Below are 228,278 nucleotides of genomic sequence, written 5' to 3' on the forward strand. Positions count from 1 at the left end.
TCAGGACGCGCGCCCGCTACCGCCGGGTGCAGGCGGCGCTGCACGGCGGCCGGCCCCTCGACCACGGCGCGGACGTGCTGGTCGCCTGGCTCGGCACGCTCTGCGTGGTCCTGGGTGCGGTCGTCTTCGTCTGGTCGCGTGCCCTCTGACCTGCACGGAAGCCGGAAAGACCGGTTTGCGTGATCTGGCCTCCAGGGCGGACACTCGGATGAGGGGGTGATTTCGTTGGAGGAAGAACGCCGGATCGTGCCCTTCGAGTGTCGCAGCTGCTGGCACGTGTGGGAGGAGGACTACCTCGTCCGGCACGTCGAGGACGCCCACGGCAACGAGGCGACGCTCTGGTTGCGCGACGGGATCGCGGTCCCGCCGCCCTCCCCGGGGGCCAGGTGCCCGAGGTGCGGCTGCGAGCAGGCCACCACGTTCCCCGAGGGTTATCTGCTGCACCATCCCGAGCTGATCCCGTCGGACGCGGCGGCGGCGCCCGACGAGACGCCGTTGCTGAGCCCCGTCCCGAGGCCGCTCTATTAGCGGCAAACCTGATGGTTGGTGAGCTTTCCCTGACGTCAGGTGTCAGAAGACCGCCTTGTCGGTCCAATGTGACCAGGCGGACACTGAGGGCGAACGGCGATCCGCGGTCGGGGGTGATCTTCGTGCCCGAAGGGTTCGAGACCCGGGTGTCATGGCCTTTCGAGTGCCTGCGCTGCCTGCACGTGTGGGAGGAGGACTACCTGCTCCGCACCGTCATCGACGCGCGCGGCAACGAGACGCAGATCTGGCTGAGCTCCGGTGTGGCGGTGCAGCCGCCCTGGTCAGGGCCGTCCTGCCCGGGCTGCGGCGCCTACCGGGTCACCTCGTTCCCGTCCGGCTACCTGAGCCGCCACCCCGAGTTGGTGGCGGCCCAGGAACCGGACCCCGGCCCCGTACGGGTGCCGGGGATCAAGCCGCCCGACCGGGTGGCCGCCGTGCAGCGGGCCACCCTGCCAGGACGGCTGCTGGTGGCGCTCGGGATGCCCATCGCGTTGTTCGTCGGCTACGAGCTGTATGCCGCGATCGTGAAGCCCGTGCACCACTGACGGATCAGCTGCTCAGACTGTCCAGCCACGCCTGGTGCAGGCCGGCGAACCGGCCCGCGGAGGCGATGAGCCGGTCCGGCGGCCCGTCCTCGACGATCTCGCCGCGGTCCATGACCAGCACCCGGTCGGCGATCTCGACGGTCGACAGCCGGTGCGCGATGATCAGCGCCGTACGGTCGGCCAGGATGGTCCGCAGCGCGCGCTGCACCAGCCGCTCGCTCGGCACGTCGAGGCTGGAGGTCGCCTCGTCGAGGATGAGCACCGCGGGGTCGGCCAGGAACGCCCGCGCGAACGCGATGAGCTGGCGCTGCCCCGCGGACATCCGGCCGCCGCGCTTGCCGACCTCGGTGTCGTAGCCGTCGGGCAGGTTCGTGACGAACTCGTGCGCGCCGATCGCCTTGGCGGCCTCGCGCACCTCCCGGTCGGAGGCCCCCGGCCGGCCGAACCTGATGTTGTCCGCCACCGTGCCGCTGAACAGGAAGTTCTCCTGGGTCACCATGACCACGGCCCCGCGCAGCGTCGGCTCGTCCAGCGTGCGCAGGTCCACGCCGTCGAGCAGCACCCGGCCCTCGGTCGGGTCGTAGAAGCGCGAGATCAGCTTGGCGAGCGTCGTCTTGCCCGCGCCCGTCGAGCCGACCAGCGCCACCGTCTGCCCGGCCGGGACCGTCAGGTCGAGGTCGGGCAGGATCGGCATCTCCTCCACGTAGGCGAACCTGACGTGCTCGAAGCGGATCCGGCCGCGCGCCCGGCCCTGCGGCAGCGGCTGCGGATCGCGCGGCTCGGGCACCGACGGCTCCTCCTCCAGCACGCCCGACAGCTTCTCCAGGGCGGCGCTCGCCGACTGCAGTGTGTTGTAGAACTGGCTGACCTCCTGCATCGGCTCGTAGAACTGGCGCAGGTAGAGCAGGAACGCGGCGAGCACGCCGACCTTGACCTCGTCGTGCAGCGCCAGGTAGCCGCCGTAGAGCAGCACCCCGCCGACCGTGAGGTTGCCGACCAGCCTGATGCCGGTCATGAACGTCGCGCCGAGCTTCATGCCGCCGGCGTTGGCGTCCCGGTAGTCGTCGTTGAGCTGCTCGAAGATCTCCTGGTTGCGCGGCTCCCTGCGGAAGGCCTGCACCGCGCGGATGCCGGTCATCGACTCCACGAAGTGAACGATCACCAAGGCGACCGTCTCACGGGTGCGCCGGTAGACGATGGCCGACTGCCGGCGGAACCAGCGGGTGAACAGCAGCAGCAACGGCAGCGGGACGAGCGCCATCAGGCCGAGGTGCGCGTCCAGCACCAGCAGCAGCACGGCGGTGCCGACCATGGTCAGCAGGGCCCGTACGAGTGCGTCGAAGCCCGACTGCAGCAGCTCGGCGATGCTCTCGATGTCCGAGGTGAGCCGCGAGATGACCCGCCCCGAGGTGTACTTCTCGTGGAAGCTCAGCGACAGGCGCTGGAAGTGGTCGAAGACCCGGCGGCGCAGCTCCAGCAGGGTGTTCTGGCCGATCCGGCCCGACATGTTGAGGAACGCCTGCCTGGTCACCGCCTGGACGAGGGTGGAGAACAGGATCACCCCGACCACGGTCAGCAGGACCGCCGGGCCGTCGCCGCGGGCGAGCGGCGGGATGCCCTCGTCGATGCCGATCGAGACCAGGAACGGGATCGACAGCCCGGCCGCGCTGGAGACCACGATGGTGGCCACGAGCAGCGCGATCTGCTTGCGGTAGGGCCGCAGCAGCGCGCCGAGCAGCCGCCGCGACCGGTCGCGCAGCAGGACGGAGACCTTCTCCGGCAGCTCGTCCTGGTCCTCGGAGGCGACCCCGCGCCAGGACGCGCGCGAGGACCCGGTGGTGGTGCTCATCGCAGCGCTCCTTCCGAGGCGTCGTCGAGGTCGGCGTCCTGGGCCAGCAGCGCGCGGTATTCGGGCACCTCGGCCAGCAGCTCGTGGTGCTGCCCGACATGGGTGATCGTGCCGTCGCGCAGCAGCGCCACCTTGTCGGCCAGCAGCACGGTGGAGGCGCGGTGGGCGACCACGATGCCGGTCGCGTCGCGCAGCACGTGCCGCAGCGCCTCCTCGACCAGCGCCTCGGTCTCGACGTCGAGTGCGGAAAGGGTGTCGTCGAGGACGAGGATGCGCGGCCTGCTGAGCACGGCGCGGGCCAGGGCCAGGCGCTGGCGCTGGCCGCCGGACAGGGACAGGCCCTGCTCGCCGATGCGTGTGTCGAGCCCCCACGGCAGGTCGTGGACGAACCCGGCCTGCGCGGTGCGGATGGCCTCGGCCAGCTCCTCCTCGGTGGCGTCGGGCCGGCCGAGCATGAGGTTCTCGCGCACGCTCATCGAGAACAGCGTCGGCTCCTCGAACGCCGTGGCCACCACCGTACGCAGGGTGGTGAGCTCCAGGTCGCGCACGTCGTGCCCGTCGATCGTGACGCGGCCCTCGGTCGGGTCGAGCAGGCGGGGCACCAGCGCCGTCAGCGTCGTCTTGCCCGCGCCGGTCGGGCCCACGATCGCCACGGTCTCGCCGGGCCGCACCTCCAGCCGGACGTCGCGCAGCACCGGCCGGTCGGCGCCGGGGAAGCTGAACCCGACGCCCTCGAAACGCAGGTGGCCGCGGGGCCGATCGATGGTCTCGGTGCCGCTCTCGATGGACGGGACGGTGTCCATGACCTCCATGAGACGGTCGGCCGAGGTCATCGCCTCCTGGGCCATCGCCAGGATGTAGCCGAGGCTCGCGATCGGCCACACGAGCTGCAGCATCAGCGTGGTGAAGGCGACCAGCGCGCCCAGCGTCAGCCCGCCGCCGCCGACCGCGAGCGCGCCGAGCAGCAGCACCAGGGCGAGCGTGACGTTGGGGATCACCTCAAGGAAGGCGAAGAAGCGGGCCGACATGCGCACCTTGGCCAGCGAGGTGTCGTACACCTTGAGCGCGGCGTCGTCGAAGCGGTCGTAGACGTGGTGGCGGCGGCCGAACGCCTTGATGGTGCGGATGCCGAGCGCGGACTCCTCCACGAGCGTGGCGAGGTCGCCCTGCTCGTCCTGGACCTGGCGGGAGATGCGGATGTAGCGCTTCTCGAAGCGCAGCGAGGTCCACACGATCGGTACGGCCGAGGCGAGCACCAGCAGCCCGAGCGGCCAGTACATGTTGAGCAGCAGCACGGTGACGGTGATGAGCTGCAGGATGTTCATGACCAGGAACAGCAGGCCGAAGCCGAGGAAACGGCGGATGGTCGACAGGTCCGTGGTCGCCCGCGACAGGAGCTGACCCGACTGCCAGTCGCCGTGGAAGCGCATGGGCAGCCGCTGCAGGTGCTGGTAGAGGTCGTCGCGGATGGCGGTCTCCAGGCCGAGCACCGGTTTGACCTGGGCCCACCGCCGCAGCCAGATCAGCATGGCCTCGACCACGCCGACGCCGAGCGCGAGCAGCCCGAGGGGGAGCAGCGCGCCCGCGTCCTTGTGGTAGACGGGGCCGTCGATGACCTGTTTGCTGATCAGGGGGAGGGCGATGCTCGCGCCTATGCCGATGATCGCCGACAGCCAGATGAAGATCAGTCTGACGACGTAGGGGCGGAGGTAGGACTTCATCCGCCACAGGGAGTTGGAGGAAAGTGAGGAGAGCAGGGGACGGCGAGGTATGTCAGTGTCGGGAGGCATCCCTTCAAGGCTAATACCGACGATCAACCGATTTTTTGTGGCCCGGAGGTGCGTTTCACGTATGTGACGTGGGAAAACGTGAACGATCATGCACGAAGCGCGACGTCGCCGCTCCCGCCACAGGACTACAGGGTGACGTCCTCGCCCTGCTTGAGCGCGGCGACCTCGTAGGTCTCGGCGGCGGCCGCGTCCTGGAAGCGGGCCAGCTCGCCTGGCCTGGTTTCGTAGAAGCCGTCGATGTGGAACCCGTCGTAGTGGATCGGCACCGCGATCCGCGCTCCGAGCAGGCGCGCGGCCACGGCGGCCTGGCCGGCGTCGAGCGAGGCCGGATAGGGGCTCGGCGGCAGGCAGTGCGGGAAGCACACGGTCGGCCCGTTGACGGGGACGAGCACGGCGTCGAACGGCCCGAACCGGTGCGCGGCGCGCCACCAGTAGCCGTGGAACATGCTGTCGCCGAGGTGCAGCACGCGCTTGCCGCCCGCCTCGACGGCCCACGACACCTGCGGATCCCCCAGGGTGTCGACGGCCGGCACGGCGGAGATCGTGAAGGGGCCGATCGTGACGGTCTCCCACAGGCTCATGGGACGCCGGGGCAGCCCGTGGGCGTCGAGCTCGCGGTCGGCCTTGAGCGTCCACAGGTTCTCGTGGTCGTCGCCGCCGAAGGACGCGGGATGCAGCACCAGCCCGCCGGGGCGGAGCGCCGCGGCCAGGGCGCCGGCGTCGGTGTGGTCCCGGTGCAGGTGGGTGCAGAGGCCGGCGAGCACGTCGCCCTCGGTGCGCGGCCGGACGACCTCCGGCAGCGGCGCCGACAGCGGAGTGCCCTCCAGCACCCCCTCAGGGCGGCCGAGCAGGTCGATCACCACGCTGTGGCCCCCGGACTCGATCTCGGCCCCGGCCCAGCCCAGCCATCGGACGCGCATGTGCGGCCTCCCTTTAGCAAACGATCGTTCGATATCGAGGTGAGCGTACGATCGTTTGCTAAACTCGTCAACCATGAGGAACTCCGCCGAGGCGGCCCAGGCGACCCGCGAGCGCATCGTCGCCACCGGCGTGCTCAGGGCCTCCGCCGACGGCCTGCACGGGCTGACCATCGGCTCCCTGGCCGGCGACCTCGGCATGAGCAAGGCCGGCGTCGTCGGTCCCTTCGGCTCCCGCGCCGCGCTGCAGCTCGCCGTGCTGGCCAGGGCGGCCGACCTGTTCGCCGCCGCCGTCGTCGAGCCGGGCCTGCGGGCCGAGCCCGGCCTGCCGCGCCTACGCGCGGTCGTCGACCGCTGGTGCGACTACCTGGAGAGCAGCCCGTTCCCCAACGGGTGCTTCGTCACCGCCGCGTCCTGCGAGCTGGACGCCCGGCCGGGCGAGCTGCGCGACCTCCTCCTCGCCACGGTCGTCCGCTGGCGGGCCTTCCTGCGCGAGCAGATCGTGCTCGCGCAGGAGGCGGGCGACCTCGCCGCGACGCCGGACCCTGACGACCTCGTGGCGGCGCTCACGGGCATCGCGATGGCGGCCAACCAGGAGATCCAGCTCCTTGCCGACCCCGCCGCTCCGGCCCGCGCGCGCCGCCTCATGCTGGCGGCCCTGGAGCGCGCGCCGGGTTAGGCGCCGGCCTCGCCGAGGGCGATGGTGCCGGCGACCTCGGCGTGCCGGTCCGCCTCCTCCTGGGCGAAGCGCTCGGCGTCGACCTGGTCGGCGATCTCCTCGTCCTGGCGCATGAGCGCCTCCAGCGACTGGCCGGCCATGTCCAGCACGCCCATATCCGCGTACGCCTGCCGCAGCCGCGGGCTCCACAGCCCGATGTCCTTGACGCACGGCACGATCCTGCTGAACAGCAGCGAGCGGAACAGCCGCAGGTACTCCGAGTGCTCCGTGGCCTCCATCGCCTCGGCGACCTCGGACGGCGACAGGCCGAGGCGTTCCCAGGTCTCCTCGCCGCGCAGCCGGTCGCGCATGAGGTAGCAGCCCTCGATGACGAAGTCCTCGCGCTCGCGCAACTCGCTCTCCGACAGGTTCCTGTAGTAGTCGCGCAGGGCCATCCGGCCGAAGGCGACGTGCCGGGCCTCGTCCTGCATCACGTACGCGAGGATCTGCTTGGGCAGCGGCTTGGTCGTGATGTCGCGCATCACCCCGAACGCCGCCAGCGCCAGCCCCTCGATGAGCACCTGCATGCCGAGGTAGGGCATGTCCCAGCGCGAGTCGCCGAGGGTACTGTCGAGCAGCGCCTTCAGGTGCTGGTTGATCGGGTAGGCGAGCCCCACCTTCTCCTGGAGGAACCGGGCGTAGGTCTCGGCGTGGCGGGCCTCGTCCATGGTCTGGGTGGCGGCGTAGAACTTGGAGTCGAGGTCGGGCACCGACTCGACGATCTTGGCCGAGCAGATCATCGCGCCCTGCTCGCCGTGCAGGAACTGGGAGAACTGCCAGGCGGCGCCGTGCCGGCGCACCTCCTGGCGGGTCCGCTCGTCCATCCGCTCCCAGAGCGGCGTGCCATGGATGGCGATCGTCTCGTCGGGGATGCCGAGCACGTTGTACGGATCGACCTCAAGGTCCCAGTCGATGCGCTTCACGGAGTCCCACTGCTTGTCCTTGCCCTTCTGGTACAGGGCGAGCATGCGGTCGCGGCCGTCGTCGTACTCCCAGGTGAACCGGCTGGCGCCGGACATCTGGACGTCCCAGGTGGAGAGGCCGGCGGGGATGGTGTAGAGATCGTGGGTCGACATCTGACCTCCGCGGGGAGATGACGTACACCGTACGTTCTCTCGTGAGAGTTGCACGTACGCTGTACGGCGGTCAATAGAATGAGCCATGCCCACGAAGCCGCTCTCCCGGGCCAGGATCGTCGCGGCCGCCATCGACCTCATCGAGCGCGAGGGCGCGGACGCGGTCTCGATGCGCCGCATCGCCGCCGAGCTGGGCGTCGGCGTGATGTCCCTCTACAACCACGTGCCCAGCAAGGACGCCCTGCTCAGCGGCGTGGCCGAGGCGGTGCTGAGCGAGATCGAGTTCACCGACGACCCCGGCGCGCACTGGGCCGACCGGGTGCGCGTGCAGGCGCGGGCCTTCCGGCAGATCGCCTCCCTCTACCCGCGCTCGACGATGGTGGTGGTCAGCAGGCAGCTCCACTCCGCCGCCGGGCTGCTGCCGGTCGAGCGGGCGCTCGCCACGCTGCGCAGCGCCGGGTTCGACGGCGCGGAGGCGGTGAGCATGCTGCGGGTGTTCATCGCGTACATCGTGGGGTCGCTGCTCCGGGAGGTCGGGGTGACGCCGGCGTTCGCGCCCGTGAGCGCCCCGGCGGTCCCGTCGGCGGGCGTGGATCCCGCGCTGTTCCCCGAGGTCGGCGCGATGGCGTCGCTGCTCGGCACATGCGATCACGAGGAGGAGTTCGAGTTCGGGCTGGAGATGCTCATCCAGGCCGCCACGGCCCGCGCGCCGGGCGGCGGGCAGACCGGGGGGCAGACCGGCAAGCAGGTCAGCCGGGAGGGCACCCGTTGAGCGGGCGCCCTCCCGGGCACCGTCAATACCAGTTGTGCGACCTCCAGTGTCCCCATGCGCCGCACGGCCTGCCGTAGCGTCCCTTGATGTAGGCGAGGCCCCAGCGGATCTGCGTCTCCGGGTTGGACCGCCAGTCGCGGCCGGCGCCGCTCATCTTGCCCGCGGGCAGCGCCTGCGGGATGCCGTACGCGCCGGACGAGCGGTTGTAGGCGTGATGGTTCCAGTTGCTCTCCCTGGTCCAGAGCTGGTCCAGGCAGCGGAATTCCCTGAGGTTCCACGATCGCTGGACGACGTGGCCGAGGGCGATCCGCTTGTTTCTGTTGGCCGGCACGACGGCCGGGATGACGGGTTGCGCGGATGTCGTCCACGTCCTGGTTCTGATCGGGAACGGCGTCTCCGCCGTGCCCGCCCAGGCCGTGGGCGTGGTGATCGTGCTGAGCATGATGACGGGCGCGGTGAACGCGGTCAGGCCGATGATCGTGCCGCCGCGCGCGCGTTTGCTGTCCAAGGCGATCCTTGCTTCCGGGCCGCGTGCGGACGGGCGCCCCGCAGAAGGGGCGCCCTGCCGCTTCGCGTACGTGGCGCGCACGCGAAGGGGTCCGCCGGCTCTCCGGGATCCTGATTCCGCCCGATCCCGCTGGGCGGCCCGGAGGGCACCGCGACGTGTCCTTTAGCACGATTCCTATTACGCCGTGTCACCACGGGTCATACATCGGGACACGCGAAGGACAGGGCTTTGTGTGATCGTTGCGGATAAAAGGCGGCCTCGCTGGGCCGGTATTGCCGGGCCTGTCGCGGTGCTGACGGGGTCTTGCCGCAAAGAGCGGACAATCCTGGGGTTTGGGTCAGTACCAGTTGTGGGAGAGGAAGTGTCCCCACGCGCCGCACGGCGTGCCGTACCGCTGCTTGATATATCCGAGGCCCCATTTGATCTGGGTGCGGGGGTTGGTGCGCCAGTCGCGGCCCTTTGAGGACATCTTGACGCCGGGGAGCGCCTGCGGGATGCCGTAGGCGCCGGAGCCGTTCGCGGCCCGGTGGTTCCAGCCGCTCTCGCGGGTCCAGAGCCGCTCCAGGCACCTGAACTGGATGACGTTCCAGCCGCGCGCGGCCACCATGGGCTTGGCGATCGACTTGTTCCTGCTGCTCGTGCTCGTCTGGGAGCTCTGCGCCTGTGCGGCCGAGGCGCCGCCCGCCGCCACCAGGGTGGCGGTCAGGACGAGGACGCCGGTACGGCGGAGCATGGGCATGGATTCCCTTTCGAAGGTGACATGGACCGCGCCACCCTGCCCGATAAGCACCTTTCGTCGCGAATTGACCATGAAAGCGTAGATCGTTAGTAAAGCCTGGCGTGTCTCACTGTCCAGGGGTTTTGTCAGCTGAATGAGGGCTGCGTCACATTTCGCCGGGACTGACCGCCGAGCGGGGTTCTGTATCGTCGGATCATGAGCCTCAGTGACATCCCGCTCCGCACGCTCGCCGACGCACCCACCACGCTCCGCGAGCTCACGGCGGGCCGCCCCGCCCTCATCGTCAACGTGGCCTCCCGCTGCGGCCTGACGCCGCAGTACAGCGGCCTGGTCCAGCTCCAGGAGCAGTACGGCCCGCGCGGCCTCACCGTCATCGGCGTGCCGTGCAACCAGTTCGCCGGGCAGGAGCCGGGGTCGGCGGAGGAGATCCAGACCTTCTGCGCCACGACGTACGGCGTGGACTTCCCGCTCCTCGCCAAGACCGAGGTCAACGGCCCCGACCGGCACCCGCTCTACGCGGAGCTCACCCAACTGGCCGACGCCGAGGGCGAGGCCGGCGACGTGCAGTGGAACTTCGAGAAGTTCCTGGTCGACGGCGAGGGCGCCCCGGTCGCCCGCTTCCGCCCCCGCACTGCGCCGGAGGACCCGGCCGTCACCACGGCCATCGACAAGCTCCTGAGCTGACGGCAATCGTCCGGTTACGGTACGCGATTTCCGCTGCGGGGTATCGGTGATCCATGACGAGCAACCCGTACGCAGGAGCTCCCTTCGGATACGCCGCCGAGCCCGCCGCCGCGCCCTACTCCATCGTCGAGCTGATGCCCGGCGTCCGCAACGCGCTGGACTACCTGCGGCTGCGGGCCGGGGAGCGGGTGCTGCTCATGATGGAGCACGCCGTCGACCCGGTCGTGGTGCAGGCGTTCGCGGCGGCGGCCGCGTTCCGTGACGCGGACGTGCGGATCCTGTCGGTGCCGCCGTTCAGCGCCGGCGGATGGGACAGGGAGGCGCCGCTCGCCGTCGAGACCGCCGCCTTCCGCGCGGCCGACGTCGTCATCGCCGGCACGTGGTGGGGCGAGGTGCACACGGCCCCGCTGTTCTTCGACCAGATCAAAGCACGCTCCTCGCGCTGGCTGTCGCTGCACATGACGGCCACCGCCGGGGCGCTGCTGACCGGCGCCCGGCTGCCCGCCGAGGTCTTCTACGCCCTGCTGCGGCGGACGCTGGCGCGGCTCTCGCCGGCCCGCTCGATCCGGGTGACCTCCGAGAGGGGCACCGACGTCACCTACTCGGGGTTCACCTTCGACCCCGATCCGGGGGCGATGCGGCCGGGGGACTGGCGGCCCTTCCCGTACGGCGGCGCCAACTTCTGGCCCACGGACACCGAAGGCGTGATCGTCATCGAGGACTCCACGGTCACCGGCGTGCCCGAGGAGCCGCTGCGCGTCACGCTGGAGGGCAACCTGGTCCGCAAGATCGAGGGTGGCATGGCCGCCGAGCAGCTGCGCCGCTACGCGCCCGGCGGCTTCTACATGCGCCACGGCCTCCTCGGGCTCAACCCGAAGGTACGCGTGGCGGGCGGCGCCCAGTTCGAGCGGGAGAAGCACGCGGGCGCCTTCTACTGCGGCATCGACGGGCTGACCGACGGCGTGCCGGTCACGACCGGGCCCGGCTTCGCCCACTGCGACATCCAGGTGGACCGGCCGACGATGCTGGTCGACGGCGAGCTGTTCATCGAGCGGGGGCGGCTGCTGCTGCTCGACGATCCGGAGATCAGGGAGGTGGCGGCGCGGTTCGGGCCGCCGGAGGTCGTCCTGGACGACAACCCGACGATGATCCTGCCGCGCCGCTACACCGAAGCCGGACAGGGAACGGACGCGGCGGCGGAGCCGGTCAGCGGCGCGGGCCGCAGCTTCCCCGGATGATCAGCTCGGTCGGCAGCACCACCGTGCGCGGCCGGCGGACGCCCGGCCGCAGCACCAGCTCGGCGGCCCGGTAGCCCATGTCGCGCCCCGGCTGCGCGATCACCGTCAGCGGAGGGGAGCAGAGCTCGGCCCATGGCACGTCGTCGTACATGACGAGCGAGACGTCCCGCGGCACCCGCAGGTCGAGCTCCCTGGCCGCCAGCACCGCCGCCTCGCCGAGCACGTTGCCCCCGGCCACCACCGCCGTCAGGTCGGGACGGCTCTGGAACAGCCCGGAGGCCGCCGCGTAGGCGGAGTCGCGGCTGCCGGTGGCGAAGACCACCAGCTCCTCGTCCACCGGCGTGCCCACCGCCTCGCGGAAGGCCGCCACCCGCCGGTCGTGCCCGGGGCCGCCGAGGAAGGCGATGCGCCGGTGCCCGAGGCCGCGCAGGTAGCGCACGGCGGTGCGGATGCCCGCGCGGTCGTCGGCCAGCACGGACGGCGCCTCCGGCGGGCGCGGGCGGACGGCGGGGGACAGGCCGTCGAGGCGCATGAGGTCGTCCACGGCGTCCTGCTGCTCCTCCTCGGCGGGCCGCGCGGGCAGGCGGTCGGCGAAGACCACCGTCATCCCCGCCCGTACGGCCGGCGCCCAGGTCTCGGCGTCGCCCGTGGGGACCGCGATCAGCCGGTCGACGCTCTGCTCCAGCAGCATCCCGATCAGCTCGGACTCCTGCTCGGGGTCGTCGCCGGTGGAGCCGACCACCACCGGCTCGCCGGTGGAGCGGGCGCAGGCGAGCACGCCCTCGGCGAGCTGGCCGTAGAAGGTGTCGGTGAGGTCGGGGACGAGCAGGCCCATGCCGCCGGTGCGGCGCTGGCGCAGGTTGCGCCCGAGCGCGCTCGGGCGGTAGTCGAGCTGCGCGGCGACGGCGAGCACGCGCTCGCGCGTGTGGGGGCTGGCCGAGCCGCCGGACAGCACCCTGGAGACGGTCGCGACGCCCACGCCGGCCGCCTCGGCCACATCCTTGATCGTCGCCCGCTTCTCCATGGAAACGATTCCATCATGGTTTCCGCCAAGAGGGAAGTTGCGGGCGTCGGCAACGCCTGGTCACACGGGAACTCTTGACACCGATCACCCTTTCGGGTGAGATGTTTGAAATCGTATCCACGTACGTGGGGACACGCTACCAATCCGGGCCTTAGCGCGCCCTGGAGCACGAAGGACTGTCATGGCATCCATCGTTCTGAGCAACGTCGACAAGATCTACGCCGGTGGCGTGAAGGCCGTAAACGGACTCAACCTTGAGATCAAGGACGGCGAGTTCATGGTGCTGGTCGGCCCGTCCGGTTGCGGTAAGTCGACCGCGCTCCGGATGATCGCCGGCCTTGAGGACATCAGCGGGGGCGAGATCTCCATCGGCGAGAAGGTGGTCAACCACCTGCCGCCCAAGGACCGCGACATCGCGATGGTCTTCCAGAACTACGCGCTCTACCCGCACATGACGGTCGAGGAGAACCTCGCCTTCGGCCTCAAGCTGCGCAAGATGCCGAAGGCGGAGATCCAGAAGCGCGTCAACGAGGCCGCCAAGATGCTCGGCCTTGAGCAGTACCTCAAGCGCAAGCCGGCCGCCCTCTCCGGTGGTCAGCGCCAGCGTGTCGCCATGGGCCGCGCGATCGTGCGTGAGCCGCAGGCCTTCCTCATGGACGAGCCGCTGTCCAACCTCGACGCCAAGCTGCGCGTCTCGATGCGCGCCTCGCTCAACCAGATGCACGAGCGCCTCGGCGTCACCACCGTGTACGTCACGCACGACCAGGTCGAGGCCATGACCCTCGGCGACCGCGTCTGCGTGCTGCGCGACGGCATCCTGCAGCAGGTCGACACCCCGCAGAACCTGTTCGACAAGCCGGTCAACCTGTTCGTGGCGGGCTTCATGGGCTCCCCGGCGATGAACTTCGTCACCGCCGAGCTGGTCCGCGACGAGGGCGGCGCCGCCGTGGCCTTCGCCGGCTACAAGCTGCCCATCCCCGACTCCACCTTCACCGACAAGCCGGGCCTCGACCAGTACGTCGGCCAGAAGATCATCCTCGGCATCCGCCCGTCCGACTTCGAGGACGCGAACTCGGCCGGCAACCACGCCAACGGCTGGGCCACCCTGCCGGCCCGCGTGGAGGTCACCGAGGAGCTGGGCTCCGAGATCAACGTGCTGTTCCTCATCGACGCCCCGCCGGTCGAGCACAAGGACACCGTCGCCGCCGCCGACACCGGTGACGACGAGGAGGCGACGCTGCCGCTCGCGGGCGACAAGTCGCTGTGGACCGCCCGCGTCAACGCCCGCAGCCACGCGCGCTCCGGCCAGAGCATCGACCTGGTCGTCGACACGCACAACCTGCACTTCTTCGACACGACCTCCGGCCTCGCCATCGGCCACGAGGCCAACCGCTGAGCGGGTCTCCCGTCTCCTGAATCCCGGCCGTGAGCTCCGCTCACGGCCGTTGGGCCCCCACCGCGACCCCCTCCCGCGGCGGGGGCCCGTTCTCATGCCGGGGGAGGAGCGGTCAGCGGCCGATGCGGGAGGAGACGTAGCGCTGCAGGCCGCGCGGCACCAGCCGGCCGACCGCCACGATCGCCTTGTAGCGCGGGTCGGGCACGGACACCCGCTTGCCCAGCGCCAGGTCGCGCAGCCCCTCGCGGACCACGTCGTCGGCCTTGAGCCACAGGAAGCCCGGGATGCCCGAGGTGTCCATGTCGGCCCGCTGGTGGAACTCGGTGCGCACGAACCCCGGGCAGAGCGCCATGATCTTGATGCGCGGGTTGCCGACCTCGTTCGCGGCCGACTCGCTGAAGTTGACCACCCACGCCTTGGACGCGCTGTAGGTGCCCCGCGTGAAGAACGCCGCCGCCGACGCCACGTTGACGATCGCGCCCCGGTCGCGCTCGCGCATGCCGGGCAGCGCGGCCAGGGTGAGCCGCAGCACCGCCTCGCAGTGCAGCCGCAGCATGCGCACCTCGTCGGCGACCGGCACCTCGGGGAAGTGCCCGCGGTTGCCGAAGCCCGCGTTGTTGACCAGCACGTCCACGCCCTCGCGGACGCGCGACTCGACCGCCGCCAGGCCCTCCTCCGTCGTCAGGTCGGCGGGCAGCACCTCGACGCTCACGCCGTACCTCAGCTTGAGCTGGCCGGCGGTCTCGGCGAGGCGGGCCTCGTCGCGCGCGACCAGGACGAGAGAGCAGGACTCGGCGGCCAGGCGGCGGGCGAAGGCGGCGCCGAGGCCGGCGGTGGCGCCGGTGATCAGAGCGGTGGGCATGCCCGCAACCCTAACGCCTACCCCGCGTGCCCGGCGGCACCGGAGCAGGGCCGGCCGGCGCGTTCGATCAGGCTCTCCACCTGGTCGTTGAGCCGCGCGCCGCGCGCCCAGCCGGCGTAGTGCAACAGGAACACGACGACCTCGCGCAGCTCCGTCTCGGTGAGCTCGCCGGTGCGCAGCGCGGCGTCGAGATGCGTCTCCACCTGATCGTCCAGGCCCTGGCCGACGAGCAGCCCGAGGAGGAGCAGCCGGCGCTCCCTGACCGGCAGGACGGTCCTCGCCCACACGTCGGCGAACCGGCGCTCGGCCATCATGCCGAAGGAGTCGACGATCTGCATTGCGGGTTCCGTCATCACGAGCTCCCGGTCGATAGGGATCCTCATATCTTTCGCTACTTCCTGAGTTGAACCAATGGGGGTTGCATGAACGTTGTAGTGACCGCCGCGCCACCGAGGGCTCCGCCCCCGGGGGATCTGTAACAAATCGAGCCAAGGGCCGGGCAAGATTTGGTCAAGATTTCTCATTCCGCTGCGGGCTCATTACCTCTGAAAAGCGGGCACAACAACTCCGTCGGTCCGTAAACCGGAGGTAAGCCCTGGTGACCAAGACACGGGCTTTGATCGCGCTCATGGTGACGGTGACCTTGCTGTCCGCCTGCGGGCAGCCGGAGTTCACCTACGTCCGTGACCGCGACGGGACGACCTACTTCAAAGTGCCGTCCTCGTTCAAGCAGCTCGACGCCAACCCCATCGAGGTGTATCTGTCGGGCGACCACCCCAGCTCGGCGGCCGCGGCGCTGCGGGCCCAGCGGGTCTGGTCGACGGCCTTCGACCAGTCCGCGGATCCCTCGGTCGACCATCTGCTGGGTTCCAAGGACCCCTTCGTGTACGCCACCGTGCACCAGCTCACCGAGGAGCAGCGGGACGCGGTGTCACTCAACCGGCTGCGCGACTTCGTGCTGCCGGTCACCGAGCAGGTGCGCGAGATCTACGCGCAGCAGGTCGCCGCCACCGGGGAGACGCCGGTCTTCAGGAACTTCGAGCTCCTCGACGACCAGGTCCTGAGCCTCGACGACGGCGCCAAGGGCGTACGGGTGCGGTTCAACTACCAGATCGGCGCCGACGTCCAGACCTTCGACCACACCGCCATCCTCGACGGGAAGGGCGACACGGTCTCCGTCATGCTCCTCGGCTGCCAGGTGACCTGCTACCGGCGGCACGCCGGCGAGTTCGACAAGATCGCGAGTTCCTTCAAGCTGCTCCGGCTGCCTGGATGAGGGAGCACCATTGACCACGACCCCCGAACACCATGAAGGGCTGCGCGCACCCGGCAGCGGGCCCTCCGATCCCGAATCCGTGACCAGGAAGAAAATGCCGTTCTGGGACCGGAGCAAATTCCTCGTCGCCCTGGTGCTCGCCTTTCTCGTCCTGGCGTGGAAGGAGACGGTCGACTACACGGGCATCATGCCCTTCCTCGACGGCGTGCGGAGGATCGCCCAGAACTACCCGTGGATCTTCTGGCTGCTGGGCGTCGAGCTCGTACGTCAGACGCACTTCCTCGTCAGCGAGCACTGGTCCGGCTACCACCGGTTCTGGAGCCAGAAGGTCTTCGGCGGCTTCGAGCGGTGGACGCACCGGCGCTTCGACGACTGGACGCGCTACCGGCTCTCCCGCGCGCTCAAGATCGCCTTCCTGATCACGCTGGTCGCCATGGTGCTGGGGGCGGTGCTGGACGTCAGCCCGTTCACCGCGCTCCTGCAGGCGCCCACGCTGATCTGGCAGGCGCTGCCGTTCTTCCTCCAGATCGTCTTCCTGTTCTTCTTCGTCATCATCCAGTTCGTCGGCCTGTTCTGGTTCCTGTCGCGCGGCGGCGTCGAGACGTACTTCCCCGACGACATCAAGACCCGCTTCAACGACGTGTGGGGGCAGGACCACGTGGTCGAGCGGGTCCGCGAGAACATCGTCTTCCTGGAACGGCCCGACGAGATCGAGCGGCGCGGCGGGTACGTCCCGAGCGGCCTGCTGCTGTGGGGCCCGCCCGGCACCGGCAAGACCCTCATGGCCGAGGCCGTGGCCGGCGAGACCGGCAAGCCGTACGTGTTCGTGGACCCGGGCGCGTTCACGAACATGTTCATGGGCATCGGCATCCTCAAGGTCAAGACGCTGTTCAGGAAGCTGCGCAAGCTGGCGCTCCGCTACGGCGGCGTCATCGTCTTCTTCGACGAGGCCGACTCGCTCGGCAAGCGCGGCCGGCTCGCCCAGCAGGGGCCCAACGTGCCCGGCGGCGGCTTCTCCGCTATGACGGACGCGCACGGCTGCCACGGCTTCGGCTACCTGTCGGAGCCGACCCGGCAGATGCTCACCTTCCGCTCCCGTCGCGAGGACCGCGACGAGCCCGGCGGGCGCAGCCGCTTCATGATGGGCGGCGGCATGATGGGCGGCGGCGGCGACCCCGGCACCCTTCAGGCGCTGCTCACCGAGCTGTCCGGGCTGAAGAAGCCGCGCGGCTTCTTCAACCGCTTCGTCCGCCGGCTGCTCGGCATGCGGCCCAAGCCGCCGCCCAAATACCGCATCCTCGTCATGATGGCCACCAACCGGCCCGACGCTCTGGACGAGGCGCTGCTGCGGCCCGGCCGCATCGACCGCATCTACAAGGTCGGCTACCCGTCCAAGGCCGGGCGGATGCGCACCTACCAGGGCTACTTCGACAAGGTCTGGCACGAGCTCACGCCGGAGCAGATCGACAAGCTCGCCACCATCACCCCGTACGCGACGGGCGCCACGATCAAGGACCTGGTCAACGAGTCCCTGATCACCGCCATCCGCGACGGCCGGGAGATCATCACCTGGTCCGACGTGCTGCGCGCCAAACGGCTCAAGCAGCTCGGCCCGCCCGAGGACGTCGAGTACATCGAGCGCGAGCGGCACGCCGTCGCCGTGCACGAGGCCTGCCACGCCGTGGTGGCGTACGCGACCAGGTTCCACCTGGAGATCGACATCGCGACCATCGAGAAGGGCGCCGACTACCTGGGCATGGTCGCCTCGATCAAGCCCGAGGACCAGTTCACCCGATGGAAGTCCGAGCACGAGGCCGACATCATGGTGTCGCTGGCGTCGCTGGCCGGCGAGCGCATGTTCTTCGGCGAGGACAACTCCTCCGGCGTCTCCGGCGACCTGTTCTCGGCGACGTACCTCACGGCCATGATGGAGTCCTACTGGGGCATGGGGTCGGGTGTCACCTCGCTGCCCGCGCTCCAGGAGCTGGAGATCCTGGGCGGCAAGGCGGTGCGCAAGCGCCCGCCCGGCGGGGGCGGCGGCATCGGCATCACCGACAGGGAGCCGGCCCGGCGCGAGCCCGACCTCACCCCCGACGTGCTGGGGGAGCGCATCGAGTTCAACCTGGTGCGGCTGCTGGAGCAGACCGAGCAGCTGCTGCGGGAGCACCGCAGGGAGGTGCTCTGCGTGGCGCACGCGCTGGAGACGCACAAGACGCTCAACGGGGACGACGTCGTGGCGATCATCCGGCGCGAGCCCGGGCCGCTCCTCGACGGCACCGTCTACGCCTCCGACACGCTCTACGAGGAGCTGGAGGAGTACCACCTGGAGGCGGCGCGGGCGCACCGGGAGCACAGCCGGGTCGAGCGCGAGCTGCCGGGGCCGGCGCGCGGGGTCGTCCCGGCGGCGGCTCACGCCGGGAGCACGACCGCGACGGCGGTCCCGATCGTGTCCCCTCCGCCCGCCCCGGGCGGGCCGTTCGGGGCGGGTGGCGCCGGTGCGCCCCCGGGCCTGATCCTCCCGCCCGCGACCCCACCTCCTCCGGCCCGGCCTGGGGTGGCGGGTCCGCAAGGGTTCGGGGAGGCGGCCGAGCGGCCGGAGTTCGTGCCGTGGGCGGCCGAGCCGTCGCCGCCGCCGTCCGCGCGAGCGGTGCCGGTGGCCCCGGTGGTGGCCGGGCCCTCGCGGCGGCGGCGTGCCGCGGGCCGCGCATGGCTGGTCATCGCCAGCCTGCTCGGCCTGGTCGTGCTGTCCGTCATCGCCGCGCTGGCGGTGACGGGCGCGGGCGGCAACCTGCTGAACGCCGCCGGCTCCCGGGGGATCGCCTCGCCGGGGCTGCTGCTGGTGCTGTTCGTGGTGATCGTCGCGGTCATCGTGGGCGGCGGGCTCGCGCTGGTCGCGGTCAAGGGCGTACGGGCGGCCCAGGCGAAGGCCGAGCGCGAGCGCGACGAGGCGCACGCGCGGGCCCAGCTCCTCGCCGCCGCCATGGACCCGGACACCGCGCTGCGGCTGCTCGGCTACGACGGCAACGGGAACGGCCACGGGAACGGACACGGGCGCGACGGCCGCACCTGACCGAGGTGAGGGGCACGGCCGGACCCGTCAGCGGCTCCGGCCGTGCTCCTCGCGCTCCTGGTGCCGGCCGTCGTGCTCCTCGTGCACCCGGGCCAGCAGCGCCAGCAGCTTGTCCTCGTCGCGGATGCGCCTGCGGTACTTCTCCGGCAGCTCCCGCAGGTCCCGCTCCTTGGCGCACACCTTCGCGAACAGCTCCGCCCGCCGCTTCGGGTCGTGCTCGACCTCCAGGTACTCCTGGGCGTACCGGCGCGCGGCCGAGACGGTGCTCTGCGCCCGGCCCTTCGCGCTGGCCAGCGAGGCGACCACGGTGACCAGCAGGACGGAGATGATCACCGTCAGGGACAGCCCGGTGCTGATCTCGGCGACCGGCACGGGCTCGCCGTCGTTGATGAACGGCACGTTGTTCTCGTGCAGCGCGTGCAGGATCAGCTTGACCCCGATGAAGGCCAGGATGACGGCCAGGCCGTAGGCCAGGTAGATCAGCCGGTCGAGCAGGTCGTCGATGAGGAAGTAGAGCTGGCGCAGCCCCAGCAGCGAGAACGCGGTGGCGGTGAAGACGATGTAGACGTTCTGGGTGAGGCCGAAGATCGCCGGGATCGAGTCGAGCGCGAACAGGATGTCGGTGCCGCCGATGGCGATCATCACCAGCAGCATCGGCGTCATGACCCGCCGCCCGTCCTTGACGGTGAACAGCCGGTCGCCGTCGTAGACGTCCGTCGCAGGGAAGACCCGGCGGGCCAGGCGCACCATGAGGTTGTCCGGGGAGTGGCTCTCCTCGCTCTCGGGCTTGAGCAGGTTGCCCGCGGTGAGCAGCAGGATCAGGCCGAACAGGTAGAACACCCACGCGAAGGTGTTGATCAGGGCCGCGCCCAGCAGGATGAACAGCGACCGCGCGACGAGCGAGAACACGATGCCGAACAGCAGCGCCTTCTGCTGGTCGGCGCGCGGCACCTTGAAGCTCGACATGATGACGAGGAAGACGAAGAGGTTGTCGACCGACAGCGCCTTCTCCGTCACGTAGCCGGCGAAGTACTCGGCGCCGGGGTCGGAGCCGCCGAAGATCCACACGCCGGCGCCGAAGACCAGGGCGATGCCGACGTACAGGGCCGACCAGAGCGACGCCTCGCGCAGCGTGGGGATGTGCGCCTTGCGCACGTGGAAGAAGAAGTCGAACAGCAGCAGCGCGACGATCCCGGCGATCGTGAGACCCCAGACCAACGGCGAGACGCTCATGAGTAACGTCTGTCCCACCTTCCGCTGGTTATGCCTCCCGTGACCTTCCGGTCAGGCGGCATGCCCCTTAACACGGCGTTCACATTCGGGCAAAAACCGGGAAACGGCCGTCCGCAAGACTCGGCGTGGCTGGAAGAGACGTGAAAGGGACCACCGTGAGCTACAAGGCTGAGTACATCTGGATCGACGGCACCGAGCCCACCGCCCTGCTGCGCTCGAAGACCAAGATCGTGGCTGACGGGGTCGAGCCGCCGGTGTGGGGCTTCGACGGCTCCAGCACCAACCAGGCCAAGGGCCACGCGTCCGACCGCGTGCTCCGCCCGGTCTTCATCTGTCCCGATCCGATCCGCGGCGGCGACAGCAAGCTCGTGCTGTGCGAGGTCGAGGAGATCGACGGCGAGCCGCACGCCAGCAACACCCGCGCGCAGCTGCGCCCGGTCGCCGAGCAGTTCGCCGACCAGGAGTCCTGGTTCGGCATCGAGCAGGAGTACACCTTCTTCAAGGGCAGCCGCCCGCTCGGCTTCCCCGAGGGCGGTTTCCCCGCCCCGCAGGGCCACTACTACTGCGGCGTGGGCGCCGAGGCCGTGTTCGGCCGCGAGATCGTCGAGCTCCACCTCGACCGCTGCCTGGCCGCCGGCCTGAAGATCTCCGGCATCAACGCCGAGGTCATGCCCGGCCAGTGGGAGTTCCAGGTCGGCCCGGCCGGCCCGATCGAGGTGGCCGACCACCTGTGGATCGCCCGCTACCTGCTCTACCGGACCGCCGAGGAGTTCGGCGTGGAGGCCACCCTCGACGCCAAGCCCGCCCGCGGCGACTGGAACGGCGCCGGCGCCCACACCAACTTCTCCACCAAGGCCATGCGCGAGGGCTACGACGCCATCATCACCGCCTGCGAGGCGCTCGGCGAGGGCGACAAGCCGATGGAGCACGTGAGCCAGTACGGCGCCGACATCGAGCTCCGCCTCACCGGCCACCACGAGACCGCCCCGTGGAACAAGTACACCTACGGCGTCTCCGACCGCGGCGCGTCGGTGCGCATCCCGTGGCAGGTCGAGTCCGACAAGAAGGGCTACATCGAGGACCGCCGCCCCAACGCCAACGTCGACCCGTACGTGGTCACCCGCCTGCTGGTCAACACCTGCTGCGCGGCGCTGGAGAAGGCCGGCCAGGTCTGACCCGAGGCCGGACGCGAAGAAAGGGGGCTCCCGCCCGGCGGGAGCCCCCTTTCGCGCGCTCAGGGCAGGCGGGTCTCGGCGAGCCGGAAGTCCAGATCGGGAACGATCTCCGCGACGTCCATCTGCGCCTTCTGCAGCCGGCCCGAGTGGTCCCAGTTCATCGCCTGCCAGCGGGTGAACTGGTCGAGCACCCACATGCCCGACTGGCGGCTGCCGTTGCCCGACTTCCCGTTGCCGCCGAACGGCAGGTGAGCCTCGGCCCCCGAGGTGGAGTTGTTGACGCTGACCATGCCGGCCGAGACGCCCTCGCGGAAGCGGAAGGCGTTGCGCGCGTCGCTCGTGTAGATCGAGCTGGACAGGCCGTAGCCGGGCAGGTTGGCCAGCTCGACGGCCTCGTCCAGGGTGCGGAACGTCGTGACGCCCACGATCGGGCCGAACGTCTCCTCCATGAACAGCCGGTCGCCGGGACGCACGCCGTCCACGACCACCGGGTGGTAGTAGAGGCCCTCGCCGCCGTCGAAACCGCCGCGCGGGTTGTCCTTCGTGATGCGCCCCACCGGCCCCGACACCACCGTGTGGTGCGGCTGGATCCAGGTGAGGTATTCCTCGTAGCGGTCGGCGAACTTCCGGTCGAGCAGCGGCCCGGCCAGCACGTCACCGGCCGGGTCGCCGACCGTGGCGGCCGACAGCGCCCGCACCAGCCGCTCGACGAACGCGTCGTGGACGCTCTCGTGCACGATCGCCGTGCCGAGGCTGGTGCAGCGCTGGCCCGCGGTGCCGAAGCCGGAGAACAGCGCGCCCTCGGCGGCGAGGTCGAGGTCGGCGTCCGGCATGATCACCATGGGGTTCTTGCCGCCCAGCTCCAGGCAGGCCGACTGCAGGTGCCGGCCGGTCAGCTCGCCGACACGCCGCCCGACCTCGCTGGAGCCGGTGAAGCCCACCTTGTGCACGGTGCCCTCCCCGAGCGCCCGCTCCAGACCGGCGAACGTCTCCGCGCCGTCGGCGAAGAGCACGTTGAGCACGCCGTCGGGCAGGCCGGCCGCGGTGAAGAGCTCGAACATGGCGTGGGCGGAGGCGGCGGCGTACTCGGCGGGCTTCCACACCACCGCGTTGCCGCACAGCAGGGCCGGGACGAGGTACCACGAGGGGACGGCCACCGGGAAGTTGCCCGCCGTGATGACCGCGGCCACGCCGACCGGGTTGCGGAAGGTGAACAGGTTCTTGTCCGGCATCTCCGACGGCACCGTCTGGCCGTACAGCCGGCGGCCCTCGCCCAGGAAGAAGTCACAGGTGTCGACGATCTCGCGGACCTCGCCCAGCGCCTCCGCGTACGGCTTGCCGATCTCCTCGGTCACCAGCCGGGCCAGCGCCTCGGCGTTGGCCTCCACCAGCCGCCCGATCGAGGCGATCACCCGGCCGCGCACCGGCGCCGGCACCTTCGCCCACTCGCGCTGCGCCTCCGCCGCGGCGCGGCAGGCGGCGGCGAACGTGGCCGCGTCCGCCAGGCCGACCCGCGCCACGACCTCGGCCGGGCGGGCGGGGTTGGTCGAGTCGTACGTGGCCGTGCTCGCGGCCTCCTTGCCGCCCACGACGGACATGATCTGTCGGCTCACCGGGCCTCCTCCGTAAGTGTTGCGGTAGACGCTAGCTCTCCTGAGCCAATTTACGTAGCTCCGGCCCGTAGGCGGGATCGGCGAGCGCGGCGGCGAACTGCGCCTTCAGGTAGTCGAGCGGAGAGCCGGTGTCCCACCAGGTGCCGTCGATGACCTGCCCGTAGACCGGGTGGCCGGCGGCGGCGTGGCGGTGGAGCGCGTCGGTGAGGTAGATCTCGCCCTCGGGGTGCTCGTGCCAGCGGCGGGTGGCGGCCTCCAGCTCGGCCACCACGCCGGGCGTGACGACATAGCCGCCGATGGCGGCGTAACGCGACGGGGCCTCCTCCGGGCGCGGCTTCTCCACCAGCCCCGAGATGCGCAGCCGGCCGCCGCCGAGATCCTCCTCGACCACCGGCACGCCGTAGCGGGAGGCGTCCTCGACCGCCATCGGCATCAGGGCCAGCACCGGGGCGCCCGCCGCCTCGTAGGCGGACTTGAGCTGCCGGGCGCGCGGCACCTCGGCCACGAACACGTCGTCGGCCCACAGCACCATGAACGGCTCGTCGCCGATCACGCGGGCGGCGTTGAGCACCGGCGTGCCGTTGCCGTAGGGGCCGTTCTGGTAGAGGTAGGTGATGTGGGCCAGCGAGGACAGCTCGGCCACCGCCGCCGCCAGATCGTCCTTGCCCGCCGCGGCCAGCTGCGCCTCCAGGTCGGCGTCCGGCGCGAAGTGCCGCTGGACCAGCTCCTTGCGGGAGGAGGTGACGATGGTGATGTCGTCGATGCCCGACTCCACCAGCTCCCGGATGGTGTGCTCGATGACGGGCTTGTCGCCGATCGGCAACATCTCCTTCGGCAGCGCCTTGGTCAGGGGCAGCAACCTCGTGCCAAGACCGGCCACCGGGATCACGGCTTTGCGCACCACGTGGATCTCCTTCGCGAGATGTGGGCACGTCACCGCGATCATTTCACGACGAAATCACCACGAACGGCTCGGGGCGGACGTCTCGACCGAGCTCGCGATGTCCCGTCGCGTGGTCAGCGCCAGCTGTTCGGCGAGGTCGGCCAGGGCCCTCGAGGCCGCCAGCTCGTCGCCGATCAGCGGCACCGACGGGTCCGACGGGTTGCGTCGCGCCCGCCCCTGACCCCTTACCTCGACGCCGTCGTCGGTCACCAGTTCCGCCCGCGCCGAGGTGTCGTCGCCGTCCTCGGTCAGCTCCAGGCGTACGTTCCATTCTTTTGCTCTCATGGCAACCGGCTGCCCACGCGCGGCTCGAAGAAACTCCGCCGGAACTCGCGTTCGGCCAGCGCCTTCACGGTGCCGAGCCGGCCGCGTACGGCGAGGAAATCTGCCGACCGCGACAGCACCAGATAGACGAAGCCCGGCACGCCCGGCCGGCAGCGGATCCGCTGCCGCGACACCAGCCGGGTACGCCCCTCGCCGAGGTCGCGCAGCGCGATCGTCCACGCCAGCGTGACGTGGAAGGCGCGTGTCGACACCACCAGCAGCCGCTCCGGCTCCGCCTGGACGACCCGGTAACCGGCGTCGCCGCGACCGGCCGGCAGCAGGTCGCCGACCCCCAACTTGCGCGGCTCCGGCACGAAGGGCTCGTCCGGCCCGACCACCTGCGCCAGCCACGGCCACACCGCCTCCGGCGGGGCCTCGATCGTGACGGCGCGGGTCGCGACGATGTGCGGGTGCGGCACCAGCTCGTCGCCGGGCAGCGCCGCGCGGGCCTCCTCGCGCGTCGCGCCCCAGCGCAGCAGCCGGGGACGGACGAGCAGCAGGTACGCGACCGGCACGGCCGCCCACCAGAGCCACCGCGGGTTGGGAAAACCTCTCATGCCCTCAGTGTCCGTTCTGACCCGTGACGAGGGCCAGTGCCCAAGGGCGGTGTCGGCGCGGACGTTCGGCCGGGCGCGCGGAGGGTCCTTCGGCCCTCGCCTCATGGACCTCCGGCCCTGCGCCCGGAGCCCGCCCGCACGCTGCGATGGAAGGACGAGAGGAGGCCATCATGATCGTGGTGGGTGTGGACGGGTCGATGACCGCGCGGGCGGCGGTGGACTGGGCGGCCGCGGACGCGTTCCGCGCGCACCTGCCGCTGCGGATCGTGCACGCGGTGGACCGCTCGCCGTACCAGGTGGACAGGTTCGGCGGCTCCGGCGGCGGCGACACGCTGGTCCGAGAGGGGCAGCGGGTGCTGCGCGAGGCCGTCGCCCTGGCGCGGGAGCGGCAGCCCTCGGTCGAGGTGACGACGCGGGACGTCGAGGGCTCGCCCGTGGCCGTGCTGCGCGAGCAGGCGGAGCGGGCCGGCGAGATCGTCCTCGGCAGCCGCGGGCTCGGCGGCTTCGCCGGGACGCTGCTCGGCTCCGTCAGCGCGCAGGTGGCCGGGCAGGCGCCGTGCCCCGTCGTCGTCGTACGCGGCGAGCGGCGGCCCCGGCAGGGCCGGATCGTGGCCGGCGTGGACGACTCGCCCACGTCCGAGCCCGCGCTCGCCTACGCCTTCCAGCAGGCGGACCTGCGCGGCAGCGGCCTCCAGGTGGTGCACGCCTTCGCGCCGGAGATCGCCCGCGACCTCGACGAGGTGTGCGCCGCGCGGCACCGGGTCGTCCAGAAACGGCTGATGGCCTTCCGCGACCGCTACCCGCACCTGGAGGTCGAGGAGATCGTCAGGTTCGCCCACCCGGTGGACGCGCTCACCGCGGCCTCCGCCGAGGCCGACCTGGTGGTGGTCGGCTCCCGAGGGCACGGGCCGTTCGGCGCGGCGCTGCTCGGCTCGGTCAGCCGCGGCGTCCTGCACCACGCCCGCTGCACGGTGGCCGTCGTACGCGCTCCGCGGGCAGATGTCCCCGCGCAGAGGACTTAAGCCACCACCGGCCTGGGACGTTCGCCGGTGACGGGCACGTCCACGGGTAGCGGAGCGTAGGAGGGGAAAGCGAGGTGGGAAGACCATGGCAATCGAAGTCAAGGACCTCATGGGACGTGTGGCCATCGCCGTCAGGCAGGACGCGTCGTTCGCCGACATCGTGGCCGCGATGAGGCGGTTCGCGGTCGGCGCCGTCACCGTCATCGACGCCGAGCGGCGTCCCGTGGGCGTGGTCACCGCGGACGACCTCCTCATGAAGGAGACCGACCCGGTGCGCCACAGCATCTCGATCTACGAGTCGCGCCGGCAGCGGGCGGAGCACGAGAAGGCGGCGGCGGTCACGGCCGCCCGGCTCATGACCTCGCCGGCGATCACCGTCGCGCCCCGTGACCCGGTCCGGGTGGCGGCCCGGCTGATGCACGACAGGCACATCAAGCAGCTTCCCGTGGTCGACCCCGACACCGGCAGGATCGTCGGCACCCTGCACCAGCGGGACGTCCTGCGCGTCTTCACCCGGCCGGGGGAGGAGCTGGCGGCCGACGTGCGGGCCCTGCTGCCCGAGCGGGGGGCGTACACGGTGGAGATCGACCGGGGCGTGGTGCGCGTCGCAGGCGCGGCCGAAAGGCGCTCGCAGGTGATCGCGCTCGTGGAGCGGCTGCGGGCGGTGGAGGGCGTCATCGACGTGGTCGCGGACGTGCGCTGTGACGTGGACGACCTCGTCGCCATGCCGCCCCTGCTGTAGCGGCCGGCCCGGAGTGAGGACCAAAGGCCCCTGCCGGGCGGGCCGTACGGCTCTGCGTCAAAGCCGTGTGAAGCGATGTCCTTGAGGTACGGGAACACGAAGCGATCTCCACGAAAGGACGCCGTCATGACCGCCACCGTCGTCAGCAAGCACGCCACCGGGGCCCACGCCGCCACCGGAAGAGCACGCCGCCCCGTGGACTACGTCTGGGCCGCCGCCCGCATCTCGATCGGCTGGGTCTTCCTGTGGGCCTTCCTGGACAAGACGTTCGGCTGGGGCTTCGCCACCCCGGCGGCCAAGGCCTGGATCAACGGAGGCAGCCCCACCACCGGCTTCCTCAAGGGCACCGGCGAGAACGCGCTCGGCGGCTTCTTCAGCGCCCTGGCCGGACAGGTCTGGGTGGACTGGCTGTTCATGCTCGGCCTGCTCGGCGTCGGCGCCGCCCTGATCCTCGGGGTCGGCACGCGGATCGCGGCCGTCGCAGGGACCGTGATGCTGGTGCTCATGTGGGCCGCCGAGCTGCCCCTCACCACCAACCCGTTCATGGACGAGCACATCATCTACGCGATCGTCCTGATCGGCCTGGCCCTCGCGAACGCCGGCGCCACCCTCGGCCTCGGCAACCTGCGGATCGTCCGCGAGAACGCGTGGCTCAGGTAGCCGGGCCGCCCGCTCCGGTCCCGGAGCCGGCCTCCCGCACGACAGAGACACCCGCCAGCACGTGGCCGACCACATGGTCGGCCACGTTCGCGTCCACCGGCCAGACCCCGTGGTCGATCCACACGCTGCGCAGCCCGGCCGCCCTCGCGCCCGCGACGTCCGTGGCCGGGTCGTCGCCCACCATCCAGCCGCCGGCCGCCAGGTCCGCCCCGCAGCGCCGGGCCGCGATCGCGAACAGCTCCGCCGCCGGCTTGTGCACGCCCTCCGCGCCGGAGATCGCGTAACCGTCGATCAGCCTGTCGAGCCCGGTCCGCCGGATCTTGGCGAGCTGGCGCTCACCCGAGCCGTTCGTGGCGATCCCCACCCGCCAGCCGCCGGCGCGCAGCTCCGCCAGCGCCTCGCGGACCCCCGGATAGCAGTCCACCAGCGAGGGCAGCCGCCGCCGGAACGCCTCCCACAGCTCGGCCGCCGGCTCCGGCAGCCCGAACCGCCGCCGCACCCCGTCGAAGAACCGCGCCCGGTCCGTACGCGCCTCCGCGTCCAGCGCCGTGATCAGCCCGGCCGCCTCCGGCCCGAGCCCCCGCTCCTCCGCCAGCTCGGCGGCCCACCGGGCCACCGCCGCATCCAGGTCGAGAAGGGTCCGGTCCAGGTCGAAGAGCACGAGCGGCGACATGCCCGCCAGCCTACGACCCGGCCATGTACTTGCCGGAGGTCACCCAAGGAGAGGACTTTCGCCGCTGGGCCCGCCACCCGCCCCCGCGGTGTCATGGGAGCCGGAGCGATCAGGAGGCTGAGATGAGCATCGTGGGGTCCGACGGCTCCCGTACGGCACACGACACCGGACCGCAGGCCGACCAGCTCGGTGACTACCTGGCGCGCATCGGCCGAACGCCGCTGCTGACCGCCGAGGAGGAGTTCGCGCTGGCCGGGCGCGTCGCGGCCGGCAGGTCCGCCGCCCGCCTGCTCGCCGCCGGCGGCGCCCGGCCCGGCCTGGAGGAGCTGGCCGCCGACGGCCAGGCCGCCAGGGAGCACCTGATCCGGGCGAACCTGCGCCTCGTGGTCGCCGTCGCCAAACGGTACGCCTACCGCGGCATGTCCTGGGCCGATGTCGTCCAGGACGGCAACCTGGGCCTCATCGAGGCCGTCGAACGCTTCGACCACACCCGCGGCCACCGCTTCGCCACCTGCGCCACCTGGTGGATCCGCAAGTACATCCAGCAGGGACTGGAGTACGCGCACACCATGCGGCTGCCGATCGGCGTCCAGGACGAGCTCGGCAGGCTGGCGCGGGCCGAGAGCGAGGTCGCGCAGCGCCTCGGCCGCACCCCCACCGAGGACGAGCTGGCCGCCCACCTCGGCGAGAAGGCCGCCAAGCTCGTCCTGCTGCGGCGGATCTCCCAGGGCTGCGTCAGCCTCGACCTGGCGCCGGGCGACCTCGTCGAGGACCCCGGCGGCCCCGCCCCTGTGGAGAGCGCCGAGCGGGAGGCGCTGAAGGACGTGCTGACGGAGCTGGTGGCCGGGCTGGCCCCGCGGCAGGCGATGATCGTACGGATGCGCTTCGGCCTGGCCGGCCAGGACGAGCACACCCCGCGCCAGATCGCCGACCGGATGGGCGTGACCCCGCACTGGGTGCGCCAGCTCGAACGCGAGTCGCTGGCCCGCCTGTGCCGGCGCGGCACGAGGGCGGGCCTGACGGCCTGGACCGGCCTCGGCTGAACCGTGCCCCCGGGCCCCGGCGTCAGGCCGTGAAGTCGGCGAAGTCGAAGCCCGGGGAGACGACGCAGCTCACCAGCACCGCCTCACCGGCCGCGGGACGGGCCGACTGCACGACGCCGCCGGGGACGACGGCTTGCGGAACCTCGCCGTCCTCGACCCGCGGGCCCAGGATCACCGTGGCGTCGCCGATCGTCAGCTCCAGCGGGCCGCCGCGGTGCCACAGCCAGACCTCGTCCGACCTGACCACGTGCGGCACGGACTCCTCGCCCGGATTGAGGAGGAAGTAGATGCCGGTCGCGGTGGCGCGGGGACCCGAGTAGCCGGGCGGCTCGAACGTCACCCCCGTGCGCCAGGTCTCCCGGAACCACCCGCCCTCCGGGTGGGGGAGCAGGTCCAGTGCGGCGGCCACGGGCGGGCGCTCGACGAACGCGACAGGGGCGCCGGTGACGTCCCTGCGCAGGAAACGGGTGCCGTCGAGGACGAGCTGTCCGGGCAGGCCGGCGGCCAGGGCGGCGGCCAGGGCGGCGGCCTCGTCGGCGACGCGGACGGACGGCCCGTCGGGGTAGGTCTTGAGCTCCACCCGGCCGAGTCTAGGGGGCCGCGAAATGTCGGTCGGAGTGGCTAGTCTGCGGCAAGTGATCGAACGGTGGAGCCGTGATCAGGTGCTCGCCCTCGCCCCCGACGCCGCCTCAGGCAAGGCCGCGCAGGGCGTGGCGTCGCCGGGCAAATGGCAGGTGCGCGGCGTGGCCGGCGTGCTTCTCTACGGCGCGTGCAGCGGCAGCGGCGCCGAGCCCTACCTGGCGTGCGTCGACCTGAGCGGGCCCGCCTACCGCTGCACCTGCCCCAGCCGGAAGTTCCCCTGCAAGCACGCGCTCGGGCTGTTGCTGCTGTGGGCGGGTGACGCGGTTCCGGAGGGAGACCCGGCCCCGGAATGGGCAGCGGAGTGGCTCACCGCCCGCACCGCCCGAGCAACACCAACCCGTCCCCCGGGGCCCCTCACTGGGCCCGAGCCGGGGGCCGCGCGGCAGCCCGCCAGGCCCGGAGCCGGGCCGGGGCGGCGGGCCGAAGAGGCGGGGACCGGGCCCGAGCGGCGGGCCGAAGAGGCGGGGACCGGGCCGGAGCGGCGGGCCGGGGCGGAGTCCGTGCGGCATGGGCGGGTGGGCGCGGGGCTGGCCGAGTTGGAGCGGTGGCTGGCCGACCAGGTCAGGCAGGGGCTCGCGGCAGCGGCCGAGCACGAGTGGGACGGCCTGGCCAAGCGCCTCATCGACGCCCAGGCCCCCGGCGTCGCGGGCATGGTGTCGCGACTGGCCCAGGTGCGGGCGGGCGACGACTGGCCCGGCCGGCTCCTGGCCGAGTACGCGCTGATCAACCTGCTCGCCGTCGCCTACCGCCGGCGCGCCGAGCTGCCCGCTCCGCTGGCCCGTACCGTCCTCATCCGCGCCGGGTTCCCCGTCACGCGGGAGGAGGTGCTGTCCGGCCCGGCCCTCCGCGACCACTGGGACGTCCTGGGCCGCCGCGACGAGGTGCAGGACCGCCTGACCGCGCGCCGGGTGTGGCTGCGCGGGCGGCGGACCGGTCGTGCCGCGCTGGTGCTGTCGTTCGCGCCGCCGGGCCAGCCGCTGGACGCCTCCCTGGTCACGGGCGTCACCCTCGACGCCGACGTCGCCTTCTACCCCGGCGCGGCCCCCTTGCGGGCCCTGGTCGCCGACCGCCACGGCACCGTCCCGGCCGCCGGGCCGCCGCCCGGCGTGCCGCCCGAGGAGGCGCTGGAGGAGGTCGCCCGCGCCGTGGCCGAGGACCCCTGGGTCGAGTCGTGGCCGGTGGTGCTGGCGGGCGTCGTCCCCGAGCGGGCCGCGATCGGCGGGCTCCCGCTGCACCCCGCCACCCGCGACCCCTGGCGCCTGCTCGCGGTGTCGGGCGGCCGCCCGCTCACGGTGGCGGCCGAATGGACACCGCACGGCCTGCGCCCCCTCACCACCTGGGACGACGAAGGAACGGCGGTGCTCCTGTGACCACGTACGACGGGCGGCGCCATCCCGCGAACGAGCGGCGCGACGAGAGCGGCCGGTTGGGAGGAGCCGCCGGGGCGGTGCCTGAGCGGCTGGGAGGAGTCGTGGAGGGCGGCGCGGTGAGTCGGTGGGAGGAGTTGACGTCGGCGGCGCTTGTGGGCACCGATCGGCGGCCCTACCACGGCGTGCTGCTGGAGGACGCGGCCGTCGAGGTGGCGCGGCTGCGGGCGGGCCGGCGGCTCGGCCCGCTGGCGCCGCCGGAGCCCGCGCCCGGCGAGGACCGCCCGGCCGTCGGACGGCGGGCGGCCGAGCGGCTGGCCCGCATCCTGGGCGGCGAGCACGAGCGGCTGCTGCCCGAGTGGCTGGCCGCGGCGGCGGCGACGGGGTGCCGCGTCCCCCCGCGCATGCTGCCCGACCTGCTCGACCGCGGCCGGCGCGACGGCTCCATCCGGGTGCACCTCGGCGTGCTGGCCGGGCGGCGCGGCAGGTGGCTGGCCGGGCTCAACCCGGCGTGGGCATACCTGCTGGCCGAGCCCACGGGCGAGACGTGGGAGCTCGGCGGCCCCGGCGACCGCCGCGCCCACCTGCGGGAACTGCGCGCGGCCGACCCCGGCGCGGCCAGGCTGCTGCTGGAGAGCACGTGGGAGCGCGAGACCCCGGACGACCGGGCCGAGTTCGTGGCGCTGCTGGCCGACGGGCTGAGCATGGCCGACGAGCCGTTCCTGGAGGCCGCGCTCGACGACCGCCGCCGCGAGGTGCGCCAGAGCGCCGCCAACCTCCTCACCCGCCTTCCCGCCTCCCGCATGGCGCGGCGCATGGCCGAGCGGCTGCGTGCGTGCGTCACCGTCACCGGCGACCTCATCGTCATCGAGGCGCCCCAGGCGTGCGACAAGGCGATGGAACGCGACGGCATCCGTCCGAAACCCCCGCGCGGCCTCGGCGAACGCGCCTGGTGGCTCCAGCAGCTCATCTCCCGCGCCCCCCTCGCGGCATGGGGCCACCCGCCCGAGCGGCTGCTGGCCATGCGCGTTCCCGACTGGGACGCCGAGGTCAGGACCGCCTGGGTACGCGCCGCCGTGCTCCAGCGCGATCCCGAGTGGGCGCGGGCGATGTTCGGCTGGGACCCGATCGCGGACCTGCTGGTGTCGCTGCCGCCTCAGGAGCAGCAGGACCTGGCGGCCGGTTTCGTACGCGGCCACGAACCCGACAGCCAGCTCATCATGGTGCTCGGCGGCGTGTCGTCCCCGTGGAAGGAGGAGCTGGCCACGGCCGTCCTCCACAAGATCGTCAAGGTGGCGGCCACGCAGCCGTGGAACCTCGGCGAGCTGGTCAAGCTGGCCGGCGAGCACATCGACCCCGCGCTGTTCCCGCTGGCCGAGAGCTATTCGCCGGTCGAGCCGATCCAGCAGGTCGCGGCCCTGCTGCGGTTCCGTGCCGACCTGCACAAGGAGTTGTTGCCCGAGATGCCCGACAGCGCCCCGGTCATGAGACCGACGAAGGAGCACCCATGACCGTTCTGCGCCCGCACGCGGAAGACCAGTACTCCGAGGAGCTCGCCCTCCTCGCCAAGGACGACGACCGGCCGCGACCGCCCGGCTGGCGGCTGTCGCCGTGGGCGGTCACCACCTACGTGCTGGGCGACGGCGACCGCGTCACCCCCAAGTACATCGGCCCCCGCCGCATCGTCGAGGTCGCCGTCGCCACGCTCGCCACCGACCGCGCGCTGCTGCTGCTCGGCGTGCCGGGCACGGCCAAGACCTGGCTGTCGGAGCACCTCGCCGCCGCCGTCAGCGGCGACTCCACGCTGCTCGTGCAGGGCACGGCCGGCACCGCCGAGGAGGCCGTACGCTACGGCTGGAACTACGCCCGCCTCCTGGCCGAGGGCCCCTCGCTCGACGCGCTCACCCCGTCGCCCGTCATGCGGGCCATGGCCGAGGGACGCATCGCCAGGGTCGAGGAGCTGACCCGCATGCCGTCCGACGTCCAGGACGCGCTGATCACCGTGCTCTCGGAGAAGACGCTGCCGATCCCCGAGCTCAACCGCGAGGTGCAGGCCGAACGCGGCTTCAACGTCATCGCCACCGCCAACGACCGCGACCGCGGCGTCAACGAGCTGTCCAGCGCGCTGCGCCGCCGCTTCAACACGGTCGTGCTGCCGGTGCCGGCGACCGCCGAGGAGGAGGTCGACATCGTCGCCCGGCGCGTCGCCCAGCTCGGGCGCTCGCTGGAGCTGCCGGAGACGGCCACGGGGCTGGAGGAGATCCGGCGGGTGGTGACGGTCTTCCGCGAGCTGCGCATGGGCGTCACCGAGGACGGGCGCACCAAGCTCAAGTCGCCGAGCGGCACCCTGTCCACGGCCGAGGCCATCTCCGTGCTGACCAGCGGCATCGCGCTCGCCGCCCACTTCGGCGACGGCGTCCTGCGCCCGGCCGACGTCGCCGCGGGCATCGTCGGGGCCGTGGTGCAGGAGCCGGTGTCCGACCGGGTGGTGTGGCGCGAATACCTGGAGACCGTCGTACGCGAGCGCTCCGACTGGCGCGACTTCTACCGAGCCTGCCGCGAGGCCACATGACCGCATCCGGAGTCCTCGCGGTGGGGGAGGCGCGCGTGACGGTGCTCGGCGTCCGCCACCACGGGCCGGGCTCGGCCAGGGCCGTCCGCGCCGAGCTCGAACGCCTGCGTCCCGACGCGATCCTCATCGAGGGGCCGCCCGAGGCCGACGCGCTCGTCCGGCACGCCCCCGGCCTCCACCCGCCCGTCGCGCTGCTGGCGCACGTGCCGGGGGCGCCGTCGCGGGCGGCGTTCTGGCCGTTCGCCGGGTTCTCGCCGGAGTGGCAGGCGATCCTGTACGGGGTGTCGGCCGGCGTGCCCGTACGTTTCTGCGACCTGCCGGCCGCGCACACCCTGGCCGAGGAGCCGCGGGATGGCGGCGAGGACGAGCCGCCCGACGCGCGGCCGGCCGATCCCATCGGCACGCTGGCCGCCGCGGCCGGCTACGACGACCCGGAACGCTGGTGGGAGGACGTCGTCGAGCACCGGTCCGGGCTCGGCGGCGACGCGCAGGCACATGCGCCGGCACACGCGCCCGCACACGGGTCGGCGGCGCCGTGGTTCGAGGTGATCGCCGAGGCCATGGCCGCCGTACGCGATGGCCACGTGCCCGGCGAGCGGGAGGCCAGGCGCGAGGCCCACATGCGCAGGACCATCCGCGCCGCGCTCAAACAGGGCCACACCCGCGTCGCGGTCGTCTGCGGCGCCTGGCACGTGCCCGCGCTCGCCGGCCCGCAGCCGTCCGCCGCGGCCGACAACGCGCTGCTGCGCGGCCTGCCCAAGGTGAAGGCGGAGCTGACCTGGGTGCCGTGGACCTACGGCCGGCTCGCCTCCTGGAGCGGCTACGGCGCGGGCGTCACCTCGCCGGGCTGGTACCACCACCTGTTCACGGTGCCCGACCGGCCGGTGGAGCGGTGGCTGGCCGAGGCGGCCGGGGTGCTGCGCGACGAGGGGCTCGCGGTGTCGTCCGCGCACGTCATCGAGTCCGTACGGCTCGCCGAGAGCCTGGCCGCGCTCCGCGGCCGGCCCCTGGCCGGGCTGAGCGAGGTCACCGAGGCGACGCGGGCCGTCCTGTGCGAGGGCGACGACCTGGCGGTGGAGCTGATCCAGCGGCGGCTGGTCGTCGGCGACCGGATCGGCCGCGTCCCGGACGGCGTGCCGATGGTGCCGCTCCAGCGCGACCTGCGCGACCAGCAGCGGCGGCTGCGGCTGCGGCCCGAGGCGCTCGACCGCGAGCTCGATCTCGACCTGCGCAAGCCACTCGACCTCGAACGCAGCCACCTGCTGCACCGGCTGCGGCTGCTGGAGGTGGGCTGGGGCACGCCGGGGCAGGCGCGCGGCAAGGGCACCTTCCGCGAGACGTGGACCCTGCGGTGGCGGCCGGAGCACGACCTCGCGCTCATCGAGCACGCCGCGCTCGGCACCACCGTCGCCGCGGCGGCCACGCGGCGGGCCGCCGACCGCGCCGGGGGCGGCTCGGCGGCGCTGGCGGAGCTGACGGCGCTGGTCGAGCAGTGCCTGCTGGCCGAGCTGCCTGAGGCGCTGCCCGCCGTGCTGGCGGCGCTGTCGGCGCGGGCCGCCCTGGACACCGACGTCACGCACCTCATGGCGGCGCTGCCCGCGATGGTCCGCGCCCACCGGTACGGCGACGTACGCGGCACGCCGGCCGAGGGGCTGGCGGTGATCGTCCGCTCGATGCTGGACCGGATCCGGATCGGGCTGCCGGTCGCCGTGACCGGCTTGGACGACGACGCCGCGGCCGACCTGCTCAAACACATCGACGCCGTCCACGCCGCCGTCGCCCTCCTCGCCGAACACACGGAGCCCGTTCCAGATGCGGAGCCCGCCGGGCGGGCCGAGGGTGAGCGGGAGCGTTGGCTGGCGACGTTGCGGGGGCTCAGCGACCGGCAGGATCTGCACGGCCTCATCGAGGGTCGGCTCACCCGCATCCTCCTCGACTGCGGTGAGCTCGACGACGCCGGCGACCGCATGTCCCGGGCCATGTCGCGCGGGCAGGCGCCGGCGCGGGCCGCGTCCTGGGTGGAGGGTTTCCTGAGCGGGGGCGGCCTGCTGCTGGTGCACGACCCGAGGCTGCTCTCGCTGGTGGACGGCTGGCTCACCGGGCTGTCCGGCGACCAGTTCACCGACGTGCTGCCGCTGCTGCGCCGTACGTTCGGCGCGTTCGCCGCCCCGGAGCGCCGTTCGATCGGCCAGCGTCTGCGCTCGGCGGGACACGAGCGGGACCGGGGCGACGCTCACGACCTGGACGACCGCCGCGCGGCCGGCGCCGTCGCCACCGTCCTGTCGATCATCGGCCGCACACCCGCCCGCACGACCGAGGGAGAACGATGAACGACGAGCGGATGCGGCGCTGGCGGCTGGTGCTGGGGGGCGGGGACGCCGACGGGGTCGGGTTCGGGCTGCAGGGGGACGACGCCCACATGGACGCCGCCCTCGCCGCCGTTTACGACCACGGCGAGGGCGGCGGGGCAGGGACCGGCGGCGGCCGGGAGGGCGGGCTGGGGGCGTCGGCCCCGCGCGTGGCGCGCTGGCTCGGCGACATCCGGACGTACTTCCCCGCCACGGTCGTCCAGGTGATGCAGAAGGACGCGATCGAACGGCTCAACCTCACCAGGCTCCTCCTGGAGCCGGAGATGCTGGAGGCCGTGGAGCCCGACGTGCACCTGGTCGGCACCCTGCTCGCGCTCAACAAGGTGATGCCCGACCAGGCCCGGGAGTCGGCGCGGGCGGTGGTCCGCACGGTGGTGGCGGAGCTGGAGCGCCGGCTGGCGCAGCGGACGCGGGCGGCGGTGGCGGGCGCGCTCGACCGCTCGGCGCGCACGCACCGCCCGAAGCGGGCGGCCGACATCGACTGGGACCGTACGATCCGGGCGAACCTCAAGCACTACCTGCCCGACCGCAACACCGTGGTCCCGTCCCGGCTGGTCGGCTACGCCCGGCGCAGGCGGGCGGTGCAGCGGGAGGTCGTGCTGTGCGTCGACCAGAGCGGGTCGATGGCGGCGTCGGTGGTGTACGCGAGCGTGTTCGGGGCGGTGCTGGCCTCGATGAGGTCGTTGCGGACGTCGCTCGTGGTGTTCGATACGGCGGTGGTGGACCTCACGGACCAGTTGCACGACCCGGTGGAGCTGCTGTTCGGCACCCAGCTCGGCGGCGGCACCGACATCAACCGGGCCATCGCCTACTGTCAGGGCCTCGTCACCCGTCCGGCCGACTCGATCTTCGTCCTGATCAGCGACCTGTACGAGGGCGGTGTCCGGCAGGAGATGCTGCGCCGGGTGGCCGCGATGACCGAGGCCGGCGTCCAGGTGATCGTGCTGCTGGCGCTGTCCGACGAGGGGGCGCCCTTCTACGACCACGAGAACGCCGCCGCGCTGGCCGCGATGGGGGTGCCGGCGTTCGCCTGCACCCCCGACGCCTTCCCCGGCCTGATGGCGGCGGCGATCGAGCGCCGCGACCTCGGCCGGTGGGCGGAGCACAATCTCGGAGCCTGATCAGGCCGCCCTGCCGTCCGCCCTGCCGTCCTCATGGCCGGCGGGGCTCAGTGGGCGGGTTCCTGGTCGGGACGGGCGCGCCGCGGCATCAGGAACGACAGCGCGAACGTCAGCACCAGCAGCCCGACCTCGACCCACACGGTGACCTCCATCGCGTCGCCGAACCCCCACCGGGCGGCGAGCAGGTTGAAGAACAGCGTCCCCAGCACGGCGCTGCCGAGCGCGCCGCCGAGCTGCTGCACGGCGGTCAGCGTCCCGGACGCCGAGCCGGACTCGTGCGGCTCGACGCCGGCGAGCACGATGTCGAAGAACGGCGCCATGGTGAGTCCCATGCCGATGCCGACGAGGCCGAGGCCGGGGGCGAGCTGCCAGACGGTGACGTCGAGCCCGGCGAAGTGGATGGTGAGCGCGAGCACGGCGGCGCCCGCCGCCATCACGGTCGCGCCGATCTGCAGCAGCCCGCGCCCGAGCTTCTCCTGCAGCCCGGCCATCGCCAGGCCGAAGCCGACGACGCCGCCGATGGCCTGCGGCAGCCCGGCGAGGCCCGCCTTGAGCGGCGTGAAGCCGAGCCCCATCTGGGTGTAGAGGGCGAAGACCAGGCCGAAGCCCATCATGCCGGTGAAGAAGGCGAGGCCGGCGACGAGCCCGCCGGTGAAGGCGCGCTTGCGGAACAGGCCGGGGACGACCAGCGGGTCCCTGCCGGAGGCGGTGCGGCGGGACTCGTACCGGGCGAACACGGCGAAGACCACCAACGAGGCGGCCATGGACGCGAACGTCCACCAGGGCCAGCCCAGCTCGCGCCCCTGGATGAGCGGGTAGATGAGCAGCAGCGCGGCGAGCGAGACCAGCCCGACGCCGCCGAGGTCGAGCCGGGTGGCGTTGGACAGGCGGAACTCGGGCAGGAAGCGGATCCCGGCGAGCGCGGCGGCCAGGCCGAGCGGGAGGTTGATCAGGAAGATCATGCGCCAGCCGGTGCCGAAGAAGTCGGCGTCGACGAGCCAGCCGGCCAGCACCGGGCCGCCGACCGACGAGATGGTCATGACCGGCCCGAACATGCCGAACGCCTTGCCCATCTCGTGCGGCGGGAACATCTCCTTGATCAGGCCCAGCCCTTGGGGCAGCATCACGGCGCCGAACAGGCCCTGCAGCACGCGTGCGGCGATCAGCATCTCCGGGCTGCCGGCGATGCCGCACAGCAGCGAGGCCGCGGTGAAGCCGAAGGCGCCGATGAGGAACATGCGCTTGCGGCCGTAGAGGTCGCCGAGCCGGCCGCCGGTGATGAGGCCGACGGCCATGGCGAGGGTGTAGCCGGCGCCGAGCCACTGCACGAGGCTGTCGCTCCCGCCCAGATCGCGCTGGATGGTGGGGGCGGCGATGGTGGTGACCAGGGCGTCGAGCAGGTCCATGACTTCGGCGGCGAGGATCACGAAGAGCGCGACCCATCGCCACCGGTAGCCCTGGGCCTCGCCTGTCTCCTGGGAGGCGGTGACGGTCATCTTGGTAACTCCTGATGGATGAAACGGTGTTCTATCGAACGAACGGTGTTCGTCACGAACACCGTTTTAGAGGCGAACACCGTTCGTGTCAAGTACAGTGTTCGGTATGGACCGGACGAGGACGACCGACGACGTGCCCGTGCCTCCCTGGCGCAAGTCACGCCGGCAGCCGCAGCCCAAGCGGCAGCTCAGCCAGGACCTCATCGTCGAGGCCGGGCTGGGGATCCTGGACGCCGAGGGGTTCGACGCGCTCAGCATGCGACGCGTCGCGCAGGAGCTCGACACCGGCCCGGCGTCCCTGTACGCGCACGTCGCGAACAAGGAGGAGCTGCTGGAGCTGATCTACGACCGGGTGCTCGGCGAGATCAGGCTGCCCGAGCGCGACCCGGCCCGCTGGAAGGAGCAGCTGCGCGCGTACTGCCTGGAGGTGCACCGCGTGCTCGGCAGCCACTCCGACGTGGCACGTGCGGCGCTGGCGAGCATCCCCACCGGCCCCAACTCCCTGCGCACGGGCGAGTTCGTCTACGGGCTGCTCATCGAGGCCGGCATGGACCCGAGGGAGGCGTCGCTGGTCCTGGACCGCCTCTCCCTCTACCTCATCGGCGACGCCTACGAGGGCTCCCTGCACCGGGCCAGGATGCGCGCCGCCGGGATGAGCGATCCGCAGGAGTACTTCGAGCGGTTCTCCGGCCAGATCGCCACCTACTACCGCGCACTGCCCGCCTCCACCTTCCCGCACCTGCGCCGACACATCGACGAGCTGGTCGCCGACGACGGCGAGAACCGTTTCATGTACGGGCTGGAGCTGCTGCTCGACGGCCTCGAACAGCGCATGCCCGGCGCGTGACCCTGCGCCTGATCTAGGTCCAAGTGCCGAGAGGCGGCTAGGACCAGCGGCCGATGCGGTGAGCTGTGCCTTCGCCCTAGCGTGACCGGCATGACGACGACTGTTGAGAAGACGCCGGCCGCGACCGGCGTGGTGTCGGCGCCGTACCGGGCGCTGAGTTTCGGGCTCGTGGCCATCGTGACCCTGCTCGCGTTCGAGGCGATGGCGGTGGCCACGGCCATGCCGGTGGTGGCCCGCGAGCTGGACGGCATGCCCCTGTACAACCTGGCCTTCAGCGCCACCCTGGCGGCCGGCGTGATCGCGACCGTGCTGGGCGGGCGGTGGAGCGACCGGCGCGGACCGCTCGAACCGATCACGGCCGGAGTGGTGACGTTCGTGGCCGGGCTGCTGCTGGCGGGGTTCGCGCCGACCATGGAGGTGTTCGTGGCCGGGCGGTTCGTGCAGGGGCTCGGCGCCGGGGCCACCCAGGTCGCCCTGTACGTGCTGGTCGCCCGTGTCTACCCCGCCGCGCTGCATCCGAAGGTGTTCGCGCTGTTCTCGGCCGCGTGGGTGGTGCCGTCGATGGTGGGGCCGGCGATCGCCGGGTTCGTGGTGCAGAACGCCGACTGGCGGTGGATCTTCCTCGGCGTCTCGCTCATCGTCGTGCCGTCGGCGCTGCTGCTCTGGCGCGGCACCACCGGCCGCGACCTCGGCTCCGGCTCCGGCTCCGGCTCCGGCTCCTCGGAGGCCGCACCGGCCCCCGCTCTCGGCCGCAAGCTGATCTGGGCCGCAGTGACGGCGGTGGCCGCCGCGCTCATCCAGTACGGCAGCGCCCTGCAGCTGGCCGGCCTGCCCCTGCTCGCGGCGGGCGTCGTCCTGCTGGCCGTGGCCCTGCCCCGGCTGCTGCCGGCCGGCTCGCTGCGGGCAGCCCCCGGCCTGCCGACCGCGCCGGTGCTGCGCGGACTGGCGTTCGGCTCGCTCACCGCCGCCCAGGTGCTGATCCCCCTCATGCTCATCAACGAGCGCGGGCTCAGCGCCACCGCCGCCGGCATCGTCCTCACGATCGGCGCGCTCGGCTGGTCCACCGGCTCCTGGCTCAAGGGCCGCGGCCGGATCAGCAACCTGCTCGCCGTCCGCGGCGGAGCCGCCCTGCTCGCGACCGGCCTCGGGCTGGTGACGCTCGTGCTGGTGGACACGGTGCCGCTGGTGCTCGCGCACGTGGCCATGGCGGTCGCCGGGCTCGGCATCGGCATGCTGCACCCGACGGTGTCGGTGCTGGTGCTGGAGATGTCCGCGCCGGGGGAGGAGGGCCAGAACAGCGCGGCCGTGGGCGTCGGCGAGTCGGTCTTCACCGTGGTGGCCGTCGCCGGCAGCGGCGCGATCTTCACCGCCTCCGGCGGCAGCTACGCGGCCGGTCTGCTCACTGCCGTGGCGCTGGCCGTGCTGGCGTTCGCGCTGGCCCCGCGTTTGGTGCGCTCCCGCGCAGCAGGCACTATGGAAGTGACCGCGCCCTGAGTGGGCCGTAAGAGGGGGGTACATGCCGCGAGTGCGTGAGCTCGAGGTCTTCCGGCTCGTCCTGCCGTACGGCAGGAGGTCGGAGACCCTGCTCGTGAAGCTCACCGACCAAGGCGGCATGACCGGGTGGGGCGAAGCGCTCTCCCCTCAGCCCAAGACCTGGTCGAAGCTGGAAGAGACGCTGGCCGCCCTGCTCATCGGCGTCGACTGGGAGCACCCCGACGCCGTCCCGAGCGGCGACCCGGCGGTCGACATGGCCTGCTGGGACCTGTGGACGAGGATGCGCGGCGTGCCGCTCGCCGAGGCGATCGGCGGCACGCGCACCTCCCTGATGGCCACCGTCCGCCTGTCGCCCGACCCGTCCACGGAGAGCCTGGTCAGCCGGGTCAACCAGCAGGTCTGCGCCGGCTACGGGCACGTCACGCTCGACGTGCGGCCCGGCTGGGACGTCGAGCCGGTGCGGGCCGTCCGGGCCGCCTACCCCGCGCTGACCCTCGCCGTCGACTGCGGCAACGCCTACACCGAGCAAGGCCAGCTCGTCGCCCTCGACTCCTACGGCCTGGAGGTCATCGAGCGGCCGTTCGCCGCCGGCGACGTCTACGCCCACGCCACGCTCCAGGACCAGGTGACGGCCTCCGTGGCCGTCGAGGTCGCCTCCACGGCCGAGCTCGACGACTTCCTCACCGTACGGGCCGCGCGGGTGCTGCTGCTGCGGCCCACGGCGTTCCCGTCACTGACCGAGGCCCGCCGCGCCCACGACCGGGCGGCGGCGGCCGGCTGGGACATCCAATGCGCGGGTGGCCAGGGGATGGGGCTGGCCAGGGCGGCCACCGTGGCCGTCGCCAGCCTGCCCGGCTGCACGCTGCCCTGCGACGTCACCCAGCCGCCCCGCCAGAACCAGCTCGTCACCCCGATCGTGGGGGCGAACGCGGGCGTCATCGCCGTCCCGCTGACGCAGTCGGGGCTCGGCCACGACATCGACGAGAGCCGCCTGCGCCGGATGGCGAAGGAGACCTTCCACGCCTGAGGCCGGCGCCCGCTCACGGCAGCGGCAGCCCGTCCTTGTACGCGCGTACTCTGAGTGCACCGACGGGAGGCGACCATGACCGAGAGCGCGCCGGACGCCCGGCTGCCCGAGGCGCTGCATCTCAGCAACGGCGACGCCACCGACGTGCCGGGCACCGGGCTCGCCCGGCGCGTGGTCTACTGGCGCGACGTCCTGCACGAGGGCCCGGTGCCGGAGGTCGCGCCGGCCGAGCTGCGCCGCCTGCGCGTCGACTACCTCACGGCCGGTCGGAGCGCCGAGCGCGAGGCGACGATGCGCGCCTTCGCCGAACGCGACCAGGCCGTGGAGGACAACCGCGACGGCGAGTACGTCCTGTGGTTCGAGGCCGACCTGTACGACCAGCTCCAGATCGTCGAGATCCTCGCCCGCCTGGCCGCCCTCGGGGTGCCCGCCGGGCGGGTGACGCTGATCTGCATCGGCGAATACCCCGGGATCGCCCGGTTCGGCGGCCTCGGCCAGCTCACCGCCGAGCAGTTGCGCGAGCTGCCCGCCACGAAGGCGTGCGCCCGGCTGACCCCGGCGGCGCTGGAGCTGGCCACCCGCGCGTGGGCGGCGTTCCGCGCGCCGACGCCCGAGGGCCTGGCCGGCATCGCCGCCACCCGGCTGGGGGAGCTGCGGTTCCTGGGTGAGGCGTTCGACCGGCTCGGCCGCGAATACCCCTCCACGCGGGACGGGCTGTCGCTGGCCGAGCGGCGGATGCTGGCCGCCGTCGCCGCCGGCGCGCCCGATGCGGGGACGGCCTTCGCGCGGGCCGGGGCACGCGAGACGCGGGTGTTCATGGGCGACCGCACCTGCTTCGAGCGGATTCAAGGGCTGGCGCGGGGGCCTCACCCGCTGCTCGACCTCGACCCGCCCGGCGGCCCGGTGACGCGGGCGACGAGGCTGCGCCTGACGGAGACCGGCACGCGGGTCCTGGACGGCCGGGCCGACCAGGTCACGCTCAACGGCGTCGACCGGTGGATCGGCGGCGTGCACCTGCGGGGCCACCAGGTGCCATGGCGCTGGAACGAGGCCACGGAGACCGTCACCCCGGCCTGACGTGCCACTTCCCGATTGGCTGCTCCTGCTTCGATCGCTCAATTGCGGACATTCTGCAACTCAGGTTGCCTAGAGTTCTGCAACCTAAGTAGCCTAAACTTTGTGATGAGGAAGCGGGATCTAGAACGCCGGATGCGTAAGCTCGCAAAGGAATACGGCGTGCCTGTGCGCTCCACTGAAGGCGGCAGCCACACGAAGTGGCATGCCGGTTCAGAGGCGATGCCCGTCCCTCGCCATGCGGAGGTCAACGAGCGGACGGCGAAAGGAATCTTGGAGAACTGGGAGAGCATCCTCATCGAGGCCGCGAAGGAGCAGGAGGCTCAGTGAGCGAACGCGACACTTACACCATCACCGCCGGCAGGAGCGGCCCCTGGTGGGCGTTGACCGTCTGCGGGCCGGGCCTCAAGCGCGGTTACCACACTCAGGTGAAGCGCTTGGAGCACGCCGAGGAGATGGCTCGCGATCTCGTGGCCACGATGCTCGACGTCGATGTCTCCGAGGTTGACGCCGATTTCGAGGTGACGGTTGCCGACGAGGACGTGGCCACCGAATTGGAGGCAACGTTGCTGGCCCGCCTGGCCGCCAGGGTGGCCAAGCAGCAGGCCGCGGAGGTGACGCAGACGACTGTGGCCGACTTGGCGCGCAGAGGCTATGTCCATCGCGACATCGGCTACCTCTTGGGCATCTCCCATCAGGCCGTGGGCAAGTTGCTGCACGAGGCGGAGAGGGAGAAGACCACGCCTGCCCTCATCCTTGGCACGCGTTGCCCTGAGCACGCTTCCAGCCGAATTGAGCTGCTGAGGTCAATTCTTCCTGATGTGGCCGAGGACGATCCGGCGCCTGTCAGGTTGCGCAAGCTCAGGGCATTGAGGGAGCGGCTGCGTGATGACGCTGGTTCATCGGCGGATCCGGCCAGAGGGCGATGAGCCGTACGCGGCCGACGCACAAGCGGGCCAGGTCGTCGAGTCCGAGGTGAGGATGGCGACCGGTCCGGGCCGGCGTAGGGCGACCTCCGGCACGGTCACGTCGATCGCGTACTTGTGACCGTGCAGTCCCGCGGTCTGAAGCAGCTTCGCGGACGTCTTGGCCGCCCTCGCGGTCACCGGCTCGATCCGCCCGCGCGAGAGCGCCCGCGGTCGGCGCCCATGCCGTGGAACCCCTGGAACATCGCGAGCACCTTGGCCTCAGCAAGCCACATAGGCGGGGACGTTGTCGGTGATCTTCCTGAGCTCGGCGACCTGCTCGTTCGGCGGGGTCACCGTGATGCGCGTCGTCTCGGCCATAACCCCGGCATGCCGTGGTGTGCGCGGGTCAGGCGGGGCGGTGGCCGGACTTGGCGAGCTGGATCAGCTCGTACACGTGGGAGCGGAGCTCGGCGAAGCGGGGCAGGGAGCGGGTGGTGAGCTGGTCGCGTTCGGCCGGCAGGTCGATGGGGACGTCCTCCAGCACGACCGTCGGCGAGTTGGACAGCACGATGACCCGCTGTCCGAGATAGACCGACTCGTCGATGTCGTGGGTGACGAACAGCACCGTGACCCCGAGCCGCTGCCACAACGAGCGGACGAGGTCCTCCAGGTCGGCGCGGGTCTGGGCGTCCACGGCGGCGAACGGCTCGTCCATCAGCAGCAGGTGCGGCTCGTACGCGACCGCCCGCGCGATGGCGACGCGCTGCTGCATGCCGCCCGAGAGCTGCCACGGGTGCGCGTCCTGGGCGTCGGCGAGGCCGACGGCCTCCAGGGAGTCCTGGACGAGCCGGCGCCGGCGGTCCTTCGGGACCTTCTTCTCCTTGAGCGGCAGCTCGACGTTCTGCCGTACGGTCATCCAGGGGAAGAGGCTGCGGCCGTACTCCTGGAAGACGACGGCCATGCCGGGCGGCGGGCCGGTGACGCGCTCGCCCTCCAGCACGACCTCGCCCGCGGTCGTGTCGAGCAGCCCGGCGATGCACCTCAGCAGCGTGGTCTTGCCGGCGCCCGAGGGGCCGACGATGCAGACCAGCTCGCCGGCGGCGACCGTGAACGTCAGGTCGCGGACGGCCTCGACGCTGCGGCCCCGCCCCTCGTAGATCTTCTGCAGCCCGCGGACGTCGAGCATGGCCGTCGTGGCGGAGCGGGGGCGGGCGGGGGCGCCCGTGGGGTCGGCGGTCATGTTCAGCCCTCTCGCTGTGCCGTACGCAAACCTGTGTACCACCGCAGCAGCCGGGCCTCCACTGCCCGGAACGCCATCGACAGGACGATGCCGACGAGCCCGAGCAGGATGATGCCGCTCCACATCTGCGGGATGGCGAAGCTGCGCTGGAACTGGATGATGGTGAAGCCGAGGCCGTTGCTGGCCGCGAACATCTCGCTGATCACCATGAGGATGATCCCGATGGACAGCGCCTGCCGCGCTCCGGCGGCGATCTGCGGCCCGGCGCCGGGCAGCACCAGGTGGATCAGCCGGGAGTGGCGGCGCATCCGGTAGCTGCGGGCGGTGTCGCCCAGCACCTCGTCCAGGGCGCGTACGCCCTCCACGGTGTTGAGCAGCACCGGCCACACGCAGCCGGAGACGATCACGAGGATCTTCATGCCGTCGCCGATGCCGGCGAACAGCATGAGGATCGGCACCAGCACCGGCGACGGGATGGCGCGGAAGAACTCGAGCACCGGCTCCAGCAGGCCGCGCAGCGTGCGCGAGGAGCCGATCGCGGTGCCGAGTGCGACGCCGAGCACGACCGCGCCGAGGTAGCCGGCCAGGAGCCGGCCCAGGCTGGGCAGCACGTCGGTGACGAAGCGGGCGCTGAACCAGGTGTCGGCGAAGGCGGTCAGGATCTGGCCGAGCGGCGGCCAGAAGAAGGAGGCGGAGCCGGCCGTCGCCAGCCACCAGCCGGCGACCAGCAGCACCGGCACGGCGAGCGCGAGGAGGATCTTGCGGGCCGCGTTCATGAGGCTCATCCCGCGAGGTCCCTCCGGATGGACGGGTGCCAGCGCAGCGCCCGGCGTTCGGTGGCGCGGGCGGCCACGTTGACGGTGACGCCGATCAGGCCGACCACGATGACCAGGGCGTACATGGCGGCCACCGCTCCGGAGGTCTGCGCGACCGCGATCTGCCTGCCGAGGCCGGGCGAGCCGATGATCAGCTCGCCGGTGATCTCCAGGATCAGCGCCACGGCCGCGCCGAGCCGGAAGCCGGTCATCACGTACGGCAGCGCGGTCGGCCAGATCACCGTCCGCACCTGGGTGAACGGGCGGAACCGGTAGGAGCGGGCGGTCTCGCGGGCGACCGGGTCCACGTCGCGGACGCCGTACAGGACCTGGACCAGCACCTGCCAGAACGAGGCGTAGACCACCAGCAGCAACGTCGAGCGCATGTCGGTCCCGAACAGCAGCACCGCCAGCGGGATCAGCGCCACCGACGGGATCGGCCGCAGGAACTCGATCGTCGAGTTCAGGGCCGCCCGCAGCGGCGGCACGCCGCCGATCACCAGCCCGAGCGCGACCCCGGCGACCATGGCGATCGCGAGGCCGGTGGCCCAGCCGCGCAGCGTCTCGAGCAGCGATCGCCAGAACTCCGCCGTCGCGGCCTGCTCGGCGAGTGCCGCGGCCATGGCGCTGAAGGGCGGCAGGTAGCGCTCGTCCACGAGCCCGGCCCTGGGCGCCAGCTCCACGATCCCGACCAGCCCGGCCAGGCCGGCGAGGCCGAGGAGCCAGGAGGGCGGCGGGGAGCGGCGCCCGAGGGTCGCGGCCGTCACGGAAGGAGCTCCGTGAGGTCGGGGGAGGACTCGACGAGCCCGTCCTGCGTGGCCAGCTTCGCCAGCGTCTCCAGCGAGGCGCGGTCGACCTCCGTGGGGAACGTCGGCAGCGTGAGCGAGCCGGTCAGCGCGGCGTCGATCTTCGTGTACTTCAGCAGGACCTGGCGGACGGCGTCCGGATTGTCGGTGGCGTACCGCAGGGACTTCAGCATGGCCGCGGTGAAGCGCTTGATCAGGTCGGCCTTACCGGCCGCGGTCTGCTGGGAGGTGAAGTAGCCGGCGATGGCGAGGCCGGGCGCGGTGTCGACGTAGTTGGATGCGACGACGCGGTCGCCGTTCTTGACGGCGGTGGCGAGGAACGGCTCGACGACCTGGACCGCGTCCACGTTGCCCTTGTCGAGGGCGGCGAGCATGTCGGGGAAGGCCAGCTCGGTGAAGGAGACGTTCTTGGCGTCCCCGCCGGCGGCCCGGATCGAGGCGCGGACCGTGGTGTCGTTGATGTTGTTGAGCGTGTTGACCGCCACCTTCTTGCCGGCGAGGTCGGCGGCGGACTTGATGGGGCTGCCGGCCTTGACGACCACCCCGCCGAAGTCCTTGCCCGCGACCCCGGTGGACGCCACGCCCGGCGCGACGACCTTGATCGGCAGGCCCTTCGAGCGGGCGAGGATCAACGAGGTGAAGTTGCTGAACCCGACGTCCACCTGGCCGCTGACGACGGCGGGGACGATGGCGGCGCCGCCCTGGGCGGTCACGATCTCCAGCTTGAGCCCTTCTGCGGCGAAGAAGCCCTGCTGCTCGCCGAGGTAGATCGGCGCCACGTCCAGGATGGGGATGACGCTGACCTTCACCGGGTTGAGCGCGCCGGAGGCGGAGGAGCCGGGCTCGGGGGCGGCGCTCTGCCCGCCGCCGCAGGCGGTGAGGGCCAGCAGGAGGACGGCGGCGGACAGGGCCGCGCGTGGTTTGATCACGATCTCTCCAGGGAGGCGTACCAGGGGGTGTGGGATTCGCGACGAGATTGTTGACAATATCGGCAACATCTACGCATCACAACCCTGGGGCTGGGGAGCCCGCGATGATTGTTGACAATATGGCCCACAGCTAGTGGGGCCGGTGAGGTGTCCCGAGGGTCCAGGGGCGCTCAGAGAGCGCCGCCGCAGCCCTCCGTCAGGCCCTTGACCGGGTCGTCGTCCGCCCCCGCCGACTGCTGCTTCTTCTTCGGAGCCTTCTTCTCCGGAGTCTTCGTCGGGGAGGAGCCGGGCGACGCGCCGCTGTCGGCGTTCGCCGGCGTGGCGGGCCCGGTGGCCGCGACGGCCGGGCTCGCGGCGGAGGAGTCGCGGACGGCCTTGGCCGCGATGCCGCGGATCTTGTCCCAGTCGGGATAGCCCGTGCTGATCAGCGGCGGCACGAACTGCACACTCGACACCTTCGCGTTCTTGACCTTGAGCGCCAGCGGCACCAGGTTCTTCAGCATCGAACGCGGGATGTCGGTCCTGATCAGCTCCTTGGTGGCCAGGGCGATGCGGTTGAAGCGGGTCAGCACCGTCGCCGGGTCGGCCTGGGTCAGCAGCGCGCCGAGGACGCACCGCTGGCGGCGCATCCGGGTGTAGTCGTCGCTGTTGGTGCGCGAGCGGGCGTACCACATCGCGTCCGCGCCCTTGAGCTTGCGCGTGCCGGACTTGACCAGGCCCTCGTTGTAGCGGCCGAACACGACGTCCGTCTCGACGGTGACCGTGATGCCGCCGATGGCGTCGATGAGGCGGGCGAAGCCCCACATGTTGACCAGGGCGTACCAGTCGACCCTGAGGCCGAGGGTGTAGCCGATCGTGTCCATCAGGACCTTGGGGCCCTGGTGCTGCCTGCCGCCGAAGATCTCCGGGTGCGCGTCGGCGTACTCCCAGACGCTGTTGAGCAGGTCGCTGCGGCCGCCGCCGGGGTCGGCCGGCAGGCGGAAGCCGTTGGGGAAGCGCTCGGCCATCGGCGTGCCGGGGCGGAAGCGTACGTCCTCCAGGTTGCGCGGCAGGCTGAACAGCACGGTGTTGCCGGTCTCGACGTCCACGCTGGCCAGGTTCATGCTGTCGGTGCGGACCCCCACCCGGTTGTCGTCGGCGTCGCCGCCGAGCAGCAGGATGTTGACCCGCTTGCGCCCCGCCCACGGGTCCTCGGGCGAGGGCTGCGCCGTGGCCGGGGTGCCGGCGTCGGTGCCGATCCCGGTGCCCGGGTCGGCGTCGGTGGGCCCCTGGAAGATGTCGTTGATCGTCGCCTGGGCGGTCCACGCCAGGTTGCCGAGCGCCCCGAACGGCACCACGACGAGCACCGCCAGCAGCCCCGCGAGCGTGCCGGTGAGGATCTGCCCGCGCTGCGGCAGCCTGCTGGGCCGCAGCACCACGAACGAGTGCACGATGAGCGCGAACCAGGCCACCCCGAGCGCGATCGTCCCGGCGATGACCGCCGTCATGGCGGTGTCGTCCATCAGCGTGCCGACCAGGTCGCCGGTGTCCACCGCGAGCCACACCCCGAGCGCGGCCAGCAGCACGGCCGCGTAGCAGGACAGCAGGACCAGGCCCGTCCTGCGCCGGCCCGTGCGCAGGTGCGCCGCGCCCGGCGCGAGCGCCGACAGCGCCAGCCAGCCGAGAACCGCGCCGGTGCTCACCGGTTCCTTTGCCTGCACGACATCCCCGTTTCCCCGTAAAGGTCTCCGTAGGCCACCGGATCGAGGCGGCAGCATACGCACCGAAAACGAATGATGTCGTTATCGGCGGGTGAACACCAATGACCGAATAAGATTCGGTTCATGGCCTTCACCGAGATCGCGTACGACGTGGCCGACCGCGTGGCCACCGTCACATTGTGTCGCCCTGAGCGGCTGAATGCGTTCACGCACACCATGCGCGTCGAGCTCATCGAGGCGTTCGACCAGGCCGACGCCGACGACGGGGTCCGCGCGGTGGTGGTGACCGGCGCGGGCCGGGCCTTCTGCGCCGGGGCGGACCTCGGCGGGGGCGGCGGCACGTTCGGCCACCGGGAGCGGGGCGACGGTGCGGAGAGCGTCGAGGGCGCGCCGCGCGACGGCGGCGGCACCGTGGCCCTGCGCATCGCCCGCTCGCTCAAGCCGGTCATCGGCGCGATCAACGGGCCGGCCGTGGGCGTCGGCGTGACGATGACGCTGCCGATGGACGTGCGGCTGGCGGCCGAGTCTGCGCGTTTCGGGTTCGTCTTCGCCCGCCGCGGCATCGTCACCGAGGCCGCGTCGAGCTGGTTCCTGCCGCGGATCGTCGGCATCGCGCAGGCCATGGAGTGGGCGGCGACCGGCCGCGTCTTCCCGGCCGCCGAGGCGCTGACGGGGCGGCTGGTGTCGCGGGTGCTGCCGGACGCCGAGCTGCTGCCGGCGGCGTACGCGCTGGCCGCCGAGATCGCCGGCAACACCTCGGCCGTCTCCGTCGCCGCGATCCGCCGCCTGATGTGGTCGGGGCTGTCGGCGAGCTCGCCGTGGGAGGCGCACGCCGCAGACTCGCGGCTCATGGCCGAGCTGGGCGGCGGGGCCGACTCGGTCGAGGGGGTGACCGCGTTCCTGGAGAAGCGCCGGGCCGACTTCCCGATGAAGGTCAGCGAGGACCTGCCGCCGGGTGTACCGTCCTGGCCCGACAATCCTTATGGTGTCTGACATGTACGACATCACCACTTTGCGGCTGCCCGACGACTTCGAGGGCGAGGTCGTCGCGACCCTGGTGGCGAGGACCGCGGGCACCGCGTCCCGCAGGGCGGTGCTCTACCTGCACGGCTTCACCGACTACTTCTTCCAGGACCACCTGGCCGAGCACTACGTCCAGCGCGGCATCGACTTCTACGCCCTCGACCTGCGCAAGTACGGCCGCTCCCTGCTCCCGCACCAGACCAGGGGCCTGATCAGGAGCGTCACCGACTACTTCCCCGAGATCGACGAGGCCGTACGCCTCATCCGGCGCGACCACGACGAGCTGACGCTCAACGCCCACTCCACCGGCGGCCTGGTCGCCGCCCTGTGGGCCGACCGGGTCCGCGGCCGGGGGCTGGTGCAGGGGCTCGCGCTCAACAGCCCGTTCTTCGACCTCAACGTGCCCGCGCCGCTGCGGATGGCCGCCGACCTGCTGCGGACGCCGCTGTCGTACACCCGCAGGCCGCTCCCGCTGGGCGTCAGCACCGTCTACGGGCAGACGCTGCACCGCGACCACGGCGGCGAATGGGACTACGACCTGGAGCTCAAGCCGCTCGGCGGCTTCTCGGTGCACGCCATGTGGCTGGCCGCCATCCGGCGGGCCCAGCGCCGCCTGCACAAGGGGCTCGCGGTGGACGTGCCCGTGCTGGTGCTGGCCTCCTCGAACGGCCTGCGCGTACGCGACTTCGTCCCCGAGGCGCGCTCGGCCGACATCGTGCTCGACCCCGCCCACATCGCCCGCTGGTCCACCGCGGTCGGGCCGCACGTCACCTGCGTACGGATCCAGGACGGCGTGCACGACCTCGTGCTGTCGGCCGAGCCGGCGCGCAAGCAGGTCTTCGCCGAGCTGGACCGCTGGATGAGCACCTACATCCACCAGGGAGACGTCCAGCAGGGGGACGCTCACCAGGGGGACGCTTACCAGGGGAACGCGAAGAGGCCGTAGTAGGCCGCCGCCACCATCAGCAGGCCGGTGCCGCCCAGCACGCCCGCCACCGCGACGTGCTGCCAGCGGCCCGGCCGCATGCCCTCGCGCAGCGCCGACAGCACCGCCGCCACCGCCGCGACCTCCTGCACGAGCATGAGCACGGCGAGGATGCGCACCACGAGCCAGCCGGCCAGCACCGCCGGCCAGGCGCCCGCCTGGTTGATGGAGAACAGCACCAGCAGCGTGATGAACGCGACCACCGACGCCAGCAGCCCCAGACTGGTCCACGCGATCCTGACCAGGCGGCGCCGGATCGGCGGCCACAGCCGGGCGTTGGCCTCGGCGACGACGAGCGGATGGCCGCGGCCCCGCAGCCGGACGACCACCGCGGCGACCGGCCCCGCCACGTAGCCGACGGCCGCTAAGCAGATCGTCAGGCCGAGCATCGTGCCGCCCGCGTACCAGGGGGCCGCGGGGACGTCGCTCGCCTCGAACCGCTGCACCGGCGTCGCGCCCGCCAGGTGCGCCGCCGGCGTGGCCGTGGCCGGCAGGCCGGTGATCCAGTTGCCGAGGGTCTCCAGGTAGCCCTTCGCGAACGGCCCGCCGCCGACCCGCATGGCGTGGTCGCCCTGGCCGATGAAGCGGATCGTGTAGTCGTCGTTGCCGGCCCTGTCCATCGCGGTGACGAGCGCCTTGGTGGACTCCACGAAGGGGATCGACGGGTCCGTCGTGCCGTAGAACGCGAGGACCGGCACCTTGATCCCGCTCAGGGCGGGCATTGCGTCGTAGCGCAGGAACGTGAAGCCGACCCCGCCCATCGCCCTGGTCAGCAGGTCGCGCGCGCCGATGGGAGCGCGCAGCCGCAGCAGTTGCTCGTTCAGCGCCCAGGCGACCTGGCGCAGCGGGGAGACGTTCGGGGACGACACCAGCACCACGAAACCGACCGCCGCGCTCTTCGCCGCCGCGATCGGCACCACCCAGCCGCCCTCGCTGACGCCCCAGACGCCGACCCGCGCCGGGTCCACCTCGGGCAGCGCGCGCAGGTACTCCACCATGCGCAGGGCGTCGTCGGCGAGCAGGCCGAAGTCGCGCTCGCGGAAGTCGTAGCCGACCGTACGCTTGTCAAAGGCGATCGTCACCACGCCCGCCTTGGCCAGGAACTCCGCCTGCGGCGTGAACTCGGTGCGCGAGCCGTTGCCCGACCCCGACACGAACACCATCGCCGGATGCCGCCCCGGCGTCAGCGGCGTGCGCAGCGTCCCGTAGAGGCGCTGGCCCTCCGCCGCGACCGAGATCTCCTGCCGGCGGATCGCGGCCGTCGCCGCCGGCGGCTCCAGCTCGTGCCGCGGCTGCGGCGGGATCACCTGGAAGGCGGGGTCCGCCTTCAGCGGGGGAGGATCGAAGGCGGGCGGCAGGACGTATCCGACCGTCGCGAGCGCCACCAGCACCAGACCGGCGGCGATGCTCAAGGTGCCCCGGCCCGTGCGCATCGGCCTCCCCATGTGCGTTGGTTTGCCCGCTGATCTTCTAGCGTACTCCCGGCTCGTGGGACCAGAGGGGCTACATTTGTCGGTGGGAGCTGTTAGCTTCCTGCGACATGCGGATCCTGCACACCTCCGACTGGCACCTCGGGCGGGCCTTCCATCGGGAGAGCCTGCTCGCCGCGCAGGCCGCGTTCGTCGACCACCTGGTCGAGACGGTGCGGGAGGAGCGGGTCGACGTCGTGGCCGTCGCCGGCGACGTCTACGACCGGGCGCTGCCGCCGGTCGACGCGGTCGCGCTGCTCGACGAGGCGCTCGCCCGGCTGACCGGCGCCGGCGCGCGGGTGGTGCTCATCAGCGGCAACCACGACTCGGCGCTGCGGCTGCGGTTCGGGTCGGCGCTGTTCGAGTCCGCCGGGGTGCACGTGCGGTGCGCGCCCGAGCGCGCCTGGGAGCCGGTGCTCGTCGACGGCGTCGCCTTCTACGGCATTCCCTACCTGGAGCCGGAGCTGGTGCGGGCGCCGTGGGAGCTGCCCGACCGCAGCCACACGGCGGCGATCACGTACGCGATGGACCGCGTCCGGGCCGACGCGGCCCGCCACCGGGCCGCCGTCGTGCTGTCCCACTGCTTCGTCACCGGTGGGCAGGCCAGCGACAGCGAGCGCGACATCAGCGTGGGCGGGGTGGCGCACGTGCCGCTCACCGTGTTCGACGGCGTCGACTACGTCGCGCTCGGTCACCTGCACGGCCGCCAGCGCATGTCCGAGACCGTCCGTTACTCGGGCTCGCCGCTCGCCTACTCCTTCTCCGAGACGGGCCAGGTGAAGGGCTCGTGGCTGGTCACGCTCGGGCACAGGGACGGGCTTGATGCCGAGTTCGTCCCCGCGCCGGTGCCCCGTCCCGTCGGACGGCTGCGCGGCGAGCTGGAGCGACTGCTGGCCGATCCGCGGCACGCCGCCGTCGAGGACCACTGGCTCCAGGTCACCCTCACCGACGCCGTGCGTCCCAAGGCGGCCATGGACCGGCTCCGCGCCCGGTTCCCGCACACCCTCGCCCTCTCCTTCGACCCGGCCGACGCCGCCCCGGCCGCGCAGCCGGTCCGCCTGAGCGGGCGACCCGAGACCGAGGTCGCCCTCGACTTCGTCCGCGAGGTGCGCGGCGAGCCTGCCGCGCCCGAGGAGGAAGACCTGCTAAGACGGGCCATCGAGGCGTCGAGGACGAAGGAGACGATGGCGTAGATGCGGCCTCACCGGCTGACGCTGACGGCGTTCGGCTCCTTCCCCGGCACCGAGACGGTCGACTTCGACGCCCTGGCCGAGGCGGGCCTGTTCCTCATCCACGGGCCGACGGGCGCGGGCAAGACCACCATCCTCGACGCCCTGTGCTTCGCCCTCTACGGGCAGGTCCCCGGGCAGCGCAACAGCGCCCGCAGCCTGCGCTGCGACCACGCCCCGGCCGGCACCGGGCCGTCGGTCACCCTGGAGGCGACCATCCGGGGCCGCTTACTCCGCGTCCAGCGCTCCCCGGCGTGGCTGCGTCCCAAGCTGCGGGGCAGCGGCGTCACGGAGGAGAAGTCCAAGGTCATCGTCTCCGAACGGCGCGACGGCGCCTGGCACGGGCTCACCACCCGGCTGGACGAGGCCGGCGACCTGGTGGGCGGGCTGCTCGGCATGAACGCCGAGCAGTTCTGGCAGGTGGCGATGCTGCCGCAGGGCGACTTCGCCAAGTTTCTGCGCGCCGACGGCGAGGAACGCGGGAAGCTGCTGGAGCGGCTGTTCACCGTCAAGGTGTTCACGGCGGCGGAGGGCTGGCTGGCCGAGCAGCGCAAGCTGGCCTGGCGGGAGGCGCAGGAGCTGCGGCGGCAGGTGGACTTCGCCGTCCAGCGCGTCGAGGAGGCCACGTTCGACCCCCTGATCCCGCTCCCTGCGGCTTCGCCGGAGGTGGACGGTCAGGGTGCGGAGCCGCCGTCGCGGGACGACGATCCGTTGCGCTGGGCGGGGGCGCTGCTCGCCGCCGCCAGGTCGGTGGCCGTACGCGCCGAGGAGGAGCACGAGGCCGCCGCGCGGGCGCTGCGCGAGGCCCGCCTGCGCTTCGACCAGGCCGCCGCACTGGCGGACCGGCAGCGTCGTCACGCCGACGCGGTGACCGCCCGGCGCGCGCTGGACGAGCGCGCCGACGAGCGTGCCGACCTCCAGGCCGTTCTCGACGACGCCGCCCGCGCCGATCGGGTCGTCCCGCTCGTCACCGCCGTACGGCAACGCGAGGAGGCCGCCGCCAAGGCCCGCGCCCTGGCCACCGACGCCCTCGCCCGCGCCCACCCCCTCCTGCCCTCGGCGTCCCTGTCCTTGGCGTCTCTGCCTTCGGCTGATGAGCTGGCCGGGCTGGAGCGGGACCGGCGGGCCGAGCTCGCGCGCCTGTCGGAGCTGCTGACCGAGGAGACCAGGCTCTCCGGCGTACGGCGCGATCTGCTGCGCGTCGAGGAGGAGCTGACCCGGCTGGTGGCCGAGGACGAGCGGGTCGCCGCCCGGCTGGCCGCGCTCCCCGCCCTGATCGAGCAGGCCGAGGCCGAGCTGGCCCGGTGCCGCGCCGACGCCGCCAGGATCCCGGCCGCCGAGGCCGTACGCGATGCCGCCACCGACCTCATCGGCATCGACAGGGAGCTGGCCGGGCTGGCGGCGGAGCTGGAGACGCTGGAGCGGCGCGAGGCGGAGGCGTCGGCCGCCGAGGCCGAGCTGCCCGCCCGCCTGGCCGAGTCGAGCGCCGCACTGGAGGAGGTGCGGGCCCACGCCGCGGCCGTCCCCGCCGCGTCCGCGGGGCTCGACGCCGCGCGGGCGGTGCTGGAGTCCGTACGCCGCCGTGACGCCCTGGCCGCCGAGCTGGAGACCGCTACCGCCGCCCACCAGGTGCTGGTGGACCACGCCCAGGCGCTCCGCGAACGCTGGCTCGACCTGCGCCAGGCCCGCATGGACGGCATGGCGGCCGAGCTGGCCCGTGACCTCGCCGACGGGCGCCCGTGCGCGGTCTGCGGCTCCGAGCACCATCCCCGTCCGGCGTCCCCGGCCCCGAGCGCGCCGTCCGCCGACGACGAGCGGGCGGCCGAGGACGCCCACGAGAGCGCCCTGGCCGAGCGGGAGGCGTCCGAACGCCACCTCGCCTCCCTGGAGTCCCGGCACGCCGACGCCGTCGAGGCGACCGGCGACCTCGACCCCGACACCGCCGCCGCTCTCGTACGCCAGGCGGAGGAGGAGCTGTCCCGCCTGCGCGCGGTGGCCGGGCGTGAGGCCGCCCTGGCCGCGGCGCTGGAACGGGTCGAGGCCGAGCGCGAGCGCGTACGCGACCAGGCGGCGAGGGTCGCCGAGGAACTGGCCGCCCACCACGCCCACCGCACCCATCTGGAAGCCGCCCACACCCGCCTCCGCATACGACTGGCGGCCGACCACGCCCGCCTCCGCACCCACCTCGCCCGGACAGGCCCGGGCACGCCCGAAGTCGCCGCGCCCGATGCGACCGTGGCCGATGCCTCCGTGCCCGATGCCACCGCGCCCGTTCCCGCTTTGGCCGAGGCCGCCGTGGCAGTGTTGGCGGAGGTCCAGGGGGAGCTTGGGCGGTTGCGGCGGGCGGCGGAGATGGAGGGTGGGGCGGCGCGGGAGGTGGCGCGGCGGCGGGAGGAGGCGCGGGAGCAGGAGGAGCGGGCTCGCGCGGTCGCCGCACGCCTGGCGGCGGGCCGCGCCCGGCACGAGGAGCTGAGCGCCGACGCCGCCCGGCTGGCCGCGCGGCTCGACGCAGCTCGGGGCGGCGACGCGACCCTGGCCGTCCGCCTGTCCCGGCTGACCGACGAGGCCGAGCTGCTGCGCGAGGCGGTCGAGGCCACCCGGGCCGCGCTGGCGGCGGACGACGAGCTGGCCCGCGCGAGAAGCCAGGCGCGGGAGGCGGCGGCCGAGGCCGGGTTCGCGGACGTGCCGGAGGCCGAGGCCGCCTACCGCGGGCCCGCCGAGCGGGAGCGCAAGGCGGAGGCCCTGCGGCGGCTCGACGACGAGCACGCCGCCGTCACCGCCGCCCTCGCCGATCCCGAGCTGGCCGCCGCCGCGGCCGAGCCCGCCCCCGACCTGGCCGGCGCCGCCGCCGCCCGGGAGGCGGCCGAGCAGGCGCACACGAGCCTGGCGAGCGTACGCGACCGGGCCGCCTCCCGCGCCCGCCGGCTGGCGGAGCTGGAGGCCGAGCTGTCGGCGTGCGTCGAGCGCTGGCGCCCGGCGGAGGAGCGGCACCGCCTGGCCGAGCGCATGGCGGCCCTGACCGGCGGCACCTCCGGCGACAACCGGTGGAGCATGAGCCTGTCGTCGTACGTGCTCGGCGAGCGGCTGCGCGCGGTCGTCGAGGCCGCCAACGAGCGGCTCGACCACATGTCGGCCGGCCGCTACCTGCTCCAGCACGACCTGCGCAAGACGGCGGGCTCGCGCGGCCGTTCGGGCGGCGGGCTGGGGCTGCGCGTGTCCGACGGCTGGACGGGCGTGGACCGCGACCCGGCCACCCTGTCGGGCGGCGAGAGCTTCATCACCTCGCTGGCCCTCGCGCTCGGCCTGGCCGACGTGGTCACCGCGGAGGCGGGCGGCGCGGAGATCGGCACGCTCTTCGTGGACGAGGGCTTCGGCACCCTGGACGAGGACACCCTCGACGGCGTGCTCGACATCCTCGACGGGCTCAGGGACGGCGGCCGGGCGGTGGGCATCGTCAGCCACGTCGCCGAGCTGCGGTCCCGGATCACCGCCCAGCTCAAGGTCACCAAGACCCGCAGAGGTTCGGCGCTCGCCACCTCCGGGGTGGGATGATCTGCCGTGATCCACCACTATGCGGCGAAGGAGACAAAGCTATGCGTGTCGTCGTCACGGGGGCCCACGGAAAGGTGGGGCGGGCGGCCGTCCAGGCGTTGCTGGCGGCCGGTCACGAGGTGACCGCCTCCGATGTCACCCGTCCGGTCTGGGAACGGGGCGAGCCCGGCGCCCCTCACTACGTGCAGGCCGACCTGACGGACGCCGGTCAGGCGTTCGCCGTGGCGCGCGGGGCGGAGGCGGTGGTGCACGCGGCGGCCATTCCCGACCCCACGCACAATCCGCCGCACGTGGTGTTCCAGAACAACGTCATGGCGACGTTCAACCTGGTCGAGGCGGCCGTACGGTTCGGCGTGACCCGGTTCGTCAACATCTCCAGCGAGACGGTGCCCGGGTTCTTCTTCGCCGAGCGGCCGTTCCTGCCGGACTACGTGCCGGTCGACGAGGAGCACCCGATCCGGCCGCAGGACCCGTACGCGCTGTCGAAGCACGTCGGCGAGCAGCTCATGGACGCGGCCGTGCGCCGCTCCGACCTCAGGTGCATCTCCCTGAGGCCGAGCTGGGTGCAGCACGAGGGCAACTACGAGCGCAACCTCGGCCCGCAGGTGCGCGACGTCAGCCAGGCCGGAGCAGGGCTGTGGAGCTACACCGACGCCTACGACCTGGCTGACGCGATCGTCCTGGCCGTGGAGTCCGACCTGCCGGGCCACGAGGTGTTCTACATCGCCGCCCCCGACAACGCGGGCGGGCACGACTTCGCGGCGGCGCTGCGCGAGCACGTGAGCGAGACGATCGAGCTTCGGCCGCTCGCCCGCACCGACGCCTCGGGCGTCTCCTGCGCCAAGGCGCACCGCCTGCTGGGCTGGACCCCGAAGCGGTCGTGGCGCGACTACCTGGACGAGAACGGCCGCGCCCGCGTCCAGCGGGGCTGACGGCTCAGGCGGGGGTGGCGAGGACCAGGCGGCACAGGTCGACGCTGACCGGCGTGGCCGCCGTCCGCGCGGCCACCGCCGGGAGGTCGGGCTGGCGCACGTGCTCGACCACCCGCAGCCCGTGGCCGGCCAGCAGCGCGGTGACCGACTCGGGCGTGTGGAACGTCAGCCAGGGCTCGCCGCGCTCGGCGGCGGCGGGCAGGGCGTAGCCCGCCATCTCCTCGCTCAGCGCGTCCCGGGCTTCGGGCGGCAGGGCGTACTCCATGACGAGCTCCGAGCCGGGCGCGAACGCGGCGAACGCGGTGAGCGTGGCCGACACCGCCTCCGCCGTGAGATACATGCTCACCCCGAGCCAGCTCACGAAAGCGGGCCGGTCGAACGCGAATCCCGCCGCGCCGAGCCGGGAATTCAGGTCCTCCCTCTCGAAATCGACGCCGACGAACGTGAGAAATTCCGGCACCGAGATTCCGGCGTCGGCGAGGAGCCTTTTCTTCCATTCCTGGGTGGCCGGATGGTCCACTTCGAAGACCCGGATGCCGCCCCCGGCCTGCCGGTAGGCGAAGGTGTCGAGGCCCGCGCCGAGGCTGACGTACTGGGTGAGGCCGGAGCCGAGCAGGCGGTCCTCGGCGTGCCGGCTGCGGGCGGTGACCTGCGCGCGGGTGCCGGACAGGATGAGATGGCCGCCGTGCAGGCGGTGGTAGCCGAGCAGTTCGCCGGCGCGCTCGCCGAGCAGCGGGGCGGCCAGACGGTCGGCGAAGATGTGCGGGGGTTCGTCGACCACGAGGTGGGCGGCGCGCGCGGCGGCGGCCATCATCGCGGTCTGGCTGGGTTTCTCGCTGAACACGCGGCGATATTAGCCACGGCATTTATGGGAATGCAAACAGCATAACACATGAAAGTCAATTTGCGATAACAAGAGAAAACCCGAATGGGAGCGTTCAGTCGAGGCCGGTGAGCAGTTCGGGGAGGCCGGCCGGGTCGTGGAACAGGTGGGTGGCGCCCGCGCCGGTCAGGCGGGTGGCCGGGTGGAGGCCGCCCGCGTACGCCAGGCACCGCATGCCCGCGCTCACCGCCGCCATCACCCCGAACGGGCTGTCCTCCACCACGACGCACCGCTCGGGATCGGCCCCCATCGTGGCGGCGGCGTGCAGGAACAGGTCGGGCGCCGGCTTGCCCCGCGTGACGTCCTCGGCGCTGAACACCCGGCCCGAGAACCGCTCGGCCAGGCCGGTGATCTCCAGGCTGCGGCGGATGTTCCGGTGGCGGCCGTTGGAGGCCACGCAGCTCGGCAGGTCGAGCCGGTCGAGCGCCGCCTCGATGCCCGCGATGACGCGGAGTTCGGCCTTGATCGCGGCCTCGTACTCGGCGTCGAGCCGCTCACGCCAGCCGGGCGGGGTCTCGCCGACCTGCTCGGCCCAGAACTCGTTGGTGCAGCCCACGAAGAGCTCGGTGTACTCCGCCTCGTCGATCGACCAGCCCAGGCGTCGTAGCGCGGCGGTGCCCACGCGGACCGAGATGGGCTCGCTGTCCACCAATGTCCCGTCGCAGTCGAAGATGACCAGTTCGACACCCAACGCGCCTTACCTCCCCTTGGTTTTCGGTTCCGACCCTATCCGGAGGTACCGTTGACCGGTCGTTTTACCGCACGTCAGACCGCGGAGTGAGCCCCCATGAAGACGACCCCCCGGCCGGACACGGCCGCCCCCAGCCGGTCCAGGATCGCGGTCGCCAGCCTCGCCGGCACCGCGATCGAGTTCTACGACTTCTACATCTACGGCACCGCCGCCGCCCTGGTGCTCAACACGGCGTTCTTCCCCGAGATGGACCGGATGGCGGGCACCCTGGCCTCCTTCTCGACGTTCGCGGTGGCGTTCGTGTCGCGGCCGCTCGGCTCGGCCGTGTTCGGTCACTGGGGCGACCGCATCGGCCGCAAGTCCATGCTCGTCGTGTCGCTGCTGGTGATGGGCCTGTCCACGGTGCTGATCGGGCTGCTGCCCGGCTACGCCGCCATCGGCGTCGCCGCGCCCGCGCTGCTGGTGCTGCTGCGCTTCGCCCAGGGCATCGGCCTCGGCGGCGAGTGGGGCGGCGCCGCGCTGCTCGCCACCGAGCACGCGCCGCCCGGCAAACGCGGCCTGTACGCGATGTTCCCGCAGCTCGGGCCGTCGGTGGGGTTCGTGGTGGCCAACGGGCTCTTCCTCGTGCTCGGCGAGGTGCTGAGCGAGGAACAGTTCGACGGGTGGGGGTGGCGGCTGCCGTTCGTGGCCAGCCTGCTGCTGGTGATCGTCGGCCTGTACGTCCGGCTCAAGATCTCCGAGACGCCGGTCTTCCAGGCCGCGATGGACGAGCGGCGCATCGCCAGGGTGCCGTTCGCCGGTCTCATGCGGCACCAGTGGCGGCGGGTGCTGCTCGGCGCCGGGGCGATGACGGTGGCGTACACGCTGTTCTACACCGCCACCACCTACTGCCTGTCGTACGGCACCGGCACGCTGGAGATCCCGCGCACCACCATGCTCGGCCTCACCATGGTCGGCGTCGTCTTCATGGCGGCGGGGACGGTCGCCTCCTCCATGGTGTCCGACCGCCTGGGCCGCCGGCGCACGCTGCTCGCCGGGTGCGGGCTGGCGATCGCGTGGGGGCTGGTGATGTTCCCGCTGATGGAGACCCGGTCGGTGGTCCTCGTCGGTGTGGCGCTGGCGGGCGCGCTCGGCCTCATGGGGCTGGTCTTCGGCCCGATGGGTGCCTATCTGCCGGAGTTGTTCCGTACCGAATACCGCTACAGCGGCGCCTCCGTCGCCTACAGCCTCGGCGGCGTGCTCGGCGGCGCGGTGCCGCCGCTGGTCGCGACCGGCATGCAGGCCGGCGGGCTCGGGGCGACGGCGGTCGGGGCGTACGTCTCCGCGATGGCCCTGCTGAGCCTGCTCTGCCTGCTCGCCCTGCCGGAGACCGGCGACCGGACCCTGTGAGTTCTCCGCGCCGGAGTTGTCACATCCGGCGGCGCTGTCCCGTCCTCATGGTGAGACCCGAGAGGAGCTGGGGACAGTGAGCAAGCACATCCTGATCGTCGGCGGCGGATATGTCGGCTTTTACACCGCTCTGGGGCTGCGCAAGCTGATCCGTACGGGAGAGGCGAGTGTCACCGTCGTGGACCCGCGCGGCTACATGACCTATCAGCCCTTCCTTGCCGAGGCGGCCGGCGGCGCGGTCGAGCCGCGCCACGTCGTCGCCCCGCTCGCCCCGGCGCTGCCCGGCGCGCGCGTGCTGACCGGTCACGTCACCCGCGTGGACCACGCGGCCCGCACCGCCGAGTTCCAGCCGGTCCAGGGGCCGGCCAGGACCCTCACGTACGACATCCTCGTGATGGCGGCCGGCTCGGTCACCCGCCTGCTGCCCATCCCCGGCCTGGCCGAGCACGCCGTCGGCTTCAAGACCGTCGGCGAGGCCGTGCACCTGCGCAACCGCGTACTCGCCCAGCTCGCCGCGGCCGTCTCGACCGACGACGAGCAGGTACGCCGCCGTGCGCTGACGTTCGTGGTGGTCGGCGGCGGGTTCTCGGGCGTGGAGGCGCTGGCCGAGATGCAGGGCCTGGCCGACGAGGCCGTCCGGCACCACGCGGGCGTCGAGCCCGCCGACCTGAGCTGGACCCTGGTCGAGGCCGGCGAGCGCATCCTGCCCGAGCTGGACGCCGCACTCGGCCGATGGACCGCCGGCGCGCTGCGCGCCCGCGGCGTGGACGTCCGCGTCGGCGTCCGGCTGGTCTCGGCCGAGGGCGGCGTCGCCGAGCTGAGCGACGGCACCCGCCTGGACGCCGGCACGCTCGTCTGGGCCGCCGGCGGCCGGCCGAACCCCCTCGCCGCGGCCGCCGGCCTGCCCGTGGACCGGATCGGGCGGATCGTCGCCACCGAACACCTGACGGTGGCCGGGGTGCCGGACGCGTTCGCGGCCGGCGACGGGGCCGCGGTGCCCGATCTGACCCGCCCCGGCGAGTTCACCGCTCCCAACGCCCAGCACGCGGTCCGCCAGGCCAAGCTGCTCGCCCGCAACGTGGTGGCGCACGTGCGCGGGCGGCGGCTGCGGGCGTACCGGCACGCCTACCTCGGCTCGGTCGCCGGGCTCGGGCACCATCAGGGCGTGGCCCAGGTCTACCGGCTGCGGCTGACCGGGTTCCTCGGCTGGCTGGCGCACCGGGCGTACCACCTGGCGTGGGTGCCGACGTTCGGCAACAAGGCCCGGGTGCTGACGGACTGGACGCTGTCGGCGATCTTCCGCAGGGAGACCGTACCGCTCCAGGCGATCGAGCACGCCGACGCCGACTTCCGCGCCGCCGCCGCTCTCGACCCGCCCCGGGCGGCCTGAGAGCCGCTCTACTCCGCCAGGCCGGGGAAGAGCAGGGACAGCTCGCGCGGATGGGCGGCGATCAGGCGGAGCTCGTCGTCCGTGAGCGGCTTGCCGGTCATCGCGTTGCAGAGCTGGACCAGGCGGAACGCCAGCTCCTCGTCCCCGGCGGCCACCTCGGCGCCGAGTCCGTCCATGACGTGCCGGAAGCCGGCCTTGCCGCCGTACTCGCCGGTCAGGACCACCCGGCCGGAGCGGGCGTGCCAGTCCTGCGGGAACGGGCCGAGCGTCGCCTCGTCGTACAGCTCATAGTTGCCGTGGTCCTTCAGCGCGCCGTCGGCGTGGATGCCCGACTCGTGCGCGAAGGCGTTCCGGCCCGCCCCGACCTGGTTGTACGGCAGCGGCTGCCCGAACGCGTACGACGCCCACAGCGCGAAACGCCGCGCCCACGACAGGTCCAGGGGATCGCCGATCTCGGCGTCCAGGCCGAAACCGTGCCGGAAGGCCAGGATGGTGGAGAGCAGGTCGGCGTTGCCGGAACGCTCGCCGATGCCGTTCACGCAGGTGTTGATCCAGGCGTCCTGGCCGGCGTCGAGATCGCCGAGCGCGCCGGAGACCGAGTTGGCCACCGCCAGGCCGAGATCGTTGTGGCAGTGCGTCTCGACGGGCATCGCCGTGGCGGCGGCGAGCTTGGCGAAGCGCTCGCGGATCCGGTCCGGCGTGTCGCCGCCGATCGTGTCGCAGTAGCGCACCCGGTCGGCACCCGCCTCCTTCGCCGCCAGCGCGAACTCCAGCAGGAAGGCGTCGTCCGTACGCGAACCGTCCTCCGCGTTCACCCCCACGGTCAGCGCGCCCGCGCCCTTGGCCGCCCGCACCGCGGCGGTCATCTCCCTGATGATCGCCTCCCGGTCCAGCCGGCCGCGGAACTTGTTCTGGATCATGTAGTCGGACGTCGAGATGGACAGGTTGTAGTGCTTCAGTCCGAGCGGCGCGGCCCGCTCCACGTCCTGCGGCACGCCCCGGCACCAGCCGGACAGCCGCAGCTCCCCGAACGCGCCGGCCTCGGCGAGCGCGAGCTGCGCCCGTACGTACGGGACCTCGTGGAACAGGAACGGGAAACCGATCTCGGACTGCGCCACCCCGAGCTTGGCCAGATAGAAGTTGACCATGGTCTTGCCGAACTTCGACAGGCCGGTACGCGCGGTCTGCACGCCGTCCCGGTTGGTCACGTCGAGGAAGTGAACTTTGGGCATGCGCTCACGTTGACATGCTCGCTCAACGTGGATCAATATTGATTTTCGTCAATGTGGAGGCGGGAAGGGCCCGATGGAGTGGATCGACGCGGCCACGGCCGCCGAACGGCTCGGGGTGAAACCGGCCACTCTGTACGCGTACGTGAGCAGGGGAGTGCTGCAGCGGCGGCACGCCGACGACGGGCGGCGCAGCCTCTTCTCCGCCGACGAGGTCGAACGCCTCGCCCGCCGCGGCCGGCCGCGCAACCAGCCGCCGGAGCTGGTCATCGAGTCGGCGGTGACGGCGCTCGGCGTGGACCGGCCGTACTATCGCGGGGCCGACGCCCTGGAGCTGGCCAGAACACAATCCTTGGAAACCGTCGCCACCTGGCTCTGGACCCCCACCCCGACCTTCGCCCCCGCGTCCGCGCCCGCCCCCGCGTCCGCGCCCGCCCCCGCGTCCGCGCCCGCCCCCGCGTCCGCGCCCGCCCCCGCCCCCGCGTCCGCGCCCGCCCCCGCGTCCGCGCCCGTCCCCGCGCCGGGCCCCCTCGCCCCCGCCTCCCGCTCCGGTACCCCCGCCCCCGCCGCCCTTTCCGGCCCCTCTGACCCTGCCGCCCTTTCCCACCCTTCTGACCCCGACGCTCAGGTAGGTGGCGCGGACGACGGGCCGTGGCGGTGCGAGGAGGCGGCGTTGCGGGCGGCCGTGGCGGCGCAGCGGGGCCTGCCCGCCGACCTCCTCCCGCTCGACCGCCTCCAGGTGATCACCACGGTCCTCGGCGCGTCCGACTCGCTGCGTTTCCACCTCGACCGCACCTCGGTCGCCGCCACCGGCCGCCGCCTCATCGCCGGCATGGTGGACGCCCTCCCCGAGCTGAGCGAGCCCGCCGGCGAGTCGATCGCCGCCCGGCTCTGGTCCCGCCTGTGCCCGCACCCCGCCACACCCGCCCTGCTCGACGCGCTGCGGGCCGCGCTGGTCCTGCTCGCCGACCACGAACTGGCCGCCTCCACCCTGGCCGCCAGGGTCGCCGCCTCCGCCAAGGCCGACCCGTACGCGGTGGTGCTGACCGGCCTCGGCGTGCTGGGCGGCCCGCTGCACGGAGGCGCGGCCTACGGGGCCGAACGGCTGCTGCGCGAGGTCACGGAGCCGGGCCTGGCCGCCCGCGCCGTAGCCGAGCGGGTCCGGCGCGGCGAGCGTGTCCCCGGCTTCGGCCACAGCGTCTACAAGAACGGCGACGGCCGCGGCGCCCTCCTGCTCGACCTGGTCGAACGGGCCACCCCCGGCCACGACCGGATCGCCGCGGGCACGGCGCTGGCCGCCGAGATGCGCCGGCGCCAGCTCCCCGAACGCAACATCGACTTCGCCCTCGCCGTCCTCACCGCCGTCGCCGGCATGACCTCCGGAGCCGGCGAGGCGATCTTCGCGGTCGCGCGCGTGACCGGCTGGCTGGCGCACGCCATGGAGGAGTACGAGCGCGGCTCACTCCTCCGCCTGCGCGCCTCCTACACCGGCCCGCCGATCAGGTAGCGGCCCGCTCGACGTACGCGGCCAGCGCCCGGACCCGCTCCGCGTGCTGGTCGTGGCCGACGATCACCGGCGGCTCGTTGTACGGCATCGCGTCCGAGGACCGGCGCAGCTTGACGTACTGGCCGCAGGCGTCGATCGCGTACGGCTCCATGTCGTCCTGCAACGCCCCGATCACCGTGATGCCGTAGGTCTCGCCGATCCGCCGGAACAGCGCCACCGCCTCCCGCCGGTGCTCCTTGCCCAGGTTGCGGCCCAGCTCGTCGAGGACCAGGCACAGGTGCCCGCCCCCGGACGAGGCGATGGCGGCGGCGCACACCAGCTTGACCGCCTTCTCGTCCATGAGCGCGGTGTTGGCCCGCCGGTTGTACGGCACGAACCCCTGCCCCTCGCCGCGCCGCCACTTCGGCGTCACCCGCCACTGCCAGCGCTGCTCGGGATCGGCGGGCGCGGGCGGCACCGGGAACTCCAGGGTCGCGCCGTAGCCGCCGTAGGAGGTGTCGAGCTTGTCGAACTCCTCCGCCACCCGCGTCAGCCGCGCCCTGATCGCCGCGGTGAGCGCCGCCCGGTGCACCGCCGTGGACTGCGCCGCCTCCTCGGCGCCCCGGGCCGCCGCCGAGAGGTCGCGCTGCCGGGAGCCGAGCTGCGCCTCGATCTGCCGCCGCTGGTGCCGTTCGTACTCCTCCTGGCCGCGCAGGTAGGACGCGAGCGCCCCGCACACCGCCGCGAACGTCGCCTGCTCGCGCGCCGTGCTCCCGCCCCGCTCGTTGAGCAGGAACGCCAGCTCCTCGGGGATCTCGGCGTCCTCCTCAGGGAACGTGTCGCGCAGCGCCTGGTCGAAGTGGCGCTCGGCGACCCGCCACCACTCGTCCGCGGTGCGCGGCCGCTCCTCCTCCGGCAGCGCCTCCAGCCACTGCCTGGCGGTCTCCGCCGTGCCGCCCCAGTCGGCGGCGAGCGCGTCCAGGCGCAGCGCCTCCCGCTCGGCGGCGACCTTCGCCTCCTGGTCGCGGGCCTGCGCCCGCTCGCTCTCGTGCCGCTGCCTGCGGCCCTCCAGGCGTTCGATCTCCATGTCCCGGGTGCGGGCCCGGAAGTCGAGCGCGCCGGCCAGCCGCTCGGCCTCGGCGACCTTGGGTGCCAGCTCCTCGACGGCGGCGTTGAGCTCGGTCAGGCGGGCGCGCCGCTCGGCCAGTCTCGCCTCCACCTCGGCCAGCCGTACCCCGGCCTGGGCGCCGTCCAGCCGCCGCTGCGCCTCGGCGACGGCCTCCTCGGCGTCGCCGACGGCCTGGGCCGCCGTCTCCTGCGCGTCCTTGGCCCGGTGCAGGCGCTGCTCGGCGGCCTTGATGCGGGCCTCCCGCCCGGTCGCCACCCCCTCGAACGCCCCCACCACGCTCACCCCGGCCGCGCTGACCAGCACCGACCCCGGCAGCCCCGCCAGCGCCTCGGCCGCTTCGCCGAGCCGGGCGGCGTCGACGATGACCGCATGCTCATGCGGCCACCCCCGCAACCCGACCACCTGCCCGACCGCCCGCCCCACCTGTCCGGCCGCGCCCGCCCGTCCGGCCGTGCTCGTCTGCGCGTCGGTGCCCGTCTGCGCGGCCGTGCCTGCCTGTCCCGGCGTTTGCGTTGCGTTGTCGCGGGCCTGCTCGGCCACGTCGAGTGCGTCGAGCAGGCCGGTCGCGCCGACACCCGCCGCCGCGAGCGCGTTGAGCTGGGCCGCCGCCGGCCCGCCCTCGGCGTCGTCCAGCGCCGCCTGCGCCGACGCCACCTCCTGGTCGGCCACGCCGAGCGCCTTCAGCGCCTCGTTGAGCCGGAGCCGCGCCTCGCGCAGCTCCCGCTCGGCGGCGGGCACGTCCCGCCCGTCGGCGAACCTGCGGCTCTGCTCCAGAGCCGGGATCCGGCCGCGCAGCTCGTCGGCGGAGTTGTCGGCCACGGCCCGGTCGGCGTCCAGCTTGGCGGCCCTGGCCTGCAGCGCCGCCAGCTCCTTGCGGGCCTCGGACACCTGCCGGTCGAGCGTGTCCTCGCGCAGCGTGCCGATCTCGGCCCTGACCATGGCGATCGCCTCGCCCGCCGCCTCCCCGGCCGCGTGGTGCCGATCGAGCTCGGCGGCCAGCGCGTCGTCCTTGGCGGCGGCGTCGGCGAGCTTGCGCGCCTGCCGCCCCCGCCAGCACCGCAGCGCCTCGGCCAGCCGGACACGCGCCTCGTCCCGCCGGTCGAACGTACCCAGCAGCGCCTTCGACTCCGCCTCGAACTCCGCCAGCCGCTCGCCCGCCTGCGCCGCGCGCACCCGCTTGGCGTGCTCGTCCCTGCGGGCCTCCCGCTCCTGCTCCAGCTCGGCGTCCAGGCCGGTCAGGGCGGCGATGGCCTCGAAGACGCGCTCGGGGGAGATCTCGTTGAGCGGCTGGGAGAGCAGGTTCGTCGCGACCTTGCTGCGTACGGAGGTGGACAGGAACGACACGCACCGGACCCGGTCGCCGTAGAGCGCCTTGGTCAGGTCGCGCGCCACGACGTCGCGCTTGCCCGCCGACTTCGGCAGTGACGCCCAGATCTCGTCGGCCCGCGCCACCCGCTCGGCCTCCGACGGCGAAGCCGCCAGATGGACACCCTCACGCCAGCGGATTTCCAGGTGGGGAGCCTCCTGGTTGACGCGCAGCCAGACCGTGAGGGCGCCGCCGGAGGTGTCGGGCACCTCGAACAGCTCCCCGCCCGCCTCGTCGGAGTCCACCAGCAGCAGCTCGTCCTCGGACACGACGTCGGCCGGCTCGTCCACCGGGGCCGGCTGGGCGTCGTCGGCGGGGAAGCCGTTCATGCCGGGCGGAGCGAAGACGCCCACGATGTAGCCGTGGTCGGCGCTCGCCCACTGCCGGCCGCCCGCGCCGCTCGCCAGCTCGGCGTTGAACAGCAGCTCGGAGACCGCCTTCGCGCCCGAGGCGAACCGCCACTGCTCGTCACCCAGCAGCGCCGTGATCGAGGCGATGAACGACGACTTGCCCGCCCCGTTGGAGTCCTTCGGCCCGGCGCCCGCCACCACGATGAGCGTGCCGGGGACCGTGGGCACCGGATGGGTCGACAGCCGCGAGATGTTGACCGCCTGCACGGCGATCAGCACCCGGTCTCCGACGACGTTCTCCACCTGCGACAACTGTGACCCCCGTAACCCTTCCGCCCGTTGTGGCTGCTCTGGCTCTGCCCGTGTCTGTTCGTGTCATCTGGCCGACCTGCGGGCCCGTACGGCCGCCGCCAGCGGCGTGTTGGGCCCGGCCGCGAGGATCAGCTCCTCCTGCAACCGCCGCCGCGCCGACGGGGTGAGCCGGTGGAACTGCGGGCCAGGGACGTAGCCGCCCGCCTCCTCCCCGGCCTTCACCTGCGCGAGCAGCCCGGCGTGGCGCAACGTACGGAGCGCCGCCTCCAGCTCCCCGATGGGCAACTGCGTGTGCCGGCGCAGCTCGTCGGCCGGCGTGGGGTGCGGCGACAGCCAGGAGTCCTCCGGCAGCAGCCCTTCGGCCCGCGGGATCGCCACCGAGTGCACCAGCACCAGCGTCAACACCGCCCGCTCCGCCACCCCAAGCCGCCCCCCGCCCACGGAACCCTCACCGCCGGCACCGGCGGCGGGGCCGGCGGAACCGGTGAGACCGGCAGCACCGGCGGGGCCGGCGGGAGGCAGGCTCGCGGCGGCGGCCTCGTCCCGGCCCGAGGCTCCAGGAGTCGCCGCGCAGACGTCGTCGTAGCCCGAGATCCAACGGTCGCGGTACTGGACGAGCACCCGGCCGCGCCGGGCCAGCATCTCACTCAGCGTGTGCCGCAACGCCGGATCCCGCAGGGCGGCGAAGCGCACCTCCTGCACCGGCTCGGCCGCGTGCTCCACCACCATGTAAGCCGCCACCAACTCCGCCCGCCGCCGCTCGTCGTAGGCGCCGAGCAGGTCGTCAAACCCGGCGCCCCCACCCTCGACCCGCCCCCCGCCTACGACGGCCGAAGCGGACACGGCGGACTCTGCAGGGGCGGCGGATTCTGCGGACGGGGCGGACGCGACGGCCTCTGCGAACGCGGTGGGTACCGCGGACTCTACGGACGCGGTGGGGACGGTGGATCCGGCGGACTCTGCGGGTCTGGCGGACACGGCGGGTGCGGATCGGGTGGACCCTGTGGACGGGGCGGGCATGACGGACACGGCCGACTCTGTGGACGCGGCGGATCCGGCGGACGCGATGGATTCTGCGGACGCGGTGGGCACGGTGGACTCTGCGGACGCGGCGGGGACTGCGGACCTCGTTGGCATGGCGGCGGCCACGATGTCGGCGTCGCCCACCACGGTCAGTTCGGCCCGGTCCGGCGACGGTAGCCGTCGCACCAGCTCCTGGAGCTGCGCGTGCGCCTCCACCGGCCACAGGGCGCACCTCGGCCCGAGCACGACCACGCCGTCGTCCACGACGACCCACGCCGAGTCGTGCAGCCGCCGCAGCGCGCCGACGGCCCAGTTGCGCATCAGGTCGTCGGTGCGTCCGATCAGCGCCCGGTAGGTGTCCAGGACCAGCTCCACCGGCGCGGGCGATCCCGGCCACGGATCGACCGACAGGTCGGTCCAGCAGCACTTGAGCACGGCAGCCAGCACCCGCCGCGTCTCCCCGGCCCGTTCCACGGGCGCGGGCGCCACCTGGTATTCCTCCAGCAGCGCCGGCGTCACGCCGTCGGGCCACACCGGCAGCGCCTGCCCGGTGGAGTCGGGCCAGGTCAGCCTGATCATCCCGGCCGGAGCGGGCGCCCCCGGCCCGAGCGGCAGCGGCCCGCCCGACCTCGCTCGCACGTGCGCGACCGGCCCCGCCGCGCCGGGCTGCTGAGCTGTGCTCATCGCGTACGCTCCAGGTGGCCGCGGGACAGCCAGGCCGGCTCGCGTCCGGGATCGACGGACAGCTCGTCGCTCCAGGTCAGCCGGTAGGGCAGCTCCGGCCGCAGGTCGATGCTGGTGAGGTCGGCGAGCACCCGCCGGGCGGTCACCCAGTCGGGCCCGAGCACGTCGGCGAGCGCGACCCGGGCGGACCCGCCGAGCAGCGACTCGGCCATCTCCCGCAGCCGCTCGACGGCGGCTCCTGGGGAGGTGTCGAGGGAGTCGGACGGCCCGGGATCGGGCAGGGTGGAGCGCGGCGGCGTGGGCTGTGCCGGAGCCGGGCGCGGCGCCTCGTCCACGGCCCGCGCGACGGCGGCCGGATCGTGCCACGGCGCGGGTGCGTCGAAGACGAACCCGTCGAGCACGGCGGCCAGCCGCTCCTTGGACGCGGTCTGCGAGAAGGTGCGCCACGTCTCGGTCGGCAGCAGCGTGAGGTTGCGGGTGGTGCCCGCCGAGTCGGCCAGCCGCCCGGCCGCCCGCCGGGAGGCGTCGCTGTAGGCGTAGATGGCGGCCCGCAGGTCGGTGCAGACCCGGTCGAGCTCGGGCCAGCGGGTCAGGATGGTGCCGTGCAGGCCCTGCGCCCGCCGCGCGATCTCCTCGGTGCCCCACAGCTTGGGCGCCTGCTCGCGCAGCTCCTCGATGGTGCCGGTGGTGAGCGTGATCAGCTCCAGCGCCCACAGCCGGAACGCCCGCGCGAGGTTGACCGCGCTCTGCCGCGCCTCCTCCATGGTGGTGCGCGGGTCGGCGACGTTGAGGTCTTCGAGCGCGAGCAGCCGGTGCATCTCCGACTGCCCGCCGTCGTCCATCATGCGCCGGATGAACATCAGCCCGACGACGCTGGTGAACGAGGCGCGGTAGCGGAGCTGGTTGGGCTTGGGGAACACCTCGCGGATCGCGCCCAGCCCCTTGAGCACCCGCAGCCGGTTGTCGAACTGCTCGCCCGGATAGGCGCGGCAGGCGAAGCGCATCTGCTCGTGCGTCAGCCACTCCTCGCCCGCCTCCGCGAACGCCGCGAACAGCGTCTCGGCGATGTCGACCAGCACCGGGTCGTCGACCACGGCTCCGCTGTCGCGGGCCAGTGCGGCGAACATGCGGCGGTAGGTGGACAGGACCGCCTCGTCGGTGAGGACGGCGTCGAGGGTCAGGGGCTGTTCGGACACGCGCTCTAAGGTACGGCTTCCCACCGACAGTCGGAGAACCCGACGCCGCTATCGGCCGGTACGCCCCTGGACGTGTAACCCCATCAGGGTTATGGTGGGGGTATGCCAAAGATCAACGTGTACTTGCCCGACGACCTCGCCGAGGCCGTCAAGGAGGCCGGGGTGCCGGTGTCGGCCGTCTGCCAGCGGGCGCTGGAGCAGGCGGTCCGCCGGGTGACCGCGATCAGGGAGACCTCGCTCGGCGATCTCGACCTGGAGAAGCCCACGGGCGCGCTGACCCACCTCACGGCCCGGACCCGTACGGTGCTCAAGCTCGCCGCCGACGCCGCCCGCGCGCAGGGGGCCGCCGAGGTCGGCACTGGGCACCTGCTCGGGGCCATGCTCACCGAGGGCACCAACCTGGCCCTGCACGTGCTGCGCGCCATGGAGATCGGCCTCGACCAGGTGCGCCGCGACCTCGACCGGCACGTCCCGCCCGCCACCGACCCGGCCCCGGCCGAACCCGCCGACGCCGACCGCACCGACGCCGCCCCGCCCGAGCCCGCCCCGGCCGACGCCGCCGATGCGGCCGGCGCCGGTTCCCGGCGGCTCAGCTCGCCCGCCGCCAACGCCCTGGAACTCGCCGTCACCGAGGCGATCGCGCTCGGCCACAACTACGTCGGCTGCGAGCACCTCCTGCTCGGCCTGGTCGCCGAGCCCGACGGCACGGCCGGGCAGGTGCTGCGCGCCCTGGGCGCCGAGCCGCGCCTCACCCGCCGCGCCGTGTCGGCGGCCCTGGCCGGGTACGTGCACCTGCGCGCGAACACCCAGCAGGCCGCCGCCTCCGCGCCCGCCCCCGCTCCCGGGCAGGCCCAGCAGCTGGCCGCCCTGCTCAAGACCGAGCTCAAGACCGAGCTGCGGCCGATCGTGGAGCGCCTGGAGCGCCTGGAAGCGCACACCGGCCTGCGCCCCTGACCGTCATGGACGCCGACCGGCGCGCGCTCGCCGCATTACGCCTCGTGCTCGTCGCCCTGATCCTCGTCGGCCTGGTGGTCGGGGCTCTGTGACAGGTAGACGTCAGGCCACCTTGGCCGAGCTCGCCTTCCAGGTGTTGCAGGCCTTCGGCCCGCCCGTCTCGTATCCCGCCCGCACCCAGGACAGGCGGTTGGCGGTCTTGCCGTGGAAACGGTTCTTCCAGATGTCCGGGATGCCGAGCACGGGCTTCCAGTCCTTGACCACCCGGCCGAGGCTCTTGGCCGAGACCCCGAAGAAGCAGTCGAGCTGCAGGTAGTAGCGGCGGTTGTGCTCGTCCATGACGGTCTCGACCGCGCCGTTCTCCAGCCCCCACCAGGCCCGGCCGATGCCGGTCTGGCCGGTCACGACCCCGCCCCACGTCCTGACCACGGACGTGAACACCTTCCGGTCGTCCTTCGCCTTGATCCAGTCGTCGGCGAGGCGCACCCGGATGGCCGTGGCGCAGATCTCCGAGAACGAGCCGGACACCTCCAGGCCCGTGGAGCAGGACGACTTGTCCCCGGACTCCTTGAACTGCACCTCCACGGGCGTGAAGTCCTTGATCGCCGGCTTCCACGCCTTGTTCAGGCAGCCGACGAGCGTGGTGATGTACTTCCTCGTGGAGGCGGCGGTCGTGCCCTTCTTCAGCGCGCAGCCGACCTTGGGCAGCTTGGCCGTCTTGTAGAGGGCGTTGTGCGTGAGCTCGGGGGCGCCCTTCACGGGCGTGGCGTGCGCGGCGGTCGCGGTGGACAGCAGGGTCAGGGCGGCGGCGAGCGCGGCCGCCGGTAAACGAGTGATCATGACGTGGGATACTAGAGCCAGTCGCGCCGCTTGAAGACCATGTAGAGCACCAGGCAGACCGCCGCCATCAGCAGGATCGCGAACGGATAGCCGAGCACCCAGTGCGTCTCCGGCATGAAGTCGAAGTTCATCCCGTAGATCGTCCCGACCAGCGTGGGCGCGAAGAGGATGGCCGCCCACGCGGAGATCTTCTTGACCTCCTCGCCCTGCTGGATGCTGGCCTCGGTCATCCGTGCCATCTCGGCGTTCTGCGCCTGGGTGACCAGCGTGGAGTTGACGATCAGGATGTTCTGGAGCATCTGCCGGAAGGACGACACCCGCTCCGACACCGTGATCGCGTGGTCGGCCACGTCACGCAGGTAGCTCTGCAGCTCGTCGTTGAGCCCGTACTTCGGGGCTCCGGCGATGAAGCCGTGGATCATGCCGACGAGCGGCGCGGTGGCCCGCTGGAACTCGATGACCTCGCCGGACAGCTCGTAGACGCGCCGCGACACCGAGGGGTCGCCGCTGAAGACCTGGACCTCGATCTCCTCGATGTCCTTCTGCAGCCCGGCCACCACGGGCGCGTAGCCGTCCACGACCGCGTCGACGATCGCGTACAGCACCGCCTGCGGGCCCTGCCGCAGCAGCTCGGGGTCGGACTCCATGCGTTTGCGCACGCCCTGGAGGTCGGGGGCCTCCGCGTGGCGTACGGTGATCACGAAGTCGGGGCCGACGAAGACGTGCAGCTCGCCGAACGCGACCTCCTCCGCCTCGTCGAGGTAGCGGGCGGCGCGCAGCACCACGAAGAGCGTGTCGCCGTAGCGGTCGGCCTTGGGGCGCTGGGAGCCGACGATGGCGTCCTCAAGCGCCAGCTCGTGCAGCTTGAACTCCTCGCCGAGCTTGGTCAGCTCCCACTCCTTCGGCCGGTAGAGGCCGATCCAGGCCATGCTGCCCGGCATGTCCTTGAGGCGTTCAAAAGCGTCGGCGAGCGAGCCGGGATTGTCGGCCCGCTCGCCGTCGCGGTAGATGGCGTTGTCGATGACGGTGGGCTGGTAGGGGGGCTCCTCGGTGGCCCGCGGGTCCATCGAGTGCTCGGGTGGCTCCTCGCGCGCTCCACCGCCGCGCCGCAGACTCCTGACCCTTGCCATGCCCCTCCGATCTCCGTGCCTAGGCGAGCGCGTCGAGCTGCTGCGTCGCCCGGTCCCTGATGGTCTTGCGCCACACCGGCGTCCACCCGAACAACAGCCCGTGCGGGCGGCCGAGCGCCATCCTCGACCAGCGCTTGAAGTCGTAGTCGTCGTGGTGCCGCACGATCAGCCCGTCCTCGAACCTGAACAGCGCCTCCACCTCGTTGACCACCTCCCGCCCCGTGCTGGAGAAGGTGTAGCGGGCGGTCCAGTGGGCGGTGCCGGTGTGCTCGTCGGCCCGCACGTCCTTGTAGGCGGACCGCAACCCGTCGCGTACGCCGAGCTGCAGCCGCCACATCCGCATCACCCGGTCGCGGCCCTCGATCTCCTGGAAGATGGGGTCGCCGAAGCTGACCTCGGGGTGGTAGCAGCTCTCCATGGCCGCGAGGTCGTTGCGCCCCAACGCGTCGTAGAAAGCGCTGATCAGCGCCATGTGACGTTCGTTCACCTTCATATCAGATCACGGCTTGCCCATTGCCCCAGCACACGGCCCTGAGCCAGTCCTCGCCGAGGTCCAGGCGGGCGAGCGCGTCGAGCTGGTGGGCGTAGGGGTAGGGGATGGTCGGGAAGTCACTGCCGAGGATCACCTTCCCCGCCAATCCCAGATCAAGCAACGCCGGGCGGAGCCGGCCGGGGAACGGCATGCCGCGCTCGCTGAAGTCGGTGAACGCCATCGTGGTGTCCAGCGCCACCCGTTCGTACCGCAGGGCCAGCTCGAAGAACGGGTCGTACTCCGGCATGCCGAGGTGGGCGATCACCAGGCGCAGCCGGGGATGGCGGCGCAGCACCTCGCCGACGGGCTCCGCGCCGACGTGCCCGCCGGGCACCGGCACCGAGCTGGCGTGCACGACGACGGGCACGCCCGACTCCGCCAGCAGCCCCCAGACCTCCGACAGCTCGGGGACCCGCGGATCGAACCCGCCGACCTGGAGGTGCACCTTGAAGATGCGGGCCCCGTCGTCCAGGGCGCGCCGCACGTACGCCACCACCCCAGGCTCCGGGTAGAAGGTCGCCGACGGGAGACAACCCGGTGTACGCCGGGCGAAATCCATGGTCCAGGCGTTGAGGTCGGCCGCCATGCCCGGCTTGTGCGCGTACGCCAGCGCCGGGAAGCTCCGCACCCCCATCGCCCGCAGGTGCGCCACCCGCTCCGCCACCGGCCACTCGTACGTGATGTGCCAGCCCTCGCCCATCAGCGGCCCGCCGTGGCGGAAGTGGTGCCAGACCCGCCGCTCCATCCGCTCCGGCAGGAAGTGCACGTGCAGGTCGACCAGCCCGGGCAGCCCGAGCCGCCGCCACCACTCCGGCACCCCCTGGTCAGAATGTCGTTCTATGACCACGGCCGTGACTTTACCTGGATAGGGTTCTGTCTCGATGGACAAGCTCTGGGCTCACCTGATCAAGGTTCAGCCTGACCCCCACCCCTGGGTCGTGGCGGTCTCGGCTCTGGTCGCGCTAGTGATCGTCGGTTTCCGTATGCCCTGGCAGGTCTCCCGGGGCCTGATCACGATCGCCCACGAGGGCGGCCACGCGCTCATGGCGCTGGTCACCCGGCGCAAGCTGGAGGGCATCCGCCTCCACTCCGACACCTCCGGCGTGACGCTCACCAGGGGGAGGCCGACCGGGCCAGGCATGGTGCTGACCGCGATGGCGGGCTACCTCGCGCCGCCGCTGCTCGGGCTGGCCGCCGCCTGGCTGACCGAGCAGGGGCGCATCACGCTGCTGATCTGGACGGTGCTGCTGTTCCTGGTCTGCATGCTGCTGCTGATCCGCAACCTCTACGGCGCGCTGATCCTCCTCGCCACCGGCGGCGCGGTGTACGCGCTCGTGATGTACGCCCCCGCCGCCGTCCAGCAGGGCGTCGCCTTCGTCGCCGTGTGGTTCCTGCTGCTCGGCGGGATCCGGCCGATCATCGAGCTGCAGCAGAAGCGGCGCCGCAGGCAGGCCAGGGACTCCGACGCCGACCAGCTCGCCCGGCTGACGATCCTGCCGGGCGGCTTCTACGTGTTCTTCTTCTTCGTGGTGGCGGTGACGGCGGCGGTGTTCGGGGCCTACCTGATGAACCCGCTCTGAAGCCCTATCCGAGGAGCTTGCGGGCCGCCTGCTCGATCTCGGCCTCCGACAGCAGCACGTGATCGGCCGCGCCGCCCAGCGGGATGAAGCTGTCGTCCGACGTCACCCGCGCCACCTGCCCGGTGAACCCGGCGTCCGCCAGCTCCGCCAGCACCCCCTCGGAGACGCCACCGGAGTGCCGGGTCTCGTCGGCGATCAGCACCTTCCCGGTCAGCTCCGCCGCCCGCACCAGGTCCTCGACCGGCAGCGGCGCGAGCCAGCGCAGGTCGAGGACGCGGCAGCCGTAGCCCTCCTGGGTGAGCCGCACGGCGGCCCGCAGGCTCATCCGCACCCCGTTGCCGAACGTCACGATCGTCAGGTCGCGCCCATCGCCGTAGGAGCGGGCCCGCCCGATCGGCACGTGCGTCTCGGCCCAGCGGGACGGCGGCGCGTACGGCGCCAGCCAGCCCCCGTCGCCCTCCTCGAACAGGTCGCGCGTGTGGTAGAGCGCGATCGGCTCCAGGAACACCGCGACCGTCCCGCACGCGCGCGCCGCCGCGAGGCACGTGCGCAGCATCGCCGAGGCGTCGTCCGGCCGCGCCGGCGAGGCGATGACCAGGCCGGGGATGTCGCGCAGCGCCGCCACCGAGTTGTCGTTGTGGAAGTGCCCGCCGAACCCCTTCTGGTAGGCGTAGCCCGCCACCCGCACCACCATCGGGTTGCGGTAGGCGCCGCGCGAGAAGAACGACAGCGTCGCCCCCTCGCCGCGGATCTGGTCGAGCGCGTTGTGCAGGTAGGCGAGATACTGGATCTCCGGCACCGGGAGCAGCCCCGACACCCCCGACCCGAGCGCCAGCCCCAGGATGGCCTGCTCGTCCAGCAGCGTGTCGAACACCTTCCCCGCGCCGAACCGCTTCTGCAGCCCCCGCGTCACCCCGTACACGCCGCCCTTCCGCGCGACGTCCTCGCCGAACACCATCATCTCGGGGTGTACGGCGAGCGCGTCGGCGAGCGTGCGGTTGATCGACTGGGAGAGCGTGAGCGGCTTGTCGAGCTCGGGCAGCGCGCCGGCGAACGCCTTGTCCCTGGCCGCGGGCGGGGCCGCCGCCGGGCTGATGCGGGCGATCAGGTCGGGGTCGCGCGGCGCGAGCGGCTCCTTGATCTCCTTGGCGGTGCCGAGCCGCGGGTGGCGGGTGGTCTCCAGGGCGATGCGCAGCACGTGCTCGCGGGCGCTCTCGTACTTCTTGAGCAGCTCGTCCGGGGTCTCCAGGCCGGCCTCGACGAGCATCGCGGCGGTGCGCAGCAGCGGGTCGCGGGCCAGGTCGGCGCGGATGTCACGCTGGGTGCGGTAGGCCACCTCCACGTCGGACCCGGCGTGCCCCATGAGCCGCACCGTGGACAGGTGCAGGAACGCGGGGGAGCGGCTGGTGCGTACGTGCTCGACCGCGCGCGTGGCGGCGTCGTAGGCGTCGGCCAGGTCGCACCCGTCGGCGGCGAAGTACTCGATGCCGGGCCGCCGCGCGGCCGCCGCCACCCAGCCTTTGGGCGTGCGCACGCTGATGCCGAGCCCGTTGTCCTCGCAGACGAACAGGATCGGCAGCGGCTGCCCCTGGAAGGTGGCGTAGGAGGCGAGGTTGAGGCCGGACAGCGCGCTCGCGTGGTTGATCGAGGCGTCGCCGAAGCTGCACACGACGACCGCGCCGGGCTGCCACGCGCCGGACGCGCCGAGCGCCTTGGCGCGTTCGACGGCGAAGGCGACGCCCACGGCCCTCGGCAGGTGGCTCGCGATGGTCGAGGTCTGCGGGATGACCGCCAGCTCGGGATGGCCGAACACCTTGTGCCGGCCGCCCGCGATCGGCTCGTCGGCCGCCGCGCTCAGGCCCATGAGGACGTCGCGCAGCCCCTGCTCGGGCAGCCGGCCCTTCTGCTCGGACCGGGTGAGGTAGAACGCGCCGGAACGGTAGTGGAGCAGCGCGGGATCGCTGGGCCGCAGCGCGGCGGCGACCGCGGCGTTGCCCTCGTGCCCCGCCGAGCCGATGGTGTAGAAGCCTTCGTTCTGCTCGCGCAGCCAGCGGGCGGCGATGTCGAGCAGCCGGCTGTCGAGCTGGCGCAGGAACAGCGCGCGGCATTGCTCGCCGGTCAGCGTCGTCCCCTCGCGGACCGGCTGGGCCGGATCTCGCGGGGGACCCGCTTCAAGGGCCGCGACGGCTTCGGTGAAATGTGTTTCGACAGTGTCCCGCGCCACACCCCGATTATGTCTGCCATCGGGCCCGGCGTCTGCCCGACGCGGGGGGAGAGGTTGCGGTCCGGTCGTTATAGACCCTCATCTATAACCGTTTGTCAGTATTTCGAACCTCGCCGCGCACCTGGACGTCTCTAAAGGAGACACACGTGGCACCCTCAATGCCGCGTTGAAGCACTGGGGTCTCCAGAAAGGAACCCGCATGTTACAACGCTTTCGTGTCACCGCCTTCGCCGTCATGATCGGCGCAGGGGCCCTGGTCGCCCTCGCGCCGTCAGCCGCGTCGGCGGCCCCGCAGAAACCCGTCGAACTCGGCCGGGTGCTCATCAACCCCGCATCGCCGCTCGACGTGACCGGCGGGCCGGTCACCGCCACCTTCACCGTCTTCACGAAGAACGCGGACCAGGCCACGCTCCAGCTCAAGCCGCCCGTCGGGGTCTACTCCTCCGTGGGCGAGCTGACGAGGACGCCGGTACGCGACTGGGTCAAGTGGACCGGCACCAGGAAGTTCGAGACCACGCCCACCGGCACGTGGAGCTACCTCGCCACGGCCAAGGGCGGCGGCCAGGAGAAGACCGCCTCCGGGACCTTCGAGGTGGTCGTCAAGAAGACGCTCGACACCAAGTTCGCCTCCTTCGGCGTCCGGCCGCGCGTGGCCGACCGCGGTGACGTGGTCAAGGTCTTCGGGCGCCTGCTCGCCGACGGCAAGGGGTACGCGGGACAGAACGTCTCCATCCAGTTCCGCGGCCGTCACTCCGGCGACTTCCGCGAGGTCGCCAGGACGACGACCGGGAACGACGGCTGGTTCGGCGACGGAGTGCGGCTCCGGACGAGCGGCACGTTCCGCGCCGTGTTCGCCGCCACCGCCGCCGCGAAGGGCTCCGTCAGCGACCTCGCCGACGTGGCCGTCAGGCAACGGAACGCCGACAGCAGGATCGACGGCTTCGACGTACGGCCCGAGCCCGTCGACAAGGGCGACCGGCTGACCTTCACCGGCACGCTCAAGGCCGAGCGGCGCGACGGGCTCGCCGGGCAGCGCGTCACCGTGTCCTTCAGGGCCGCGGGCTCCTCCCGCTGGGAGGACGTGACCAGCACGGTGACCGGCAGGGACGGCCGCTTCTGGGCCGCCGCCACCGCCGTCGCCTCCGGCTGGTGGCGCGCCGAGTACGCCGGCACCCGCGGCGTGAACGGCAGCGTCAGCGACGCCGACTGGGTGACGGTCGAACAGCCCGCCCCGCCGCCGCCCGCCGTGAGCAGGGCGGACAGCCGGATCATCGGGTTCAACGCCTATGCGGAGCCGGTGAAGCGCGGCAAGTATCTGAGGTTCAAGGGCAGGCTGCAGATCGCCGACGACGACGGCTGGGAGGGCTACAGCGGCAAGGTCGCGCTGTACTTCAAGAAGGCCGGGTCGAAGAAGTGGGAGTACGTGAAGATGTTCCGCTCCGGTGACAGCGGGCGCCTCTTCGCGAAGGCCAGGGCCTGGGACTCCGGGCGCTGGAAGTTCGTGTTCAAGGGTGACGACGACACGTACGGGTCGTCCAGCCGTACGGATTATGTCCGGGTGACCCGGAGGTAGGCAGGAGGAGGCCCGGAGCTTCGGCTCCGGGCCTTTTCGTGCGTGGAGGCCGGCTAGTTGGACAGTTTGCTCTCGATCCGGCCGAGGATCGACTCCAGCCGGTCGAACCGATCGTCATGCGAGTCGAGCCGCTTCTCGAGCCTGTCGAACCTCTCGTCCATCTTGTCGAGCCTCTCGTCCATCTTGGCGAAGCGCGCGTCGATCGCGACGAACTTCTGATCGATCTGGGCGAACCTCTGGTCGATCTGGGCGAACCTCTGATCGATCTGCGTGAACCTCTGGTCGATCTTCGCGAACTGCTCGTCGATCTTGCTGAATCTCTGGTCGATGTTGACGAACTGCTCGTCGATCTTGCTGAATCTCTGGTCGATGTTGACGAACTGCTCGTCGATCTTGCTGAATCTCTGATCGATGCTGACGAACTGCTCGTCGATCTTGCTGAACTTCTGGTCAATGCTGACGAACTGCTGGTCGATCTTGCTGAATCTCTGGTCGATTCTGGCGAAGCCAGCCCTCATCTCGGACCTGAGTGCGCCGACCTCGCGGTCGATCTTGTCGAGGAGGTTGTCGGCGACGTCGTCCACGCGCCGGTGCAGCGTGTCGATCCGGTCGGCGATGGTGAGCTGTGGCACGCCGCTAACAGTAGCCGCTTCAAGCGCCGTGACCCGGACTTCGAGGTCATCGTACTTCTTCTGGAGATCCAACATTCGGTGCGCTCCTTACTGCGGAGGGAGGACGGAGGGAAGCCGCGCGGCTACATCGGGAAAGTTACCCTCCGTACTTGATCGAGCGCAGGGAGATGCGAAAGTCAGTCCTAGTCGGGCGCGTACGCGATCGCCGATTGTTAGCGTGCGTTAACAGCGGCATCGATCGCCGCGCGGGCCATCACGCGCAGCAGGGGCCGCATGTCGCCGCCGGCCAGCTCGCCCGCGCTGTGCGGGGTCGAGTTGAGCAGCCCGAAGACCGCGTGCATGGCGGCCCGCAGCCGGGCGGCCGGGCACGTGGGGTGCAGCTCGGCCAGGACGGTCACCCACTCCTCGACGTACAGCCGCTGCAGCCGCCTGATCTGCCGCCGGTGCGGCTCGGGCACGTTGCCGAGCTCCCTGTCGTGCACGGTGATCAGCGCGGGCTGCTCGATGGCGAAGGTGATCTGCACGTCGAGCAGTGCGTCGAGGGACTGCTCGGGCCCGGGGGAGGAGGTCGCGACGGCCACGGCGGACTCGCGCAGCCGCGAGCTGACGTCGAGCAGCATCTCCGCCAGCAGCGCCTCCTTGCCGCTGAAGTGCCGGTAGAGCGCGGGGCCGGAGACGCCGACCGCGCCGCAGATCTCCTCGATCGGGACGCCGTGGAAGCCTCGTGCCGCGAACAGCCGGGCAGCCGCCTCCAGGATCTCCGCACGCCTGTTGCGCCGTGGGCGGGCAGGGGTGGAGGGGGTGGCGGAGGCGCTGGTCACGTCTCCCATGCTAGACGATGACGTTAACGATGACTAACATTCGAGCCATGAGGGCATGAGAGGGGACGCATGAGCAGCGACTGGCCGGTGCTGGGCTCGGCCGCCGACCCGGCGGGGGAGGCGTACAAGCGCAACACCGAGATCAACGAACGCCTGGCCGCCGACCTGCTCGACCGCCTAGCCGCCGCCGCGCCCGGCGGCCCCGAGCGGTCGCGGCGGCGGCACGTCGAACGCGGCAAGCTGCTGCCACGCGACCGCGTGGACGGCCTGCTGGACCCCGGCTCCCGCTTCCTGGAGCTGTCGCCGCTGGCCGCGAACGGCCTCTACGACGACGAGGCGCCGGCGGCCGGGATCATCACGGGCGTCGGCCGGGTCTCGGGCCGCGAGTGCGTGATCGTCGCCAACGACGCCACGGTCAAGGGCGGCACCTACTACCCGATGACCGTCAAGAAGCACCTGCGCGCGCAGGAGGTGGCCCTGCACAACCACCTGCCCTGCGTCTACCTCGTGGACTCCGGCGGCGCGTTCCTGCCCAAGCAGGACGAGGTGTTCCCCGACCGCGACCACTTCGGCCGCATCTTCTACAACCAGGCCACCATGTCCGCCCGCGGCATCCCGCAGATCGCCGCCGTGCTCGGCTCGTGCACGGCGGGCGGCGCGTACGTCCCCGCGATGAGCGACGAGGCGGTCATCGTCCGCGGCCAGGGCACGATCTTCCTGGGCGGCCCGCCGCTGGTGAAGGCGGCCACCGGCGAGGAGGTCACGGCCGAGGAGCTGGGCGGCGGCGACCTGCACGCCCGGGTCAGCGGCGTCACCGACCACCTCGCCGAGGACGACGCGCACGCGCTCGCCATCGTCCGCGACATCGTCTCCACGCTCGCCCCGCGCGCCGAGCGGCCCTGGCCGGTGGTCACGCCCGAGCCGCCCCGCCACGACCCGCGCGACCTGTACGGGATCGTCCCCGCGGACACCCGCCAGCCGTACGACGTGCGCGAGGTCATCGCGAGGATCGTGGACGGCTCACGCTTCCTGGAGTTCAAGGCCGAGTACGGCCACACCCTCGTCACCGGCTTCGCCCACCTGCACGGCCACCCGGTCGGCATCGTGGCCAACAACGGCATCCTGTTCAGCGAGTCGGCCATGAAGGGCGCCCACTTCATCGAGCTGTGCGACCAGCGCCGCATCCCTCTGGTGTTCCTGCAGAACATCAGCGGCTTCATGGTCGGCAAGGCGTACGAGGCGGGCGGCATAGCCAAGCACGGCGCGAAGATGGTCACCGCCGTCTCCTGCGCGCGGGTGCCCAAGTTCACCGTGGTCATCGGCGGCTCGTTCGGCGCGGGGAACTACGCGATGTCCGGCCGGGCGTACGCGCCGCGCTTCCTGTGGATGTGGCCCAACGCCCGCATCTCCGTGATGGGTGGCGAGCAGGCCGCGAACGTCCTCACCACCGTCGGCACCGCCGACGCCGACGCCATCAGGGCCCAGTACGAGCACCAGGGCAACCCGTACTACTCCACGGCCAGGCTGTGGGACGACGGCGTGATCGACCCGCTCGACACCCGCACCGTCCTCGGCCTGGCGCTGTCCGCGGCGGCCAACGCCCCGCTCGAACCCGCCGGCTACGGCGTCTTCCGGATGTGATCATGCTCTTCGACCGTGTTCTCATCGCCAACAGGGGCGAGATCGCCGTGCGGATCGCCCGTACGCTGCGCCGGCTCGGCGTCACGGCGGTGGCCGTGCACACGCCGTCCGACGCCGACGCCCGGCACGTACGCGAGGCCGACCTCGCCCTGGAGGTGCCGAGCTACCTGGACGCCGACGCGATCGCGGGGGCGGCGCTCGCGTCCGGCGCTCAGGCCGTGCACCCCGGCTACGGGTTCCTGGCCGAGAACGCCGCCTTCGCGCGCGCCTGCGCGGCCGCGGGGACGGCGTTCGTCGGGCCGCCGGCCGAGGCCATCGACGCCATGGGCGACAAGATCCGGGCCAAGGCCACGGTGTCGGCCGCCGGGGTGCCGGTGGTGCCGGGCGGGGCCGAGCCCGGCGACGTGCTGGAGGAGTGGCGCGACTTCCCCGCCCTGATCAAGCCGTCCGCGGGCGGCGGCGGCAAGGGCATGGTGCTGGTGCGCTCGGCCGCGGAGCTGCCCGACGCGCTGGCGTCGGCGCGGCGGACCGCGCTGGCCGCGTTCGGCGACGCCACGCTGCTCATCGAGCGGTACGTCGAAAGCCCGCGCCACATCGAGATCCAGGTGCTGGCCGACGCCCTCGGCGGCGCGGTGCACCTGGGCGAGCGCGAGTGCAGCCTGCAGCGCAGGCACCAGAAGGTCATCGAGGAGGCGCCGTCGCCGTTCGTCACACCCGAGCTGCGGTCCCGCATGGGCGCGGCGGCCGTGGAGGCGGCGCGGGCGGTCGGCTACGTCGGCGCGGGCACCGTCGAGTTCATCGTGGACGGAGCCACCGGCGCCTACCACTTCATGGAGATGAACACCCGCCTCCAGGTCGAGCACCCCGTCACCGAGCTGGTGACCGGCCTCGACCTGGTGGAGCTGCAGCTCCGGGTGGCGGCAGGCGAGCCGCTGCCGTTCGGCCAGGGCGACGTGCGGCTGAGCGGGCACGCCGTCGAGGCCCGCGTCTACGCCGAGGACCCCGCGCGCGGCTTCCTGCCGACGGGCGGGCGCGTCCTGCTGCTCCGCGAGCCTGGCGTCCCCGGCCCAACCGCCCAGCCCGACTCTCGCCCGGCCGGCTCCGGCCCGCTGGTCCGTACGGACTCCGGGCTGACCGAGGGCGGCGTCGTCGGCAGCGAGTTCGACCCGATGCTCTCCAAGGTGGTGGCCTGGGCCCCGGACAGGAAGGCCGCGCTGCGCGCCCTCGACCGCGCGCTCGCCGGCACCGCCGTGCTGGGCGTGGTCACCAACGTGCCGTTCCTGCGCGCCCTGGCCGTCCACCCGGCCGTCCGCGCGGGCGAGCTGGACACCGGCCTGATCGAGCGGGCGCTGCCCGAGCTGGTCACGGACGCCGGCGTGCCCGCCGACGTGCTCGCCGCGGCCGGGCTGGTCTTCCACGCGCTGCCGCAGGGCGACGACCCGTGGGAGGTCACCGACGGCTGGCGGGTCGGCGAGCGGGCCTGGACGACCTGGCGGCTGGCGTCCAGGGACGGCGTCCACGACGTACGGGTCCGCGGCCTGCCCGCCGAGTCGGCCGAGGTGCTGCTGGAAGAGCGCCCGGTCCCCGCCCGCCTGCGCGCGGAGGACCCGGAGGTGGACGTCACGCTCGGCGGCCGGACCGTCCGCTACCTGTGCGCGCGCGACGGCGACACGCTCTGGCTCGGCCGCGACGGCCACGGGTGGGCGTTCACCCGTCACCTGATCGGCGACCCCGGCGACCGCCCCGGGGCCGCCGCCTCCGGTGACGGCGTGGTACGCAGCCCGATGCCGGGCACCGTCCTCGTCGTCAAGGCCCAGCCGGGCGACCGGGTGACCGTCGGCCAGCCGCTGGTCATCGTCGAGGCCATGAAGATGGAGCACGCCGTCACCGCCCCGTGCGCCGGAGTCGTCACCGACCTCCCGGTCCAGCCCGGCCGGCCGGTCGACATGGACGCCGTCCTGGCGGTCGTGACCCCCGAGGAGGAATAGATGCCGCATCCCATGGACGGCCTTCCCAAGCAGGTCACCGTCTACGAGGTGGGGCCGCGCGACGGGCTGCAGAACGAGGCCGCGGTCGTCCCCGTCGAGGTGAAGGCCGAGTTCATCGACCGGCTCGCGGACGCCGGCCACAAGGTCATCGAGGCCACCAGCTTCGTCCACCCCAAGTGGGTGCCGCAGCTCGCCGACGCCGACGAGCTGCTGACCCGGCTGCACCGCAGGCCCGGCGTCCGCTACCCCGTCCTGGTGCCGAACGAGCGCGGCCTGGACCGGGCGCTCGACCGCGGTGTGACCGAGATCGCCGTCTTCGCCAGCGCGACCGAGACCTTCGCCGCCAAGAACCTCAACCGCAGCCTGGAGAGCCAGTTCGACATGTTCGAGCCGGTCGTGGCCAGGGCGCTCGACAACGGGGTGCGGGTGCGCGCGTACGTGTCGATGTGCTTCGGCGACCCCTGGGAGGGGCCGACCCCGATCGCGCAGGTCGTCCGGGTGGGCGAGAGGCTGCTCGGGCTCGGCTGCCACGAGCTGTCGCTCGGCGACACCACCGGCGTCGGCACGCCGGGCCACGTCACCGCGCTGATCAACGCGTTCCGCTCCCCCGAGCGGCTGGCGGTGCACTTCCACGACACCTACGGCCAGGCCCTCGGCAACACCCTGGCCGCGCTCCGCGCCGGTGTGACCACCGTGGACGCCTCCACCGGCGGCATCGGCGGCTGCCCCTACGCCGAGTCCGCCACGGGCAACCTCGCCACCGAGGACCTCGTCTGGATGCTGCGCGGACTCGGCATCGACACCGGGCTCGACCTCGGCAAGCTCGTCGCCACCAGCACCTGGCTGGCCGGGCTGCTCGGCCGGCCCAGTCCCTCCCGCGTCGTACAGGCGCTCGCGAAAGGCTGACCATGCTCAAGGACGAGTACGAAGAACTGCGCAAGACGGTCGAGACGTTCGCCCGTGACGTGGTCGCCCCCGTGATCGGCGACTACTACGAGCGCGAGGAGTTCCCGTACGACATCGTGCGCAGGATGAGCGCGATGGGCCTGTTCGGCCTCCCCTTCCCCGAGGAGTACGGCGGCATGGGCGGCGACTACTTCGCCCTGTGCCTGGCCCTGGAGGAGCTGGCCCGCGTGGACTCCAGCGTGGCGATCACCCTGGAGGCGGCGGTTTCGCTCGGCGCGATGCCGATCTACCGCTTCGGCACCGAGGAGCAGCGCGCCCACTGGCTGCCGCGGCTCGCCTCCGGGACGGAGCTCGGCGCGTTCGGACTGACCGAGCCCGGCGGCGGCACCGACGTGCCCGGCGGGATGCGCACCACGGCCGTGCTCGACGGCGACGAATGGGTGATCAACGGGTCGAAGGCGTTCATCACCAACTCCGGCACCGACATCACCAGCGTCGTCGGCGTGGCCGCGCTCACCGGGGAGCGGGAGATCTCCACGATCCTCGTACCGGCGGGGACGCCCGGCTTCACCGTGTCGAAGAAGTACTCCAAGGTCGGCTGGAACGCCTCCGACACCCGCGAGCTGTCCTTCTCCGACTGCCGGGTCCCCGCGGCCAACCTGCTCGGCGAGCGCGGCCGCGGCTACGCCCAGTTCCTCCAGACCTTGGACGAGGGCCGCATCGCGATCGCCGCCCTCAGCGTCGGCCTGGCCCAGGGCTGCGTGGACGAGTGCCTGAAGTACGTACGGGAGCGCCGGGCCTTCGGCAACCCCATCGGCCACTACCAGGCCATCCAGTTCAAGGTCGCCGACATGGAGGCCCGCGCCCACACCGCCCGCCTGGCCTACTACCACGCGGCCGAGCGCATGCTGGCGGGGGCGCCGTTCAAGAAGGAGGCCGCGATCGCCAAGCTGGTCTCCTCCAACGCCGCCATGGACAACGCCCGCGACGCCACCCAGGTGTTCGGCGGCTACGGCTTCATGAACGAGTTCCCCGTCGGCCGCTTCTACCGCGACGCCAAGATCCTGGAGATCGGCGAGGGCACCAGCGAGGTGCAGCGGATGCTCATCGCCCGCCAGCTCGGCCTGGCCGACCTGTGAGGTCCCCGGCCCGCGAGGGCTTCCATGTTTGCGCCACCGGCGCGCGAGGATCTACTGTCAGGGGTCATGACGGCTGACGATCTTCTCATCAGGAGGGCGGAGAAGGCGGACGCGGACGAGGTGTTCGCGCTGGCCCGCGACTTCGGGCTGACGTTCCGGCCCGAGCGCGAGGCCTTCGACGCCGCCCTCCCCGAGCTGCTGGCGAACGACTCCGCCCTGCTGCTCGTGGCCGTCGCCGAAGGCAGGGTCCGCGGCTACCTCCTGGGCTTCACGCACCTCACGCTGTTCGCCAACGGGCCGGTCGCCTGGGTCGAGGAGGCCATGGTCCAGTCGGGCTCGCGCCGGCAGGGCATCGGGCGGGCGCTGCTGGAGGAGTTCGAGCAATGGGCCCGCTCGCGCGGCGCCCGCTACGTCGCCATGGCCACCCGGCGGGCGCCGGAGTTCTACCACGCGCTCGGCTACGAGGCGTCGGCCACGTTCTTCCGCAAGGTGCTGCGCTGAGCGCGATCAGCCTGCGCTTCTGTCGGAGTGCGGTGGCATCCTTGCGTACGTGACCGTACACGCCGTCAGCCCGCTGTTCGTCGGGCGTGCTCGTGAGCTCGCCGCCCTCCGCGACGCGCTCGCCGAGGCGCGCGCCGGCGTGCCCGCCACCGTGCTGGTCGGCGGCGAGGCCGGGGTCGGCAAGACGCGGCTGCTGGGCGAGTTCGCCGACCGCGCCGACGACGCCCTGGTGCTCGTCGGCGGCTGCCTGGAGCTGGGCACCGAGGGCCTGCCGTTCGCGCCGTTCACCGCCGTGCTGCGCGGGCTGGTGCGGCGGCTCGGCCGCGACGGCGTCGCGGCGCTCGTGCCCGGCGGCGCGACCAGCGGGCTGGCCCGGCTGCTGCCCGAGTTCGGCGAGCCGGGCAGGGAGGGCGCCGAGGCCCGCGCGCGCCTGTTCGAGCTGGTGCTCGGGCTGCTGGAGCGGCTGGCCGAGGAGCGCCCCGTCGCGCTCGTCATCGAGGACGCCCACTGGGCCGACCGCTCCACCCGCGACCTGCTGTCGTTCCTGGTCCGCTACCAGCGCACCGCCGGGCGACTGCTGCTCGTGGTCACCTACCGCAGCGACGAGCTCCACCGCACCCACCCGCTGCGGCCCATGCTGGCCGAGCTGGGCCGGGTGGAGTGGGTCAGCCGGGTCGAGCTGCGCAGGCTGACCCGCAGGGAGGCCGTCGCGCAGGCGGCCAGCATCCTGGAGCGCCGGCCGGCGCCGGCCGACATGGACCTCATCTACGCCCGCAGCGAGGGAAACCCGCTGTTCGTCGAGGCGCTGCTGAGCGAGGGCGGCGGCCGGGGCGACCTGCCCGAGTCGCTGCGCGACCTGCTGCTCGCCCGCGTCGAGCGGCTGCCGGAGGAGACGCAGGAGCTGCTGCGGGTGGCCAGCGCGGGCGGCCAGCGCATCGAGCACGACCTGCTGTCGGCCGTCGCCGGGCTCGACGACAACGCCCTGTCCCGGGCGCTGCGCCCGGCCGTCGCGGGCAACGTGCTCGTGGTCGACGGCGAGGGCTACAGCTTCCGGCACGCGCTCATCCGGGAGGCGCTCCACGACGACCTGCTGCCCGGCGAGCACACCCGCCTGCACACCCGCTACGCCGAGGCGCTGGAGCGCGACCCGTCGATCCTGCCCGCCCCGCGCGGCGCGATCGAGCTCGCCCACCACTGGCACGCCGCCCACGACTCCACGTGGGCGCTGGTCAGCGCCTGGCGGGCGGCCGCCGCCGCGCGCACCTCCACCGCCTACGACGAGCAGCTGCGCATGCTCTCCCGCGTCCTGGAGCTGTGGGACCAGGTGCCCGAGGCCGCCGGGCGCATCGGCGCCGACCGGCTCGAAGTGCTGCGACAGACCGCCGTGGTCGCCCACCTGGCCGGCGAGTACGAACGCAGCATCGCCCTGGCCGGCGCCCTCCTCGCCGAGCTCGACGCCGAGACCGACCCGGTGCGCACCGCCGTCGTCCTGCGCCAGCGCGGCCTGACCCGCTACGACCTGGGCCGCCCAGGAAATCTCGACGACCTGCGCCGCGCCGCCTCGCTGGTCCCCGCCGAGCCGCCCACGCGGCTGCGCGCCCAGGTGCTGGAGAGCCTGTCCCGCATGCTCTTCGCGCCCGAGGACAAGGACGAGAAGATCGCCACGGCCGAGATCGCCAGGGAGATCGCCCGCGCGGTCGGCGACGCCAACGTCGAGGCCAACTCCCTGATCACCGCCACCTGGGCGCGCTACCGCTTCCACGAGGTCGAGGCGCAGATGGAGGCGTTCGCCGAGGCGCGCCGCATCGCCGCCGCCGCGGACGCCTACAACGCGCTCATGCGCTGCTCGATCTCCGAGTCCGACGCGCTGGAGGGCGCGGGGTGGCACGAGCGGGCCGCCGAGGTCGCCCGGGCGGGCATCGCCGACTCCGCCCACTACGGCCTGGCGCGCACCTCCGGCACCTTCCTCACGATCAACCTCGCCGAGCCGCTGGTCTCGCTCGGGCGGTGGGACGAGGCGCTGGAGGTCATCGAACAGGCCCTCGACCTCACGCCGCCCGCCCCCTACCGGGCGAGCCTGCAGGGGCTCGCCACCGACATCGCGCTCGCGCGCGGGCAGTTCGACCGGGCCGAGCAGCTGTTCGACGCCTCGCGCGGGGTGCTGTCGCGGGGCACCTACCGCGACCAGACGCTGCTGCCGCACCTGCGGCGCAAGGTGCGGCTGCTGGAGGCGCGCGGCGAGGTCGGCGAGGCGGTGCGGGAGGTGGCCGAGGCGCTGGCGGAGCGCGACCTCGTGTCCAGTCCGCGCTACGTGTGGCAGCTCCTGGTGACCTTCGCCCACCTCCTGACCTCGGCCGCGGCCGGCGCAGGCGGGGGCAGGGCGGCTCCGGGGCGGGCGTCCGTGGCGGAGGAGGCGGCGGCGTCACTGCCCCGGCTGCGTGCGGTGGCTAGGCGGATCGGCACGGAGGGCGAGCTGCAGGAGGCACAACGGCTCACCTTCGAGGCCCTGCTGGGACCGGAGCCGCCGGCTGCGGGTGCGGATGCGCTCGCGGGGCCGGGGCCGGCCGATGACGTGGAGGCGCGGGCCGGGTGGCGGGTCAAGGCGTGGGAGGCCGCAGCCGGGGCGTGGGTCGATCTGGGGCAGCCCTATCCGGAGGCCCGTGCCCTGCTGGGGTCGGCGCAGGCGCTGCTCGCGGCGGGCGACCGGCAGGAGGCGGCGGCGCGCCTGGAACGCGCCCGCGAGCTGGCCGCCGGGCTCGGCGCCGCGCCGCTGCTGGAACAGCTCGACGTCGTCCGCCGCCGGGCCCGCCTCGGCGGCGGCACGGCCGACGAGCCCGCCGGCGACGGGCAGCCGCTCGGCCTGACGGCGCGCGAGCTGGAGGTGCTGCGCGAGGTGACGAACGGGCGCAGCAACCGCGAGATCGCCGAGACGCTGGTGATCTCGGTGAAGACGGTGAGCGTGCACGTCTCCAACATCCTGGCAAAGCTCGGCGTCGCCGGACGAGGCGAGGCCGCCGCCACCGCCCACCGCCTCCACCTGTTCGACGACCTCGCCTGACCCACGCGCTCGCCTGACCCACGCGCTCGCCTGACCCACGCGCTCGCCTGACCCACGCGCTCGCCTGACCCACGGCGCTCGCGTGCCCGCCGTGCCCGCGCGCCTGCGCGTTCACGGCCCCGACTCCGGGGGGTCAGGCGGCGGGGAGTGCTCGGGATGTTCTCCGGCCGACCAGCAGCAGCGCGCCGACGGAGATCACGATCCCGACGCCGATGACCGGCACCAGGGCCGGCAGGTCGAGCCCTTCGGCCACCAGGCCGAACAGCGGCGGGCCGAGGAGGGAGCCGATGCTGCCTGCCTGGGCGACGACGCCGTTGCCGACGTCGGCGTGGTCGAGCCGTTCCAGCACCAGCGGCAGGGCGGCGATGACGAGGGCGCCGAGGAAGCCGTTCTCGATCGAGATGATGCCCGCGCCGGTCAGGGCGACCGGCGACGAGCCGTGACCGCCGAACATGAGCCAGGCGGCCGGCAGCGTGAGCAGCCCGGCCGACGCGAGGACGCCGACCGGCGTGCCCCGGCGCAGCAGCATCCCCACGGTCACTCCGCCGAGCGCGCTGAGCAGCGAGATCACGGCGGTGACCGCGCCGGCGGAGGCGGCCGAGTGGCCGTACCGCTCGACCAGGAGTGTGGGCAGCAGGACGAGCACCGGGATGGTCACGAGCACGGCCAGGCAGAAGGCCGCGGCCAGCAGGCCGGGCCAGGCCAGCGCCCGCATGCGGGGGACGGTCCCGGCCTCGGGGCGCCGGGCGGAGCCGCGCGGCAGCCGTACCCGCACCACCAGCGCCATCACGAGCGTGAGCCCGGAGAGGACGCCGATCCAGCCGCGCCAGCCGATCGCGGCGCCGACCGCGCCTCCGGCGAGCGTGCTCGCGCCCAGGCCCACCGCGACGAACGTGGCCCAGATGGACAGCGCGGTCCCGCGGTCGCGTTCCGTGGCCAGCCGGACGATCAGCGCGGGACAGGCGATGGTGACCAGCAGGTATCCGATGCCTTCGACGCCCCGGACGGTCAGCAGCCAGGCGTAGCCGCTCGCGACCGCCCCGGCCGCGCTCGCCACCGCGGTCAGGGCGAGCCCGGCGACCAGCGACCGCTCGGCGCCGAAGCGGCGGATCAGGTAGCCGGCGGGCAGGCCGACGGCGGCTCCGACGCCGACCACCGTGGAGATGACCCAGCCCAGTTGCGCCAGCGACAGCCCGAGCTCGGCCGCCACCGCCGGCCCGACGGGGGCGAACTTGCCGAGGCTCATGGCCGCGACGACCCCTCCGAGGTAGACGACGGTGATCGTGCCCCAGGGGGTGCGTGGCTGGGCCGAGGTGTCGGGGGTCGTCCCGGCGTTCATGGAACTCCTTCGCGTTGCTCCGCACAGGTTCGTCCGGGTTAGAGCATCGTCGCGCAGGAGGTGGTGATCAAGGGTGAGTTGCCGGGGTGAGGGGCCGCTAGCCGGTGAGCTGGGCCTCCAGGCGATAGCCGTCCACCGTCACGTACACCTGGTCGCCGGGGCGGGCGTTCAGGCGCATGAGCACCGGCTGGAGCGAGTCGAAGACCGGCTGGTGGCCCTGCCAGACCAGGACGATCGCGTTGTCGCCGGGGCCGGTCACCGACAGCAGGGTGCCGGGACGCATGCCGAGCTGGGCCGCGTACCCTTCGGGGACCGGCACCGGCCCGCCGCGCAGGTGCTCCGGCGTGACCTCGATCCGCTGCCAGCGGCGCGGGTCGGAGGACGGGCTCGGCAGCGGCGGTGGCGGCGCCGCCGGGGCGCCCGCCAGGTGGGGCGGCAGCATGCCGGACCGGCCGCCGGACAGCGCCGACAACGTGGCGAGCGCGGCCGACGGGTCGATCGAGCCCGCCGTCGCGGACGGGATCGGCTGGCCGCCGCGGTGGTGGTGGCCGTTCGCGCCGGGTGTGCGGCGGGGGAGGGGCTGGGCCGGGGACGGGGCCGAGGCCATCGGGTCGGCGGACTCCGGCGGCAGGGCGTCCAGCCACGCCTTGGCGGAATGGGCGCGGATGCCCAGCTCGGCCATCAGTTCGACCATGTCGGCGTCCGGCGGGGCCGAGGCCAGGAGCTGGCGCGTACGGGCCTGGAGGCCGTGGATGTCGCCCACCACGAGCCAGCCGTCCTGGAGCCGGCGGTCGGGCATGAGCGTGACCAGCACCCGCCAGAGCGGGGTGCGCAGGGAGGGCACCATCACCGGGTGGGCCGGGTCGGCGCCGATGAGCTGATCCTCGGTGGCCGCCGCGCCCAGCCACTCCGTCAGGCGGAACATGTGGCCGGTCACCGGGGCGGACTCCGAGGAACGCAGCCAGGTCAGCACGCGCTCCTCGGCCGTGCGCTGGGCGTGGGAGAGCGACTCCCGCTCGACCAGCAGCTTGTGGGCGAGCGTACGGAGGCTGATCGGGTCCTCGGCGAACAGCCGGTGCACGGCCACGGCCAGCTCCAGCTTGTCCAGGCCGCGGAAGAGGTTGTCGACGACGCGGACCATCGCGTGGTCGGTGTCGAACGGCACCGGGGAGGAGCCGGCGCCGGGCTTGGCCGGGGCCGCGCCGGGGATCGCGGGGAAGGAGCCGGTCTCCTCGCGGCCGGGCTGCCGGGCCGCCGGGCGCTGCGGCAGCCCTCCCGCGCCGGGCTGACCAGGCTGACCAGACTGGCCCTGCTGCTGAGCGGGCTGGCCCTGCTGGCCGTGCTGGCTCTGCTGGCCGGGCTGAGGGGGTTGGCCGGGCTGGGGCGGTTGTCCGGGGGTCTGGCGTTGCGGCAGGGCGCCGTTCTGCGGTTGGGCGGTGAACGCGCCGCTCACCGCCGGGAACGAGCCCGTCTGACGCGGCGGCTCGCCGGGGACGGAAGGAGAGGGGCCCGCCTGCCGGTCACCGGGCACGGAGGGGAAGGGGCCGGCCTGCCGGTCACCAGGTATGGCGGGGAAGGAGCCCGTGTGCCGGTCGCCGCCCTGCACCGGGAACGAGCCCGTCTGGCGCGGCTCGCCGGGGTGCCCGCCGGGTTGCCCGCCCGCCTGCGGCTCCGCAGGCCGCCCGGGGAACGCCGCCGCAGGACGCTGCGGCAGCCCGTTGCCCTGCCCGCCCGGTTGCCCGCCCGGCTGCCCACCCGGTTGTCCCGCGCCGGGCGCGCCCTGCCCGCCCGGCTGCGCGGCGAACGGACCGCTCTGGCCGCCGCCGGAAGCGGCGAAGGGGCCACTCTGGCCGGAGGATGCGGCAAGTGGGGCGTCGCGACCGTCCGCGGGCGCGGCGAACGGGCCACTCTGGCCGGAGGATGCGGCGAGTGGGGTGTCGCGGCCGTCGGCGGGCGCGGGGAAGGGGCCGCTCTGGCCGTTGGGGGAGGGGGCGACGAAGGGGCCGCTCGACGGCACGGCCGGGAAGGACCCGGTGTTCCTGGCCTCCTCAGCACCGCCCGCGCCTCCCGGCGCCGGCCGCGCCGCCTCGGGCTGACCGGTGGCGGGAAGGGCCGGGATGCGGCCGAGGATCTCGCGGAGGACCGCGCCGACCACCACTTCAGGCGTGGCGGACGGGGTGCCGAGATCGCTGGGGGACAGGCGGCGCAGCCGCTGCCAGCCGCCGAGGCCGATGACCGCCGTACGGGTGGCCTCGGACCAGCCGGGCAACGCCGGGTCGACGGGGTGCACGGTCAGCGCGGGCACCAGGTCGGACAGCGGCAGATGGTCCCAGCGGGCGGTGGCCAGCCGGCCCAGACGTTCGCAGATCCAGTCGAGCCCGGCGGTGCCGAGCGCCTTGGACAGGGGGAGGGAGGACCACCATCCCGCGGGCAGGCGCGGGTCGCCCAGCGCCTCGGCCACCTGCTGCGGTCGGCTCCAGCGAAGAGCTGGGACTAGGTCGCTCAGGCAGATCGATGACTCGACTTCCATCGGCGGACCTTATCCTCCCCAGTGTGCCGCGTGGGCTGCCCGTTGCGCATGTGGCTAATGGTGCAGCCTACGCGGCAAGCTATCAATCAGTGTGAATAGGGTAAAGACGGTTCAGATCCAAACCGTACCGTGGACGACCCCCCACCTGGGCCACACATGCGGCACCCGCACGACATCCTTCCTCCAGAGCGGCTCTTTCCCCGCATCCCCGCAAGGTGGCCGCGAGAAACCCGGCGGCGAACGCGTCCCCAGCTCCGGTCGTGTCCACGACCTGGCCGAGCAGGCCCGGCACCCGCGCGGTGATCGTGCCGTCCACCGCCGCCAGCGCGCCGTCGGCGCCCAGTTTCACCACGGCTGTGCCGTATCTCTCACTCAGCAGCTCGGCCGCCCGCTCCGGCGTCGGCGCGCCGGACAGCAGCAGGGCCTCGTCGAGATTGGGGATGAGGAGATCGGCGGCGGCGGTCTCGGCCATGAAACGTTCGACGCCGAAGTCGAGCAGGGGCTTGGTCGAGGCCGGGTCCACGCTGACCGCGACCCCGGCCGCCGCCGCGTCCGCCAGGGCGGCCCTGGCGAGGCCCAGGCCCGGCGCGGCGAACAGCACGTATCCGGACAGGTGCAGCCGGGCCACCCCCTCCAGCAGGGCGGGGTCCCAGTCGCGCTCGGAGATCAGGCCGCCCGCGCCCCGGTTGGTGAGCATGGACCGCTCGCCGCTCGGGTCCACCATCGCGATCACGACGGCGGTGGGGTGGTCGGGGTCCACGGTCACCTGCGGCCGTACGCCGCTCTTGGTCAGCTCGGCGATGTGCCAGTCGCTGCTGTCGTAGCCCAGCCTGGCCAGCAGGCGGGTGTCGGCGCCCAGGTGGGCGGCCCAGGCGGCGGTGTTCGCGCCCGAGCCGCCGGGACGCAGCATGATGTCGGCCGCGGTGTCGGTGCCCGCCAGGACGGGGGAGCCGTGCAGCGCCACCACATCGGTGACCGCGTCCCCGACGACCAGGAGACCGCGGTCGGTCACGAGTCGGCCCAGCTCACGGCGATCCGGGAGGCGAGGGCGACGTTGCCGCGCACGGCGGCCAGGTTGGCCTCCAGCGAGGCGCCGCCCGTGCCGTCGACCAGGTAGCCGAGCAGGAACGGGGTGATCGCCTGGCCCTTGACGCCGTCGCGCTCGGCGGCGGCCAGCGCCTCGGCCAGCACGCGGTCGTGCAGCTCGGGGTCGAGCTGCTGGTCCACGGGGACGGGGTTGGCGACGATCAGGGCCGTCTCCTGGCCGCCGAACGCGTCCTGGCCGCGCATGATCGCCGCCGCCTCCTCGGGCGACTCGATCCGCCAGTCGATGGGCAGGCCGGAGGTGTGCAGGTAGAAGCCGGGGAAGGCGTCGGTGCGGTAGCCCACCACGCTCACGCCGCGGGTCTCCAGGCGCTGGAGCGTCGCGGGCACGTCAAGGATCGACTTCACGCCCGCGCAGACGACGGTGATCCGGGTGCGGGCGAGCGTGTCGAGGTCGGCGGACTCGTCCTGGTCCACGGTCCAGCCCCGGTGCACGCCGCCGAGCCCGCCGGTGGCGAAGATCCGGACCCCGGCCCGCGCGGCGAGGAACGACGTGGCCGACACCGTGGTCGCGCCGCTCGCCTTGAGTGCGGCGGCCATGGGCAGGTCGCGCTGGCCCAGCTTGCGCAGGCCGGACTCGGTCGCGATGCGCTCCAGCCCGGCCGCGTCCAGCCCGATGCGGGGCACGCCGTCGAGCACGGCGATCGTGGCCGGCACCGCTCCCGCCGCGCGGACGATCTCCTCCAGCTCGCGCGCGACCTCCAGGTTGCGCGGCTGCGGCAGGCCGTGGGAGATGATCGTGGACTCCAGCGCCACGACCGGGGCGCCACTGGCCAGGGCCTCGGCCACCTCGTCGGAGGGCTGCAGGACGGAGTCGGCGGTGCTGCGCATGGTGGGTCTCGTGCTCCTTGCGAAATCCTGGGGTTTGGTGGAGAACGGCGAACTCTACGCCATCGCTCGCGACAATGCAGGTTACGGCCATTTCCGGGGGTCGGTCATCCCCCTCCGAATGATCACACGGACGGCGTTGACGCGGGGCGTGGTATGACACGTAAAGTGCGGGGATGGGCGCATATGACGTGATCGTGGCGGGGGCGGGGCACAACGGGCTGGTGGCCGCGGCCTACCTGGCCCGGGCCGGCCGTCGGGTGCTGGTGCTGGAGCGGTACGACCACGTGGGCGGGCTGGCGATCTCCACGCGCGCCTTCCCCGGCGTGGACGTACGGCTGTCCCGCTACAGCTACCTCGTCAGCCTCCTCCCGGGTCAGATCGTCCGCGACCTGGGCCTCGACCTGGAGCTGCGCCGCCGCCGCTACGCCTCGTACACGCCCGTGGGCGGCACGGGCCTGCTGGTCGACAACGAGGACGCCGCCCGCACGGCGGCCTCCTTCGCCGCGGTCACCGGCGGCGAGAGCGACCACAAGGCCTGGCAGGACTTCTACGCGATGACCGGGAGGGTGGCCGAGGCCCTGGCCCCCACCCTCCTCGAACCCCTCCGCACGCCCGCCGAGATCGAGCGCCTGGTCGGCCCGGAGGCGTGGCGGGCGCTGTTCGCCGAGCCGATCGGCCGCGCCGTGGACGCGCGGTTCGCCGACGACACGGTCCGCGGGGTCGTCCTCACCGACGCGCTCATCGGCACCTTCGCCGACCCGTCCGCCGACCTGCTCGCCAACCGCTGCTTCCTCTACCACGTGATCGGTGACGGCACCGGCGAGTGGAACGTCCCGGTGGGCGGCATGGGCGCGGTCTCGGGCGCGCTGGAGGCGGCGGCCCGCCGGGCGGGCGCGGAGATCAGGACCGGCGCGGAGATCATCGGGATCGCGCCGTCCGGGGAGGTCACGTTCGCCGACGAGCGCGGCGAGCACACCGTGACCGGCGGGCACGTGCTGGTCAACCTGCCGCCCGCGGTGCTCGACCGGCTGCTCGGCCGCGAGTCCGCCGTACCCGAGGGGGCGCAGCTCAAGGTCAACATGGTGCTGAGCCGGCTGCCCCGGCTCAAGGACGCCTCCGTGGACCCGTACGCGGCCTTCAGCGGCACCTTCCATATCAACGAGACCCGCGACCAGCTCGCCCGCGCCCACGCGCAGGCGGCGGCCGGGCGGATCCCGGAGCTGCCGCCCGCCGAGGTCTACTGCCACTCGCTCACCGACCCGTCGATCCTGGGGCCGGAGCTGCGCGGCCGGGCCGAGACGATGACGCTGTTCGGCCTGCACATGCCGGCCCGGCTGTTCCGCGAGGACCCCGAGGGGGCGCGCGCGGCGGCCCTGCGCGCCACCTTCGCCTCGCTGGACGCCGTGCTCGCCGAGCCCATCGAGGACTGCCTGCTCCGGGCGCCGGACGGCACACCGTGCGTCGAGGCCAAGAGCCCGGTGGACCTGGAGCGGGACGCCGGGCTGCCCGGCGGCCACATCTTCCACACGGACCTGAGCTGGCCGTACGACGAGGACGGCCGGGGCGGCGCCTGGGGTGTGGAGACCGAGCACGAGCGCATCCTGATGAGCGGCGCGGGCGCCCGCCGGGGCGGCGGCGTCAGCGGCATCGGCGGCCACAACGCCGCGATGGCCCTGCTCGCCCGCGCGTAACCGCCCGCCCGCTAGTAGCCGCCGGCGATCAGCTTGCCGGCCACCTCCAGCGCCACCGCCGTACGCCGCTCGTCCGGCACCTCCAGGTCGAACAGGAACGGCACGCTGCCCAGGACGACCGCGAGCACCGCCAGCCGGGCCTCGAACCCCCGCACCGGGTCGTCGCCGGGCGAGGCCAGCACCGAGATCATCTCGATCAGGCCCTGCTGCATGCGCTCCCCGGCCGGCACCTCGCGCATCACGCCCTGGTTCACCTGGGCGAACCGGAACAGCGGCCGCCACTGGTCCTCCAGCAGCCCCGAGATGCGCGCCAGGACCTCCTTCCTGGCCTCGGTCGTCGCCGGCTGCTCCCCGGCCCACGCCACGAGCTCGTCCATCGACTCGACGAGCCGCTCCACGACGCTGGCGAGGATCGCCTCCTTCGTCCGGAAGTGGTAGTAGAGCGCCGGCCGGGTGATCTCCAGCCGTTCGGCGACCTCCTGCAGCGTGGTCTTGTCGTATCCGCGCTCGGCGAACAGCTCCAGCGCGACCTGCTGAATCCGCTCTCGTGTGTCCGTCCGCCGCCCTGCCATCCCGCTCCCATCCTTGACGCACGCTCCCGCATTGCTTACTTTCGTGTAAGTAAGCAATGCGGTCCCGCCTGTAGGGAGCAGACTATGGCTCAGATCTTCCCCGTCCGGCGCAGGTGCCCCTTCGCGCCGCCCCCCGAGTACGCCGACCTGCGCGAGCAGGCCCCGCTCGTCCGCGCCGAGCTGCCCGGCGGCGTCGTGTGGCTCGTCACGAGGCACGCCGAGGCGCAGCAGGTCCTGTCCGGGAAAGGCATCAGCACCAGCCCCGCCACGCCCGGCCACCCCAACCACGTCCTCCACCCAGGAGGGCCCACCCCCGAGCGCGAGGCGCACATGGCCGACATGGCCGCCGGGCACTTCATCGACCTCGACCCGCCCGAGCACACCCGCTTCCGCAAGCTGCTCATCCCCGAGTTCACCGTCCGGCGCGTACGGGAGCTGCGTCCGGGCATCCAGGACATCGCCGACCGGCTCATCGACGACATGCTGCACAAAGGGCCGGAGGCCGACCTCGTCGCCGACTTCGGGCTGCCGCTGCCGTCGCTGGTCATCTGCCGGCTGCTCGGGGTCCCGTACGGCGACCACGAGTTCTTTCAGTCGCGCACCCGTACGATGCTCAACGCGCTCGACGACGAGCAGGTCCGCTTCACCGCCGCGTCCGAGATCAGGAACTACCTCGGCGCGCTCGTCACTGCCGCCGAGAAGGGCCCCGAGGACGACCTGCTCGGCCGGATCATCACCAGCGGCCGGCTCACCCACGACGAGATCGTCGGCGTGATCTTCCTGCTGCTCCTCGCCGGCCACGAGACCACCGCCAACATGATCCCGCTCGCCGTGCTCACCCTCCTGCGCCACCCCGACCAGCTCGCCGCGCTGCGCGCCGACCCCGACGGCTGGCCCATGGCGGTCGAGGAGCTGCTGCGCCACCTCTCCGTCGTCGACTGGGTGGCCTTCGACCGGGTCGCCATCGAGGACCAGGAGATCGGCGGGCAGCTCGTCCGCCGGGGCGAGGGCATCTACGTCCTCGGCGCCTCCGCCAACCGCGACGAGCGGGCCTTCGAGCGCCCCGACGACTTCGACGCCCGGCGCGGCGCCCGCAACCACGTGGCCTTCGGCTACGGCGTGCACCAGTGCCTCGGCCAGAACCTGGCCCGCGCCGAGCTGGAGATCGCCCTGCGCACGCTGTTCGAGCGCCTGCCCGGCCTGCGCGCCACGGTGAGCGACGAGGAGGTGCCCGCCAAGTACGACGCCGCCATCTTCGGGCTCCAGGCGCTCCCCGTCACGTGGTGACACCGAGGGACACGGACGACCCGTTCATAGGGTTCTCATGATGTTCCCTTAGCGTTTGCTGCATGAGTGAGGCCGCACGGTTGCTGGTAGTCGACGACGAGCCCGCGTTGCGCGAGGCGCTGCAGTCCAGCCTCGAGTTCGAGGGCTACAAGGTCGTCACCGCGAACGACGGGCAGGCCGCGCTCGACGAGCTGGCCCGCGCCTCCTACGACGCGGTGCTGCTCGACGTCATGATGCCGCGGCTCGACGGGCTGACCGCCTGCCGCCGGCTGCGGGCCTCGGGCAACCACATCCCGGTCCTCATGCTCACCGCGCGCGACGCGGTGGGCGACCGGGTTTCGGGGCTCGACGCCGGGGCCGACGACTACCTGGTCAAGCCGTTCGAGCTGGACGAGCTGCTGGCCAGGGTCCGCGCCCTGCTGCGGCGTGGCGCGCTCAGCACCGGCGGCCAAGAGGGCGACACGCTGACGTACGCCGACCTGCGCATGGACCCGGCCACCCGCGAGGTCACCCGCGGCGAACGCCGGCTCGACCTCACCAGGACCGAATACCTGCTCATGGAGCTGTTCCTGTCGCACCCGCGCCAGGTGCTCACCCGCGACCAGATCCTGAGCGAGGTGTGGGGCTTCGACTTCGAGCCCACCTCCAACTCCCTCGACGTCTACGTCATGTACCTGCGGCGCAAGACGGAGGCGGGAGGCGAGCCGCGGATCATCCACACCGTCCGCGGGGTGGGCTATGTCCTGCGGGCCGGCGCGTGAGACCCCGGAGTCTCCGGGCCCGGCTGACGCTCCTCGTGACCGGGGCGGTGTCGTTCGCCGTCGTGCTGTGCGCGGTCCTGTCGTGGTTCATCATCCAGATGCTGGTCCTCTCGCAGGTGGACCAGAGCATCCTGGAGAACCAGGGGGACGTGAAGTACCTGCTCCACGAGTGCCGCCCCGAAGGCACGCAGGGCCCCTACTTCGAGGGCATGGCCACGGTGCTCCGTCCCGACGGCACCACCTGCTCGCTCGGCCGGGCCATCGCGCCCACCCAGGAGGACCGCAAGGCGCTGGAGCCCATACCGGAGCCCATCTACCGCAACGGGACGACGACGGACGGCAAACGGGTGCGCGTCGTGACCGTCAACGTGGAGCCGGGCCTCGCCGTGATGGCGGCCCGGCCGCTCTGGCACGTCGAGCGCACCCTCCGCTACGCCGCCGTCGGGCTCGGCGGCATCGCCGTGCTCGGCACGCTCGGCGCGGCCATGGCGGGCCTCACCGTCTCGCGCGCCGCCCTGCGGCCGGTGGGCGAGCTGACCAGGGCGGTCGAGCACATCGCGCAGACCGAGGACCTCGACACCCGCATCCCCGTACGCGGCACCGACGAGATCGCCCGCCTGTCGTCGTCCTTCAACGCGATGACCTCGGCCCTGGCCGGCTCCCGCGAACGCCAGAAACAGCTCGTCGCCGACGCCGGCCACGAGCTGCGCACCCCGCTGACCACCCTGCGCACCAACATCGACCTGCTGCTGCGCAGCGAGCAGACCGGCCGCAGCATCGACCCCGACGCCAAGCGGCGGCTGCTGGTCAACGTCAAGGCGCAGTTCGCCGAGCTTTCCACGCTGGTGGCCGACCTGCTCCAGCTCGCCCGCGGCGACACCGACCACGAGCCGCACGTCGAGGTGGCCTTCCACGAGGTCGTGACGGCCGCGGTGGAGCGCGCCCGGCTGCGCGGCGCGCAGGTCGTCACCGACCTCGAACCCTGGTACGTCGTCGGCAACGCCACCTCCCTGGAACGCGCGGTGATCAACCTCCTCGACAACGCGGCCAAGTTCAGCTCGGACAACGGGGTCGAGGTGTCGTTGCGGGGCGGGCGGCTGACCGTCCGCGACCACGGCCCGGGGCTGCCCGAGGAGGAGCTGCCGCACGTCTTCGAACGGTTCTGGCGTTCGCCGTCCGCGCGCGGCCTGCCGGGATCCGGGCTCGGCCTGGCCATCGTGGCCCAGGCCGTGGCGGAGGCGGGCGGTCAGGTGAGCCTGGCGAACGCGCCCGGTGGCGGCGCGGTCGCAACAATGGACCTTCCCGGAACTCGCATTCGTGGCTCAGAATCGGATAAGTCCGGTAAAAGATCCGATTCGTGAGCTGGGTGCATGGACACGACAGCAATGCGGACCCGCCTGGTCGAGGTGGTCGTCCCCGTGTACGACGAGCAGCGGGCGCTCCGCGCGAGCGTCACCCGCCTCCACGGGTACCTCACCAGCAACTTCCCCTACGGATTCCGGATCACCATTGCCGACAACGCCAGCACCGACAACACGTGGCAGATCGCCACCGAGCTGGCGGAAGAGTTGCCGCACGTCCGCGCCGTGCACCTGGACGAGAAGGGCCGCGGCCGGGCGCTGCGCCGCGTCTGGTCGCGCAGCGAGGCCGACGTCGTCAGCTACATGGACGTCGATCTCTCCACCGACCTGGACGCGTTCCTGCCGCTGGTCGCGCCGCTGCTGTCGGGGCACAGCGACCTCGCCATCGGCACCCGGCTGGCGCGGGCCGCGCGGGTCGAGCGGGGGCCGAAGCGGGAGTTCATCTCCCGCTCCTACAACCTGCTGCTGCGCTCGCTGATGGGCGCCGGGTTCTCCGACGCCCAGTGCGGGTTCAAGGCCGTGCGCACCGAGGTCGCCCAGGCGCTGCTGCCCGGCGTCGAGGACGAGCAGTGGTTCTTCGACACCGAGCTGCTGCTGCTGGCCGAACGGTACGGCTTGCGCATCCACGAGGTCCCCGTCGACTGGGTGGACGACCCGGACAGCCGGGTCGACATCGTCCGCACCGCCCTGGACGACCTGCGCGGCCTGGTCCGGGTGACGCGCAAGACGCTCTCCGGCGCCGCCGGGATCCCGGTACCGCCCCGGATCCAGCGGGCCGAGCTGCCGCGCGGCATGGCCCGCCAGCTGCCCCGCTTCGCGGTCGTCGGGGTGGCCAGCACCCTCGCGTACCTGGCGTTGTACTCGCTGCTGCGGCCGGTCATCCCGCCGCTCGCCGCCAACGCCCTCGCGCTGCTGGTCACCGCCGTGGCCAACACCGCCGCCAACCGGCGCTTCACCTTCGGCGTCACCGGCTCGGACGGGGCGCTGCGGCACCAGTTCGAGGGGCTGATCGCCTTCCTCGTCGGGCTGGCGCTCACCTCGGGAACCCTCGCGCTGCTGCCCGCGCAGGTCCCGCACGGCGTCGAGCTGGCCGCGGTCATCGCCGCCAACGCCGCCGCCACGCTCGTCCGCTTCCTGCTCCTGCGCGTGTGGGTGTTCAACCCCCGGCGGAGGACCGCACGATGAACCTCACCCTCCCGCGGCCCGGGCCGGCTCAGGCGGGCAGGGCGGCGAGGAGGAAGGCGAGACGGGCGGCGGCGGACTCGACGTCGTCCGTCGTGCCGAGACGGTAGCCCCACGAGGTGACGAACGCGCCCTCTTCGGAGCAGGTGACCGTCTCCGCGAGAGTGGCGGAGAAGCGGTTGCGGACCGACACGTAGGCCGGATCGCTGGCCAGGGCGAGGCTCTGGACGGACAGGTCGCGGTGACGGCCCGCGTGCCAGGCGAACCGCTCGAGGCTGAGCGCCGTATCAAGCATCATGCGTCACCTCCGCAACGTCTCGCGACAGAATTGCACGATCTTGTGGCGGGAGGCAAGCAATTGCTGTGGTTAATGTGGAGTTTGTTTCCGGTACGCGTGAAGAATGCGCATCATCACCTCCCGCCCGTTCTCGTCGAACGCGGCGACCTTCGCGAAATCATCGAAGGCCTGTACGTAGAAGGCGAGGTCGTCGGGCTCGCGCAGGACGAGGTCCTTCGTCATGGTGGCCACGCCCACCATGGCGTCGTTGTAGATCCAGAAGCCGTTGATCGGCGCGGACGGCAGCTCGGTCTCGGCGGGGATCACGCCGAACTCGACGTTGGGCAGCGTGCTGACCGCGAGCAGCCGGTCGATCTGCCCGCGCATCACGTCGGCCGGGGCCAGCATCGTGCGCAGCGCGGACTCCGGCACCACGAACCGGAACGTGCGTCCCCGGTCGTAGAGGATCTCCTGGCGCTGCATGCGCACCCGTACGGCCGCGTCGATCTGGTCGGCGGCGCTGTAGAGGCGCTTGACCTTGCGGAAGACGTGCCGGGCGTACTCGGAGGTCTGGAGCAGGCCCATGATGATGCCCGGCTCGAAGGCGCGGAACAGCCTGGTGCGGGCCTCCAGGTCGCGCATGTCCTCCTGGATGGCGGCCAGACCGCTGCGGTAGCGCTGCTTCCAGCTGTCGTGCCGCTCCTGCAGCGCGAGGGCCTGGCTGATCAGGTCGTCCGTCAGGTCGGGGGCGGCGCCGACCGCCTGCGCCCAGGTGACCACGTCGTCCTCCGTGGGGGTCTGCCTGGCGTTCTCCAGGCGGGACACCTTGGACGGCTGCCAGCGCACCCGCTCGGCCAGCTCCTTGCCCGACAGGCCGGCGGCTTCCCGAAGCTGGCGCAGCTGACCGCCGAGGTCGATGCGCGCCTGCTGAAACGACGTCACGCCGCAAGAGGCTAGCCCTGGTTGCTCGGATCAGGCCAGGGCCCGCCTCAATCGTGATCAAGCGGTGGCCGAGGGTGTTCCTCCGCTGGTCGGGAAAGCGTTTGCTGCGCCGCCGCCGGGGAGGACCCGGCGGGCGATCTCGGTGATGAGCTCGCGGGGGACCTCGACCGCGGTCTCGCCGGGGAGCACGTCGCGGAGATCCGCGAGCGCCTCGGCGTCGGTGACCTCGAGGCCCTGGACCACGATGGTGCCGCGGTCGGTCTCGTACAGGGTGGGACAGGCGCCGGCCTCCGAGGTGGAGCCGAGGAACCTCATGCGCATGACGATCCTTCCCCGATGCAAAGGTGCAATTGCGCGCAATTGTACGACTCGGGGAGTGCTTTGTGATCTTTTTTCCAGGAAATGCGCCTTTTGAGAAGTGACGCTCAGTCCAATGCGCCCTCCATGAACTCCCCGGCCCGCTCGAAAAGGCCCAGCGTCATCGCGTGCAGCAGATCGCCGGTGTCCTTCGGCGCCTTGCCGGCGAACGCCCGCGCGTGCGTGCCCTCCAGCACGATGCCGAGCTTGAAGCAGGCCATCACCGCGTACCAGTCGACCGCCGACAGGTCGCGCTCGGACAGCGCCGCGTAGTAGGACACCAGCTCCTGGGGGGAGGGGAGCCCCGGCACATGACCGTTGCCGCTCGGCCAGGTCGCCAGCAGCCAGCCCAGGTCGAGCAGCGGATCGCCGACCGTGCACATCTCCCAGTCCACGATCGCCGCCACCCGCGGTCCGTCCCAGGCGAACATGAGGTTGGCGAAGTGGTAGTCGCCGTGCATGATCCCCGGCGTGTACGAGCGGGGCAGCCGCCGGCTCAGCCAGTCGGCGGTCTCGCGCAGGCCGGGGATGTCGGGCCCGGGATAGCCGTCGAGTTCGGCGTAGGAGTCGAGCTCCTTGAGCCAGCGCGGCACCTGCCGTTCCAGGAAGCCCTCGGGATGCCCGAACCCCGGCAGCACGCCCGGATCGACCCGGCCCAGCTCGGCCAGCGCGGCGGCGGCCTCCAGCCCCATCCGGTGCCGGATCGCCGGGTCGGAGGCGTGCGGCTCGGGGAGCCCCGTGGAGGGGTTGAACCCGTCCACCGGCTCCATGAGGTAGAAGACCGGCTCCCGCTCGGTCTGGGCGGCCACCAGCGCCGGGGCGGGCACCCGCGTGCCGCGCAGCGCCGCCAGCACCCGCGCCTCGCGGCGCAGCACCTCGTTGCTCCTGCTGCGGGCGTGCAGGGGCGGGCGGCGCAGGACGTACGACCGGCCGCCGCGCTCCAGGCGGACCATGACGTTCTGGGTGCCGCCGATCACCGGGGCCACGCCGGTGATCGGGCCGCCGGGCAGTCCCTGGGCGTCCATCCACGTGCCGAGCGCGCCGAAGTCGATCGCGCCGACGTCGATGTGCGTGGAGGTCATGATCACCTCTCGACAGAATTATATTCTAGCGGGACCCTACGAGAGCCCCGATTCCCGGTCAACCCGGTTGTCCACGAGGGCCGCGGGGACGTCAACCACCTGCGCGCGCAGCTCCTCGCCCAGCGCCTTGGCCTGCGGGTCCATGCGGGGATTCGCGGCCACGCCCCTGCCGAGCAGGCCGTGGACGACGAAGTTGAGCGCCCTGAGACCGGGCAGCTCGTGGCGCTCGATCCGGTGAGCGGCCAGCTCGGGCAGGAGCGCGGCCAGCCGCCCGGCCGTGAGGTACGCCTCCAGCCAGGCGTACCGCTCGTCGGTGTCCACCCAGACGCCGAGGTTGGCGTCGCCCCCCTTGTCGCCGGAGCGCGCCCCCGCGACCCGGCCGAGCGGCAGCCGCACGCACGGCCCCAAGGGGACGGCGGCCCGCCTCTCCGCCGGGCGCACGGGAGCCGGCTCCGCCGAGGTCCCGGAGGCCGCATACGGCAGCTCCTCGCCGTTGAGCCAGACCCGCGGTCGCACCTCGGCGGCCGGGACGAGCACCGGCCAGTAGACCCCGTACGGCGAGGCGTCGCCCGGCGGCGAGAGGGCGTGGAAACCCGGATAACTCGCCAGCCCCGTCTCCACCACCGCCGCGGAGAAGGCGCGGCCGGCCGTGCGGCGGTCGGCGTCCATGACCGTGATCCGCAGCAGGCCCGAGCCGGTGAGCGTCACGTCCACCGCGTCGAAGGACTCCTTCGGGATCCGCGCCCAGATCGCCTCCTCGGCCGCCCGCGCCTTGGCCTCGACGTCCAGCCCGGTCAGCACCAGCGTCATCGTGTTGCGGTAGCCGCCGAGATAGTTGACCGCGACCTTGAGCGTGTCCGGCGGCGGCTCGCCGCGCACGCCCGAGATCAGCACCCGGTCCGGCCCGTCGTCGGTGAGGGTGATCGTGTCGAACCTGGCGACCACGTCCGGCCCGAGGTAGCGGGGGCCGCCGATCTCGTACACGAGCTGCGCCGTCACCGTCCCCACCGACACCAGCCCGCCCGTCCCCGGATGCTTGGTGATGACGGCCGAGCCGTCGGCGCGCAGCTCGGCGAGGGGGAACCCGCAGTGCGCCAGGTCCGGCACGTCCTGGAAGAAGGCGTAGTTGCCGCCCGTCGCCTGGCAGCCGCACTCGATCACGTGTCCGGCCACCACGGACCCGGCGAGCGGGTCCAGGTCGTCGGGACCCCAGCCGTAGCGCCAGATGCCAGGGCCCGTCACCAGCGCGGCGTCCGTCACCCGGCCGGTCACCACCACGTCCGCCCCCGCCGACAGGGCCCGGGCGATGGGCCGGCCGCCGAGGTAGGCGTTCGCGGTCAGGGGCGTCGCGGCCAGGCGTTCGCCGGTGTCGGCGTTGACCAGGTCGAGGTCGCGCCCGGTGAGGTCGTCGCCCGTCACGTGCGCGACGTTCGCCGACAGCCCCAGGCGGACGGCCAGCTCGCGTACGGCCTCGGCGCAGCCGGCCGGGTCGAGGCCGCCCGCGTTCGAGACGATCCTGATGCCCCGGTCGAGGCACGTCCCGAGGACGTGCTCAAGCTGCGTCAGGAACGTCGGCGCGTAGCCGGGCCGCCCCTTCAGCCGGTTGCCGGCCAGGATGAACATCGTCAGCTCGGCCAGCCAGTCGCCGGTCAGCACGTCGATCGGCCCGCCCTCGACCATCTCGCGCGCGGCCGAGAGCCGGTCGCCGTAGAACCCGCTGCAGTTGGCGATCCTCAGCGTCATGGGCTCATCCCGAGATCCACTTAGGCGGGCGCTTCTCCCAGAACGCCGCGATGCCCTCCTGCCCCTCCTCCGAGGTGAACCGCTCCGCCGACAGCTCCGTCATCCGCCGCAGCCCCTCCTCGAACGGCAGCGCCGGCACCTCACGCACCAGCCGCTTGGTGATCGCCAGCGCCTCGGGGCCGCCCTTGACCAGCAGGTCGGTGTAGTGCGCGACCGCCGCGTCCAGCTCCTCCTCCGGCACCGCCCGCGACACCAGCCCGATCTCGGCCGCCCGCGCGGCGTCGAAGACCTCGCCGGTCAGGAAGTACTCGGCCGCGGCCCGAGAGCCGAGCCGCCGCAGCACCGGCACGGAGATCATCGCCGGCACCACGCCCAGCCGTACCTCGGTGAACGCGAACGACGCCGTCAGCGGCGCCACCGCGAAGTCGCACGAGGCCACCAGCCCGAGTCCGCCCGCCCGCGCGGTGCCGTTGAGCCGGCACACGACCGGCTTCGGGCTCTCCCACAGCAGCGTGAAGATCTCCGGCAGGGACGCGGTCACCGGCGCCCCGGGCTTCCCCTCGGCGGCGCGCTGCTCCTTCAGGTCGGCGCCGGAGCAGAACACCGTGCCCGTCGCGGTCAGCACGACCACCCGGCACTCGGGCTCGGCCAGCGCCCAGGTCAGCCGCTCCTTCAGGTCGGCCAGCAGACGGGTCGACAGCGCGTTGCGGTTGGGCGGCGAGTCCAGCGTGACGGTCGCGACCCCCTTCGCCAGGCTTCCGTGCACCAGGCTCGTCATGACTCCCCCTCTTGGATGATGGCGAGCACGGCCCCCGCCTCGACCTGCCGGCCCTGCTCGACGTGCAGGCCGGAGACCACGCCGTCGGCCGGCGCGGTGATCCGATGCTCCATCTTCATCGCCTCCAGCACCAGCACCGCCTGGCCCTTGACGACCCGGTCGCCGGGCGCCACCTCCACGCGGAGCACGCTGCCCGGCATCGGGGCCAGCAGGGAGCCGGGGACGACGTGCTCGACGGGCTCGGGCAGGCGGGGGAGCGGGGTGAGCTCCGCGTGGCAGCCCGCGTGGTCCACGTACACCGGGCCGGTGTCGTCGTAGCGGGCGACGGCGAAGGCGTGGCGGACGCCGTCCCGCTCCAGGACCACCCGGTCCGGCGCGGCGCTGACGACGCGGACGCCGGCGGGCAGCGGATCGTAGACGACGTCGATCGTGCCGCCGTCGCCGGTGGTGAAGGCGGTGCGGCGGGGCTGGGAGCGGACGTTGCGCCACCCGCCCGGCAGCCCGCCGAGCACGGGGGCGCGGCGGCGGTTGTCGGCCGCCAGCGCGAGCGCGGCGGCCAGCCCGGCCGGCTCGCCGGGCCCGGACGGCTCGGGCGAGGTCGTCGCGAGAGGGCCGTCGGGGTCGAGGAAACCGGTGTGGGTGTTCCCGGCCACGAAGTCCGGATGGGTCAGGATCCGCAGCAGCAGGTCACGGTTCGTGGTGAGGCCGTGCAGCCGCGCCCGCCGCAGCGCTGTCACCAGCTTCCTGACCGCCTCCGCCCGCGACGCCCCGTGCGCGATCACCTTCGCCAGCATCGCGTCGTAGTAGGGCGACACCACCGACCCGGACTCCACCCCCGAGTCCACCCGGACGTCCCCGTCCACCTCGAAACGCCGCAGCACCCCCGACTGCGGCAGATAGTGCTCGTCCTCCGCGTAGAGCCGCACCTCCACGGCGTGCCCGGACGGCCCCGGCGGCTCCGCGGGCAGCGCGCCGCCCTCGGCCACCTCCAGCTGCAGCCGTACGAGATCCACCCCGTGCACCAGCTCGGTGACCGGATGCTCGACCTGCAGCCTGGTGTTCATCTCCAGGAACGCCACCCGGTCGCCGCGCACCAGGAACTCGACGGTCCCGGCCCCGACGTAGCCGATCGCGGCCGCCGCCCGCCCGGCCGCCTCGAACAGCCGCTCGCGCACCTCCACCGCGATCCCGGGGGAGGGGCACTCCTCGACGACCTTCTGGTGCCGCCGCTGCACGCTGCACTCGCGCTCGCCCAGCGTCCACACGGTGCCGTGCGCGTCGGCCAGCACCTGCACCTCGACGTGCCTGGCCCGCTCCCACAGCGGCTCGGCGAACACGGCGGGATCGCCGAAGGCCGCCTCGGCCTCCCGCCGCGCCGAGGCGACCTCCCGCGCCAGCTCCTCCGGCCCGCGGACGATCCGCATGCCCCGCCCGCCGCCCCCGGCCGACGCCTTGACCAGCAGCGGGAACTCGGCGGGCGCCGCCAGGTCGAGCGAGGGCAGCACGGGCACCCCGGCCGCCGCCATGAGCCGCTTGGCCTCGATCTTGGACCCCATCGCGGCGATCGCCTCCGGCGGCGGGCCCACCCACACCAGCCCGGCCGCCAGCACCGCCCGCGCGAACTCCGCGTTCTCCGACAGGAACCCGTAACCCGGGTGCACGGCGTCCGCCCCGGAGGCGCGGCAGGCGGCCACGATCCGGCCGGCGTCCAGATAGGTCCCGGCAGGGCGGTCGCCCGGCAGGCGTACCGCGAGATCGGCCTCGGCCACGTGCGGCGCGTCCGCGTCGGGATCGGCGAACACCGCGACCGTCTCGACCCCGAGCGCCCGGCAGGTACGGAACACGCGCCGGGCGATCTCACCCCGGTTCGCGACGAGCAGACGCCTGATCACGGCCGGAACACCCCGAACCCCGCCGGCTCCGGCACCGGCGCACTGTTGATCGCCGACAGGCACATGCCCAGCACGGTACGGGTGTCGCGCGGATCGATCACCCCGTCGTCGTACAGCCGCCCGGACAGGAAGAACGGCAGCGACTCGGCCTCGATCTGCGCCTCCACCATGGCGCGCATCGCCGCGTCCGCCTCCTCGTCGTACGCCTGCCCCCTGGCCTCGGCCGCCGCCCGCCCGACGATGGACAGCACGCCGGCGAGCTGCGCGGGCCCCATCACCGCCGACTTGGCGCTCGGCCAGGCGAACAGGAACCGGGGCTCGTAGGCCCGGCCGCACATGCCGTAGTTGCCGGCGCCGTACGACGCCCCCATGACGATCGTCAGGTGCGGGACCGTCGAGTTGGACACCGCGTTGATCATCATCGCGCCGTGCTTGATGATCCCGCGCTGCTCGTAGTCCTTGCCGACCATGTAGCCGGTCGTGTTCTGCAGGAAGACGAGCGGGGTCCTCGACTGGTTGGCGAGCTGGATGAACTGCGTCGCCTTCTGCGCCTCCTCGCTGAACAGCACGCCCCGCGCGTTCGCCAGCACCCCCACCGGGTAGCCGTGCACGCGCGCCCAGCCGGTCACCAGCGAGGTCCCGTACAGCGGCTTGAACTCCTCGAAGGCGCTCGCGTCCACCACCCTGGCGATCACCTCGCGCGGGTCGAACGGCACCTTCAGGTCCTCGGGGACGATGCCCAGCAGCTCCTCCGCCGGATAGCGCGGCTCCTCGGCGGGCAGCGGCGTGACGCCCAGCTTGCGCCAGTTCAGCGAGCGCACCACGCGGCGGCCGATGCGCAGCGCGTCGTACTCGTCCTCGGCCAGGTAGTCGGCCAGGCCGCTCACCCGCGCGTGCATCTCCGCGCCGCCCAGCGACTCGTCGTCGGACTCCTCGCCGGTCGCCATCCGCACCAGCGGCGGGCCGCCCAGGAACACCTTGGCGCGGTCGCGGACCATCACCACGTGGTCGCTCATGCCGGGGACGTACGCGCCGCCCGCCGTCGAGTTGCCGAACACCAGCGCCACCGTCGGCACGCCGGCCGCCGACAGCCGCGTCAGGTCGCGGAAGACCTGGCCGCCCGGGATGAAGATCTCCTTCTGGGTCGGCAGGTCCGCGCCGCCGCTCTCGACCAGGTTGACGTACGGCAGCCGGTTGCGCAGCGCGATGTCGGCCGCGCGCAGCGTCTTGCGGAGGGTCCACGGGTTGGTCGCGCCGCCGCGCACCGTCGGGTCGTTCGCGGTGATCACGCACTCGACGCCATCGATCACCCCGATGCCGGTCACCACGCTCGCCCCGACCGGGTAGTCGCTGCCCCACGCCGCCAGCGGCGACAGCTCCAGGAACGGCGAGTCGGCGTCAACGAGCAGCTCCACCCGCTCGCGGGCGAGCAGCTTGCCGCGCCGCCGGTGCCGTTCGACGTACTTCTCGCCGCCGCCGGCCACCGCCCTGGCGTGCTCGGCGTCCAGCTCGCGCAGCTTGGCCAGCATGGCCTCGCGGCGCGCCAGGTGATCCTCGCTTCCGGGATCGAGCCTGCTTCTGATCACGGCTGCCCCGCCGGAGACCTGATGATCACGCCAAGTACGGTAGCGTCCGGCCCTTCGATGCGGAAGAGCCGGACGCCCGGGCGTGACCGGCGCGGCCTACGAGCAGTGCGTCCAGCCGGACTTCCAGCTCACGTTGGAGATCGAGCCGCCCCAGATCACGCACTTCTTCGCGGCCGGCAGCCGGACCGGGCCTGCGTAGGTGCTGAACGAGCCCGGGTTGCTGGCGCTGGAGCCGCCCTTGACCTGCAGGATCGCGTTCATCTCGACCTTGTTCGGATAGACGTAGCGCGACAGCGTCACCACGCAGTTCTTGCCCGCGCTCGCGTTCCAGAGCAGGTAGACGGTCGCGTAGCTGCCCAGGGCGTGGGAGTTGATCACCTTGTAGCCGGCGCCGCAGACGCCGGCGGCCGTGTACGGGTTCCGCTTGGCCGGGGCCTTCGACGGCGCGTGCGTCTTGGTGGTCTCGTCCGGGTTGTGCGTGGGCGCGTCCGTCGGCTCCGCCTCCGGGTCGACGCCGAGGCTCTCCTTCTTCTTCGTCCGGGTCGGCTTGGGCGTCGAGGTGGCCTGCGGGCGCTCGGTGGTCGTCTGCGGGCGCGGCTGCGCCGTCGCCGGCGGGGTCGGGATCTGGGCGACCGGCTGCTCGGAGTGCTTCTTCTTGCCGGTCTTCTCCGGCTCCTCGATGTCCAGGGTGCCCACCGGGACGGGGCTGTCCGTGGGCAGCACCGGATCGGCGGTCGGCTGCGTGGACGGAGGCTCGCCGGGCTTGCCCGCGGCCGAACCGCCGTCCTCGGTGCTCTGGGAGGCGTCGCCGACGGCCACCACCGGCACCTGCTTGCTGTTCGCCTGCACCACGACGGCGCCGGCGACCACGAGCAGGGCCGCCGCGGCGGCGCCGGAGAGGGCGAGCGTCATGGTCCGCCGCTGCTTGGCCGGCGCGCCGTCCCCTGCGGGCGGCTGCGATCGGGGCGCGCCGTACGGCCCACGACCCCCTTGACCGGGCCCACCCGCCTGCGGCGGAACACCGGGCCCCGCCTGGCCGGGCATCCCCGCCTGCGAAGGAGCACCGGGCGCTCCAGCCTGGCCCGGTGCGCCGGCCTGCGGCGGAACGCCGGGCCCTGCCTGGCCGGGCATACCCGCCTGCGGCGGAACGCCGGGCGCTCCAGCCTGCGGGCCACCCGGAGCGCCGGGCCCTCCAGCCTGCGGGCCGCCGGGACCCGTGGCCGGGCCGGGGATGGGGGGCTGGCCGGGGCCGTTCTGGATGGCGGCGGCGAGGTGCGGGAAGGGGCCCTGGTGCGGCGGGAACATGGGGTGCGGCCCGCTGCCGCCCTGGCCCGGGTGGCCGGGCTGCGCCGGGCCGGGGGCGCCGGTGAGGTGCTGGCCGGTGACCGGCTCGATGGCGGCCTTGGGGGCGGGCTGCCCGGTGAGGCGGAGGATGAGGCCGTCGGCCGTGGGCCGCTGCGCCGGGTCCTTGGACAGGCAGGCGGCGACCAGCTCCCCCAGCTCGCCCTCCATCCCGCCCAGCTCCGGCTCCTCGTTGAGGATCCGGTTCATGACGACGGGGATCGAGTCGGCCCCGAAGGCGGGCTTGCCGGTGGCGGCGAAGACCATGGTGACGCCCCAGGCGAACACGTCCGCCGCCTCGGACACCGCGGCCCCGCTGAGCTGCTCCGGCGCCAGGTAGGACGGCGTCCCCATCGCCATGCCCGTGGCCGTGGCGCCGGGCGAGTCGAGGGCGCGCGCGATGCCGAAGTCGATCACGACAGGCCCCTCGGGCCCCATGAGGACGTTGGCCGGCTTGAAGTCGCGGTGCAGGATCCCGGCCCGGTGGATGGCGGCGAGCGCGGTGGCCGTGCTGATCGCCAGCCGTTCCAGCGCCGCGCCCCGCCGCGGCCCCTCGGTGAGCACGAGCTCGCGCAGCGACGGCCCCGGTACGTACTCGCTGACGATGTACGGCCGGCTGCCGTCCAGGTCGGCGTGGAGCACGGGCGCGGTGCAGAACCGCGCGACCCGCTGCGCCACCGCCACCTCGCGCAGGAACCGGGTCCGCGCGTCGGCGTCGGCCACCAGGGCGTGGTGCAGCAGCTTGACCGCGACCTGCTCCCCGGTGTCGCTCTTGCCGAGATAGACAACGCCCTGGCCGCCCTCGCCGAGCCGGGCGACGATGTCATACGCCCCCAGCCGCCGCGGATCGTCCGCCGCCAACGGCTGGAACTGATTCACGTCGGACCCCCATTACAACCCAACAGATGGGGCAAAACGCTACCAGCGTGACACTCGGGGCGTCTGCCGGTCCGGACAGAAGTTTCGCATCCTGACCCGGCCAGTCAGCTCCCACCGCAGGTCGTGTGCGCCCCGAAAGTCAAAGGTCACGGCTTGGCAAACTCTGGACGTCCGACAACTGCTGGATCGCTTTGCCCGGATTGAGGAGGCCCAGGGGGTCGAAGACGGCTTTGATGCCCCGCTGCACCTCGGCGGCCACCGGCCCCGACTCCAGCGCCAGCCACCGCTGCTTGAGCAGCCCCACCCCGTGCTCGCCGGTCAGCGTGCCGCCCAGCTCCAGCGCCCGCGTGAACACCTCGTCGGCCGCGGCCCACACCTCGGGGGGCGGCTCGGCGGCGCCGTGCTCGAAGACGAAGACGGGGTGCAGGTTGCCGTCCCCGGCGTGGGCGACGGTGCAGATGCGCACCCCGTGCCTGGCGGCGGCCGCCTCGATGGCGGTGATCATGGCGGGCAGCGCCGAGCGCGGCACGCACACGTCCTCCACCAGGCAGGCGCCGAGGCGCTCGGTCGCCGGGTACGCCAGCCGCCGCAGCCCCACCAGCTCCTCGGTCTCGCCCGGGCCGGTGGACACCGCCACGAACGAGGCCCCGTTGTCGGCGCAGATCCGCTCCATCCGGCGGGCCGCCTCCTGCCCGTCGCCCGCGTCCGACTGGCCGATGAGCATGGCCTGCGTGCCGGGCTCCAGCCCGATGCCGCGCCAGCCGTCGATCGCCTCCAGCGTGGCCCGGTCGAGCAGCTCCATGAGCGAGGGCGCGCAGCCCGCCGCGATGATGGCCGACACCGCCGCGCCCGCGTCCCGCAGCGAGCCGAACTCGGCCGCGAACGTCGCCGGCGGCCCGGCCGGCGCGGGCCGCAGCCGCAGCGTGGCCGCGGTGATCACGCCGAGCGTGCCCTCGGAGCCGACGAACAGCCCGGTCAGGTCGTAGCCGGTGACGCCCTTGACCGTGCGCCGGCCGGTGTCCAGCACCCGGCCGTCGGCCAGCACGACCTCGAGGCCGAGCACGGAGTCCCTGGTCACGCCGTACTTGACGCACCGCAGCCCGCCCGCGTTGGTCGCCAGGTTGCCGCCGATCGTGGAGATCTCGTACGACGACGGGTCCGGCGCGTACATGAGGCCGTGCTCCCTGGCCGCCCGGTCCAGGTCGGCGGTGATGACGCCCGGCTCGGCGACGGCGATCTCGTCGGCCGGCGACAGCTCCCTGATGGCGGTCATCCGGGCCATCGACAGCACGACCGCCCCGTCCCCGGCGACGGCCCCGCCCGCGAGGCCGGTGCCCGCGCCGCGCGGCACCACCGGCACCCGGTGCTCGCTCGCCCACCGCAGCGTGGCCACCACGTCGTCGCGGGAGGCGGCGAGGACGACGGCGAGTGGCCTGCCGGGCTCCAGGAACGTCCGGTCACGGGCGTAGGAGTCGATCACGTCGGGGTCGGTCACGACCCGGGCTTCGGACAGGGAGCGCACCAGGGCATCGATCGGTCTCACGCCCAGCAGCCTACGGTTTGCGCAAGGCGGCCCTTAAGGACAAACTGCACCGGGTGGAAGTCAGGTGCCCGGTGTGTTCGGAGACCGACCAGGTCGTCGCGGTCCCCGGGGCGGTCGCCGCCGGGACCACGTACAAGATCGGGCGGGCCCGTCTCCCCGGCGCCAGGGAGGTCGCCGACCTGCCCACCGCCGCCGTGCTCGGCGCGTCCAAACACGTGATGAGCCGCACCCAGCTCGCGGTGTGGCTGTCGTTCCCCAGCCGCCACTACACGGCCTGGACCAGGAACCAGGGCTATCTGCTGCTCCTCGGCGCCGCCCTGGTGCATCTGGTCGTCTCGCTGGTGATCGCGATGGGGCAGGACCCGCAGTGGGGCGAGGTGCTGCTGGCGCCGTTCTGCCTGACGGGTCTGTTCTGGGGGTTCGGGCTGCTCAACGTGCTCGGCGCGCGCGGCGCGCGCAGGCGCGACGCGCAGGAGGCGCCGGCCAGGGAGCAGGCCCTGGCCGTGTGGGAGCGCCTCTACTACTGCGCGCGCGACAACGTCGTCTACGAGCCCGGGGTGGGCGTCTCGTTCCATCCGAGCGAGACGCGCGAGTACATCTTCGGCTTCCGCCCCGGCCGCTGAGTTGGGGGCTCAGGCGACCCCGTGCTTCTCGGCCACCAGCCGGACGCAGACGGCCAGGCCCTCGATGGCCTGCTCCAGCTCCTCCAGCTCCGGGTAGGTCGGCGCGATGCGGATCGTCCGGTCCTCGGGGTCCTTGCCGTAGGGGTGGGTGGCCCCGGCCGGCGTGAGCGCGATGCCCGCCGCCTTGGCCTTGGCGACGACCTCGGCCGCGTGCGGCACCTCCAGGCTGATGAAGTAGCCGCCCTTGGGGCTGGTCCAGCTCGCCAGGCCGCCGAGCCGCTCGGAGAGCACCTTGTCCACCAGCTCGAACTTCGGCCCGATGAGCGCGGCGTGCTTGCGCATGTGGGCCTCGACGCCCGCCGGGTCGCGCAGGAACTCCACGTGCCGGAGCTGGTTGATCTTGTCGGGGCCGATGGACTGCTTGGCGGTGTTGCGCAGGAACCACTCGACGTTCGCCGGCGAGGAGCCGAAGAACGACACGCCCGAGCCGGCCAGCGTCACCTTGGAGGTGGAGGCGTAGACGAACACCCGGTCGGGGTTGCCCGCCTCGACGGCCAGCGCCAGCAGGTCGGCCAGCTCGACCGGGGAGTCGGTGAGGTGGTGCACCGCGTAGGCGTTGTCCCAGAAGATGCGGAAGTCGGGCGCCGCCGTGGGCATCGCGGCCAGCCGCCTCACGGTCTCGTCGCTGTAGACGGCGCCGGTCGGGTTGCTGTACTTCGGCACGCACCACATGCCCTTGACGCTCGCGTCGCCGGCGACCAGCCGCTCGACGACGTCCATGTCGGGGCCGTCGGCGGTCATCGGCACCGGCACCATCTTGATGCCGAGGCGCTCGCAGATCGTGAAGTGCCGGTCGTAGCCGGGCACCGGGCACAGGAACGTGATCTCGGGCTCCTCCACCCACCGGCGCTCCGCGCCGGGCACCGGGCTGAGCAGCGCGTGCACCACGGTGTCGTGCATGAGCGCGAGGCTGGCGTTGCCGCCCACGACGAGCTGCCCGGCCGGCACCTGCAGCAGCGGCGCGAACAGCTCGCGCAGCTCGGCGAGACCCTGGAGGTTGCCGTAGTTGCGGCCGTCGGTGCCGTCGGCCGCGCGGTAGCTCGTGGGCAGTTTGAGCAGATCGTCGGAGAGGTCGAGCTGGCGCGGTGACGGCTTGCCCCGGGTGAGGTCGAGCGAGAGCCCACGCTGGACGAGGGCGTCGTAGTCACGCTGTGCGGTCACGAGAAGTCTCTCCTCCGGATCGGATCGGTGCCCGCCCAAGGATAGAAGAATCGGCGGCGTGCGAAGTCGCCGGGGGCGAATGTCGGCCAACCGCTTCACGAGCGGCCGTCCATGGCGTGCAATGGGGGGATCGGGGGCATCCAGACTCCACACCGGAGGGAGCAGCCGATGACGACCGTCCGCGAGACCTCGATCGAGCAGGTGAGGCGCCGCCGCACCGGCACAGTGATCGCGTCGTGGCTGTCGACGACGGACCACAAGGTCATCGGCTATCTCTACCTGATCACCTCGTTCGCGTTCTTCCTCGTGGCCGGGGTCATGGCCATGGTGATGCGGGCCGAGCTGGCACAGCCCGGCATGCAGCTGGTGAACCAGCAGTTCTACAACCAGCTCTTCACCATGCACGGCACGATCATGCTGCTGCTGTTCGCGACGCCGCTGTTCGCCGGTTTCGCGAACGTGGTGATGCCGCTGCAGATCGGCGCGCCCGACGTGGCCTTCCCCCGGCTGAACGCGGTGGCGTACTGGCTGTTCCTGTTCGGCGGGATCATCGCGGTCGCCGGGTTCTTCGCGCCCGGCGGGGCGGCCGACTTCGGCTGGTTCGCGTACACGCCGCTGGCGTCGTCGACGTTCTCGCCGCAGGTGGGCGGCGACCTGTGGATCATGGGGCTGGCGCTGTCCGGCCTAGGCACGATCCTCGGCGCGGTGAACTTCATCTCCACGATCATCGGCATGCGGGCGCCCGGCATGACGATGTTCCGGATGCCGATCTTCACCTGGAACGTGCTGCTGACCAGCATGCTCGTGCTCATGGCGTTCCCGGTGCTGGCCGCCGCGCTGCTGGTGCTGGAGTCGGACCGCAAGCTCGGCACCCAGGTCTTCCTCGCCGACAATGGCGGCCCGCTGCTCTGGCAGCACCTGTTCTGGTTCTTCGGCCATCCCGAGGTCTACATCATCGCGCTGCCGTTCTTCGGCATCATCACCGAGGTGCTCCCGGTCTTCAGCCGCAAGCCCATCTTCGGCTACATGGGGCTGGTCGGGGCCACCATCGCGATCGCCGGGCTGTCGATGACCGTGTGGGCGCACCACATGTTCCCGACCGGGCAGGTGCTGCTGCCGTTCTTCTCGTTCATGACGTTCCTCATCGCGGTGCCGACCGGGGTGAAGTTCTTCAACTGGATCGGCACGATGTGGCGGGGCCATCTGAGCTTCGAGTCACCGATGCTGTTCGCGGTCGGCTTCCTCGTGACGTTCCTGCTCGGCGGGCTCACCGGCGTCATCCTGGCCTCGCCGCCGCTCGACTTCCACATCAGCGACACCTACTTCGTGGTCGCGCACTTCCACTACGTGGTCTTCGGCACGGTGGTGTTCGCGATGTTCTCCGGCTTCTACTTCTGGTGGCCGAAGATGACCGGGCGGATGCTGGACGACCGGCTCGGGCGGCTGCACTTCTGGCTGCTGTTCATCGGCTTCCACACCACGTTCCTGGTGCAGCACTGGCTGGGGCAGATCGGCATGCCCCGCCGCTACGCCGACTACAGCCCCGGCGACGGGTTCACCGCGCTCAACGAGGTCTCGTCCGTGGGGGCGTTCCTGCTGGGCGTCTCCACGCTGCCGTTCCTGTGGAACGTGTGGAAGACGGCACGGAGGGCGCCCAAGGTCACGCTCGACGACCCCTGGGGGTACGCCAACTCCCTGGAGTGGGCCACCTCCTGCCCGCCGCCCCGGCACAACTTCACCCGCATGCCGCCCATCCGCTCCGAACGGCCCGCCTTCGACCTGCACTACCCCCGCGAGGGGGAGAAGCGGGAGCCGGGCGAGGACACGGAGGACTGACCCTCGACGACCGCTCGTGCTGCTGTTCGGGAACGTGGCCGGATCAGGTTCACCAGTGAGGAATTGCTGGGGATCGGCAGGTTCGACCTGATCATCGCGGTGCCGGATGGGTGATCATGACAGCCCTGATGTTCTGATTGTGGTGTTTTGATCACATTTCAACAACGCACTTTACGATTCGTTGATTAACGCTCTAGCGTCCGGCATTGCATGCCCTATGGCCATTCGCCCGGAGATCCCGGGCAGAAAGGGTTTCTGGTGCCCAGCACTAAGCGCTTATTGGCAGCATTCCCGGCGGTCGCCCTGCTCGGCGCCGCCCTGTCCGTGCCCACCGCTCAGGCGGCCTCCGTCGCCCATTACGAGCCCACGGCCGCGGACCACTACATCAACTACGCTCCGCCTGCGGTCGACAGGGAGCCGCGGGAGCCGGGCCTCGCCGACCAGAAGGCCCGCTCGCTGACCCCGGCGCAGAAGTTCGACCGGAAGTTCAGCAGCGGCAACCCGGCCGCCGGGCGCATCCTCGCCGCGCGGGAGCGGGAGGCGCTCAGAACCGGCCGCAACCCGGCCGAGTGGATCTTCAAGAACAGCAAGCAGACCCGCACGGCCAAGCTCCTGACCGTCCTCGTCGAGTTCAACGAGCAGGCCAACGACGACTTCTCCGGCTTCAACCGGCTGCGCACCGTCAACAGCGCCCCGGACGACTGCGTCGTCGAGCCGGCGGGCACGCTGAAGAACGGCCCGCTGCACAACAACATCCCCGACCCGGCCACCCTGCCGCACGCGGACAACAACTCCTTCTGGGTCAAGGACTTCAGCACCGAGCACTTCAACAAGATGCTCTACAGCGACAAGGGCATCACCGAGCGCGTGCGCAAGGACCTCAAGGACCCGCGCGACGGCAAGCCCGGCATCGACATCTCCGGCTTCACGATGAAGAAGATGTACGAGGAGATGTCCAAGGGCGCCTACTCGGTCACCGGCTCCGCGGTCGGCTGGATCAAGGTCCCGCACTCCGAGGCGTACTACGGCGCCGCGGCCTGCGGCGGCGCGCCCCAGGACATGTCCGGCCACCCGAGCAACGAGCTCGGCGCCCAGCAGCTCGCCATCGACTCGGTCAACGCCCTCGCCCAGGCCCAGCCGAACTTCCCGTGGGCCGACTACGACGTGGAGGACATCTCCGACGCCGACGGCGACGGCAACTTCCAGGAGCCCGACGGCGTCATCGACCACCTGGTGCTGGTCCACGCCGGCAAGGACAAGTCCTCCGACGGCGGCGCCGAGGGCACCTACGCCATCTGGGCCCACTCCAGCGCGGTCGCCGGCGGCTACACCGTCCCCGGCACGAACAAGAAGGTCTCCAACTACATCGTGCAGCCCGAGGACTCCGGCGTCGGCGTCTTCGCCCACGAGTACGGCCACGACCTCGGCCTGCCCGACCTGTACGACACCTCGGGCGCGGCCAGCTCCGCGGTCGACTTCTGGGACCTGATGTCCAGCGGCTCGCACTCCGGCCCGATCTTCCAGTCGATGCCGGCGCACATGGGCCTCTGGGACAAGTGGGTGCTCGGCTGGGCGAACCCGAAGACGTTCGAGCCCGGCGACGCCGCCAAGCTCGTCACCGTCGGCCAGTCCTCGCGTACGCCCAAGCTGACCGCCGACGGCGTCCGGGTCAATCTGGCCTCGGAGCCGCTGGAGATGGTCACCCCGCACAGCGGCTCCAACGCCTGGTGGACCAACCTCGACCAGGAGTGGGCCAACGTCTCGCTCACCCGTGACCTGCCCGTCCCGTCAGGCTCCGACGTGCGCCTCTGGATGTGGAACAACTACGAGATCGAGCAGGACTGGGACTTCGGCTTCGTCGAGGTCTCGACCGACGGCGGCCAGACCTGGGCGCAGCAGAAGATGTTCGACGAGGCCGGCAACGAGGTCACCACGCCCGACGACTACCCGGACCCGAACAAGAACCTCAAGACGTTCGGCGGCAAGAAGTACGGCATCAGCGGTGACACCGGCGAGCAGTGGCGGCACGACTACGTCGACCTGACGGCGTTCGCCGGGCAGACCGTCAAGTTCCGGCTGACGTACAACACCGACGCCGCCTACACCCCGCGTGGCTGGCACGTCGACGACTTCGCGCTCACCAACGGCGGCGAGACCGTCTGGAGCGACGACGTCGAGGGCGGCGACAACGGCTGGAAGGCCACCGGCGGCACCTTCACCAACACCAGCGGCCAGGGCTGGACCCGCAACAACGGCGAGCGCCAGGTGCAGCGCTTCTACCTCGCCGAGTGGCGCAACTTCGACGGCTTCGACAACGGCCTGGCCTACACCTACGACACCGACTACCTCCGCGACGGGTCGTGGAAGGTGCAGCGGGTGAAGTACAACGCGCCCGGCCTGCTGGTGTGGTACCGCGACTCGACCTACACCAACAACTCCGTCGCCAACAACCTGCGCCTGCCGCCGAGCCTCGGCCCCAAGGGCAGCCTGCTCGTCGTGGACTCCCACTTCGAGCCGCTGCGCCGCACCGGGACCGCGGCCGAGAAGGACCCGACGGCCAACAAGAACCTGCCGGGCCGCGCGCAGACGTCGAACGCGGCGTTCGGGTTCGGCAAGACCTACCCCTTCAAGGAGTGCATCGAGGCGGCGAACGAGCCGTTCAGCGCCTACTGCACGGACTTCCCCGCGCAGAAGGGCGTGACCGCCTTCACCGACGCCAAGACGTGGTATCCGGGCATCGAGCTGCTCAACGGCGCCCTGGCCTACCGCGACTTCGACGCCTCGGCGGTCGTGCCGTCCAAGGGCGACCAGACCTACAGCACCCGCGTGGTGCACGCGGACGGCACCCCGGCCCCCGAGCTGTACGGCCAGGTGGCCGCCGGTTCGGTGCTCGGCACCGGCAACCCCGGTGACGAGGGCAAGGCGCTCGGCGTGCAGTTCAAGCTGATCAGCCCGCTCCCGGGCAACCTGGGCGCGATCGTCCAGGTCGTCCCGCCGAAGAAGTAGATCACGGGCCGCCGGGGCTCCCGGCGGCCCTACCATAAGTGACCATGAGCGATTTGCGCACCAAAGCCGAGCACACCGCGGCGATCCAGCGGGATCGCCGGGTGGCCGTGGTGGTCAACACTCGCTCGCGCCGGGGCCGCCGCCACTACTTCGAGGTCATCGAACAGCTCCACGAGTCGGGCTTCGAGCCCTTGGTCGAGCTGTCGGTCTACAACCCCAAGCGCCTGCGCGAGCTGCTCGACACCGCGCTCGCGACCGACCCCGACCTGCTCATCGTGGGCGGCGGCGACGGCACCCTCTCCTCGGCCGTACGGCACGTGGCCCACCGCGACGTGGCGCTCGGCGTGCTCCCGCTCGGCACCACCAACAACTTCGCCCGCAGCCTCGGCCTGCCGCTCGACCTGGCCGGGGCGATCCGGGTCTTCCAGACCGGCAAGGTCGCCGACATCGACCTCGGCATGGCCGACGACCGGCCGTTCGCCAACCTGGCCAGCTTCGGCGTGTCGGTGGAGGTCGCCGGCACGGTCAAGCCGTGGCTCAAGCGCCTGCTGGGCCGGCCCGCCTACCCGCTGACGGCGCTGACGATCCTGCCGGGACACCGGCCCTTCCGCGCCTTCATCACCGTCGAGGGGCAGCGCCACGAGCTGCTCACCCACCAGCTCAACATCGCCAACGGCCGCTTCCACGGCGGCTGGCAGGTGGCCAGGGACATCAGCATCGACAACGGCACGCTGGTGGCCTACCAGCTCGGCTCCGGCAAGAAGCTCCGCCTGCTCGGCGAGACCCTGCTCCGGGCCACCACCGGCCGCTGGCGCAGCCTCGCCGGCGGGCCGTTCGTGGTCGGGCGGGAGATGCTGCTGGAGACCGATCCGCCGATGGCCGCCGACGTGGACGGCGAGGTGCGGCTGCGCACCCCGATCAGGCTGCGCGTGGTGCCCAACGGGGTGCGCGTGATGGTGCCGGACTCCTTCGAGGACCGTTGACCGTACGCTCCCCGCGTCAGGGGGCCGCCGGGCCGTCGCCCAGCCGCTCGTACGCGGGGGCGAGCACGTCGCCCAGGTCGCCGGGCGGCGGGAAGACCCGCAGCAGCAGGGCCGGTGAGGCGGCCGGCCTGCGCTCGGGCGGGTGTGCGGTGGCGCCGGGGGCGTAGAAGTCGGCCAGCCGCTCGGCGAACGGCACGTCCACGACCTCGGGCAGGCCGTGGCCCTCGTCGGCGGCCAGCGACCCGAGCAACTGCTCGCGGGTGCGCCCGCGCCAGGCCAGCACCAGGAACGGATCGTCGTCGAACGCCTCGGCCAGCAGATAGAGCACCGCCGACAGGTGCTTGCACGGGAAACCCCAGTCGGGGCACGAGCAGTTCATGTCCAGGTCGCGCGGGAACAGGTCCGCCCCCGCCGCCGCGAACAGCTCCTCGATCTCCGGCGGCATCTCCCCAGCCAGCAGCCGGGCCCGGTGCACGGCCTGCGCCGCGACGGCCTCCTCCAGCTCGGCCCACCGGCGCTCGCCGAACGCCTCGATCCTGATCACCACGTCGTACGGCTCGGGCCGCGAGCCCTGCACGGCCGCCCTGACCTCCCCGGCCGCCAGGTCGATCGACAGGACCTGGCCCTGGCGGGCGTAGGCCCGGCCGCGGGTCAGCCGGCCCTTGTCGCAGACGCGCTCCAGGATGTCGATGAAGCGCCGCGACCACCAGGTGGAGCCGATCGAGCCGCGCTTCGAGCGGGCCCGCAGACCGCCCTCGACCCGGATCGGGCCGCGGTGGTCGTACTCGTCGAACCAGGCCATCTCAGCCCCCCTCCGCCGCGTTGCCCGTCAGGCGGAACACCTCGCGCAGCTCGCCGGTGGACAGGTCGGTCAGCCACTCCTCGCCGGCGCCCACCACCCGCTCGGCCAGGGCCTTCTTGCGCTCGATCATCTCGTCCACGCGCTCCTCCAGGGTGCCCGCGCAGATCAGCTTGCGCACCTGCACGTTCTTGCGCTGCCCGATGCGGAAGGCCCGGTCGGTGGCCTGGTCCTCGACGGCCGGGTTCCACCAGCGGTCCACGTGCACCACATGACTGGCCGCCGTCAGGTTGAGCCCGACGCCGGCCGCCTTCAGCGACAGCACGAACAACATCGGCTCGGGGTCGTTCTGGAACCGGTCCACCAGGCGGTCGCGGGTCTTCTTCGGCAGGCCGCCGTGCAGCAGCAGCACCGGGCGTTCCAGCCGCCGCTCCAGATAGGGCTGGAGCAGGCCGCCGAACTCGGCGTACTGGGTGAACAGCAGCGCCTTCTCGCCCTCGGCCAGGATCTCCTCGCCGAGCTGCTCCAGCCGGGCCAGCTTGCCCGAGCGGCCCGCCAGGCGGGAGCCGTCCTTCAGCAGGTGGGCGGGATGGTTGCAGACCTGCTTGAGCTTGGCCATGGTGGCGAGCACCAGCCCGCGCCGCTCGATGCCCTCGCTGTCGTCGATCTTCGCCAGCATGTCGTCCACGACCGCCTGGTAGAGGCTCGCCTGCTCGGCCGTGAGCGGGCACCACTCCTTGACCTCCATCTTCTCCGGCAGGTCGGAGATGACGGACCGGTCCGTCTTCAGCCGGCGCAGGATGAACGGGCCGGTCGCCCGCCGCAGCGCGTGCGCGGCCTCCTCGTCCTGGCGGGCCTCGATGGGCTCCTGGAAACGGGTACGGAACCGCGAGCGCGGCCCCAACAGGCCGGGGTTGGCGAACTCCATGATCGACCAGAGCTCGGCCAGGTGGTTCTCGACCGGCGTGCCGGTCAGGGCCAGGCGGGTGGCGGCCGGGATCGCGCGGACGGCCCGCGCCTGGAGGGTGCCGCTGTTCTTGATGGCCTGGGCCTCGTCGCACACCACCCGGCGCCACTCGTGCTCCTTCAGTGACTCCAGGTCGCGGTGGGCGGTGCCGTACGTGGTGATCACCAGGTCGGCGTCCCGGACGAGCGCGGCGTCGCGGGCGGCGCCGTGGTGGACGTAGACGCGCAGGCCGGGCGCGAACCTGGCCGCCTCGCGCTGCCAGTTGCCGATCAGCGACATCGGGCACACCAGCAGCGTCGGCGCGCCCGGCCCCTCCCGTTCGCGACTCTCGTGGACCAGCAGCGCGAGCGTGGTGACGGTCTTGCCCAGCCCCATGTCGTCGGCCAGCACCCCGCCGAGGCCCAGCTCCGACAGGAAGCTCAGCCACGCCAGCCCGCGCTCCTGATAGGGGCGCAGCACGGCGTCCAGGCCCGGCGGCGTCGCGATCGGCCGCAGCCGCCGCTCGGCCTGGCCGGACAGCAGGTCGCCGAGCGCGCCGTCGGCGTCCACCTCCAGCAGCGGCAGCTCGCCGTCGTGCCGCGCCACCAGCTCCAGGATCTCGCCCGCCGCCGCCTCGCCCGCGCGCGCACCCTCCACGGCGCGGAGGGCCGCCTTGAGCTGCCGGTCGTCCAGCTCCACCCACTGGCCGCGCACCCGGACCAGCGGCACCTTCAGCCGGGCCAGCTCGGCCAGCTCCTCCTCGCTGATCGTCTCGTCGCCCACCGCCAGGTCGACGCGGAAGTCGACCAGCTCCCGCATGCCGAACCCCTGGCTCACGGCCGCGGTCTGCGTCTTGGTCCTGGTGGTCAGCCTGAGCCCGAGCCTCGCGCGGCCCGCCCAGCGGGGGAGCTGCACGCCGAACCCGGCCGCCTGGAGCAGCGGCGCGGCCTGGCGCAGGAACCCGAACGCGCCCGCGGTGTCCAGAGCCAGCTCGGCCGGCTCCGGCACCCGCAGGGCGCGCTCCAGCTCGGGGTAGAGCCGGACGGCGCGGCCGAGGCCGGTCAGCAGCTCGCGTTCGGGGGCCGGGGGCAGGCCGGGGGCGCGTTCGCCGGCCCAGAGGGTGGTGGCGGGGACGTACAGGCTGGGGTCGTCGGCGGCCTGCAAGGCCAGCTCGACCCGCCAGGCGTCCTCCCCGTCGCCCGTGGGGTCGCCCGTGGGGTCGCCGGTGGGCTCCATGAGGCGGAAGCACACGCGGGCCGCGCCCTCGGCGGCCGTGGCGGCGTCGTGCCAGGCGCCCAGTTCGGCGCGCAGCTCGGGGACGTCGGGGCAGGACGGGTCGGGGCCGGTCAGTGCCGCCAGCCAGCGGTCCCTCGGGGTGGCGGGCCGGGTGACCAGCGGCTCGGTGAGCGCCTGCCGGACGAGCGCGTCCGCGAACGTCTCCAGGGCCGCGCGCAGCACGCCGGCGGACGGCCGCTCGACGCCGGCGGTCCGGCACGCGGGCGGCATGGCGAGGGCCAGCTCGCGGAAGTGGACGCCGTCGGCCCCGTTGACGACCGGCCGCCACACGGCCCGCGCCCCGTCCGCCTCCAGGGCGAGCTGGGGCAGGACGCGCCCACGCCGTACGAGGTCGCGGGCGAGGTCGGCGACCGCCGCCCAGTGGCGCAGGGTGGCCGTCTCCGGCCGTCCGGCGAGCAGGCGCAGCGCCGTGGCGGCGGGCGGGACGACGACCGGCACCCGCCACGGCCGCAGCCGCGGCCGGGTGGTCCCGGCCAGCCGCCCGGTCTCCGGCGACGGCGACGGCTCACCGGCCGAGCCGGGCAGCAGCAGCTCCAGCGTCCGCTCGCCGGGCTGGTCCAGGCCGAGCGCGGCCGCGACGGCGGCGGCCGGGGCGGCGAAGGGATGGGGACGGGGGCCCGCGCCGCGGCCCGCCCGTGCCGCCGGCCCGCCGCCCTCTGCGTGCTCCGCCCAGAAGGCGAGCCCGTCCTCCGCCCAGACCCCGTGTACGACCAGCACCAGGGCAGATTACCGTCGCCCGTCCGGAAATCGTTCGCGCTTATATAAGCGATCCCTGAAAGAGTAAAATGGAACCATGACCAGTAATCCCGGATCGTGGTGTGAACGGCCCAAGCCGCAGGCTCCGTCGTGCGAGCTCCCGTCTCCGTGGAGCAAGCCGAAGCAGCCCGACAACTGGTGTGACACCCCCAAGGATCCCGTGCTGAAGGTCCTTGACCTCGTGCTGAAGTCCGCCAGGCGGAAATAGCGCGTGATAGAAGGCCAAGTGGCTGGGTAGTCGCCTGACTCGGACGGAGGAGGCGAACGATCGTGAGCGACACCCAGAAACTGGTCAGTGACCTTTCCGTACAGGTCACCCGGCTGGTCAAGGACGAACTCCGCCTGGCCAGGATGGAACTCACCGCGAAGGGCAAGCGCGCCGGCCTCGGCGCGGGCCTGTTCGGGGCGGCCGGCACGGCCGCCTTCTACGGCGGCGCCGCACTGGTGGCCGCCGTCATCCTGCTCCTCGCCCTGGTCATGCCCGCATGGGTCGCGGCCCTCGTCGTGGGCGTCGTCCTGCTCGTCGTCGCCGCCGTCCTGGGCCTGGTCGGCAAGAACCAGGTGCAACGGGCCACGCCGCCGGTCCCCGAGGAGACCATCGCGAGCGTCAAGGCCGACATCGACATGGTCAAGGAGAGGGCACACCGATGAGCGAGACGGATCCCGGATACAGCGAGCAGCACGCCGGCGACGTGGGCGCGCACCGGGCGACCGTGGGCGCCCCGACCGAGCCTGAGTCCATCAACGTGCCCCTCACCCGGCCGGGCGCGACGGAGAACGCCATTCGGGCGGAGGTCGAGCGGGAGGGCCACGAGACCTTCATCCCGGAGGCGCCCATCCGGGACGAGCGTGCCGAGGCCATCGAGAACCTGCGTACGGAGGAACGTTCCATGCGTGAGGTCAGCCGGACCGAGCGCGGCGCCGCCGCCACCGGCACCAGCCGCGAGCGCGGCGCCCGGAGGCGCGCCGCCGACGAGGACGACGACGACGGGAGAGCCGCTGTGCGCAGGGACATCGAGGAGACCCGCGAGCAACTGGGCCGCACGGTGAGCGCGCTCGCGGACAAGGCCGACGTGAAGTCCAGGGCGAGCCACGCCGCCGGCGTCGCCAAGGAGCGGGCGGCCGAGGCCGCGGGGACGGTCAGGGCCCGCGCCGCCGAGGCCGCGGGCATGGCCAGGGGCCGCGCCACGGAGGCCGCCGGGGTGGCCAGGGAGCGGGCGGCCGAGACCGCGGGCGTGGCGAGGGAGCGGGCGTCCGAGGCCGCCGGGGTCGCCAGGCACCGGGCCTCCGAGGCCGCGGGGACGGTCAAGGCCCGCGCCGCCGGGGCCGCCGGCCTGATCAAGGACAAGACCACCGAGATGGCCGGCCAGGTCGGCGACCACACACCCGAGCAGATGAAGGCCGTCGCCGGGGAGGCGAGACGGCGTCCCGCGCTGCTCGTCGCCGTCGCCGCCGGAGCCGTGGCCTTCCTCGTCGTACGGCGGATGACCAGACGCCGCATGACCGCGCGCCGCACGCTCGTGGAGCGCGTGGTGCGGGGCGACATCGGGGGCCGCGTGATGAAGGCCCGCCTGACGACCGGCCGCGTGACGAAGGGCGGCGTCATCAAGGGCGCCGTCGTCAAGGGACGCCTGACGGGCCGTCCCACGGCCGGCCGGGCCGTGCGCAACCGCCTGATGGAACTCCGGAGCAGGTAGGTGACCGTTTCCCGAGACTCCTCCGAACGGGCCGCCGGCACCGCCGGCGTGCCCGACGGTCCGGGCGAGTTCCCCCGCCGGGCCTGGTGGACGGTGCTGAAGCGGACGATCGTCGAGTTCAAGGACGACCGTCTCCAGGACCTCGCCGCCGGGCTCACCTACTACGCGGTCCTGTCGATCTTCCCCGCGCTGATCGTGCTGGTGTCGGTGTTCGGGCTGCTGGGGCGCGGCGACGCCGCCGCCCAGCTCTCCGGCGTCATGGTGCTGGTGCCCGCCGAGGTGCGCGACCTGATGGTGACGAGCATCCAGGCGGCGCAGAACGGCGCGGGCGCCGCGAGCGCCGTGGCGATCGCCGGCCTGGTGGTCGCCCTGTGGTCGGCCTCCGGCTACATCGCGGCCTTCATCCGGGCCGGCAACGCGATCTACGACATCGGCGAGGGCCGCCCGTTCTGGAAGATCACCCCGCTGCGGATCGGCCTCACCCTGCTGGCCACCGTGCTGCTGGCGCTCGGCGCGATCGCCGTCACGCTCACCGGCGACCTCGCGGCGGCGCTCGGCCGCGCGCTCGGCCTCGACGAGGCGGCGGTGCTCGCCTGGGACATCCTCAAGTGGCCGCTCATGGTGCTGGTCGCCACCGGGCTGATCATGCTGCTGTACTGGGCCGCGCCGAACGTGCGCCAGCCCGGCCTGCGCTGGATCTCGCCGGGCAGCGTGCTCGCGATCGTGCTGTGGGTGATCGTCTCCGGCGGTTTCGCCCTGTACGCCGCCAACTTCGCGTCCTACGGCAAGACGTACGGCGCGCTGGCCGGGATCGTGGTGTTCCTGGTCTGGCTGTGGCTGTCGAACATGGCGCTGCTGCTCGGCGCGGAGTTCGACGCCGAGCTGATCCGGCAGCGCTCGATCGCCGCGGGCCGGCCGGCCGAGCGGGAGCCGTACGCCGTGCCCCGCGACGAGCCGAAGGCCGATAGCCTGCCGGAATGACACTTCGAACGGCCGCCGCCGGGCTCGGCCTGCTGCTGCTCGCCGCCTGCGGCGGTTGCGGGGCCGGCTCGGCGGTGAGCGACCTCGGCACGGTGGTCAAGGGCGCCAAGGGCGCCACCGTGCCGGTGGAGCTGCGCAGCGGGCAACGTTTCTCGCTGGCGGTGACCGGCAACGCGTCGGTGGGCGACAGCTGGTCGCTGAAGGCCGTGCCGGACACGAAGGTGGTCTCGTTCATCAGCCAGGAGCACCAGGACGAGAGCGACCGGCCCGGCTCGGGCGGCACCATCTACTTCGTGTTCAACGCCAAGCAGCCGGGCACGACCGAGGTCAGGTTGTTCGACTGCTGGCGCTGCGGGGCCGGCGGGACGCCGGAGAGCGAGGAGAGCCGCAGCCAGTCGGGCGAGGCCGTCTTCACGCTCACGGTGACGAAGGACGGCCCGGCGACATCCCGCGGACCAGCACCTCCAGCACCGTCCGGGTGACGGCGGCGGGGTCGGCCGGGCCGGCGGCGAGCCGGCGCAGGCCCTCGCCGAGCACGTTCCAGCCCAGGTGGGCCACGAGGCCGGGGTCGTCGTGCCCGGCCTCGGCCAGGATGTCGCGCAGCGGGCCGATCATCGTCTCGTGGAGCTGGTCGAGCCGGTCGCGGCAGTCAGGCGGCAGGTCCAGGGCGCTCAGGGCGCGCAGCAGCGCGTAGTCGGGATGCGCGGCGAACGACAGCGTCACCGTGCCGTAGGCGCGCACCCGCGTCTCCAGGTCGTCGCCGGTCGCCGCCGCGCTCGCCAGCCGGCCGGCCCAGCGCGGGATCGCGTCCTCGACGAGCTGGGCGAGGATGTCGGCGGTCGAGGAGAAGTAGCGGTAGACGCTGGAGCGGGCCAGCCCGACCCGGGCCCCGACGGCGGCCGGGGTGAGCCCCGCCGCGCCCTCGGCGGCCAGGATCTCCATCGCCGCCGCCAGCAGCGCGGCATGCCGGTCCGCACGATGGTCGGCCACCGTGGCCGCGCTGATCCTCGGCACCGCTGCCTCACTCCTCCTCGCGTCGTCCCACCCCAGTATCGGGCAGCAGCAGAGTCACCCCGACCCCGCCGAGCAGCGCGATCCCGGTGAAGACGGTCACCCGGCGGGTGGCGTCGGCGGCGGCGGCGACCGCGGCGGCGTGTTTCGCCGGGTCCTTGATCATGGCGACGGCGGCGCCCGCGCTGTCGCGCACCGCCTTGCCGAGCGCCGGGTCGGCGGGCAGCCGGTCGGCCATGGCCGAGCCGAGGCCGGTCACCAGGATCGAGCCGAGCACGGCGATGCCGATCGCGGCGCCGAGCTGGCGGATCGCGCTCTGCAGGCCGGAGGCGACGCCGGACTGCTGCGGCGGCACCTGGGCCAGCGTGAGGTTCGGGAGCTGGGCCGAGGCGAAGCCGACGCCGAAGCCGTACAGGACGAGCCAGGGCACCAGCGTCCAGTAGCCGACCGACGGGGAGACCGACAGGCCGACCGCGATCGCGCCGACGGCCTCCAGGGCCAGGCCGAGCCGGACGATGAGGCGCGGGGTCAGCCGGAGCTTCGGCACCACGCCGCCGGCCAGGAACGTCCCGAGCGCCAGCGAGGCGATGACCAGCCCGGCCTCGAACGCGGTGAACGCCATCGCCGACTGCAGGAACAGCGGCAGCACCAGGATCATGCCGAACTCGCCCACCGTGACGATCATCGCGGTGAGGCAGCCGTACCGGAAGGAGGGGATGGCGAGCAGTGACAGGTGCAGGATCACCGGCCGGCCCGCCCGCGCCCTCGCCCGCTCGACCAGCGTGAACGCCGTGAGCGCCAGCACCGCCAGCGCGAACGCGAACGGGATCGGCGAGATCGTGTGCCCCTCGGACGGGGCGAACCAGCCGTAGCGCTGGCCCTCGATGAGCCCGAACACCAGCGCCGAGGTGCCGACGACGGACAGCAGCATGCCGGGCACGTCCCAGCCGCGGGCCTCCGGGTCCTTGGACTCCGGCACCTTGAGCGCGCCGAGCAGCACGAGCAGGCCGATGGGCAGGTTCACCCAGAACGCCCAGCGCCAGCCGTGGTCGGTCACCAGCCAGCCGCCGAGCAGCGGGCCGAGCGCGGCCATGCCGCCGATGATCGAGCCCCAGACGGCGAAGGCGATCGTCCGGCGCGGCCCGACGTAGAGGGAGTTGATGATGGCGAGGGTCATCGGCACCACCATCGACGCGCCGACGCCCTGGAGCACGCGGGCGCCGATGAGCAGCGCGCCGCTGCCCGCCATGGCCGCGAGCATGCTGGCCACCAGGAACACGACCAGGCCCAAGGCGAACATGCGCCGCCGGCCGCGCGCGTCGCCGGTGCGGCTGAGCGGGACCAGCAGGGCGGCGAAGGTGAGCGAGTAGATCGAGTTGACCCACTCGACGTCGGTCGCCGACAACGACAGGTCGGCCATGATCGCGGGGACGGCCACATTCACGATCGTCGCGTCGATGATGATCATCGACATGCCGACGCCGAGCACGAAGAGGGGGAGCCAGCTCTGCCGGGTCCGCTCGTTTAGCGACACCATGTCCCTAAGATAGCAACGAGGTGTCGCCAACTGTCCAGCCGATAGGGTCGGATCCGTGAGCACAGACCTGTTCTGCGAGATCATCGCGGGCGAGCGGCCCGCTCACCTCGTGCACGCCGACGACGTGGCGGTCTCGTTCCTCGACGCCCGGCCGGTCTTCAAGGGCCACGTGCTGGTCGTGCCGCGCGCCCACGTCGAGACCCTGGCCGACCTCGGCGACGTCGGGCCGTTCTTCACCCGGGTGCAGGCCCTGGCGCGGGCCGTGGAGGAAGGGCTGGAGGCCGGGGGCACGTTCGTCGCCATGAACAACCGCATCAGCCAGAGCGTCCCCCACCTGCACGTGCACGTGGTGCCCCGGCACCCCAAGGACGGCCTGCGCGGCTTCTTCTGGCCCCGCACCAAGTACGACTCCGCCGAGGAGGCCGCGTCGTACGCCGCCCGGGTCGCGGCGGCCCTCTGAGCGGCCGGCCCGTCCTCGTGCGCGCGAGCCCTGTGTGCGTGGGCCTTGTGTGCGTGGGCCTTGTGTGCGGCGGCCCCGTTTGCGCGGGCCCCGGCCTCGGCTAGGCTTCGGCCGCGTGGAGTACGTCGTCGGCAGCGCCGTGGTCGCCGCGCTCGTGGGCGTGCCCGCGATCGTGCTCTGGCGCGTGCTCCGGGGCCGCCGCGAGCTGGGCACCAGCCCGGCCGAGCGGGCCACGTTCGAGACCCTGCACACCGCCTCGCTGGCCGCGCCGCCGCTGCGCGCCGGGCTCACCGAGGACGGCGCCGAACGCGCCTCCCGGCACCTGCGCGCCCTGCTCAACTCGCCCGCCCTGGCCATCGCCGACGCCGAGCGGCTGCTCGTCTACGACGGCGAGGGCGACGACCACCACGCCGAACGGGCCTTCGAGCACGCCGCGGAAACCCTGGAGGACGGCCGCATCCAGGTGCTCACCCTCGACTGCGACCTGCTCGAATGCCCGATCAGGCAGGCCGTCGTGGTGCCGCTCACCACCGACGACCGGGTGGTCGGCGCGCTCATCGCCTACAGCCAGAGCGCCTCGGCCGGGCTGGTCCGCGCCGCCCAGGAGGTCGCCGGCTGGGTGGACTCCCAGCTCGAACTGGCCGAGCTCGACCGCTCGCGCACCCGGCTCATGGAGGCCGAGGTGCGTGCGCTGCGGGCGCAGATCTCCCCCCACTTCATCTACAACTCGCTCACCACCATCGCCTCCTTCGTCCGTACGGACCCGGAGCGGGCCAGGGAGCTGCTGCTGGAGTTCGCCGACTTCACCCGCTACTCCTTCCGCCGGCACGGCGAGTTCACCACCCTCGCCGAGGAGCTGCGCTCCATCGACCGCTACCTGATCCTGGAGCGGGCCAGGTTCGGCGACCAGCTCCAGGTCACCCTCCGCATCGCGCCCGAGGTGCTGCCCGTCGCCGTGCCGTTCCTGTGCCTGCAGCCGCTGGTCGAGAACGCCGTACGGCACGGCCTGGAGAGCCGCAACGGCGTCGGCCGCATCACGATCGTCGCCGAGGACGCCGGGGCCGAGTGCCGCATCAGCGTCGAGGACGACGGCCTCGGCATGGACCCCGACCGGCTGCGGCTCATCCTCGCCGGCGAGATCGTCCCGGCGGGCGGCGTCGGCCTCGCCAACGTGGACGAGCGGCTGCGCCAGGTCTACGGCGACGAGTACGGCCTCGTCGTCGAGACCGGCGAAGGGGCGGGCACCAAGGTCAACATCAGATTGCCGAAATATCACCCGGGTGTCTCTGCCCGTTGACCTTGATCTTTGTTGTCGGTTTCATCACTGTCTATGGCACAACTCCGGGTTCTCGCGGTCGACGACGAGCTGCCCGCCCTCGAAGACCTGTCGTACCTGCTGCGCGCCGACCCCCGCATCGGCGAGGTCGCCACCGCGCGGGACGGCGCGCAGGCGCTGCGGCTGCTGGACCGCGCCATCGCCGACGGGCGGCCGATCGACGCGGTGTTCCTCGACATCCGCATGCGCGGGCTCGACGGGGTGGTGCTCGGGCGGCTGCTGTCGCAGTTCGCCAACCCGCCCAGGGTGGTGTTCGTGACGGCGTACGAGGAGCACGCCGTGGACGCCTTCGAGATCAAGGCCGAGGACTACCTGCTCAAGCCGGTACGGCCGGAGCGGCTGTCCGAGGCCATCCGGCGCGTCGCGGTCTCGGCGGACGTGCCCGCCGAAAGCGGCGAGAGCGACACGATCCCGGTCGAACTGGGCGGCGTGACCCGCTTCGTCTCCAGCGCCGACGTCATCTACGTCGAGGCGCACGGCGACTACGCCCGGCTGCACACCGCGGCCGGCAGCCATCTCGTCCGCATCCCGCTCGCGACCCTGGAGGAGCGGTGGGCCCCGGCCGGGTTCCTCCGGGTGCACCGCAGCCACCTCGTGGCCGTCAAGCACATCGACGAGCTGCACATCGACTCGGGCAAGTGCACCGTCCGGGTGGCCGGCACCGAGATCCCGGTCAGCCGCAGGCACACGCGCGAGCTGCGCGACCTGCTGGTCCGGCGCGCACGGAAGGGACGCCCGGAATGACACCAGGAGAAACGCCCGGTGGAACGCCGGGAGCGGCGGCGGAGGAGCCGCGCGCCGGTCGGCGGGCGCGGCGGACCGCCGTGACCAGCCCGCGCACCGCCGCCGCGCGCCGCCCCCGCTATCCGGCCACCCGCGAGATCGACGAGCAGACCGGCCTCGGCGAGGTCTACATGCGTTCCCTGCTGCGCACCCAGTTCCGGCTGGCGCTGTTCGTCTGCACCGTACTCGCCTGCGTGGTCGGCGGCCTGCCGCTGCTGTTCCTGCTCATCCCCGAGCTGCGCGAGGTCGAGCTGCTCGGCGTGCCGCTGCCGTGGGCGGTGCTCGCCGGGCTCATCTACCCCGCCTTCGTCCTCGGCGCCTGGCTGTACGTCCGCCAGGCCGAGCGCAACGAACGCCACTTCGCCGAGCTGGTCGAGCGCCGATGAGCCTCACCGCCGTGCTGGTCGTGGTGGTGGCGGCCGTGCTCATCGGAGCCTTCGGCATCCGCGTCTCGCGCACCACGTCCGACTTCTACGTCGCCTCCCGCACCGTCAGCCCGCTGTGGAACGCCTCCGCCATCGGCGGCGAGTACCTGTCGGCCGCCTCCTTCCTCGGCGTCGCCGGGCTCATCCTCGCCTTCGGCGTGGACATGCTGTGGCTGCCGGTCGGCTGGACCGGCGGCTACCTGGTGCTGCTGGTGCTGGTGTCCGCGCCGCTGCGGCGCTCCGGGGCGTACACGCTGCCCGACTTCGCCGAGGCCCGGCTGGAGTCCATGACCGTGCGCAGGACGGCGAGCGTGCTGGTCGTGCTCATCGGCTGGCTCTACCTGATGCCGCAGTTCCAGAGCGCCGGGCTGGTGCTGCGGGAGATCACCGGCGCGCCCCCGTGGGCGGGCGGGCTGCTGGTGGCCCTGGTCGTGGCGGTGAACGTGCTGTCGGGCGGCATGCGGTCGATCACGTTCGTGCAGGCGTTCCAGTACTGGCTCAAGCTGACGGCGCTGGCCGTGCCGCTGGTGTTCCTGCTCATGGCCTGGCGTGCGAACGGCGCGCCCGGGGTGAGCGCCGCGGACGCCGCCACCTGGCAGACGCCGCTCAGCGGGGGCAGGGAGTACGGGCTGTACTCGACGTACTCGCTGATCCTGGCCACGTTCCTGGGGACGATGGGGCTGCCGCACGTGCTCGTGCGCTTCTACACCAACCCCGACGGCCGCGCCGCCCGCCGTACGACGCTCGTCGTGCTCTCCCTGCTCGGCGCCTTCTATCTGATGCCCGCCATGTACGGCTGGCTCGGCCGCCTCTACGCCGCCGACCTGACCCGTACCGACACGGTCGTGCTGACGCTGCCCGCCCGGATGATCGGCGGCACCCTGGGCGACCTGCTGACGGCGCTGCTGACCGCCGGGGCGTTCGCGGCGTTCCTGTCCACCTCGTCCGGGCTGACCGTGTCCGTGGCCGGGGTGATCGCGCAGGACCTGCTCAAGGGCGGGGTGCGCTCCTTCAGGATCGCCACCCTCATGGCCGTGGTGGTGCCGCTGGGCCTGGCGCTGTGGGCGCGCCAGCTCCCGGTGGCGGACGTGGTGGGGCTGGCCTTCGCGGTGGCGGCCTCGTCGTTCTGCCCGCTGCTGGTGCTCGGCATCTGGTGGCGCCGCCTCACCACGACGGGGGCGCTGGCGGGGCTGCTCGTCGGCGGCGGCCTCGCCTGCGGCGCGGTGCTGGCCACGATCACGGGGACGCCGTACGACGGCTTCACGACGGCGCTGCTGGCCCAGCCCGCGGCGTGGACGGTGCCGATCGCGTTCGTGGTGATGGTGGCGGTGTCGTTCCTGACCCCGCACCGGGTGCCGGCGAACGTGGCGCGCGTCATGGTCCGCCTGCACACTCCCGAGAACCTGGATCTCAACCGCGGCGACTGGCGCCCCCGCTCCTCCTAGGGCAGGTAGGCCCTGGTGACGCCGCCGACGGAGGCGGTCAGGGGGGCGGGAGCTCGCCGGAGCCGCGGGGGATTAGCTCCACGGGCAGCTTCACCAGCCGGGCCGCCCCGTCCGCCGGACGCAGCAGCAGGTCCACGGCGGTGCGCGCGAGCATCGGTACGTCGTAGCGGACGACCGTCACCCCGGGGCTGAAGACGTCGGCGAGGGCGAAGTCGTCGAACCCCACGTACGCGGGCCGCTCCGCCCGCTCCCGCAGCGCCCGCAGGATCCCGATCGCCGCCCGGTTGTTGGCGGCGAAGAACGCGGTCGGCGGATCGGCCAGGTCGAGCAGCCGCGCCACCTCCTCCGCGACCAGGCACGGGTCGAACACCCCGCGCACCACCAGCCCCTCGTCGGCGGGCAGCCCGGCCGCGGCGAGGGCGGCGCGGTAGCCGGCGGCGCGGTCGTGGACGGAGCTCAGCCCGTCGTCGTCGGAGATCAGCGCGACCCGCCGGTGCCCGCGCGCCAGCAGGTGCTCGGTGGCGGCCCGGCCGCCCCCTTCGTCGTCGAGCACGACCACGTCGGCCGTCGCGAGGCCGGGCGGCAGCCGGTCCACGAACACCATCCTGAGGCTCGCGTGCTCGGCCAGCCATCCGTGGTCGGCCGCCGACGGGACGACGATGAGCGAGTCGACGCCCCGCGCCGCCATGGACTCGATGAGCATGCGCTCCTTGTCGGGGCTCTCCTCGTACGAGCCGAAGACGACCAGCGCCTCGTGCTCGGCCGCGGCGGCCTCCACGGCGGCGGCGAGCCGCGCGTAGAACTCGTTGGAGATGTTCTCCATGACCAGGCCGAGCGTCAGCATGGTCGCGCCCCGCGCCAGCCTGGCGGCGGCCTCGTTGCGGCGGTAGCCGAGCGCGCTGATGGCCGCCTGCACCCGCTGCTGCACCGAGGCCCGTACGTGCGGCTCCTGGTTGACCACCCGGGAGACGGTCTTGAGGCTCACGCCCGCGTGCCTGGCGACGTCGGCCATGGTCGGCTTGCGCGTTGTCATACTCTGCCCCCATGAATGACGAATGGATCTGCGGCCGGTTGGGCGAGGACGAGCCGTGGACGCTGGGCGCGGTCAATCCGCCGGTGTTCGAGAACTCGCTGTTCACGTTCGCGACGGCCGGGGAGCTGGGCGAGGCCATCAGGAACGAGGACGAGCGCTACGTCTACTGGCGGGGGACCAACCCGACGGTGGATCTCGCCCAGCGTAAGCTGGCGGCGCTGGAGCGGGGAGAGCGGGCCAAGTGTTTCGGCTCGGGGATGGGCGCCATCGCGGCGACGATCTCGTCGCTGGTGTCGGCCGGTGACCACGTGCTGGTGCTGGGCGCGGTGTACGGGCCGACCACGCAGTTCCTGCGCTACCTGGAGAAGTTCGGGGTCACGCATACGCACGTGAGCGACCTCTCGGAGTGTGACAGCGCTATCAAGGAGCGGACGCGCCTACTCTACTTCGAGTCGCCCTCCTACATGGCGTACGCGATCGTGGACATCGCCGAGGTCGCGGCCTGGGCGCGCGGGCGCGGGCTGGTGACGGTAATGGACAACACCTGGTCCACGCCGCTGTTCCAGAAGCCGCTCACGCTGGGCGTGGACCTGGTGGTGCACTCGCTGTCGAAGTACGTGGGCGGCCACAGCGACCTGGTCGGCGGCGTCGTCGTCGGCCCGTCCCGGCTCATCAGGCCGCTCGCGCTGACCGAGTACCAGCTCTACGGAGCCGCCATGTCGCCGCACGACGCGGCCAAGGTGATCAAGGGGCTGCGGACGCTGCCCGTGCGCATGCCGGCCCATCAGGAGCGGGGGCTCGCGGTGGCGCGGTTCCTGGCCGGTCATCCCGGGGTGCGGGAGGTCAACCATCCGGGCCTGCCGTCGCATCCGGGGCACGCGATCGCGCTGCGGCAGATGTCGGGGTTCTCCAGCCTGTTCAGCATCGAGCTGGCGACAGACGAAACCGATCAGGTCGCGATTTTTCTCGACAAGCTGCGGCATTTCAGGATCGGGGTGTCCTGGGGCGGCTTCGAGAGCCTGGTCAACGCCCCTGCCCTGACCACCGAGGAGAGCGTACGCGCCACGATGGGCATCCCGGCCGGCCTGGTCCGACTGTCCGTCGGCCTCGAACCGGCCGACACCCTGATCGAGGACCTCGACGAGGCGCTGAAGGCGATCAAAGGGGTGAACGGGATGACCGACCGCTCATCGCGCGAGAAGGACCTTTCACCGCAGGTCCACCCCAACTAATCGCCGCTCGGCGGCGGCTCGGCGAACAACCCTTCCCGGGACCTCCACGCGGGGTACGTTGCGCTCTTACGTTGAGCGTGATCCGCATCACAGTGGAGGTCTCGTGACGACTCAAGAACATGACGCATCGGTCTATGAAACCGTCCAGGAGAGCAGTGAGTTCCAGGAGCTGAAACGCCGCTTCCGGGCCTGGACGTTCCCCATGACCGTGGCGTTCCTCGTGTGGTACCTGCTCTACGTCGTGATGTCGGGCTGGGCGCGCGGGTTCATGGCCACCAAGGTGCTCGGGGACATCAACGTCGGGTTGATCTTCGGGTTGCTGCAGTTCGTGTCCACGTTCCTGATCGCGTGGGCCTATGCCAGGCACGCCGAGAAGAAGCTCGATCCCATCGCCGACAAGCTGCGCCACGAGGTCGAGGAGAAGACGAAGTGAGCTCCACCACCCTGGGGATGATCCTCTTCCTCACCTTCGTCGCCGCGACGCTGGCGATCACCTTCTGGGCGAGCCGCCAGACCAAGACGGCGGCCGACTACTACGCGGGCGGCCGCTCGTTCAGCGGCGTGCAGAACGGCCTGGCGATCGGCGGCGACTACATGTCGGCCGCCTCCTTCCTCGGCATCGCGGGCATCATCGCGCTGTCCGGCTACGACGGGTTCCTGTACTCGATCGGGTTCCTGGTGGCCTGGCTGGTCGCGCTGCTGCTGGTCGCCGAGCTCATGCGCAACTCCGGCAAGTTCACCATGGCAGACGTGCTGGCCTTCCGGATGAGCCCGCGCCCGGTCCGCACCGCCGCCGGCGTCTCCACCATCGTGGTCAGCATCTTCTACCTGCTGGCCCAGATGGTCGGCGCGGGCGCGCTGGTCGGCCTGCTGCTCGGCATCACCAGCGAGGCCGGCAAGGTGTGGACGATCGTCGGCGTGGGCGCCCTGATGATCGTGTACGTCGTCTTCGGCGGCATGAAGGGCACCACCTGGGTCCAGATCGTCAAGGCCGTGCTGCTCATGAGCGGCGCCGCGCTGGTGACGCTGCTGGTGCTCGGCAAGTTCGGCTTCAACCTGTCGGCGCTGCTCGGCCAGGCCGCCGCGACGAGCGGCCCCAAGGCCAACCCGGAGTCCTTCCTCAGCCCCGGCCTGAAGTACGGCACCGAGGCGCAGGGCCTGGCCGGCAAGATCGACCTCATCAGCCTCGGCCTCGCCCTGGTGCTGGGCACGGCCGGCCTGCCGCACATCCTGATCCGCTTCTACACCGTCCCCACCGCCAAGGACGCCCGCAAGTCCGTCCTGTGGGGCATCGGCATCATCGGCGTCTTCTACCTGCTCACCCTGGTCCTCGGCTTCGGCGCGGCGGCCCTGGTCGGCAAGACGGCGATCACCGAGGGCGACGCGGCGGGCAACACGGCCGCGCCGCTGCTGGCCCAGAAGATCGGCGAGGAGATCTTCGGCTCGGTCGGCGGCACGATCCTGCTCGCGCTCATCGGCGCGGTGGCCTTCGCCACGATCCTGGCCGTGGTCGCCGGACTCACTCTGGCCTCGTCTTCCAGCTTCGCCCACGACCTGTACGCGCACGTCTTCAAGCGCGGCCAGGCCAGCGAGCGGCAGGAGGTCGGGGTGGCCCGCGTCTCGGCCCTCGTCATCGGCGCCGTCGCGATCGGCCTCGGCATCCTCGCCCAGAAGCAGAACGTGGCGTTCCTGGTGGCCCTGGCCTTCGCGGTCGCGGCGTCGGGCAACCTGCCCGCCATCCTCTACAGCCTGTTCTGGCGGCGCTTCAACACGGCCGGCGCGGTGGCGGCCATCTACGGCGGCCTGGTCTCCGCCCTCCTGCTGGTGATCTTCTCGCCGGTGGTCTCCGGCGCTGCGACGTCCCTGTTCAAGACGGTGGACTTCCACTGGTTCCCGCTGAGCAACCCGGGCATCGTGTCGATCCCGATCGGCTTCCTGTGCGGCTGGCTCGGCACGATCCTGAGCAAGGAGCACAACGAGGCCAAGTACGCCGAGATCGAGGTCCGCTCCCTGACCGGCGTCGGCGCGGAGAAGGCCGACCAGCACTGACCGCGAGCGTGAGGCGCCTCCTGCCCTGAGGGCGCCTCCCCGCGGAAGGCGCCCACCCCCGCCCGGGCGCCTTCCGTACCGAAGGGCCCGGTCTCGTTCACGAGGCCGGGCCCTTCTCGCGTCCGGGGGTCGCGGCGGTATCGTCGGACCTTTCGTTGAGGCTTCTGGCGAGGAGCGGCGGTGTCACGAGAGGGGCGTCGGCTGCGGCCGGTCGACCTGGCACGCGGGCACGGGCTGTCCACCCAGGCGGTACGCAACTACGAGGAGGCGGGCATCCTGCCGCCCGCGGACCGGACGGCGGCCGGCTACCGCGCCTACACGCCCCGGCACGCGCAGGCGTTGCGGGCGTTCCTCGCCCTGGTGCCCGCCCACGGGCACGCGACGGCGACCGCGATCATGCGGGCGGTGAACGAGGGCGCGGTCGAGGACGCGCTGCGGCGCCTCGACGAGAGCCACGCCCAGCTCCTGGACGACCGCCGCACCCTGGAAGCGGTGGAACGCGCCCTCGCCGACCTCGCCCGGCCCTCGGGCGGCGAAGGCGGCCACGGCGCCGACCTCGCCCGGCCCTCGGGCGGCGCAGGCGGCCACGCCACGAGCCCCGCCCCGCCCTCGGCCGCCCCCACCTCGCCGCCGGCGGGTGAGCACGGGACGGACGCGACGTTCATCGGCCCCCTGGCGCGCCGGCTCGGGCTGCGCCCCGCCACGCTGCGCAAGTGGGAGCGGGCCGGGCTGGTCCGCCCGCGCCGCGACCCGAAGACCGGTTACCGCGTCTACTCGGCCGCCGACGTACGCGACGCCCGGCTCGCGCACCAGCTCAGGCGCGGCGGCTACCTGCTGGAGCAGATCGCCCCCCTCATCGAGCAGGTACGCGCAGCCGGCGGCGTCGAACCTCTGCGGGCCGCCCTGGACGGCTGGCGTGACCGCCTCTCGGCCCGGGGCCGCGCCATGCTGTCGGCCGCCGCCGAACTGCACGCCTACCTGTCTCTGCCCGACTGACCACTACGCGCCGTTCGTCACTTTTGGCATAAGGTCTGGGAGGGCATCGGACCGGGGGAGGAGCACCAGTTGAACGTCAGCCGTCCCCTGGCCGCCGCCGGCGTCACGGCGGCCATGGAACGCAGCCGCCGCCTGCTCGAACCCGCGCTCCGCGAGGCGGTCGCCGGCCTGCACCCGTGGAGCGCGCGGATGGCCGGGTTCGCGCTCGGCTGGTCGGACGCGGACGGCCGCCCCCAGACCGGGGACGGCGGCAAAGGCGTGCGCCCGGCCATCGTCCTGCTCGCCGCCGAGGCCGTGGGCGCCGACGCGGCGGCCGCGCTGCCCGGAGCGGTGGCGGTGGAGCTGGTGCACGCGTTCTCCCTGGCGCACGACGACATCATCGACCACGACGAACGCCGCCGGCACCGCGAGACCCTCTGGAAGGCGTACGGGCCCGGCCCCGCCCTGCTGACCGGCGACGCGCTGCTGGCCCTGGCCGTCGCCCAGCTCGCCACCATCCCGGAGGCGATGCGGCTGCTGTCGGCGGCCCTCACGGAGCTCGTCCACGGGCAGAGCGCCGACATGGCCTTCGAGAACCGCCCCTGGCGCGGGCCCAACGCGGTCACCGTCGAGGAGTACACCCGGATGGCGGCCGGCAAGACCGGCGGCCTGCTGGGGGCCGCCGCGGCGCTCGGCGTCACGCTGGGCGGGGCGCAGCCGGAGGCGGCCGAGGCGATGGGGCGCATGGGCCGCGACCTGGGAGTGGCCTTCCAGATCGCCGACGACGTGCTCGGCATCTGGGGCGATCCCGCCGTCACCGGCAAACCGGTGCACAGCGACCTGCGGCGCGAGAAGAAGACGCTTCCCGTGCTGTGCGCGCTCGCCGCAGGCGGGGCAGCCGCCCGCGAGCTGTCGGCCGTCCTGGCGGCGGGGCTGGAGGACGAGGACGCGGTCCGTACGGCGGCCCGGCTGGTCGAGGAGGCGGGCGGGCGCGCCGCCGCCGGCGCGCTGGCCGCCCGCCACCTCTCCGCGGCTCTCCGCCTCCTGGACGCGCACCTTCCCGGGGCGGCGGACCTGCGCGCCCTGTGCGAGTCCCTGGTGAACCGCACCCACTGACCTCCAGCGAGTCAGTCGGCGGGGCGGGAGGCGGTGTCCAGGAGGGCGAGCTCCTGGTCGCTCAGCTCCAGCTCGACCGCCGCCATCAGCGCCCCCAGCTGCGTGACGTCGCGCGCGCTGGAGATCGGCGCCACCACCGTCGGCTGCGCCGCGAGCCACGCCAGCGCGACCGACGCCTGCTGCACGCCCCGCGCGTCGGCCACCTCGGCCAGCGCCCGCAGCGTGCGCCGCCCGTGCTCGGTGGCCAGGTATTCGGCCGCCCCTCCGGCGCGCGGGCTGTCCACGGTCACGCCGGGCGCGTACTTGCCGGTCAGGAAGCCGCGCGCGAGCCCGAAGTACGGCGTGCTGACCAGCCCCTCCCGCGCCACGACGTCCCGCAGCTCGCCCTCGTACCCGCGCTCCACCAGGTTGTACTCCTGCTGCAGGGCCACGTACCTGACGAGTCCTTCCTTGTCGGAGAGCTCGACCGCGTCGGCGAGCCGCCGCGCCGTGTGGTTGGACGCGCCGACGTACCGGACCTTGCCCTCGCGCACCAGGTCGTCGAACGTGGACAGCGTCTCCACCAGCGGCGTGTCGTGGTCGTCCACGTGCGCCCAGTAGAGGTCGATGTAGTCGGTACGGAGCCGCCGCAGCGAGTCCTCGATCGCCGTGCGGATGGTCGCCGGAGCCAGGCCGCGCAGCCCCTCCAGCATGCCGACCTTGGTGGCGAGGACGACGGAGTCGCGGATGCGCCGCTCCGCCAGCCACTCGCCGATGATCATCTCGGACGTGGACTCGCCGGTGACCCAGGACGGGTAGACGTCGGCGGTGTCGATGAAGTTGCCGCCGCCCTCGACGTAGGCGTTGAGCACGGCGAACGAGGTCTCCTTGTCGGCCGTCCAGCCGAAGACGTTCGTGCCGAGTGCTATCGGGAAAACGGACAGGTCCGTGGTGCCTATCGATCTCATCCAGCTATTATCCGACGATCCAACAAGGAGGCCCGGATGGCGCCCCGATTACGTGGATGCCTGGTCGGCGCGGTGGTCGCCGGCGGTCTGTTCCTGCTCGGGCTGGCTCTGCTGCTGCCCCGCGGCTCGCAAAGAGCAGGTCCGGAACCCGTCATCTCCGCGTCCGTAACCCCCAGCCCGTCACAGGCGGCGGAGGTCGTCGACGAGCGGCGCCTCGACGCGCGCAGGCTGGAGCTCACGATCCGCTCCCCGGCGCTCGGGAACGAGACCACCAAGGTGCGCCTGCTCCTCCCGCGCGGCTGGGAGTCCCGCCGCGACTGGCCCGTGCTGTGGCTGCTGCACGGCGGGCTCGACGACCACACCTCCTGGACCGCCAGGACCGACGTCGAGGCGCTCACCCGCGGCACCGGCGTCATGGTCGTCATGCCGGACGGCGGCAGATGCGGCAGCTACTCCGACTGGTGGAACGGCGGCGACGGCGGCCCGCCCCGCTGGGAGACCTACCACCTGCGCGAGCTGCTCCCCCTCCTCGAATCGCGCTACCGGGCCGGCCGGGAGCGCGCGATCGCCGGCTACTCGATGGGCGGCCAGGGCGCGATGCTGTACGCGGCCAAGGGCATGTTCAAGGCGGCCGCCTCCTTCAGCGGCGCCGTGAACATCACCGCCCCCGGCGTCCCCCAGGCCGTGATGGCCGGCACGACGGTCGGCTGCTTCGGCACCGACTGGAAACGCGTCTGGGGAGACCCGGAGGACCAGCGGCCGGTGTGGCGGGCGCACAACCCGTACGACCTGGCGGAGAAGCTGAAGGGCGTCGAGCTGTACGTGGCCGCGGGCGAGGGCGACCTGGTGGAGGACCTCGCCAACCGCGCGGCCCGCTCCTTCGCCGCCCGCCTCGACGACCTCGGCATCCCGGTCCGCACCCACTTCTACCGGGGCGGGCACAACCACACGTACTGGCAGCGCGAGCTGCACCGCGCCTACCCGATGCTCGTCTCCGCGATCGGCGCGCGGTGAGCCCTCTCACAGGGGCGGCGAGTGCGTGACGACGGCGCGGCGGTGCCGCTAGGGTTCGTGCTGTGGTGACGGGTGACATGCGCACGCGCATCCTTGACGCGGCGGAGGAGCTGTTCGCGGGATCCGGCTACGCGGCCACACCGACGGCGGTCATCGCCAAGCTCGCCAGGGTGCCCGGAGGGCTCATCTCCGACTACTTCCCGCGCAAGATCGACGTACTGGTCGCGCTGATCGACGAACGCACCCACATCGAGGAGGGCCGCGACGTCGACGCGGTGCCGGGCGACCCGGCGGGCACCCTCGCCCGGCTGGCCCGCGCGCTGCCGCTGCGCGCCTCCCCGGCGATGCGGCGCATCCTGTTCCGTGAGGCCGACACGCACGGCTCGGTCAAGGAGCGGCTCGGCCGCCTCAACGGCGAGCTCGTCCGGCGTGCCCGGTTCGCGCTGGAGCTGGCGCTACCCGGGGCCCGCGGCGACGCGGCGCGGCTGGAGGTCGCGGCGGCCATGTTCGCCGCCGTCCTCATCTACCAGGAGAACCTGTGGCAGCTCACAGGACACCGGATCGACCCCGACGCCGTCGCGGAACTCGTCGCCCACGCGCTCGTCTAGCAGCTCCTCCAGCGCCTCACGCAGGTGCCGCAGCAGGCTCCAGACGTCGTCCACGCGCTCCGGGCAGGCGACGAGGCCGAAGTCCAGCATGCCGTCGTAGGAGAAGCAGGTGATGCTCAGCCCGCCGCTCATGTCCGTCAGGACGGACATCGGGTAGTAGGACAGCACCCTGCCCCCGCACAGGTACAACGGGAACTGCGGCCCGGGCACGTTGCTGATGATCAGGTTGACCGGCGGCAGCGCCATGCCCGCCAGCCGGAACACCGCCGGCGTGGCCAGCGCCGTCACCGGGGCGGGCAGCAGCGAGCACAGCTCCTGCAGCCAGGTCGCCGGGGCCAGGGCGAACCTGCGCTTGGCCCGCCGCATCGTCGCGCCCACCAGCCGCAGCCGCTCCCGCGCGTCCGGCACGTCGGTCGGCATCGGGGCGATCATGGCGGAGATCTGGTTGCCCGCCGCGTCGCGGGCGCCGTGCTTGCGTACCGCGACCGGCACCGCCACCACCAGCGGCTCCTCCGGCAGCGCGCCGCGTTCGGCCAGCCAGGCGCGCAGGGCCGACGTGCACAGGGTCATGATGACGTCGTTGACGCTGAGGGCGTTGGCCTTGGCGACGTTCTTGACGTCCTTGAGCGGCAGCGACCCGAACGAGACGTGCCGCCGGGCGCTGATCGGCCCGTTGAACGGCGTGCGCGGAGCCGCCAGGCTCGGCAGCTCGGGCCGGTCCCGCCGCTGCCCGGACATGACCCGCGCGGCCCTCGCGATCGCCTTGGCGCCGGGCAGCCGCGACGCCAGCGGGATGGCGTCCATGTCCCCGGCCATCCTGACCGCCGACCCCACCGCCCGCACCGGCTGCGTCACCGACCGCGCCGCCGCCCCCGCCAGCATGCCCACCACCCCGGGCTCGCGACCCGCGACGACCTCCCGTGACGTGCCGTCCCCGCCTTCGCGGCCCACGCCGCACTTGGACGGAGCCGGGCCCGCGGGCGCCGTGGCCTCCTGCCGCCGTACGAGGTGGCCGTCCGGGGTGAGGTCGAGGAGGGTGGCCAGGGTCTCGGCGCCGGAGACTCCGTCGATGGCGGCGTGGTGCACCTTCGTGTAGACCGCCACCCGCCCCTCCGGCAGCCCGCGGATGAGGTGCATCTCCCACAGCGGATGGGAGCGGTCCAACCGGCGGGCGTGCAGCTCCGCGACCACCTCGGCGAGCTGCCAGTCGCTGCCCGGCTGCGGCAGGGTCAGCTCGAACAGATGGTTGCCGATGTCGAAGTCGTCGTCCTGCGTCCAGTACGGGCGGTCGAGCCCCAGGGGAACCTCCGCCAGCCGGAGGCTCAGAGCGGGGGACAGGTGCAGGCGGTCGAGCAGAAGGCTCGCCAGCGCGTCCCGGTTGACGGCGCCCTCGCCGGAGTCCAGGATCGCCAGTCCGGCCACGTGCGCGGCGGTGGTCGCGGTCTCGACGTTGAGGAACTGGGCGTCGAGCGCGGTGAGCTGGCGCATCTGCTCTCCTTTCTCCCGTCGTACGAGCAGCATCACACGAGCGGATTTCCGCAGGGTTTCCGGGAGAGTGTTTCAGATGAATCGGTCCGCTTCGCGCAAGCTGTGAGAAAATGGCCAGCTCAGCAGGCATCCGTGACAATTATCTAGCCAAGAACAACCTCAACAGGGTGTTGCACCACAGCGTTGAAGTGGTAGCCGAACGGATGCCGGGGAATGACGAGCGGCTGAGTGGCGCCCGTCTCGTCGGTGGCCCTGGCCATGAGCACATAGCGGCCCGGCCGCCGGGGCGCCCAGGTGACGTGCCACTGCGACCAGGCGCTGACCAGGTGACTTCCGTGCAACTCGGCCGCCCGCCAGGTGTCACCGCCGTCGAAGCTGACCTCGACCCGGATGATCCGGCCCTGCCCCGACCAGGACCGCCCGTGCAGCACCAGAGGCACGCCGCTGATCGCCAGCCGCGCGTTCCACGGCAGCTCGAACGCGCTCTTCACCGGCTGCGTGGTGACATCGGGATAGAACACGGTGTTCCAGGGACTCGTCATGGTGCTCGTCGAGACTTCTATGTCGCCGAGCCATTTGATGGACGCGATCCCCACCCATCCCGGCACCACCAATCGCGCGGGGAATCCGTGGTCGGGGGGCAGGGGCTCGCCGTTCATCTCGTACGCCACGAGCACGTCGTCCATGGCCTTGGCGATGGGCAGCGGGCGGCGTACGTGCCCGTAGTCCTCGAAGGGGGCGTCCAGGCCGGACGGGAGCACGTCCACCGCCTCGGGCCGCACGCCGGCCTCCTTGAGCAGGTGTCTCAGCGGCACGCCGCGCCAGCGCGCCACCCCGATCCCGCCCAGCCCCCACTGGGTGCCCGGCGCGGCGTCGTGCTGCTGGCTGCCGTAGAAGCGGCGTCCGTTGCCGGCGCACTCGATCGCCACGTCGTACGTCCGCGACGGCATGGCGCGCAGCTCGTCGTAGCCGAACGCGCGCGGACATCGCAGGCCGGGGCCGTGCAGGCGCAGCCGCCAGGTCGCGGCGTCGATGAGCGGCGTGCCGGTGTGGTTGCGGACGAAGAACCGGTCGATCGGGGTGTGGTATCCCTGCCCCGACATGGCCTCCCACCGCATCTCGGCGTTCTCGCCGTGCACCCTGAACAGGTGGGCGGGCAGGGGTTTCAGGATGGCCGCCGTCGCGATCCTCATGGCTGTCACCTCGCTATTTGGTATTCCCTACCTGTAAACCATTTAATCTCCTCACGACGGCTCCTGTCACGATCCTTTGCCGGAACAAGCCCGCGCCGTCGCGCTCTTTTGGAAGGAACGCGGCCCCGGGCCTCACCCGGCGAGCGGGCTCGGCCTGTCACTCAGGACGTGGGCCAGCAGCAGGTCCAGCGGCCGTGGCACGCGGTCGAGTTCGAGCGCCGCGACGAGCAGGCCGGAGTAACGGATCTTCCGGCCGCTGCCCGCCCCCATGAACCGGCGCAACTGGTCGTGCGTGGAGCCGCCGCGCCAGGCGGGCTGCCGCTGAAGCGTACGGAACGACCCCAGCTCGCCCTCGGCCTCGATGACCTCTTCGACCGCGTCGGGACCGAGCGCCCGGATCAGCTCGTCCTCCAGGTCGGCGACGCACGTGAAGAACCCGAGCGCCTCCAGGCCGTCCCGGTCGAGGCCCGAGCCGAGGCCGGCGCGTTCGAGGCTGCGCCGGTAGTCGACCTCCTCCCCGGCGTCGCAGAGGCCGGCGAGCCGCAGGCCGAGCCCGGCGGGGCCGTATCTGCCGACGTACGTGCCGATGTTCGTGGCGCCGCCCATCGCCACGAGGGAGATGCCCTCGGCCGCCAGATCCCGCTCATGGCGCCGGGCCAGCACCTCGATCGCCGCCTTGTCGCTGGCGCCCTCGACCAGGACCACGGTTCGCGTCTCGCTCACGAGCCCACCCTTTCACCCGACCCCGAAGTTGTTCATCCGCTTTTGCGGGCGCTCCCACGCCGGGCCGACAGGGCTGATCCCATCCGCTTTCGGTCAAAAATGGGTCATCAGGCCCGCTCGGCCCTCATCACCGCTGTCACCGGGAACGCCCCAGGAAGTCCAGGAGGCGGGCGAGAGGCCAGGTGTTGATGACGTCGTCCGGCGTCAGCCAGGCCCGCTGCGCGATCCCGACGCCGAAGCGCTGGTGCGCCAGGTGCGGGATCGCGTGCGAGTCACTGTCGACGGAGAACTTCACCCCGTGGTGCTTGGCCAGCCGCACCAGGTCGGACGGCAGGTCGGAGCGGTCGGGATAGGAGTCGATCTCCATCGCGGTGCCCGTGCGCGCCGCGGCCCTGAAGACGGCGTCCCAGTCGGCGTCCACCGGCTCGCGCTTGCCGATCTTGCGGGTGGTCGGGTGACCGATGATGTCGACGTACGGGTTTTCGCAGGCCGCGATGAACCGGCGCGTCATGTCGTCCCGGGACATGCCGAAATGCGAGTGGACCGACGCCACGCACACGTCGAAGTCACGCAGCACCTCGGCCGGCCAGTCGACCGACCCGTCAGGGGCGATGTTGAGCTCGGAGCCGTGCAGCAGCCGCATGTCCGGATATCTCTCCTGCAGCCGGGCCAGCCGCTCCCGCTGCTCCAGCGCCTTGTCCAGCGTCATCCGCTGCATGGACAGGTCGGGCGCGTGGTCGGTCACCGCGTAGTAGGCGTAACCGCGGGCGTGCCCGGCGGCCACCATGTCCTCCAGCGAGGCGATGCCGTCGGTGAGGTCGGTGTGCGTGTGCAGGTCGCCCTTGAGGTCGGCCAGCTCCACCAGCTCCGGCAGCTCGCCCCGCAGCGCCGCCTTGACCTCGCCGCCGTCCTCCCGCATGGGCGGCGGGACGTACTGCATGCCGAGGGCGTGGTAGATCTCCTCCTCCGTCTCGGCCGCGATGACCCGCTCGCCCTCGAACAGGCCGTATTCCGACAGCTTCCACCCCTTCTTCACCGCCATCTCCCTGATGGCCACGTTGTGCTCCTTGGAGCCGGTGAAGTATTGCAGGGCCGCGCCCCACGAGCCGGCCGGGATGCGCCGCAGGTCGACCTGGACGCCGGACGTGGTGCGGATCGAGGTCTTCTTGTCGCCGGCCGCGATCACCTCGGCGACGTAGGGCTGCGCGCGGAACTCCTCCATGATCGACTCGGGTGCGACCGCGAGGATGTCGATGTCGCCGATCGTGTCCTTCATCCGCCGCAGCGACCCCGCGTACGCGATCCGCTCGGCGCTCAGCGACCCCATCACCTGCTCGGCCAGCGACATCGCGACCCCGATGTGCACCCGCCGCCCCGACTGCTCCAGCTGCTCGACGCCCTTCAGCAGGTTGGCCAGCGTCTTCGGGCCGAGGCCCTTGACGCCCTTGAGCCGGCCCCCCTCGATGGCCTCGCGCAGCGCGTCGGTCGAGTCGATGCCGTAGTCCTCGAACAGCATGATCGCCGTCTTCGGGCCCAGGCTCGGCACCCGCGTCAGCCTCCGCACGCCCTCGGGCACCCGCCCCCGCAGGTCGTCGAGCTGCCGGAAGCTCCCCCTCTGCAGGAACTCCTCCATCTTCTTGGCGATCGCCTCGCCCACCCCGGGCACCGAGCGCACGTCGGCCACCGAGATGTCCTCGGGGAACCCGGCGATGGCCTTGGCCGCCTTCTGGTAGCTCCGCACCCGGAAGGCGTCGCCGCCGCAGAGCGCGAACAGCTCCGCGTATTCCTGCAGCGCCGACGCCGCCTCCTCATTTGCCCGCATGCCCCTAACCCTAGAGGCCCGCACCGACAATCCGGGGAGCCTAGAACCGCACCTCACGCGGCCGGTACGGCTCCGCCAGGAACGCCAGCTCCTCCTCCGACAGCCGCACGTCCACCGCCGCCACCGCGTCGTCCACGTGCCGGTCCTTGGTGGCCCCGATGATCGGCGCGGTGACCGCGGGCTGGTGCAGCAGCCAGGCCAGGGCGACCTGCGCGGCCGGCAGCCCCCGGTCGGCGGCCACCCGCGCGACGCGGTCCACGATGGTCTTGTCGTTCTCCGGGTCGTACAGGGCCTCGATGCGGGCGTCGGAGCCGGCCCGGGTGGTGGACGCCGCCGCGCCCGCCCTGGCCAGCACCCCGCGCGCGAGCGGGCTCCACGGGATCACGCCCACGCCCTGGTCGAGGCAGAGCGGCAGCATCTCCCGCTCCTCCTCCCTGTAGAGCAGGTTGTAGTGCGGCTGCATCGACACGAACTTCGTCCACCCGTTGAGCTCGGCCACGTGCTGCGCCTTGGCGAACTGCCACGCCCACATGCTGGACGCGCCGAGGTAGCGCGCCTTGCCCGACCGGACCACGTCGTGCAGCGCCTCCATCGTCTCCTCGATGGGCGTCTCGGGGTCCCAGCGGTGGATCTGGTAGAGGTCGACGTGGTCGGTGCCGAGCCGGCGCAGGGAGGCGTCGATGCCGGCCATGATGTGCTTGCGCGACAGGCCGCCGTCGTTGGGCCGGCGGCTCATCGGGAAGTAGACCTTGGTGGCCAGCACGTAGTCCTCGCGGCGCGGGAAGATGGCGCGCAGCGCGTTGCCGGTCACGACCTCGCTCTCGCCCCGGCTGTAGACGTCGGCCGTGTCGAAGAACGTGACGCCGGCGTCGGCCGCCCGGCGGATGATGGGCTCCGCCTCGTCCTGCGGCAGCGCCCAGTCCTGGCGGGCGGGGTCGCCGTAGCTCATCATGCCGAGGCACACCCGCGAGACCCGCAGACCCGTGTCACCCAGTCGCGTGTAATCCATACCGCTCACCCTAGGGGGCGGAACGTACGGTTTTCCGCCCTGTCGACCCGTTCCCGGATCCGGGGGATGCTGCGAAGATGGAACCCCGCGTGCGGCCCCTGCCTCCCGAGGAGTGGGACGCCTTCATCAAGGCCAATCCTTACAACGTCTTCGCCACCATCGCCCGCCATCCGAAGCTCTACCGGGCCTGGCTCGGCTTCGGCGGCGTGCTGCTCGACGGCACGCTGCCGGCCCGCGACCGCGAGCTCGCCATCCTGCGCACGGCCCACCACAGCCGCAGCGCCTACGAGTGGGCCCACCACGCCCGCCTCGGACGCGAGGCGGGCCTGACGGAGCTGGAGATCGACTCGGTGCGCCACCCCGACGCGCTGTGGCCGGTCGAGGACCGGCTCGTCCTCCAGGTGGCCGACGACCTGCACTACGGCGGCGACCTGACCGACGCCACCTGGGCCGCGCTCTGCGACCGCTACGACGAGGCGGGCCGCATCGAGCTGGTCATGCTGGTCGCCCACTACCGGATGCTGGCGCTGGTGCTGCGGACGCTCAGAGTGGCGATCGAGGAGTGATGACCGTGACGCCCGGCACCGAGCCCATGGCGGCGAGGGCCTTGCCCGCGTCGGCCAGCCCGATGGTCCTGGTGACGAGCTGGTCGGGGTGGAGCACCCCGGCCCTGATCAGCTCCAGCATCCGCGGGTAGGCGTGGGCGGCCATGCCGTGGCTGCCGAGCAGCCGCAGCTCCTGGCCGATCACGCGGTCCATCGGCACCGGGGTCGGCCCGCCCGGCAGCAGGCCCACCTGGACGTGCCGGCCGCGCCGGCGCAGGCTCTCGACCGAGGCCGCGCAGGTCTGCGGGCTGCCCAGCGCGTCCAGCGACACGTGCGCGCCGCCCCTGGTCAGCTCACGCACCTGGGCCGCCGCGTCGCCCGCCGAGGCGTTGACGAAGTGCGTGGCGCCGGCCAGCTCGGCCAGGTGCAGCGCGTCGCCGCTGACGTCCACGGCCACGACGCGCGCCCCGGCGGCCGTGGCGATCATGACGGCGGACAGCCCCACGCCGCCGCAGCCGTGCACCGCGACCCACTCGCCCGGGCGTACCTCGCCCACCTGGGCGACGGCGCGGAAGGCGGTGGCGAAGCGGCAGCCGAGCCCGGCCGCCGTGACGAAGGCCATGTCCTCCGGGACGGCGACCAGGTTGACGTCGGCGTGGTCGATCGCGACGTACTCGGCGAAGGAGCCCCAGTGGGTGAAGCCCGGCTGCGTCTGCCGCTCGCACACCTGCTGCTCGCCCGCCGCGCAGGACGGGCACGTGCCGCAGGCGCACACGAACGGCGCGGTCACCCGCGCGCCCGGCCGCCAGCCGCGCACGTCGGAGCCGACGGCCTCGACGACGCCCGCGAACTCGTGGCCGGGAACATGCGGCAGGGCCGTGATGTCCGGATCGTGGCCCTGCCAGCCGTGCCAGTCGGACCGGCACAGCCCCGTGGCCAGGACCCTGATCACCGCGCCGTGCGGGGCGGGGGCCGGATCCGGCAGCTCGCGCACGTCGAGCTCGCCCCCGAAGATGTCAAACGCAACCGCTCGCATCTCATGAGCTTAGAGTGAGCGGCCGTGACCTGCGCAACCACCTGCCCTGTCACAGGTGTGGAATCCGGTCGGCGGGACAGTTAGGGGTGATGGGACAAGACTTGGACAAGGAGCGCTTCTCGGAGGACGAGTTCCTCCGCTTCGGAGAGCGCATCCGCGAGCAGCTCGGCACGCTGCGCGAGCTGCTCGGCACCCCCGGCTTCGGTCAGGGGCCGGTGACGATCGGCGCGGAGCTGGAGCTGTTCCTCGTCGACGAGCGGGGCCGGCCCCTCCCGCACAACAGTGAGGTGCGCGAGACCCTCGGCGACCCCCGCGTGGTGCTGGAGCTCGGCCGCTACAACCTCGAGGTCAACCTGACCCCGACGACGCTGGAGGGCAAGCCCTTCGAGCTGCTGGGCGCCGAGATCCAGGACACCGTGACCAAGGTGGACGCGGCGGTCGAGGGCGGTGGCGCGCTGCCCATCGGCATCCTGCCCACGCTGGAGACCGAGGACTTCACGGTCGGCGCGATGAGCGACCAGAACCGCTACCGGGCCATGAGCAGGGGTCTGCGCCGCCTGCGGCTGGAGCCGTTCCTCGTGAAGATCGACGATCTGGAGCTGTCGGTCGAGGACGTCATTTTGGAGAGCGCCAACACCTCCTGGCAGGTGCACATCCGCACCCCGCCGGAGCGCTTCGCCCGGCTGTTCAACGCCGCCCAGCTCGCCATCGGGCCGGTGCTGGCCGCCTGCGGCAACTCGCCGATCTTCCTCGGCCCGCGCAAGTGGGAGGAGACCCGCATCGCGCTGATGGAGGAGGCCGCCGACGACCGGGACGTGGCGCGGCTCGAACGGCGGGACGGCCGGGTCACGTTCGGCTCCGACTGGGTGCGCGAGGGCGCGATCGAGCTGTTCGAGCGGTACGTCGCGGACTACGAGCCCATCGTGCCCGACCTCGTCGACGGCGCCGCGCCCCACGAGGTGCCCGAGCTGCGGCTGCACCAGGGCACCATCTGGCAGTGGAACCGGCCCGTCTACGACCCGGCCGACGGCGGCCACCTGCGCATCGAGATGCGGGCGCTGCCCGCCGGGCCCTCGTGCGCGGACATGGCCGCGAACACGGCGTTCCTGGTCGGGCTCACGCTCTCGCAGGCCGAACGGGACCTGACCGGCTACCGCTTCGCCGAGGCGTACCAGAACTTCTACCGCGCCGCCATGCACGGGCTGGACGCCAAGCTGTCCTGGCCCGGCTGGGACGGCGAGCACGAGGCCGCCGACCTCATTCTCAGGCTGCTGCCCGAGGCGCGCGAAGGGCTGCTGGGCGCGGGGGTGGCCCCCAGCGACGCCGATCGCGCCCTGGAGGTCATGGAGCAGCGCACGCGTCTTCGCCGTACGGGCGCGGTGTGGCAGCGCGAGACGCTGGAGCGCCTCGGCGGCGACGTCGAGGAGCTGGTCCGCCGTTATCGTGAGCTGGCCCTGTCCGGATTGCCGGTGCATATGTGGCGTTGAGTCACAACCATCCCCCTTCTCATTCCGTCACACTGGGTAAAAGGACGGAAAAGGAAGGAAGTTATGTCGGTGACGGGGATGGTAATAACCGATAAATCACCTTTCGCCCTGAAAAGGGCGACGGGGGACCTCGCAGACGGAGCGGCCAAACTGGCCGAGGAGATCGGCGCCACCGCCGTCGAGGCGGTGCTGGCCCAGGCCAACCGGGCGGCGGCACGCAGGGGAGCGACCGCCGCCCTCGGCCCGATGCAGCCCAGACCGGCCGAATGGTACGCCTTCGACGCCGGCGACCAGGACACCGTCGACTGGTACCCGCAAGGGCTCACCGGCAGCACGGACTCCGGCGCGATCGGCGTGCCCACGCTCGTCGTGAGCTGGTACTTCAAGCCGACGGCCGGCGAGCGCGGCATCCGGGTGTCGTTCCTGAGCCCGCGGACGCTGAAGTACCGGCACGCGCTGCTCGTGCTGGCCAAGCCGGACGGCTCGTACGGGCCGATCAACATCCACGCGGGCGGCATCGCCATCGACGGCGACCTGCTCTACGTGGCCGACACGGTGCGCGGCCTGCGCGTGTTCGACCTCCGCCGCATCCTGGACCTGCGCACCGCCCAGAACGACCTCGGCGACGCCGACCGCATCGGCCGGGCGGGCGGCAAGTTCCACGCCTTCGGCTACCGCTACGTCATCCCGCAGACCGACATGTGGCGGCTCGCGAACCCCGGCCCCGTCTTCTCCTTCGTCTCGCTCGACCGCAGCGGCGGCACCGGCAAGCTGATCACCGGCGAGTACCGCGAGAACGACCCCGGCGGCCGGGTGGCCCGCTGGAACCTGCCCTTCTCGGGCGGCGAGCCCGCCGAGGCGTACGTCATGGGCCAGTCCAAGATCCAGGGCGCGCTCTCGCAGGGCGCCACCTGGTACCTCAGTCAGACCGGCGGCTCGGCCCGCAACGGCAAGCTGCTGGTGCACCGCGGCGGCCAGTTCCAGACCAGGCCGTTCCCCATCGGCCCGGAGGACCTCACCGTGCAGGACGGCAGGCTGTGGAGCCTCACGGAGTTCAAAGGGAGGCGCGTCGTCTTCGGCGTCGGCCTGTGACCGGGCGTGCGGGCCGGGCGGTGAACCGGCATCTGGACCGGGCTCAGCCGGCGAGGTGCCGGAGCAGGACCTCGCGGTAGCGGGCGTCGAAGGCGTCGTAGCGGGCCCGCAGCTGCGCGCCCGGCCAGCCCGCCGGCAGCAGCTCCGGCGGCAGCAGCGGATCGGCCAGCAGGTGGCGCAGCACCGCGGCCGACACCAGGAAGCCCTCCGCCAGCCCGTCCGCCAGCCCTTCCACCCGCTCCAGTGCCCCCTCCAGCCGGCGGGCCTCGGCCGCCCAGCCGTCGAGATCCCACAGCAGGGGAGTGGGATCGCCGTGCGGACGGCCGTCGATGAGCGTGCACTGGGCCGTGACGACCTCAGGCCAGGCGGGGCGCACCAGGTTGGCCGGCCGCATCCAGGTGCCCTCGCGCAGCTCGGCCAGGCGCAGCGCGGTCATCGCGTGCCGCAGCGCGGCCCGGTCGGCGGGCGCGCGCCGCTCGGCGGTGACCACCGCCACCTCCCACGTGCCGTCCCAGGGCCTGACGTGGGGGTCGCGGCTCTCGTCCTGGCGGGCCTGGCGCTCGACCAGGCGCGGCGAGAGCGTGTAGAAGCCGTTCTCCTGTACGAGGTCGCCCGCCGCCACCATGCGGGACAGCGCCACCCGTACGGTGCCCTCGGCGACCCCGAACAGCGCGCCGATGCGGACGAGGTGGCGGGCGGGCAGGCGCGGGGGATGGCTGCCCAGCAGCGCGCTCAGCACGGCCGAACGGGCGCTCAAGGTATTACGCTCTTCCATCGCGTGTCGAGTATATGTAACACTCGCAGTTATGGGGCGCTATCTCATCGAACCCTTCGACCGCAGCGACCGTTACGCCACCGAGCGCTACCAGGGCGCGGCCGGGCGCAACTGGTGGGCCTGCGATCCCACGCTGCACCTGCTCATGCGGCACCACCTGGGCGACGGCTACGCCTGGGCCGAGCCGCACCTCGACCGGCTCGGCGCGCTCATGGGCGGGCCTGTCGCCGCCTGGGCGGAGGAGACCGACCGCAACCCGCCGCGCCTGGAGAAGTACGACAAGTGGGGCAGGGACGTCAGCGAGGTCGTCATGCCGCCGTCGTTCCAGGCCGCCCGGCAGGCGCTCATGGCCGACAACTTCACCTCGCCCGCCTTCGCCCAGCAGGCCAGAGCCAACGGGGCGAACCCGTCCGCGCTCGCCGCCGCCTGGACGTACATGCTCGACCAGGCCGACATCGGGATGGGCTGCGCGCTCGGCACAGGCGGCGACATGGTGGTGCAGCTCGCCGAGAAGCACGCGCCCGAGGACGTCCGCGACCGGGTACGGGAGATCTTCGCCAACGGCTACTACTCCGGCGAGGCCGCTCAGATGTTCACCGAGCGGACCGGCGGCTCCGACCTCGCCGCTCTGGAGGCCGCGGCCGTGCCCGCCGGCGACGCCTGGCTGCTGACCGGCTTCAAGTGGTTCGCCTCCAACGCCAACGGCTCGGCGTTCGTGGTGCTCGCCCGGCTGCCCGAAGGAACGGTGGCGCCGTTCCTCGTGCTCTGGGAGCGGCGGGACGGCAGCCGCAACGGCGTACGCATCCGGCGGCTCAAGGACAAGCTCGGCACCCGGTCGGTGGCGTCGGGCGAGGTCGAGTTCGCGGACGCGGAGGCGTTCCTGCTCATGGACCGCCCGGACGCCGACGGCCGGGCACGCGACGCAGCCACGCCGGGCGGCTCGGCCTCCGGGCTCGGCACCATGATGAAGCTCACCAACGGCTCCCGACTCGGCGTCGCCATGATGGGCCTCGGCGTGGCCCGGCGAGCGCTGGTCGAGTCGATCTGCTACGCCCGCGCCCGCGAGGCGTTCGGCCGGCCGCTCGCCGAGCAGCCGCTGATGCGCCGCAAGCTGGCCGAACTTGTCGTCGAGGCGGAGGCCGCGCAGGCGCTCGTCTTCGACGGCCACCTCGGGCCGCGCCTGCGGCTCGCCCCGGCCCTGGTCAAGCTGCGCGCCTCCCGGCTCGGCCTCACCGCCGCGAGCGACGCCGTCGAGGTGCACGGCGGCAACGGCTACATCGAGCAGTGGCCGGTCGCCCGCCTGCTGCGCGACGCCCAGGTCAACCCGATCTGGGAGGGCGGCGACCACATCCTCTGCCTGGACGTGCGCCGCGCCATGGCCAAGGAACAGGCCCACCTGCCCTTCCTCGACCGGCTGCGGACCGCCGCCACCTCCGACCTGGTGCACGCCCGCATCGACGACCTCACCAAGGCGATCAACGCCTGGGCCGCCCTGGAGCCCGCCGTGGCCGAGGCCCGGCTGTATCCGCTGGCGCAGTTCATGGCCGACGTCTACGCCGCCGCCCTGCTGGAGGAGCAGGCCGGCTGGGGCCTGGACGACGGCCGCAAGTCGCTGGTCGCCCGCCTGTACGCCGAAGCCCATCTGGCCGACCGCGGCCCCCTGCGCGGCCTCGACGCCCCCGCCGAGGACCCCTTCGACGCACTCGTCGCGGGAGCTTTCACCGGCTGACGCAGGAACGCGCCGGTCCCGGCCGAAACACAGGTCCCAGGAGGGACGGCGAGCCGACCCTCCTGGGACAGGACGCTACTGGCCGGACTCGTCGAACAGTTCGTCGGCCGTCTGGACGGTGGCAGCGCGCGCGGCCCAGGCTTCGAGCGTCTCGACGTCGGTGCAGTCGGTGACACGGGCGCGGACGTCGTCGGTGACGTCGAGCCCTCGCGCGGAGAGGAACAGCAGCACCAGCTTCGCCGCCTCCCGAGCCTTGCCCTCTGCCTTGCCTTCCGCCTTGCCTTCTTCGAGGCCGCGGCCGTAGTGCTCGCGGGCGAAGGGGCTGTACACCGGCCAGGACGTGGACGCCATGAGTTCCTCCAACAGGCACCGGATCTCGAACGAGGACATGCTGTACGCGTATTCAGTGTACTTCGAAGCGTAATCAGTGGCCGTGTCGTTCAGCGCTGCCGTGAACGCCTCCACCACCTTCCGCTGCTGGCCGTGCACCATCACCGACATGACCGCCAGCGCCATGTTGGCGGCGGCCTGTGCCGGGTCGGTGATGACCGGGATGTCGTCGGGCCCCAGGACCCGCGCCTGGAAGCGGTAGCCGGTCAGCCCGCTGTCGATCGGCTGCGCGTAATGCTTGGCGGCGGCGCGGTCGGGGCAGACGATCAGGACCGTCACGTCGCACTTCATGAGGAGCCACAGTGCGGCGGCGTACCGGGAGAGTTGTATCGGGTCCTTGGATTTGTCCTGCTGGATTTCGACGATGACGGCGTGCAGAGGGGAGGTGTGCGGCCCCAGACTGAGGACCACGTCGGCGTCGAAGTCGACCGAGGACCGGGTGTTGAAGGTGCGCTCCTCCTGGCGGATCAAGGGGGTGTCAGGAAGGGGCACGCCCATGTGGTCGCGCAGGAGCCGCACCGCCAACTCTGGCTGTTCGGTGAACATCTGGGCTAGTGCGTCATGTGGGGGGGATGGCATGAACCCATTGTGACATGAGAAATACTCTGCGTGATCAAAGATGATCTACAACCATGGTTGCTCTGGGCGTACGCTCGGCGGAGCTCAGTGAGGAGGGCCTGATGGCCGTACGGGTGGAGCGCCAGGGATCTGTCATCACCGTGGTGATCAGCCGGCCGGAGGCGCGCAACGCCGTCGATCGGGCGACCGCCGATGCGCTCGCGGACGCCTTTCGCGGCTTCGAGGAGTCCGATGCCGACGTGGCGGTGTTGTGGGGCGAGGGCGGCACGTTCTGCGCGGGCGCGGACCTCAAGGCGATGGACAACCACGTCGGTGAGGAAGGCGACGGGCCCATGGGGCCGACCAGGATGCGTCTGGGCAAGCCCGTCATCGCCGCCGTCGCCGGTCACGCGGTGGCGGGCGGGCTTGAGCTGGCCCTGTGGTGCGATCTGCGGGTGGCCGAGGAGGACGCGGTGTTCGGGGTGTTCTGCCGCAGGTGGGGCGTGCCGCTCATCGACGGCGGCACGGTACGCCTGCCGAGGCTCGTCGGTACGTCCCGCGCCATGGACATGATCCTCACCGGGCGGCCGGTCGGTGCGCGGGAGGCGTACGAGATGGGGCTGGCCAACAGGGTCGTCCCTAGCGGTGAGGCTCGGTCGCGTGCCGAGGAGCTGGCTCGTGAGATCGCCCGTTTCCCGCAGGCGTGCCTGCGCGGCGACCGCCTGTCGGCGCTGGAGCAGGAGGGGCTCGGTGAGGCGGAGGCCATGCGCAACGAGCTGCGGCGCGGGCTGATGTCGCTGCCCGGCGCCAGGGACGGCGCGGCGCGCTTCGCCGGAGGCGCGGGCCGTCACGGCCGCTTCTGACGCGGCCACTGCTGGCACGGCCCCGCTTCTGGCGCGGCCGTCTCTGACACGGCGCGCGGGGCGGCTGATTGTCGGAGGGGGCACGTATCGTGAGGTCATGCCTGAGATCGAGGTTGCCGGCCGCGAAGTGCGCATCACCAGCCCCGACAAGGTGGTCTTCCCGCGGAGCGGGCACACCAAGCTCGACCTGATCCGCTACTACCAGGCCGTCGGCGAGGCGGCGCTGCGGGGTGTGCACGGGCGGCCGATGGTGCTCAAGCGGTTCGTGCACGGCATCGAGGAGGAGGCGTTCTTCCAGAAGCGGGCTCCGGCCAAGCGGCCCGGCTGGATCGAGGTGGCCGAGCTGAAGTACCGCTCGGGGCTGAGCGCGGAGGAGGTCGTCTGCACCGATCTGGCACAGGTGTTGTGGGTGGTCAACCTCGGCTGCGTCGATCTCAACCCCCATCCCGTACGCGCCGACGACCTGTCCCGCCCCGACGAGCTGCGCATCGACCTCGACCCCGTGCCCGGCGTGCCGTGGTCCGACGTGCTGCGGACCGCCGAGGTGGCGCGGGAGGTGCTGGCCGACCACGGGCTCGTGGCGTGGCCCAAGACGTCCGGATCGCGCGGTTTCCACGTCTACGCCAGGATCGAGCGGCGCTGGCCGTTCGCGAAGGTCCGCAAGGCGGCCGAGACGGTGGCCCGCGAGGTCGAGCGGCGCGCCCCCGACCTGGCCACCAGCCGCTGGTGGAAGGAAGAGCGGCACGGCGTGTTCGTCGACTTCAACCAGAACGCCTACGACCGCACGGTGGCCTCCGCCTACTCCGTGCGGGCCGTGGCCGACGCCCGCGTGTCCACGCCCCTGACGTGGGACGAGGTGCCGGACTGCCGGCCGGAGCTGTTCACGATCGAGACCGTGCCCCGGCGGCTGGTCGAGCGCGGCGACCCCTGGGAGGACCTCGACCTGCATCCCGGCTCGCTCGATGGGCTGCTGGAGCTGGCCGAGGAGCTGGGGCCCGCGCCCAAGCCGCCCAAGGGCGAGGGGCGCAGGCGGCAGACGAAGCCGGTCATCGAGATCGCGCGGGCCGAGCACAAGGACGAGGCCCTGGCCGGTCTCGAACGCTGGAAAGCCAGGCACCCGGAGGCGGCGGCCCGGCTGGAGCCCGCCGACGTGCTGGTCGACGGGATGCGCGGGCGCAGCAGCGTCTGGTATCGCGTCCGGGTCAACCTGCACAACGTGCCCGAGGGCGAGCGTCCGGAGCAGGAGCCCTTGGAGGTCGACTACGACCCCTGGCAGCGCGCGGCCGGGGGCGGCTGAGCGCATCCTGCGCGCGGCCGGGGTGGCTGAGCGCGTCCTGCGCGCGCCCGGGGTGGCTGAGGGCGTCCCGCAACCGCGCGCAGGACGCCCTTGCCGCGAGCGCGGGTGTCAGAAGTCGTCGGCGGTGCGGATCCGGTCGCGGATCCAGACGCCGGCCTCCTTCAGCCGCGCCGTTCCGGCGAACGAGCCGTTCGGGCAGGTCCCGGTCGTGAAGACGGCGCCCGTGCGGAAGTCGTCGGAGAAGTTCCAGTTCACCCAGCTGATCTTCTTCTGGGCCAGCAGGTCGAGATACTGCTGCGACCTGGTGAAGTTGTTGGCGCCGTCGCCGGACGCGCTCTGGGTGCCGAACTCGGTCACGAAGATCGGCAGCCGGTCGGCGGCCCTGGACAGGGTGTTCAGGTAGGCGGTGCCGTGCGAGGCCGCGTAGAAGTGGAACGTGTACATGATGTTGGCGGCGTTGACCGGGTTGTTCACGATCTCGGTCTCGTCGGCGCCGGCGGAGACGCCGAGCGAGGACCACGCGCGGGTGCCGACCAGGATCGGGGCGTCGGGGTCGTGCTGCCGGATCACCGGGATGAGCTGGTGGGCGTAGTCGCGGATGACGGACCAGGTGACGGCGTCGCCGTTCGGCTCGTTGGCGATCTCGTACAGGACGTTCTTCTTGTTGTTGTGCCGCTGGGCGATCTCGGTGAAGAACGTCTTGGCCCGGCCGAGGTTGTACATCGGGTCGCCGGGGTCGAGCATGTGCCAGTCGACGATCGCGTACATCCCGCGCGCGGTGGCCATCTCGATCAGGGAGTGGACGCGGTCGGTGAACAGCCGGGGGTTGGTCTCGTATCCGTCCTCCTGGATGTACATCGAGATGCGCAGGACGTCGGCCTTCCAGTCGCCGGCCAGCGCGTCGAGCGAGGCGGTGTTGAGGCACTGGTTGTACCACTGGATGCCGTGGCTGCTCATGCCGCGGAGCTGGATCTGCTTGCCGTTCTCGTTGCAGAGCTTGAGGCCGCACACGCGGAGCTGGCCGTTGGCCTGTACGGGGGTGCCGCCGCCGACGCCGCCCGTGGGGGTTCCGTAGACCTCCAGCTCCCAGAGGGAGTAGCCGTAGGGGGTGCCGCGCTGGGTGCCGTACACCCGTACGTAGCGGCCGGCGCCGCTGACCGTGAGGTCGTCGATCGCGCCGTCGCCGCTGGTCGTGGAGTAGACGTCGGTCCAGGTGGAGCCGTCGGGCGAGGTCTGCACCCGGTACGCGGTGGCGTGGGCGGCCTCCCAGTTCAGCCGGACCCGGGAGACGTTGTGCGTGGAGCCGAGGTCCACCCGGATCCACTGCGGGTCGGCCCCTTCGGCGCTGGCCCAGCGGGTGGCCGGGTTGCCGTCGACCGCCTTGCCCGGCTCCAGGCCGGCGGCCTCGATCGAGGAGGCCGTCACGGCCCTGCCCTGCGACACCAGGGGGTCGGCCGCCGCCTGCCGCGCCGTGGCCGCGCTCGCGCCCGCGCCGGACGGCGCCACCAGCGGTAACGCCATCGCGGCCACGATGGTCAGGATCCTCGCTGCTGCACTTCGCCTCACGTACGACTCCGATTCTCGGGGGGACGGTCAGGCACCGCATGCGGTTAGGAAAGTTTCCTAACTTGCGGGGCAGCATAAGTTGACGTCGCCCTTGACGCAAGGCCCAAAATGCCAGAAAAGACGGCGTCAGCCGCGGGTGGGGCGCTCGTAGCCGTCGTCGCCGCCGTACACGTGCACGTCCGGGTCCTGCTCCGGCTGGGTGGCCGGGCTGGTGGGGGAGGCGGTGTGCTCGGAGGCGAAGTCGTCGGAGTCGGGGAAGGCGTCCGCGCCGCCCCAGCGGGCGGAGCGGGCCGTGGCGGGCGGCGCCAGGTAGTCGTCCCAGGTGATCGTGCCGCTGGGCGTCGCGTCCGTGGTCAGCGCGCCGGCCCGCTGGGCCGCGTACAGCCGGCCGGGGAAGTGCATCGGCAGGCAGAGCCGGCGCAGGCCGTGCAGGCGGCACCAGGTACGGGCCAGCCGGGCATGGTCGAGCACCTCCGGCCCGCCGAACTCGACCGCCGTCCCGAGCGGCTCGCCGCCGATGAGCTCGGCCGCCCGCGCCGCGACCTCGCCCGTGTGCACCGGCTGCATGAGCACGGTCGGATCCACGGGCACCACCGGGAGCGCGGCGAGGTCGTGCATCCGCCGGTTCAGCCACTGCTCGAACGGGGTGCTGCGGAGCACGGTCCAGCCGAGGCCGCCGCCGGCGACCAGTCGTTCGGCCTCCAGCTTGTACGCGAGATAGCCGACCGGAGCACGGTCCGCGCCGACCATCGAGGTGAGCAGCAGGTGCCCGACCCCGGCCTCGCGGGCGGCGAGGACGAGCCGGCGGGTGCCCGGGATGTCGGCGGCGCCGCGTCCCCTGCGGCCGCTGGTGGCCAGGTGCGCGACCGCGTCCATGCCGGCGACGGCCTCCGGGATGCCGTGCCCGGAGAACAGGTCGCCCCAGACCCATTCGACGTTGCCGCGGCTCTCCCTCCTGGTACGGCTCAGCGCCCGCACCTGGTGACCCGACTTCACCAGTGCGGGCACCAGGGCCCTGCCCAGCATGCCCGTCGCTCCCGTGACCAGAATCCGCATGCGGCCCCCTCTACCCCCGATTGCGCAGGTCTGACATGTCTTCGCACGTCGGGGGTAGAAAACTCCGTCGCCGGTGTGCCGGGTGGCGGCGTCAACGTCATCCCGGACGGTCAGGGGCTCCCCGGCACCGGGCTCGGCCACGGGCCGGCGGCCGGGGGATCGGCGAACGCGCGGCCGATCCGTGCCGCCACGTGCAGCAGCGGCTCGACCAGCCGGGGCAGCTCGCGGGCGCGGCGCGAGGAGAGCACGATGCCGAGCGCGGCCATGGCGCGCCCGTCCACCAGGATGGGCGCGGCGGCCGAGCAGGAGCCGAGCGTCATCTCCTCGTAGGTGAACGCGTACCCCTGCGCGCGCACCGTGGCGAGCTCCCTGGCCAGCCGCCCCGGCTCGCTGATCGTGTGCGGGGTGGGCCGTTCGAGCGTGCGGGCCAGGTAGGACGTGACGAACCAGTCGGGCTCGTGGGCCAGCAGCGCCCGGCCGACGCCGGTCGGGTGCATGGGCAGCCGGCCGCCGGTCCTGGAGACGATGGGGACGGCGCGGCGGCCGTACACCTTGTCCACGTACAGCACCTCCATGCCGTCGCGGACGGCGAGGTGCACGTTCTCGCCGGTGGTGCCGAACAGCTCCTGCAACCACGGATGCGCGAGCGCCACCAGCCGGCCGGGGGCGAGCTGGCCGAGCTCCCACAGCCGCAGCCCCACGCGCAGCCGCCCGTCGGGGTCGCGGGCCAGCGCCTGCCACTCCTCCAGCTCGGCGACCAGCCGGTGCGCGGTGCTCAGCGGGACGCCGGCGCGCCGGGCCAGCTCCGTCAGCGTGAGCTTGGGGTGCGCGGCGTCGAACGCCCCGAGCAGGGCCAGCACCTTGGACGTCACGGTGCGGCCCGGCTCCCTGGATCCTCCTGCCATGGGGTAAATCCTGCATCAGGATTCCACTGAACGGAAACCGAACCTCCCGCTGAAGGGGGACAAGGCAGCATGCTTCGGTCATGCGAACTCAGGTCGGGATCATTGGCGCAGGCCCCGCGGGCCTGCTGCTGTCTCATCTGCTCCACCTGCGGGGCATCTCCTCCGTAGTGCTGGAGCGGCGCAGCCGCGACTACGTCGAGCGGCGGGTACGGGCCGGCGTCCTGGAGCAGGGCACCGTGGACACCCTCATCGAGGCCGGCGTCGGGGAGCGGATGCGGCGCGAGGGTCTGCCGCACCACGGCATCGAGCTGCGCTACGGCGGCGCCGGCCACCGCATCGCCTTCGAGAAGCTGGTGCCCGGCCGCGCGATCACCGTCTACGGCCAGCAGGAGGTCGTCAAGGACCTCATCGCGGCGCGGCTCGCGGCCGGGGGAGACGTGCGCTTCGAGGTCGAGAACGTGGTGCCGCACGCGCTGGAGTCCGAGCCGTACATCACCTTCGGCGACGGGGAGCGGCTGGACTGCGACGTCATCGCGGGCTGCGACGGCTTCCACGGTGTGTCCCGGCAGTCCGTCCCCGAGGGCGTTCTGACCACCTTCGAGCGGGAGTATCCGTTCGCCTGGCTGGGCATCCTGGCCGACGTCGCGCCCTCGTCCGAGGAGCTGATCTACACCAGGACCGACCGCGGCTTCGCGCTGCACAGCATGCGCTCGCCCGCCGTCAGCCGTTTCTACCTCCAGGTCCCCGCCGACACGCGGGTGGAGGACTGGCCGGACGAGCGGATCTGGGACGAGCTGCGGGTCCGGCTGGAGAGCGTGCCGGGCTTCACGCTGACCACCGGCCGGATCACCGAGAAGGGCGTCACGCCGATGCGCTCGTTCGTGACCGAGCCCATGCAGTACGGCCGGCTCTACCTGGCCGGGGACGCCGCCCACATCGTGCCGCCGACCGGGGCCAAGGGGCTCAACCTGGCGGTGGCCGACGTGCGGGTGCTGACGGAGGCGCTGGCCGCGTACTTCGCCGACGGCTCGACCGCCCTGCTGGACGGCTACTCGGAGGCGTGCCTGAAGCGGGTGTGGCGGGCGCAGCACTTCTCGTGGTGGATGACGACGCTGCTGCACACGTTCGAGGACGAGGACGCCTACGGGCGGCGGCTCCAGCTCTCCTACCTGGACTACGTCACCTCGTCCGAGGCCGCCGCGAAGACGCTCGCCGAGAACTACGTCGGGCTGCCGTTCCCCGAGGACGCACGCTTGAACGTGCTTTGAGGTGTCGCCGCCTGAGCCTTGCATGCATGCATGCACCGCCGGCCGGCCGCTGGTGGGCGGCCGGCCGGCGGGATGCGCCCGTCGCTCCGGGCGGGTGGGCGGTGCCGGGCGGCGGGCCGTTCTCGGAGGAGTCAGTCCGGTGGCATGTCGGGGCGGTGCGCCCCGGGTGGCAGGTGGGTGTGGTGCGATTGCGGAGGCGTGGACATCCCGCCAGGAGTCGCGCCAGGAGTCGTGCCCGGCGCGCCCGAGGCCGTCGTGCCCGGCGGGCCGGCGGCCGTCGCGCCCGGCGCCGTGCGGATGGGCGCCGTCTCCTCGCCGGTCATGGCGCCGGCGTCCCGGCGCCCGCGCTGGTACGCCTCGGCGTGCGCCCTGGCCTGCGGAGCCTCGGCCTCCATACGGCTCAGCCAGCGCTCCCAGCGCTGCTGCATCGGCCGGATCAGGCCGCCGCCGATGCCGATGGCGAGGATGGCGCCGATCGTCCCGAGCACGGTGATCAGCACCGGAGTGGTGACCGTGGTGGCCACGCCGATCTGGTTGAGCGCGGCGATGATGCCCAGCGCCCAGATGAACACGGCGGCCGCGGTGGCGATCCAGCGTCCGTACGACAGCCCGCCGAGCGCCCCGTTGAGTATGTCCCGCACGCCCTTGGCGATCGCGCCGGCCACCACGACGATCACGATGGCGACCAGTGCCCTGGGCAGCCAGGCGACCACGCCGGTGAGCAGCACGGAGATCGGGTTCGGCCCGAAGACGCTGAAGGCTATCTGCAGGGTGACCAGCACGATGGCGTAGAAGACGATCCTGCCCAGCAGGCTGCTGGCGTCGTACTTGCTGCGTTCGAGCCAGCGGCGCACGCCGCTGCGTTCCACCGCGCGGTCGAAGCCGATCCGCTGCAGGATCTTGTCGACCACCTTCTCCAGGGCCTTGGCGATGAGGTACCCGATGACGAGGATCACCAGGAACGCGACCAGCCTCGGCACGAACGTGGCGACCGATCGCCAGGCATCCGTGATGCCTTGGCCGATGTTGACGTCCACACTTTCCTCCTCGGAGGAGTCAGTGCAACGGCGCTACCCGGAGAGCGACGGCGCATGTGCAAAGGGACACCAAAACTTGCCCTGTGGCCGGAAACGCCGAAAGGCCCCGCGGTCAGCGGGGCCTTTCGCATGGGGTGGACGATACTGGGATTGAACCAGTGACCTCTTCCGTGTCAGGGAAGCGCTCTCCCGCTGAGCTAATCGTCCGTGTTGAGTTGGAACTCAGAGCGGAAGACGGGATTCGAACCCGCGACCCTCACCTTGGCAAGGTGATGCTCTACCACTGAGCCACTTCCGCGTGCGTGCCTTTACCTTAGCGGATCCTGGTGGGTCCGCCATTCAGCGAGGTGGAGACGGGATTTGAACCCGTGTAGACGGCTTTGCAGGCCGCTGCCTCGCCTCTCGGCCACTCCACCAGGAGTCACACTCCGAGCGGAAGACGGGATTCGAACCCGCGACCCTCACCTTGGCAAGGTGATGCTCTACCACTGAGCCACTTCCGCGTGAACCCCAGGCTACGTGCTCAGGGCCACGGGAAAACCATATCGTCTCCGCGGAGTGCCCGTGCGCACTCAGCGGCCCGTGCGGCGAAAATTCACGAGATCAGCCGCACGTCCTTCGCCATGACGAACGCGATCCGGTGCCCGAGCTGGATCTGGTGGTAGCGGGTGGTGCCGGTCGTCGTGACGTGCCGCGACGGGCTGAAGGCCCCGGCCGAGTAGTGCGAGCCGGTGATCGTGTCGCCCACCGTGTACGTCTGCCCCGGCTCGATCCGGTACTGCAGCGGCGTCAGCGGCTGCGCGGCCGCCTTCGTGTACGCCGACCTCTCCGGATAGGCCCGCCCGTACACCCGGGTGCCCGCCCGCAGCGGCGTGACCAGCGGTCCCTTGGCGGGCACGGCGACCGGCTGCGCGGCCGGGTTGTGGAACCACGCCTTCTGCCCCAGATACCAGATCGCCGTCCAGTCCCCCCGCCGCTCCGCGACCGCGTAGCGCTGGCCGGTCGAGGCGCGGGCCGCGTGGTCGTACACGCTGTACGTGCTGGCCTTGCCGCCGTGCTTGCCGACGTCGGTGACCAGGGAGGCGTTCTCGCGCGGCGCGCTGTGCAGCCAGACCGTGGACGCGCCGTGCGACGGGCAGTCCTTGCCCGCCTTCGTGGTGACGCAGCCGGTGAAGCGCGGGCGGTTGTCGTCGTACGACGGCAGGATCATGACCGAGTCGCCGTTCTTCGCGCCCCGCAGCGGCCGGCCCATCAGCTCGAAGTAGTGGGCCCAGTCCCAGTAGGGTCCCGGGTCGTCGTGCATGCCGGCGACGGTCTGGGGAGTGGTGCCGGGGACGTTGTCGTGGCCGAGGATGTGGGCCCGGTCGAGCGGCACGTCGTACTTGTTCGCGAGATAGCGCACCAGCCTGGCCGAGGACCGGTACATCGCCTCGGTGTACCACGCCCCGCCCTTGGCGAGGTAGCCCTCGTGCTCGATGCCGATCGAGCGGGTGTTGACGTCCCAGTTGCCCGCGTGCCAGGCCAGGTCGTTGGTCCTGACGTGCTGGGCCACGTGGCCGTCACGGGAGCGGATCGTGTAGTGCCAGCTCACGTACTTCGGGTCGCGGACCATGGTCGGGATGCCCTGGTAGCCGCCCTCGGTGTCGTGGATGACGATGTAGTCGACGTGCCGGGTCTTGAACAGGCGGTCGTGGTTGCCGTAGTCCTGGGCGCCCTTCTTGCCGAAGCGCTTGTGCGCGGCCGGCATCCACTCGCAGGCCAGGCTCGCGGGGCACTCCGTCGAGGAGGAGCGGCCCGAGGCCGCGGTCACCTCGGCCGGGTCGTACGGCTCGGCGAGGTCGTCCAGCGCCGCGAGCTCTTCCTCGTCGTCGTACCGCTCGGGGAAGTGCCCGTCGTACGGGAGGTCGGCCTCGCCGGTGGAGCTGGTCCGCGGGCCGTGCGGCACGCGCAGGCCGGGCACCGGGTCGAGGCGCACCAGGTCCCCGTCGTCGGTGCGCCGCCGCGCGCCCGCCCTCATCACCGCGAACACCTCGTCGGCGAACTGCCGCGCCGCGGCCACGTCGTCGGCGCCGGAGAAGCGGGCGACCGCGTCGTACCAGCCGGCGAGGCCGGAGTCGGCGCCGGAGTCCGGGTCGGTGCTCGGGCGGGTGCTGGGGGTGGCGCTCGGGGTGTCGTGGTAGGAGGCGAGCAGGGCGGCTCCGGCGCGGATGTTGTCGGCCGGGTCGTCGCGCAGCCGGGCGGGCTCGACCCCGATGAGCCGCCCGGCCTCGGGCAGCGTCGTGTGCTGCGCCGCCGCGGCGGCGTTCAGCGGGGACAGCATGTGCACCGGCCGGGGCGGCATCGGCCGGGTCTCGTCGCCGCGGCCGTCCCCGCGCCCGTCGCCGACGGTGAGCGCGCCGGCGGGGAGGGCGTCCACGAGGTGCATCGGCCCGTAGCCGCCGGCGGTGCTGGGCTGCCCCGCGTGCGCGTCCCACCGCGAGCCCAGGTATGCCACCCCCAGCAGCACGCTCTGCGGCACCCCGAACTCGCGCGCCGCCGCGGCGAACTCGGCCTGCCGCCCGGCCGGGGCCTCCCGGGGATGCGCCGCCATCGGCACGAGGGCGGCGAGCGCGAGCGGCCAGGCCAGCCAGAAGTGCATGTCCATCTCCCCCGAAGAGCGTCACGACGTGACTACGCTTCGTAGCCTTCCCAGGAAACGGATGGGTCAGACGGGGCGGCTGGTACTCATGGGATCGACCGCCGGTGCCCGTGGACATGAGAAAGAGTTAAACCCTGCCCGATTTCGGGCAGGATGTTGGCGTGCCTCGTTCCAGATGCGTAGTGTCCTCCTCTGTGTCCACGGCACGGCATCCCTACGAGGACCTCATCGCCCACCTCATCCGGACGAGCGCGCTCGGCCCGGGAGAGGCGGCGCGCGTCGTCGCCGACGTGCTGGCCTACTTCTCCGAGACCGCCGAGGAGTACGTCCGGCGCCGCCACGGCGAGCTCAAGGCGCGCGGCCACACCAACGACGAGATCTTCCCCAGGATCGCCGCCGAATTACGCGGTCGCCGGGTGGCCGCGCCCGAGCTGTCACTGCGGCAGCTCCGCAGGATCGTCTACGGATAACCAGAAACGCAGAGGAGACCTCGATGTGCGGAATCGTGGCCTATGTCGGCCCCAAGGACGCGGCGCCCATCCTCCTGGAAGGGTTGCAGCGGCTCGAGTACCGAGGCTATGACTCCGCAGGGCTCGTGGTGTCCAACAAAGGGCTGAAGCTCCGCAAGGTCAAGGGCAGGGTGGCCGACCTGGCCAAGGTCGTGCCGGCCAGGTTCAAGGGCGGGCTCGGCATCGGGCACACCCGCTGGGCCACGCACGGCGTCCCGAGCGACGAGAACGCCCACCCGCACCTGTCGGCCGACCAGCGCATCGCGGTCGTCCACAACGGCATCATCGAGAACGCCGCCGAGCTGCGCGCCAAGCTGGTCGCCGACGGCGTCGAGTTCGCCTCGGAGACCGACACCGAGGTGCTGGCCCACCTGATCGCCCACGCCGTGGACGAGAACGACAGCCTGGAGGAGGCGGTCAGGAAGACGCTGAAGAGCATCGTCGGCACGTACGGCATCGCGGTCATCGACGCCGAGCGCCCCGGCGAGGTGGTCGTGGCCCGCAACGGCAGCCCGATCGTGCTCGGCATCGGCGAGAAGGAGATGTTCGCCGCCTCCGACGTCGCCGCCCTGATCCGCTACACCCGCCAGGTCGTGCACCTGGAGGACGGCGAGCTGGCGGTGATCAAGGCCGACGGCTTCCACACCTTCTCCAGCGACGCCCGCGAGACGGCCAAGGAGCCGCTGACCGTCGACTGGGACGCCGGCCACTACGACACCGGCGGCTACGAGCACTACCTGCTCAAGGAGATCTCCGAGCAGCCGGAGACGATCACCAGGACGATGTCCGGCCGCCTCGACGAGCGCTTCCACGTCGCGCACCTCGGCGGGCTCAACATGGACGCCCGCGAGACCCGCTCGTTCCGCCGGGTGAAGATCATCGGCTGCGGGTCGGCGTACTACTCGGGCCAGATCGGCGCGCAGCTCATCGAGGAGCTGGCGCGCATTCCGGCCGACGCCGAGCCGGCCAGCGAGTTCCGCTACCGCAACCCGGTCGTGGACCCCGACACGCTCTACGTCGCGATCAGCCAGTCCGGCGAGACCTACGACACGCTGGCCGCCGTCCAGGAGCTCAAGCGCAAGGGCGGCCGGGTCATCGGCATCGTCAACGCCGTGGGCAGCGCCATCGCCCGCGAGGTGGACGGCGGCATCTACCTGCACGCCGGGCCCGAGGTCTCGGTCGCCTCGACCAAGGCGTTCACCTCCACGGCGGTCGCGTTCGCGCTGCTCGCGCTGCATCTCGGCCGGGTGCGCGACCTGTCGCCTGCCGACGGGCGGCGCATCGTGGACGGCCTGCGCCGGCTGCCCGGCCAGATCGCCGACATCCTCACCCAGGGCGACAAGATCGCCGAGCTGGCCCGCAAGTACGCCGGTCACCCGAGCATGATGTTCGTGGGGCGGGTGCGCGGCTACCCGGTGGCCAGGGAGGGCGCGCAGAAGCTCAAGGAGATCTCGTACGTGCACGCCGAGGCGTACCCGGCGAGCGAGCTCAAGCACGGCCCGCTCGCGCTGATCGGCCCCGAGATGCCGACGGTCGCGATCGTCCCCGACGACGAGCTGCTGGACAAGAACCTCACCACGCTCGGCGAGATCCGCACCCGGGGTGGCCAGGTGCTCATGGTCGGCCACCGGGAGCCGGACGCCAAGCTGGCCGACGACGTCATCGTGATCCCGAAGAACGAGGTCGAGCTGGACCCGATCCTGCTCACCATCCCGCTCCAGCTCCTCGCCTACCACGCGGCGGTCGCGCTGGACCGGGATGTCGACAAGCCGCGCAATCTAGCCAAGAGCGTTACTGTTGAGTAATTGACTCCAATTAAGCCACATTTCGCTCTGGGTAGTGTTATCTGGCCCGGGACGGCATAAATTCGATACGTGCGGCAGTTCGACCAGCAACGGCCCAATCTCGCACGCATGTACGACTACATGCTCGGCGGGACGGACAACTTCGCGGTCGACCGCCTGGCCATCGAGCAGCTCGCCGAGCTGGTCCCGGAGGCGGTCCCGCTGGCCCGCGCGAACCGGGCCTTCCTGCAGCGTGCCGTGCGCTACGTCGCCGCCGCCGGGATCGACCAGTTCATCGACCTGGGCAGCGGGCTGCCGACCCAGGGCAGCACGCACGAGGTGGCGCCCGGCGCCCGGGTCGTCTACGTCGATCACGACCCTGTCGTGGCCGCCCATTCCAAGGCCCTGCTCACGAACGTGGGCAGGGCCGTCTGCGTCGAGGCCGACCTGCTGGACGCCGACGACGTGCTGGCCAAGGCCGGTGACTTCCTCGACCTTGACCGGCCGGTCGCCGTCGTGCTGGTGTCGATCCTGCACTTCCTGCCCGACTCCGCCCGGCCGTGGCAGGCCGTGGCCCGGCTGCGCGAGCGGGTCGTCCCCGGCAGTTTCCTGGTGATCAGCCACGCCACCACGATGGGGCGGCTGGAGGACGAGGAGGTCCCGCGCGGCTACCGGGGCTCGCCCGGGCGCGGGGGAGCGGACCGGCGGCCGTCGGAGATCCGGCGGTTCTTCGGCGAGTTCCGCCTTGATCCGCCCGGCCTGGTGCAGGCCGTGGACTGGCGGCCGGACCGGCCGAAACTCGTGGGGGATTGGGCGTTGCCGTCGTCGCTCATGGCGGGCGTGGCCCGGAAAATCGATCACTCCACTCCCGCCTAAAAAGCGACATATCACCAAATTTCGTCCGGTGGGGATCTGACGCCTATATGTGTATCTCTACGTAATGTGTCAATAACAGTAGGTAAGGGGGATTCGCGGAGCTTCGGGGGAGAGACACATGCGCCGTCGACAGTTCCTGGCAAACCTGCTGGCTGCGTCCGGCGCGGTGGCGGGATCGGCGCTGACCGGGGCAGCGCTGACCGGCTGCGGCGCCCGGCAGGGCACCGGCGGCCCCGGCCCCGCGGGGCTGCGGGCCCGGTTCGTCATCAACCCGGCCGCCCGCCGCTGGAGCGAGGCCGGGCAGGCGCTCGCCGGCGCGGCCCGCGCCGCCGGGTACGAGACCGGCGCCGGCACCAAGGTCACCGTGAGCGGCCTGTCCGCGATGACCGCCGCCGAGCTCAACAACGGCCAGACCCTGCTCGACGTGGCCACCCCCCTCGCCCGGCTGGCCGGAGACGTCGAGGTCGTGGTCGTGCCGGGCGACTCCCGCTTCAAGGACTTCGAGGGCTTCGCCGCCCACCTGCTGGCCCAGCCCGGTGCGACGCCGCTGGCCGGCGGCCCGCAGGGGGCGCCCGACCACCTGCTGTTCGGCCTCATCGCCAAGGGCATCGGCGCCGACACCCGGCAGGTCGACTACACCGGTTACCCCGGCAGCCAGGAGGTCGTCACCGCCCTGCTGTCCGGCAAGGCCGCGGCGGCCACCGGGGTGCTCGCCGCCTGGCGGGAGGGCCTCGCCCGCGGCCGGCTGCGGGCGCTCGCGGTCTCGTGCGCCCAGCGGGTGCCCGAGCTGGACGCGCCGACGCTGCTGGAGTCCGGCGTACGGGTCGACTTCACCGACTGGACCGCCGCCTTCGGCCCCGAGGGCATGCCGGACGAGAGCCGCGACGCGGCCGTGCGCATGTGCGAGGACGCGACCTCCTCCACCGGCTGGCTGGCCGCCTGCCGCGCCGCCGGATGGGTCTCGATCCCGCTCGGCGGCGACGACTTCGTGCTCTGGCTGGCCTCCGAGGTCGAGCGCACCCGGGCCGTCCTCCACGATCTGGGGCTGATCACCTCGACGCGGGCCACGACCTGCAGGGGCCGCTGCGGCAACGGCCACTAGAGGGAGGATCCAGCTCGCCGAACTTCTTCGGAAAGTCGTGTCTCCGCTTACCCCGTGGTGGTTGAGGGCAATGTGAGCTTTGACGCGACGTTCGAGGAATTTTGGGGGGCAAGAACGTGCAGTCTCCGGCGGACTGGCCGATCCTCGTGTTCTCGGTGATCGGATCCATCCTCCTGGTCGAAGTGGTCCGGCGGGTGCTCGGCAGGATCGGGCGTAAATGGGCGCTCGCCCAGCACCTCAAGGAGCGCTGCACGTGGCCGGCGTTCGCGGTGGCCGCCGTGGTGGCGACGAACGTGGTGTTCGGGGTGGGCATCCTCGGCGAGTCGGGCCGGCAGCGGGCCCTCGCCGAGGGCGTGGACCGGGTGCTGGGACTGTTCACCATCGCCGCGGTCACCTGGATGATCGTGCAGGCCTCGTACGCGCTGACGGACGTCGTCCTCGACCGGCTGGTGCAGATCGAGGGCGAGCGCAACCGGCGGGCGCGGCGCATCAGGACCCAGATCGCGCTGGTCCGCCGCATCGCCGCCGCGGTCATCATCGTGATCGCGCTCGGCGCGATGCTCTTCTCCTTCCCCGGCGTGCGCGCGCTCGGCGCCGGCCTGCTGGCCTCGGCCGGCATCGCCGGGGCCATCGTCGGCATCGCCGCCCAGCCCACGATCGGCAACGTGCTCGCCGGGCTGCAGCTCGCCTTCAGCGACGCGCTCCGGCTGGACGACGTGGTCGTGGTCGAGGAGGAGTGGGGGCGGATCGAGGAGCTGACGCTCACGTACGTGGTGCTGCGGCTGTGGGACGAGCGGCGGCTCGTGCTGCCGGTCAGCTACTTCACGCAGCACCCGTTCGAGAACTGGACCCGGCACGGCAGCCGCGTGCTGGCCGTGGTCCACCTGCGGGTGGACTGGTCGGTGCCGGTCAAGCGGCTGCGCGAGGCGCTGTACGAGTTCCTCCAGGGCAACCCGCTGTGGGACCAGAAGGACTGGACGCTGCAGGTCACCGACGTGCTGCCCAACGGGCTGATCGAGCTGCGCTGCCTGATGAGCGCCGCCGACTCGCCGTCGGCGTGGGACCTCAAGTGCGACGTGCGCGAGTTCCTGGTCGACTACGTGCGCGACAACCATCCGGAGGCGCTGCCCCGCTTCCGCGTCGAGAGCGCGGAGCTCCCCGGATAAATGAATGGCCCAATGCCGATCACCCCTTTAACGTGGTGAATGTCCGGCAACGAACTTCTTGTTCTTCCTTCGCGGCGGTCCTGAAAGAAGAGGGCCGCGGGCCGCGGCCTGGCCGACGGGATTGGCGCCCCCCGGCCGGACCCCGCCCACACCCCGGGCCGGCTCACGCCGGCCGAGCCCGGGGTCCACGCCGCTCTGGCCCAACTGGCAGAGGCGCCGCCTTCAGGAGGCGGAGGTTCGGGGTTCGAATCCCTGGAGCGGCACGGGCCGGGCCGTCGTGACCCGGAGGGCCCGGGCGGCGCGCCCCCGGAACTCCGCGTACGTCAGGCCGGACGTGCTCGCGCTCCACATCTTCTGGGCGAGCACCCCCACGGTGTCCTCGATCAGCTCGTACATCCGCTCCTCGCCGTACGCGGCGTGCACCAGGTCGTTCCACAGGGCCGGCATGGCGCCGAGCAGGCGGGGGTCGTCCGGGGCGAGGCTCTGGCCGCCGGCGAAGACGTGCGGCTCCCAGTGCTCGTGCAGCCACGCGCCGTCGAGGCCCCGGCCGTGGTAGTAGTCCGCCTCCGGGACGATGTAGAGCAGGTCGTCGTTGCTGTTGATCAGCGGGTACGCGTCGCCCTCGGCCCCCTCGGGCCCGTAGAAGCCGTTGTTCCAGCTGTTGATCACGACGTCCGGATCGAACCCGGTCGTGTCACCCGTGGGGGACAGGCGGGTGAAGCCGCCCCAGGCGCGGGGCTGCTTGCCCAGCGACCGCAGGTGCGCGGCCATCTCGTTGAAGAAGCGTTTCCACAGCTCCTTGCTCTGGTAGTACTCGTCCGCCCCGAAGTGCGCCGCGGGCCCGCGGAACCACGGCACGAACTCCTCGAACACCTCCTTGACCAGCTTCGTCGCCGCCGGGTTGGCCAGGTCGAGATGGTCGGAGTCGCCCCCGTCGTGGCCGATGGAGGGCTCGTAGGCGATGAACGCCCGCGCGTGGGCGGGCGCGTCGATCTCCGGCACGATCGTGACCGCGTGCGCCGCCGCGGCCTCCTCGAACCCGTCCCAGTCGGCCCGCGAGTACGACTCCGCCGCGGCCAGCCCGGGAAAGGCGTCCGACCGCAGCCGGAACGCCGACACCGCCCGGCTCCAGTCTCCGTCCGGCGGCTTGATCTCGTTGTCGTTGAGGTGCAGCTGCAGCTCGTTGAGCTTGAACGTGCCCATCAGCCCGATGAGCCGGTGGATCATGGCCGGCGTGACGAAGCGGCGGCCGACGTCCAGCATGTAGCCGCGGACCGGATAGTTCGGCCAGTCCTCGGCGACGCCCACGGGGGCGCGGCCGTCCTCGCCGAGGATCTGCAGCAGGCTGCGGGTGCCGTAGAAGAGCCCGGCCGGGGCGGGCGCCTCGACGAGGACCCGTTCTGGCGTGATCTCCAGCCGGTAGCTCTCGGGGCCGCGCCCGGACTGCGCGAGGGCGAGCACGATGTCCCCGCCCGCGTCGCCGTACGGGACGCCCAGCTCGGCGGCGAACCGCCGGGCCTGCTCCGGGGCGTCCCGCGAGACCACCCGGGAGCCGCCGCCGAGCCGGAACTCGCCGGCCCCGCCCGTCCACTGCTGCAGGGCGGGGATCACCACGGGACGCCCGTTCACGCCGGCCACTCCGTCACCAGGTAGCCGCGGTGCGGCAGCTCCACGTCCGTGGCGTCGGCCGGCCGGGGCTCGGCGAGCGGCGCGAGCAGGGTCGTCACCGCGTACTCCGGCACGCCGGACAGCACCGGCCTGGCGGGGTCGGCCGAGCCGTTGACGACCGCGAGCCGCCACCGGCCGCCGACCCTGGCGAGCTGCGGCATGAGGTGCGGCCCGCCGGTCACCATGGGGAAGTCGCCGCCCAGCCACCGGACCGCCCGCTGCGCCAGCGCCTGCCCGTCGTCGCAGCGCGCGAGCCGCTCGGGGGCGCAGGCCGCCAGGGTGACCACCCGGCCGCCCAGCCCGTTGACGTAGGCGACCCGCCCGTCACCCCACGGCTCGTCCCGGGGCGTGAGCACCCGCGTCCACACCTCGGCCGCGGGGTGGGCGGCGAGCCTCGCCAGCGCGGGCTGCAGGTTCACGCTCAGCAGCCCGCCGCCGTCCTCGATCCGCTCCATGCTGTACGGCAGCCGCGACGGCGTCCACCGGTCGATCACCTCCTCGACCCGCACACCGAGCAGCGAGCCGTACCCGCGCTCGGTGAGGATCAGCGCCGCGTGCCCGTCGAGCAGCACCCCGCCGGAGAACAGCTCCTCCACCCGCTCGTCGGGCAGCCCCCAGGCGACCTTGCCGAACAGGGCGGTGACCGGCGCGATCCCGGCCCGGATCGGGACGCCGTACGGCAGCAGGTAGTCGGCCGGCCGCAGCGGGTCGGCGATCAGCCCCTCGATGGTGCCGTCGCCCTGCACCCGCGCGGCCGTGTCCGGCCACCAGGGGACGCCGACGCCGTGCGTCTCCAGGTCGCGGCCCGCCGTGAGGTCGAGCGCGGGACGCGAGCGGTCGAGCAGCTCGCCGATCCTGGGATGGCGCTGGGGCTCGCCGGTCACGAAGGGATGCAGGTCGAGCAGCATGCCGTCGGCGCCGGACAGCCGCGCCGCGACCATCTCCGACCACGTCTGGGTGTCGGACTTGGTCCACTCGGTGTGGGGCGAGTTCTCGATCTCCGGCGCCACCTCGGCGCCTGCGGGGCGGATCGCCCGCTGGAGCTCGAGCATCGCGAGCGAGTACGACAGCCGCGCCCCCGGCACGTCGTTGTAGGGCGCGAAGTGCGGCCGGTGCACCTTGGCCCGCTCGAAGACCGCCCCCCAGTCGCGTCCCTCGATCGAGGCCACGTCCAGCCGGGAGCTCATCAGCCCGAGCACGGCCCGCCCGGCCACCGCGTCCCTTATAGCGTCCAGGACCTCCAGCTGGGCCTCCCGCCAGGTCCGCTGCAGCAGCGCCCGCCACGGGTGCGGCGGCCCGCCGGCGGTGATGGCGGCGACCAGCTCCTCCCGGGCGGGCTCCGCGCCGGCGAGCGCCGCGAACCGGGTCAGCATCTCGGGCTCGAACCCGCCGCCCCAGGTCAGCGGCTCGTGGTTGTGGTAGCGGAAGTCGTCCTCGACCCACAGGACGCGGAAGCCCAGCCCGGCGAAGCGCCCGTAGTGGCCGGCCACCCACTCGCGCCAGACCGGGCAGGCGAAGGACGCGCAGGTGGTGGCGACCTCGCCGAGCGGCGAGACCATGGGCGCGAAGCCGAGGTCCTGGACGCGGCCCCGGTCGGTGTGCCCCGCCGTGATCCACGGGTTGAGGCTGGCGCCGATCCCGTAGCGGTCCAGCACCTCCTTGGCCTGCGCGATGTGCTCGAACCACAGGTCCTCGCCGACTCCCGCCGGATGGCCGGAGTGCAGCTCCTCCGCGCCGTAGAACAGCACCACCTCGGGGATGGCGTGGTCGACGCAGTAGCGGGCCAGTGCGGTGGCGTCCCGTCCGGGCAGCACCTGGTAGCGAAGGTGGTAGGTCATGGCGTCGGGGTGTCCTCCGGTCGGGTGACGTGCAGCCAGCAGTTGGTCCAGCCGCCGTCGGGGAACTCGGTGCGCGGCGGGAACTCCGTCCGGCACTCGTCCCTGGCGAACGGGCAGCGTGGGTGGAAGCGGCAGCCGGGCGGCGGGTCCACCAGGCTGGGCGGCTCGCCGAGCTTCTCGGCGGCGGTGAACGCCGAGCTGCCCGCGGCGCGCTCGGGATCGGGCGAGGAGTCGACGAGCAGCCGCGTGTACGGGTGCTTCGGCTCCTGGATGACCGACTCCGCCGGGCCGCCCTCGACCATCTGGCCGGCGTACATGACGAAGACGTCGTCCGACAGGTAGCGGGCGCTGGCGATGTCGTGCGTGATGTAGAGCAGCGCCAGCCCCTCCTCGTCGCGGAGCCTGGCCAGCAGGTTGAGCACGTCGAGCCGGATCGACACGTCCAGCATCGAGATCGGCTCGTCACCGAGCAGCACCGACGGCCGCACGGCGAGCGCCCGCGCGATCGCCACCCGCTGCCGCTGGCCGCCCGACAGCTCGTGCGGCAGCTTGCGCGCGAACTCCGCCTCCGGCGTCAGGTTGACCTTGCCGAGCAGCTCGCGCACGTGCTCGTCGCCGGCCGGGTGCGCGTGCAACTTCAGCGCCCTGCGCAGGTTGTGCTCCACCCTCCGCAGCGAGTTGAGCGAGGCGAACGGGTCCTGGAAAACGAGCTGCACCTCGCCGGCGAAACGTCTGTCCGGCCCGGTCACGGGCTCGCCGCGCAGCAGGATCCGCCCCGAGGTCACCGGGTAGAACTGGGCCAGCAGCCGGGCCAGCGTCGTCTTGCCGCTGCCGCTCTCGCCGACCAGCGCGGCGATCCTTCCCCGGTGGAGGCGCAGCGTGACGTTCTCCACCGCGCGGACCGTCACGTGCCTGCCGACGCCGTCGCGCGACTCGAAGTGCTTGGTCACGTCCTCGGCGGCGAGGATCGGGATGTCAGACATGCGCCCTCTCTCGGTCGTGCAGGTGACAGGCCGCCAGGCCGCCGCCCACCGGCAGCAGCTCGGGACGCCGCTCCGCGCAGTCGCCGAACCGCCGCGCGCAGCGCGGCTCGAACGCGCACCCGGGCGGCAGGTCGCGCAGCGCGGGCGGGGTGCCGGGGATGCCGCTGAGCTTGGTGACCGGCGCGCGCAGCGGCGGGAAGGAGTCGCGCAGGCCCTTCGTGTACGGGTGCTTGGGGTCGGCGTAGATGCCGGCCGCCTCACCGATCTCCACGATCCGGCCGGCGTACATGACGGCGATCCGGTCGGCCAGCTCGACCAGCAGCGACAGGTCGTGCGTGACGAACACCACCGAGAAGCCCAGCCGGTCGCGGAGCTGGAGGATCTGGGAGAGGATCTGGCGCTGCATGACGACGTCCACGGCGGTGGTGGGCTCGTCCATGACGACCAGCTCGGGGTCGCAGGCCAGCGCCAGGGCGATCATCGCGCGCTGGCGCATGCCGCCGGACATCTCGTGCGGGTACGACCGGGCCCGGTCGGGCGAGATGCCCACCATCTCCAGCAGCTCGGCGGTGCGCTTTCCGGCGTCGCGGTAGCCGTGCGCCTTCAGCACGTCGGCGAACTGGGCGCTCAGCCGGGCGACGGGGTTGAGCGCGTCCATGGCGCTCTGCAGCACCACGGCGATCCTGCGCCAGCGCAGCGTGCGCAGCTCCCTGTCGGTCCTGGCGGCGAGGTCCACGGGCTCGCCGTCGCGCGGATGCAGCCACACCTCGCCGCCGGTCAGCGCCGCCGGCGGGCGCAGCAGCCGCATGATCGCCATGATGAGGGTGGACTTGCCGCAGCCGGACTCGCCCGCCACGCCGAGGATCTCGCCGCGCCGGAGCTGGAAGCTCACGTCGTTGACGGCCCGTACGGCTCCCTTGGCCGAGACGTAGTCGACGTCCAGCCCTTTGACGTCCAGGATCATGCGAGCGCCTTTCTCATCGCCTTGATGTCGGCCGTGCGCAGGCGAGGGTTCATGACCTCGTCGATGCCGAAGTTGACCAGCCCGGTCGCGGTGCCGAGCAGCGCGATGCACAGGCCGGGCGGGACGAACCACCACCACATGCCGTTGAGCAGGGCCACCTGCCTGGCCTGGTCGATGATGGTGCCCCAGCTCACGGTGTCGGCCGAGGAGATGCCGAGGAAGGCCAGCCCGGCCTCGGCCAGGACCGCGCCCAGCACCAGGTGCAGGAACATCGCCGAGATCCAGCCGGCCAGGTGCGGCAGCACCTCCACGAAGATCAGCCGCGTCCTGGTCTCGCCGAGCATGCGCATCGCCATGACGAAGTCCCGCCCCCGCAGGGAGAGCGTCTGCGCCCGCAGGGTGCGGGCGCCGGGCGCCCACCCGAACAGCCCGATGATCAGCGCGATCGTGACCGGGCCGGTGTCCTGCACGTAGCCCGCCACGATAAGGGTGAGCGGGAGCACGGGCAGGACCAGGAACATGTTGGTCAGGAAGGACAGCAGCGCGTCGATCCGGCCGCCGAAGAAGCCCGCGGTGACGCCGACCACGACCGCGAGCACGATGCCGATGACGCCGGCCAGCGCGCCGACCACCATCGAGTTGCGCGTCCCGGCGATCACCTGGGCGAGCACGTCGGTGCCCTGGCTGGTGGCGCCGAGCAGATGGCCGCCGCCCGGCGGCCGGCTGATCGCGTCGTAGTCGATCTTCCAGGGTCCGATGCCCATCAGGTCGTTGAGCCACGGACCGACGACCGCGACCACCGCGAAGAAGGCGATGATGCCGATGCCGACGCGGACCTTCATCGGCCTGCCTCCCTCGTGCGCGGGTCGATCATCACGTAGACGGAGTCGGCCACGAAGTTGGCCAGCAGCACGGTGAGCGTCGTCAGCAGGAAGACGCCCTGCATGAGCGGATAGTCGCGCTTGCTGACCGCGTCGTACAGCAGGTAGCCGATGCCGGGATAGGAGAAGACGATCTCGGTGAGCAGCGCGCCGCCGAGCACGCCGCCGATCGCCATGGCGAAGCCGGTGACGCTGGGCAGCAGGGCGTTGCGGGCGGCGTACCGGAACATGACCCGCCCGGCCGAGAGCCCTTTGGCCCGGCCGAGCAGCACGTAGTCCTCGCTGACGGCCGTGACCATCATGTTGCGCATGCCGAGCAGCCAGCCGCCGAAGGCGGAGAAGACGATCGTCGCGGCGGGCATCACCAGGTGTTCCAGGACGCTGCCCAGGAAGCCCGGCCCGCCGTACAGGTCGGGGTCGAAGCCGCCGCCCAGCGGGAACCAGCCGAGCACCAGGCCGAACACGTACAGGGCGATGAGCGCCACCCAGAAGTACGGGAGCGCGCTCAGGAACGTCGACAGGGGCGACAGGAACCCGTCGAGCCGCCCGCCCGGCTTCCAGCCGGCCGCGATCCCGAGACCGGTCCCGAGCAGGAAGGCGATCACCGTGGTGGTGCCGACCAGCAGCAGCGTCCACGGCAGACCGGCCCCGAGCAGCTCGCCCACCGGGGTAGGGAAGCGGCTGACGGACAGGCCGAAGTCGAGCCGCGCGATGCTCACGAGATAGTCCCAGTACTGCTGGAGCAGGCCGGCGCGCGGGTCGCCGAACAGCTTCTGGATCGCCGCCACGGTCTCGGGCGAGACGGACTCGCCCGACTGCCGCTGCAACTGCCGGACGATCACGGACGCGGGGTCCCCCGGCATGAGCCGGGGGATGAGGAAGTTCAGCGTGATCGCCGACCAGGCGGTGGCCAGGTAGAAGCCCACCCGCCTGGTCAGGAACCGCCACTTGCCCTGCTTCATCTACGCGCCCGCGGGCTTGAGGCCCTTGAGGGTCAGCACGATGTCCGGGCCGATCCCGCTGTGCGGGACGTGCTGGGTGTCGCCCGCCTCGGGCCAGCCCGTCCAGCGGGCCTGGTTCATCTCGACGAACCAGTCGGCGGTGAACATCGGGGAGTACGGCACCTGGTCCAGCACGATCTTCTGGAGCTGGTGGCCGGTCTCCTTCTGCGCCTCCGGGTCGCCGGCGCTCGTGCGCAGCTTGTCGAGGAGCGGCGCGGTGGACCCGTCCTTCCAGCGGCCCTGGTTCTGGTACTGGGCGTCCTTGCCGCTCGGCACGTACGTCTCGGGGTCGAGCTGGTCGGTGAAGACGGAGTAGAGGCCGTTGGAGCCGCCGGTCCAGTAGAGGGCCATGTCGAAGTCGCCGTCGTTGAGCTGCGGGTCGTAGTTCTCCTCGGGCACGGCCGTGACCTTCACGTCCAGGCCCAGGTTGGTCTTCCACTGGTCCTGCATGCCCTTGCCGTACGCCATCCAGTTGGCGTACTCCTGCACGACCTTGACGCCCAGCGGGTAGGTCTTGCCGTCCTTGGCGAGCTGCCCGTCCTGGACGGTCCAGCCGCCGTCGGCCAGCGCCTTCTTGGCCCCTTCCGCGTCGAGGGCCTGCGGCGCGCACTCCGGGGCCATGAAGTCGGCGTACACGGCGGGCTCCAGGCCGCACGCGTTGGCCGGCTCCTGGCCGGTGGGCGCCAGTTTGAGCAGGCTGGAACGATCCAGACTCCTCGACAGCGCCCGGCGCACGTTGACGTCGTCGAAGGGCGCCTTGTCCATGTTGAACAGCAGCGACTCCTCGCCGCCCGTGTGGAACGTCTTGTAGACGTTGGTCTTCGGATCACGGGCCATGTACTCCTGCTCGGCGTTCGGCCAGGAGATGGTGGCGAAGTCGATGTCGCCCTTGAGCAGGCGGGCCTTGGTCTGGTCGTCGGAACCGGTGGCGACGATCTTGATCGTCTTCATCGGGAACGGACCGCCCCAGTAGTCCGCGCGCGTCTCCAGCGTGAACTGCTGCGGGGTGAACGCGGTCAGCTTGCCCACGCCCGTGCCGACCGGGTCGGGGTTCGTCCAGGTCTTGAGGTCCTTGTCCTTCCAGACGTGCTCGGGCACAACCCGGGGCGCGAAGCCGGTGACGCCGAGGGCGAAGCGGTAGAAGTCGAGCTGGGCGGGCTTCTTCCACTTGACGACCACGGTGTGCTCGTCGGTCGCCTCGGCCGAGACGTAGGTCTGGCCGCCGGTGTTCAGCTCGGGGTACTTCAGCGGGATGTTCAGCGTGAAGGCGACGTCCTTGCTGGTCATCGGGGTGCCGTCGGAGAACTTCACGTCGGCGCGGAGCTTGAGCGTGACGGTCTTGTCGCCGTCGCTCCACTCCCACGACTCGGCCAGCCACGGCTCCAGCTGCCCGCCCTTGAAGACGTTGCGGCGCACCAGCGGCTCGTAGATGAGGCTGATCTGCGGGGCGATGTCGGTGGAGGGGGAGTAGATGTTGAAGTTGCGCGAGTACGTGGTCGCGTTGTTGACCCGCAGGCTGATCGAGTCCGCCACGCCGCCGCCGGTCTCCTGGGTTCCGCCGGCGGTTCCGGGCGAGCACGCGGTCATCAGCAGTGCCAGAGCGAGTGTTCCCACGGCTGCAGAGGATCTGAGCTTGGACATGGGAGTGCTCCTTCGTCAGGGTCGGGGAGGTGGTGAGGAGGCTAGCGCTGATTTATGCAAATAAGTAGCGCTATCTGAGCACGTATCAGCAGACGATGCCCCTCCGCGACGCGATTGTGAGCAACCCGTGACTAAAATATGTAGGACAGTTTCATAAAGGGGCCTGTTGGGCGGGGGTGTGGCGGGGTCCCGAGGGTGCGGACCGACGCCGGATCGTCCTAATAATGAAGAAACTTGAATTAATTGGCCTGGGTGCGGGTCGGCGGGCATACGAAAACCCCCTGCCCCGGAGTGCGCTCCGGGACAGGGGGTGGCGGGTGACCAGGCGTTTCTACGGCTCGTTCCGCGCGGCCGGACGGTAGACGAGGTTCAGCACGCCCGTGGGGAAGGTCTCCGAGCTCACCAGCTCCAGCGGGATCGGGGACCCCTCGTCGAACAGCCGCTCGCCCTTGCGGACCGCGATCGGGTGCACCAGCAGGTGCAGCTCGTCCAGCAGGCCCGCCTCCAGGAGCTGGCGGACCACCGAGACCGAGCCGCTGATCGCGATGCGGCCGCCCTCCTCCCGCTTCAGCGCGGTCACGGCCTCGACCAGGTCGCCCTGGAGCAGCTCGCAGTTGCGCCAAGTGAACTCCAGGGGCTGGCGCGAGACGATGATCTTGCGGGCGTCCCCGAGCGCCTTGGCGAAGCCGGCGTCCTCGCCGCCCTCCGCCTCCCGCTCCGGCCACGCGCCGGCGAAGCTGTCGTACGTCACCCGCCCCAGGATCAGCGTGTCGGCCATCTGCGCCTCCACGGCGGCGCCCATCGCGTCGTCGAAGTACGGGAAGTGCCAGTCGGCCGGGTCCTGCACGACACCGTCGAGGGAGATGAACAGGCCGGCGGCGATGGTCCTCATGATGATCCTCCAGGGGAAAGGGGGCCGGGCGTGCGGCCCGCCGTCGTGGTCTGGTCACAGCCTCGCCGAGCCCGCTTACGCATTCCTTAAGGTCTTCCTGCGCGGCCAGGGTCCTCGGCGCCGTCAGGCGGTGGTGAAGGAGATCCACACGTCCGGGGGGACGTCGGGCCGGCCGGGGACGGGGAGGCGTTCCTCGGTCCACGCCGTGCCGGCGATCCCGGTGGCGACGCGCCGCCAGAACGCGACGGCCGCGGTGTTCGTGTCCTGGAAGGCGATGCGCCACGGGCCGGGGTGCCGGTCGATCACCTCGCGGACGACCGCCGATCCGACGCCGGACCGGCGCGCGCCGCGGACCACGAAGAAGCTGTTCAGCACGCGCTCGGGACCGGACACGGCGCGTACGAACGAGAACCCGACCGGCCGGTCGCCGCTGGTGAACAGGTAGGCCGCCCAGTCGTCGTCCTCGAACGCCTGACGCAGCCGGTCGCTGTGGTAGGTGCCGTCGGGGCTCGGCAGGCCGCCCTGGTAGTCGGCCATGTCGTGGCGGAACATCAGCCAGAGCCGTTCGACGGTGGGGCGGTCGGCGGCGGTCACGGGTCGTACGAGAACCGGAGAAACAGTCATAGAACCACTTTCGGCCGGAAGTAAATCCGGCCGGAAAGGTAAAACTAGCAGAGTCCGGACGCTGACCTGCGCGCATCCTTCGCGCTGCGGCGGGTAACGCGGGGTCCATGGCATACACACCCGATCAGGACCATCGCCGCCCCGACGGCGCCGATGACCAGGCGGTCAAGGCCGCCGGCATGCTGTCGGAGGCGCTGGAGACGGTCGAGCGCGCCCGCGGCCACCTCTACTCCTTCCACCAGCTCACCGGCTCCGCCCACGCCACGGTGGCCGAGGTCGTGAAGCTGCTCGGCGGGACCGGCCACGACGACCTGGCCCGCCGGCTGGCCGCCGAACTGGTCGGCCGCGACGTCCTGCCGGGCCGGTGGACGTTCCAGATCGTCGAGGAGTACGACGACGACTACTACGCGACCTTCCGCGAGCTGGAACGCGAGGTGCGCGACCGGCTCATGGCCGGCCGCCGGCACGTGTACGAGGCGGAGATGAAGCAGCGCTCGCAGGCAGCGGGAGAGGCTGCGGGGGAGGCTGCGGGGAAGGCGGTGACCGGCAGAACGTAAAGCAGTTGCTTGACTTGCGCGGACCTGTTTGGTTGTGTGAAACCGACAGGGGGAGCACACCATGCGTCAAGTCGGCTGTCAGTGAGCTGGCAGTGAGCGCCGTCCGCGCCGAGCGCGTCAACGCCACCCGCGCCCAGATCCTCGCCGCCGCCGAGCGGCTGTTCGCCGAGCGCGGCGTCTACGCCGTCTCCAACCGCCAGGTCAGCCAGGTGGCCGGCCAGGGCAACAACGCCGCCGTCGGCTACCACTTCGGCACCAAGGCCGACCTCGTCCGGGCGATCGTGCGCGCCCACACCGAGCGGGTCGAGCTGCTGCGCCGCCGCCTGCTGGCCGGGGCAGGGGGCTCGGACGACGTACGCGACTGGGTGGGCTGCCTGGTCCGCTCGTTCACCGGGCACCTGGACGACCTCGGCCCGCCCACCTGGTATGCCCGCTTCGCCGCCCAGGTCATGACCGACCCCGCGCTCCGCCTGATCATGGCCGAGGAGGCGCTGAACTCGCCGACCCTGCGCCGCGTGGTGGACGGCCTGCGGCGCTGCCTGCCCGAGCTGCCCCCCGAGGTGCACGCCGAGCGCGCCGAGATGGCGGGCCAGCTCGTCGTCCACATGTGCGCCGAGCGCGAGCACGCGCTCGCAGAAGGCCGCCCCACCCTCCGGCCGAGCTGGCACGACGCCGCGACCGGGCTGATCGACGCGGTGGTCGGGATCTGGACGGCCCCCGTCACCACCGCAAGGAACGACACCGCCACGCCGGCGACCGAGGAGGACGCATGACCGAGACACTTCCCGCATTCCCGGGCGTCAGGGCGGCCTCGTGCCCGTTCGACCCGCCGCCCGCGCTGCGCGAGCTGCAGAAGGACGCGCCGCTCACCCGGGTGCGGCTGTGGGACGGCAGCACCGCCTGGCTGGTCACCGCGTACGCCGAGCAGAAGGAGCTGCTCAGCCACCCGCAGGTCAGCTCGGACATCACCCGGCCCGGCTACCCGTTGCCCGCCCAGACACTGCAACGCCCGGACAGCCCGGTGAGCTTCATCCTCATGGACGACCCCGAGCACCACCGGCTGCGCCGCATGGTGCAGGGCTCGTTCACGGTCCGCAGGGTGGAGGGCATGCGCCCGGCCGTGCAGCGCATCGTGGACGACCTCATCGACGGCCTGCTGGCCGGGCCGAAGCCGGTGGACCTGGTGGAGGCGTTCGCGCTGCCGGTGCCGTCGCTGGTGATCTGCGAGCTGCTCGGCGTCCCGTACGCCGACCACGCCTTCTTCCAGGAGAACAGCCAGGTCATCGTCAAGCGGAACGTGTCGCCCGAGGAGCGGGCCGCCGCCGGCGGCCGGCTCAACGACTACCTGGACGGGCTCGTCGCCGACAAGCTCGCGCACCCCTGCGACGACCTGCTGTCCAAGGTGGCCGCCCAGGTCACGGCGGGCGAGCTGAGCAGGCAGGAGGCGGCCAGGATGGGCGTGCTGCTGCTCGTCGCCGGGCACGAGACCACCGCCAACATGATCGCCCTCGGCACCCTCGCCCTGCTCCAGCACCCCGACCAGCTCGCCCTGCTGCGTGAGAGCGACGATCCCGCGCTGGTCGCGGGCGCGGTGGAGGAGCTGCTGCGCTACCTCAACATCACCCACCGGGGACGTCACCGCGTCGCGCTGGCCGACATCGAGATCGCCGGCGAGGTCATCCGCGCCGGGGACGGCCTCATCATGGCCAACGACCTCGGCAACCGCGATCCCGAGGTCTTCCCCGACCCCGACACGCTCGACCTGCGCCGCGACGCCCACCGTCACGTGGCGTTCGGCTTCGGCGTGCACCAGTGCCTCGGCCAGCCGCTGGCCCGCATGGAGCTGCAGGTCGCCTACGCCACCCTCTACCGGCGCGTCCCCACCCTCGCTCTGGCGACGGACCTGGACCGGATCCCGTTCAAGCACGACGGCCAGGTCTACGGGGTCTACGAACTTCCCGTCACGTGGTGACCCCGCGGGTTCCGCGCGGCGCGCGGGCGCAGGCATTACCGTCGGGTTGAGAACGTTGTCAGGAACTCCGTCCGAGGCCGGTCCCTCCGGGAGATGACATGAGCGATCCTGCGGTGGTGCCGCTCCACATGCGGCGCGACGGGTTCGACCCCGACCCCGAGCTGTCCGCCCTGCGCGACGGGGAAGGCGTGCGCCGGGTGTCCACCCCGTTCGGCGTCGACGCGTGGGTGGTGAGCCGCTACGCCGACGTGCGCGAGGTGCTCGGCGACCCGGCGCGGTTCAGCAACGACGTGGGCCTGGCGTTCCGGCCCACCGGCCGCCCGCAGCTCAGCGAGGAGGAGCTGCGGCAGGCGCGGGCGGGCAACCTGCTGGCCTTCGACCCGCCCGAGCACACCCGGCTGCGCCGCATCCTGACGCCCGAGTTCACCATGCGCAGGATGCGCCGCCTGGAGCCGCGCATCCACGAGATCGTCCGCGAGCACCTGGACGCGATGGAGCGCACCGGGCCGCCGGTCGACCTGGTCACCGCCTTCGCCCTGCCGATCCCGTCCCTGGTCATCTGCGAGCTGCTGGGCGTCCCGTACGACGACCGCGACGACTTCCAGCGACGCACCGGCGCGCTGCTCGACATCTCGCTCCCGATGGCCGAACGCCAGGCCGCGAGCCTGGAACAGCGCGCCTACATGGCCGGCCTCGTCGCCCGCGCCCAGGCCGCGCCGGGCGAGGACATGCTCGGCATGCTGGTGCGCGAGCACGGCGACGACCTGTCCACCGACGAGCTGGTGGGCGTCGCCGGGCTGCTGCTGCTGGCCGGGCACGAGACGACGTCCAACATGCTCGGGCTCGGCACCCTGGCGCTGCTGCGCCACCCCGACCAGCTCGCGCTGCTCAGGAAGGAGCCCGAGCGGATCGGCGCCGCCGTGGAGGAGCTGCTGCGCTGGCTCAGCATCGTGCACTCCGGCACCGGCAAGCTCACCACCACCGAGACCGAGCTGTCCGGCGTCCGCATCCCGGCCGGAGCGCTGGTGATGGTCGCGCTGCCCGCGGCCAACCGCGATCCGGCGTTCATCGCCGACCCCGACCGCTTCGACATCGCCCGCGGCGACCTCGGCCACGTCGCCTTCGGTCACGGCGTGCACCACTGCCTCGGCGCGCCGCTCGCCAGGATGGAGATGCGCATCGCCTTCCCCGCGCTGCTGGAGCGCTTCCCCGGGCTGCGCGAGAGCGGCGTCCCGCCGCGGTTCCGCTCCTTCAACGTCGTCTACGGGCTGACCTCCTTCGAGGTCGCCTGGTAGCTCACCGGACGCCGACGCCGTCGAGGTAGGCCGCGAGCGCTCCGAGCTCGTCCGGGCCGCCCACCGCCGCCACGTATCCGTCCGGGCGGACGAGCGCCCACTCGCCCCGCGACAACCCGTAGGCGTCGCGGACGTGGCCGCCGGTGTCGAGCACGTCCCAGCCGACGACGTGCACCCGCAGGCCGCGGCGCGGCCCGCTGAACGCGTCCGGGTCGCCCCCGTGGCCGAGCAGGGTCCAGTGCGGCCCCTGGAACAGGCTGAACAGCCGGGTCGCGACCCCGGCCGCGCCCGTCACGGGCGCGTCGGGAGCGCGGTCGCCAGGCCGCACGCCCTTGTCGCGGTCCGGAACGGCGACCGTCAGCGGGGAGTCCGGGTAGCCGAGGTCGAGCTGGGTCACCTCCCGGCCGCGCCGGGTGTCGCGGTTCATGGCCGCGCGCAGCAGCCGCTCCGACAGGCCCAGCACCGCCTCGGCGATGGGCCGGCGCTCCAGCTCGTACGACGCCAGCACCGGCTCCGGAGCGCCGCCGAGCACAGCCGCCAGCTTCCAGCCGAGGTTGTAGGCGTCCTGGACGCTGGTGTTCAGTCCCTGTCCGCCGGTCGGGGGATGGCAGTGGGCGGCGTCCCCGGCCAGCAGCACGCGTCCGCGCCGGTAGGCGTCGGCCAGGCGGGCGTTCATCTCGTAGGCCGACGCCCACGTCACCTCGCGGACCGTGAGGTCGTCGCGGGCGGTGCGGGCGCGGACGAGCGCGGTGAGCCCGCCGGCCGACAGGTCGACGTCCACACCGAAGGGGACGGGGGCCTGGAGCTGGAACAGGTCGGTGCCGTACAGGGGGCACAGCGACACGTCCTCCGGCGTCCCCTGGTTCCAGCGGTGCCAGAAGCCGGACGAGAGCCCGTCCAGCCGCACGTCGGCCACGAGCGCCCGCACGCCGAGCGTCTTGCCGGGGAAGCCGATGCTGAGGGCCTTGCGCACGGAGCTGGCGCCGCCGTCCGCGCCGACCAGGTAGCCCGCCCGCACGGTCTCGCGGCCCGCGGGCGTCTCGATCGTGACGGTCACGCCGTCGGGGTCCTGCTCGAAGCCGGTGAGGCGGTGGGCGTACTCGGGGGCGTGGCCGAGCTCGGCCAGCCGCTCGCGCAGCCTACTCTCGGTGCGGAACTGGGGGACGAGCAGCGCCAGGTGGTAAGGCTCGTCCGGCGTCGGGTCCGGCAGCAGCCCGGCGGGCCGGTCCACGGGCCCGTCGTCGGTGTAGAGGCGCTGGTACGGGTACTCGCCGCCGGAGGCGACGATCCGGTCCAGCACGCCGAGGTCCTCGAACACCTCCTGCGTACGGGGCTGGATGCCCTTGCCGCGCGAGCCGGGGAACGGGTGGGCCGCCTGGTCGATCAGGCGGAAGGCGACGTTCCTGCGGGCGAGGTCGATGGCCAGGGTCAGGCCGGCCGCGCCGGCGCCACAGATGATCACGTCGAGATCCGTCATGGGTGTGCCTCCTTCGAAAGTATGTGTATTCTGCACCTAATTTTTCGGATCGGTCAAGCCAGGCCATGGAAAATGCCTCGAAGGTAGGTGCATGAGGAACGTATTCTTCGTAGCGGTATCCTCGCGTCAGCATCGCCCGCCCGTTCACGTAAGGCAGCACGACGACCATGACCTCCAAGCACCGCCGGCAGGCCGCGTTCAGGCGCCTGCACGAAGCCATGGTCGACCTCACCGCGATCATGAACCTGCCGCAGCGCGACGAGGCGCTCATCGCCGAGGCCGGCGTCCAGCTCGACCGGGCCCTGTTCCCCCTGCTCGTCGGCATCCAGCGGTTCGGCCCGATCAGCGTCGGCGAGCTCGCGGAGCGGGCGGGCCGCGACCACACCACCGTGAGCCGGCAGGTGGCGAGGCTGGCCGAGCTCGGCCTGGTCGAGCGGCGGCCGGGCGCGGTGGACAAGCGGGTGAAGGAGGCGCTGATCACCGACGCCGGCCGGCAGGTCACGGACGCGCTCGACGCCGCCAGGCAGCGGATCGCCGGGCCCGTGTTCGAGCACTGGAGCGACCGTGACGTGCTGGAGCTCGAACGCCTGATGCGCCGCTTCGTCGACGACCTGGTCTCGCTGTCCGAGGTGGCGAAGGAGGACACCTGAGCGGCCTGCCATCATGATCGCGTGACCACGATCCTCACCCGCGGCGACCTGCTCACCCTGCTCGATCCCGGCGCCTGCCTCGACGGCCGGGGCCGCCCATGCCACCCTCGGTGAGATCCTGCGCGGCGACCATCCGGGCCGCACCGACCCCGAGCAGATCACGGTGTACGGGCCGGTGGGCCTCCCGTGGCAGGACCTCGCCCTCAGCCTGCTCGCCTGGCGCGAAGCCGGGCGGCGGGGCGTCGGCACCGAGATCGACTTCCTCGCCGGTCCCTGAGCCGGCGCGGCCTCCGCCTGGTCAGCCGCCCTGGGCGGCGCGGCGGTAGCGGCCGGGCGCGGTGCCGTACGCGCGCTTGAACGCCGTGCCGAAGGCGAACTCCGAGCTGTAGCCGACGCCCGCGGCGATCCGCGCCAGCCCGAGGTCGCTCTCCCGCAGTTGCCGGGCCGCGACCGTCATGCGCCACCAGGTCAGGTACGTCAGCGGCGGCCGGCCCACCAGCGCCGTGAACCGGGCCGAGAACGCCGCCCGCGACATCCCTGCCGCGCGCCCCAGCGCCTCGACCGTCCACGGGTGGTCCGGCTCGCGGTGCATGGCGCGCAGCGCGGCGCTGACCGCGGGATCCGTCAGCGCCGCCGCCCAGCCGGTGGCGTCGTCCCCGGCGGGCCGCTCCTCCAGCCAGGCCCGCAGGATGAACAGCAGGAGCGTGTCGAGCAGCGCGGGGATGACGGTGTCCGTGCCGAGCCGAGGCTGGTCCAGCTCCCGCCCGAGCACCTCGACGAGAGCGTGCAGCCCGGGCGCCCCCGGCGCCGCGCCGGCCCGCGGTCCGGGGATGTGGATCAGGCCGGGCAGGTCGTGCAGGAGCGGGTGCGCGTGCCGGGGATCGAGCCGGTAGCCGCCGCAGAGGGTGACCACGCCCGCCGCGCCGCTGCCGACGGTGTCGCTGCCCACGGTGTCGGTGGCGAACAGGGCCGGTTCGTCGGACAGGGGATCGCAGTCGGTGGCGGCCAGCGGGGTGCCGGGGGAGTCGGCCAGCCCGTACGGCTCGCCGTGCGGGAAGAACACGACGTCCCCGGCGGCCAGCGGCACCGGCGCGGCCCCCGGGTCGCCCTCCGGTGGCATGAGCCAGCACGCCCCCTTGAGTATCACCTGGAACCCGGCCGCCCCCGGCACCGAAGGGAACCGCCGCCCCCAGACGCCGTGCCAGGCGATGCGCGCCGCGTTCGGCCGGCCGGTGCGCATGAGCGCGATCACGTCGCTGAGCACGTCCATCCGGCCACCCTACCGACGAACGCGTATGATTTCCGGACTCCAGGACATTGGTCGTCTCGCGCCGCCGCCCTAGCGTGGCAGCCATGTCATCCAAGATCCTCGTCACCGGGGCCACGGGCACCGTCGGCCGCGCCCTCGTGACCGAGCTGGCCGCCGACCCGGCGCAGCCGCACGTCCTCGCCCTGGTCCGCGACCCCGCCGCCGTCCTCCCGCCGCGCGTCGAGCCGGTGCACGGCGACCTCACCGACCCCGCCTCGTTCGCCGCCGCCGTCGAGGGCGTCACCGCGGCCTTCCTGCTGTGGCCGTTCGGCACCGCCGACGGGTTCGGCGCGGTCCTCGACGTGCTCGCCCGGCACACCCGCCGCGTCGTCTACCTCTCCTCGGCCGCCCGCCGCCCGGCCGAGCGCGAGATCGAGCGGCTGATCCGGCGCTCCGGGCTGGAGTGGGTGATCCTGCGCCCGCACCAGTTCGCCTCCGCCGCCCTGCGCTGGGCCGCCGATCCGCGGTTCCAGGCCGAGGGCGTGGTCGCCGAGCCGTACGGCCGGTCGGCCGCGCCCCCCGTCCACGAGCGGGACCTCGCCGAGATCGCCGCCGACGCGCTCACCCTGCGCGGCCCCGCCGGGGTCGTGCACGAGGTGACCGGGCCGGAGACGCTGACGCAGGCCGAGCAGGTGCGCATCGTCGGCGAGTCGGCCGGCCGCCCGGCCCGCTGGGAGGAGCGTCCGCCGGAGGAGGGCCGCCACCGCCTGGTCGCGGCCGGGCTGCCGGCCGAGGTCGCCGACGGCATCCTGCGGGCGCGCGCCGAGCTGGTGGACTCCCCATGGCCGGTGACCCCGCGCCCCGGCGCCCGCCCCTTCCGCGCCTGGGCGGCCGAGCACGCCCACCGCTTCCGCACCACCATGCGGGCCGCGCGCCTCCACGCCTACGGCGACCCCTCCGTCATCCGCCACGACGAGCTCCCGATCCCCGCCCCCGGACCGGGCGAAGTGCTGATCAAGGTGGCGGGCACCTCCTTCAACCCGTCCGAGGTCGGGCTGCGCTCCGGGCTGCTCGCGGCGGCGGTGCCGGAGTGGGCGGGGCTGCGGCTGCCGTACACGCTCGGGTGGGACGTCGCCGGCACCGTCGTCGAGACCGGCCCCGGGGTGGCCTGGCCGCGGGCGGGCGACGAGGTGATCGGCCGGCTGGACGGCGGGGCGGCGGCGTCGTACGCGCTCGCCCCGGCGCGCGTGCTCGCCCGCGCGCCGCACGGTGTGCCCCTCGCCGACGCCGCCGCGATCCCGGTGGCCGGGCTGACGGCGTGGCAGGCCGTCCACGAGCACGCCAGGATCGGGCCGGGCCAGCGGGTGCTGGTCAACGGGGCCGGCGGCGGGGTGGGCGGGTTCGCCGTGCAGCTCGCCAAGCTGGCCGGGGCCTTCGTGATCGCAACGGCCGGGAGCGCGCGCAGCGCGGCGCGGGCGCGGGCGCACGGCGCGGACGAGGTCGTGGACTACCGGACGGACCCGCTGCCCGGCGGCCTCGACGTGCTGCTCAACCTGGTCCCGCTCGACCCCGACGCCGGTGCCGCGCTGACCCGGCTGGTGCGGCCGGGGGGCGTGCTGGTCTCGGCCACCGTGCCGGTCGAGGCGTCACCGGGCGTCACGGCGATCCGCTTCGTGGCCCGCAACGACGCCGCCCACCTGGCCGTCGTCGCCGCGCTGGCCGAGGAGGGCGGGCTCGCCGTGGACGTCGCGGAACGGCTCCCGCTGACGGAGCTGGCCGCCGTCCACCACCGCGCCGAGTCCGGCGGCGCCACCGGCGGCAAGATCATCCTGCTGCCCTGAGCGCGCCGGCCTGGGCCTGCCGGCGGTCAGGGGCGGGCCGGCCACCAGCCGCCGACCACCTCGACGTCCTCGCTCTTCAGCGCCTCGTGCCAGACGGGGTCGCGCAGCAGCCGGGCCTCCCAGGACCGTACGACGCCGTCCGGACCCGCGACCGCCTCCTCGCTGGACGGATGCAGGAACAGCTCGCTCGTGCCCTCGGGCAGCGCGGCGAGCCGGCGCAGGTAGTCCTCGCGCAGCCGCTCGTAGCCGCCCAGCTCGGCCGCCGTGCTGCGGTTGGTGGCGATCGTCTCGGGCAGGGCCACGCCCAGCGCGTCCGCGAGCCCGACGGCCCGTTCGTGCACCGCCGCGAGCGCCGGCGGGAGCGGCCCGCCCATGTACGGCTCCGGGTCACGGGGCAGCCGGAAGGCGAGGCCGTGGCGGGCGCATCAGCGCAGGGTCTCGGCCAGCCACGACCTGCCGTGCAGGCCGTAGAGGGTGCCGGCGTGGGAGTCGGCCGCCTCCGGCGCGAGGCCGTGCTCGCGCATCCAGCCGAGCTGCGCCTCCGCCTCCCGTTCGACGTCCTCGGCCGCGCCGCGGGCGCCGAGCGCGAACGGGTCGTCGAACAGCGTCCCGTCCGGGCCGGTGAGGCTCGCGCCGCCGGTGAGCGGACGCCAGCGCGGGACCCCGCGTTCGCTCGTCAGCGTCACGTGCACGCGCGGCACGACGCCGAGCTCGCGGACCCGTTCGGCGGCGTGGGCCGCGGACGGCGAGAGGCAGATGAGCGTCGTCGCGCTGACGTGGCCCTCGGCGAGCAGGCCGAGGATGACCTCGGTCGAGCCGGCCTCCCTGCCGAGGTCGTCGGCGGTGATCACCAGGCGGCGGCTCATCGGGGACGCTCCACGGCGGGCTCGCCGGCCGGGTCCCCGGGCGGCGGCGGGCCCTCCGGTACGGCCGCCTCGGGCGGCGTCTCGACCGGCACCGAGACGAACCGCGCGGCCACCGCCCCGATCGCCGTCAGCGCGAACGGGTACACGCACAGGTAGACCCGGAACGCCAGCCCGGGATCGCCGCCGGGGTCGTCGCCGGAGTTGTAGCCGAAGAACACGCCGAGCGACGTGAGCGCGAGCCCGGTCACGACCCCGTTGAGCCGCCCGAAGAAGCCGAACGCGGACAGGAACAGCCCTTCGCGGTGCTCGCCGTTGCGCGCCGCGTCGGCGTCCAGCACCCGGGCGACGATGAGGTCGTTCGTCGCGAGCATCCCCGACCAGCCCGCGCCGACGACCACGCCCGCCGCGATGGCGGTGACCAGGTCGCCGGCGAAGAACAGCGCCGCGAACCCGGCCGCGAGGACCATGAAGGCGACCCGCCAGGCCCACAGCGCGCCACGCCGGGCCACGACGCGCGTCCAGGCCACCAGGCCGCCCGCCGTGATGAGGATGACGACGCCCTGGAGGTAGAGCGCGTTGCCGACCGGCAGTCCGAGCGAGTAGCGCACGTACAGCTGGATGCCCGCGAGGACGAGCGCCATGGCGATGCCGTAACAGGCGCCCGTGAGCCCGACCGTCCAGAACAGCCGGTTGCGCACGATGGACCACACGCTGCGCAGCAGCATCGGCTGCTCGCGGGTGGAGTAGCGGGGGTTCTCGCGGGCGCCGAGCGCCATGAACACGATCACGGCGAGCGCCACCACGCCGTAGATGACCGCCGTGGTGCGGAAGCCCTCGGTGGAGTCCTCGGTGCCGAACACCTGGGTCGTGAGCACGGGGGTGACCGCGAGCGAGATCACCAGCGCCACGAGCTGGAAGCCCTGGCGCAGGCCGTTCGCCACGGCCCGGTCGCGCTCGCGCGGGTACAGCTCGGGCAGCAGCGCGCCGTAGTTGGCGTTGAGCATCGAGTCGAACGCCTCGCACAGGATCGCGAACACCGCGAACCAGATCAGCAGGCCCGCGCCCTCCAGCGAGGACGGCGCGGAGAAGAACGCGATCATGCAGGCGGTCAGCATCGGCGCGCCGACGAGCAGCCACGGCCGGCGCCGGCCGAACCGGGTCCTGGTGCGGTCGGAGAGATGGCCGAGCACCGGGTTGTCGAGCGCGTCGATGACCGCGTAGACCACCATGACCACCCCGTACGCGCGGACGTCCAGCCCGAGGATGTCCACGTAGAAGAGGATCATCGATCCCTTGATCATGTTGATCGGGATGGAGGTGCCGAACATCCCGATGGCGTAGCGCCACGCGGGTGTCCGTCCCGGAGCCGGGGGCACGCCGGGCTGGGACACGCGATCACCCTTCCTCGCCGGACGCCGGCGCGGATACCGGCGCTGGACGCGAGGTTACTCTCGCGTCCGCCGAAGAACAGCGGGTGAAGCGGAGTCGTGACCTCGCCGGACACCCGGCGAGGCGCTCATGTCGTACGGCGGGCGCTCACCTCGTACGGCGGTCGTCCGTGTCCTGGGAGGGGTCGCCGGAGGGGTGCAGGCGCTCGCTGTCCTGCCGGAGCTCGTCGATCATCCGGGACGCGTCGGCCTTGCTGAGCCCTCCGGGCACCTCCCTGCCCGCCTCACGGGCGAGAGTGCGCAGGTAGGACTCCTGCGGCGCGGTCATGGGCTCGTCACCGGTCGTCCACTCCTCCGGGTCCTTCTCCACCGGTCCGTGACTCATGTGCTCATCTCCTCGAACGTACGTTCCCTCGGTCGGGCACACCACCATGCCCTCAGCGCCACGGGACAAACACTCACAGGAAGGAGAGGAGCAGCTCGGCCGTGCGGACCGGGTCCTCCATGATGGGCGTGTGGCCGACGCCGGGGATCAACTCGATCCGGGCGCCCGGCACGGCGCGGTAGTCGCCGGCGGACGAGGGCCGCCATCGCCGGTCGTCCGTTCCGAAGATCACCAGCAGCGGTGTGCCGAGCGGCGTGAGCCGGTCCGGCAGCGACCGCTCCTCCAGATAGTCGCGGGGCGCCCGCATCACCGCGGCGAACACGGCGGCGGGCGTGTCGCGAAGGGAGTCGCGCAGGTCGTCCAGCAGTTCCTCGGGGACGCGGAAGCCCGGACGGCTGAACCCGCTGTTCAGGAGCGCGCGGATCAGCTCGTCGCCGGGCGGCCACGTGGCGGGCGCGCCGCCCGTCTCCGGCCCGGTGAAGGCGTCCATGCCGGGCCCGGTGCCGACGAGCGCGAGCGCGGACACCAGGCCGGGCCGCTGCTCGGCGAGCGCGGTGGCGACCGTGCCGCCGCTGGAGTGGCCGGCCACGGCCGCGCGCTCGACGCCGAGCAGGTCCAGCGCCTCGGCGGCCCGGCGCGCGTGGTCGGGGACCGTGTAGCCGGCGCCGGCCGGCTTGGCGGAGCGGCCGTGCCCGAGCAGGTCGATTCTGATGACCCGGTGGGAGCCGGTCAGCAGCGGGGTCAACGCGTCCCATGTGCGTGCGGTGGCCGCGGTGCCGTGGATGAGCAGGAGCGCGGGGGCGTCGCGGGGGCCGTCCTGGCGTACGTGGAGGTCGCCGTCCTTCAGTGGCAGCAGCTCGCCGTCGGTGATCGTCATGGGGCCACTGTCACAGGGGGCGTACGGCCGCGTCTTGGACGAATGTTCTCCGCCGTCGCCGGGATTTAGCATCGGGGCGTGCGGACTTTCGTGCACGGCGCCACCGCCTGGGGCGTGGCGAGCCCGCGCCGCCCCAGCGGGGTCCCCGGCGTCACCATGGCCGGGTTCCACATCCCGGACCTGCGGACGATCCGGATGGTGCCGCATCCGGCCGTGACGCTGCTCGTCGGGTTCGGGGCCGGGACGCCCGTCCTGGACGAGGCCGGCGGGCCGCGGCCGGTCGGGAACGTCGCCGCAGGGCCCGGGTTCGGCTCCGGCGGCGCGGTCCTGGCGCGCGGCGAGAACGTCGAGTGCGTACAGGTGCGCCTGTCCCCGGTGGTCGCCCGCGCGGTCCTCGGCGTCTCCCCGGCCGATCTCGACGGCGCGTTCGTGGACCTCGACGACCTGTGGGGCCGGGAGGCGTCCCGCCTGCGCGACCGGCTGAGCGGCGCCCCGTCGTGGCGGGACCGCTTCGCGCTGACGGACGCGCTGCTCGTCCGGCGGCACCAGGCGGGGCCGCCGGTGGACCCGGAGGTGGCGTGGGCCTGGCGGCGGATCGTCTCCGGCCGTGGGCTGGTCCGGGTCGAGGGGCTGGCCGTCGAGGTCGGGTGGAGCCGCAAGCGCCTGTGGTCCCGGTTCCGTGCGCAGCTCGGCCTGCCGCCCAAGCGCGCCGCGAAGCTGGTCCGCTTCGACCGCGCCGCCCACCGCCTGACGGCGGGGGAGGGCGCGGCCCGGGTAGCCGCGGAGGGCGGTTACGCCGACCAGTCGCACCTGCACCGCGAGGTCGTGGCGTTCACCGGCGCGACGCCGTCGGCCGTGGCCGAGGAGCCGTTCCTGGCCGTGGACCACCTCGCCTGGCCCGGCCTCAGCCGCTCCCGGCGGTGAACCGGGCCAGCAGGAGCGCCAGCCTGCGCTCGTGCAGCTCGCGGGGCAGCCGGCCGCCGAGCGTGAGCGTCGCCAGGCCGTGCAGGGCGGCCCAGTACGTCTCGGTCAGCAGGCCGAGGTCGTCGTCGCCGGCGTGCGGCCGGACGGCCTCGGCGAGCTCCTGGAAGCCCGCCGACAGCGCGGGCGGGACCTGCGGGGTGGCGAACGGCAGGTCCACGCCGCGCCGGAACATCGCGTCGTAGAGCGCGGGACGCCGCTCGGCGAAGGAGACGTACGCCCGCCCGACCCCCGCCAGGGCGTCGTCCGCGTCCCGCGCCGCCGTCCGGGCGGCCCGCAGCTCGCCGGCCAGCTCGGCGAAGCCCTCCACCGCGACCGCCGCCATGATGGCGTCCTTGCCCTTGAAGTGGCTGTAGAGCACGGGCTGGCTGTACTCCACCCGCTCGGCGAGCCGCCGGGTGGTCACCGCCTCCCATCCTTCGGTCTCGGCGAGCTCCCGGGCGGCCGTGATGATCAGCTTCTCGCGTTCCGCGCGTTCACGCTCCCGGCGGGATTGGATTGTCATGCTTCGAAATCTAGCATCGCTAGCCAATCTGCCGATGCTCTGCTAGCGTAATTTTTGTTCCTAGCGCTGCTAGATTTTCCTGGAGGCGAAGATGCTCACCTACATCGCGTACGGCCTGGCCGTCGTCCTCAACCTGATGATCCTGTTCATCGGAGCCCGTTTCCTGCTCGTCCCGCAGGCCGCGGCGGCCGGTTACGGCGTGCCGGCCAAGACCGACGGCGACCGGGCGTACCTGACCATCAAGGGGGTGCGCGACGGGACCTACGGCCTGCTCGGCCTGGCGCTGCTGGCCTTCGCCGGGACCACCGCCGAGGCGTGGTACATGCTGGTCGTGGCGCTGGCGCCGCTCGGCGACACCCTGATCGTGCTGCGCAACGGCGGGACGAAGGCCGCGGCGTTCGGCATCCACTTCGCGACCGCCGTGGTCGTCCTGGTCTGCGCCGCCCTGCTCTTCGCGGTCGCTTGATCACCTCACGGCCCCTCGCGACCGGCCGGCCGCCACCGATGAGTTCTGTCGGTGGCGGCTGTCATTCTGTGCATGACAACGAATTCCGCTTGCGCGATCGAGGGCCGCGACGCCGGCCGTGAGCACATTCCGTCCGACGATCCCGAACGAGGTGCCGTGTCCGGCCGACAGTCCCACTCCCATGCCAGCCCCGCCGCCGCGGGCGGCACGCCGGTCGTGATCCGGCTGCTGGTGCTCGCCACGTTCGTGGTCGTGCTCAACGAGACCATCATGATCAACGCGATCCCCCGGCTGATGAGCGCCCTCGCCATCACCGAGCAGACCGCGCAGTGGCTCTCGACCGCCTTCATGCTCACCATGGCCGCGGTCATCCCCGCCACCGGCTGGTTCCTGCAGCGGGTCACCACCCGCCACGCCTACGCCACCGCGATGGGCCTGTTCCTGGCCGGCACGGCGCTGGCCGCCGTCGCGCCGACGTTCGAGGTGCTGCTGGCCGCCCGCATCGTCCAGGCGGCGGGGACGGCCGTGATGATGCCGCTGCTGATGACCACGCTGATGCGGGTGGTGCCGGAGGAGGACCGCGGCCGGGTGATGGGCAACGTCAGCCTGGCCATGTCGGTCGCGCCCGCCATGGGGCCGGCGGTCTCCGGGGTGATCCTGCAGTTCGGTTCCTGGCGGCTGCTGTTCGCCGTGGTGCTCCCCATCGCCGCCCTCATCACCTGGGGCGGGATGAAGCGGCTCCAGGACGTCGGGGAGACCGAGGTGAGCAACATCGACTGGTTCAGCGTGGTCACCGCGGCGGCCGGGTTCGGCGGCCTGGTCTACGGCCTCAGCCGGTTCGAGGGCGGCGACCCCGCCTTCGCCGCGGCGATCGTCGCGGCCGGGCTGGTCACCATCGTCGTCTTCGTCGTCCGCCAGCTCTGGCTGCAGAAGCACGGCGTGCCGCTGCTGGACCTGCGCACCCTGCGCCAGCGCACCTACACCGTCGCGCTGATCCTCATGTCGATCGCCTTCATGGCGATGCTCGGCTCCATGATCCTGCTGCCCCTCTACCTGCAGAGCCTGCGCGGGCTCAGCGCCCTGGAGACCGGGCTGCTGGTGATGCCGGGCGGGCTCGCGATGGGCCTGCTGGGGCCGGCCGTCGGGCGGCTGTTCGACCGGTTCGGCGGCCGGGTGCTGGTCGTCCCCGGCGCGGTCGGGATCATGCTCACGCTCACCGGGCTCACGCAGGTGTCGATGACCACGCCCTACTGGCAGATCCTCGGCCTGCACATGCTGCTCATGGTCAGCCTGGCCGCCACCTTCACCCCCGTGTTCACCCTCGCGCTCGGGGCGGTGCCGCCGCGGCTCTACTCCCACGGCAGCTCGATCCTGAGCACGCTGCAGCAGGTCGCGGCGGCGTTCGGCACCGCGCTGGTGATCACCGTCATGAGCGCGCGGGCCGGCGCGCTGCGGGCGGAGGGGGTCCCCGAGGCGCTGGCCGACCTCGACGGGATGCGGCTGGCGTTCGTCATCGGCGCGGTGCTGTCGGTGGCCGTCGTCGCCACCGCCCTGCTGCTTCCCGCCCGGACGGGCGACGCGGAGGGCTCCGAGGAAGCCCAGCCGGCGCACGCGGTGTGAGGGGCCGGGGCAGGGGTGACGGGATGAGTTCTGGCCCTGGTCAGCGGCCTGGGGGGTTCGACTCGCACCAGGTGAACAGATCGCGCACGCGCAGCGGCTGGGGGTCAGGCTCGGGCCCGGCATCGGGTTCGGGCTCGGGTTCGGGGGCGAGCCCGGGTCTGGGGTCGGGTCCCGGGGTGGGATTGAGGCCGGATCCGGGTTCGGGCTCAGGTCCGGCCTCGGACTCGGGGCCGAGCTCAGGTGCGGGGGCGAGCTCAGGTCCGGGTCCGGAGTCGAGTCCGGGGTCGGGCCCGGGACCGGGTGTGGGGGGTGGGTCGTTGCCTGGGAGCAGTTGGTTGTCGTGCATGACCTCCACCATGACGGCCCGCGGAGATCGGGCGCAGCCGTACGACCACATCTCGTGGGTCAGGTCGTGCTCACGCCCCGGACGGATTGTCGGAGCGCCGGGATAGCCTGCCGGCGGTGCCCTCGAACCACATGACCGAAGGAGTCGATGCTGGGATGACGGCAGGGCGATCGATGCCTACTCAGGACGACGTGCTCGGATACTTCGACACGCTGTCGAACTGGGGACGGTGGGGCGACGACGACGAGCTAGGCACCCTCAACCACATCACCGACGACGTCCGGCTGGCGGCGGCGCGGGCCGTGCGCCACGGCAGGAGCGTGTCGTGCGCGTGGGAGGTCTCCGTGCCGGAAGACATGGAGCGCTCGACGACGACGTGCCCGTGCGCCGCCGACATGCCGGGTGCCGAGAACATGCCGGTGTCCGCATTCCACAAGGACCGGCGCTGGGGCTTCTCGTCGGAGCGGCTGGGGCTCACGTTCCACGGCAACACCCTCACCCACCTCGACTCGCCGTGTCACATCTTCTGGGACGGCACGATGTACAACGGCCGGTCGCACGAGTTGGTCGACGCGGAGACGGGATCGGCGTGGGCGTCCGTGACGGCGGCGGCGAACGGGATCGTCACGCGTGGTGTCCTGCTGGACATCGCGGGTGTGCGGGGTGTGCCGTGGCTGGAGCCGGGGCAGGGCGTGTTTCCTGATGATCTCGAGGAGGCCGAGCGTCGCCAGGGTGTGCGGGTGCGGTCCGGTGACGCGGTGCTCCTGCGGACCGGCTACGGCCGCCTCCGGCACGAGACCGGTGCGGCGAGTGGTTTCACGCAGGCCGGGTGGCACGCGTCCTGCCTGCCGTGGCTCCGTGAACGGGAGGTCGCGCTGATCGGCGCCGACACTCCCCAGGACGTCCAGCCGTCGGGGTACGACAGCGTGTTGATGCCGGTTCACGCCGTGAGCCTCGTCGCGATGGGCCTGTGGCTGCTCGACAACTGCGACCTGGAGGCGTGCACGACCACGGCCGCCGAGCTAGGCCAGTGGGACTTCCAGCTCGCGGTAGCGCCGGTCCGCTTCGCCGGCACGTCCGGCAGTCCGGTCAATCCGATCGCGACCTTCTGATCGCGGTGCACGGGGACATAGGGGCGGATCACGGCGGCTTGGCCGGATCATGGCCGAGTGTGGACGGGAATCGGCCGTGATGTCGGGCGAGAACCGCAGCCGATATCGATGCCGATACGGGCGCGGTTGTCGCATGCCGTCGTGACCCGCTGTCTTCACCGGCTGTTCTCACCGGTTGCTCTCACCGGGGACGGATCACCACCAATCCCAGTCGTCTCCCCAGGGACCGCCCCAGGGACCGCCCCACCACCGTCTGCGGTAGCGGCAGCGCCGACCGCACCAACGGCGGCGGCGGCAGCAGCCTCCGCCTCCGCGGAACCCATATCCGGCCATGGTTCCTCCCTCCACCGGTCTGATCCCTTCATCACGACGCTAGCTCCCAAATAGGGACGAACCATCGCACATGTGGCTATTTCACGGTCATTTGACGGCGATTTCACGACGGCAAAGCGGGCCGGCGGCTTATCGCCCCCGCGCTCAGGCGTCGGCGGCGGAGCGGCGGTCCGCGTAGCGGCCCGGTGTGCAGCCGTACTCCTTGGTGAAGGCCGAGATGAACGCCGACGGGCTGGAGTAACCCACGCGGTGCGCCACCTCGGCGACCGGCCGGGTCTCCAGCAGCACCCGCGAGGTGCTGAGCCGCAGCTTGGTCCGCACCTTCGAGTACGGCATCCCGAACTCCCGCTCGAAGTCGCGCTGCAACGTCTTGACGCTGACGTGCAGCCGTTCGGCCCAATCGGCGAGCCCGGCCTCGTCCCCGGGGTCGTGGGAGAGCGCCCGCGCCACGGTGAGCGCGAAGCCGGTGCCGGTGGCGTGGTGGCCGACGAAGTCGGCGGCGCCCGCGCCGAGCCCGGCCATGATGCGGGCGCGGGCGGCGAGCGCCGCGCCCTCCTCGTGACCGGGGCGGCAGATGGCCTCGACGAGCCGCGCCGCCTCCGGGTCCATCGAGACCGGGCCGGCCCGCAGGCCGGCGAGCGCCTCGGGCACCTCGCGCAGGCAGATCCGGTAGACGCTCTGCCGGTCCGCGGCGCGTACCTCGTGGGTGACGGCCCGGTGCGCCCAGAACGCCTCGCGCGGCCCGACGAACTGGGTGCGGGCGCCGTACCTGGTCGCCAGCATGCCGTCGGGGGACCAGTAGAGCTGGTGCAGGAAGTCCTGGCGGCCCTCGCTGAACTCCAGCACGGCCGCGGAGCGGTACTTGAGCACGAGGATGCCGTCCGGGCGGCCGAGGCCGTAGCCGTACTCCTCGCACCACAGCGGGTCGGTGCCCACGGGGTCGGCGAGGGTGACGGATTGGCGTCTCGGCGACATCGGTTGGCCTCTCGGAGACATCAGCGGAACCAGTGGTAAGGGTAGCCTAACCTCATCTCTAGGAGTTGAAGGAACCCCATGCACCACGTCCACCTCCGGCGCGCCGCCGGAGCCCTCGTACTCACGCTCGCGATGACGGCCGGCTGCGGCTCGACCGGATCCGGCGAGCAGCCGGCGTCCGCCGGCGACAGCACCGCGGGCGCCGAACCCGCCACGCGCGTCTTCGCCGCCGACAACGGCGAGGTCACCATCCCGGCCGACCCCAAGCGGGTCGTCGCCACGGGCTACGCCGTGCCCGCCCTCATCGAGGCCGACGCCGCGCTGGTCGGCATCTCCTCCTGGCAGCGCGGGCTGCCGCTGATGTCGGACGAGGACCGGGCGACCTACGACCGGCTGGAGAAGATCGCCGGGGAGACCGCGGCGGAGACCAACTACGAGGCCATCGCCAAGGCCAAGCCCGACCTCATCGTCATCGGCGTCCCCGCGCCCGCCATGGCCGACCTGGACCTGGACCGGCTGAAGTCCCTCGCGCCCGTCGTCGCCATCGGGCCCACCCTCCCGTCGGCGTGGCGGGAGCTGTCCCAGCGCCAGAGCGACGCCGCCGGCCGCTCCGTGAACTTCGGCGAGGCCAAGGCCGCCTACGAGAAGAAGGCCGGCGAGCTGACCGCCAAGTACAAGGACGTGCTGACGGGCCTGAAGTTCGGCCACGTCGGCGCGTACGGCGAGATCGCCGGCGGAACGTTCCAGCGCGAGTTCGCCGGCTCGTGGGGCACCAACATCGCCACGGACGTCGGCGTCACCTACTACGGCGAGGTCAAGAAGAAGGGCGGCAACGCGGCGGACGTCAGCGAGTACCCCTCGATCGAGGAGCTGAACGAGAGCCTCGGCGAGGCGGACGCGATCACGTACACCGTGCAGGCCGACGGCAAGCCGAACGAGGCCGTCCAGTACGTGCTCGACTCCAAGCTGTGGAAGAGCCTGCCCGCGGTCAAGGCGGGCCGGACGTTCCCGATCCGCTACAGCGAGGCGGCCACGTACTCGTCGGCCATGAAGACCCTGGACGCGATCGACCAGGCGTTCGCGCCGCTGCTCGCCCAGTGAGCCGGCACGTGGAGATCGAGCGCCACGACCCGCGCGGCCGGGTCGCCGCCCACCACGCCGGCGGCTCAGGCGTGGCCAGGATCGGCTACCCGATCGGCGTCCGCACGGCGCCGGTCGCCCGGCGCGAGCTCGTCACCCCGCGCATGCTCCGGCTCACCCTGGCGGGCCCCGAGCTGGACGGCTTCCACACCTACCAGGCCGACGACCATGTGAAGATCGTCTTCCCGGACGCCGACGGCACCGTCCGCGCGCCGGTGCCGAACGACCGCCTGGAGCTCGACTGGCCCAAACCGTGGTCCCCCACCCGCAAGTACACCGTCCGCCGCTACGACGCGGCGGCGCGCGAGCTGGACCTGGACATCGTCCTGCACGAGGGCGGCCTGGCCGCCGACTGGGCGGCCCGCGTCGCGGTCGGCGACCCGGTGACGATCGCCGGCCCGCCCGGGGCCAAGGTGTTCCCGCACCACTACCCGCACTACGTGTTCGCGGTGGACGCCACCGCGCTGCCCGCGGCCGCCCGCTGGCTGGAGGAGTCGCCGTCCGGCGTCTCCGCGCACCTGGTGATCGAGACCGACGACCCGGCCGAGCACGCGTACCCGCTGGCCGAGCGGGCCGGCGTGGAGGTGACCTGGCTCGTCCGCGAGGGCGGCCGGTCGCTGCTGGCTGAGACCGTGCGGGGGCTGCGGCTGCCGGAGGGGCCCGCGTTCCTGTTCGCGGCGGGAGAGGCGGGCGACATCAAGCCGCTGCGCGCCTGGAGCGCCGGCCGGCTGGACGCGCTGTTCACCGGCTACTGGAAGCGCGGAGTCGCGGGGCTTGAAGACTGACTCTTCCGGGCGGCGGGCTGGCGCGAGGACTGACTCTTCCGGGCGGCGGGCCGGCGCGAGGGCCGGCTCTTCCGAGCGGCGGGCCGCCTCGGCGGCGCGGCGCCGGGTGGTCGTCCTCGCCGCCTTCGTCCTGTTGCTGCTGGCCGCGCTGGTCGCGAGCGTCTGCGTAGGAGCGCGGGCGATCGCGCCGGCCGACGTCTGGCGGGCGCTCGTCGGCGCGGACGGCGGCGAGGCGTACCTGATCGTGCACGACGTACGCGGGCCGCGCACGCTGCTCGGCGTCTGCGTCGGCGCGGCGCTCGGCGTCGCGGGCATGCTGGTCCAGACGCTCACGCGCAACCCGCTCGCCGAGCCGGGCCTCCTGGGGGTCACCTCGGGGGCCGGCTTCGCGATCAACGTCGGCGGCCTGCTCGGGCTGGCCGGCGGGCAGGCGGGGCAGCTCGCCCTGGCCTCGCTCGGCGCCGCGCTGACCGCCGTCCTGGTGTACGCGCTCGGCTCGGCCGAGCCGCTGCGCCTGGTGCTGACCGGCGTCGCGCTCAGCGCGGTGCTCTCCGGGATCTCGCTCGGCCTGCGCCTGACGCTGCCCGACGTGTTCGACAGGTACCGGTTCTGGTCGATCGGCTCGCTGGCCGGGCACGAGCAGGCGCCGCTCGCCCTCCCCGCCACGACGATCGTGCTCGCGCTGGCCGGCGCCGTCCTGGTGACCCGGCCGCTCAACGCGCTCGTCCTGGGCGACGACGCCGCGCGCTCGCTCGGCGGGAACGTCGTGCGCACCCGGGTGGCGGTGCTGGTGCTGGTCACCCTGCTCGCCGGGGCGGCCACCGCGGTCGCCGGGCCGATCGCCTTCCTCGGGCTCATGGTGCCGCACCTTGCCAGGCGGCCGGCCGGTGGGTCGGTCCCGTGGCTGATGGCGTACACGATGGTGCTGGGGCCGGTGCTGCTGCTGGCCTCGGACGTCACCGCGCGGGTGCTGCTGCCGACCGGCGAGGTGCCGGTGGCTGTGGTCACGGCCTTCGCGGGCGCACCCGCGCTCATCTGGGCGGTACGCCGGCGCGGACGGGTGGCGGCATGAGCCGGCCCGTCGCCGCCCCGCCCGTCCTGACCCGGTCCGTCGTGCTGCGCGTGGGCCCGTGGTCGTTCCGTGCCGGCCGCCGGACACTGGTGGTGTCCGGCGTGCTGCTGGCCGCGGCCCTGGGCGTGGGCCTGCTCGGCCTCTGCCTGGGCGGCGGCTCGTGGACCGCCCCCGGCGAGGTGCTGGCCGCGCTGGCCGGCCACGGCGACTCGGTCGTCGTGGTACGCGAGTGGCGCCTGCCCAGGGTCGTCGCCGGACTGGCGTTCGGCGCGGCGCTCGGCCTGGCGGGCGCGGTCTTCCAGAGCATCACCCGCAACCCGCTCGGCAGCCCCGACGTCGTCGGACTGGACGCCGGCGCCTACACCGGCGCGCTGTTCGCGATCACCGTGCTGGGCGGCGGTCCGGGGACGCTCGCGGGCAGCTCCGTCGCGGGCGGCCTGCTGGCGGCGGCGGCCGTCTACGTGCTGTCGCTCGGGACCCGGCTGAGCGGGCTGCGCCTGATCGTCGTCGGGATCGCGGTGAACGCCATGCTGACGGCGCTCAACTCCTGGATCGTGCTCCGCGCCGACCTGGACGTGGCCATCGCCGCCACCGGCTGGAGCTCCGGCTCGCTGAACGGGCTGGACTGGGACGAGATCGCCGTGCCGATCGCCGTCATCGTCGCGCTCGCCCTGCTGCCGGCGGCGCTCTCGCCCGCGATGCGGCAGACGGCGCTCGGCGACGAGCAGGCGATCGCCTCCGGCGTGCGGCTGAACCCGCTGCGGCTGCTGCTCGTGCTGGCCGGCGTCGGCTGTACGGCGACGGTGACCGCGGCGGCGGGGCCGATCATGTTCATCGCGCTGGCCGCGCCGCAGATCGGCAGGCTGCTGGCGGGCACGGCCGGCGTCGCGCTCGCCCCGGCGGCGCTGGCGGGCGCGGTGCTGCTGTCGGCCGCCGACGTGGTCGCGCAGGTCCTGCTCGCTCCGGTCGCCCTGCCCGTGGGCGTGGTGACGACGGTGATCGGCGGCTGCTACCTCATCGCCCTGCTCGCCAGGAAGGCCCGGCGCGCGGCCGGCCCGCCCGCCTCCTGACGCGGACGAGCCGTCCCGAGGGTGTCAGGCGGGGTGGCTTGTGCGCATTTCGTGCTCGATGTCGCGGGCGGTCACCGACAGCGCGCCCACCAGCTCGGGCAGCCGGTTGCGGGAGAAGCGGCTGGTGGGCATCGACACCGACAGGGCCGCCTGGGCGCGGCCGTCCGGGCCGCGTACGGCCCGGCCGACGGCGGTGACGCCCGACTCCGTCTTGCCGGCGTTGATGGCGAAGCCCCGCTCGCGGACGTTGCGCAGCTCGCGGCGGAGCGCCGTCAGGTTGGGCCGCTGGTCGAGCCGGTCGGCCCACTTGTCCTCGCCGTAGAGCCCGTCGAGCCGCTCCTGCGGCAGGTCGGCGAGCAGGACCTTGCCGCCCGAGGCCAGGTGGGCGGGGAAGACCATGCCCTCGCGGTTGCCGACCCGCAGCGCCTGCGTGCACTCGACGGAGCCGATGAAGCGTACGTGGTCGCCGGAGAGTATCTGCAGGTTCGCGCTCTCCTGGACGCGTTCGACCAGGGCGGCGATGTGCGGCATGGCGACCGCGCGGAGCAGCGCGGTGTGCGACTGGGAACGGCCGCCCAGCGAGAGCACCGGCCCGGCGGCGTACTGGTGGTCCTCGCGGCGGACCGCGAAGTCGCGGTAGACGAGCATGGCCAGCAGCCGGTGCGCGGTGGAGGGCGCCACCCCGAGCCGCCGCGCCGCCTCGCCCACCCCGAACGGGCCCTCGACCTGGAGCATGACCGCGAGCTGCAGCGCGTGATCGACGCTGCGGACGAGATAGTTGGGAGGATTCTTCACAGCAGAATCTCCTATTCTTTTCCGCTCCCCACCATACAAGCTGGAGACCTGCGGGAGCGGCGGCGTGCCGTCGCGTCGTCCCGCGTCAAGGACGCTAGGAGTGGACATGACCGAGATCGCGAACTCCCCGGTTCGCCTCACCGCGGTCGACTCGCCGGATCAGCCGACGCCGTCGGCGGCCCTGGAGGAGCTGTACCGCGGCTTCGAGAAGGAGCTGCTGGTCCCGCTGTGGACCGAGATCGGCGACCTGATGCCGGTGCACCCGAGGAGCAAGGCGGTCCCGCACCTGTGGCGGTGGGAGAACCTGGTGGCGCTGGCCGGTGAGGCCGGGCACCTGGTGCCGGTCGGCAGGGGAGGGGAGCGGCGGGCGATCGCGCTCGCCAACCCGTCGCTCGGCGGCCGGCCGTTCGCGACGCCGACGTTGTGGGCGGCGATCCAGTACCTGATGCCGGGCGAGGACGCCCCCGAGCACCGCCACACCCAGCACGCCTTCCGCTTCGTCGTCGAGGGCGAGGGCGTCTGGACGGTGGTCGGCGGCGACCCGGTGCCGATGCGCCGCGGCGACTTCCTGCCCCAGGGCGGCTGGAACTGGCACGCGCACCACAACGCCGCCGACCGGCCCATGGCCTGGATCGACGGCCTGGACATCCCGTTCCAGTACGTCACCGAGTCCCAGTTCTTCGAGTTCGGCCGCGACCGGATCAGCGACGCCGAACGCACCACGCCCGAGCGGTCCCGCTCCGAGCGGCTGTGGGGGCACCCGGGGCTGCGTCCGGTGTCCGCGCCCGGCGCGCAGACCTCGTCCCCGCTGCTGGCCTACCGGTGGGCCGACACCGACCGCGCCCTCGCCGACCAGCTCGCGCTGGAGGCCGAGGGGCACGCCGGCACCGTCGAGCCCGGCCACGCCGCCGTCCGCTACACCAACCCCACCACCGGCGGCGACGTGCTGCCCACCATCCGGGTCGAGATGCACCGCGTGCGCGCCGGAGCCGAGACCGCGCCCCGCCGGGAGACCGGATCCTCGGTCTACCAGGTCTTCGACGGCAGCGGCCGGATCACCGTCGGCGACCGGTCGTGGTCGGTGACCCGCGGTGACCTGTTCGTCGTGCCCTCCTGGACGCCGTTCTCGGCGCGTTCGGAGGCGTCGGCGTCCGACTCCGACTCCGGCTCGCTCGACCTCTTCCGGTTCAGCGACAGCCCGATCTTCGAGGCGCTGCGCCTCGACCGCTCCGATGTTGAAAGGCCGCAGGCATGAGGTTCGCCACCATCCGTACCGACCAGGGGGACACCCGCGCCGTGCGGGTCGAGGGGGAGACCCTGGTCGACCTGGGGCTCGCCGACGTCGGCGAGCTGCTGGCCCGGCCCGACCGGGCCGAGCTCGCCGTCCGCGCGGGCGAGCCCGTGGCCGGGTTCGCCGGTTTCGCGCCCGTCGTGCCGAACCCCGGCAAGATCGTCTGTGTGGGGCTCAACTACCGCAACCACATCCTCGAGATGGGGCGGGAGCTGCCGGAGTACCCGACGTTGTTCGCCAAGTATCCCGAGGCGCTGGTCGGCGCGTACGACGAGATCCAGCTCCCGCCGGAGTCCGACAAGGTGGACTGGGAGGCCGAGCTCGCGGTCGTCATCGGGGCGCGCGTGCGGCGCGCGGACGAGGCCGAGGCCGAGGCCGCCATCGCCGGGTTCGCCGTGCTCAACGACGTCACCATGCGCGACTGGCAGTACCGCTCGCCGATGTGGCTCCAGGGCAAGACGTGGGAGGCCAGCACGCCGTTCGGGCCTTACCTGGTCACGCCGGACGAGCTGGAGGGCGGCGTGCGGCCCTCGCTCACGCTGACCGGCTGGGTGGACGGCGAGCAGGTGCAGCAGGCCGACACCGCCGACCTCGTGTTCGACCCGGTGGACCTGGTCCGCTACGTCTCCACGATCCTCACGCTGAACCCCGGCGACGTCATCGCCTCCGGCACGCCGGGCGGCGTCGGCCACGCCCGCAAGCCCGCCCGCTACCTCGCCGACGGCAGCGTCCTCGCCACCGAGATCACCGGCCTCGGCCGCTCGGAGGTCAAGGCCGTCGCCGAACCGGCCGCGCGATGAGCGAGGACCCGATGAGCGGCGGCCCGATGAGCGGCGACCGGAGCCGCGCCGACAGCCTGCGCTGGACGGCCGAGGGCAGCACGGTCTTCTTCGACGCCCTGGCCGGGCTGCCGGACGGGCGCCTGGACGAGCCGACCGCGCTGCCGGGCTGGAGCGGCAGGCACCTGCTCGCGCACGTGGCCGCGAACGCCGCCGCGCTGGCCAACCTGGTCCACTGGGCGCATACCGGCGAGGAACGGCCCATGTACTCCTCCCCGGAGCAGCGTGACGCCGACATCGCGGCGGGCGCCGCCAGGCCCGCCGCCGAGCTGCGGGAATGGGCGGCGCGGGCCGCGGACGACCTCGGCGCCCGCCTCGCCGAGCTGGACGAGCGGCAGTGGAAGGCGCACGTCCGCACCGCGCAGGGCCGTACGGTCACCGCCGAGGAGATCCCCTGGATGCGCGCCCGCGAGGTCATGGTGCACGCCGTGGACCTCGGCGCGGGGGTGACGTTCGACGACCTGCCCGCGGACTTCCTCGCGGCGCTGATCGCCGACATCGCGGCCAAGCGCGCCGCCGCCCCCGGCCCGGCGCTCACGCTCACGGCCAGCGGCGGCGGCACGTGGCGGATCCCCGGCTCCGGGGAGCCCGTCCCGCTCACCGGGACCCTCGCGGGCCTGGCCGCCTATCTCTCGGGCCGGGGCTCCGGCGGCGTCACCGGCGAGGCGGGCGGCCCGCCCCCCGAACTTCCGCGCTGGCTCTAGCCGCTCGCATCTGCCGCTCGCATCTGAAGGAAAGGAACGGACATGGTCGGACACGGCCGCGACGCCGACGTCGTCGTGGTGGGCGGGGGCATCGGCGGCCTGGCCAACGCCCTGGCGCTCACGCTGAAGGGCCTGCGGGTCCGGGTGCTCGAACAGGCCCACGAGTTCGGGGAAGTGGGCGCGGGCCTGCAGATCGCGCCCAACTGCACGCGCATCCTCGACCGGTGGGGCCTGCTCGACGAGGTCACGTCGCTCGGCGTGCTGCCCGAGAGCATCGTCATGCGCGACGCGATCGACGGCGAGGTCCTCACCCGGCTCGACCTGCGGGACGTGGAGCGGCGCTACGGCTTCCCGTACATGGTGATCCACCGCAGCGACCTGCACGGCACGCTGCTGCGCGCCTGCCGCCGGGCCGGGGTGGACCTGGTCAACGACGTCACGGTCACCGGGTACGAGCAGGCCGCGGACGGCGCGGTCGCCGTGCACGCGGGTGGCCGCGAGCGGGGCGCGGTCGTCCTCGCCGCCGACGGGCTCCGCTCCGTGGCCCGCCGCCTCCTGAGCGACGACGAGCCGGTCAGCTCCGCCTACGTCGCCTACCGGGGCGCGGTGCCGTTCGAGCAGGTCGCCCGGCTCGACGTGCAGCCGAAGGACGTGGTGGTGCACGTCGGCCCGCGCTGCCACTTCGTCCAGTACGCGCTGCGCCACGGCGAGATGTTCAACCAGGTCGCGGTCTTCGAGTCGCCGAAGGCGCTCGCCGGCGAGGAGGACTGGGGCACGCCCGACGAGCTGGACGCGGCGTTCACGGCGACCAGCGAGCAGGTGCGGGCCGGGCTGCCGCTGATGTGGCGCGACCGCTGGTGGCGGATGTTCGACCGCGATCCGATCGACGACTGGGTACGGGGCCGCGTCGCCCTCACCGGCGACGCCGCGCACCCGCCGCTGCAGTACCTGGCGCAGGGCGCGGTCATGGCCATCGAGGACGCGTGGGTGCTCTCCGAGCACGTGGCCCGCCTCACAGGCGCAACCGGTGCGGCGGGCGTGGACTGGGACGCGGCCCTGGCGGCCTACAACGCCGTCCGTCCCCTGCACTGCCGCCGGGTGCTGACCACGGCCCGCGCCTGGGGCAGGCTCTGGCACCACGACGGTGAGCAGAGGGAGTGGCGTAACGCCGTGCTCCGCGAGCGGGACGTCCACGACTACGCGTACGTGGACTGGCTCTTCGGGCCGACGGCGCTCACGCCCGGCGAGCTGCCGCCGATGTTCCCCGGGTACGACGGCGAGCCAGCCCTGGCCTGATTGCGGTCCGCCGTAACGGTGGTTTCGGGTCCGATCGGCCGAAGATTTCGGGAGCGCTCCCACATGCTCAGCCATCAGCTTGACCTGCGCTGACTGAATCTTCGGCCGCCGACCGCCCGGCGGGAAGGCGAAGGCCGGCCATTGCCGGCCTTTCCGCATGAGGTCTTGACATCGCAGGCAGGCGAATTGCTCAAACAGTTGAGTAGACCGTTCCATTCTTTCGGACGGGCCGTTCAATATGCTCTGAGCTGGCCTTTTGAGGTCGCATCACAATCAGTCAGTATCGATGCAAGTTCCGGCGAGTACCTAATTTCATATTGAGACCGGCTCCGCGGAGAGGGATGTCATACTGCGCTGGGAGCGCTCCCGCCGACCCGTCCCCGACCTCCGAGGACCCGGTACGTGAATCATCCCGACCCCCCGCTCGACGCCCGCCGCCCGTGGGCCGCGCACATCTGGTGGATCGCCCTGGCCACCGGCGCCGCCGGCTTCGCCTTCGTCTGGCTGGCCACCCCGCACACCCGCGACATCGAGGCCGCCTGGCAACTGGCCGCCAAGCTGCTCGCCTTCGCCTGCCTGTGCTGCGCGATCGCGTTCTTCCCGTGGGTGTCGCCGCGGCTGCACTGGCTGCTGTACGTCCCGTTCGTGGTCCTGACCGGCTACCTCGTCCCGCGCATCAGCTGGTTCTACTACGGCGACGGCGCCCGCGCCCACGGCGACGCCTTCTACACCCACCTCTACCTGCTGCTCTATCCGGGCATCGTGCTCTCCGTCGCCGCCGCCTACCGCATCGGCGGCGGCTCGCCGGGCCGCTGCCTGAAGATCATGGCCACCGGCGTGCTGATCGTCTTCTCCGGCTTCCTCGACGTCATGTGGCAGGTGGTCAACCCGGTCGCGATCCCCGAGACCATCGACGCCCCGCACATCAACCTGTTCACCGGCGGGCCGATCTCGTTCGGCGCGGCGATCTGGTTCACGCTCGCGCACGTCCCGATCATCGCCGGGATCAACCTGCTGCCCCTCGACCGCTGGATCGAGCGCCTGACCGGCGCCGCCCCGAGGAGGTGACCGATGCCCATCGAGATCTCGGTCGCGGCCCCCGCCTACAACGAGGCGGACAACATCGCGGCGGCCGTCACCGAGTGGCGCGACTACCTGGAGTGCCACCCCGGGGTCGCCGAGTGGGAGATCGTCGTCTGCGACGACGGCAGCTCCGACGGCACCGGCCGGATCCTGCGCGAGCTCCAGGCCGGCTGCCCGCGGCTCACGGTCGTCACCTTCGACCGCAACCGGGGCGCGGGCGCGGCCATCGCCGCCGCCATCGCGGCCACCCGCCTGGAATGGGTGGCGCTGCTCGACTCCGACGGCCAGTTCCCGATCGCCAACCTGGACGCCTTCATCGGGCGCATCCAGGCCGGCGACGTGCTCGCGCTGTCCGGGGCACGGGTCAGGAAGGCCGACAGCCTGCCGTACCGGTGGGGGTCGGCCGCCAGCGGCGCGGTCAGCAACCTGCTGCACCGCACCCGCTACCGCGACTTCAACTCCATCTTCAAGGTCGTGCACGGGCCGCTGTTCCGCGCGCTGCCGCTGGAGTCCGCGGGCATGAACTGCTCCACCGAGATCACCGCCCGCGTCGCCGAGCTCGGCCACACCTGGACGGAGCTGCCCATCGAGCACCGCGAGCGGGGCGGCGGCAGCCGGGGCTGGCGGTTCTGGCGCGGCGCCCGCGACCGGGCGCTGTTCGTGGGCTACCTCGGGCTGCGGCACTGGCTGCTGCGACGCGGCGTGCTGCGCCCGCCGGAGCCACGCGAGCACCTAGGCGCGCAGGGCGCGCCGGTCCGGGAGGCCCGATGAGGGTGGCCATGTTCAGCGGCGGCCGGGGCGCGGCCGGCATCGCGCGGGCCCTGCTGCGCACGCCGGGCCTCGACCTCGCCCTGCTCGTCAACGGCTACGACAACGGCCTGTCCACCGGGGCGCTGCGCCGCTACCTGCCCGGCATGCTCGGCCCGTCCGACTTCCGCAAGAACCTCCTGCTGCACCTGGGCCGCGACGACCCGCGCCGCGCGCTGCTCGAACACCGTCTGCCGCCCGGCAGCACCCTCGCCGACCTGGACAGGATCGCCGGCGCCGCCCCCGAGGCGGTCGCGCGCGACCTGCGGATCTTCGCCGCGCGGCTGGCCGCCGACCCCGGCGGGTTCGACCTGGCGGACTGCGCGCTCGGCAACCTCGTGTTCGCGGGGGCGTACCTGCGGCTCGGCGAGGACTTCAACGCCGCCGTACGGGCCTGCGCCCGCACGTTCGCCACCCCGGCGCGGCTGCTGAACGTCACCGACGGCGCGAACGCCTACCTCGTCGCGCTCAAGCAGGACGGGCGGGTGCTGGCCGACGAGGCCGACATCGTCGGGCCGCAGGACGCCGCCGCCATCACCGGCCTGTTCCTGCTGCCCGCGCCGCTCACCGGGCCCGAACTGGCCGGGCTCGCGGGGCTGCCCGCCGAGCGGGTGCGCGACCTGCTGGCCCGCCGCGCCGTCCCCGCCGCGCCCGACCCCGAGGCACTGCTGGCGCTGGCCGACAGCGACCTCGTCGTGTACGGCCCCGGGACGCCGCACTCCTCCCTGCTGCCCAGCTACCTCACCCAGGGCGTGGCCGAGGCCGTCGCCGAGGGACGGTCGGCGGCGCGGGTGTTCGTGGTCAACGTCGGCAGCGACCACGACGTCCAGGGGCTGAGCGCGACCGACCTGGTGGACCGGGCGCTGGCATACCTGGGCGACCCCGGCAACGAACGCCGCCTGATCACCCACATCCTCAGCCACGACGGCACCGCGAGCGGACCGGCGGTGCCGCGCGCCGTCGCCGAACGGGGCACGTGGGCCGGCGCGCGCTGGATCGCCGCCGACCTGGAGGACCCGTGCCGCCCCGGCACGCACGACGGCCACCGCACGGTGGCGGCGCTGCGCGCGCTGCTCGGCGAGACGCCCCTGGCGCGGGCCGGATGAGCGGAGAGCGGTCGTGGCGGGTGTGGCTGTGCGACCTCGACGGTACGCTCCTGGACTCCTTCCCCGGGCACGAGGCCGCCTTCCGCCAGGCGATCGCCGAGCTGGTCCCGTCCCGGCTGGCCGGGTTCCGGTATGCCGAGCACGCCGGGGCGAGCACGGCCGCCGTCGCCGCCCGCCTGGCCGGGGACCCCGGTGTGGCCGAGCGGCTGGCCCGGCGCAAGCAGGAGCTCTACCGCGAGCACGTACGCGCCGGGCGGGTCCGGCCCTTCCCCGGAGCACGACTCCTGCTCGACCGGCTCGCCGCCGGCGGGCGGACGGCGTACCTGGTGACCGGCGGCAGCCGCGCGTCCGTCGAGCGGGCGCTCGCCGCCGCCGGGCTGGCGGACGCCTTCCGCGACGTGCTGACCGCCGACGACGTCCCGGTCAGCAAGCCCGACCCGGAGGTCTACCGCCTGGCCTGCCGCCGCTGGGACGTGGACCCGGCGGAGGCGGTCGCGCTGGAGGACTCCGCGCACGGGGTGGCGGCGGCGCTCGGCGCGGGCCTCGCGACCCTGCACGTCCACACCGCCGCGCCGCTGCCCGGCGCGATCGGGGTGGGCGACCTGCACGACGTGGTGTCCCTTGTCGGAGAAGAGGTGAACGGCAGTGAGTGAGCGGGGGGTGTGCGCCGTCGTCCCGGCGGCGGGACGGGGGACCCGGCTGGGCTCCGGCGTACCGAAGATCATGATCGAGGTCGCGGACGGGGTGACGCTCTGGCATCTGCTGCGCCGGCGGCTGCGGCCGGCCACCGGGCACGTCCACGTCGTCGTCTCGCCCGACGGGGAGGGCCCGTTCCGTGAGCTGGCCGCGGCGGACCTGGCCGGCGGTGGGGTGTCGGTGAGCGTCCAGGAGCGGCCCACCGGCATGGGGGACGCGATCTTCGGCGCGGCGGCCCGCCACTGGGCGGCGTACGAGACGATCCTGGTGGTCTGGGGCGACCAGGCGAACCTGTCGGCGGCGACCGTGCGCGCGGTGCTCGCCGCGCACCCCGGCAAGGGCATCACACTGCCGCTGGTCGCGATGGCCGACCCGTACGTGGAGTACGAGCTGTCCGGCGACGAGCTGGTCCGCGTCCGGCAGTCCAGGGAGGGCGAGGAGTGCCGGCCCGGCGGGCTCAGCGACGTGGGCGTGTTCTGCCTGGCCACGGACGGGCTGGAGGCCGCCTGGGCCCGGTACGCGGCCGGGGCCGGACGGGGCGCGGCCACCGGGGAGGTGAACTTCCTGCCGTTCCTGGCACACCTGTCGCGGGTGGAGGGCCGGCCGGTGACCGTCGTGCCGGTGGCCGACCCGGCCGAGGCGCGCGGCGTGAACACGCCGGAGGACCTGGAGTTCGCCCGCCGGACGTACCTGCGGTGCCCGGACTGAGCGCCCCGGAGCGCCGGGGCGCGCGGGGCACGGGGGCCGCGGACCGGGTGCGGGGCTGGCTGGCCGCGCACCGGTGGGCGGCCGGGCCGACCCTGGTCAGCACGCTGGCCAGCGGGATCGCCGCGGCCACCACGCTGGTGATCGCGCGCGGGGCGGGCGCGGCGGCGTTCGGCGACTTCACGGTGGTGCTGTCGATCGCGCTGATCGTCACCGTCGGCATGCTGACCAGCCTCCACTACGTCATGCTTCAGGAGCTGCCGCGCGCCGCCCCGGAGGAGCGGCCGGCGCTGCTGACGACGGCACTGCTCGCCACCCTGGCCGTGAGCGCGGCACTGGCCGGGCTCGCCCTGCTGGCCGCGCCGCTGCTCACCGCCGCGCTGAACGTGGACACCGGGACGCTGGCCGCCGGGCTGGCGCTGGCCGCGTCCATGACGGTCAACCAGCTCGCGGAGAGCTTCCTGCGGGGGCTGAAGCGCTTCGCGTTCGTGGCGTGGCTGAAGCTGGCCGTCGCGCTCTGCTACCTGGGCGCCGCCTGCTACTGCCTGCTGGTGCTGGGCGTGCGGGAGGCGGAGCCGTACCTGGCGGCGCTGATCGTCACGAACGCCGGGTTCGCCGTGGTGGCGGTGGCGGCGGCCCGGCCACGGCTCGGGGCCTGGTCGGCGCGGCTGGCCGGGACGCTGTACCGGCACGGCGGCTGGGTGACCGCGATCGCCGCGCTGAGCGGCCTGCTGTTCGGGGTGGACGTGATCTTCCTCAACCACTGGGCGCCGGCGGCCGACGTGGGCGTCTACTCCGTCTACAACGGCTTCCCCAAACGGCTGATGGGCGTGGTGTTCACCGACGGGATCGGGCTGGCGCTGCTGCCGATCATGGCCACCACCGACAAACCCCTGCTGATGCGGCGGATCGCCCGGCTGGCGCCCGCCGTGGCCGCCGCGACGGCCGTGCTCTCCTTCGCCGCCAGCCTGGTGTTCTTCCTGCTGATGCGCGGCGCCTACCCGTACGCGCCGGAGCTGATGGCGCTGTCCGCGCTCGGCATCGGCCTGCACACCGCCTTCAACCTGTACGGGGTGGCGCTGTCCATGGACGGGGTGCGCGGCGCGAAGGTGCTGGCCGGCTGCCTGCTGGTGAGCACGCCGCCAGCGCTCGCCGTGCTCGCCGTCTGCGTGCGCACGGAAGGGCTCACCGGCGGGCTGGTGGGCTTCGCGCTGGTCAACCTGGTCCTGCTGGCCGTCGTGGCGACGACGGCCGCCCGGAGATACCGCTCGTGAAGGACGTCATGAGAATCGCCTGCATCGTCAACCAGTTCCCGCCCAACGTGACCGCGGGACTCGGCAGGTACGTCGAGCTGATCACCCCGTACCTGGCCCGCGACCACGACCTGACCGTCCACACGCCGAACGACGGCGCCCTGCCCGTGGACGAGCGGGTGGACGGGGTCGCCGTGCACCGCCCGCGCGTACGCCTCCCCGGCGGCGGCAGGCGGCTGAACCGCACCAGGCGGGCGGAGTTCCTGCTGCTCACGCTGCGCGTGGTGGCCAGCAACTGGCGCTACGTGCGGCGGCTGCGCCGCGGCCCGCGCCCGGACCTGGTCGCCGTGCACGACTCCACGAACTTCCTGGCCGGCCTGCTCTGCCACTACCTGCTGCGGCTGCCGGTCGTCTTCCACGTCCACACCACCGAGTACGGCGTCGCGCCGCAGCGCAGCATCACCGACCCGTTCAACCTGTTCGCCGCGCTGGAGCGGTGGCTGGCCCGCGTCGCGCGGCGGGTGGTGGTCGCCACGCCCGAGGTGCGCGAGCAGCTGCTGGCCGCCGGGTGGCGGCGGACGCCGATCGACGTGGTGCCGCTCGGCGGCACGTACGAGCCGGCGCTGGCCGACCCCGCCTTCGACCGGGCGGCGCTGCGGGCGGAGGCGGCGGAGCTGCGCCGGTCGCTGGGGCTCGCCGAGCGGGACCGGGTGCTGCTGTTCGTCGGCAGGATCGAACGGCAGAAGGGCGTCTACCAGCTCCTGGAGGCGATGCGGGAGGTGGTGAAGGCGGTGCCCGGGGCGCGGCTGGTGATCGCCGGCGAAGGCGACGAGACCGGCGTGCGGCGCATCACGGAGGCGACCGGGCTGCGTGGGAAGGTGGTGTGCTCCGGGCGGTTCGTCCCGGCCCGGGAGCTGATGGCGTACTACGAGCTGGCCGAAGCGTGCGTGTTCCCGTCGCTGTTCGAGCCGTTCGGGCTGGTGGCGACCGAGGCGATGGCGCTCGGGCGGGCCACGGTGCTCGGCGACGGCTTCTCGCGGATCTTCATCGGGCCGGACCCGGCGCGGCCCGCGGTCCGGTTCGTACGGGCCAGCGAGCCCGCCGACATCGCGCGCGGCGTCGTCGAGGTCATGTCGGACGCGGGGCTGCGGCGGGCGCTGGCCCGGCGCGGGGAGCGGCTGGTCAGGGAGGGGCTGAGCTGGGAACGCGCCGCCGCCGAGACGCTCGCCGTCTACCGCGCGTCGCTCAAGCCCTGACGCGACCCGCCCGCGCGTCTTCAGGTTCTGGCCGGGCGGAGCACGCGCAGGGAGCCCACCGCCAGCCCGGCCACGAGCACGACGTGCACGGCCAGGTGCACGGCCATGAAGTAGGCGGTGAACCCCGCCCCCCGCTCCCGGTGCACGAACCGCAGCAACCCCGGATCCGCCACCACGAACCACCCCACCAGCGCCACCGGTACGGCCAGCAGCGCCGGGGACAGCAGCGCCAGCGGCAGGCAGGCCAGGGCGAGCGCGCAGGCGAGGATCCCGGCCCGGCTGTTGGCGTTCTCCGGCTTGGCCGCGCCGCGCCGGGCGGTGGCCAGCGCCAGCGGGATCAGCGGCAGCGCCCGCCGCCACTGCTCGCCGAGGACCGGCAGCAGCCGGTGCCCCTCGTCGTGCCGGCCCACCACGGCGTCGGACAGCACGATCCTGGTGCGGACCGCGAGACGGCTGCTGTACTCGACGTCCTCGCAGTCGCGCAGGCTCTCGTCCAGCGCGCCCGCCGCCGCCAGGACCTCGCGCCGCACCGCGGCCAGCGCGAACACCACGCTGTTGACCTCGCCCACGTGCCGGCTCCGCCAGTGCACCTGGTGCAGCAGGCGGTACCACTCGACGGGGCCGTCGTCGATGAGCGGCTCGGTGTCGTACACGCCGTGCACGCAACCCACGCCCGGATCCGCCTCCAGGACGGCCAGGGCGCCGGCCACGGCGTCGGGGCGCAGCGCCACGTCGCTGTCCAGGAAGAAGATCACCTCGCCGGTGGTGCTCGCGACGCCGGCGTTCCTGGCGGCGGACACGCCTCGGTTCTCCGGCAGCCGTACGACCCGGCAGCCCAGCTCCTCGGCCAGGGCGGCGGAGCCGTCGGAGCTGGCGTCGTCCACCACCACGATCTCATCGGGCACGCGGGTCTGCGCCAGCACCGACTCCAGGCACAGGCGCAGGGTCCTGGCGGCGTTGTAGCAGGGCACGATCAGGGAAACTCTCGTCACGGGGGACCCCTCGGCAACGGCTCGTCCTGACGGCCGGCTGCGACGCCCCGGCCACCCCTCCATGATCCCGCATCGCGCGTGAAACTGGAGCAAACCTACGCCGACACCAAGCTGTGCAACCTGCTGACCGTGCCGCCGTTCGCCGAACGCCGGCGCGACCGGGGGACCACGATCGACGCCGTGCATCCGGGCGTGTTCCGCACCGGGCTGGGTGACCGATCGGCCGCCCCATGGCGGCGCGCGTCCTGCCCGACCGCATCTGGCGCTCCCTGAGCCCTTGACCGCAGCTCAGCAGCGGGGGTCGATGTGGATCTTCGGGCCGGGGCCGGCGTCCGGTGGGCGGCGGCCGGCCAGGACGTCCACGGTCCCGGCCAGCCCAACGGTGGCGGCCACCAGGGGGCGGGCGTCCACGGCGCCGGTCGCGTACGCGGAGATCGCCCCCGCCAGCCCCGCCGAGCCGCCGAGCACGCCGACCGCGGTGACGTCCTTCAGCACCATGCCCCGGGTGTCGAGCGTGGACGGGGCGGCGGCCAGCCCGATGTAGACCACCCGCCCGGCGGGCTCCACCAGATCGAGCGCGAGCGCGGGCAGCTCGGGGGCGTTGGCCGCGTCCACGACGGCGTGCCAGGCCAGGCCCGGCAGCGACGAGCGGGTCCACACGCCGGCGAAGCCGAGGGCGCGGGCCCGCTCCAGCTCGCCGGAATCGCGGCCGAGCAGGTGCGCCTCGATGCCGTGGGCCCGCGCGAACAGGGCCGTCAGCAGGCCGATCGTGCCCGTACCGAAGATCAGCAGCCGTCCGCCCGGCTCCAGGCCGGTGGCGCGGACGGCGCGCAGCGCGTTGCCCCCCGGCTCAACGAGCGCGCCCAGCGTCTCGTCCACCTCCTCGGGCAGCAGGTGCAGCGCGGACACCGGCACGGCCACCTGCTCGGCCAGCGCGCCGGCCCGGCCCCGGCTGATGCCGAGCTCCGCCAGGTCGGCGCAGACGTGGTGCCGGCCCGCGCGGCAGCGGGCGCACCGGCCGCAGCCGAGCATCGTGTCGCCGGTGACCCGGCGCCCCAGCCAGGCGGGCTCGACTCCCTCCCCGGTCGCGCTCACGCGCCCGCACCACTCGTGGCCGGGCCGTAACGGGTGCCGGGCGCGGCCGGTCCTGAAGTAGTCCATGCCGCCGGTGAACAGCTCCACGTCGGTGCCGCACACCCCGGCCCGCTCCACGTCCACCACCACCTCACCGGGGCCCGGCTCCGGCGGAGCGACGTCCTGGACCTCGGCCTGACCGGGAGCGGTGAAGATCAGCGCGCGCACGCCCCGAACGTTAGTCCCCGTCGGCCGCCTGACGCGAGAGCCTGGACGGTCAGGGGCGGACGGCGCCGACGAGGCGGCCCCGCCAGTAGCCGTCGAGGTCGACCACCTTGATGACGTCGCCGGTCTGCGGGGCGTGCACCATCTTGCCGTTGCCCGCGTACATCCCCATGTGGCCGAGGCCCCTGCTGAACAGCAGGTCACCGGGCTGAAGGGCGGTCAGGGGCACGCGGCGGGAGGCGCCCCAGCTCCACTGCGTGTACGTCGTACGCGGCAGGCTGACCCCGGCCGCCCGCCACGCGGCCTGGACGAGGCCCGAGCAGTCGTAGGAGCCCGGCCCCGTGCCGCCGTACCGGTAGGGCTTGCCGACCTGGGCGAAGGCGAACCGCAGCGCCGCGCGAGCGCTGCCCGAGGCCGGCCCCGTGTACGGGATGCCGCGGCTCGCCGGGTCGCCGGTGCGGAAGGTGCCCAGCCGGCGCAGCAGCTTGGTCTGCTCGGCGACCATCTTGTCCACCTTGTCGCGCCGGCCGCGTACCTTGTCGCGGGCCTCCTCCGCCTCCGCCAGCACGGTCCTCGCCTGGGCGTGCCGTCTGCGCAGGTCCGCGTCGGCGGCCTCGTACGCGCGCAGCTTCGCCGCCCGCGCCCGCGCGATCTCGTCGAGCGAGGCCACGCCGCCGAGCAGCGCCTCCGGGTTGCCCTGGCCCATCAGCCTGGCCCAGCCGTCCGGGGAGCCGATCTGGTAGTCGCTGACCACGGCCGCCATGAGGTCGCGGCGCAGGGCGGCGGCAGCGGCGTCCCTGCGGCCGATCTCGGCGTCGAGGGCCGCGTACTTGGCGCGGGCCTTCCGGTAGGTCTCGTTCGCCTGGTTGTACTGCTCGACGAGCTGGTCCGCCTGCTCGTTGAGCTTCACCAGCTTGGCCCTGGCCTGGGCGGGGGTCGGCTCGGCGAGGGCGGCGCCGGGGTGGACGGCCGCCACGGCGACGGCCAGCGCCGCAGCGAGCGCCGTGGTGAGCGCCGCCGCGCGCGCGGCCCTTGTTGGCACGGCCACTCAGCCTCCTCGTGGTCTCCCTGTCCGGTGGGCGGCCCATAGGGAGGTACGCCCGTGGCGGCGGGCGCGTTCAACGAGGAGTCAGTGGTGGTATCGGTGGACGACGGCGTGCCCCTTGCCGCGCCCGATCAGCCACTTGTTCAGGGGTGTGGTCAGCACGAAGGCGGTCACCAGCGAGCCCGCCAGCGCCGCCCAGAACAGGCCGCTGTCCAGGCCCGCGTTCATCGCGCCCGGCACGAGCAGCATGACCGCGTTGTCGAGGACCTCCATCACCGCGATGGAGACGGTGTCGGCGGCCAGCGCGACCTTCAGCGCGGTACGGAGGCCCACGCCGGCCCGCAGCACGCCGCGCATGGTGAGCGCGTAGCCGAAGACGAAGGCGAGCGCCACGGACAGCACGACGGTGGTCAGGCCGGGCAGGCCGCGCCAGGTGCCGATGACCATGCCGAGCACCTCGCCGATGGCGCAGCCGGTCAGGCAGTGCAGGGTCGCCTGCGCCGCCATGGCCCAGGTGGCCGAGCGAGGCCCGGGGGTTGGGTGATCATGACCGCTGTGTTCCATGACTCTCCTCAGGGGGTCGAAGTCAGGAATTATAGGGGTAGGGGGTATATGGGCGTCGCCGCGCGGTCAGGCGGCCGTCCCGGCCGCCGAGGCCATCGTGCGCCACCCCACGGCGACCGCCCCCGCGAGCAGCGTCACCCCCGACAGCACGCCGCTGACGAACGGCACCCAGCCGACCGCCGCCGTCCCGGCCATGACGAAGCCCGCTGCCCCGAGCCCGGCCAGCAGCACCCCTGGGACCGCGATGTCCCACGTCCGCCAGATCGGCGCCAGCGCCACGAAGTGCACGCCCACCACCACGGCGATCCACGCCACGTTGACCTGCTCGGGACGTCCCCACGCGGCGAGCACCCGCAGCCCCCCGAACAGCAGCAGCACCTCGGCCGCCACCACCGCCAGATAACCGCGGCCGAACATCGCCCCGCCGCCGCCCTCCCGGGCCCGCCGCCCGCGCGCGGTGGTGAACCACATCGCGGCGACCGCGGCGGCGGCCAGGCAGGCCGCCACCCTGAGGAACGTCGCCACCACGCCGTTCAGCGGCGCGTGCGCGTTGACGACGACGAAGACGGCGCCGAAGACGGCACCGACCAGCAATCCAGTCATCCGCCGCTCCAGCGGCACGCCGTCGTTCACGCCTGCGACGGGCGCCGGGCGGCGGCGGTGAGGCGGGTCAGCGCCTGGTGCAGGTCCTGCAGCTCGTCGAGGTCCATGCCGAGCCGGGAGACGATGGCGGGCGGGATCTTCTCCGCCTCCGCCCGCAGCGCCCTGCCCTCGGGAGTGAGGGTGACCGACAGGGCGCGCTCGTCCTTGCTGTTGCGCTCGCGGCGGACGTAGCCCAGCGCCTCCAGCCGCTTCAGCAGTGGCGACATCGTTCCGGGGTCGAGCTGGAGCAGCTCGCCGAGCTCCTTCACCGACAGCGGCTCGTGCTGCCAGAGCGCGAGCATCGCGAGATACTGCGGATGGGTGAGGCCCATGGGGTGCAGCAGCGGCCGGTAGATGCCGATCACGCTGCGCGAGGCGATGCTGAGGGCGAAGCACACCTGCCGCTCCAGCGCCAGCGGGTCCGTGATTTCCGTCACGTCCGCCACCTCTGTCGCGTACTCCATGAGGGGACCTCCGGTGGCCTCTGGTAGTTTCCTTTGTGTACCAACTATTAGCCTCCCAACCATGAGTGCGCAAACCAATCGCCGGGAAGGACCGCCGTGTTTCACCGCAAGCCGCTGGAGGAGCGCATCGCCGAGCGCCAGGCCAAGCTGCGGCCGCTGAAGGAGGGCAAGCACTTCGAGCACGGCCCGGCCAAGTTCGTGTTCGTCGCGCTCATCGTCGCCGTGGTGCTCATGCACTTCGTCGGCCTCGCGGTCGTCATGCACTTCTACTCCTGACCACACCTCCGGTATCACCGGGGCCCGTCGCGGCCTCTGCGAGGACATGGGGCTCCTTCTCCCGGGAGACCCGCGACAGCTCGGGGATTACTGGCTGGTCAGGCGTCTCGGAGCGGGCGGGCAGGGGGTTGTCTACGAGGGGTACGACCGCGCCGGGCGGCGGGTCGCGATCAAGGCGCTCCGGGAGGAGTACCTCGACCAGGGGGACATGCGCTCCCGCTTCGCCAAGGAGGTCGTGGCGGCGCGGCGGGCGGCGTCCTTCTGCACGGCGCGCGTCCTGGAGGCCGATCTGGACGCGCTGCCGCCGTACATCGTCAGCGAGTACGTCGACGGCCCCAACCTGCGGCGGGCGGTCGAGACCGGCGGGCCGCTCGACGACGACTCGCTGCACCGGCTGGCGGTCGGCATGGCCACCGCGCTCACCAGCGTCCACCGGGCGGGCATCGTGCACCGCGACCTCGAACCGGACAACGTGCTGCTCGGGCCCGACGGGCCGCGCCTGATCGACTTCGGCATCGCCCACGCCGACGGCATGACGCTCACGAACGAGGGCCGCGCCGCCGCCGGGACGCCCGCGTACATGGCCCCGGAACGGCTGGCCGGCCAGCGCGGCGGGACCGGCGTGGACGTGTGGGCGTGGGGAGCGGTGCTGCTGTACGCGGCCAGTGGGCGCTCACCGTTCGCCGGCGACAGCGGCGGCGACGTGACCCTGGTGCGCTACCGGGTGCTGAACCACCGGCCGGACTTCTCCGTCGTGCCGCTGCCGGGGCTGCGGGAGCTGGTGGAGGCGGCGATGTCGCTGTACGCCGACACCCGGCCGGACGCCGCGACGCTGCTGCTCCGCCTGGTCGGCGGCTGGGCCCCGAAGCGGCTGCTCCCGGAGACCCTGCTGACCCCGGACGCTCTCGCCAAGCCGGAGGTCCTCGCCCATCCGGAGGTCCTCGCCCATCCGGAGGTCCTCGCCCACCCGGAGCTCATCGCCCACCCGGAACTCCTCTCTGACCCGGAACTCCTCGCCTACCCCGAGCCGTCACCGCGCCAGGGCGGCGCCCGGGGCCTCCCGGACGAGTTCGCTCCCCGATCCCCCGGCCCACCGCCGCCCACCCCACCCGCCACCGGCTCCACCCTCGGGCCCGTTGCTCGTGATCCGGAGGCGGTTCCCGATCGGCCGGACGACACGGACCGGCTGCTCCGGCAGGGGAGCCGGGCCGCCGCCGGTCTGCTCCGCCCGGCGGCGGCCGTCGAGCCCTCGCCCGCCGAGCTGGCCGAGCAGGTCTACAGCGAGCTGGGCCCCGAGGACAGGGAGGTCGTGCCGCGCGTCCTGCTGCGCCTCGTCCTCCCAGGCGACGGCGCCGACGGCGCGCTGCGGACCGCGTACGTGCA

At 72.6% G+C, this 228,278-nt stretch carries 203 protein-coding genes, 5 tRNA genes and 1 pseudogene (2 of these 209 running past the window's edge); 109 read left to right on the forward strand and 100 right to left on the reverse strand.

Annotated features, from left to right (window positions below; all coding sequences use genetic code 11):
• From BMW85_RS16865 to BMW85_RS16875, 3 genes are all read left to right on the forward strand, one after another.
• Positions 1-149, forward strand: partial view of a DUF202 domain-containing protein gene (locus tag BMW85_RS16865; RefSeq protein WP_091082250.1) — the final stretch only. It extends 196 nt beyond the left edge of the window; only the last 149 of its 345 coding nucleotides appear in the window; its start codon lies beyond the left edge, outside the window; its stop codon occupies positions 147-149.
• 76 nt (positions 150-225) lie between these two features.
• Positions 226-528, forward strand: coding sequence for a hypothetical protein (locus tag BMW85_RS16870; RefSeq protein WP_218155815.1), 303 nt, complete (start codon positions 226-228; stop codon positions 526-528).
• A 122-nt stretch (positions 529-650) separates the two neighbouring features.
• Positions 651-1,073, forward strand: coding sequence for a hypothetical protein (locus tag BMW85_RS16875; RefSeq protein ID WP_143082314.1), 423 nt, complete (start codon positions 651-653; stop codon positions 1,071-1,073).
• A gap of 4 nt (positions 1,074-1,077) precedes the next feature.
• On the opposite strand, the gene BMW85_RS16880 is transcribed toward BMW85_RS16875, so the two are convergent.
• The 3 genes from BMW85_RS16880 to BMW85_RS16890 all read right to left on the reverse strand — a co-directional run bounded on the left by BMW85_RS16880 (position 1,078) and on the right by BMW85_RS16890 (position 5,632).
• Positions 1,078-2,922: an ABC transporter ATP-binding protein gene (locus tag BMW85_RS16880; protein WP_091082255.1), complete on the reverse strand. Its 1,845-nt coding sequence runs from the start codon at positions 2,920-2,922 to the stop codon at positions 1,078-1,080.
• Positions 2,919-4,643 (reverse strand): ABC transporter ATP-binding protein, encoded by a 1,725-nt coding sequence (locus BMW85_RS16885; RefSeq protein ID WP_091082256.1) that lies wholly within the window; start codon positions 4,641-4,643, stop codon positions 2,919-2,921. The genes BMW85_RS16880 and BMW85_RS16885 overlap by 4 nt, the downstream gene beginning before the upstream one ends.
• 194 nt (positions 4,644-4,837) lie before the next feature.
• Complete coding sequence (locus BMW85_RS16890; RefSeq protein ID WP_091082258.1) at positions 4,838-5,632, reverse strand: MBL fold metallo-hydrolase; 795 nt, start codon at positions 5,630-5,632, stop codon at positions 4,838-4,840.
• A gap of 73 nt (positions 5,633-5,705) precedes the next feature.
• Between BMW85_RS16890 and BMW85_RS16895 the strand changes: the two genes are divergently transcribed.
• Complete coding sequence (locus BMW85_RS16895; RefSeq protein WP_091082259.1) at positions 5,706-6,308, forward strand: TetR/AcrR family transcriptional regulator; 603 nt, start codon at positions 5,706-5,708, stop codon at positions 6,306-6,308.
• On the opposite strand, the gene BMW85_RS16900 is transcribed toward BMW85_RS16895, so the two are convergent.
• On the reverse strand, positions 6,305-7,423 hold the full coding sequence (locus tag BMW85_RS16900; protein WP_091082261.1) for a ferritin-like domain-containing protein: 1,119 nt from the start codon (positions 7,421-7,423) through the stop codon (positions 6,305-6,307). The genes BMW85_RS16895 and BMW85_RS16900 overlap by 4 nt on opposite strands.
• Positions 7,424-7,508: 85 nt before the next feature.
• Here BMW85_RS16900 and BMW85_RS16905 point away from each other — a divergent pair, with 85 nt between their 5' ends.
• Entirely contained in the window at positions 7,509-8,195 is a 687-nt protein-coding gene (locus BMW85_RS16905) for a TetR/AcrR family transcriptional regulator (protein WP_245774850.1), read from the forward strand.
• 22 nt (positions 8,196-8,217) lie between these two features.
• Here the strand turns inward: BMW85_RS16905 and BMW85_RS48485 are convergent, their stop codons facing one another.
• On the reverse strand, positions 8,218-8,703 hold the full coding sequence (locus BMW85_RS48485) for an aggregation-promoting factor C-terminal-like domain-containing protein (RefSeq protein ID WP_245774851.1): 486 nt from the start codon (positions 8,701-8,703) through the stop codon (positions 8,218-8,220).
• A 337-nt stretch (positions 8,704-9,040) separates the two neighbouring features.
• Positions 9,041-9,436, reverse strand: coding sequence for an aggregation-promoting factor C-terminal-like domain-containing protein (locus BMW85_RS16915; protein WP_091082889.1), 396 nt, complete (start codon positions 9,434-9,436; stop codon positions 9,041-9,043).
• Between the two features lie 201 nt (positions 9,437-9,637).
• On the opposite strand from BMW85_RS16915, the gene BMW85_RS16920 reads away from it, so the two are divergent.
• Together BMW85_RS16920 and BMW85_RS16925 are read left to right on the forward strand one after the other, a co-directional pair.
• On the forward strand, positions 9,638-10,126 hold the full coding sequence (locus BMW85_RS16920; RefSeq protein WP_091082263.1) for a glutathione peroxidase: 489 nt from the start codon (positions 9,638-9,640) through the stop codon (positions 10,124-10,126).
• Between the two features lie 53 nt (positions 10,127-10,179).
• Positions 10,180-11,364: a 2,5-dihydroxypyridine 5,6-dioxygenase NicX family protein gene (locus tag BMW85_RS16925; RefSeq protein ID WP_177240720.1), complete on the forward strand. Its 1,185-nt coding sequence runs from the start codon at positions 10,180-10,182 to the stop codon at positions 11,362-11,364.
• Here BMW85_RS16925 and BMW85_RS16930 read toward each other — a convergent pair.
• Positions 11,333-12,388: a LacI family DNA-binding transcriptional regulator gene (locus BMW85_RS16930; protein ID WP_091082264.1), complete on the reverse strand. Its 1,056-nt coding sequence runs from the start codon at positions 12,386-12,388 to the stop codon at positions 11,333-11,335. The two genes, BMW85_RS16925 and BMW85_RS16930, sit on opposite strands and share 32 nt — an antisense overlap.
• A gap of 181 nt (positions 12,389-12,569) precedes the next feature.
• Here BMW85_RS16930 and BMW85_RS16935 point away from each other — a divergent pair, with 181 nt between their 5' ends.
• Entirely contained in the window at positions 12,570-13,784 is a 1,215-nt protein-coding gene (locus BMW85_RS16935) for an ABC transporter ATP-binding protein (protein ID WP_091082266.1), read from the forward strand.
• Between the two features lie 112 nt (positions 13,785-13,896).
• On the opposite strand, the gene BMW85_RS16940 is transcribed toward BMW85_RS16935, so the two are convergent.
• Together BMW85_RS16940 and BMW85_RS16945 are read right to left on the reverse strand one after the other, a co-directional pair.
• Complete coding sequence (locus BMW85_RS16940) at positions 13,897-14,646, reverse strand: SDR family NAD(P)-dependent oxidoreductase (RefSeq protein WP_091082267.1); 750 nt, start codon at positions 14,644-14,646, stop codon at positions 13,897-13,899.
• Between the two features lie 17 nt (positions 14,647-14,663).
• Positions 14,664-14,999, reverse strand: a complete 336-nt coding sequence (locus tag BMW85_RS16945) for a carboxymuconolactone decarboxylase family protein (protein WP_245774852.1) — start codon at positions 14,997-14,999, stop codon at positions 14,664-14,666.
• 245 nt (positions 15,000-15,244) lie between these two features.
• On the opposite strand from BMW85_RS16945, the gene BMW85_RS16950 reads away from it, so the two are divergent.
• Both BMW85_RS16950 and BMW85_RS16955 read left to right on the forward strand, forming a co-directional pair.
• Positions 15,245-15,922, forward strand: a complete 678-nt coding sequence (locus BMW85_RS16950; protein ID WP_143082315.1) for an LptM family lipoprotein — start codon at positions 15,245-15,247, stop codon at positions 15,920-15,922.
• Between the two features lie 79 nt (positions 15,923-16,001).
• Complete coding sequence (locus tag BMW85_RS16955) at positions 16,002-18,992, forward strand: AAA family ATPase (RefSeq protein ID WP_245774853.1); 2,991 nt, start codon at positions 16,002-16,004, stop codon at positions 18,990-18,992.
• Between the two features lie 27 nt (positions 18,993-19,019).
• On the opposite strand, the gene BMW85_RS16960 is transcribed toward BMW85_RS16955, so the two are convergent.
• On the reverse strand, positions 19,020-20,243 hold the full coding sequence (locus BMW85_RS16960) for a TerC family protein (RefSeq protein WP_245774854.1): 1,224 nt from the start codon (positions 20,241-20,243) through the stop codon (positions 19,020-19,022).
• 137 nt (positions 20,244-20,380) lie between these two features.
• On the opposite strand from BMW85_RS16960, the gene glnII reads away from it, so the two are divergent.
• Positions 20,381-21,400, forward strand: a complete 1,020-nt coding sequence (gene glnII / locus BMW85_RS16965) for a glutamine synthetase (RefSeq protein ID WP_091082891.1) — start codon at positions 20,381-20,383, stop codon at positions 21,398-21,400.
• A 59-nt stretch (positions 21,401-21,459) separates the two neighbouring features.
• Here glnII and BMW85_RS16970 read toward each other — a convergent pair whose 3' ends face one another.
• From BMW85_RS16970 to BMW85_RS16985, 4 genes are read right to left on the reverse strand one after another with little or no spacing between them, the layout of a single operon-like run.
• Positions 21,460-23,013: an aldehyde dehydrogenase family protein gene (locus BMW85_RS16970; protein WP_091082277.1), complete on the reverse strand. Its 1,554-nt coding sequence runs from the start codon at positions 23,011-23,013 to the stop codon at positions 21,460-21,462.
• Positions 23,014-23,044: 31 nt separating this feature from the next.
• Entirely contained in the window at positions 23,045-23,917 is an 873-nt protein-coding gene (locus tag BMW85_RS16975) for a UTP--glucose-1-phosphate uridylyltransferase (protein ID WP_245774855.1), read from the reverse strand.
• 54 nt (positions 23,918-23,971) lie between these two features.
• The gene (locus BMW85_RS16980) at positions 23,972-24,241 is read right to left on the reverse strand and encodes a DUF1876 domain-containing protein (RefSeq protein WP_091082280.1); all 270 of its coding nucleotides are present in this window, start codon (positions 24,239-24,241) and stop codon (positions 23,972-23,974) included.
• Positions 24,238-24,837: a hypothetical protein gene (locus BMW85_RS16985; RefSeq protein ID WP_091082281.1), complete on the reverse strand. Its 600-nt coding sequence runs from the start codon at positions 24,835-24,837 to the stop codon at positions 24,238-24,240. The genes BMW85_RS16980 and BMW85_RS16985 overlap by 4 nt, the downstream gene beginning before the upstream one ends.
• Before the next feature lie 170 nt (positions 24,838-25,007).
• Here BMW85_RS16985 and BMW85_RS16990 point away from each other — a divergent pair, with 170 nt between their 5' ends.
• The 3 genes from BMW85_RS16990 (at position 25,008) to BMW85_RS17000 (ending at position 27,261) form a co-directional block, all read left to right on the forward strand.
• Positions 25,008-25,859, forward strand: coding sequence for a universal stress protein (locus BMW85_RS16990; protein WP_091082283.1), 852 nt, complete (start codon positions 25,008-25,010; stop codon positions 25,857-25,859).
• Positions 25,860-25,944: 85 nt separating this feature from the next.
• Entirely contained in the window at positions 25,945-26,601 is a 657-nt protein-coding gene (locus BMW85_RS16995) for a CBS domain-containing protein (protein WP_091082284.1), read from the forward strand.
• A 126-nt stretch (positions 26,602-26,727) separates the two neighbouring features.
• Positions 26,728-27,261 carry a DoxX family membrane protein gene (locus BMW85_RS17000; protein ID WP_091082286.1) on the forward strand — a complete coding sequence of 178 codons (534 nt, stop codon included), beginning with the start codon at positions 26,728-26,730 and terminating at the stop codon, positions 27,259-27,261.
• On the opposite strand, the gene BMW85_RS17005 is transcribed toward BMW85_RS17000, so the two are convergent.
• Positions 27,254-27,934 (reverse strand): HAD family hydrolase, encoded by a 681-nt coding sequence (locus BMW85_RS17005; protein WP_091082287.1) that lies wholly within the window; start codon positions 27,932-27,934, stop codon positions 27,254-27,256. The genes BMW85_RS17000 and BMW85_RS17005 overlap by 8 nt on opposite strands.
• 122 nt (positions 27,935-28,056) lie before the next feature.
• Between BMW85_RS17005 and BMW85_RS17010 the strand changes: the two genes are divergently transcribed.
• Positions 28,057-28,977: a sigma-70 family RNA polymerase sigma factor gene (locus tag BMW85_RS17010; protein WP_177240721.1), complete on the forward strand. Its 921-nt coding sequence runs from the start codon at positions 28,057-28,059 to the stop codon at positions 28,975-28,977.
• A 22-nt stretch (positions 28,978-28,999) separates the two neighbouring features.
• Here BMW85_RS17010 and BMW85_RS17015 read toward each other — a convergent pair whose 3' ends face one another.
• Complete coding sequence (locus BMW85_RS17015) at positions 29,000-29,557, reverse strand: cupin domain-containing protein (protein ID WP_245774856.1); 558 nt, start codon at positions 29,555-29,557, stop codon at positions 29,000-29,002.
• A 55-nt stretch (positions 29,558-29,612) separates the two neighbouring features.
• On the opposite strand from BMW85_RS17015, the gene BMW85_RS17020 reads away from it, so the two are divergent.
• The 5 genes from BMW85_RS17020 to BMW85_RS17040 are packed head-to-tail and all read left to right on the forward strand — an operon-like array spanning position 29,613 to position 37,048.
• Positions 29,613-30,989 carry an SWIM zinc finger family protein gene (locus BMW85_RS17020; protein WP_245774857.1) on the forward strand — a complete coding sequence of 459 codons (1,377 nt, stop codon included), beginning with the start codon at positions 29,613-29,615 and terminating at the stop codon, positions 30,987-30,989.
• A complete protein-coding gene (locus BMW85_RS17025) occupies positions 30,986-32,497 on the forward strand; it encodes a DUF5691 domain-containing protein (protein WP_245774858.1) in 1,512 nt (503 codons plus the stop codon). Before BMW85_RS17020 ends, BMW85_RS17025 begins: the two co-directional genes overlap by 4 nt.
• On the forward strand, positions 32,494-33,558 hold the full coding sequence (locus BMW85_RS17030) for an ATP-binding protein (RefSeq protein WP_091082290.1): 1,065 nt from the start codon (positions 32,494-32,496) through the stop codon (positions 33,556-33,558). The genes BMW85_RS17025 and BMW85_RS17030 overlap by 4 nt, the downstream gene beginning before the upstream one ends.
• Entirely contained in the window at positions 33,555-35,888 is a 2,334-nt protein-coding gene (locus BMW85_RS17035; RefSeq protein ID WP_091082292.1) for a DUF5682 family protein, read from the forward strand. The genes BMW85_RS17030 and BMW85_RS17035 overlap by 4 nt, the downstream gene beginning before the upstream one ends.
• Positions 35,885-37,048 carry a VWA domain-containing protein gene (locus BMW85_RS17040; RefSeq protein ID WP_091082293.1) on the forward strand — a complete coding sequence of 388 codons (1,164 nt, stop codon included), beginning with the start codon at positions 35,885-35,887 and terminating at the stop codon, positions 37,046-37,048. The genes BMW85_RS17035 and BMW85_RS17040 overlap by 4 nt, the downstream gene beginning before the upstream one ends.
• Positions 37,049-37,095: 47 nt before the next feature.
• Here the strand turns inward: BMW85_RS17040 and BMW85_RS17045 are convergent, their stop codons facing one another.
• The gene (locus BMW85_RS17045; protein WP_091082295.1) at positions 37,096-38,544 is read right to left on the reverse strand and encodes an MFS transporter; all 1,449 of its coding nucleotides are present in this window, start codon (positions 38,542-38,544) and stop codon (positions 37,096-37,098) included.
• Positions 38,545-38,650: 106 nt separating this feature from the next.
• Between BMW85_RS17045 and BMW85_RS17050 the strand changes: the two genes are divergently transcribed.
• The 6 genes from BMW85_RS17050 (at position 38,651) to BMW85_RS17075 (ending at position 43,915) form a co-directional block, all read left to right on the forward strand.
• The gene (locus BMW85_RS17050) at positions 38,651-39,391 is read left to right on the forward strand and encodes a TetR/AcrR family transcriptional regulator (protein ID WP_091082297.1); all 741 of its coding nucleotides are present in this window, start codon (positions 38,651-38,653) and stop codon (positions 39,389-39,391) included.
• Between the two features lie 90 nt (positions 39,392-39,481).
• A complete protein-coding gene (locus BMW85_RS17055) occupies positions 39,482-40,885 on the forward strand; it encodes an MFS transporter (RefSeq protein ID WP_245774859.1) in 1,404 nt (467 codons plus the stop codon).
• A 22-nt stretch (positions 40,886-40,907) separates the two neighbouring features.
• Positions 40,908-41,912 (forward strand): enolase C-terminal domain-like protein, encoded by a 1,005-nt coding sequence (locus BMW85_RS17060; RefSeq protein WP_177240723.1) that lies wholly within the window; start codon positions 40,908-40,910, stop codon positions 41,910-41,912.
• Positions 41,913-41,987: 75 nt separating this feature from the next.
• Entirely contained in the window at positions 41,988-42,989 is a 1,002-nt protein-coding gene (locus BMW85_RS17065; RefSeq protein ID WP_091082300.1) for a DUF1835 domain-containing protein, read from the forward strand.
• A gap of 132 nt (positions 42,990-43,121) precedes the next feature.
• Complete coding sequence (locus tag BMW85_RS17070; RefSeq protein WP_218155816.1) at positions 43,122-43,316, forward strand: hypothetical protein; 195 nt, start codon at positions 43,122-43,124, stop codon at positions 43,314-43,316.
• A complete protein-coding gene (locus tag BMW85_RS17075) occupies positions 43,313-43,915 on the forward strand; it encodes a hypothetical protein (RefSeq protein WP_091082301.1) in 603 nt (200 codons plus the stop codon). The genes BMW85_RS17070 and BMW85_RS17075 overlap by 4 nt, the downstream gene beginning before the upstream one ends.
• Before the next feature lie 385 nt (positions 43,916-44,300).
• Here BMW85_RS17075 and BMW85_RS17085 read toward each other — a convergent pair whose 3' ends face one another.
• The 5 genes from BMW85_RS17085 to BMW85_RS17105 all read right to left on the reverse strand — a co-directional run bounded on the left by BMW85_RS17085 (position 44,301) and on the right by BMW85_RS17105 (position 49,366).
• A complete protein-coding gene (locus BMW85_RS17085) occupies positions 44,301-45,080 on the reverse strand; it encodes an ABC transporter ATP-binding protein (RefSeq protein WP_091082904.1) in 780 nt (259 codons plus the stop codon).
• A gap of 56 nt (positions 45,081-45,136) precedes the next feature.
• Positions 45,137-45,910 (reverse strand): ABC transporter permease, encoded by a 774-nt coding sequence (locus BMW85_RS17090; protein ID WP_218155843.1) that lies wholly within the window; start codon positions 45,908-45,910, stop codon positions 45,137-45,139.
• A 5-nt stretch (positions 45,911-45,915) separates the two neighbouring features.
• The gene (locus BMW85_RS17095; RefSeq protein ID WP_091082304.1) at positions 45,916-46,716 is read right to left on the reverse strand and encodes an ABC transporter permease; all 801 of its coding nucleotides are present in this window, start codon (positions 46,714-46,716) and stop codon (positions 45,916-45,918) included.
• The gene (locus BMW85_RS17100) at positions 46,713-47,684 is read right to left on the reverse strand and encodes an ABC transporter substrate-binding protein (protein ID WP_091082306.1); all 972 of its coding nucleotides are present in this window, start codon (positions 47,682-47,684) and stop codon (positions 46,713-46,715) included. The genes BMW85_RS17095 and BMW85_RS17100 overlap by 4 nt, the downstream gene beginning before the upstream one ends.
• Positions 47,685-47,854: 170 nt before the next feature.
• On the reverse strand, positions 47,855-49,366 hold the full coding sequence (locus BMW85_RS17105) for an LCP family protein (RefSeq protein WP_091082307.1): 1,512 nt from the start codon (positions 49,364-49,366) through the stop codon (positions 47,855-47,857).
• 141 nt (positions 49,367-49,507) lie between these two features.
• Between BMW85_RS17105 and BMW85_RS17110 the strand changes: the two genes are divergently transcribed.
• Positions 49,508-50,377 carry an enoyl-CoA hydratase-related protein gene (locus BMW85_RS17110; protein WP_091082308.1) on the forward strand — a complete coding sequence of 290 codons (870 nt, stop codon included), beginning with the start codon at positions 49,508-49,510 and terminating at the stop codon, positions 50,375-50,377.
• A gap of 1 nt (position 50,378) precedes the next feature.
• Complete coding sequence (locus tag BMW85_RS17115; RefSeq protein ID WP_091082310.1) at positions 50,379-51,353, forward strand: alpha/beta hydrolase; 975 nt, start codon at positions 50,379-50,381, stop codon at positions 51,351-51,353.
• On the opposite strand, the gene BMW85_RS17120 is transcribed toward BMW85_RS17115, so the two are convergent.
• Positions 51,326-52,825 carry an alpha/beta hydrolase family protein gene (locus BMW85_RS17120; protein WP_091082311.1) on the reverse strand — a complete coding sequence of 500 codons (1,500 nt, stop codon included), beginning with the start codon at positions 52,823-52,825 and terminating at the stop codon, positions 51,326-51,328. The two genes, BMW85_RS17115 and BMW85_RS17120, sit on opposite strands and share 28 nt — an antisense overlap.
• 107 nt (positions 52,826-52,932) lie before the next feature.
• Here BMW85_RS17120 and BMW85_RS17125 point away from each other — a divergent pair, with 107 nt between their 5' ends.
• Genes BMW85_RS17125 through BMW85_RS17135 form a run of 3 tightly spaced genes read left to right on the forward strand, consistent with a single transcriptional unit; the run spans position 52,933 to position 58,574 of the window.
• Positions 52,933-54,054: an exonuclease SbcCD subunit D gene (locus BMW85_RS17125; RefSeq protein WP_091082313.1), complete on the forward strand. Its 1,122-nt coding sequence runs from the start codon at positions 52,933-52,935 to the stop codon at positions 54,052-54,054.
• Positions 54,055-57,642 (forward strand): AAA family ATPase, encoded by a 3,588-nt coding sequence (locus BMW85_RS51935; RefSeq protein ID WP_091082314.1) that lies wholly within the window; start codon positions 54,055-54,057, stop codon positions 57,640-57,642.
• A gap of 41 nt (positions 57,643-57,683) precedes the next feature.
• Entirely contained in the window at positions 57,684-58,574 is an 891-nt protein-coding gene (locus tag BMW85_RS17135; RefSeq protein WP_091082316.1) for an NAD-dependent epimerase/dehydratase family protein, read from the forward strand.
• A 4-nt stretch (positions 58,575-58,578) separates the two neighbouring features.
• Here the strand turns inward: BMW85_RS17135 and BMW85_RS17140 are convergent, their stop codons facing one another.
• Together BMW85_RS17140 and BMW85_RS17145 are read right to left on the reverse strand one after the other, a co-directional pair.
• Entirely contained in the window at positions 58,579-59,418 is an 840-nt protein-coding gene (locus BMW85_RS17140) for a class I SAM-dependent methyltransferase (RefSeq protein WP_091082317.1), read from the reverse strand.
• 94 nt (positions 59,419-59,512) lie between these two features.
• Positions 59,513-60,148, reverse strand: coding sequence for an HAD family hydrolase (locus BMW85_RS17145; RefSeq protein WP_091082319.1), 636 nt, complete (start codon positions 60,146-60,148; stop codon positions 59,513-59,515).
• 96 nt (positions 60,149-60,244) lie between these two features.
• Between BMW85_RS17145 and BMW85_RS17150 the strand changes: the two genes are divergently transcribed.
• A complete protein-coding gene (locus tag BMW85_RS17150) occupies positions 60,245-61,537 on the forward strand; it encodes an MFS transporter (RefSeq protein ID WP_091082321.1) in 1,293 nt (430 codons plus the stop codon).
• 76 nt (positions 61,538-61,613) lie between these two features.
• Complete coding sequence (locus BMW85_RS17155) at positions 61,614-62,927, forward strand: NAD(P)/FAD-dependent oxidoreductase (protein ID WP_091082322.1); 1,314 nt, start codon at positions 61,614-61,616, stop codon at positions 62,925-62,927.
• Positions 62,928-62,935: 8 nt separating this feature from the next.
• Here the strand turns inward: BMW85_RS17155 and BMW85_RS17160 are convergent, their stop codons facing one another.
• Positions 62,936-64,159, reverse strand: coding sequence for a LeuA family protein (locus tag BMW85_RS17160; protein WP_091082324.1), 1,224 nt, complete (start codon positions 64,157-64,159; stop codon positions 62,936-62,938).
• 73 nt (positions 64,160-64,232) lie between these two features.
• On the opposite strand from BMW85_RS17160, the gene BMW85_RS51940 reads away from it, so the two are divergent.
• Positions 64,233-65,663: a citrate synthase gene (locus BMW85_RS51940; RefSeq protein ID WP_281249585.1), complete on the forward strand. Its 1,431-nt coding sequence runs from the start codon at positions 64,233-64,235 to the stop codon at positions 65,661-65,663.
• On the opposite strand, the gene BMW85_RS49605 is transcribed toward BMW85_RS51940, so the two are convergent.
• The 3 genes from BMW85_RS49605 to BMW85_RS17190 form a co-directional block, all read right to left on the reverse strand.
• Positions 65,656-68,790, reverse strand: a complete 3,135-nt coding sequence (locus tag BMW85_RS49605; protein ID WP_245774861.1) for a coiled-coil domain-containing protein — start codon at positions 68,788-68,790, stop codon at positions 65,656-65,658. The two genes, BMW85_RS51940 and BMW85_RS49605, sit on opposite strands and share 8 nt — an antisense overlap.
• Before the next feature lie 72 nt (positions 68,791-68,862).
• Positions 68,863-70,506: a hypothetical protein gene (locus BMW85_RS51085; RefSeq protein WP_245774862.1), complete on the reverse strand. Its 1,644-nt coding sequence runs from the start codon at positions 70,504-70,506 to the stop codon at positions 68,863-68,865.
• The gene (locus BMW85_RS17190; protein ID WP_091082328.1) at positions 70,503-71,702 is read right to left on the reverse strand and encodes a hypothetical protein; all 1,200 of its coding nucleotides are present in this window, start codon (positions 71,700-71,702) and stop codon (positions 70,503-70,505) included. Before BMW85_RS17190 ends, BMW85_RS51085 begins: the two co-directional genes overlap by 4 nt.
• Before the next feature lie 102 nt (positions 71,703-71,804).
• On the opposite strand from BMW85_RS17190, the gene BMW85_RS51945 reads away from it, so the two are divergent.
• Positions 71,805-72,656, forward strand: coding sequence for a Clp protease N-terminal domain-containing protein (locus tag BMW85_RS51945; RefSeq protein ID WP_091082329.1), 852 nt, complete (start codon positions 71,805-71,807; stop codon positions 72,654-72,656).
• Between the two features lie 102 nt (positions 72,657-72,758).
• On the opposite strand, the gene BMW85_RS17200 is transcribed toward BMW85_RS51945, so the two are convergent.
• The 4 genes from BMW85_RS17200 to BMW85_RS17215 are packed head-to-tail and all read right to left on the reverse strand — an operon-like array spanning position 72,759 to position 76,005.
• The gene (locus BMW85_RS17200) at positions 72,759-73,496 is read right to left on the reverse strand and encodes a hypothetical protein (protein ID WP_091082331.1); all 738 of its coding nucleotides are present in this window, start codon (positions 73,494-73,496) and stop codon (positions 72,759-72,761) included.
• 11 nt (positions 73,497-73,507) lie between these two features.
• On the reverse strand, positions 73,508-74,626 hold the full coding sequence (locus BMW85_RS17205; RefSeq protein ID WP_091082333.1) for a magnesium and cobalt transport protein CorA: 1,119 nt from the start codon (positions 74,624-74,626) through the stop codon (positions 73,508-73,510).
• A 19-nt stretch (positions 74,627-74,645) separates the two neighbouring features.
• Positions 74,646-75,119, reverse strand: a complete 474-nt coding sequence (locus BMW85_RS17210) for a nuclear transport factor 2 family protein (RefSeq protein WP_091082334.1) — start codon at positions 75,117-75,119, stop codon at positions 74,646-74,648.
• Between the two features lies 1 nt (position 75,120).
• Positions 75,121-76,005 carry an amidohydrolase family protein gene (locus BMW85_RS17215; protein WP_245774863.1) on the reverse strand — a complete coding sequence of 295 codons (885 nt, stop codon included), beginning with the start codon at positions 76,003-76,005 and terminating at the stop codon, positions 75,121-75,123.
• A 34-nt stretch (positions 76,006-76,039) separates the two neighbouring features.
• On the opposite strand from BMW85_RS17215, the gene BMW85_RS17220 reads away from it, so the two are divergent.
• Entirely contained in the window at positions 76,040-76,738 is a 699-nt protein-coding gene (locus tag BMW85_RS17220) for a M50 family metallopeptidase (protein ID WP_091082338.1), read from the forward strand.
• Between the two features lie 4 nt (positions 76,739-76,742).
• Here BMW85_RS17220 and BMW85_RS17225 read toward each other — a convergent pair whose 3' ends face one another.
• Positions 76,743-78,962: a thiamine pyrophosphate-dependent enzyme gene (locus BMW85_RS17225; RefSeq protein WP_091082339.1), complete on the reverse strand. Its 2,220-nt coding sequence runs from the start codon at positions 78,960-78,962 to the stop codon at positions 76,743-76,745.
• A gap of 199 nt (positions 78,963-79,161) precedes the next feature.
• Here BMW85_RS17225 and BMW85_RS17230 point away from each other — a divergent pair, with 199 nt between their 5' ends.
• Positions 79,162-80,535: a hypothetical protein gene (locus tag BMW85_RS17230; protein WP_091082341.1), complete on the forward strand. Its 1,374-nt coding sequence runs from the start codon at positions 79,162-79,164 to the stop codon at positions 80,533-80,535.
• A gap of 53 nt (positions 80,536-80,588) precedes the next feature.
• Here BMW85_RS17230 and BMW85_RS17235 read toward each other — a convergent pair whose 3' ends face one another.
• On the reverse strand, positions 80,589-81,242 hold the full coding sequence (locus BMW85_RS17235) for a hypothetical protein (RefSeq protein ID WP_143082316.1): 654 nt from the start codon (positions 81,240-81,242) through the stop codon (positions 80,589-80,591).
• Between the two features lie 137 nt (positions 81,243-81,379).
• Entirely contained in the window at positions 81,380-81,988 is a 609-nt protein-coding gene (locus BMW85_RS17240; RefSeq protein ID WP_425434341.1) for a TetR/AcrR family transcriptional regulator, read from the reverse strand.
• A gap of 87 nt (positions 81,989-82,075) precedes the next feature.
• On the opposite strand from BMW85_RS17240, the gene BMW85_RS17245 reads away from it, so the two are divergent.
• From BMW85_RS17245 to BMW85_RS17270, 6 genes are all read left to right on the forward strand, one after another.
• A complete protein-coding gene (locus tag BMW85_RS17245) occupies positions 82,076-83,629 on the forward strand; it encodes a carboxyl transferase domain-containing protein (protein WP_218155844.1) in 1,554 nt (517 codons plus the stop codon).
• Between the two features lie 2 nt (positions 83,630-83,631).
• Positions 83,632-85,617, forward strand: coding sequence for an ATP-binding protein (locus BMW85_RS17250; protein WP_177240725.1), 1,986 nt, complete (start codon positions 83,632-83,634; stop codon positions 85,615-85,617).
• Positions 85,618-86,523: a hydroxymethylglutaryl-CoA lyase gene (locus BMW85_RS17255; RefSeq protein ID WP_091082349.1), complete on the forward strand. Its 906-nt coding sequence runs from the start codon at positions 85,618-85,620 to the stop codon at positions 86,521-86,523.
• Positions 86,524-86,525: 2 nt separating this feature from the next.
• Positions 86,526-87,662: an acyl-CoA dehydrogenase family protein gene (locus tag BMW85_RS17260; RefSeq protein WP_091082350.1), complete on the forward strand. Its 1,137-nt coding sequence runs from the start codon at positions 86,526-86,528 to the stop codon at positions 87,660-87,662.
• A gap of 66 nt (positions 87,663-87,728) precedes the next feature.
• Entirely contained in the window at positions 87,729-88,163 is a 435-nt protein-coding gene (locus tag BMW85_RS17265) for a GNAT family N-acetyltransferase (protein WP_091082352.1), read from the forward strand.
• 49 nt (positions 88,164-88,212) lie between these two features.
• Positions 88,213-91,221, forward strand: a complete 3,009-nt coding sequence (locus BMW85_RS17270) for a helix-turn-helix transcriptional regulator (RefSeq protein WP_091082353.1) — start codon at positions 88,213-88,215, stop codon at positions 91,219-91,221.
• 133 nt (positions 91,222-91,354) lie between these two features.
• Here BMW85_RS17270 and BMW85_RS17275 read toward each other — a convergent pair whose 3' ends face one another.
• The 4 genes from BMW85_RS17275 to BMW85_RS17290 all read right to left on the reverse strand — a co-directional run bounded on the left by BMW85_RS17275 (position 91,355) and on the right by BMW85_RS17290 (position 97,025).
• Positions 91,355-92,560, reverse strand: coding sequence for an MFS transporter (locus BMW85_RS17275; protein ID WP_091082355.1), 1,206 nt, complete (start codon positions 92,558-92,560; stop codon positions 91,355-91,357).
• A gap of 97 nt (positions 92,561-92,657) precedes the next feature.
• The gene (locus BMW85_RS17280; protein ID WP_143082317.1) at positions 92,658-95,090 is read right to left on the reverse strand and encodes a hypothetical protein; all 2,433 of its coding nucleotides are present in this window, start codon (positions 95,088-95,090) and stop codon (positions 92,658-92,660) included.
• 82 nt (positions 95,091-95,172) lie between these two features.
• Positions 95,173-96,102 (reverse strand): carbohydrate kinase family protein, encoded by a 930-nt coding sequence (locus BMW85_RS17285; protein WP_091082359.1) that lies wholly within the window; start codon positions 96,100-96,102, stop codon positions 95,173-95,175.
• A complete protein-coding gene (locus BMW85_RS17290) occupies positions 96,099-97,025 on the reverse strand; it encodes a pseudouridine-5'-phosphate glycosidase (protein ID WP_091082360.1) in 927 nt (308 codons plus the stop codon). The genes BMW85_RS17285 and BMW85_RS17290 overlap by 4 nt, the downstream gene beginning before the upstream one ends.
• Before the next feature lie 173 nt (positions 97,026-97,198).
• On the opposite strand from BMW85_RS17290, the gene BMW85_RS17295 reads away from it, so the two are divergent.
• Positions 97,199-98,716: a phytoene desaturase family protein gene (locus tag BMW85_RS17295; RefSeq protein ID WP_091082362.1), complete on the forward strand. Its 1,518-nt coding sequence runs from the start codon at positions 97,199-97,201 to the stop codon at positions 98,714-98,716.
• Positions 98,717-98,727: 11 nt separating this feature from the next.
• Here the strand turns inward: BMW85_RS17295 and BMW85_RS17300 are convergent, their stop codons facing one another.
• The gene (locus BMW85_RS17300) at positions 98,728-99,288 is read right to left on the reverse strand and encodes a TetR/AcrR family transcriptional regulator (protein ID WP_091082363.1); all 561 of its coding nucleotides are present in this window, start codon (positions 99,286-99,288) and stop codon (positions 98,728-98,730) included.
• An 84-nt stretch (positions 99,289-99,372) separates the two neighbouring features.
• Here BMW85_RS17300 and BMW85_RS17305 point away from each other — a divergent pair, with 84 nt between their 5' ends.
• From BMW85_RS17305 to BMW85_RS17320, 4 genes are all read left to right on the forward strand, one after another.
• On the forward strand, positions 99,373-100,575 hold the full coding sequence (locus BMW85_RS17305; protein WP_091082365.1) for a cytochrome P450: 1,203 nt from the start codon (positions 99,373-99,375) through the stop codon (positions 100,573-100,575).
• Positions 100,576-100,637: 62 nt separating this feature from the next.
• Positions 100,638-101,336, forward strand: coding sequence for a response regulator transcription factor (locus BMW85_RS17310; protein ID WP_091082366.1), 699 nt, complete (start codon positions 100,638-100,640; stop codon positions 101,334-101,336).
• Positions 101,333-102,697: a sensor histidine kinase gene (locus BMW85_RS17315; RefSeq protein ID WP_245774864.1), complete on the forward strand. Its 1,365-nt coding sequence runs from the start codon at positions 101,333-101,335 to the stop codon at positions 102,695-102,697. Before BMW85_RS17310 ends, BMW85_RS17315 begins: the two co-directional genes overlap by 4 nt.
• A 9-nt stretch (positions 102,698-102,706) precedes the next feature.
• Entirely contained in the window at positions 102,707-103,882 is a 1,176-nt protein-coding gene (locus BMW85_RS17320; RefSeq protein WP_245774865.1) for a bifunctional glycosyltransferase family 2/GtrA family protein, read from the forward strand.
• 28 nt (positions 103,883-103,910) lie between these two features.
• Here BMW85_RS17320 and BMW85_RS17325 read toward each other — a convergent pair whose 3' ends face one another.
• The 10 genes from BMW85_RS17325 to BMW85_RS17370 form a co-directional block, all read right to left on the reverse strand.
• Complete coding sequence (locus BMW85_RS17325; RefSeq protein WP_091082371.1) at positions 103,911-104,177, reverse strand: hypothetical protein; 267 nt, start codon at positions 104,175-104,177, stop codon at positions 103,911-103,913.
• A 69-nt stretch (positions 104,178-104,246) separates the two neighbouring features.
• The gene (locus BMW85_RS17330) at positions 104,247-105,098 is read right to left on the reverse strand and encodes a helix-turn-helix domain-containing protein (RefSeq protein ID WP_091082373.1); all 852 of its coding nucleotides are present in this window, start codon (positions 105,096-105,098) and stop codon (positions 104,247-104,249) included.
• Between the two features lie 57 nt (positions 105,099-105,155).
• On the reverse strand, positions 105,156-105,419 hold the full coding sequence (locus BMW85_RS17335) for a hypothetical protein (RefSeq protein ID WP_091082375.1): 264 nt from the start codon (positions 105,417-105,419) through the stop codon (positions 105,156-105,158).
• Positions 105,420-105,523: 104 nt separating this feature from the next.
• Positions 105,524-106,537 carry a phosphotransferase family protein gene (locus BMW85_RS17340; protein WP_091082909.1) on the reverse strand — a complete coding sequence of 338 codons (1,014 nt, stop codon included), beginning with the start codon at positions 106,535-106,537 and terminating at the stop codon, positions 105,524-105,526.
• Between the two features lie 36 nt (positions 106,538-106,573).
• Positions 106,574-108,280: an acyclic terpene utilization AtuA family protein gene (locus tag BMW85_RS17345; RefSeq protein WP_091082376.1), complete on the reverse strand. Its 1,707-nt coding sequence runs from the start codon at positions 108,278-108,280 to the stop codon at positions 106,574-106,576.
• A gap of 4 nt (positions 108,281-108,284) precedes the next feature.
• Complete coding sequence (locus BMW85_RS17350; RefSeq protein ID WP_091082378.1) at positions 108,285-109,058, reverse strand: enoyl-CoA hydratase-related protein; 774 nt, start codon at positions 109,056-109,058, stop codon at positions 108,285-108,287.
• Positions 109,055-110,950, reverse strand: coding sequence for an ATP-binding protein (locus tag BMW85_RS17355; protein ID WP_091082380.1), 1,896 nt, complete (start codon positions 110,948-110,950; stop codon positions 109,055-109,057). The genes BMW85_RS17350 and BMW85_RS17355 overlap by 4 nt, the downstream gene beginning before the upstream one ends.
• The gene (locus BMW85_RS17360; RefSeq protein WP_245774914.1) at positions 110,947-112,479 is read right to left on the reverse strand and encodes an acyl-CoA carboxylase subunit beta; all 1,533 of its coding nucleotides are present in this window, start codon (positions 112,477-112,479) and stop codon (positions 110,947-110,949) included. The genes BMW85_RS17355 and BMW85_RS17360 overlap by 4 nt, the downstream gene beginning before the upstream one ends.
• Positions 112,480-112,632: 153 nt before the next feature.
• On the reverse strand, positions 112,633-114,756 hold the full coding sequence (locus tag BMW85_RS50370) for a serine/threonine-protein kinase (protein WP_218155818.1): 2,124 nt from the start codon (positions 114,754-114,756) through the stop codon (positions 112,633-112,635).
• 139 nt (positions 114,757-114,895) lie between these two features.
• Positions 114,896-116,299: an FAD-binding oxidoreductase gene (locus BMW85_RS17370; RefSeq protein ID WP_245774866.1), complete on the reverse strand. Its 1,404-nt coding sequence runs from the start codon at positions 116,297-116,299 to the stop codon at positions 114,896-114,898.
• A gap of 53 nt (positions 116,300-116,352) precedes the next feature.
• On the opposite strand from BMW85_RS17370, the gene BMW85_RS17375 reads away from it, so the two are divergent.
• Positions 116,353-116,922, forward strand: a complete 570-nt coding sequence (locus tag BMW85_RS17375) for a hypothetical protein (RefSeq protein ID WP_143082318.1) — start codon at positions 116,353-116,355, stop codon at positions 116,920-116,922.
• Positions 116,923-116,931: 9 nt separating this feature from the next.
• Here BMW85_RS17375 and BMW85_RS17380 read toward each other — a convergent pair whose 3' ends face one another.
• Positions 116,932-118,143 (reverse strand): aspartate aminotransferase type Ic, encoded by a 1,212-nt coding sequence (locus tag BMW85_RS17380; RefSeq protein WP_177240726.1) that lies wholly within the window; start codon positions 118,141-118,143, stop codon positions 116,932-116,934.
• A 168-nt stretch (positions 118,144-118,311) separates the two neighbouring features.
• On the opposite strand from BMW85_RS17380, the gene ctaD reads away from it, so the two are divergent.
• The 3 genes from ctaD to BMW85_RS17395 all read left to right on the forward strand — a co-directional run bounded on the left by ctaD (position 118,312) and on the right by BMW85_RS17395 (position 123,968).
• On the forward strand, positions 118,312-119,979 hold the full coding sequence (gene ctaD, locus BMW85_RS17385) for an aa3-type cytochrome oxidase subunit I (protein ID WP_091082390.1): 1,668 nt from the start codon (positions 118,312-118,314) through the stop codon (positions 119,977-119,979).
• Between the two features lie 279 nt (positions 119,980-120,258).
• Positions 120,259-122,985, forward strand: coding sequence for an immune inhibitor A domain-containing protein (locus BMW85_RS17390; protein ID WP_091082391.1), 2,727 nt, complete (start codon positions 120,259-120,261; stop codon positions 122,983-122,985).
• Between the two features lie 44 nt (positions 122,986-123,029).
• Positions 123,030-123,968 carry a diacylglycerol/lipid kinase family protein gene (locus BMW85_RS17395; RefSeq protein WP_091082393.1) on the forward strand — a complete coding sequence of 313 codons (939 nt, stop codon included), beginning with the start codon at positions 123,030-123,032 and terminating at the stop codon, positions 123,966-123,968.
• A gap of 16 nt (positions 123,969-123,984) precedes the next feature.
• Here BMW85_RS17395 and BMW85_RS17400 read toward each other — a convergent pair whose 3' ends face one another.
• Both BMW85_RS17400 and BMW85_RS17405 read right to left on the reverse strand, forming a co-directional pair.
• Complete coding sequence (locus BMW85_RS17400) at positions 123,985-124,770, reverse strand: SWIM zinc finger family protein (protein ID WP_091082395.1); 786 nt, start codon at positions 124,768-124,770, stop codon at positions 123,985-123,987.
• A 1-nt stretch (position 124,771) separates the two neighbouring features.
• Positions 124,772-127,726 (reverse strand): DEAD/DEAH box helicase, encoded by a 2,955-nt coding sequence (locus BMW85_RS17405; RefSeq protein ID WP_091082396.1) that lies wholly within the window; start codon positions 127,724-127,726, stop codon positions 124,772-124,774.
• Between the two features lie 309 nt (positions 127,727-128,035).
• On the opposite strand from BMW85_RS17405, the gene BMW85_RS17410 reads away from it, so the two are divergent.
• From BMW85_RS17410 to BMW85_RS17425, 4 genes are read left to right on the forward strand one after another with little or no spacing between them, the layout of a single operon-like run.
• On the forward strand, positions 128,036-128,416 hold the full coding sequence (locus BMW85_RS17410) for a phage holin family protein (protein WP_091082398.1): 381 nt from the start codon (positions 128,036-128,038) through the stop codon (positions 128,414-128,416).
• Positions 128,413-129,462 (forward strand): DUF3618 domain-containing protein, encoded by a 1,050-nt coding sequence (locus BMW85_RS17415; RefSeq protein ID WP_091082399.1) that lies wholly within the window; start codon positions 128,413-128,415, stop codon positions 129,460-129,462. Before BMW85_RS17410 ends, BMW85_RS17415 begins: the two co-directional genes overlap by 4 nt.
• Positions 129,463-130,443, forward strand: a complete 981-nt coding sequence (locus tag BMW85_RS17420; protein WP_091082400.1) for a YihY/virulence factor BrkB family protein — start codon at positions 129,463-129,465, stop codon at positions 130,441-130,443.
• Positions 130,440-130,925, forward strand: coding sequence for a protease inhibitor I42 family protein (locus BMW85_RS17425; RefSeq protein ID WP_091082402.1), 486 nt, complete (start codon positions 130,440-130,442; stop codon positions 130,923-130,925). Before BMW85_RS17420 ends, BMW85_RS17425 begins: the two co-directional genes overlap by 4 nt.
• On the opposite strand, the gene BMW85_RS50375 is transcribed toward BMW85_RS17425, so the two are convergent.
• Positions 130,861-131,457 carry a TetR/AcrR family transcriptional regulator gene (locus BMW85_RS50375; RefSeq protein ID WP_218155819.1) on the reverse strand — a complete coding sequence of 199 codons (597 nt, stop codon included), beginning with the start codon at positions 131,455-131,457 and terminating at the stop codon, positions 130,861-130,863. The genes BMW85_RS17425 and BMW85_RS50375 overlap by 65 nt on opposite strands.
• A 7-nt stretch (positions 131,458-131,464) precedes the next feature.
• The gene (locus tag BMW85_RS17435; RefSeq protein WP_177240727.1) at positions 131,465-132,991 is read right to left on the reverse strand and encodes a DHA2 family efflux MFS transporter permease subunit; all 1,527 of its coding nucleotides are present in this window, start codon (positions 132,989-132,991) and stop codon (positions 131,465-131,467) included.
• 55 nt (positions 132,992-133,046) lie between these two features.
• On the opposite strand from BMW85_RS17435, the gene BMW85_RS17440 reads away from it, so the two are divergent.
• The 5 genes from BMW85_RS17440 to BMW85_RS17460 all read left to right on the forward strand — a co-directional run bounded on the left by BMW85_RS17440 (position 133,047) and on the right by BMW85_RS17460 (position 137,440).
• Positions 133,047-133,451 (forward strand): HIT family protein, encoded by a 405-nt coding sequence (locus BMW85_RS17440; RefSeq protein WP_091082405.1) that lies wholly within the window; start codon positions 133,047-133,049, stop codon positions 133,449-133,451.
• 115 nt (positions 133,452-133,566) lie between these two features.
• Positions 133,567-134,748: a sensor histidine kinase gene (locus tag BMW85_RS17445; RefSeq protein WP_091082407.1), complete on the forward strand. Its 1,182-nt coding sequence runs from the start codon at positions 133,567-133,569 to the stop codon at positions 134,746-134,748.
• A 33-nt stretch (positions 134,749-134,781) separates the two neighbouring features.
• A complete protein-coding gene (locus tag BMW85_RS17450) occupies positions 134,782-135,531 on the forward strand; it encodes a LytR/AlgR family response regulator transcription factor (protein ID WP_091082409.1) in 750 nt (249 codons plus the stop codon).
• Positions 135,528-135,956, forward strand: coding sequence for a hypothetical protein (locus tag BMW85_RS17455; RefSeq protein ID WP_091082410.1), 429 nt, complete (start codon positions 135,528-135,530; stop codon positions 135,954-135,956). Before BMW85_RS17450 ends, BMW85_RS17455 begins: the two co-directional genes overlap by 4 nt.
• Positions 135,953-137,440, forward strand: coding sequence for a sodium/solute symporter (locus BMW85_RS17460; RefSeq protein WP_091082412.1), 1,488 nt, complete (start codon positions 135,953-135,955; stop codon positions 137,438-137,440). The genes BMW85_RS17455 and BMW85_RS17460 overlap by 4 nt, the downstream gene beginning before the upstream one ends.
• 37 nt (positions 137,441-137,477) lie before the next feature.
• Here BMW85_RS17460 and BMW85_RS17465 read toward each other — a convergent pair whose 3' ends face one another.
• Positions 137,478-138,473, reverse strand: coding sequence for a LacI family DNA-binding transcriptional regulator (locus BMW85_RS17465; RefSeq protein ID WP_091082414.1), 996 nt, complete (start codon positions 138,471-138,473; stop codon positions 137,478-137,480).
• Between the two features lie 11 nt (positions 138,474-138,484).
• Here BMW85_RS17465 and BMW85_RS17470 point away from each other — a divergent pair, with 11 nt between their 5' ends.
• From BMW85_RS17470 to BMW85_RS17490, 5 genes are all read left to right on the forward strand, one after another.
• Positions 138,485-139,705 carry a trans-sulfuration enzyme family protein gene (locus BMW85_RS17470; protein WP_091082415.1) on the forward strand — a complete coding sequence of 407 codons (1,221 nt, stop codon included), beginning with the start codon at positions 138,485-138,487 and terminating at the stop codon, positions 139,703-139,705.
• A gap of 103 nt (positions 139,706-139,808) precedes the next feature.
• A complete protein-coding gene (locus tag BMW85_RS17475) occupies positions 139,809-140,138 on the forward strand; it encodes a DUF485 domain-containing protein (protein WP_091082417.1) in 330 nt (109 codons plus the stop codon).
• 17 nt (positions 140,139-140,155) lie between these two features.
• Positions 140,156-141,754 carry a monocarboxylic acid transporter gene (locus BMW85_RS17480; protein WP_091082911.1) on the forward strand — a complete coding sequence of 533 codons (1,599 nt, stop codon included), beginning with the start codon at positions 140,156-140,158 and terminating at the stop codon, positions 141,752-141,754.
• A 180-nt stretch (positions 141,755-141,934) separates the two neighbouring features.
• On the forward strand, positions 141,935-142,750 hold the full coding sequence (locus BMW85_RS17485) for a TioE family transcriptional regulator (protein WP_091082418.1): 816 nt from the start codon (positions 141,935-141,937) through the stop codon (positions 142,748-142,750).
• A gap of 69 nt (positions 142,751-142,819) precedes the next feature.
• Positions 142,820-143,845 carry a polyprenyl synthetase family protein gene (locus BMW85_RS17490; protein ID WP_091082420.1) on the forward strand — a complete coding sequence of 342 codons (1,026 nt, stop codon included), beginning with the start codon at positions 142,820-142,822 and terminating at the stop codon, positions 143,843-143,845.
• 11 nt (positions 143,846-143,856) lie between these two features.
• Here the strand turns inward: BMW85_RS17490 and BMW85_RS17495 are convergent, their stop codons facing one another.
• Positions 143,857-144,792, reverse strand: coding sequence for an aldo/keto reductase (locus BMW85_RS17495; protein WP_091082421.1), 936 nt, complete (start codon positions 144,790-144,792; stop codon positions 143,857-143,859).
• 36 nt (positions 144,793-144,828) lie between these two features.
• On the opposite strand from BMW85_RS17495, the gene BMW85_RS17500 reads away from it, so the two are divergent.
• Together BMW85_RS17500 and BMW85_RS51105 are read left to right on the forward strand one after the other, a co-directional pair.
• Entirely contained in the window at positions 144,829-145,806 is a 978-nt protein-coding gene (locus tag BMW85_RS17500) for an alpha/beta hydrolase (RefSeq protein WP_091082423.1), read from the forward strand.
• Positions 145,807-145,883: 77 nt separating this feature from the next.
• Positions 145,884-146,021, forward strand: a pseudogene (locus BMW85_RS51105) (helix-turn-helix domain-containing protein); the annotation flags it as partial.
• Between the two features lie 240 nt (positions 146,022-146,261).
• Here the strand turns inward: BMW85_RS51105 and BMW85_RS17510 are convergent.
• The 5 genes from BMW85_RS17510 to BMW85_RS17530 all read right to left on the reverse strand — a co-directional run bounded on the left by BMW85_RS17510 (position 146,262) and on the right by BMW85_RS17530 (position 152,649).
• Entirely contained in the window at positions 146,262-147,902 is a 1,641-nt protein-coding gene (locus BMW85_RS17510; protein ID WP_091082426.1) for a WS/DGAT/MGAT family O-acyltransferase, read from the reverse strand.
• Positions 147,903-148,045: 143 nt separating this feature from the next.
• Complete coding sequence (locus tag BMW85_RS17515) at positions 148,046-149,095, reverse strand: sulfite oxidase (RefSeq protein WP_091082428.1); 1,050 nt, start codon at positions 149,093-149,095, stop codon at positions 148,046-148,048.
• 132 nt (positions 149,096-149,227) lie between these two features.
• Positions 149,228-149,818: a TOPRIM nucleotidyl transferase/hydrolase domain-containing protein gene (locus tag BMW85_RS17520; RefSeq protein ID WP_091082429.1), complete on the reverse strand. Its 591-nt coding sequence runs from the start codon at positions 149,816-149,818 to the stop codon at positions 149,228-149,230.
• A 136-nt stretch (positions 149,819-149,954) separates the two neighbouring features.
• Positions 149,955-151,640, reverse strand: coding sequence for a DNA polymerase/3'-5' exonuclease PolX (gene polX, locus BMW85_RS17525; RefSeq protein WP_091082431.1), 1,686 nt, complete (start codon positions 151,638-151,640; stop codon positions 149,955-149,957).
• Positions 151,641-151,680: 40 nt separating this feature from the next.
• Positions 151,681-152,649, reverse strand: a complete 969-nt coding sequence (locus tag BMW85_RS17530) for an aldo/keto reductase (RefSeq protein ID WP_091082432.1) — start codon at positions 152,647-152,649, stop codon at positions 151,681-151,683.
• A 77-nt stretch (positions 152,650-152,726) separates the two neighbouring features.
• Here BMW85_RS17530 and BMW85_RS17535 point away from each other — a divergent pair, with 77 nt between their 5' ends.
• The gene (locus BMW85_RS17535) at positions 152,727-153,215 is read left to right on the forward strand and encodes a carboxymuconolactone decarboxylase family protein (protein WP_091082434.1); all 489 of its coding nucleotides are present in this window, start codon (positions 152,727-152,729) and stop codon (positions 153,213-153,215) included.
• Here BMW85_RS17535 and BMW85_RS17540 read toward each other — a convergent pair.
• Complete coding sequence (locus tag BMW85_RS17540) at positions 153,193-154,230, reverse strand: zinc-dependent alcohol dehydrogenase family protein (protein WP_091082436.1); 1,038 nt, start codon at positions 154,228-154,230, stop codon at positions 153,193-153,195. The genes BMW85_RS17535 and BMW85_RS17540 overlap by 23 nt on opposite strands.
• A gap of 89 nt (positions 154,231-154,319) precedes the next feature.
• On the opposite strand from BMW85_RS17540, the gene BMW85_RS17545 reads away from it, so the two are divergent.
• Together BMW85_RS17545 and BMW85_RS17550 are read left to right on the forward strand one after the other, a co-directional pair.
• Positions 154,320-155,717, forward strand: coding sequence for a glutamate-cysteine ligase family protein (locus BMW85_RS17545; RefSeq protein WP_091082438.1), 1,398 nt, complete (start codon positions 154,320-154,322; stop codon positions 155,715-155,717).
• Positions 155,718-155,780: 63 nt separating this feature from the next.
• Complete coding sequence (locus tag BMW85_RS17550) at positions 155,781-156,809, forward strand: hypothetical protein (protein ID WP_143082319.1); 1,029 nt, start codon at positions 155,781-155,783, stop codon at positions 156,807-156,809.
• Between the two features lie 43 nt (positions 156,810-156,852).
• Here the strand turns inward: BMW85_RS17550 and BMW85_RS17555 are convergent, their stop codons facing one another.
• Entirely contained in the window at positions 156,853-157,584 is a 732-nt protein-coding gene (locus BMW85_RS17555) for a PaaX family transcriptional regulator C-terminal domain-containing protein (RefSeq protein WP_177240728.1), read from the reverse strand.
• 31 nt (positions 157,585-157,615) lie between these two features.
• On the opposite strand from BMW85_RS17555, the gene BMW85_RS17560 reads away from it, so the two are divergent.
• A complete protein-coding gene (locus tag BMW85_RS17560) occupies positions 157,616-159,313 on the forward strand; it encodes an acyl-CoA dehydrogenase family protein (RefSeq protein WP_091082442.1) in 1,698 nt (565 codons plus the stop codon).
• A 75-nt stretch (positions 159,314-159,388) separates the two neighbouring features.
• On the opposite strand, the gene BMW85_RS17565 is transcribed toward BMW85_RS17560, so the two are convergent.
• Complete coding sequence (locus tag BMW85_RS17565) at positions 159,389-160,249, reverse strand: RpnC/YadD family protein (RefSeq protein WP_245774867.1); 861 nt, start codon at positions 160,247-160,249, stop codon at positions 159,389-159,391.
• A gap of 86 nt (positions 160,250-160,335) precedes the next feature.
• Between BMW85_RS17565 and BMW85_RS17570 the strand changes: the two genes are divergently transcribed.
• Both BMW85_RS17570 and ligD read left to right on the forward strand, forming a co-directional pair.
• Positions 160,336-161,124 carry a crotonase/enoyl-CoA hydratase family protein gene (locus tag BMW85_RS17570; RefSeq protein ID WP_245774868.1) on the forward strand — a complete coding sequence of 263 codons (789 nt, stop codon included), beginning with the start codon at positions 160,336-160,338 and terminating at the stop codon, positions 161,122-161,124.
• Positions 161,125-161,221: 97 nt separating this feature from the next.
• Positions 161,222-162,421 carry a non-homologous end-joining DNA ligase gene (gene ligD, locus BMW85_RS17575; protein WP_091082445.1) on the forward strand — a complete coding sequence of 400 codons (1,200 nt, stop codon included), beginning with the start codon at positions 161,222-161,224 and terminating at the stop codon, positions 162,419-162,421.
• Between the two features lie 108 nt (positions 162,422-162,529).
• On the opposite strand, the gene BMW85_RS17580 is transcribed toward ligD, so the two are convergent.
• The 3 genes from BMW85_RS17580 to BMW85_RS17590 form a co-directional block, all read right to left on the reverse strand.
• Complete coding sequence (locus tag BMW85_RS17580; protein ID WP_091082917.1) at positions 162,530-163,942, reverse strand: cellulase family glycosylhydrolase; 1,413 nt, start codon at positions 163,940-163,942, stop codon at positions 162,530-162,532.
• A gap of 171 nt (positions 163,943-164,113) precedes the next feature.
• Positions 164,114-165,043, reverse strand: coding sequence for an SDR family oxidoreductase (locus BMW85_RS17585; RefSeq protein WP_091082446.1), 930 nt, complete (start codon positions 165,041-165,043; stop codon positions 164,114-164,116).
• 110 nt (positions 165,044-165,153) lie between these two features.
• Complete coding sequence (locus BMW85_RS17590; RefSeq protein ID WP_177240729.1) at positions 165,154-165,948, reverse strand: IclR family transcriptional regulator; 795 nt, start codon at positions 165,946-165,948, stop codon at positions 165,154-165,156.
• Between the two features lie 80 nt (positions 165,949-166,028).
• Between BMW85_RS17590 and pobA the strand changes: the two genes are divergently transcribed.
• Positions 166,029-167,216, forward strand: a complete 1,188-nt coding sequence (pobA, locus tag BMW85_RS17595; RefSeq protein WP_091082449.1) for a 4-hydroxybenzoate 3-monooxygenase — start codon at positions 166,029-166,031, stop codon at positions 167,214-167,216.
• A gap of 131 nt (positions 167,217-167,347) precedes the next feature.
• Here pobA and BMW85_RS17600 read toward each other — a convergent pair whose 3' ends face one another.
• The 6 genes from BMW85_RS17600 to BMW85_RS17625 form a co-directional block, all read right to left on the reverse strand.
• Positions 167,348-168,253: a mechanosensitive ion channel family protein gene (locus tag BMW85_RS17600; protein WP_245774869.1), complete on the reverse strand. Its 906-nt coding sequence runs from the start codon at positions 168,251-168,253 to the stop codon at positions 167,348-167,350.
• A gap of 135 nt (positions 168,254-168,388) precedes the next feature.
• Positions 168,389-168,460: transfer RNA gene (locus BMW85_RS17605), tRNA-Val, on the reverse strand.
• Positions 168,461-168,479: 19 nt separating this feature from the next.
• Positions 168,480-168,551: transfer RNA gene (locus BMW85_RS17610), tRNA-Gly, on the reverse strand.
• A gap of 47 nt (positions 168,552-168,598) precedes the next feature.
• Positions 168,599-168,669, reverse strand: a tRNA-Cys gene (locus BMW85_RS17615).
• A gap of 15 nt (positions 168,670-168,684) precedes the next feature.
• A tRNA-Gly gene (locus tag BMW85_RS17620) sits at positions 168,685-168,756 on the reverse strand.
• Between the two features lie 92 nt (positions 168,757-168,848).
• Positions 168,849-170,891, reverse strand: coding sequence for an N-acetylmuramoyl-L-alanine amidase (locus BMW85_RS17625; protein ID WP_091082919.1), 2,043 nt, complete (start codon positions 170,889-170,891; stop codon positions 168,849-168,851).
• Positions 170,892-171,085: 194 nt separating this feature from the next.
• Here BMW85_RS17625 and BMW85_RS17630 point away from each other — a divergent pair, with 194 nt between their 5' ends.
• The 6 genes from BMW85_RS17630 (at position 171,086) to BMW85_RS17655 (ending at position 176,591) form a co-directional block, all read left to right on the forward strand.
• Complete coding sequence (locus BMW85_RS17630; RefSeq protein WP_091082922.1) at positions 171,086-171,361, forward strand: hypothetical protein; 276 nt, start codon at positions 171,086-171,088, stop codon at positions 171,359-171,361.
• Positions 171,362-171,384: 23 nt separating this feature from the next.
• Positions 171,385-173,205: a glutamine--fructose-6-phosphate transaminase (isomerizing) gene (gene glmS, locus BMW85_RS17635; protein ID WP_091082451.1), complete on the forward strand. Its 1,821-nt coding sequence runs from the start codon at positions 171,385-171,387 to the stop codon at positions 173,203-173,205.
• Between the two features lie 69 nt (positions 173,206-173,274).
• The gene (locus tag BMW85_RS17640; protein WP_245774870.1) at positions 173,275-174,060 is read left to right on the forward strand and encodes an SAM-dependent methyltransferase; all 786 of its coding nucleotides are present in this window, start codon (positions 173,275-173,277) and stop codon (positions 174,058-174,060) included.
• A 118-nt stretch (positions 174,061-174,178) separates the two neighbouring features.
• Positions 174,179-175,162, forward strand: coding sequence for a Bug family tripartite tricarboxylate transporter substrate binding protein (locus BMW85_RS17645; RefSeq protein WP_091082452.1), 984 nt, complete (start codon positions 174,179-174,181; stop codon positions 175,160-175,162).
• Between the two features lie 116 nt (positions 175,163-175,278).
• On the forward strand, positions 175,279-176,328 hold the full coding sequence (locus BMW85_RS17650; RefSeq protein ID WP_143082320.1) for a mechanosensitive ion channel family protein: 1,050 nt from the start codon (positions 175,279-175,281) through the stop codon (positions 176,326-176,328).
• A gap of 189 nt (positions 176,329-176,517) precedes the next feature.
• Positions 176,518-176,591: transfer RNA gene (locus BMW85_RS17655), tRNA-Leu, on the forward strand.
• On the opposite strand, the gene BMW85_RS52550 is transcribed toward BMW85_RS17655, so the two are convergent.
• From BMW85_RS52550 to BMW85_RS17705, 9 genes are all read right to left on the reverse strand, one after another.
• On the reverse strand, positions 176,551-177,966 hold the full coding sequence (locus tag BMW85_RS52550; protein ID WP_425434342.1) for a beta-N-acetylhexosaminidase: 1,416 nt from the start codon (positions 177,964-177,966) through the stop codon (positions 176,551-176,553). The genes BMW85_RS17655 and BMW85_RS52550 overlap by 41 nt on opposite strands.
• Positions 177,954-179,834 (reverse strand): hypothetical protein, encoded by a 1,881-nt coding sequence (locus BMW85_RS17670; protein ID WP_091082455.1) that lies wholly within the window; start codon positions 179,832-179,834, stop codon positions 177,954-177,956. The genes BMW85_RS52550 and BMW85_RS17670 overlap by 13 nt, the downstream gene beginning before the upstream one ends.
• Positions 179,831-180,817, reverse strand: coding sequence for an ABC transporter ATP-binding protein (locus BMW85_RS17675; protein ID WP_091082457.1), 987 nt, complete (start codon positions 180,815-180,817; stop codon positions 179,831-179,833). The genes BMW85_RS17670 and BMW85_RS17675 overlap by 4 nt, the downstream gene beginning before the upstream one ends.
• Positions 180,810-181,781 (reverse strand): ABC transporter ATP-binding protein, encoded by a 972-nt coding sequence (locus tag BMW85_RS17680; protein WP_091082458.1) that lies wholly within the window; start codon positions 181,779-181,781, stop codon positions 180,810-180,812. Before BMW85_RS17680 ends, BMW85_RS17675 begins: the two co-directional genes overlap by 8 nt.
• Positions 181,778-182,623 carry an ABC transporter permease gene (locus BMW85_RS17685; RefSeq protein ID WP_091082460.1) on the reverse strand — a complete coding sequence of 282 codons (846 nt, stop codon included), beginning with the start codon at positions 182,621-182,623 and terminating at the stop codon, positions 181,778-181,780. The genes BMW85_RS17680 and BMW85_RS17685 overlap by 4 nt, the downstream gene beginning before the upstream one ends.
• Entirely contained in the window at positions 182,620-183,624 is a 1,005-nt protein-coding gene (locus BMW85_RS17690; protein WP_091082461.1) for an ABC transporter permease, read from the reverse strand. The genes BMW85_RS17685 and BMW85_RS17690 overlap by 4 nt, the downstream gene beginning before the upstream one ends.
• The gene (locus BMW85_RS17695; RefSeq protein WP_245774873.1) at positions 183,625-185,304 is read right to left on the reverse strand and encodes an ABC transporter substrate-binding protein; all 1,680 of its coding nucleotides are present in this window, start codon (positions 185,302-185,304) and stop codon (positions 183,625-183,627) included.
• A gap of 331 nt (positions 185,305-185,635) precedes the next feature.
• On the reverse strand, positions 185,636-186,196 hold the full coding sequence (locus BMW85_RS17700) for a dihydrofolate reductase family protein (protein ID WP_177240730.1): 561 nt from the start codon (positions 186,194-186,196) through the stop codon (positions 185,636-185,638).
• A gap of 123 nt (positions 186,197-186,319) precedes the next feature.
• On the reverse strand, positions 186,320-186,790 hold the full coding sequence (locus BMW85_RS17705) for a GNAT family N-acetyltransferase (RefSeq protein ID WP_218155821.1): 471 nt from the start codon (positions 186,788-186,790) through the stop codon (positions 186,320-186,322).
• 137 nt (positions 186,791-186,927) lie between these two features.
• Here BMW85_RS17705 and BMW85_RS17710 point away from each other — a divergent pair, with 137 nt between their 5' ends.
• From BMW85_RS17710 to BMW85_RS17725, 4 genes are all read left to right on the forward strand, one after another.
• Positions 186,928-187,377, forward strand: coding sequence for a hypothetical protein (locus BMW85_RS17710; RefSeq protein WP_091082468.1), 450 nt, complete (start codon positions 186,928-186,930; stop codon positions 187,375-187,377).
• 92 nt (positions 187,378-187,469) lie between these two features.
• Complete coding sequence (locus tag BMW85_RS17715; protein WP_091082470.1) at positions 187,470-188,150, forward strand: TetR/AcrR family transcriptional regulator; 681 nt, start codon at positions 187,470-187,472, stop codon at positions 188,148-188,150.
• A complete protein-coding gene (locus BMW85_RS17720; protein WP_091082472.1) occupies positions 188,147-189,349 on the forward strand; it encodes a cytochrome P450 in 1,203 nt (400 codons plus the stop codon). Before BMW85_RS17715 ends, BMW85_RS17720 begins: the two co-directional genes overlap by 4 nt.
• A 98-nt stretch (positions 189,350-189,447) precedes the next feature.
• Positions 189,448-190,644: a cytochrome P450 gene (locus tag BMW85_RS17725; RefSeq protein ID WP_091082474.1), complete on the forward strand. Its 1,197-nt coding sequence runs from the start codon at positions 189,448-189,450 to the stop codon at positions 190,642-190,644.
• A 1-nt stretch (position 190,645) separates the two neighbouring features.
• Here the strand turns inward: BMW85_RS17725 and BMW85_RS17730 are convergent, their stop codons facing one another.
• A complete protein-coding gene (locus BMW85_RS17730) occupies positions 190,646-192,121 on the reverse strand; it encodes an FAD-dependent oxidoreductase (RefSeq protein WP_091082475.1) in 1,476 nt (491 codons plus the stop codon).
• A gap of 167 nt (positions 192,122-192,288) precedes the next feature.
• On the opposite strand from BMW85_RS17730, the gene BMW85_RS17735 reads away from it, so the two are divergent.
• Positions 192,289-192,771 (forward strand): MarR family winged helix-turn-helix transcriptional regulator, encoded by a 483-nt coding sequence (locus BMW85_RS17735; RefSeq protein WP_091082477.1) that lies wholly within the window; start codon positions 192,289-192,291, stop codon positions 192,769-192,771.
• A gap of 298 nt (positions 192,772-193,069) precedes the next feature.
• On the opposite strand, the gene BMW85_RS17745 is transcribed toward BMW85_RS17735, so the two are convergent.
• A complete protein-coding gene (locus tag BMW85_RS17745) occupies positions 193,070-194,041 on the reverse strand; it encodes an AraC family transcriptional regulator (RefSeq protein ID WP_091082479.1) in 972 nt (323 codons plus the stop codon).
• An 83-nt stretch (positions 194,042-194,124) separates the two neighbouring features.
• Between BMW85_RS17745 and BMW85_RS51125 the strand changes: the two genes are divergently transcribed.
• A complete protein-coding gene (locus tag BMW85_RS51125; RefSeq protein WP_143082321.1) occupies positions 194,125-195,861 on the forward strand; it encodes an NAD(P)H-binding protein in 1,737 nt (578 codons plus the stop codon).
• Between the two features lie 26 nt (positions 195,862-195,887).
• Here the strand turns inward: BMW85_RS51125 and BMW85_RS17760 are convergent, their stop codons facing one another.
• From BMW85_RS17760 to BMW85_RS17780, 5 genes are all read right to left on the reverse strand, one after another.
• Positions 195,888-196,235, reverse strand: a complete 348-nt coding sequence (locus tag BMW85_RS17760) for a polysaccharide deacetylase family protein (RefSeq protein WP_091082480.1) — start codon at positions 196,233-196,235, stop codon at positions 195,888-195,890.
• A 51-nt stretch (positions 196,236-196,286) separates the two neighbouring features.
• A complete protein-coding gene (locus BMW85_RS17765) occupies positions 196,287-196,727 on the reverse strand; it encodes a ChbG/HpnK family deacetylase (protein ID WP_091082482.1) in 441 nt (146 codons plus the stop codon).
• Positions 196,724-198,118, reverse strand: a complete 1,395-nt coding sequence (locus tag BMW85_RS17770; protein ID WP_091082483.1) for an MFS transporter — start codon at positions 198,116-198,118, stop codon at positions 196,724-196,726. The genes BMW85_RS17765 and BMW85_RS17770 overlap by 4 nt, the downstream gene beginning before the upstream one ends.
• 145 nt (positions 198,119-198,263) lie before the next feature.
• On the reverse strand, positions 198,264-198,500 hold the full coding sequence (locus tag BMW85_RS17775; RefSeq protein WP_177240731.1) for a DUF3072 domain-containing protein: 237 nt from the start codon (positions 198,498-198,500) through the stop codon (positions 198,264-198,266).
• Positions 198,501-198,573: 73 nt separating this feature from the next.
• Positions 198,574-199,377 carry an alpha/beta fold hydrolase gene (locus BMW85_RS17780; protein WP_091082486.1) on the reverse strand — a complete coding sequence of 268 codons (804 nt, stop codon included), beginning with the start codon at positions 199,375-199,377 and terminating at the stop codon, positions 198,574-198,576.
• Positions 199,378-199,455: 78 nt separating this feature from the next.
• On the opposite strand from BMW85_RS17780, the gene BMW85_RS17785 reads away from it, so the two are divergent.
• Entirely contained in the window at positions 199,456-200,301 is an 846-nt protein-coding gene (locus tag BMW85_RS17785) for a helix-turn-helix domain-containing protein (protein ID WP_091082488.1), read from the forward strand.
• Here BMW85_RS17785 and BMW85_RS17790 read toward each other — a convergent pair.
• Entirely contained in the window at positions 200,282-200,863 is a 582-nt protein-coding gene (locus BMW85_RS17790) for a TetR/AcrR family transcriptional regulator (RefSeq protein WP_091082489.1), read from the reverse strand. The two genes, BMW85_RS17785 and BMW85_RS17790, sit on opposite strands and share 20 nt — an antisense overlap.
• Positions 200,864-200,954: 91 nt before the next feature.
• On the opposite strand from BMW85_RS17790, the gene BMW85_RS17795 reads away from it, so the two are divergent.
• The 3 genes from BMW85_RS17795 to BMW85_RS17805 all read left to right on the forward strand — a co-directional run bounded on the left by BMW85_RS17795 (position 200,955) and on the right by BMW85_RS17805 (position 204,407).
• Positions 200,955-201,329, forward strand: coding sequence for a DUF4267 domain-containing protein (locus BMW85_RS17795; RefSeq protein WP_091082492.1), 375 nt, complete (start codon positions 200,955-200,957; stop codon positions 201,327-201,329).
• A gap of 156 nt (positions 201,330-201,485) precedes the next feature.
• Positions 201,486-202,949, forward strand: coding sequence for an MDR family MFS transporter (locus tag BMW85_RS17800; protein ID WP_245774874.1), 1,464 nt, complete (start codon positions 201,486-201,488; stop codon positions 202,947-202,949).
• Between the two features lie 501 nt (positions 202,950-203,450).
• Positions 203,451-204,407, forward strand: a complete 957-nt coding sequence (locus BMW85_RS17805) for a cyclase family protein (protein WP_245774875.1) — start codon at positions 203,451-203,453, stop codon at positions 204,405-204,407.
• A 477-nt stretch (positions 204,408-204,884) separates the two neighbouring features.
• Here BMW85_RS17805 and BMW85_RS17810 read toward each other — a convergent pair whose 3' ends face one another.
• A complete protein-coding gene (locus tag BMW85_RS17810; RefSeq protein ID WP_218155822.1) occupies positions 204,885-205,715 on the reverse strand; it encodes a helix-turn-helix transcriptional regulator in 831 nt (276 codons plus the stop codon).
• Between the two features lie 78 nt (positions 205,716-205,793).
• On the opposite strand from BMW85_RS17810, the gene BMW85_RS17815 reads away from it, so the two are divergent.
• Genes BMW85_RS17815 through BMW85_RS17830 form a run of 4 tightly spaced genes read left to right on the forward strand, consistent with a single transcriptional unit; the run spans position 205,794 to position 209,782 of the window.
• Entirely contained in the window at positions 205,794-206,816 is a 1,023-nt protein-coding gene (locus BMW85_RS17815; protein ID WP_091082495.1) for a TroA family protein, read from the forward strand.
• A gap of 8 nt (positions 206,817-206,824) precedes the next feature.
• Positions 206,825-207,640 (forward strand): siderophore-interacting protein, encoded by an 816-nt coding sequence (locus tag BMW85_RS17820; RefSeq protein WP_091082497.1) that lies wholly within the window; start codon positions 206,825-206,827, stop codon positions 207,638-207,640.
• Positions 207,630-208,712, forward strand: a complete 1,083-nt coding sequence (locus BMW85_RS17825) for a FecCD family ABC transporter permease (RefSeq protein WP_245774876.1) — start codon at positions 207,630-207,632, stop codon at positions 208,710-208,712. Before BMW85_RS17820 ends, BMW85_RS17825 begins: the two co-directional genes overlap by 11 nt.
• Complete coding sequence (locus BMW85_RS17830; protein WP_218155823.1) at positions 208,709-209,782, forward strand: FecCD family ABC transporter permease; 1,074 nt, start codon at positions 208,709-208,711, stop codon at positions 209,780-209,782. Before BMW85_RS17825 ends, BMW85_RS17830 begins: the two co-directional genes overlap by 4 nt.
• Positions 209,783-209,806: 24 nt before the next feature.
• Here BMW85_RS17830 and BMW85_RS17835 read toward each other — a convergent pair whose 3' ends face one another.
• Positions 209,807-210,577 carry an IclR family transcriptional regulator gene (locus BMW85_RS17835; RefSeq protein WP_091082500.1) on the reverse strand — a complete coding sequence of 257 codons (771 nt, stop codon included), beginning with the start codon at positions 210,575-210,577 and terminating at the stop codon, positions 209,807-209,809.
• A gap of 100 nt (positions 210,578-210,677) precedes the next feature.
• Here BMW85_RS17835 and BMW85_RS17840 point away from each other — a divergent pair, with 100 nt between their 5' ends.
• The 11 genes from BMW85_RS17840 to BMW85_RS17890 all read left to right on the forward strand — a co-directional run bounded on the left by BMW85_RS17840 (position 210,678) and on the right by BMW85_RS17890 (position 221,613).
• Positions 210,678-211,832, forward strand: coding sequence for a cupin domain-containing protein (locus tag BMW85_RS17840; protein ID WP_218155824.1), 1,155 nt, complete (start codon positions 210,678-210,680; stop codon positions 211,830-211,832).
• Positions 211,829-212,668 (forward strand): fumarylacetoacetate hydrolase family protein, encoded by an 840-nt coding sequence (locus BMW85_RS17845; protein WP_091082503.1) that lies wholly within the window; start codon positions 211,829-211,831, stop codon positions 212,666-212,668. The genes BMW85_RS17840 and BMW85_RS17845 overlap by 4 nt, the downstream gene beginning before the upstream one ends.
• Positions 212,665-213,411 carry a maleylpyruvate isomerase family mycothiol-dependent enzyme gene (locus BMW85_RS17850; RefSeq protein WP_091082505.1) on the forward strand — a complete coding sequence of 249 codons (747 nt, stop codon included), beginning with the start codon at positions 212,665-212,667 and terminating at the stop codon, positions 213,409-213,411. The genes BMW85_RS17845 and BMW85_RS17850 overlap by 4 nt, the downstream gene beginning before the upstream one ends.
• Before the next feature lie 42 nt (positions 213,412-213,453).
• On the forward strand, positions 213,454-214,707 hold the full coding sequence (locus BMW85_RS17855; RefSeq protein ID WP_091082506.1) for an FAD-dependent monooxygenase: 1,254 nt from the start codon (positions 213,454-213,456) through the stop codon (positions 214,705-214,707).
• A gap of 402 nt (positions 214,708-215,109) precedes the next feature.
• Positions 215,110-215,775 carry a hypothetical protein gene (locus tag BMW85_RS17860; RefSeq protein ID WP_091082508.1) on the forward strand — a complete coding sequence of 222 codons (666 nt, stop codon included), beginning with the start codon at positions 215,110-215,112 and terminating at the stop codon, positions 215,773-215,775.
• Positions 215,776-215,778: 3 nt separating this feature from the next.
• Entirely contained in the window at positions 215,779-216,561 is a 783-nt protein-coding gene (locus tag BMW85_RS17865) for a glycosyltransferase family 2 protein (RefSeq protein WP_091082509.1), read from the forward strand.
• Entirely contained in the window at positions 216,558-217,703 is a 1,146-nt protein-coding gene (locus BMW85_RS17870) for a 2-phospho-L-lactate transferase CofD family protein (RefSeq protein ID WP_091082511.1), read from the forward strand. Before BMW85_RS17865 ends, BMW85_RS17870 begins: the two co-directional genes overlap by 4 nt.
• Positions 217,700-218,356 carry an HAD family hydrolase gene (locus BMW85_RS17875; protein ID WP_245774877.1) on the forward strand — a complete coding sequence of 219 codons (657 nt, stop codon included), beginning with the start codon at positions 217,700-217,702 and terminating at the stop codon, positions 218,354-218,356. The genes BMW85_RS17870 and BMW85_RS17875 overlap by 4 nt, the downstream gene beginning before the upstream one ends.
• The gene (locus BMW85_RS17880; protein WP_245774878.1) at positions 218,349-219,107 is read left to right on the forward strand and encodes an NTP transferase domain-containing protein; all 759 of its coding nucleotides are present in this window, start codon (positions 218,349-218,351) and stop codon (positions 219,105-219,107) included. The genes BMW85_RS17875 and BMW85_RS17880 overlap by 8 nt, the downstream gene beginning before the upstream one ends.
• A complete protein-coding gene (locus tag BMW85_RS17885; RefSeq protein ID WP_091082516.1) occupies positions 219,095-220,378 on the forward strand; it encodes an oligosaccharide flippase family protein in 1,284 nt (427 codons plus the stop codon). Before BMW85_RS17880 ends, BMW85_RS17885 begins: the two co-directional genes overlap by 13 nt.
• 8 nt (positions 220,379-220,386) lie before the next feature.
• Positions 220,387-221,613: a glycosyltransferase family 4 protein gene (locus BMW85_RS17890; protein ID WP_091082937.1), complete on the forward strand. Its 1,227-nt coding sequence runs from the start codon at positions 220,387-220,389 to the stop codon at positions 221,611-221,613.
• A 20-nt stretch (positions 221,614-221,633) separates the two neighbouring features.
• On the opposite strand, the gene BMW85_RS17895 is transcribed toward BMW85_RS17890, so the two are convergent.
• The gene (locus BMW85_RS17895) at positions 221,634-222,605 is read right to left on the reverse strand and encodes a glycosyltransferase family 2 protein (protein ID WP_245774879.1); all 972 of its coding nucleotides are present in this window, start codon (positions 222,603-222,605) and stop codon (positions 221,634-221,636) included.
• A 78-nt stretch (positions 222,606-222,683) separates the two neighbouring features.
• Here BMW85_RS17895 and BMW85_RS17900 point away from each other — a divergent pair, with 78 nt between their 5' ends.
• Positions 222,684-222,878, forward strand: coding sequence for a hypothetical protein (locus BMW85_RS17900; RefSeq protein WP_091082519.1), 195 nt, complete (start codon positions 222,684-222,686; stop codon positions 222,876-222,878).
• A 15-nt stretch (positions 222,879-222,893) separates the two neighbouring features.
• Here the strand turns inward: BMW85_RS17900 and BMW85_RS17905 are convergent, their stop codons facing one another.
• From BMW85_RS17905 to BMW85_RS17925, 5 genes are all read right to left on the reverse strand, one after another.
• Positions 222,894-223,907 (reverse strand): zinc-dependent alcohol dehydrogenase, encoded by a 1,014-nt coding sequence (locus tag BMW85_RS17905; protein ID WP_091082520.1) that lies wholly within the window; start codon positions 223,905-223,907, stop codon positions 222,894-222,896.
• Between the two features lie 49 nt (positions 223,908-223,956).
• Positions 223,957-224,952, reverse strand: a complete 996-nt coding sequence (locus tag BMW85_RS17910; RefSeq protein WP_245774880.1) for a C40 family peptidase — start codon at positions 224,950-224,952, stop codon at positions 223,957-223,959.
• Between the two features lie 81 nt (positions 224,953-225,033).
• Positions 225,034-225,513, reverse strand: coding sequence for a DUF4396 domain-containing protein (locus BMW85_RS17915; RefSeq protein ID WP_091082522.1), 480 nt, complete (start codon positions 225,511-225,513; stop codon positions 225,034-225,036).
• Between the two features lie 66 nt (positions 225,514-225,579).
• The gene (locus tag BMW85_RS17920; protein ID WP_218155825.1) at positions 225,580-226,116 is read right to left on the reverse strand and encodes a hypothetical protein; all 537 of its coding nucleotides are present in this window, start codon (positions 226,114-226,116) and stop codon (positions 225,580-225,582) included.
• 26 nt (positions 226,117-226,142) lie between these two features.
• A complete protein-coding gene (locus tag BMW85_RS17925) occupies positions 226,143-226,592 on the reverse strand; it encodes a MarR family winged helix-turn-helix transcriptional regulator (protein WP_281249586.1) in 450 nt (149 codons plus the stop codon).
• A 123-nt stretch (positions 226,593-226,715) separates the two neighbouring features.
• On the opposite strand from BMW85_RS17925, the gene BMW85_RS17930 reads away from it, so the two are divergent.
• Both BMW85_RS17930 and BMW85_RS17935 read left to right on the forward strand, forming a co-directional pair.
• On the forward strand, positions 226,716-226,895 hold the full coding sequence (locus BMW85_RS17930) for a hypothetical protein (RefSeq protein ID WP_091082525.1): 180 nt from the start codon (positions 226,716-226,718) through the stop codon (positions 226,893-226,895).
• Between the two features lie 46 nt (positions 226,896-226,941).
• Positions 226,942-228,278 carry the 5' portion of a serine/threonine-protein kinase gene (locus BMW85_RS17935; RefSeq protein WP_091082527.1) on the forward strand. It continues 727 nt past the right edge of the window, so the window shows 1,337 of its 2,064 coding nt (coding positions 1-1,337); it begins with the start codon at positions 226,942-226,944; the stop codon falls past the right edge of the window.

It is taken from the genome of Nonomuraea wenchangensis, assembly GCF_900111685.1.
Taxonomy (GTDB): domain Bacteria; phylum Actinomycetota; class Actinomycetes; order Streptosporangiales; family Streptosporangiaceae; genus Nonomuraea; species Nonomuraea wenchangensis.

Bases quoted from the DNA above. Each gene is read 5' to 3' on its own strand.
- BMW85_RS16880 (WP_091082255.1), bottom strand. From the start codon at position 2,922: ATGAGCACCACCACCGGGTCCTCGCGCGCGTCCTGGCGCGGGGTCGCC.
- BMW85_RS16885 (WP_091082256.1), bottom strand. From the start codon at position 4,643: ATGAAGTCCTACCTCCGCCCCTACGTCGTCAGACTGATCTTCATCTGG.
- BMW85_RS16890 (WP_091082258.1), bottom strand. From the start codon at position 5,632: ATGCGCGTCCGATGGCTGGGCTGGGCCGGGGCCGAGATCGAGTCCGGG.
- BMW85_RS16895 (WP_091082259.1), top strand. From the start codon at position 5,706: ATGAGGAACTCCGCCGAGGCGGCCCAGGCGACCCGCGAGCGCATCGTC.
- BMW85_RS16900 (WP_091082261.1), bottom strand. From the start codon at position 7,423: ATGTCGACCCACGATCTCTACACCATCCCCGCCGGCCTCTCCACCTGG.
- BMW85_RS16905 (WP_245774850.1), top strand. From the start codon at position 7,509: ATGCCCACGAAGCCGCTCTCCCGGGCCAGGATCGTCGCGGCCGCCATC.
- BMW85_RS16915 (WP_091082889.1), bottom strand. From the start codon at position 9,436: ATGCTCCGCCGTACCGGCGTCCTCGTCCTGACCGCCACCCTGGTGGCG.
- BMW85_RS16920 (WP_091082263.1), top strand. From the start codon at position 9,638: ATGAGCCTCAGTGACATCCCGCTCCGCACGCTCGCCGACGCACCCACC.
- BMW85_RS16925 (WP_177240720.1), top strand. From the start codon at position 10,180: ATGACGAGCAACCCGTACGCAGGAGCTCCCTTCGGATACGCCGCCGAG.
- BMW85_RS16930 (WP_091082264.1), bottom strand. From the start codon at position 12,388: ATGGAGAAGCGGGCGACGATCAAGGATGTGGCCGAGGCGGCCGGCGTG.
- BMW85_RS16935 (WP_091082266.1), top strand. From the start codon at position 12,570: ATGGCATCCATCGTTCTGAGCAACGTCGACAAGATCTACGCCGGTGGC.
- BMW85_RS16940 (WP_091082267.1), bottom strand. From the start codon at position 14,646: ATGCCCACCGCTCTGATCACCGGCGCCACCGCCGGCCTCGGCGCCGCC.
- BMW85_RS16945 (WP_245774852.1), bottom strand. From the start codon at position 14,999: ATGACGGAACCCGCAATGCAGATCGTCGACTCCTTCGGCATGATGGCC.
- BMW85_RS16980 (WP_091082280.1), bottom strand. From the start codon at position 24,241: ATGAGAGCAAAAGAATGGAACGTACGCCTGGAGCTGACCGAGGACGGC.
- BMW85_RS16985 (WP_091082281.1), bottom strand. From the start codon at position 24,837: ATGAGAGGTTTTCCCAACCCGCGGTGGCTCTGGTGGGCGGCCGTGCCG.
- BMW85_RS16990 (WP_091082283.1), top strand. From the start codon at position 25,008: ATGATCGTGGTGGGTGTGGACGGGTCGATGACCGCGCGGGCGGCGGTG.
- BMW85_RS16995 (WP_091082284.1), top strand. From the start codon at position 25,945: ATGGCAATCGAAGTCAAGGACCTCATGGGACGTGTGGCCATCGCCGTC.
- BMW85_RS17000 (WP_091082286.1), top strand. From the start codon at position 26,728: ATGACCGCCACCGTCGTCAGCAAGCACGCCACCGGGGCCCACGCCGCC.
- BMW85_RS17005 (WP_091082287.1), bottom strand. From the start codon at position 27,934: ATGTCGCCGCTCGTGCTCTTCGACCTGGACCGGACCCTTCTCGACCTG.
- BMW85_RS17010 (WP_177240721.1), top strand. From the start codon at position 28,057: ATGAGCATCGTGGGGTCCGACGGCTCCCGTACGGCACACGACACCGGA.
- BMW85_RS17030 (WP_091082290.1), top strand. From the start codon at position 32,494: ATGACCGTTCTGCGCCCGCACGCGGAAGACCAGTACTCCGAGGAGCTC.
- BMW85_RS17035 (WP_091082292.1), top strand. From the start codon at position 33,555: ATGACCGCATCCGGAGTCCTCGCGGTGGGGGAGGCGCGCGTGACGGTG.
- BMW85_RS17040 (WP_091082293.1), top strand. From the start codon at position 35,885: ATGAACGACGAGCGGATGCGGCGCTGGCGGCTGGTGCTGGGGGGCGGG.
- BMW85_RS17045 (WP_091082295.1), bottom strand. From the start codon at position 38,544: ATGACCGTCACCGCCTCCCAGGAGACAGGCGAGGCCCAGGGCTACCGG.
- BMW85_RS17050 (WP_091082297.1), top strand. From the start codon at position 38,651: ATGGACCGGACGAGGACGACCGACGACGTGCCCGTGCCTCCCTGGCGC.
- BMW85_RS17055 (WP_245774859.1), top strand. From the start codon at position 39,482: ATGACGACGACTGTTGAGAAGACGCCGGCCGCGACCGGCGTGGTGTCG.
- BMW85_RS17060 (WP_177240723.1), top strand. From the start codon at position 40,908: ATGCCGCGAGTGCGTGAGCTCGAGGTCTTCCGGCTCGTCCTGCCGTAC.
- BMW85_RS17065 (WP_091082300.1), top strand. From the start codon at position 41,988: ATGACCGAGAGCGCGCCGGACGCCCGGCTGCCCGAGGCGCTGCATCTC.
- BMW85_RS17070 (WP_218155816.1), top strand. From the start codon at position 43,122: ATGCGTAAGCTCGCAAAGGAATACGGCGTGCCTGTGCGCTCCACTGAA.
- BMW85_RS17085 (WP_091082904.1), bottom strand. From the start codon at position 45,080: ATGCTCGACGTCCGCGGGCTGCAGAAGATCTACGAGGGGCGGGGCCGC.
- BMW85_RS17090 (WP_218155843.1), bottom strand. From the start codon at position 45,910: ATGAACGCGGCCCGCAAGATCCTCCTCGCGCTCGCCGTGCCGGTGCTG.
- BMW85_RS17110 (WP_091082308.1), top strand. From the start codon at position 49,508: ATGGCCTTCACCGAGATCGCGTACGACGTGGCCGACCGCGTGGCCACC.
- BMW85_RS17115 (WP_091082310.1), top strand. From the start codon at position 50,379: ATGTACGACATCACCACTTTGCGGCTGCCCGACGACTTCGAGGGCGAG.
- BMW85_RS17120 (WP_091082311.1), bottom strand. From the start codon at position 52,825: ATGCGCACGGGCCGGGGCACCTTGAGCATCGCCGCCGGTCTGGTGCTG.
- BMW85_RS17125 (WP_091082313.1), top strand. From the start codon at position 52,933: ATGCGGATCCTGCACACCTCCGACTGGCACCTCGGGCGGGCCTTCCAT.
- BMW85_RS51935 (WP_091082314.1), top strand. From the start codon at position 54,055: ATGCGGCCTCACCGGCTGACGCTGACGGCGTTCGGCTCCTTCCCCGGC.
- BMW85_RS17135 (WP_091082316.1), top strand. From the start codon at position 57,684: ATGCGTGTCGTCGTCACGGGGGCCCACGGAAAGGTGGGGCGGGCGGCC.
- BMW85_RS17150 (WP_091082321.1), top strand. From the start codon at position 60,245: ATGAAGACGACCCCCCGGCCGGACACGGCCGCCCCCAGCCGGTCCAGG.
- BMW85_RS17160 (WP_091082324.1), bottom strand. From the start codon at position 64,159: ATGCCCAAAGTTCACTTCCTCGACGTGACCAACCGGGACGGCGTGCAG.
- BMW85_RS51940 (WP_281249585.1), top strand. From the start codon at position 64,233: ATGGAGTGGATCGACGCGGCCACGGCCGCCGAACGGCTCGGGGTGAAA.
- BMW85_RS51085 (WP_245774862.1), bottom strand. From the start codon at position 70,506: ATGAGCACAGCTCAGCAGCCCGGCGCGGCGGGGCCGGTCGCGCACGTG.
- BMW85_RS51945 (WP_091082329.1), top strand. From the start codon at position 71,805: ATGCCAAAGATCAACGTGTACTTGCCCGACGACCTCGCCGAGGCCGTC.
- BMW85_RS17200 (WP_091082331.1), bottom strand. From the start codon at position 73,496: ATGATCACTCGTTTACCGGCGGCCGCGCTCGCCGCCGCCCTGACCCTG.
- BMW85_RS17205 (WP_091082333.1), bottom strand. From the start codon at position 74,626: ATGGCAAGGGTCAGGAGTCTGCGGCGCGGCGGTGGAGCGCGCGAGGAG.
- BMW85_RS17210 (WP_091082334.1), bottom strand. From the start codon at position 75,119: ATGAAGGTGAACGAACGTCACATGGCGCTGATCAGCGCTTTCTACGAC.
- BMW85_RS17220 (WP_091082338.1), top strand. From the start codon at position 76,040: ATGGACAAGCTCTGGGCTCACCTGATCAAGGTTCAGCCTGACCCCCAC.
- BMW85_RS17230 (WP_091082341.1), top strand. From the start codon at position 79,162: ATGTTACAACGCTTTCGTGTCACCGCCTTCGCCGTCATGATCGGCGCA.
- BMW85_RS17235 (WP_143082316.1), bottom strand. From the start codon at position 81,242: ATGTTGGATCTCCAGAAGAAGTACGATGACCTCGAAGTCCGGGTCACG.
- BMW85_RS17250 (WP_177240725.1), top strand. From the start codon at position 83,632: ATGCTCTTCGACCGTGTTCTCATCGCCAACAGGGGCGAGATCGCCGTG.
- BMW85_RS17255 (WP_091082349.1), top strand. From the start codon at position 85,618: ATGCCGCATCCCATGGACGGCCTTCCCAAGCAGGTCACCGTCTACGAG.
- BMW85_RS17260 (WP_091082350.1), top strand. From the start codon at position 86,526: ATGCTCAAGGACGAGTACGAAGAACTGCGCAAGACGGTCGAGACGTTC.
- BMW85_RS17265 (WP_091082352.1), top strand. From the start codon at position 87,729: ATGACGGCTGACGATCTTCTCATCAGGAGGGCGGAGAAGGCGGACGCG.
- BMW85_RS17275 (WP_091082355.1), bottom strand. From the start codon at position 92,560: ATGAACGCCGGGACGACCCCCGACACCTCGGCCCAGCCACGCACCCCC.
- BMW85_RS17280 (WP_143082317.1), bottom strand. From the start codon at position 95,090: ATGGAAGTCGAGTCATCGATCTGCCTGAGCGACCTAGTCCCAGCTCTT.
- BMW85_RS17290 (WP_091082360.1), bottom strand. From the start codon at position 97,025: ATGCGCAGCACCGCCGACTCCGTCCTGCAGCCCTCCGACGAGGTGGCC.
- BMW85_RS17295 (WP_091082362.1), top strand. From the start codon at position 97,199: ATGGGCGCATATGACGTGATCGTGGCGGGGGCGGGGCACAACGGGCTG.
- BMW85_RS17300 (WP_091082363.1), bottom strand. From the start codon at position 99,288: ATGGCAGGGCGGCGGACGGACACACGAGAGCGGATTCAGCAGGTCGCG.
- BMW85_RS17305 (WP_091082365.1), top strand. From the start codon at position 99,373: ATGGCTCAGATCTTCCCCGTCCGGCGCAGGTGCCCCTTCGCGCCGCCC.
- BMW85_RS17310 (WP_091082366.1), top strand. From the start codon at position 100,638: ATGAGTGAGGCCGCACGGTTGCTGGTAGTCGACGACGAGCCCGCGTTG.
- BMW85_RS17320 (WP_245774865.1), top strand. From the start codon at position 102,707: ATGGACACGACAGCAATGCGGACCCGCCTGGTCGAGGTGGTCGTCCCC.
- BMW85_RS17325 (WP_091082371.1), bottom strand. From the start codon at position 104,177: ATGATGCTTGATACGGCGCTCAGCCTCGAGCGGTTCGCCTGGCACGCG.
- BMW85_RS17335 (WP_091082375.1), bottom strand. From the start codon at position 105,419: ATGCGCATGAGGTTCCTCGGCTCCACCTCGGAGGCCGGCGCCTGTCCC.
- BMW85_RS17340 (WP_091082909.1), bottom strand. From the start codon at position 106,537: ATGACCTCCACGCACATCGACGTCGGCGCGATCGACTTCGGCGCGCTC.
- BMW85_RS17345 (WP_091082376.1), bottom strand. From the start codon at position 108,280: ATGACGCTGAGGATCGCCAACTGCAGCGGGTTCTACGGCGACCGGCTC.
- BMW85_RS17350 (WP_091082378.1), bottom strand. From the start codon at position 109,058: ATGACGAGCCTGGTGCACGGAAGCCTGGCGAAGGGGGTCGCGACCGTC.
- BMW85_RS17360 (WP_245774914.1), bottom strand. From the start codon at position 112,479: ATGCTGGCCAAGCTGCGCGAGCTGGACGCCGAGCACGCCAGGGCGGTG.
- ctaD (WP_091082390.1), top strand. From the start codon at position 118,312: ATGACGACCGTCCGCGAGACCTCGATCGAGCAGGTGAGGCGCCGCCGC.
- BMW85_RS17395 (WP_091082393.1), top strand. From the start codon at position 123,030: ATGAGCGATTTGCGCACCAAAGCCGAGCACACCGCGGCGATCCAGCGG.
- BMW85_RS17400 (WP_091082395.1), bottom strand. From the start codon at position 124,770: ATGGCCTGGTTCGACGAGTACGACCACCGCGGCCCGATCCGGGTCGAG.
- BMW85_RS17415 (WP_091082399.1), top strand. From the start codon at position 128,413: ATGAGCGAGACGGATCCCGGATACAGCGAGCAGCACGCCGGCGACGTG.
- BMW85_RS17425 (WP_091082402.1), top strand. From the start codon at position 130,440: ATGACACTTCGAACGGCCGCCGCCGGGCTCGGCCTGCTGCTGCTCGCC.
- BMW85_RS17435 (WP_177240727.1), bottom strand. From the start codon at position 132,991: ATGGTGTCGCTAAACGAGCGGACCCGGCAGAGCTGGCTCCCCCTCTTC.
- BMW85_RS17450 (WP_091082409.1), top strand. From the start codon at position 134,782: ATGGCACAACTCCGGGTTCTCGCGGTCGACGACGAGCTGCCCGCCCTC.
- BMW85_RS17455 (WP_091082410.1), top strand. From the start codon at position 135,528: ATGACACCAGGAGAAACGCCCGGTGGAACGCCGGGAGCGGCGGCGGAG.
- BMW85_RS17460 (WP_091082412.1), top strand. From the start codon at position 135,953: ATGAGCCTCACCGCCGTGCTGGTCGTGGTGGTGGCGGCCGTGCTCATC.
- BMW85_RS17465 (WP_091082414.1), bottom strand. From the start codon at position 138,473: ATGACAACGCGCAAGCCGACCATGGCCGACGTCGCCAGGCACGCGGGC.
- BMW85_RS17470 (WP_091082415.1), top strand. From the start codon at position 138,485: ATGAATGACGAATGGATCTGCGGCCGGTTGGGCGAGGACGAGCCGTGG.
- BMW85_RS17480 (WP_091082911.1), top strand. From the start codon at position 140,156: ATGATCCTCTTCCTCACCTTCGTCGCCGCGACGCTGGCGATCACCTTC.
- BMW85_RS17495 (WP_091082421.1), bottom strand. From the start codon at position 144,792: ATGAGATCGATAGGCACCACGGACCTGTCCGTTTTCCCGATAGCACTC.
- BMW85_RS17500 (WP_091082423.1), top strand. From the start codon at position 144,829: ATGGCGCCCCGATTACGTGGATGCCTGGTCGGCGCGGTGGTCGCCGGC.
- BMW85_RS17510 (WP_091082426.1), bottom strand. From the start codon at position 147,902: ATGCGCCAGCTCACCGCGCTCGACGCCCAGTTCCTCAACGTCGAGACC.
- BMW85_RS17515 (WP_091082428.1), bottom strand. From the start codon at position 149,095: ATGAGGATCGCGACGGCGGCCATCCTGAAACCCCTGCCCGCCCACCTG.
- polX (WP_091082431.1), bottom strand. From the start codon at position 151,640: ATGCGGGCAAATGAGGAGGCGGCGTCGGCGCTGCAGGAATACGCGGAG.
- BMW85_RS17530 (WP_091082432.1), bottom strand. From the start codon at position 152,649: ATGGATTACACGCGACTGGGTGACACGGGTCTGCGGGTCTCGCGGGTG.
- BMW85_RS17535 (WP_091082434.1), top strand. From the start codon at position 152,727: ATGGAACCCCGCGTGCGGCCCCTGCCTCCCGAGGAGTGGGACGCCTTC.
- BMW85_RS17540 (WP_091082436.1), bottom strand. From the start codon at position 154,230: ATGCGAGCGGTTGCGTTTGACATCTTCGGGGGCGAGCTCGACGTGCGC.
- BMW85_RS17545 (WP_091082438.1), top strand. From the start codon at position 154,320: ATGGGACAAGACTTGGACAAGGAGCGCTTCTCGGAGGACGAGTTCCTC.
- BMW85_RS17550 (WP_143082319.1), top strand. From the start codon at position 155,781: ATGTCGGTGACGGGGATGGTAATAACCGATAAATCACCTTTCGCCCTG.
- BMW85_RS17555 (WP_177240728.1), bottom strand. From the start codon at position 157,584: ATGGAAGAGCGTAATACCTTGAGCGCCCGTTCGGCCGTGCTGAGCGCG.
- BMW85_RS17560 (WP_091082442.1), top strand. From the start codon at position 157,616: ATGGGGCGCTATCTCATCGAACCCTTCGACCGCAGCGACCGTTACGCC.
- BMW85_RS17565 (WP_245774867.1), bottom strand. From the start codon at position 160,249: ATGTTCACCGAACAGCCAGAGTTGGCGGTGCGGCTCCTGCGCGACCAC.
- BMW85_RS17570 (WP_245774868.1), top strand. From the start codon at position 160,336: ATGGTTGCTCTGGGCGTACGCTCGGCGGAGCTCAGTGAGGAGGGCCTG.
- ligD (WP_091082445.1), top strand. From the start codon at position 161,222: ATGCCTGAGATCGAGGTTGCCGGCCGCGAAGTGCGCATCACCAGCCCC.
- BMW85_RS17580 (WP_091082917.1), bottom strand. From the start codon at position 163,942: ATGGCGTTACCGCTGGTGGCGCCGTCCGGCGCGGGCGCGAGCGCGGCC.
- BMW85_RS17585 (WP_091082446.1), bottom strand. From the start codon at position 165,043: ATGCGGATTCTGGTCACGGGAGCGACGGGCATGCTGGGCAGGGCCCTG.
- BMW85_RS17590 (WP_177240729.1), bottom strand. From the start codon at position 165,948: ATGGCAGGAGGATCCAGGGAGCCGGGCCGCACCGTGACGTCCAAGGTG.
- pobA (WP_091082449.1), top strand. From the start codon at position 166,029: ATGCGAACTCAGGTCGGGATCATTGGCGCAGGCCCCGCGGGCCTGCTG.
- BMW85_RS17625 (WP_091082919.1), bottom strand. From the start codon at position 170,891: ATGCACTTCTGGCTGGCCTGGCCGCTCGCGCTCGCCGCCCTCGTGCCG.
- glmS (WP_091082451.1), top strand. From the start codon at position 171,385: ATGTGCGGAATCGTGGCCTATGTCGGCCCCAAGGACGCGGCGCCCATC.
- BMW85_RS17645 (WP_091082452.1), top strand. From the start codon at position 174,179: ATGCGCCGTCGACAGTTCCTGGCAAACCTGCTGGCTGCGTCCGGCGCG.
- BMW85_RS17670 (WP_091082455.1), bottom strand. From the start codon at position 179,834: ATGACCTACCACCTTCGCTACCAGGTGCTGCCCGGACGGGACGCCACC.
- BMW85_RS17675 (WP_091082457.1), bottom strand. From the start codon at position 180,817: ATGTCTGACATCCCGATCCTCGCCGCCGAGGACGTGACCAAGCACTTC.
- BMW85_RS17680 (WP_091082458.1), bottom strand. From the start codon at position 181,781: ATGATCCTGGACGTCAAAGGGCTGGACGTCGACTACGTCTCGGCCAAG.
- BMW85_RS17685 (WP_091082460.1), bottom strand. From the start codon at position 182,623: ATGAAGGTCCGCGTCGGCATCGGCATCATCGCCTTCTTCGCGGTGGTC.
- BMW85_RS17690 (WP_091082461.1), bottom strand. From the start codon at position 183,624: ATGAAGCAGGGCAAGTGGCGGTTCCTGACCAGGCGGGTGGGCTTCTAC.
- BMW85_RS17695 (WP_245774873.1), bottom strand. From the start codon at position 185,304: ATGTCCAAGCTCAGATCCTCTGCAGCCGTGGGAACACTCGCTCTGGCA.
- BMW85_RS17700 (WP_177240730.1), bottom strand. From the start codon at position 186,196: ATGAGGACCATCGCCGCCGGCCTGTTCATCTCCCTCGACGGTGTCGTG.
- BMW85_RS17710 (WP_091082468.1), top strand. From the start codon at position 186,928: ATGGCATACACACCCGATCAGGACCATCGCCGCCCCGACGGCGCCGAT.
- BMW85_RS17720 (WP_091082472.1), top strand. From the start codon at position 188,147: ATGACCGAGACACTTCCCGCATTCCCGGGCGTCAGGGCGGCCTCGTGC.
- BMW85_RS17725 (WP_091082474.1), top strand. From the start codon at position 189,448: ATGAGCGATCCTGCGGTGGTGCCGCTCCACATGCGGCGCGACGGGTTC.
- BMW85_RS17730 (WP_091082475.1), bottom strand. From the start codon at position 192,121: ATGACGGATCTCGACGTGATCATCTGTGGCGCCGGCGCGGCCGGCCTG.
- BMW85_RS17735 (WP_091082477.1), top strand. From the start codon at position 192,289: ATGACCTCCAAGCACCGCCGGCAGGCCGCGTTCAGGCGCCTGCACGAA.
- BMW85_RS17745 (WP_091082479.1), bottom strand. From the start codon at position 194,041: ATGGACGTGCTCAGCGACGTGATCGCGCTCATGCGCACCGGCCGGCCG.
- BMW85_RS51125 (WP_143082321.1), top strand. From the start codon at position 194,125: ATGTCATCCAAGATCCTCGTCACCGGGGCCACGGGCACCGTCGGCCGC.
- BMW85_RS17760 (WP_091082480.1), bottom strand. From the start codon at position 196,235: ATGGGCGGGCCGCTCCCGCCGGCGCTCGCGGCGGTGCACGAACGGGCC.
- BMW85_RS17765 (WP_091082482.1), bottom strand. From the start codon at position 196,727: ATGAGCCGCCGCCTGGTGATCACCGCCGACGACCTCGGCAGGGAGGCC.
- BMW85_RS17775 (WP_177240731.1), bottom strand. From the start codon at position 198,500: ATGAGTCACGGACCGGTGGAGAAGGACCCGGAGGAGTGGACGACCGGT.
- BMW85_RS17780 (WP_091082486.1), bottom strand. From the start codon at position 199,377: ATGACGATCACCGACGGCGAGCTGCTGCCACTGAAGGACGGCGACCTC.
- BMW85_RS17790 (WP_091082489.1), bottom strand. From the start codon at position 200,863: ATGACAATCCAATCCCGCCGGGAGCGTGAACGCGCGGAACGCGAGAAG.
- BMW85_RS17795 (WP_091082492.1), top strand. From the start codon at position 200,955: ATGCTCACCTACATCGCGTACGGCCTGGCCGTCGTCCTCAACCTGATG.
- BMW85_RS17805 (WP_245774875.1), top strand. From the start codon at position 203,451: ATGACGGCAGGGCGATCGATGCCTACTCAGGACGACGTGCTCGGATAC.
- BMW85_RS17810 (WP_218155822.1), bottom strand. From the start codon at position 205,715: ATGTCGCCGAGACGCCAATCCGTCACCCTCGCCGACCCCGTGGGCACC.
- BMW85_RS17815 (WP_091082495.1), top strand. From the start codon at position 205,794: ATGCACCACGTCCACCTCCGGCGCGCCGCCGGAGCCCTCGTACTCACG.
- BMW85_RS17830 (WP_218155823.1), top strand. From the start codon at position 208,709: ATGAGCCGGCCCGTCGCCGCCCCGCCCGTCCTGACCCGGTCCGTCGTG.
- BMW85_RS17845 (WP_091082503.1), top strand. From the start codon at position 211,829: ATGAGGTTCGCCACCATCCGTACCGACCAGGGGGACACCCGCGCCGTG.
- BMW85_RS17850 (WP_091082505.1), top strand. From the start codon at position 212,665: ATGAGCGAGGACCCGATGAGCGGCGGCCCGATGAGCGGCGACCGGAGC.
- BMW85_RS17855 (WP_091082506.1), top strand. From the start codon at position 213,454: ATGGTCGGACACGGCCGCGACGCCGACGTCGTCGTGGTGGGCGGGGGC.
- BMW85_RS17865 (WP_091082509.1), top strand. From the start codon at position 215,779: ATGCCCATCGAGATCTCGGTCGCGGCCCCCGCCTACAACGAGGCGGAC.
- BMW85_RS17870 (WP_091082511.1), top strand. From the start codon at position 216,558: ATGAGGGTGGCCATGTTCAGCGGCGGCCGGGGCGCGGCCGGCATCGCG.
- BMW85_RS17875 (WP_245774877.1), top strand. From the start codon at position 217,700: ATGAGCGGAGAGCGGTCGTGGCGGGTGTGGCTGTGCGACCTCGACGGT.
- BMW85_RS17890 (WP_091082937.1), top strand. From the start codon at position 220,387: ATGAGAATCGCCTGCATCGTCAACCAGTTCCCGCCCAACGTGACCGCG.
- BMW85_RS17915 (WP_091082522.1), bottom strand. From the start codon at position 225,513: ATGGAACACAGCGGTCATGATCACCCAACCCCCGGGCCTCGCTCGGCC.
- BMW85_RS17920 (WP_218155825.1), bottom strand. From the start codon at position 226,116: ATGACTGGATTGCTGGTCGGTGCCGTCTTCGGCGCCGTCTTCGTCGTC.